Source organism: Roseococcus thiosulfatophilus (assembly GCF_017311575.1).
Lineage (GTDB): Bacteria > Pseudomonadota > Alphaproteobacteria > Acetobacterales > Acetobacteraceae > Roseococcus > Roseococcus thiosulfatophilus.
Genome location: NZ_JAFFQY010000064.1, coordinates 1 through 178279, shown reverse-complemented (window position 1 = coordinate 178279; position 178279 = coordinate 1). Strand labels below are relative to the sequence as shown.

At 71.1% G+C, this 178279-nt stretch carries 165 protein-coding genes, 4 tRNA genes and 1 pseudogene; 66 read left to right on the top strand and 104 right to left on the bottom strand.

The genetic code is table 11. The features are described from left to right. From JTN19_RS19950 to JTN19_RS20290, 7 genes are all read right to left on the bottom strand, one after another. A partial coding sequence (locus JTN19_RS19950; protein WP_206936318.1) for a hypothetical protein occupies positions 1–731 on the bottom strand: 731 nt, incomplete at its 3' end. Positions 732–741: 10 nt separating this feature from the next. Continuing rightward, positions 742–1884 (bottom strand): class I SAM-dependent methyltransferase, encoded by a 1143-nt coding sequence (locus JTN19_RS20565; protein ID WP_206936316.1) that lies wholly within the window; start codon positions 1882–1884, stop codon positions 742–744. Further along, positions 1803–2723, bottom strand: a complete 921-nt coding sequence (gene rfbD / locus JTN19_RS19940; RefSeq protein ID WP_340643376.1) for a dTDP-4-dehydrorhamnose reductase — start codon at positions 2721–2723, stop codon at positions 1803–1805. Before rfbD ends, JTN19_RS20565 begins: the two co-directional genes overlap by 82 nt. Further along, positions 2723–3289 carry a dTDP-4-dehydrorhamnose 3,5-epimerase gene (gene rfbC, locus JTN19_RS19935; protein ID WP_206936314.1) on the bottom strand — a complete coding sequence of 189 codons (567 nt, stop codon included), beginning with the start codon at positions 3287–3289 and terminating at the stop codon, positions 2723–2725. Before rfbC ends, rfbD begins: the two co-directional genes overlap by 1 nt. Beyond that, a complete protein-coding gene (rfbA, locus tag JTN19_RS19930) occupies positions 3286–4170 on the bottom strand; it encodes a glucose-1-phosphate thymidylyltransferase RfbA (RefSeq protein ID WP_206936313.1) in 885 nt (294 codons plus the stop codon). Before rfbA ends, rfbC begins: the two co-directional genes overlap by 4 nt. Further along, positions 4167–5222: a dTDP-glucose 4,6-dehydratase gene (gene rfbB / locus JTN19_RS19925; protein ID WP_206936311.1), complete on the bottom strand. Its 1056-nt coding sequence runs from the start codon at positions 5220–5222 to the stop codon at positions 4167–4169. The genes rfbA and rfbB overlap by 4 nt, the downstream gene beginning before the upstream one ends. Positions 5223–5409: 187 nt before the next feature. Next, positions 5410–5892: a hypothetical protein gene (locus tag JTN19_RS20290; RefSeq protein ID WP_242531314.1), complete on the bottom strand. Its 483-nt coding sequence runs from the start codon at positions 5890–5892 to the stop codon at positions 5410–5412. 663 nt (positions 5893–6555) lie between these two features. Between JTN19_RS20290 and JTN19_RS19915 the strand changes: the two genes are divergently transcribed. Beyond that, entirely contained in the window at positions 6556–7044 is a 489-nt protein-coding gene (locus JTN19_RS19915; RefSeq protein ID WP_206936309.1) for a MarR family winged helix-turn-helix transcriptional regulator, read from the top strand. 36 nt (positions 7045–7080) lie between these two features. Here JTN19_RS19915 and JTN19_RS19910 read toward each other — a convergent pair whose 3' ends face one another. The 7 genes from JTN19_RS19910 to ssb all read right to left on the bottom strand — a co-directional run bounded on the left by JTN19_RS19910 (position 7081) and on the right by ssb (position 14235). Beyond that, the gene (locus tag JTN19_RS19910; RefSeq protein ID WP_206936308.1) at positions 7081–8295 is read right to left on the bottom strand and encodes a DUF1501 domain-containing protein; all 1215 of its coding nucleotides are present in this window, start codon (positions 8293–8295) and stop codon (positions 7081–7083) included. A gap of 5 nt (positions 8296–8300) precedes the next feature. Beyond that, positions 8301–9614 (bottom strand): DUF1800 domain-containing protein, encoded by a 1314-nt coding sequence (locus JTN19_RS19905; protein WP_206936307.1) that lies wholly within the window; start codon positions 9612–9614, stop codon positions 8301–8303. A 71-nt stretch (positions 9615–9685) separates the two neighbouring features. After that, positions 9686–9760, bottom strand: a tRNA-Lys gene (locus JTN19_RS19900). A gap of 56 nt (positions 9761–9816) precedes the next feature. Continuing rightward, positions 9817–10353: a peptidylprolyl isomerase gene (locus tag JTN19_RS19895; RefSeq protein ID WP_242531313.1), complete on the bottom strand. Its 537-nt coding sequence runs from the start codon at positions 10351–10353 to the stop codon at positions 9817–9819. 74 nt (positions 10354–10427) lie between these two features. Continuing rightward, complete coding sequence (coaD, locus tag JTN19_RS19890; RefSeq protein WP_206936302.1) at positions 10428–10940, bottom strand: pantetheine-phosphate adenylyltransferase; 513 nt, start codon at positions 10938–10940, stop codon at positions 10428–10430. Next, positions 10933–13647, bottom strand: coding sequence for a DNA gyrase subunit A (gyrA, locus tag JTN19_RS19885; protein ID WP_206936299.1), 2715 nt, complete (start codon positions 13645–13647; stop codon positions 10933–10935). The genes coaD and gyrA overlap by 8 nt, the downstream gene beginning before the upstream one ends. A gap of 66 nt (positions 13648–13713) precedes the next feature. Next, a complete protein-coding gene (gene ssb / locus JTN19_RS19880; RefSeq protein WP_206936288.1) occupies positions 13714–14235 on the bottom strand; it encodes a single-stranded DNA-binding protein in 522 nt (173 codons plus the stop codon). Positions 14236–14382: 147 nt separating this feature from the next. Between ssb and uvrA the strand changes: the two genes are divergently transcribed. Beyond that, positions 14383–17301, top strand: a complete 2919-nt coding sequence (uvrA, locus tag JTN19_RS19875; RefSeq protein WP_206936286.1) for an excinuclease ABC subunit UvrA — start codon at positions 14383–14385, stop codon at positions 17299–17301. Here uvrA and JTN19_RS19870 read toward each other — a convergent pair. Further along, complete coding sequence (locus JTN19_RS19870; protein WP_206936283.1) at positions 17298–18515, bottom strand: flavin monoamine oxidase family protein; 1218 nt, start codon at positions 18513–18515, stop codon at positions 17298–17300. The two genes, uvrA and JTN19_RS19870, sit on opposite strands and share 4 nt — an antisense overlap. A 34-nt stretch (positions 18516–18549) precedes the next feature. On the opposite strand from JTN19_RS19870, the gene JTN19_RS19865 reads away from it, so the two are divergent. Next, a complete protein-coding gene (locus JTN19_RS19865; RefSeq protein ID WP_206936281.1) occupies positions 18550–19659 on the top strand; it encodes a DSD1 family PLP-dependent enzyme in 1110 nt (369 codons plus the stop codon). Positions 19660–19666: 7 nt separating this feature from the next. Here the strand turns inward: JTN19_RS19865 and pip are convergent, their stop codons facing one another. After that, complete coding sequence (gene pip / locus JTN19_RS19860; RefSeq protein ID WP_206936279.1) at positions 19667–20614, bottom strand: prolyl aminopeptidase; 948 nt, start codon at positions 20612–20614, stop codon at positions 19667–19669. 108 nt (positions 20615–20722) lie between these two features. Here pip and JTN19_RS19855 point away from each other — a divergent pair, with 108 nt between their 5' ends. Further along, positions 20723–21475 (top strand): hypothetical protein, encoded by a 753-nt coding sequence (locus JTN19_RS19855; RefSeq protein ID WP_206936277.1) that lies wholly within the window; start codon positions 20723–20725, stop codon positions 21473–21475. A gap of 57 nt (positions 21476–21532) precedes the next feature. Beyond that, positions 21533–22420, top strand: a complete 888-nt coding sequence (locus tag JTN19_RS19850) for a metal ABC transporter solute-binding protein, Zn/Mn family (protein WP_206936275.1) — start codon at positions 21533–21535, stop codon at positions 22418–22420. Here the strand turns inward: JTN19_RS19850 and JTN19_RS19845 are convergent, their stop codons facing one another. Beyond that, complete coding sequence (locus JTN19_RS19845; protein WP_206936273.1) at positions 22421–22966, bottom strand: rhodanese-like domain-containing protein; 546 nt, start codon at positions 22964–22966, stop codon at positions 22421–22423. It lies immediately after the preceding gene. Positions 22967–23025: 59 nt separating this feature from the next. On the opposite strand from JTN19_RS19845, the gene JTN19_RS19840 reads away from it, so the two are divergent. Together JTN19_RS19840 and JTN19_RS19835 are read left to right on the top strand one after the other, a co-directional pair. Beyond that, positions 23026–24309, top strand: a complete 1284-nt coding sequence (locus tag JTN19_RS19840; RefSeq protein WP_206936270.1) for a hypothetical protein — start codon at positions 23026–23028, stop codon at positions 24307–24309. Further along, on the top strand, positions 24306–25004 hold the full coding sequence (locus JTN19_RS19835; protein WP_206936268.1) for a glycosyltransferase family 2 protein: 699 nt from the start codon (positions 24306–24308) through the stop codon (positions 25002–25004). Before JTN19_RS19840 ends, JTN19_RS19835 begins: the two co-directional genes overlap by 4 nt. Positions 25005–25011: 7 nt before the next feature. Here the strand turns inward: JTN19_RS19835 and JTN19_RS19830 are convergent, their stop codons facing one another. The 4 genes from JTN19_RS19830 to JTN19_RS19815 all read right to left on the bottom strand — a co-directional run bounded on the left by JTN19_RS19830 (position 25012) and on the right by JTN19_RS19815 (position 29048). Next, complete coding sequence (locus JTN19_RS19830; protein ID WP_206936266.1) at positions 25012–25983, bottom strand: tripartite tricarboxylate transporter substrate-binding protein; 972 nt, start codon at positions 25981–25983, stop codon at positions 25012–25014. 106 nt (positions 25984–26089) lie between these two features. After that, positions 26090–27586, bottom strand: a complete 1497-nt coding sequence (locus JTN19_RS19825) for a class I adenylate-forming enzyme family protein (protein ID WP_206936262.1) — start codon at positions 27584–27586, stop codon at positions 26090–26092. After that, positions 27583–28020 (bottom strand): PaaI family thioesterase, encoded by a 438-nt coding sequence (locus JTN19_RS19820; RefSeq protein ID WP_184383700.1) that lies wholly within the window; start codon positions 28018–28020, stop codon positions 27583–27585. Before JTN19_RS19820 ends, JTN19_RS19825 begins: the two co-directional genes overlap by 4 nt. Then, positions 28017–29048, bottom strand: coding sequence for a quinone oxidoreductase family protein (locus JTN19_RS19815; protein WP_242531312.1), 1032 nt, complete (start codon positions 29046–29048; stop codon positions 28017–28019). Before JTN19_RS19815 ends, JTN19_RS19820 begins: the two co-directional genes overlap by 4 nt. A gap of 87 nt (positions 29049–29135) precedes the next feature. Here JTN19_RS19815 and nfi point away from each other — a divergent pair, with 87 nt between their 5' ends. The 4 genes from nfi (at position 29136) to JTN19_RS19795 (ending at position 33030) form a co-directional block, all read left to right on the top strand. Further along, complete coding sequence (gene nfi / locus JTN19_RS19810) at positions 29136–29804, top strand: deoxyribonuclease V (protein ID WP_206936260.1); 669 nt, start codon at positions 29136–29138, stop codon at positions 29802–29804. An 8-nt stretch (positions 29805–29812) separates the two neighbouring features. After that, positions 29813–30163 carry a DUF423 domain-containing protein gene (locus tag JTN19_RS19805; RefSeq protein WP_206936258.1) on the top strand — a complete coding sequence of 117 codons (351 nt, stop codon included), beginning with the start codon at positions 29813–29815 and terminating at the stop codon, positions 30161–30163. Then, positions 30160–31053: an SAM-dependent methyltransferase gene (locus JTN19_RS19800; RefSeq protein WP_206936255.1), complete on the top strand. Its 894-nt coding sequence runs from the start codon at positions 30160–30162 to the stop codon at positions 31051–31053. Before JTN19_RS19805 ends, JTN19_RS19800 begins: the two co-directional genes overlap by 4 nt. Positions 31054–31188: 135 nt before the next feature. Then, positions 31189–33030: an AI-2E family transporter gene (locus JTN19_RS19795; RefSeq protein WP_206936252.1), complete on the top strand. Its 1842-nt coding sequence runs from the start codon at positions 31189–31191 to the stop codon at positions 33028–33030. Here JTN19_RS19795 and JTN19_RS19790 read toward each other — a convergent pair. The 5 genes from JTN19_RS19790 to tyrS all read right to left on the bottom strand — a co-directional run bounded on the left by JTN19_RS19790 (position 33027) and on the right by tyrS (position 39290). Continuing rightward, positions 33027–34721 carry an N-acyl-D-amino-acid deacylase family protein gene (locus JTN19_RS19790; protein WP_206936249.1) on the bottom strand — a complete coding sequence of 565 codons (1695 nt, stop codon included), beginning with the start codon at positions 34719–34721 and terminating at the stop codon, positions 33027–33029. The genes JTN19_RS19795 and JTN19_RS19790 overlap by 4 nt on opposite strands. Beyond that, positions 34718–36421 (bottom strand): N-acyl-D-amino-acid deacylase family protein, encoded by a 1704-nt coding sequence (locus tag JTN19_RS19785; protein WP_206936245.1) that lies wholly within the window; start codon positions 36419–36421, stop codon positions 34718–34720. Before JTN19_RS19785 ends, JTN19_RS19790 begins: the two co-directional genes overlap by 4 nt. Positions 36422–36492: 71 nt before the next feature. Beyond that, a complete protein-coding gene (locus tag JTN19_RS19780; RefSeq protein ID WP_206936242.1) occupies positions 36493–37620 on the bottom strand; it encodes a hypothetical protein in 1128 nt (375 codons plus the stop codon). A gap of 57 nt (positions 37621–37677) precedes the next feature. Then, a complete protein-coding gene (locus tag JTN19_RS19775; RefSeq protein ID WP_206936239.1) occupies positions 37678–38064 on the bottom strand; it encodes a RidA family protein in 387 nt (128 codons plus the stop codon). Continuing rightward, positions 38061–39290, bottom strand: coding sequence for a tyrosine--tRNA ligase (gene tyrS / locus JTN19_RS19770; protein WP_206936237.1), 1230 nt, complete (start codon positions 39288–39290; stop codon positions 38061–38063). Before tyrS ends, JTN19_RS19775 begins: the two co-directional genes overlap by 4 nt. Positions 39291–39343: 53 nt before the next feature. Between tyrS and JTN19_RS19765 the strand changes: the two genes are divergently transcribed. Further along, a complete protein-coding gene (locus tag JTN19_RS19765) occupies positions 39344–40468 on the top strand; it encodes an anhydro-N-acetylmuramic acid kinase (RefSeq protein WP_206936331.1) in 1125 nt (374 codons plus the stop codon). A gap of 3 nt (positions 40469–40471) precedes the next feature. Here the strand turns inward: JTN19_RS19765 and JTN19_RS19760 are convergent, their stop codons facing one another. The 11 genes from JTN19_RS19760 to rfaE1 form a co-directional block, all read right to left on the bottom strand. Continuing rightward, positions 40472–40654, bottom strand: coding sequence for a hypothetical protein (locus JTN19_RS19760; protein ID WP_206936231.1), 183 nt, complete (start codon positions 40652–40654; stop codon positions 40472–40474). Between the two features lie 131 nt (positions 40655–40785). Next, entirely contained in the window at positions 40786–41775 is a 990-nt protein-coding gene (locus JTN19_RS19755; protein ID WP_206936229.1) for a Bug family tripartite tricarboxylate transporter substrate binding protein, read from the bottom strand. Positions 41776–41789: 14 nt separating this feature from the next. Next, on the bottom strand, positions 41790–42755 hold the full coding sequence (locus JTN19_RS19750; RefSeq protein ID WP_206936226.1) for a Bug family tripartite tricarboxylate transporter substrate binding protein: 966 nt from the start codon (positions 42753–42755) through the stop codon (positions 41790–41792). A gap of 57 nt (positions 42756–42812) precedes the next feature. Beyond that, complete coding sequence (locus tag JTN19_RS19745) at positions 42813–43376, bottom strand: histidine phosphatase family protein (protein ID WP_206936224.1); 564 nt, start codon at positions 43374–43376, stop codon at positions 42813–42815. An 11-nt stretch (positions 43377–43387) separates the two neighbouring features. After that, positions 43388–44320, bottom strand: a complete 933-nt coding sequence (locus JTN19_RS19740) for a ribose-phosphate pyrophosphokinase (protein WP_206936222.1) — start codon at positions 44318–44320, stop codon at positions 43388–43390. Positions 44321–44413: 93 nt separating this feature from the next. Then, the gene (locus tag JTN19_RS19735) at positions 44414–45283 is read right to left on the bottom strand and encodes a hypothetical protein (protein ID WP_206936220.1); all 870 of its coding nucleotides are present in this window, start codon (positions 45281–45283) and stop codon (positions 44414–44416) included. A gap of 62 nt (positions 45284–45345) precedes the next feature. Then, complete coding sequence (gene pgeF, locus JTN19_RS19730) at positions 45346–46071, bottom strand: peptidoglycan editing factor PgeF (RefSeq protein ID WP_206936217.1); 726 nt, start codon at positions 46069–46071, stop codon at positions 45346–45348. Continuing rightward, on the bottom strand, positions 46072–47037 hold the full coding sequence (locus tag JTN19_RS19725; protein WP_242531311.1) for a class I SAM-dependent methyltransferase: 966 nt from the start codon (positions 47035–47037) through the stop codon (positions 46072–46074). 13 nt (positions 47038–47050) lie between these two features. After that, entirely contained in the window at positions 47051–47839 is a 789-nt protein-coding gene (lgt, locus tag JTN19_RS19720) for a prolipoprotein diacylglyceryl transferase (protein WP_206936213.1), read from the bottom strand. A 39-nt stretch (positions 47840–47878) separates the two neighbouring features. Then, entirely contained in the window at positions 47879–48709 is an 831-nt protein-coding gene (mepA, locus tag JTN19_RS19715; protein ID WP_206936210.1) for a penicillin-insensitive murein endopeptidase, read from the bottom strand. Continuing rightward, positions 48706–50106 carry a D-glycero-beta-D-manno-heptose-7-phosphate kinase gene (gene rfaE1 / locus JTN19_RS19710; protein ID WP_206936208.1) on the bottom strand — a complete coding sequence of 467 codons (1401 nt, stop codon included), beginning with the start codon at positions 50104–50106 and terminating at the stop codon, positions 48706–48708. Before rfaE1 ends, mepA begins: the two co-directional genes overlap by 4 nt. Positions 50107–50205: 99 nt before the next feature. On the opposite strand from rfaE1, the gene JTN19_RS19705 reads away from it, so the two are divergent. Continuing rightward, positions 50206–50991 (top strand): SDR family oxidoreductase, encoded by a 786-nt coding sequence (locus JTN19_RS19705; protein WP_206936207.1) that lies wholly within the window; start codon positions 50206–50208, stop codon positions 50989–50991. A 91-nt stretch (positions 50992–51082) separates the two neighbouring features. Continuing rightward, positions 51083–51895 carry an aspartate dehydrogenase gene (locus tag JTN19_RS19700; RefSeq protein ID WP_206936205.1) on the top strand — a complete coding sequence of 271 codons (813 nt, stop codon included), beginning with the start codon at positions 51083–51085 and terminating at the stop codon, positions 51893–51895. Positions 51896–52118: 223 nt separating this feature from the next. Here JTN19_RS19700 and JTN19_RS19695 read toward each other — a convergent pair whose 3' ends face one another. From JTN19_RS19695 to JTN19_RS19665, 7 genes are all read right to left on the bottom strand, one after another. Then, on the bottom strand, positions 52119–52637 hold the full coding sequence (locus JTN19_RS19695) for a chromate transporter (protein ID WP_206936203.1): 519 nt from the start codon (positions 52635–52637) through the stop codon (positions 52119–52121). Then, entirely contained in the window at positions 52634–53191 is a 558-nt protein-coding gene (locus tag JTN19_RS19690; protein WP_206936201.1) for a chromate transporter, read from the bottom strand. The genes JTN19_RS19695 and JTN19_RS19690 overlap by 4 nt, the downstream gene beginning before the upstream one ends. Further along, complete coding sequence (locus JTN19_RS19685; protein WP_206936199.1) at positions 53184–54362, bottom strand: M20 aminoacylase family protein; 1179 nt, start codon at positions 54360–54362, stop codon at positions 53184–53186. Before JTN19_RS19685 ends, JTN19_RS19690 begins: the two co-directional genes overlap by 8 nt. A gap of 87 nt (positions 54363–54449) precedes the next feature. After that, positions 54450–54779 (bottom strand): hypothetical protein, encoded by a 330-nt coding sequence (locus JTN19_RS19680; RefSeq protein ID WP_206936197.1) that lies wholly within the window; start codon positions 54777–54779, stop codon positions 54450–54452. Between the two features lie 217 nt (positions 54780–54996). Continuing rightward, complete coding sequence (locus JTN19_RS19675) at positions 54997–56694, bottom strand: dihydroxy-acid dehydratase (RefSeq protein ID WP_242531310.1); 1698 nt, start codon at positions 56692–56694, stop codon at positions 54997–54999. A gap of 19 nt (positions 56695–56713) precedes the next feature. After that, positions 56714–57106 (bottom strand): VOC family protein, encoded by a 393-nt coding sequence (locus tag JTN19_RS19670; protein ID WP_206936194.1) that lies wholly within the window; start codon positions 57104–57106, stop codon positions 56714–56716. A gap of 80 nt (positions 57107–57186) precedes the next feature. Next, the gene (locus tag JTN19_RS19665) at positions 57187–58146 is read right to left on the bottom strand and encodes a tripartite tricarboxylate transporter substrate binding protein (RefSeq protein WP_206936192.1); all 960 of its coding nucleotides are present in this window, start codon (positions 58144–58146) and stop codon (positions 57187–57189) included. A gap of 180 nt (positions 58147–58326) precedes the next feature. On the opposite strand from JTN19_RS19665, the gene rplM reads away from it, so the two are divergent. From rplM to JTN19_RS19635, 6 genes are all read left to right on the top strand, one after another. After that, entirely contained in the window at positions 58327–58812 is a 486-nt protein-coding gene (rplM, locus tag JTN19_RS19660) for a 50S ribosomal protein L13 (RefSeq protein WP_206936190.1), read from the top strand. A gap of 5 nt (positions 58813–58817) precedes the next feature. Continuing rightward, entirely contained in the window at positions 58818–59318 is a 501-nt protein-coding gene (gene rpsI, locus JTN19_RS19655) for a 30S ribosomal protein S9 (protein WP_206936188.1), read from the top strand. A 125-nt stretch (positions 59319–59443) separates the two neighbouring features. Then, a complete protein-coding gene (argC, locus tag JTN19_RS19650; RefSeq protein ID WP_206936185.1) occupies positions 59444–60403 on the top strand; it encodes an N-acetyl-gamma-glutamyl-phosphate reductase in 960 nt (319 codons plus the stop codon). Between the two features lie 5 nt (positions 60404–60408). Then, a complete protein-coding gene (locus tag JTN19_RS19645; RefSeq protein ID WP_206936183.1) occupies positions 60409–60960 on the top strand; it encodes a gamma carbonic anhydrase family protein in 552 nt (183 codons plus the stop codon). Continuing rightward, positions 60957–61547: a hypothetical protein gene (locus tag JTN19_RS19640; protein WP_206936181.1), complete on the top strand. Its 591-nt coding sequence runs from the start codon at positions 60957–60959 to the stop codon at positions 61545–61547. The genes JTN19_RS19645 and JTN19_RS19640 overlap by 4 nt, the downstream gene beginning before the upstream one ends. Further along, complete coding sequence (locus JTN19_RS19635) at positions 61547–62179, top strand: hypothetical protein (RefSeq protein ID WP_206936179.1); 633 nt, start codon at positions 61547–61549, stop codon at positions 62177–62179. The genes JTN19_RS19640 and JTN19_RS19635 overlap by 1 nt, the downstream gene beginning before the upstream one ends. A gap of 158 nt (positions 62180–62337) precedes the next feature. Here the strand turns inward: JTN19_RS19635 and JTN19_RS19630 are convergent, their stop codons facing one another. Continuing rightward, positions 62338–64140: a PHA/PHB synthase family protein gene (locus JTN19_RS19630; protein WP_206936177.1), complete on the bottom strand. Its 1803-nt coding sequence runs from the start codon at positions 64138–64140 to the stop codon at positions 62338–62340. A gap of 151 nt (positions 64141–64291) precedes the next feature. Between JTN19_RS19630 and JTN19_RS19625 the strand changes: the two genes are divergently transcribed. From JTN19_RS19625 to cuyB, 8 genes are all read left to right on the top strand, one after another. Next, complete coding sequence (locus JTN19_RS19625; RefSeq protein ID WP_206936175.1) at positions 64292–64804, top strand: hypothetical protein; 513 nt, start codon at positions 64292–64294, stop codon at positions 64802–64804. A 110-nt stretch (positions 64805–64914) separates the two neighbouring features. After that, positions 64915–66129: an LL-diaminopimelate aminotransferase gene (locus JTN19_RS19620; RefSeq protein WP_206936173.1), complete on the top strand. Its 1215-nt coding sequence runs from the start codon at positions 64915–64917 to the stop codon at positions 66127–66129. Continuing rightward, entirely contained in the window at positions 66126–67418 is a 1293-nt protein-coding gene (locus JTN19_RS19615; RefSeq protein ID WP_206936171.1) for a homoserine dehydrogenase, read from the top strand. The genes JTN19_RS19620 and JTN19_RS19615 overlap by 4 nt, the downstream gene beginning before the upstream one ends. A 25-nt stretch (positions 67419–67443) precedes the next feature. Next, positions 67444–68445: a class II fructose-bisphosphatase gene (gene glpX, locus JTN19_RS19610; RefSeq protein WP_242531309.1), complete on the top strand. Its 1002-nt coding sequence runs from the start codon at positions 67444–67446 to the stop codon at positions 68443–68445. Beyond that, positions 68445–70205, top strand: coding sequence for a single-stranded-DNA-specific exonuclease RecJ (gene recJ, locus JTN19_RS19605; protein ID WP_206936169.1), 1761 nt, complete (start codon positions 68445–68447; stop codon positions 70203–70205). The genes glpX and recJ overlap by 1 nt, the downstream gene beginning before the upstream one ends. 246 nt (positions 70206–70451) lie before the next feature. Continuing rightward, on the top strand, positions 70452–71096 hold the full coding sequence (locus tag JTN19_RS19600) for a hypothetical protein (protein ID WP_340643375.1): 645 nt from the start codon (positions 70452–70454) through the stop codon (positions 71094–71096). Between the two features lie 103 nt (positions 71097–71199). Further along, positions 71200–71955, top strand: a complete 756-nt coding sequence (locus JTN19_RS19595) for a sulfite exporter TauE/SafE family protein (RefSeq protein ID WP_242531308.1) — start codon at positions 71200–71202, stop codon at positions 71953–71955. Further along, entirely contained in the window at positions 71952–72650 is a 699-nt protein-coding gene (gene cuyB / locus JTN19_RS19590) for a cysteate racemase (RefSeq protein ID WP_206936160.1), read from the top strand. Before JTN19_RS19595 ends, cuyB begins: the two co-directional genes overlap by 4 nt. Here the strand turns inward: cuyB and JTN19_RS19585 are convergent. The 5 genes from JTN19_RS19585 to JTN19_RS19565 form a co-directional block, all read right to left on the bottom strand. Next, entirely contained in the window at positions 72635–73123 is a 489-nt protein-coding gene (locus tag JTN19_RS19585) for a nucleoside deaminase (protein WP_206936157.1), read from the bottom strand. The genes cuyB and JTN19_RS19585 overlap by 16 nt on opposite strands. Further along, positions 73120–74406, bottom strand: coding sequence for an ArgE/DapE family deacylase (locus tag JTN19_RS19580; protein WP_206936155.1), 1287 nt, complete (start codon positions 74404–74406; stop codon positions 73120–73122). Before JTN19_RS19580 ends, JTN19_RS19585 begins: the two co-directional genes overlap by 4 nt. Positions 74407–74420: 14 nt before the next feature. After that, entirely contained in the window at positions 74421–75989 is a 1569-nt protein-coding gene (locus tag JTN19_RS19575) for an ABC transporter substrate-binding protein (protein ID WP_206936139.1), read from the bottom strand. A 65-nt stretch (positions 75990–76054) separates the two neighbouring features. Next, the gene (locus JTN19_RS19570) at positions 76055–76261 is read right to left on the bottom strand and encodes a hypothetical protein (protein WP_206936137.1); all 207 of its coding nucleotides are present in this window, start codon (positions 76259–76261) and stop codon (positions 76055–76057) included. A 23-nt stretch (positions 76262–76284) separates the two neighbouring features. Continuing rightward, positions 76285–76635: an ArsC family reductase gene (locus tag JTN19_RS19565; RefSeq protein ID WP_278008944.1), complete on the bottom strand. Its 351-nt coding sequence runs from the start codon at positions 76633–76635 to the stop codon at positions 76285–76287. Positions 76636–76741: 106 nt separating this feature from the next. Between JTN19_RS19565 and JTN19_RS19560 the strand changes: the two genes are divergently transcribed. Continuing rightward, positions 76742–77599 carry an SDR family oxidoreductase gene (locus JTN19_RS19560; RefSeq protein WP_206936136.1) on the top strand — a complete coding sequence of 286 codons (858 nt, stop codon included), beginning with the start codon at positions 76742–76744 and terminating at the stop codon, positions 77597–77599. After that, positions 77596–77979, top strand: coding sequence for a tryptophan-rich sensory protein (locus tag JTN19_RS19555; RefSeq protein WP_206936134.1), 384 nt, complete (start codon positions 77596–77598; stop codon positions 77977–77979). The genes JTN19_RS19560 and JTN19_RS19555 overlap by 4 nt, the downstream gene beginning before the upstream one ends. Positions 77980–78028: 49 nt before the next feature. Here the strand turns inward: JTN19_RS19555 and JTN19_RS19550 are convergent, their stop codons facing one another. From JTN19_RS19550 to JTN19_RS19540, 3 genes are all read right to left on the bottom strand, one after another. Then, positions 78029–78370 carry a con-10 family general stress protein gene (locus JTN19_RS19550; RefSeq protein WP_206936132.1) on the bottom strand — a complete coding sequence of 114 codons (342 nt, stop codon included), beginning with the start codon at positions 78368–78370 and terminating at the stop codon, positions 78029–78031. 250 nt (positions 78371–78620) lie between these two features. Next, positions 78621–78977 carry a hypothetical protein gene (locus JTN19_RS19545; RefSeq protein WP_206936129.1) on the bottom strand — a complete coding sequence of 119 codons (357 nt, stop codon included), beginning with the start codon at positions 78975–78977 and terminating at the stop codon, positions 78621–78623. 68 nt (positions 78978–79045) lie between these two features. Then, positions 79046–79240, bottom strand: coding sequence for a hypothetical protein (locus tag JTN19_RS19540; RefSeq protein WP_206936128.1), 195 nt, complete (start codon positions 79238–79240; stop codon positions 79046–79048). 148 nt (positions 79241–79388) lie between these two features. On the opposite strand from JTN19_RS19540, the gene JTN19_RS19535 reads away from it, so the two are divergent. Next, a complete protein-coding gene (locus JTN19_RS19535; RefSeq protein ID WP_206936126.1) occupies positions 79389–79853 on the top strand; it encodes a hypothetical protein in 465 nt (154 codons plus the stop codon). A gap of 3 nt (positions 79854–79856) precedes the next feature. Here JTN19_RS19535 and guaA read toward each other — a convergent pair whose 3' ends face one another. The 6 genes from guaA to JTN19_RS19505 form a co-directional block, all read right to left on the bottom strand. Then, positions 79857–81413 carry a glutamine-hydrolyzing GMP synthase gene (guaA, locus tag JTN19_RS19530; RefSeq protein WP_242531307.1) on the bottom strand — a complete coding sequence of 519 codons (1557 nt, stop codon included), beginning with the start codon at positions 81411–81413 and terminating at the stop codon, positions 79857–79859. A 50-nt stretch (positions 81414–81463) separates the two neighbouring features. Continuing rightward, entirely contained in the window at positions 81464–81985 is a 522-nt protein-coding gene (locus JTN19_RS19525) for a GNAT family N-acetyltransferase (protein ID WP_242531306.1), read from the bottom strand. 57 nt (positions 81986–82042) lie between these two features. Further along, positions 82043–83350, bottom strand: a complete 1308-nt coding sequence (locus tag JTN19_RS19520; RefSeq protein ID WP_206936120.1) for a methyltransferase domain-containing protein — start codon at positions 83348–83350, stop codon at positions 82043–82045. Positions 83351–83359: 9 nt separating this feature from the next. Further along, positions 83360–84850 carry an IMP dehydrogenase gene (gene guaB / locus JTN19_RS19515; protein WP_206936118.1) on the bottom strand — a complete coding sequence of 497 codons (1491 nt, stop codon included), beginning with the start codon at positions 84848–84850 and terminating at the stop codon, positions 83360–83362. Between the two features lie 163 nt (positions 84851–85013). Beyond that, complete coding sequence (locus JTN19_RS19510; protein WP_206936115.1) at positions 85014–85688, bottom strand: RlmE family RNA methyltransferase; 675 nt, start codon at positions 85686–85688, stop codon at positions 85014–85016. Positions 85689–85697: 9 nt separating this feature from the next. After that, positions 85698–86708, bottom strand: coding sequence for a Ppx/GppA phosphatase family protein (locus tag JTN19_RS19505; protein ID WP_206936112.1), 1011 nt, complete (start codon positions 86706–86708; stop codon positions 85698–85700). 139 nt (positions 86709–86847) lie between these two features. On the opposite strand from JTN19_RS19505, the gene JTN19_RS19500 reads away from it, so the two are divergent. After that, positions 86848–86921, top strand: a tRNA-Gln gene (locus JTN19_RS19500). 16 nt (positions 86922–86937) lie between these two features. Here the strand turns inward: JTN19_RS19500 and JTN19_RS19495 are convergent. The 3 genes from JTN19_RS19495 to JTN19_RS19485 form a co-directional block, all read right to left on the bottom strand. After that, positions 86938–88080, bottom strand: a complete 1143-nt coding sequence (locus tag JTN19_RS19495) for an extracellular catalytic domain type 1 short-chain-length polyhydroxyalkanoate depolymerase (RefSeq protein WP_206936110.1) — start codon at positions 88078–88080, stop codon at positions 86938–86940. Positions 88081–88138: 58 nt separating this feature from the next. Further along, complete coding sequence (locus JTN19_RS19490; protein ID WP_206936108.1) at positions 88139–88561, bottom strand: CopG family transcriptional regulator; 423 nt, start codon at positions 88559–88561, stop codon at positions 88139–88141. A gap of 66 nt (positions 88562–88627) precedes the next feature. After that, the gene (locus JTN19_RS19485; protein WP_242531305.1) at positions 88628–90391 is read right to left on the bottom strand and encodes an ABC transporter transmembrane domain-containing protein; all 1764 of its coding nucleotides are present in this window, start codon (positions 90389–90391) and stop codon (positions 88628–88630) included. A gap of 101 nt (positions 90392–90492) precedes the next feature. Here JTN19_RS19485 and JTN19_RS19480 point away from each other — a divergent pair, with 101 nt between their 5' ends. Continuing rightward, positions 90493–91704: a Coenzyme F420 hydrogenase/dehydrogenase, beta subunit C-terminal domain gene (locus tag JTN19_RS19480; RefSeq protein ID WP_206936103.1), complete on the top strand. Its 1212-nt coding sequence runs from the start codon at positions 90493–90495 to the stop codon at positions 91702–91704. On the opposite strand, the gene JTN19_RS19475 is transcribed toward JTN19_RS19480, so the two are convergent. Next, positions 91701–94466 (bottom strand): phosphoenolpyruvate carboxylase, encoded by a 2766-nt coding sequence (locus JTN19_RS19475; protein WP_206936100.1) that lies wholly within the window; start codon positions 94464–94466, stop codon positions 91701–91703. The two genes, JTN19_RS19480 and JTN19_RS19475, sit on opposite strands and share 4 nt — an antisense overlap. Positions 94467–94511: 45 nt before the next feature. Continuing rightward, complete coding sequence (locus tag JTN19_RS19470) at positions 94512–94958, bottom strand: Lrp/AsnC family transcriptional regulator (RefSeq protein WP_206936097.1); 447 nt, start codon at positions 94956–94958, stop codon at positions 94512–94514. 130 nt (positions 94959–95088) lie between these two features. Here JTN19_RS19470 and JTN19_RS19465 point away from each other — a divergent pair, with 130 nt between their 5' ends. Next, on the top strand, positions 95089–96348 hold the full coding sequence (locus tag JTN19_RS19465) for a D-amino acid dehydrogenase (RefSeq protein ID WP_206936094.1): 1260 nt from the start codon (positions 95089–95091) through the stop codon (positions 96346–96348). Between the two features lie 27 nt (positions 96349–96375). Here the strand turns inward: JTN19_RS19465 and JTN19_RS19460 are convergent, their stop codons facing one another. Further along, on the bottom strand, positions 96376–97941 hold the full coding sequence (locus JTN19_RS19460) for an MBL fold metallo-hydrolase RNA specificity domain-containing protein (protein WP_206936091.1): 1566 nt from the start codon (positions 97939–97941) through the stop codon (positions 96376–96378). A gap of 84 nt (positions 97942–98025) precedes the next feature. On the opposite strand from JTN19_RS19460, the gene JTN19_RS19455 reads away from it, so the two are divergent. The 4 genes from JTN19_RS19455 (at position 98026) to JTN19_RS19440 (ending at position 100818) form a co-directional block, all read left to right on the top strand. Beyond that, positions 98026–98787, top strand: coding sequence for an LOG family protein (locus tag JTN19_RS19455; RefSeq protein WP_206936088.1), 762 nt, complete (start codon positions 98026–98028; stop codon positions 98785–98787). A gap of 21 nt (positions 98788–98808) precedes the next feature. After that, positions 98809–99402: a D-sedoheptulose 7-phosphate isomerase gene (locus JTN19_RS19450; protein ID WP_206936085.1), complete on the top strand. Its 594-nt coding sequence runs from the start codon at positions 98809–98811 to the stop codon at positions 99400–99402. Then, complete coding sequence (locus JTN19_RS19445) at positions 99399–99950, top strand: HAD-IIIA family hydrolase (protein ID WP_206936083.1); 552 nt, start codon at positions 99399–99401, stop codon at positions 99948–99950. The genes JTN19_RS19450 and JTN19_RS19445 overlap by 4 nt, the downstream gene beginning before the upstream one ends. 67 nt (positions 99951–100017) lie before the next feature. After that, positions 100018–100818, top strand: coding sequence for an enoyl-CoA hydratase/isomerase family protein (locus tag JTN19_RS19440; protein ID WP_206936080.1), 801 nt, complete (start codon positions 100018–100020; stop codon positions 100816–100818). Here the strand turns inward: JTN19_RS19440 and rfaD are convergent. Continuing rightward, complete coding sequence (rfaD, locus tag JTN19_RS19435; protein ID WP_206936078.1) at positions 100805–101797, bottom strand: ADP-glyceromanno-heptose 6-epimerase; 993 nt, start codon at positions 101795–101797, stop codon at positions 100805–100807. The genes JTN19_RS19440 and rfaD overlap by 14 nt on opposite strands. Positions 101798–101854: 57 nt before the next feature. On the opposite strand from rfaD, the gene JTN19_RS19430 reads away from it, so the two are divergent. After that, complete coding sequence (locus JTN19_RS19430) at positions 101855–102154, top strand: accessory factor UbiK family protein (RefSeq protein ID WP_206936076.1); 300 nt, start codon at positions 101855–101857, stop codon at positions 102152–102154. Between the two features lie 209 nt (positions 102155–102363). On the opposite strand, the gene JTN19_RS19425 is transcribed toward JTN19_RS19430, so the two are convergent. Continuing rightward, positions 102364–103083: a DUF1028 domain-containing protein gene (locus JTN19_RS19425; RefSeq protein WP_206936074.1), complete on the bottom strand. Its 720-nt coding sequence runs from the start codon at positions 103081–103083 to the stop codon at positions 102364–102366. Positions 103084–103325: 242 nt separating this feature from the next. On the opposite strand from JTN19_RS19425, the gene JTN19_RS19420 reads away from it, so the two are divergent. From JTN19_RS19420 to JTN19_RS19410, 3 genes are all read left to right on the top strand, one after another. Beyond that, the gene (locus tag JTN19_RS19420) at positions 103326–104306 is read left to right on the top strand and encodes a Bug family tripartite tricarboxylate transporter substrate binding protein (RefSeq protein ID WP_242531303.1); all 981 of its coding nucleotides are present in this window, start codon (positions 103326–103328) and stop codon (positions 104304–104306) included. Between the two features lie 41 nt (positions 104307–104347). Continuing rightward, positions 104348–105094 carry an NUDIX hydrolase gene (locus JTN19_RS19415; protein WP_206936072.1) on the top strand — a complete coding sequence of 249 codons (747 nt, stop codon included), beginning with the start codon at positions 104348–104350 and terminating at the stop codon, positions 105092–105094. Positions 105095–105203: 109 nt separating this feature from the next. Next, positions 105204–106085, top strand: a complete 882-nt coding sequence (locus tag JTN19_RS19410) for a phytanoyl-CoA dioxygenase family protein (protein WP_206936070.1) — start codon at positions 105204–105206, stop codon at positions 106083–106085. Between the two features lie 13 nt (positions 106086–106098). On the opposite strand, the pseudogene mazG reads toward JTN19_RS19410, so the two are convergent. The 9 genes and pseudogenes from mazG to JTN19_RS19365 form a co-directional block, all read right to left on the bottom strand. Then, positions 106099–106898 (bottom strand): annotated as a pseudogene (gene mazG, locus JTN19_RS19405) (nucleoside triphosphate pyrophosphohydrolase). Between the two features lie 111 nt (positions 106899–107009). After that, positions 107010–107777 carry an MBL fold metallo-hydrolase gene (locus tag JTN19_RS19400; protein ID WP_206936326.1) on the bottom strand — a complete coding sequence of 256 codons (768 nt, stop codon included), beginning with the start codon at positions 107775–107777 and terminating at the stop codon, positions 107010–107012. A 5-nt stretch (positions 107778–107782) separates the two neighbouring features. Beyond that, on the bottom strand, positions 107783–108553 hold the full coding sequence (locus JTN19_RS19395) for a TatD family hydrolase (protein ID WP_206936068.1): 771 nt from the start codon (positions 108551–108553) through the stop codon (positions 107783–107785). A gap of 7 nt (positions 108554–108560) precedes the next feature. Further along, positions 108561–110087, bottom strand: coding sequence for a methionine--tRNA ligase (gene metG / locus JTN19_RS19390; RefSeq protein ID WP_242531302.1), 1527 nt, complete (start codon positions 110085–110087; stop codon positions 108561–108563). A 43-nt stretch (positions 110088–110130) separates the two neighbouring features. Continuing rightward, complete coding sequence (locus JTN19_RS19385) at positions 110131–111117, bottom strand: DNA polymerase III subunit delta' (RefSeq protein ID WP_206936063.1); 987 nt, start codon at positions 111115–111117, stop codon at positions 110131–110133. Then, a complete protein-coding gene (gene tmk, locus JTN19_RS19380; protein ID WP_206936061.1) occupies positions 111114–111734 on the bottom strand; it encodes a dTMP kinase in 621 nt (206 codons plus the stop codon). The genes JTN19_RS19385 and tmk overlap by 4 nt, the downstream gene beginning before the upstream one ends. An 8-nt stretch (positions 111735–111742) precedes the next feature. Beyond that, entirely contained in the window at positions 111743–112951 is a 1209-nt protein-coding gene (locus JTN19_RS19375; RefSeq protein ID WP_206936058.1) for a D-alanyl-D-alanine carboxypeptidase family protein, read from the bottom strand. Positions 112952–112972: 21 nt separating this feature from the next. Then, positions 112973–113866, bottom strand: a complete 894-nt coding sequence (locus JTN19_RS19370; RefSeq protein ID WP_206936056.1) for a septal ring lytic transglycosylase RlpA family protein — start codon at positions 113864–113866, stop codon at positions 112973–112975. 2 nt (positions 113867–113868) lie between these two features. Then, positions 113869–114840 carry a lytic murein transglycosylase gene (locus JTN19_RS19365; protein ID WP_206936054.1) on the bottom strand — a complete coding sequence of 324 codons (972 nt, stop codon included), beginning with the start codon at positions 114838–114840 and terminating at the stop codon, positions 113869–113871. Positions 114841–114946: 106 nt separating this feature from the next. On the opposite strand from JTN19_RS19365, the gene JTN19_RS19360 reads away from it, so the two are divergent. Both JTN19_RS19360 and JTN19_RS19355 read left to right on the top strand, forming a co-directional pair. Continuing rightward, positions 114947–116356 (top strand): MmgE/PrpD family protein, encoded by a 1410-nt coding sequence (locus tag JTN19_RS19360; RefSeq protein ID WP_206936052.1) that lies wholly within the window; start codon positions 114947–114949, stop codon positions 116354–116356. A gap of 48 nt (positions 116357–116404) precedes the next feature. Further along, positions 116405–116494 (top strand) — tRNA-Ser (locus tag JTN19_RS19355). 60 nt (positions 116495–116554) lie between these two features. On the opposite strand, the gene JTN19_RS20470 is transcribed toward JTN19_RS19355, so the two are convergent. Continuing rightward, entirely contained in the window at positions 116555–116689 is a 135-nt protein-coding gene (locus tag JTN19_RS20470) for a hypothetical protein (protein WP_278008928.1), read from the bottom strand. Between the two features lie 321 nt (positions 116690–117010). On the opposite strand from JTN19_RS20470, the gene JTN19_RS19350 reads away from it, so the two are divergent. From JTN19_RS19350 to JTN19_RS19315, 8 genes are all read left to right on the top strand, one after another. Next, complete coding sequence (locus tag JTN19_RS19350; RefSeq protein WP_206936051.1) at positions 117011–118306, top strand: hypothetical protein; 1296 nt, start codon at positions 117011–117013, stop codon at positions 118304–118306. Positions 118307–118402: 96 nt separating this feature from the next. Then, on the top strand, positions 118403–119851 hold the full coding sequence (locus JTN19_RS19345) for an alpha/beta fold hydrolase (RefSeq protein WP_206936049.1): 1449 nt from the start codon (positions 118403–118405) through the stop codon (positions 119849–119851). Then, on the top strand, positions 119848–120612 hold the full coding sequence (locus JTN19_RS19340) for an ATP-binding cassette domain-containing protein (protein WP_206936047.1): 765 nt from the start codon (positions 119848–119850) through the stop codon (positions 120610–120612). Before JTN19_RS19345 ends, JTN19_RS19340 begins: the two co-directional genes overlap by 4 nt. Then, positions 120612–121076, top strand: coding sequence for an ABC transporter permease (locus JTN19_RS19335; protein ID WP_206936045.1), 465 nt, complete (start codon positions 120612–120614; stop codon positions 121074–121076). The genes JTN19_RS19340 and JTN19_RS19335 overlap by 1 nt, the downstream gene beginning before the upstream one ends. Positions 121077–121078: 2 nt before the next feature. Next, the gene (locus JTN19_RS19330) at positions 121079–121312 is read left to right on the top strand and encodes an ABC transporter permease subunit (protein ID WP_206936334.1); all 234 of its coding nucleotides are present in this window, start codon (positions 121079–121081) and stop codon (positions 121310–121312) included. 39 nt (positions 121313–121351) lie between these two features. Next, complete coding sequence (locus tag JTN19_RS19325) at positions 121352–122341, top strand: ABC transporter substrate-binding protein (RefSeq protein ID WP_206936042.1); 990 nt, start codon at positions 121352–121354, stop codon at positions 122339–122341. Continuing rightward, entirely contained in the window at positions 122338–124119 is a 1782-nt protein-coding gene (locus JTN19_RS19320) for an AMP-binding protein (RefSeq protein ID WP_206936040.1), read from the top strand. Before JTN19_RS19325 ends, JTN19_RS19320 begins: the two co-directional genes overlap by 4 nt. A gap of 13 nt (positions 124120–124132) precedes the next feature. After that, positions 124133–124933, top strand: coding sequence for a class I SAM-dependent methyltransferase (locus tag JTN19_RS19315; protein ID WP_206936038.1), 801 nt, complete (start codon positions 124133–124135; stop codon positions 124931–124933). A gap of 96 nt (positions 124934–125029) precedes the next feature. Here JTN19_RS19315 and JTN19_RS19310 read toward each other — a convergent pair whose 3' ends face one another. Together JTN19_RS19310 and JTN19_RS19305 are read right to left on the bottom strand one after the other, a co-directional pair. Next, the gene (locus JTN19_RS19310) at positions 125030–126556 is read right to left on the bottom strand and encodes a class I SAM-dependent methyltransferase (protein ID WP_206936037.1); all 1527 of its coding nucleotides are present in this window, start codon (positions 126554–126556) and stop codon (positions 125030–125032) included. 49 nt (positions 126557–126605) lie between these two features. After that, positions 126606–135167 (bottom strand): autotransporter-associated beta strand repeat-containing protein, encoded by an 8562-nt coding sequence (locus tag JTN19_RS19305; RefSeq protein WP_206936035.1) that lies wholly within the window; start codon positions 135165–135167, stop codon positions 126606–126608. A 187-nt stretch (positions 135168–135354) separates the two neighbouring features. Between JTN19_RS19305 and JTN19_RS19300 the strand changes: the two genes are divergently transcribed. Next, the gene (locus tag JTN19_RS19300; protein WP_206936033.1) at positions 135355–136194 is read left to right on the top strand and encodes a sugar phosphate isomerase/epimerase family protein; all 840 of its coding nucleotides are present in this window, start codon (positions 135355–135357) and stop codon (positions 136192–136194) included. 74 nt (positions 136195–136268) lie between these two features. Here JTN19_RS19300 and JTN19_RS19295 read toward each other — a convergent pair whose 3' ends face one another. From JTN19_RS19295 to JTN19_RS19275, 5 genes are all read right to left on the bottom strand, one after another. Further along, complete coding sequence (locus JTN19_RS19295) at positions 136269–137153, bottom strand: polysaccharide deacetylase family protein (RefSeq protein WP_206936031.1); 885 nt, start codon at positions 137151–137153, stop codon at positions 136269–136271. 55 nt (positions 137154–137208) lie between these two features. After that, the gene (locus JTN19_RS19290) at positions 137209–137916 is read right to left on the bottom strand and encodes a hypothetical protein (protein ID WP_206936028.1); all 708 of its coding nucleotides are present in this window, start codon (positions 137914–137916) and stop codon (positions 137209–137211) included. A 5-nt stretch (positions 137917–137921) separates the two neighbouring features. Then, a complete protein-coding gene (locus JTN19_RS19285) occupies positions 137922–139325 on the bottom strand; it encodes a TRAP transporter large permease subunit (RefSeq protein WP_206936026.1) in 1404 nt (467 codons plus the stop codon). After that, entirely contained in the window at positions 139322–139933 is a 612-nt protein-coding gene (locus JTN19_RS19280; RefSeq protein ID WP_206936024.1) for a TRAP transporter small permease subunit, read from the bottom strand. Before JTN19_RS19280 ends, JTN19_RS19285 begins: the two co-directional genes overlap by 4 nt. A 76-nt stretch (positions 139934–140009) precedes the next feature. Then, positions 140010–141128 (bottom strand): TRAP transporter substrate-binding protein, encoded by a 1119-nt coding sequence (locus JTN19_RS19275; protein WP_206936022.1) that lies wholly within the window; start codon positions 141126–141128, stop codon positions 140010–140012. A 153-nt stretch (positions 141129–141281) separates the two neighbouring features. Here JTN19_RS19275 and JTN19_RS19270 point away from each other — a divergent pair, with 153 nt between their 5' ends. Further along, complete coding sequence (locus JTN19_RS19270) at positions 141282–141755, top strand: MarR family winged helix-turn-helix transcriptional regulator (RefSeq protein ID WP_206936020.1); 474 nt, start codon at positions 141282–141284, stop codon at positions 141753–141755. Here the strand turns inward: JTN19_RS19270 and lhpI are convergent. Beyond that, the gene (lhpI, locus tag JTN19_RS19265) at positions 141752–142666 is read right to left on the bottom strand and encodes a bifunctional Delta(1)-pyrroline-2-carboxylate/Delta(1)-piperideine-2-carboxylate reductase (protein ID WP_206936018.1); all 915 of its coding nucleotides are present in this window, start codon (positions 142664–142666) and stop codon (positions 141752–141754) included. The genes JTN19_RS19270 and lhpI overlap by 4 nt on opposite strands. Positions 142667–143149: 483 nt before the next feature. Here lhpI and JTN19_RS19260 point away from each other — a divergent pair, with 483 nt between their 5' ends. The 4 genes from JTN19_RS19260 to JTN19_RS19245 all read left to right on the top strand — a co-directional run bounded on the left by JTN19_RS19260 (position 143150) and on the right by JTN19_RS19245 (position 147764). Next, positions 143150–144094 (top strand): amino acid ABC transporter substrate-binding protein, encoded by a 945-nt coding sequence (locus JTN19_RS19260; RefSeq protein ID WP_206936016.1) that lies wholly within the window; start codon positions 143150–143152, stop codon positions 144092–144094. A gap of 177 nt (positions 144095–144271) precedes the next feature. Beyond that, the gene (locus JTN19_RS19255; protein ID WP_206936014.1) at positions 144272–145078 is read left to right on the top strand and encodes an amino acid ABC transporter ATP-binding protein; all 807 of its coding nucleotides are present in this window, start codon (positions 144272–144274) and stop codon (positions 145076–145078) included. Positions 145079–145179: 101 nt separating this feature from the next. After that, complete coding sequence (locus JTN19_RS19250; RefSeq protein WP_206936012.1) at positions 145180–147072, top strand: potassium transporter Kup; 1893 nt, start codon at positions 145180–145182, stop codon at positions 147070–147072. A 2-nt stretch (positions 147073–147074) separates the two neighbouring features. Beyond that, positions 147075–147764 (top strand): lysophospholipid acyltransferase family protein, encoded by a 690-nt coding sequence (locus JTN19_RS19245; RefSeq protein WP_206936010.1) that lies wholly within the window; start codon positions 147075–147077, stop codon positions 147762–147764. Here JTN19_RS19245 and JTN19_RS19240 read toward each other — a convergent pair. Both JTN19_RS19240 and JTN19_RS19235 read right to left on the bottom strand, forming a co-directional pair. After that, on the bottom strand, positions 147761–149047 hold the full coding sequence (locus JTN19_RS19240) for an HlyC/CorC family transporter (protein ID WP_206936008.1): 1287 nt from the start codon (positions 149045–149047) through the stop codon (positions 147761–147763). The two genes, JTN19_RS19245 and JTN19_RS19240, sit on opposite strands and share 4 nt — an antisense overlap. 119 nt (positions 149048–149166) lie before the next feature. After that, positions 149167–150102: a Gfo/Idh/MocA family protein gene (locus tag JTN19_RS19235; RefSeq protein WP_206936006.1), complete on the bottom strand. Its 936-nt coding sequence runs from the start codon at positions 150100–150102 to the stop codon at positions 149167–149169. Between the two features lie 91 nt (positions 150103–150193). On the opposite strand from JTN19_RS19235, the gene secD reads away from it, so the two are divergent. Then, positions 150194–152776 carry a protein translocase subunit SecD gene (secD, locus tag JTN19_RS19230; RefSeq protein WP_206936004.1) on the top strand — a complete coding sequence of 861 codons (2583 nt, stop codon included), beginning with the start codon at positions 150194–150196 and terminating at the stop codon, positions 152774–152776. Positions 152777–152887: 111 nt separating this feature from the next. Next, positions 152888–153997 (top strand): EAL domain-containing protein, encoded by a 1110-nt coding sequence (locus tag JTN19_RS20285; protein ID WP_206936003.1) that lies wholly within the window; start codon positions 152888–152890, stop codon positions 153995–153997. A gap of 10 nt (positions 153998–154007) precedes the next feature. On the opposite strand, the gene JTN19_RS19220 is transcribed toward JTN19_RS20285, so the two are convergent. The 8 genes from JTN19_RS19220 to JTN19_RS19185 all read right to left on the bottom strand — a co-directional run bounded on the left by JTN19_RS19220 (position 154008) and on the right by JTN19_RS19185 (position 163856). Beyond that, entirely contained in the window at positions 154008–155180 is a 1173-nt protein-coding gene (locus tag JTN19_RS19220) for an iron-containing alcohol dehydrogenase (protein WP_206936001.1), read from the bottom strand. 19 nt (positions 155181–155199) lie between these two features. Then, complete coding sequence (locus JTN19_RS19215) at positions 155200–156246, bottom strand: ABC transporter ATP-binding protein (RefSeq protein ID WP_206935999.1); 1047 nt, start codon at positions 156244–156246, stop codon at positions 155200–155202. Continuing rightward, positions 156243–157232: an ABC transporter ATP-binding protein gene (locus JTN19_RS19210; protein WP_206935996.1), complete on the bottom strand. Its 990-nt coding sequence runs from the start codon at positions 157230–157232 to the stop codon at positions 156243–156245. The genes JTN19_RS19215 and JTN19_RS19210 overlap by 4 nt, the downstream gene beginning before the upstream one ends. Next, a complete protein-coding gene (locus JTN19_RS19205) occupies positions 157232–158665 on the bottom strand; it encodes an amidohydrolase family protein (protein WP_206935994.1) in 1434 nt (477 codons plus the stop codon). The genes JTN19_RS19210 and JTN19_RS19205 overlap by 1 nt, the downstream gene beginning before the upstream one ends. Before the next feature lie 27 nt (positions 158666–158692). Then, entirely contained in the window at positions 158693–160300 is a 1608-nt protein-coding gene (locus tag JTN19_RS19200) for an ABC transporter substrate-binding protein (RefSeq protein WP_206935982.1), read from the bottom strand. Between the two features lie 115 nt (positions 160301–160415). Beyond that, complete coding sequence (locus JTN19_RS19195) at positions 160416–161291, bottom strand: ABC transporter permease (RefSeq protein ID WP_206935980.1); 876 nt, start codon at positions 161289–161291, stop codon at positions 160416–160418. Positions 161292–161301: 10 nt separating this feature from the next. Further along, positions 161302–162243 carry an ABC transporter permease gene (locus JTN19_RS19190; RefSeq protein ID WP_206935978.1) on the bottom strand — a complete coding sequence of 314 codons (942 nt, stop codon included), beginning with the start codon at positions 162241–162243 and terminating at the stop codon, positions 161302–161304. Continuing rightward, positions 162243–163856, bottom strand: a complete 1614-nt coding sequence (locus JTN19_RS19185; RefSeq protein WP_340643373.1) for an amidohydrolase — start codon at positions 163854–163856, stop codon at positions 162243–162245. Before JTN19_RS19185 ends, JTN19_RS19190 begins: the two co-directional genes overlap by 1 nt. Positions 163857–163939: 83 nt before the next feature. Here JTN19_RS19185 and JTN19_RS19180 point away from each other — a divergent pair, with 83 nt between their 5' ends. Next, complete coding sequence (locus tag JTN19_RS19180) at positions 163940–165325, top strand: NAD(P)/FAD-dependent oxidoreductase (RefSeq protein WP_242531301.1); 1386 nt, start codon at positions 163940–163942, stop codon at positions 165323–165325. A gap of 51 nt (positions 165326–165376) precedes the next feature. On the opposite strand, the gene JTN19_RS19175 is transcribed toward JTN19_RS19180, so the two are convergent. Together JTN19_RS19175 and JTN19_RS19170 are read right to left on the bottom strand one after the other, a co-directional pair. Then, complete coding sequence (locus JTN19_RS19175) at positions 165377–165874, bottom strand: thioesterase family protein (protein WP_206935972.1); 498 nt, start codon at positions 165872–165874, stop codon at positions 165377–165379. After that, complete coding sequence (locus JTN19_RS19170) at positions 165875–166576, bottom strand: RraA family protein (protein WP_206935969.1); 702 nt, start codon at positions 166574–166576, stop codon at positions 165875–165877. A gap of 62 nt (positions 166577–166638) precedes the next feature. On the opposite strand from JTN19_RS19170, the gene JTN19_RS19165 reads away from it, so the two are divergent. Together JTN19_RS19165 and JTN19_RS19160 are read left to right on the top strand one after the other, a co-directional pair. Further along, the gene (locus tag JTN19_RS19165; RefSeq protein ID WP_206935967.1) at positions 166639–167259 is read left to right on the top strand and encodes a DNA-3-methyladenine glycosylase 2 family protein; all 621 of its coding nucleotides are present in this window, start codon (positions 166639–166641) and stop codon (positions 167257–167259) included. A 2-nt stretch (positions 167260–167261) separates the two neighbouring features. Continuing rightward, the gene (locus JTN19_RS19160; protein ID WP_242531300.1) at positions 167262–168413 is read left to right on the top strand and encodes an aminotransferase; all 1152 of its coding nucleotides are present in this window, start codon (positions 167262–167264) and stop codon (positions 168411–168413) included. A gap of 33 nt (positions 168414–168446) precedes the next feature. Here JTN19_RS19160 and JTN19_RS19155 read toward each other — a convergent pair whose 3' ends face one another. The 3 genes from JTN19_RS19155 to hydA all read right to left on the bottom strand — a co-directional run bounded on the left by JTN19_RS19155 (position 168447) and on the right by hydA (position 171988). After that, a complete protein-coding gene (locus JTN19_RS19155; protein ID WP_206935964.1) occupies positions 168447–169418 on the bottom strand; it encodes a Bug family tripartite tricarboxylate transporter substrate binding protein in 972 nt (323 codons plus the stop codon). Positions 169419–169460: 42 nt separating this feature from the next. Then, positions 169461–170429, bottom strand: coding sequence for a Bug family tripartite tricarboxylate transporter substrate binding protein (locus JTN19_RS19150; protein ID WP_206935960.1), 969 nt, complete (start codon positions 170427–170429; stop codon positions 169461–169463). Between the two features lie 110 nt (positions 170430–170539). Next, positions 170540–171988 carry a dihydropyrimidinase gene (gene hydA, locus JTN19_RS19145; RefSeq protein ID WP_206935956.1) on the bottom strand — a complete coding sequence of 483 codons (1449 nt, stop codon included), beginning with the start codon at positions 171986–171988 and terminating at the stop codon, positions 170540–170542. Positions 171989–172076: 88 nt separating this feature from the next. Between hydA and hemN the strand changes: the two genes are divergently transcribed. Beyond that, entirely contained in the window at positions 172077–173408 is a 1332-nt protein-coding gene (hemN, locus tag JTN19_RS19140; RefSeq protein ID WP_206935954.1) for an oxygen-independent coproporphyrinogen III oxidase, read from the top strand. 351 nt (positions 173409–173759) lie between these two features. Here the strand turns inward: hemN and JTN19_RS19135 are convergent, their stop codons facing one another. The 3 genes from JTN19_RS19135 to JTN19_RS19125 are packed head-to-tail and all read right to left on the bottom strand — an operon-like array spanning position 173760 to position 176544. After that, positions 173760–174398, bottom strand: a complete 639-nt coding sequence (locus JTN19_RS19135; protein ID WP_206935951.1) for an MBL fold metallo-hydrolase — start codon at positions 174396–174398, stop codon at positions 173760–173762. Between the two features lie 35 nt (positions 174399–174433). Next, complete coding sequence (locus tag JTN19_RS19130; RefSeq protein WP_242531299.1) at positions 174434–175831, bottom strand: ATP-binding protein; 1398 nt, start codon at positions 175829–175831, stop codon at positions 174434–174436. Then, positions 175828–176544 (bottom strand): response regulator, encoded by a 717-nt coding sequence (locus JTN19_RS19125; protein WP_206935950.1) that lies wholly within the window; start codon positions 176542–176544, stop codon positions 175828–175830. Before JTN19_RS19125 ends, JTN19_RS19130 begins: the two co-directional genes overlap by 4 nt. 102 nt (positions 176545–176646) lie before the next feature. Between JTN19_RS19125 and JTN19_RS19120 the strand changes: the two genes are divergently transcribed. Then, positions 176647–176732 (top strand) — tRNA-Leu (locus JTN19_RS19120). 145 nt (positions 176733–176877) lie between these two features. Then, positions 176878–177633: an SDR family NAD(P)-dependent oxidoreductase gene (locus JTN19_RS19115; protein ID WP_206935947.1), complete on the top strand. Its 756-nt coding sequence runs from the start codon at positions 176878–176880 to the stop codon at positions 177631–177633. 6 nt (positions 177634–177639) lie between these two features. Here JTN19_RS19115 and JTN19_RS19110 read toward each other — a convergent pair whose 3' ends face one another. After that, positions 177640–178275 carry an AraC family transcriptional regulator gene (locus JTN19_RS19110; protein ID WP_340643377.1) on the bottom strand — a complete coding sequence of 212 codons (636 nt, stop codon included), beginning with the start codon at positions 178273–178275 and terminating at the stop codon, positions 177640–177642. Between the last annotated feature and the right edge of the window lie 4 nt (positions 178276–178279).

The following is a 178279-nucleotide window of genomic DNA, read 5'->3' as shown; positions in this document are numbered from 1 at the left end:
CTGGCGTCGGGCTGGTCGTTGGCGGCGGCGAAGAGGGCGAATTCCGCAAGGTTGGGCGAGCGGTTGATGGAAATTTGGGAAACCTGCGTCCCCACGGCCGCGCTCAACCCAGGGCGGATGCCGTCCAGGAACCTCGCCGCCAGGTTCGTCCGCTCCGCGTCGTAAAGGCGGCAGATCATGCGGTCCCGGCCGATCGTGTCCGCGATCATGCCGAGCTGCCGGGGCCACGCGCAGGTCGTGCTCGCGATGTAGCCATCCGGGGTGCGCTCCTCCTGTGGAAACCTCATCAGCCCGCCCACCTTCACATGCTGGGCGAAGGCCGAGAGCTTCCAGTCCAGCACGTGCCGCATGTAGAAGATGATGTGCGTCTCGACGCCGCGAGCGGACAGCAGCTCCTTCAACTCCTGAAGCTGCGGCTGGCGGATGGATTGCAGCATCTCGTTCGAGATGACGATATCGCGGCCATCGGCGTCCGCGACAGCCCGGTCCAGCCAGGCTTCCAATTCCTCCCTGGAGAAGGCACGCGCGCTACGGTTGGGGAACAGGTATCGGGCCAGCAGCGTCCCGTTGCCCGAACTGATGCCCCCGGCCGCCGAGCGGAGGTCCTGCCCCTTGTCGCCATGGGGATAGTGGAGCCCCGCCTCATGGAGCACCTCCCGATGGCGGGCGAGGGCGGCTTGTATGCTGGAGGTGCCGGTCTTGCCCGCACCGATATGGAGGAAGGCACGCATCCGGATGTCCTCAGGAAAAGACGGTGTGGTCCACGGGAGCCGTTGAGCGGCGGCTGAGCCACAGCCCCCCTCCCGGGTTGAGCAGGAACCTGTCCATCTGCGGCGTCCCCGACGCGGTCACCGCCCCGGCAAGTTCCGTCCCGATGTAATGGTTGAAGAATTCAATCTGGAATTCGGCATTGTATTGAAGGAACAGATGGAGCGCATAGGCCTCGTTCCATCCGTGGCCGCGGTCAATGACCCAGCTGCGCGGATATTCGAACGGCGCGAATATCTCCTGAAAATGCACGAAGACACCCGGACGAAGGCGCGGCAGCGCCTCCGTCAGCAGGAAATGCACGTCGCTGCCGGCCTTGAGGACGTGCGTGCTGTTGATGAACAGGAGGTCGCCCGCCTCGAGCTTCTCGAACTGTGCGGGATCCAGGTCCTGCGCCCGGCTCTTGATGAGGCGGTGCGCGGGGTCGAGCGGGCCGATGGCCTGCTGGGCCGCGTCGGGATCTGGGGTGACGAAGGTGCAGGTCGTCTCCAGGTTCAGCCGCGCGATCGTGTCCAGCGCCAGCGCAGAGGCGAAGCCGCCGCCAATCTCCAGGATGCGGGCGGGCCGCAGGTGGTTCAGCATGGCCCAGTAGATGAGGGCGTCCCCAAAGCCATAGCCGCTGTTCTTGAAGAAGTAGCGAAAGGGCGGTGTGTGGGTGTCGGGGAAGGGAATCGTGGCGAAGAACGGGGCGAGGGCCGCGAGAAGGCGAAGCTGTTCCTCGGCCCGGAGGTCCACGCCGGGCAGGGCGCGCGGGGCGAAGAGACGCGGGGCATCCCTTTCCAGTTCGCGCCGGCTCGGGATGGGCGAATAGGCATGGCCCGCCGGCCATCGCGTCCGCGCATCACGGTCATCCTCGATGCGCTTCTGGTGTCCGGGGGTTTCGATGAAGGCGAGGAATGTGGCCTCGGCGGACCCCAGCCTCAGCGCCCGTTCGGTCCAAGCCTGCACCCATTCGGGCTTGGGCGCATCGTTTCGGGCCACATGCGCGAAAAGCGCGAGGACGAAGGGCTCGGCCTTGTCATGCGACCAGGATGTCACGCCTGTGTTCCTCGCCTCGTGTCCTCGGTGTGCATGGCCTGGATGGCATCCATGACCCGGACGAGGCCATCGCGCCACGCGGGAAGCCGTGCGCCGAAGGTGGCTTCCAGGCGTGTCACATCCAGCCGGGAATTGGCGGGACGCGCGGCCTTGGTCGGATACTCGGCGGTGGTGATGGCGTGCACCCGCGGCGATGGCCCGCCGGACGCCCCGGCCAGGGCGAAAATGGCCTCCGCGAAGCCGTGCCAGGACACGCTGTCGGGCGCGGTGGCATGGAACACGCCGGCATAATCGTCCCGCCAGCCGGTCTCGCGCAGGCGGGCCAGCACCACGGCGATGGCATCGGCCAGGTCGAGGGCCGAGGTCGGGTTGCCCAGCTGGTCCGCCACCACCCGCAATTCCGGGCGGGTGGCCCCCACGGCCAGCATGGTCTTTACGAAATTCTTACCCACCGGGCTGTAGACCCAGGCGGTGCGCAGCACGATGGTGCGCGGGTTCGCCGCGCGCGCCGCCCATTCGCCCGCGAGCTTGGTGCGGCCATAGGCGCCGACGGGGTTGGGGGCATCCGCCTCGGTGTAGAGGGACGGCTTGCCGCCGTCATAGACATAGTCGGTGCTGATCTGCACCAGCGGGATGCCCGCCTCGGCCGTCAGTCGCCCCAGCAGGGCAGGGCCCAGGGCATTGGCGCGGAACGCCGCCGCCTCGTCGTCCTCGGCCGCGTCCACCGCGGTCCAGGCGGCGCAGTTCACCACCGCGTCCGGCCGGATGGCGGCAAAGGCGGCCTCGACCGTCGCCGGCTGGTCGAATTCGAACTCCGGCTGGCCCACCAGCTCTGCCTCGAAGCCCGCTTCCGGCAGGCTCTGGGCGAGCCCCGTGGCCAGCTGCCCGCCCTTGCCCGTGACGAGGATGCGTCGCATCACCAGCTCCCCCTCGGAAAGATGACCCCGACATCGGCGAGGCGCGGCGCGCGGCCATCCTTTTCCGACACGACGGCGCCCTCCGGCGGCACGGGCCAGGCGATGCCCAAGGCTGGGTCGTTCCAGGAAATGCCGCCATCGGTCGCCGGGTCGTATTCCTGGTCCACCTTGTAGAGGACCTCGGTGTCCGGCTCGAGCGTCATGAACCCGTGCGCGAAGCCCCGCGGCACCCAGAGCTGCGCCCAGTTCTCGGCGGAAAGCTCCACCGCCACGTGGCGGCCATAGGTCGGGCTGCCCTCGCGGATGTCCACCGCCACGTCCAGGATGCGGCCGCGCACCACGCGCACCAGCTTGCCCTGCGCCGTCGGCGGGCGCTGGAAGTGCAGGCCGCGCACCACGCCCACCGCGGCGGAGAGCGAATGGTTGTCCTGCACGAAATCCACGTCGAGCCCGGCGGCGGCCAGCGCGCTGCGCTTCCACACCTCGCTGAAGAAGCCCCGCGCGTCGCCGAAGCGCCGCGGCTCGATCAGCAGGACCTCGGGGATGGCTTGGGGTGTGACCTTCATTCGTCGTGCAGCCCGTTCGCCACGTCCACCAGGTAGCGGCCATAGGCGGTCTTGCCCAGGCGCTCACCCCGCTCCCGCAGCTGGTCGGCGGTCAGGAAGCCGCGGCGGAAGGCGATCTCCTCCGGCGCCGAGACGAAGAGGCCTTGCCGCTCTTGCACCGTCTGCACGAAGGTCGCGGCCTGCAGCAGGCTCGCGGGGGTTCCCGCATCCAGCCAGGCGCAGCCGCGGCCCAGCTGCTCCGCACGCAGCGCGCCCGCCTCCATGTAGAGCAGGTTCAGGTCCGTGATCTCCAGCTCGCCGCGCGGGGAGGGGCGGACCTGCTTGGCCATCTCGACCACGCGCTTGTCGTAGAAATAGAGTCCGATCACGGCCCAGTCGGATTTCGGGGCCTTGGGCTTCTCCTCGATGGAGAGGACGCGGCCCTTGGCGTCGAACTCGGCGACGCCATAGCGCTCGGGGTCGGCCACGCGATAGCCGAACACCGTCGCATCGCCCTCGGCCGCGTGGCGGCGGGCCGCCAGCAGCAGGTCGGTCAGCCCCTCACCGTAGATAATGTTGTCGCCCAGCGCCAAGGCGCAGGCCTCGCCCGCGATGAACTCCTCCCCGATCAGGAAGGCCTGGGCGAGGCCATCGGGCGAGGGCTGTTCGGCGTAGGACAGCGTGATGCCGAAATCGCTGCCATCGCCCAGCAGGCGGCGGAAGGCGGGCAGGTCCTGCGGCGTCGAGATCACCAGGATGTCACGGATGCCCGCCAGCATCAGCGTGCCCAGCGGGTAGTAGACCATGGGCTTGTCATACACAGGCAGCAACTGCTTGGACGCCGCCAGCGTCATGGGGTGCAGGCGCGTGCCGGAGCCGCCCGCGAGGATGATGCCCTTCATGCCTTCACTCCCAGGCGCTGCCCGGCATAGGCGCCCGCGCGGATGGGCCCCCACCAGGCCTCGTTGTCCAGATACCAGCGGATGGTGTGCTCGAGCCCGCTCTCGAAGTCGAAGCGCGGCTTCCAGCCGAGCGCGGCCTCGGCGCCCGAAGGGTCCATGGCATAGCGGAAGTCATGGCCGGGCCGGTCACGCACGAAGGTGATCAGGCGCTCGCGCGGGCCGGCGGGGTCGGGGCGCAGCCGGTCCAGTGTGGCGCAGATGGCCTTCACCACTTCGAGGTTCGTGCGCTCCTGCCGCGGGCCGATGCAGTAGGTGGCGCCTGGTTCGCCGCGGAAGAGGGCGAGGACCAGCGCCTCGGCATGGTCCTCGACATGCAGCCAGTCGCGGATGTTGCTGCCCTCGCCATAGACGGGAAGGGGCTTGCCCTCCAGCGCGTTCAACGTGACCAGCGGGATCAGCTTCTCGGGGAATTGCCAGGGGCCGTAGTTGTTCGTGGTGTTCGAGACGAAGGTCGGCAGCCCATAGGTGTGGCGCCAGGCGCGCACCAGGTGGTCCGAGGCCGCCTTGGACGCGCTGTAGGGGCTGCGCGGGTCATAGGGCGTCTCGGGCGTGAAGGGCGCGTCGCCGGGATAGAGGCTGCCGAAGACCTCGTCGGTGGAGACATGGTGGAAGCGGAAGGCCGCGCGTCCCGCCTCGTCCAGCGTCATCCAATGGGCACGCGCCGCCTCCAGCAGCACCTGCGTGCCAACGATGTTGGTCTGGATGAACTCGGCCGGACCATCGATGGAGCGGTCCACATGGCTTTCCGCGGCCAGGTGCATCACCCGCGTGGGCTTGTGCGCGGCGAAGGCGGCGCGCACCGCCTCGGCATCGCAGATATCGGCTTTCACGTGGATGTGCCGAGCGTCGTGTGCGTGCATCGCGAGGGACGCGGGGCTCGCCGCGTAGGTCATCTTGTCGAGATTGACCACGGTCTCGCCGGTGGTGGCGAGAAGGTGGCGCACAACGGCGGAGCCGATGAAGCCAAACCCGCCTGTGAGGAGAATTGTCACGAAGCACCTGCCAGAATGTCGCGCGGAAACTTGCATTTGGCATGCACGAAGGCAAGTACGGCTCGGCGGGTGCCCGGCCGCCCCCGCGGAGCAGGCGGGTTCATGGCCATGCCCTGTTCCATCCGGCCATGCGCCGCGCGCGCGCGGTGGCCGCGCGGGGAGGCGGCGGACAGGTTATCGCCACGCCTCACGCCGCGACGGGGGCGGTGATGGCCTTGCCGGTGACGAGCACATTCTTGAGGTGGCGTTCCATGAAGCGCAGCTCCGGTGCATTGGCCTCGGCGATGGCCGCCAGCGCCTCCTCATAGCCAGGCTGCTCGTGCGCCATCGGGACGCCGCCGGTGGCGGCCTCCTTCGCGACATTCCGGGGCGGCAGCCTTGGCGGGCGGGGCCGGCCCGACACGGCGGCCACCGCGTCCACGAACTCCTCCATCTTCTCGATCGGGGCCAGGATGTGGTTGTCCTCCTGGAGCATCCGCTCCGCCTCCGCCTCGTCGCTGGTGCCGAAGACGTATTGCAGCTGTTCCTGGATGCACCGCTGCCGGAAGGGCGAGGGTTCGGTGAAGGCCTCGAGCAGGGTCTTGTCCATCAGGTAGTCGCGGAAGACATGCGCGGGCCTGCGGCGCACATAGTCATAGAAGGACACCACCCGCTTCACCGGGTCGCGCATCAGGGAGATGTACACACGCGGCCGTGCCGTCTTGGTCGGATTCACGATGGGATGGACCCGCGGGATGTGTCCGCCAATCAAGGAGTAATTCCGGTAGAAATCCGGACCATTCCACTTTTGAAGATTGAGCCTGTTCTTCTTCAGATCCTCACCTTTCGTGTATATGACGAAATGAGGATAAAACATGCGTCCTAATGACTGACGAAGCGAAGCGCCTCCTGTCTTCGGCACATGAAGGAAGAAAAAAATCGGTGACGAGGCGCCCGGCGGCGTGGGCCGGATAATCTGGGTCTGATTCATCGGCTTTCTCCTCTGCGGGCGCCGGCGCGGGAAATACAATTGACCAAAGTGCAATTGGACCGGAACGTCGCTCCTTTCTGCCCATGGCGGGGCGGGGGAGTATCGCGATTGCAAGGCAACATGGCGACTCCCCACCAGTTTGGATACGACAAGTATACGGGGCGCCCATCATGGGTAAAGGCCGGCGCGCGCCATCCAGCCCGGACCAGCGCCATTCCTTGCCTTGCCTATGGGCGATATGCCGCTTGTGCCGCGCAGGAACTACGCATAGAAGGCGCGTGTCATGGCTGCCGTCGGTCAGCCCTGGCGTTCCGGCCCCCGCAAGGTGCCGGAAAACAAAACCGTACACTCAGGAGACATCATATGTCCGAAGCCGAACAAACTGCGAAGCCTCCGGTCAACCCGGCCGAAGCCTTCGAAACCTTCACCCTCCTCGCACATCGCTGGACCGGTCTCGTCAACGCCTCGCCGTTGATGACCGCGCATGGCCTGACGGTGTCCAGCTTCGCCGTCCTGGCCGCCGCGGCGGCCGAGCCTGGCAACGCGGCGGGGCGCCTCGCGCGCAATGCCGGCCTTCCGAAGGGTGGCGCCGGTCCGGCCGTGCGCGATCTCAAGACCGCCGGCCTCATCGAGGAAGGCCGCGCTGCCAGCGGGAAGGGCCGCACCTACACGCCGACCGAGACGGGCCGCAATGCCCTGGCCGCCGTGCGCGAGGACATCGCCGCCCTTGCCGCCCAGCTGCCCGAGGCCAATTGGCGCGCGGTTCCCCGCATCGCCGCGATGACCCGCCGCATGGCGAAGCTCAGCGCTCCCGCCAAGGCGAGCGAAGCCGCCGAGGGCGACGAGGACTGAAAGCCTACGCGCGGGCGGCGCCTTGCCGCCCGCGCACTACCCTACCAGCCCCTGCAATGGCCGAAGGGCCTCGCTGCCGGGGAAGGTGTCGCGGCCCAGAAGCCGCGGCTCGAGGCCGAGATGCTCGGCCAGCATCCCCTTCATCACGGCACGCAGGTCGGTGGTCGGCATCAGGTCGCGCCGCTCGTAGAGCTGGTGCTCGGCCAGGCCGGGCCAGTCCGCCAGCACCCTGCCGCCCCGCACCGCCCCGCCGAGCAGCAGCGCCACCGTCCCTACACCGTGGTCCGTCCCGAGTGACCCGTTCACGCGCACCGTCCGGCCGAATTCCGTCACCACCGCCACCACCGTGTCCCGCCAGACCGGAAGCAGGCCGGCGCGCAAGGCGCCCAGCGCCGCGTCCAGCGCCGCGAGCCCGCGGCCCAACTGGCCTTGCACCGGCCCCTGGTTGTTATGGGTGTCCCAGCCGCCATAGCTGATAGCGGCGACGCGCGGACCATCGGGGCGCGCCATGATGCGCGCCGCCGCCGCGGCGTCGGTTGTGAAATCCGGCAGGCCCGCCTGGCGCGCCGCCGGCGCGCCCATGGCCTCGGGGTCGGCCTGCATCACGCCGTCCAGCGCCGCGCCGCGCCGCAGCGCCTCGGCCAGGACCGGGTCGCGTGCCTCGTAGAGGTCGAGAAGCCGGGCGATCGTATCGTCATCGGCGTAGCGGAAGGTCTGCCGCTGCCACGTCTCGACCGGCGCGGCCCCGCTCATGATCAAGGGCACCATGGGCGAGATGGCCAGGCCCCGCGGGGGCGGCAGGCGCTCTCCGCGCGGCAGCTGCTGCAGGGTGCGGTTGAGCCAGCCCGTTCGTTCGCCGCGCACCAGGCTCGGGAACCCGCTCTCCAGCAGATCCTGTGCGTCGAAATGGGAGCGTTCCCGGTAGGGCGTCGCCACCGCGTGGAGAATCAGCGCCTCGCGCGCGCGGTACATCTCCGCCAGGGCGGGCATGTTCCGGTTCAGCCCGAACATATTGTCCAGCGGCAGGGTGGCACCCGCCTGCGCCATCTCGCTGCCCGTGCGCCGCTCCGCATAGGCCGGGTCCCCGAGGGGGACGACGGCCGAGAGGCCATCCAGCCCGCCGCGCAGCACCACCACCAGCAGGCGCGGGTCACGCGCGCCGGCGGCGGAGGAGATCCGCGGCGCGTAGCTCCAGGCGAAGAGGCTGCCCAGTCCGGCCAGGGCGCCGCGGCGACCGATCAGGTGGCGCATGGGGTCTATCTCCTCTGCACTTCGGGGCTCATGGCCAGCAGGGCGACGGCCTGGCCCCCATTCGCCGCGCGTTGCAGCGCACGGCGGGTTTCTGCGGAGAGGCCGGCGCCGAACACCGCCTCGGCCACCTCGCGCGCATCGAAGCGCGCCTCCCGCTGCCCGGCGATCTGCAGCGCCCAGTCCAGCCGCGACTTCACCGCGTCGGGCGAGGCCCAGGCCTGGTCCTCCTCCGGCCATCCGGCGGGGGAGGGCGCGCCCATCCACGGCTGGCCCAGCGCGCGCAGAGTGGTGAACAGCATGGGCCGCGCGGGACGCCCCCCCATCATCCGCGCGACGCTGATGACGAGTTCCACGGGGGGACGCAGCTTGGCGGGCGGAAGCGACAGGCTCGCGGGGTGCGTCACCAGGGCTTCCATCACTGCGCGCAGGTCGCCATCCGTGGCCTGGAACACGCGCGCGAGCGCGGGCGCCACCTCCGGCGGGGCGGTGTCGCCCAGGAAGTGCCGCACGAGGCGGCGTGTGACGTGCCGCGCGGTGGAAGGATGCCGCGCCAGGTCCTCGAGCAGGGCCAGGAGCTGCTCCTCGCCCCCCTCGGGGTAGCGCTTGCCCAGGATGGTGCGGGGGCCGGGCTCATGCCGATCCGCGAGGAAGGCGATATCGGTCCCGTTCGGGCCGGGCTCCGGAATCGTCCAGCCTGTCAGGAGCTTCGCGGTCTCGACCACATCCTCCTGGGTGTAGCCGCCATCCACGCCAAGGGTGTGCAGTTCCAGCAGCTCACGCGCCAGGTTCTCGTTCAGCCCGCGCCGCGAACGCCGGCCCAAGGGCGAGTTCGGGCCGATGGACCGGTCATTGCCGAGATAGTTCAGCATCGCCGGATGGGTGGTGCAGGCGCGCAGCAGGTCGCGGAATCGGCCCAGCATGTGCGGGCGAATGGCCGCGCGGTCCATGTCGCCCGAGAGGTAGCTCGTGCTCTGCTGCGCCGCGACGGTGAAATGATTGCCCCAATGCAGGGAAAGCCGCTCATGCAGCGGCAGCGTGCTGGCGATGGCCCAAGACACGCGGAACTCCGCCTCGGCGCGGCTGATCTCCTGCTGATGGACGAATTCGGGGCGGCGCCTTTCGCGTCGCGCGGCCACCACCTCCATGGCCCGGGCACGGTGAAGGCGCAGCCCTTCGGCGAGGTCCGGCATGCCGTGGCCGGGTGGGATCAGCGTGGGCTGGCGCAGTTGCGCGAGCACCGCGTCGCGGCCATCCCCGGGCGGCTGGCCGCCGGGCGGGCCGAGAAGACCAAAGCGTGTCAGGGACAGGGAAATGGCCATGAAGCCATGTTATCACCGCCGGCGGTGACGCAGCAGATGAGAATTGGTGACGGAGTGTCACGCATCGCCGCTGGTGAACCGGGTGGGATTCGAACCCACGGCCATTCGATTAAAAGTCGAATGCTCTACCACTGAGCTACCGGTTCGCAGGCGCGCGGGGCGGAAAAACGCCACCCCGCGCGGCAAGTCAACCCGAGTGGGTTCAGGTGATGTCAGCCACCACCTGCATGCGGATCAGCCGGTCCGGGTTCCGGACCTGGCCAGACTGGCCGGCGCCGCGGGTGATACGATCCACATGCTCCATGCCCGCCGTCACCTGGCCCCAGATGGTGTACTGGCCATCGAGGAAGCTGCCCGGCGCGAACATGATGAAGAACTGGCTGTTCGCGCTGTTGGGGTTCTGCGAGCGGGCCATGCCGCAGGTGCCGCGCAGGAAGCGCGCGCGCGAGGGCGGCACGAATTCGGCCGGAAGATCGGCGAAGCCGCGGTCGCGGAAGCCGCCCGTGCCGGTGCCCGTGGGGTCGCCGCCCTGGGCCATGAAGCCCTCGATCACGCGGTGGAAGGGCGTGCCGTCATAGAGGCCCTGGCGGGTCAGCGTCTTGATGCGCTCGACATGCAGCGGGGCCAGGTCCGGGCGGAGCTGGATGGTGACGAGGCCGTTGTCCTTCAGCGTCATCCGCAGCGTGTTCTCGGGGTCCTGCGCGGGCGTCTGGGCCTCGGCTTCGTTCGTCTCGGTCATGATCGCTCCTGCGGCGAGAAGTGTGGTGGCGGTGAGAAGGGCGCGGCGTTGCATGTCGGGCCTCCTGTTCGGGGTCAGGCGCCCGCCTTCTGGCGGGTGCGGGCGAGGGTGCGTTCGAGCGTGAGCGGGGGGACGAAGCTTTGGATGTCACCGCCCAGCTGCGCGATCTCCTTCACGAAGCGCGAGGAGATGAAGTGGTTCCGCTCGCTGGCCATCAGATAGACCGTCTCGATCTCGTGATCGAGACGGGCATTCATCCCGGCCATCTGGAACTCATAGTCGAAATCGGTGACGGCGCGCAGCCCGCGCACGATCATCTGCGCCCCCACCTCGCGCGCGAAATGCACAAGGAGGCCCGTGAAGGGCACGACCTGGATGTTGCACCCGGTGCGCGCGGCGATGGCGTCGGTCTCGGCGCGGACCAGCTCGGCCCGCTCCTCCAGGGGGAAGAGGGGGCCCTTGCCGGCGTTCATCGCCACACCCACCACCAGCTTGTCCACCAGCCGCGCGGCACGGCCGATCACGTCCAGGTGGCCATTGGTGACGGGGTCGAAAGTGCCCGGATACAGGGCGGTACGCTCAACCATCTTCTTGCGTTTCCTCGACTTCTTCCAGGACGGGGAAGCAGCTTGTCACCCGCTCGCCCTCATCCAGCCTTTGCAGCATGACGCCCTGCGACTGCCGGCCCGTCTTGCGGACCTGCTCGGCCGCGAAACGGATGGCCTGGCCGCCATCGGTCATCAGCATGATGTGGTCGCCCGGATGGGTGACGAAATTGGCCACCACCGCGGAGCCGGTGCGCGCCGACAGGGTGAGGTTGGCGATGCCCTGCCCGCCACGGCCCGTCACGCGATACTCATAGGCGCTGCTGCGCTTGCCGAAGCCGCGGTCGGTGACGGTGAGCAGGAATTGCTCCGCCTGCTCCATCTCGGCCATGCGCTCGGGCGAGAGGGTGATCTCCTCCGACGCCTCGGCCTCCTCCACGGCGACGGGCGCGGCCTCCATCTCCTCGCCGGCCGCGCGGCGGCGGGCGCGAAGGTAGGCCTCACGCTCGGCCGGGCTGGCTTCGACATGGCGCAGCACCACCAGCGCGATCACGCCATCGCCGGGCGCGAGGCGGATGCCCCGCACGCCCGTCGAATCGCGGCCCGCGAAGACGCGCAGCGTGTCGGTGTCGGCCACGAAGCGGATGGCCTTGCCCTGGCGCGTGGCCAGCAGCACGTCATCGCCCTCCTGGCAGGTGGCGACGCCGATCAGCCGGTCGCCCTCGTCCAGCTTCATGGCGATCAGGCCGGAGGAGCGGATGTTGCGGAAATCCGACAGGCGGTTGCGCCGGACATCGCCGCCCTCGGTCGCGAAGACCAGGTGCAGCGCCTCCCAGAGGCTTTCATCCTGCGGCAGGGGGAGGACGGCGGTGATGCTCTCGCCCTCCTGCAATTGCAGCACCTGGCGCAGCGAACGCCCGCGCCCGCCCGTGCCGCCCTCGGGCAGCTGCCAGACCTTCTCGCGGAAGGCGATGCCGCGGCTGGTGAAGAAGATCACCCATTGGTGGGTGTGCGCCACGAAGCTGCGCACCACCACGTCATCGGCGCGGGTGGAGGCCGCACTCCGGCCGCGCCCGCCGCGATGCTGCGCGCGGAAGACGTCGAGCGCGGTGCGCTTCACATAGCCGTCGCGCGTCAGCGTCACGACCATGGAGGCGGGCGCGATCAGGCTCTCGTCGTCAATCTCGCCGTCAATATCCTCGATGCGCGTGAGGCGCGGGGAGGCGAGGGTGGCGCGGACGGCGGTGAGTTCCTCGGCCATCACCTCCATGCGGCGGGGGCGGCTGCCCAGGATGTCCAGCAGCTCCACGATGCGGGCCCCGACCTCCTGGAGTTCGCCCTCGATCTTGGCGCGCTCGAGGCCCGTCAGGCGTTGCAGGCGCAGTTCCAGGATGCCGCGCGCCTGGGCTTCCGTCAGGCGCATGGTGCCTTCGTCGGAGAGGATGTTTCCCTCGTCCTGCACCAGCGCCACCAGCGGCGCCACATCCGCCGCCGGCCAGTCGCGCGCCATCAGCGCCACGCGCGCCGCGGCCGCATCGGGGCTTTCGCGGATGAGGCGGATCACCTCGTCAATGTTCGCCACCGCGATGGCGAGGCCGACCAGGTTGTGCGCCCGCTCCCGCGCCTTCGCCAGGCGATGGCGCGAGCGGCGCAAGATCACCTCCTCGCGGAAGGCGATGAAGGCCAGCAGCGCGTCGCGGATGCCCATCTGCTGCGGGCGGCCGCCATTCAGCGCCAGGAAGTTCACCGGGAAGCTGATCTGCAGCTGCGTCATGCGGTAGAGCGTGTTCAGCACGATCTCCGCCACCGCGTCGCGCTTCAGCTCGATGACGATGCGAAGCCCCGAACGGTCGCTCTCGTCACGCAGGTCGCTGATGCCCTCGATCAGCTTGGAGCGGACGAGCTCGGCGATGCGCTCCACCAGCGTCGCCTTGTTCACCTGGTAGGGGATCTCGGTGATGATGATGGCCTGGCGCGGCCCCTTCACCTCGATGTCGCAGACGGCGCGCAGCGGGATGGAGCCGCGCCCCGTCTCGAAGGCCGCGCGGATGCCGGCGCGGCCCAGGATGATGCCGCCCGTGGGGAAGTCCGGCCCCGGGATGATCTCCATGAGTTCCTGCAAGGTGGTCGCGGGCTCCGCGATCAGCTTGAGGGTGGCGTCGATCACCTCGGTCGGGTTGTGGGTCGGGATGTTGGTGGCCATGCCCACCGCGATGCCGCCGGCGCCATTCACCAGCAGGTTGGGAAAGGCGGCGGGAAGCACCTTCGGCTCATTCGCGCTCTCGTCGTAGTTGGGCGCGAAATCGACGGTGTCCTCGTCAATCCCTTCCAGCAGGGCGGCGGCGGCCTTGGCCAGCCGCACCTCCGTGTAGCGCATGGCCGCCGGCGGGTCGCCGTCCATGGAGCCGAAATTGCCCTGCCCATCCACCAGCGGCACGCGCATGGAGAAGGGCTGCGCCATGCGGACCATGGCGTCATAGATCGCGCTGTCGCCGTGCGGGTGATACTTGCCCATCACGTCGCCGACGACGCGGGCGGATTTGCGGTGCGGCTTGTCGGCCGTGTAGCCCGCCTCGTCCATGGCGAACAGGATGCGCCGGTGCACCGGTTTCAGCCCGTCGCGCACATCGGGCAGCGCGCGGCTGACGATGACGCTCATCGCATAGTCGAGATAGGAGCGTCGCATCTCCTCCTCGAGGGCGATGGGCGCGATGTCCGAAGACGGGTCTTCCGGGGCGGTGTCGCTCAAGTCGCAATCCTCATGGCGCGGGGGCGCGCCGGGTCAGTCGGCAAAGGGTGAGGGAGGGGCAGGGGGTCAGAAGGGGATGTCGTCGTCCAGGTCGGCCTTCTTGGGCGCGTCCCAGCCCGAGCGCTGCCCGCCGCCCGAACGCCCGCCGCCGCCATAGCCGCCCGAACGCTGGGGCGCGGGGCTGTCGCCGCCGCCGCCATAGGAACGCTCCTCGCCCATGTCGCCGCCACCGCCACCGCCGCCGCGCCCGCCCACAAGGGTCAGTTCACCGCGGAAGTTCCGCAGGACGATCTCGGTCGTGTAGCGCTCCTGGCCCGACTGGTCCTGCCATTTGCGGGTTTCGAGCTGGCCTTCGATATAGACCTCGCTGCCCTTCTTCAGGTAGCGCTCGGCAATCTCGCCCAACTTCTCGTTGAAGATGGCGACGGAGTGCCACTCGGTGCGCTCCTGCATGTTGCCGTCACGGTCCTTGTAGCGCTCGGAGGTGGCGAGGCGCAGGTTCACCACGCGGCCGCCATTCTGGAAGTTCCGCACTTCCGGGTCCTTGCCGAGCCGGCCGAGGATGATCACCTTGTTCACGCCGGCCATGGGGGGAAAGCTCCTTGCAATCGGGTCGGACAACCTACCTTTTCGGCGCTCTCCCGCCAAGCCGAGGGCGTCGCCGCACTGCGTCCATAACTGTCACAACCACCCCCTAGGATGGGCCGATGACCCTTGCCCGCCGGAGTTCGCCCCATGCCGCGTGATGCCGCCCCCGAGACCCCGGCCACGCGCGGGGATGCCCGAAGTGACCTGATCCGCATCCGCGGCGCCCGGCAGCACAATTTGAAGTCGCTGGACATTGACCTGCCGCGCGGAAAGCTGGTGGTGCTGACGGGGCTGTCCGGCTCGGGCAAATCCTCGCTGGCCTTCGACACCATCTATGCCGAGGGGCAGCGGCGCTATGTCGAATCGCTCAGCGCCTACGCACGGCAATTCCTGCAACTGATGCAGAAGCCCGATGTGGATTCGATCGAGGGCCTCAGCCCCGCCATCTCCATCGAGCAGAAGACCACCAGCCACAACCCGCGCTCCACCGTCGGCACGGTCACGGAAATCCATGACTACATGCGTCTGCTCTGGGCGCGGGTGGGCGTGCCTTACAGCCCGGCCACCGGCCTGCCCATCGAGGCGCAGACCGTCTCCCAGATGGTGGACCGGGTGCTGGCCATGCCGGAGGGGACGCGGCTGCTGATCCTGGCGCCCGTGATTCGCGGCAAGAAGGGTGAATACCGGAAGGAATTGGCGGAGTACCAGCGCCGCGGCTTCGAGCGGGTGAAGGTCAATGGCGCGCTCCACCTCATCAGCGAGGCGCCCAAGCTCGACAAGAAGCTCAAGCACGACATCGAGGTGGTGGTGGACCGCATCGTGGTCCGCGAGGGAATCGCCCAGCGCCTCGCGGACAGTTTCGAGACGGCGCTGGGGCTGGCCGATGGCATCGCCTATGCCGAGAACGCCGACACCGCCGAACGGACCGTGTTCAGCCAAAAATTCGCCTGCCCGGTCAGCGGCTTCTCCATCGAGGAAATCGAACCGCGGCTGTTCAGCTTCAACTCGCCCCAGGGCGCCTGCCCGGTCTGCGACGGGCTCGGCACCGAGAGCTTCTTCGACCCGGCCCTGGTCGTGCCCAACGAGGCCGCCAGCCTGCGCGAGGGTGCCATCGCCCCCTGGGCCGGCAATGCCTCCAGCCCCTATTACGACCAGACGCTGGCCTCGCTGGCCAAGCACCTCAAGATCAACCTGGACCATGCCTGGGAGGGGCTGCCCGAGGCCGCGCGCCAGGCCATCCTGCACGGCACCGGCGGCGAGGTGGTGACGCTGCGCTACAAGGACGGGCTGCGCGCCTATGAGGTGGCCAAGCCCTTCGAGGGCGTGATCGCGAACCTCCAGCGCCGCTTCCGCGAGACCGACAACCCCTGGGTGCGCGAGGACCTCTCGCGTTACCAGGCGCAGAAGCCCTGCCATGCCTGCAACGGCCATCGCCTCAAGCCGCAATCGCTCGCGGTGAAGGTGGCCGGCTGCCACATCGGCGAGGCGAGCGCGCTGTCCATCCGCCGCGCGCGGGAATGGTTCGCGGGGGTGAACGAGACCCTTACCCCGCAGCGCCAGGAAATCGCCCGCCGGATTCTCCGTGAGATCGAGGACCGGCTGCAATTCCTCGTGGATGTGGGGCTGGACTACCTCTCCCTCGCCCGCTCCTCGGCCACGCTGTCGGGCGGCGAGAGCCAGCGCATCCGCCTCGCCTCGCAGATCGGTTCCGGGCTGACCGGCGTGCTCTATGTGCTGGACGAACCCTCCATCGGCCTGCACCAGCGCGACAATGAGCGCCTTCTGGTCACGCTGCGGCGCCTGCGCGACCTCGGCAATTCCGTGCTCGTGGTGGAGCATGACGAGGACGCCATCCGCACCGCCGACCATCTTGTGGATATCGGCCCCGGGGCGGGGGCGGCGGGCGGCACCGTGGTGGCGCAGGGCACGCCGGAGGAGGTGGCGGCGCACCCCACCTCCGTCACCGGCGCCTATCTCTCCGGCCGCCGCGAAATCCCGATGCCGCCGACGCGCCGGCCGATTGATCGCAAGCGCATGCTGCGCGTGGTGGGCGCCACCGGCAACAACCTGAAGGACGTGACGGCGGAATTCCCGCTGGGCACCTTCACCGCCATCGCCGGCGTCTCGGGCGGGGGCAAGTCCACGCTGGTGATCGAGACGCTGTTCAACGGCCTCTCGCGCCGGCTGATGGGCGCCTCCGTCGTGCCCGCGCCGCATCAGCGCATCGAGGGCATCGAGTTGATCGACAAGGTCATCGATATTGACCAGTCGCCCATCGGCCGCACGCCCCGCTCCAACCCCGCCACCTATACGGGGCTCTTCGCGCCGATCCGCGACTGGTTCGCGGAACTGCCGGATTCACGCTCGCGCGGCTACAAGCCTGGCCGCTTCAGCTTCAACGTGAAGGGCGGCCGCTGCGAGGCCTGCCAGGGCGACGGCGTCATCAAGATCGAGATGCACTTTTTGCCGGATGTCTACGTCACCTGCGACACCTGCAAAGGGAAGCGCTACAACCGTGAAACCCTGGAGGTGAAGTTCCGCGGCAAATCCATCGCCGACGTGCTGGACATGACGGTGACCGAGGGCCGCGAATTCTTCTCCGCCGTGCCGTCCATCCATGAGAAGCTGCGGATGCTGGAGGAGGTGGGGCTGGGCTACATCCATCTCGGCCAGCAGGCGACCACGCTCTCGGGCGGCGAGGCGCAGCGCATCAAGCTCGCCAAGGAACTCAGCCGCCGCGCGACGGGCCGCACCCTCTACATCCTGGACGAGCCCACCACGGGCCTGCATTTCGAGGATGTGCGCAAGCTGCTGGAGGTGCTGCACCAGCTGGTGGCCACCGGCAACACGGTGGTGGTGATCGAGCACAATCTGGAAGTCATCAAGACCGCCGACTGGGTGCTGGACCTCGGGCCCGAGGGCGGCGAGGGCGGCGGGCGCATCGTGGCCCAGGGCACGCCGGAGGAGGTCGCGGCCAACCCCGAAAGCCACACGGGCCGCTTCCTTCAGCCCATCCTGGCGCGCCACGCGCCGCCCGCGAAGCCGAAGCGCAAGCGCGCCGGCTAGGACGCCCGCGCCGCCGCCTCGCCAGACAGCCAGGCGCCGGCGACGGTGCCGGCGAAGCGGCTGTGCGTGGCCTCGCCCGCGAAGGTGAGGCGCCCTTCGCCCAGCGGCGTGGCCAGTACGGCGCGCGAGGCGTGGTGCCCCGGTCGCGCATGGCTATAGCTGCCGAAGAACAAAGGGTCATCGCCCCAGTGCGTGACCAGCGCCTCGCCCAGCGCGTCGTCGCTGCCGAACATGGCGGCGAAGTCGGCGCGGGCGGCGGCCTCGGTGGCGGCCACGCCCTCGCGCAGCAATGCCCAGGCGCGCGCGCCGCCCACGAAGCTGAAGACCAGCGGTGCGTCGAAAGGGCGGAACACCCAGGACATGGGCTGGGGCGCGGCCGCCGTCACGGCGCGGCGCGCGGAGTGGAAGGGCGCCACGCCCACATCGCGCCGCAGCCGGAAGGCGAACTTCGTCAGCAGCCCCATGGGCAGGCCCGTGATGGCGTCGCGTGTGGCTGGAGGCAATTCGGGTGTGAAGCGCAATCCGCCCCCGGCCAGCACGCCGGTCGAGACGGTGACGATGGCGCGCGCGGCCCGCAGCGTGCCGAACTCACCCTCCGCCACCACGCCCGGCCCTTCCCAGCGCAGATGGCGCACGGGGTGGTGGAGGCGGATGTCGAGCCCTTCGGCCAGCCGCGCCACCAGCCCGCCCACGCCCTCGCGTGGCAGGAGGTTGGGCCCGTCCAGGTCGGTGCGGACGTAATCCTCCAGCGAGATGCGTTCCAGCTCGGCGCCATTGATCTGGCTGCCCAGCCAATGCGCGATGGTGGCGTCCCAGCGGCCTCCCCGCGGCGCGGCTTCCGTGACGGGGCGGTCGGGGGTGAGGGGTGCCGCCGCCAGCGCATCTTCGAAGGCCCCATGCGCGCGCCAGTAGTCCTGGAACTCCTCGGGTGTGGCGAATCGGTCGCCCAGATGCAGGTGGCGCTCGCGCACCGTGTCGTGGTCGATGTGCTCGGCCACATGCGCGGTGAGCGGATTTTCGTGCGCCTGGTGCAGCCAGGTGGCGCCATGGTCGAAGGGTACGCCAAGCGTCGTGCAGGTCCGCGCCCGCCCGCCCAGATGGCCCGAGGCCTCCAGCACCACGCAGCTTCGCCCCGCCGCGCGCAGCGCACGCGCCGCCGCGATGCCGGCGCAACCCGCGCCGATGATGAGCACCTCTGGATCGCTGTTCAACATGCCCGCATCATGCCCGCGATCACGGAGGACGCCCATGCTGCAGCCACCCCCCGCCGAACCCGGCATGCGCGAGGACGAGGTGGACACGCCCGCCCTGCTGCTCGACCTCGACGCCTTCGAGCACAACCTGGACACCATGGCCGCACTGCTGGCGCCCACGAATGTGAAGCTGCGGGCCCATGCCAAGACGCACAAATCTCCGGTGATTGCCCGCATGCAGATGGCGCGCGGCGCCATCGGCCAGTGCGTGCAGAAGGTGGCCGAGGCCGAGGCGCTGGTCTGGGGCGGCGTGCCCGATGTGATGGTGACGAACCAGGTGGTGGGCGCGCGCAAGCTCGCGCGGCTCGCGGCGCTGGCGAAGGTCGCGCGCGTCTCCATCTGCGCCGACGACCCCGCCCATGTGGACGCCATCGAAGCCGCGGCCGAGGCGGCCGGCGTGCGCATTCCCGTGCTGGTGGAAATTGACGTGGGTGCCGCGCGCTGCGGCGTCCAACCCGGCCCGCCCGCGGTCGCGCTGGCCCAGCGCATCGCGGCGTCCCGGCATCTGAGCTTCGGCGGCATCCAGGCCTATCACGGCAGCGCCCAGCACATCCGCACGCCCGAGGGCCGTGCCACCGCGATCCGCGGGGCCGCCGAGGAAGCCCGGCGCACGGTGGAGCAACTGCGTCAGCAGGGCCTCGACTGCCCCGTGGTGGGCGGCGCCGGCACCGGCACCTTCGCGCATGAGTTGGCGAGCGGCGTCTACACCGAACTCCAGGCCGGTTCCTACGCGCTGATGGACGCCGACTATGCCCGCAACGAAGATGCGCCGCCCTTCCGCCACGCCCTCTTCGTGCTGGCGACGGTGATGAGTGCCGCCACGCCGCACATCGCCGTGCTGGACGCGGGCCACAAGGCCATGCCGACCGACAGCGGCTATCCGCTGGTCTGGGGGCGGGAAGGGGTGCGCTATGTCGGCGCCTCGGACGAGCACGGGAAGCTGACGGTGGAAGACCCGTCGCTGCGTCCGCGGCTCGGGGAAAAGCTGCGCCTCGTTCCCGGCCATTGCGACCCGACGGTGGACCGCTACGACTGGTATGTGGGGGTCAGGAAGGGAAGGGTGGAATGCCTCTGGCCCGTCGCGGCACGGGGGGGGATGGCCTAGGCCAGCCCTACCTTCTGCGGAACCTCTCCACCGCCGCCACCAGCGCCGTGCGGATGCCGGGCTCCAGCGCGGAATGCCCGGCATCGGACACCACGGTCAGCCGGGCACGCGGCCAGGCGGCGGCCAGGTCGAAGGCCGTCTCGGCCGGGCAGACCATGTCGTAGCGCCCCTGGATGATCTCGGCGGGCATGTGCGCGATGCGGTGCATGCCGCCCAGCAACCCGCCCTCGGGCAGGAAGAGCCGATGCTTGAAGTAATGCGCCTCGATCCGCGCGAGCCCCAGCGCCGTGCGGTCCTGCGCGAAGGAGGCCACCGTCTCGGGCGAGGGCAGGAGGGTGGAGCAGCTTCCCTCGTAATGGCTCCAGGCGCGGGCGGCCGGCAGGTGGAGCGCGGGGTCGGGGCTGGTCAGGCGGCGGAGATAGGCCTCCAGCAGGTCATGCCGTTCCTCGGGCGGGATGTGCTCGACGAAGGCGGACCAGGCATCGGGGAAGAAGCGGCGCAGCCCGTGCAGGAACCAGTCCACCTCCTCGTCCCGGCCCAGGAAGACGCCGCGCAGCACGCAGCCCGTCACGCGCTCCGGATGGGCCTGGGCATAGGCCAAGGCGAGGGTGGAGCCCCAGGAGCCTCCGAACAGCAGCCAGCGTTCCAGCCCCAGGAAGCGCCGCAGCGTCTCGATGTCCTCGACCAGATGCGGCGTGGTGTTGGCGGTGAGTTCCCCCAACGGGCGCGAACGACCGGCGCCGCGCTGGTCGAACACCACAAGGCGCCAATGCGTGGGGTCGAAGAAGCGGCGGTGCACCGCGCCCGCCCCGGCGCCGGGGCCGCCATGGAGGAACAGCACGGGCTGGCCGCGGGGATTGCCCACCTGCTCCCAATACATGACATGCCCGTCGCCGAGCGGCAGCAGGCCGGTCTCGAAGGGCGCGATATCGGGGAAAAGGTCGCCACGGGGCATCTTGCAGTTATCCTTCGCCGCGCCGCGCGGGGCAATGGCTTCGGCCATCCGCGCCGATCATCATTCTCCCCCCTTCGCCTTCGGCCCAGGACTGCCTAGTTTAACATTATGCCAGTTTCGCGACCCGGCCCCAGCGCCGCGTCCACCGCACCCCAGGGCGCCGTGTGCGCGGTCTGCGGCACCGAAAGCCGCCAGGCCTTGTTCCGCGCCACCGCGCCGGAGCAGGCGCCGGACCTCGACCTGCGGCCGGGGCAGCCGCTGCGCGCCACCATGGGCCGCTGGCTGCAGCAATGCCCGCATTGCGGATACTCCGCGCCCGACATCACCCAGGCGCATCCGGCCGCGGCCCAGGCGGTGGGCGGGGCCAATTACCGTGCCTTGCTGAATGATGCCTCCCACCCGCCGCTGGCGCGGCGCTTCCTGGCCTGGGCGCTGGTGCTGGAGGAGACGGGCGCGCTGCACGCGGCCGCCGAGGCGACGCTCCAGGCTGCCTGGACCGCCGATGACCTGGGCCGCCCCGAACTCGCGCGCAGCTGGCGGCTGGAGGCGGTGGCGCTGTGGCGCAGCGGCCCGCCGCTGGATGCCGAGCAGACCGTGCGCGTGGTGGACGCCCTGCGCCGCGCCGAGGAATGGGAAGACGCCGCCCATACCGCCCGTGCCCTGTTGCAGGACGACCCGCCCGAGGCGGTGGCCCAGGTGCTGGCCCTGGAATTGCGGCTGATCGAGGCCGAGGATGCGGCCCGTCACAGCGTCGCCTCCGCCCTGCCGCCGCCCTCGCGCCGGCCGCATGTCTCGCACCAGCGCAACCGGCCGCGCGGGGACGGGCTGTTCGGCTGGCTGCGCCGGCTGTTCCGGCGTTGACCTGGGACGGCACCCCGTCCAGATAGGTTATAACATACCTATCCTGCGAGGTGCCCGATGAACCGCCGCCTTCTCCTGGCCCTGCCGGCCCTGCTGCCCTTCACCGCGCTCCGGGCCCAGTCCCGCCCCGTGGTCGCCGCCTCCTTCACCATCCTGGGCGACCTGACGCACCAGGTGGTGGGGGACCGCGCCGAGCTGCGCGTCATCGCCGGCCCCGATGTGGACGCGCATCACTTCCAGACCCGCCCCTCCCACGCCGAGGCGGTGCGGACGGCCAATGTCGCCATCCGCAACGGGGCGGGCTTCGACAACTGGTTCAACCGCCTGCTGGGCAGCACCAATTTCCGCGGCACGCGGGTGGTGGCGACGGAAGGCCTGACGCTGCTGCGCGAGGCCCCGCGCCCCGGCCACAACCACGGCCACAACGACCCCCATGCCTGGCAGGATGCGCGCCTCGCCGCCCGCTACATCCGCAACATCGAGGCCGGCATGGCCCGCGCCGATGCCGATGGCGCCGCCCATTACCGCGAACGCGCCGAGGCGGCCGTGGCGCGGCTGGAGGCGCTGGACAATTGGGTGCGCGCCGAGATCGCCCGGGTGCCCGAGGCGCGGCGCGTCGTCGTCACCAGCCATGACGCCTTCGCCTATTTCGGCGCGGCCTATGGCGTGCGCTTCCTCGCCCCCCAGGGCATCGGCAACACCGAGCCCTCGGCCCAGCAGGTGGCGCGGCTGATCCGTCAGATCCGCGAGAACAACATCACCGCGGTCTTCGTGGAGAACATCAGCAATCCCGCCACGCTGGAGCGCCTGGCGCGCGAGGCGGGGGTGACGGTGCAGGGCCGGCTCTACGCCGATGCGCTCTCGGCCGCCGATGGCCCGGCCGCGACATATGAGGCGATGATGCGCCACAATGTGGGGCTGATGGTGCGCGCGATGGCGGGCTGATCAGCGCTCCAGGGTCCGCCGCAGCAGGCGCCCCCACTGGGCGTCGAAGGGGTGGACCTCGGCATCGCCTTCCAGGGGCAGCCCCTCCGCCCGCCAGCGGAACAGCCCGCCGCGCAGGTTCAGAAGCGCGGCCGGGCGCGCGGAGGCGATCAGCGCCTGCACCCGCTCCAGCATCCGCCCGGAGCGCCAGCCGACGGCGCAGTAGAACACCACCTCGCGCCCCGCCACGCGCTCGGCATGGGCGGCGCGGAAGGCCTCGGCCGGCATGTCTGGCGGCAGGCGATGGGCGCCGGGAAGGCGGCTTTGGGCGAATTCCTCCGCCTCGCGCACGTCGAACAGCACCATGGAGGCGAGGCGCGGCGCCAATTCGCGCGGCGTGATCTCGGGCACCGGGATCAGCCGGCTCACCGCGCGCTCCACATCCGCCAGGCTGGTCGTGGCGTCGGCCGGGTCGGGCAGGCCGCGCCGCCAGAACCAGGCCGCGGCCGGGAGCGGAACCAACGCCGCCGCGGCGGCGAAGGGAAGAAGATGGCGGCGCTGCATCATCACATCCGCGACATGGGGCTGCCCTGTGCTTCGCGCCAGGGAAGGGGCAGGTTTCGCCCATGCCGGTGATTGTCTTCGCCCTGGGCCTGCTCACGCTGCAGGGCGGCATGCGCGCCCTGGCGCCCTTTTTGGCCGAGGGGCCCGTGATCCCCTTCGCCCCGGTGCTGGGCTTCGTGGCGTTCGCCGTCACGGGCGGGGCGCTGTGGCTGGCGGCAGGGCCGGCCATGTTCGCGCGCATGCCCTGGCCGGCCTGGCTGGCGCTCGGTGTGGCGTTGCGGCTGCCCTGGCTCGACGCGCCCTCCGTGTTGAACACCGACCATTTCCGCTACCTCTGGGACGGCGCGCTGGTGGCGCATGGGCTTTCCCCCTGGGGCCCGCCGCCGGCCGCGGGCGTCCCGCCGGCGCTGGGCGAGGCCGGCGAGGCCCTGCGCGAACAGATGCGCTTCACTGGGTTGCGGAGCATCTACCCTGGCACGGCCCAGGCCGCCTTCGGACTGGCGCACCTGCTGAGTCCCTTCGGTATGGCAGGCTGGCGCGCCGTGGCGCTGCTGGCCGAGGCGGCGACGTTGTTGCTGGCCTTGGGACTGCTGCGCCGCGCGGGTTGGCCCGCCGCGCGGGTCGCGTTGTGGTGGTGCTGCCCCCTGCTGCCCGTGCTGGTACTGGGCAATGCCCATCTGGACGTGCTGCTGCCGCCCCTGCTGCTGGGCGCGCTCTGGGCGACCCTCGCCGGACGTGGCGTGGCGGCGGGGGTGCTGCTGGGATTGGCGGCGGGGGTGAAGCTCTGGCCTGTCCTCCTGGCGCCGCTGCTGGCCTGGGCCCTGCCGCCGGCCGCGCGCCCCGGGGCGGCGCTGGGCCTGCTGGTGGCGGGCGGCGCCACGATCGCGCCGCTTCTCGCAACGCTGGGGGCCGGGGATGCGGGGCTCGTGGCCTATGCCGGGGGCTGGCTGGTGAACAACGCGCCGCTGGCCACGCTGGCGGCGCTCTGGCCCGCCGCCGCGGGCTGGGCGCGGCCCGTGCTGGGTCTTGTCGCGGGGCTGGTCGCGCTGCTGGTCGCCTGGCGCGCGCCCGCCGGCCCGGCCGGGCTGCTGGGTGGAACGATGGTGGTGGCGGCGGCCGTCTTCTACCTCTCGCTGGCGCAGTACCCGTGGTATGCCCTTTGGTTCATGCCCCTCGCCGCGCTGCTCGCCTTCCGACCCCTGCTGCTGCCGGCGGCGCTGCTGCCGCTCTACTGGCTGTGGTTCCCGATGGACCGGGCGGGGCAGGGGGTGTTGTTCAACCTGACGCTCGCCTGGGGGCATCTGGCGTCCGTGCTGCTGGCGCTCCGGCTCTGGCGGCGCCAATGAATGAGCCTCGCGTCGGCGTGGTCATCCCCGCGCGCGACGAGGCGCCGGCCCTGCCGCGCGTCCTGCCCTTCCTGCCGCCCTGGCTGCACGAGGTGGTGGTGGTGGACAATGGCAGCCGCGACGCCACCGCCGAGATCGCCCGTGCCCTCGGCGCACGGGTGGTGGACGAACCCCGGCGCGGCTATGGCCAGGCCTGCCTTTCGGGCATCGCCGCCCTCTCGCCCGAGGTGGAGGTGGTGCTCTTCATGGACGCCGACGCCGCCGACCGGCCGGAGGACATCCCGGCCCTGCTCGCGCCCATCGCGGCGGGCGAGGCCGTGCTCGTCATCGGCTCGCGCGTGCGGGGTGAGCGCGAGCCGGGCGCGCTGACTCCGCAGCAGCGCCTGGGCAATGCGCTGGCCTGCGCGTTGATGCGCGGCATATGGGGCGGGCGCTTCACCGATCTCGGCCCCTTCCGCGCCATCACGCGCAAGGCGCTGGAGCGGCTTCGCATGACCGACACGAGCTGGGGCTGGACGGTCGAGATGCAGGTGCGGGCCCTGCGCCTTGGCCTGCCCGTGGCCGAGGTGCCGGTGGCGTATCGGCGGCGTGTGGGCGTCTCCAAGATCTCGGGCACCCTTTCCGGCTCGGTGCGGGCGGGGACGAAGATCCTCTACGTGATCGGGCGGGAGGCGCTGTCCCGCCGCCCGCCCTGACCGCGCCTCAGCCGTCGAGCCGACGCAGGCGCCCGCTGCGGACCAGTTCCGCCCAGCGGGCGGCGTCGGCGCGGAAATAGGCGGCGAAGCCCGCGGCGTCGGTCGGGATGGGCTCGACCAGCGACTGGCGCATGCGCTCCTGCACGGCGGCGGTGGCGATGGCCTCGCGGCAGGCGGCCTCCAGACGCTGGAAGGCCTGAACGGGCGTGCCGGCGCGGGTGAAGAAGCCCAGCCACAGACCGAATTCATAGCCCGCCACGCCCTGCTCGGCCACGGTGGGCAGGTCGGGGAAGACCGCCGTGCGCGCCGCCGATGTGACGCCCAGCGCCCGCACCGCGCCGCCGCGCACCTGGCCCGAGGCCGAACCTGCCGCATCGAGCAGGAAGTTGATGCGCTGGCTGATCAGGTCCGGATAGACGGCGCCGGAGCCGCGATAGGGAACGTGCAGCAGCTGGGTGTTCGTCGCCGCCGCCAGCAGCTCGCCCGCCAGGTGGCTGCCCGTGCCGGGGCCCGAGGAGCCATAGCTGATCTCGCCCGGCCGGGCCCGCGCGGCGGCCAGCAGCTCGCCCAGGTTCTGGAAGGGGGCCTGGGGCGAGACCACCAGCAACATGGGCACGGCGCCGATGCCGCTCAGCGGCGTCAGGTCATTCAGCGGGTCGTAGTTCAGCGTCTGCAAGGAAGGCCCGGTGGCCTTGGACACGGAGCCGAGGACGAAGCTGTATCCATCGGCCGGCGCGCTGCGCGCCACATGCGCGCCGCCGATATGCCCGCCCGCGCCTGGCCGCTGCTCCACCACCACCGTCTGGCCCAGGATGCGCGACATCTCGGGCGCGATGACCCGCCCCAGCACATCGGCCGAGCCGCCGGTGGCATAGGGAATGACCATGGTGACCGGGCGCTCGGGAAAGGCGGCGCGGGCGATGGTGGGGGCGGCGAGGCCAAGCCCGGCGAGGAGGGGGAGGGAACGGCGATGCAGCATGGGGCAGTCTCCTGGATCGGCTTGGGGCTCCAGGTAGGCATGAACCATGCCAAGGGGCCCCGCCGCCGCGAGACCCCTTATTGCACGATCTGATTTGGTAGGAAATCTAGGCCGATATTTCCGCGGCCTTACGCTGTAGAATAGCCTTGTCCACCTTGTTGGTGCCCGCCAGCGGCAGCGCCTCCAGGAACCACACCCGGCGTGGGTGCATGAAGGCCGGCGCATGGCGCAGGGTGAAGGCCTTGAGCGTGGCCTCGTCCACCGTCGCACCTGGCCGGCGTACCACGAAGGCCACCGGCTTGGTGCCCTTGATCTCGTCGGGCACCGGGATGACGGCGGCCTGTTCCACCTCCGGGTGGCGTTCGAGGACGGCTTCCACCTCGCCGGGGAAGATGTTCTCGCCGCCGGAGATGAACATGTCATCCGCCCGGCCCACGACGTAGAAAAACCCGTCCGCGTCGCGGCGCATCACATCGCCCGTGACGTAGAATCCGTCCGCCGTGACGGGGGGCTTGAGGTCCGGCCGGTTGTAGTAGCCGTTCATCAGCCCGGGCGTGCGCTGTTCCAGCACGCCCTCGTCACCCAGCGTGCCATCGGGGGCGCGCAGGCGCAGCTCCACCACCGGCAGCGGGTAACCCACCGAGAGCTGCGGCGTGGGCAGGCCCTTCGGGTGGGGGCCGAAGACCACTGGCCCCGCTTCAGTCGTGCCATAGGCGTTGATGAGGCGCGCGGTGGGGAAGGCGGCCTTGATGGCGGCGGCCAGCGCCTCACTGACCGGAGCGGAGCCCAGGCGGATGGAGCGCACGCTGGTCGTGTCCGTCTCCGCCAGCAGCGCCTTCTCCCGCAGCAGCATGGCGAACATGGGCGGCACGGCGGTGAGCCAGGTGCAGCGCTCCTCGCCGATGGCGCGAATGTAGTCGGCCTCGCGGAATTGCGGCAGCAGCACGATGGTCGCACCCGCGGCCAGCGCCAGTTGCGCCAGCGCCAGCCCGTTCATGTGGTAGAGGGGCGCCGCGATGAGGAAGCGCTCCTCCCGCTGCGGCGCGGCGGCCAGGCGCTGTTCCACGATCCAAAGATGGGATTGGTGCGACAGCACCACCCCCTTGGGCTTGCCCGTGCTGCCCGAGGTGTAGAGGAAGAGCGCCGGCTCGGCCGGGCCGGGCGTGATCGGGTCCAATGCCCCCGCATCAAGAAACCCATGCCAATCAGGGCCTTCCAGGGGCAGGGTGGGAATTCCACCAGGCACCTGGGCGGCAAGGGCTGCGTCATGCGCGACCAGACTGACTTCGGCATTGCCCAGCACATAGGCAATCGTCTCGGGCGGGAAGCGCCAGTTCACCGGCACCGCCACCACGCCCACGCGCATGGCGCCGCAGAGCAGCGCCAGAAATTCGACCGAGTTGGCGCCGAGCAGACCCAGCCGGTCGCCCCGCACGAGGCCGCGGCGCAGCAGGCCCCGCCCGGCCGCATCGGCCAGGGCGTCGAACTCCGCATAGGTCACGACGCGCCGGGCGCCGCCTGACCGGAAGATCAGGGCGGGCTTGTCGCCCGCCACGTCACCCGGCGTCAGCGCGCCGAGGTTGCGCGCCGCGAAGCCGCTCATGCCTTTGGCGGGGCCGGGGGTGCCGTGAGGTAGACGCCACGGCCCGAGGCGCAGAGCTTGCCATCGCCGTCGAACACCGAGGCCTCGGCCACCGAGAACTGCCCGCCCGCGCGCACCACCTTGCCCTTGCAGGTCAGGTCGCCCGGCATCGCCGCGCGGTGGTAGTCCACCCGCATGTCAATGGTGGGCACGCCGCGCCCGGTGCTCGAGACCAGCGCCCAGTCGGCCGTGAGGTCCACGAGGGCGGCCAGGATGCCGCCATGGGTGTAGCGGCGGTCGGGATTCACCACCCACTCCTCGCGCCAGGTGGCCTTCAGCTCGATGGTGCCTTCGCCGACCGCGATCACCTTGATGCCGAGCCACTGGTGGTAGGGGCCACGCAGCAGCATGGCCTCGACCTCGGCGGGGGTGGGGAGGGGCTTCTTCTCGCTCATCCTTCGTCTCCGTTCGGCAGCACGACCACCTTGCCCAGCACCTCGCGGTCGCGGATCAGGCGCAGGCCCTCCGCGGCCTCATCGAGCGGGAGCACCTTGTCGAGAACCGGCGCGATGCGCCCGTCCTGGATCATCTCCATCAGGGCGGCCAGGTTGTCGTCGTAGAAGGAGTTGGAGCCGATGATCTGCAGCTCGAAGGACCAGACGTAGCGCAGGTCCTCCTTAGGGTCGTGGCCGGCGGTGGCGCCGCAGACCAGGATCTTGCCGCCACGCTTCACGCAGCGCAGCGTCTTGGCCCAGGTGTCGCCGCCGGTGAAGTTGATGACGACGTCCACCCCGCCCTCATAGTTGCGGCGCTGCGGCTTGCCGTACTTCTCGGTGGCCCACTTGGAGAAGTCCACCTCGTTGTAGTTGATGGCCTCGTCGGCGCCCATCTTGAGCAGCGCCTCGCACTTCTCGGCCGAGCCCGCGCAGGCGATGACATGCGCGCCCAGCTGCTTGGCCAGGATGACGCAGCCCGTGCCCACCCCACCCGAGGCGCCGAGGATCAGCACCTTGTCGCCGGCCTTGATGGTGTTGTGCGTCACGATCATGCGGTGCGCCGTGCCGTAGGCGACTGGCAGCGAAGCCGCCTGCGCGAAGGTCACGCCGGCGGGCATCTTGATGAGCTGGTCGGCGGCGACGCGGCAATACTGCGCCATGCCGCCATCGAGCATCTCGCCCATCAGCCCCTTCTTCTTGTTCAGCGGGTTGACCAGCACGCGGTCCCCCACCGACCAGCCGGAGACGCCAGCACCCACCTCGGTGATGGTCCCCGCCATGTCGAGGCCGATGACGACCGGCATGGGCACCTTGATGCCCGGCATGCCCTTCACCGTGAATACGTCATGGTAGTTGAAGGAGGAGGCGCCGACGCGGATGACGACATGCCCCTCATCGGCCACCGGCATGGGGTGGTCTTCCACCACCTGGAGCTTGTCGAGGTCGCCATGTTCGCGCAGCAGCAGCGCGCGCATCGTTCCGGCCATCATCCATTCCCGTCTTGTGCAGCGATGTTCCGGAAACTACTGCACCTTGTCCGTATGACAAGCCGCGCACCCCCCAGAAGCGACCTCGTGAAACTGCGTAGATGCCAGCTGGAACTGGCCGCGCGGGCGGTACGGCAGGACGCGCTGGGCGAGGTGCGGCGCATCGCGGGGGTGGATGTCTCCTCCTCGCGCTTCGACCCCGCGCGGATGGTGCATGCGGCGGTGGTGGTGTTGGCCTGGCCCTCGCTGGAACCCGTGGCGCGCGCCGCCGTGAGCCTGCCGGCGCCCATGCCCTACATCACTGGGCTGCTGGCCTTTCGGGAGGTGCCCGCCATCGAGGCCGCGCTGGCGCAACTGCCTGAACCGCCAGACCTGCTGATGGTGGATGGCCAGGGCATCGCCCACCCGCGCCGCTGCGGCATCGCGACGCATCTGGGCGTGGTGACGGACCTGCCCAGCATCGGCGTCGCCAAGTCGCGGCTGGTGGGCCAGCCCGCTTCCCCGCTGGGCGAGGCACCCGGCGCCATGGTCGAGGTGTCGGACCGCGGCGAGGTGGTGGGAGCGCTGCTGCGCAGCCGGGCGCGCGCCAACCCGCTGCATATTTCGCTCGGCCACCGCGTCAGCCTCGATACCGCGCTGCACTGGGTGCGGGCCACGCTGCGCGGCCGCCGCCTGCCCGAGCCCACCCGTGCGGCGCATGAATGGGCCGGACAGGCGCGCCGCGCGGCCATGGCGCCGCCGTCCGACGCGCAGTAGAGAGGGGCATGCAAAGACTCTGGTTCAGCGCGGCGGGCCTGGCGGGTTGCGCCGCCGTGGCCCTCGCGGCCCTCGGCGCCCATGCGCCCCTCGACGCGCGGGAGATGGTGCAGTCGGTGGCCATGATCCTGGGCTGGCACGCGCCGGCGCTGCTGGCCTTCGGCGTGTGGAATGACGCGCGGGGCAGGGCGGTGGCGGCGCTGATGCTGCCCGGGCTGGTGCTGTTCTCTGGGGCCGTGCTGTTCCGCGCCTTCACGGGCGTCTCGCCCGGGCCGATCGCGCCGTTGGGCGGCTTCGCGCTGATGGCGGGCTGGCTGGTGCTGGTGGCACTGGCCTTGCGGGCGCCCCCACGCGCATGATCCGCGCCGCCTACCTGGCCGATGAGGGGCTGGAGACGGCGCTGGAGGAGGAGCTCACCCTCTCCGGCCGCGCTGTGCTGCGCTGGCATGGGCGCCTCGCCCTTTCGCCCGACCCGCCGGCGCCCGCCGCCTGGGCGCTGGATGTTTGGGACGCCCCGCGCGAGATCGCGGCCGGCTCCATCAAGGAGGCCGCGGACGCGCTGCGCGCCATCCAGCGCAACTGGTCGCTCGTGCCCGCCCTGCATCACCGCCGCGCCGCCCTGATCGAGGCGCGGCTGCCACCGGTGAAGGCCCGCCCACTCGTCTTTCCCGAACCAGCGCCCACCGGGCATCTGGGTGGCTGGACGCTGCTGGAGACGGGGCTGCTGCTGGCCTCCCCCACCAAGTCCTCGCCCTTCCCGGGCGGCGCGGTGCGCTTCGTGGAGGACCGTGAGGGCCCGCCCTCCCGCGCCTATCTGAAACTCTGGGAGGCGCTGACACGGCTCGGCCGGCATCCGGCGCCGGGCGCACGCTGCCTCGACCTTGGCGCCTCGCCCGGCGGCTGGACCTGGGCGCTGGCCCAGCTCGGCGCGCAGGTGACGGCGGTGGACAAGGCGCCGCTCGATCCGCGCGTCATGGCCATGCCCGGCGTCACCTGGCGGCAGGACAGCGCCTTCGCCCTGGAGCCCGAGCCGGTGGAGTGGCTGTTCAGCGACGTCATCTGCTACCCGGCGCGGCTGCTCGCCCTTGTCCGGCGCTGGCTGCCGGTCGCCACCAACCTCGTCTGTTCCGTGAAGTTTCAGGGACCGACCGACCACGCCGTGGTGGCGGAGTTCGCCGCCATTCCCGGCGCCACGCTGTTCCACGGCGCCCACAACAAGCATGAGCTGACCTTCGCCCGCCTGGGGTGAGAGTCTTGAGGCGCGTCATTCACGCTTCCGGGCGTTCCGCCCTTCAGCGATCACGCGCGGCCGGCAACCGCGCACTTCACCGGGCGTTGAGGGCGCGACGCGTATCGCCGCCCCGGCGAAGGAGTTTCGCCCCCCATGTCCGATTTCCGCCGTGCCTACCATTCCATCCGGCCGGCGGGCGCCCCTGAGGGGGGAACCAACCTGGCGCTGACCGCGCTGCTGGTCATTGCCGTGCTCTACTTCGCGCGGGAACTGCTGGTGCCCCTGGCGCTGGCCGTGCTGCTCTCCTTCGTGCTGGCGCCCATCGTGCGCGCGCTGCGCCGGGTCGGCAACCCGCGGGTGCTGGCCGTGCTGGCGGCGGTGCTGGCCGCCGTCGCGGTCCTCCTGGTGCTGGGCCTGGTCATGGCCCGGCAGCTCAGTGAGCTGGCCAGCGACATTCCCTTCTACCAGTTCGAGCTGACCCGGAAGCTGGCCTCCATCAATGCGAGCGGCGGGATGATCGAGCGCGTGCAGGAGATGCTCCAGGGCCTCGCCGCCGGCGCGGAACGCGCGGCGGCCCCTGAGCCAGCACCCATCCCCGCCGCCGACCCGGTGCGGCCATTGCCGGTACAGGTGCATCCGCCGCCGCCCCGCACCTTCGAAGTGCTGCGCACGGTGGTCGAGCCCTTGCTCTACCCGCTCGCCACCTTCGGCATCGTCATCGTCTTCGTCATCTTCGTGCTGCTCTACCGCGAGGATCTGCGCGACCGCCTCATCCGCCTGATCGGCGCGCATGACCTGCAGCGCACCATGGCCGCCATGGACGACGCGGCCTATCGCCTCTCGCGCTTCTTCCTGGCGCAGGTGGCGATGAACTCGGCCTACGGGATGGTCATCGCGCTGGCGCTGTTCTTCATCGGCGTGCCGCAGCCCATCCTGTGGGGTATCGTGGCCGGGCTGATGCGCTTCGTGCCTTTCGTGGGCACCATCATCGCCGTCGCCTTCCCGCTGATCCTGGCGCTGGCGGTGGAGCCCGGCTGGACGATGCCCCTGCTGGTGCTGCTGCTCTTCGCAGTGGGCGAGGGGGCGATGGGCCAGGTGTTCGAGCCACTGATCTTCGGGCGTTCCACCGGCCTCTCCCCCATCGCCGTCATCGTGGCGGCCACCTTCTGGACCTGGCTCTGGGGCCCCATCGGGCTGGTGATGGCGGTGCCGCTCACCGTCTGCCTGGTGGTGCTGGGGCGGCATGTGGAACGCTTCGAGTTCCTGGAGGTGGCGCTGGGCGACCGACCACCCCTCGAACCGCCCGAAACCTTCTACCAGCGCGCCTTGGGCGACGACCCCGATGCGCTGGCCGAGCAGGCGGAGATGGCGCTGAAGGAATGCCGCCTCTCCCGCTACTACGACACGGTGGCGCTGCCGGGGCTCGTCCTGGCACAGGGCGATGCCCAGCGCGGCCGACTGGGCGAACGCCAGCTTGATGGCATGCGCGCCCGCCTGGCCGCGCTGCTCGAGGATCTGGAGGAGGATGTGGAGGCCGATGTGCCGCCCCCTGCGGCAGGGAAGGACGCGCCCGCGGTGCCGCCCCCCGCGCCACGCCCCGACGCCGGCCCTGTGCTCTGCGTGGGCGGGCGGGGCCCCTTCGACATGGCGGCGGCCGCCATGCTGGCCCAGGTGATGCGCAAGCGTGGGCTGGACGCCGGCGCCGCCCCGGCCGAGATGCTGCGCGGCGATGCCACCCCTGCCGAGGAACTGGCGCGCATCCGCCAGGCCTGGCTTTGCACGGTGGAGGGCATGGGCTCCACCGCCGCCGCGCGTTCCATCCTGCGCCGGGTGAAGCGGCGCCTGCCTGGGGTGGAGGTGAATGTGCTGGTCATCGGCAATGAGGGGCGCCTGGCCGAGGCCCTGCGCCAGGAAGGCGCAGGGTCCGTGACCAACAGCATGGAGGCCACCGCCGACCAGGCCTGCCAGGCGGGCGAGGACCAGGACCGGGCCTAATGGCGGCGCAGCAGCCGCCCTGGCAGGCGTCCGGTGGGCGCGCCGTTCCGGTAGGTGATCTGGCCGCGCTTGATGGTGGCCTGGTAGCCGCGCGCGCCCTGGATCAGGCGTTTCCCGCCGGCCGGCAGGTCATGAATCATGCGCGGCGGGGGCAGGGCGAGTTCCCCTTCCGCGATGAGGTTGATGTCCGCCAGCATCCCCGGCGCCAGGACGCCGCGATCCGCCAGGCCCATGGCGCGGGCGGTGTCGCTGGTCTGGCGGCGGATCAGTTCCTCCATGGGGAAGCCGCGCTTCGACCAGTGCATCAGGGTGAAGGTCGGGAAGCTGCCATCCGAGATGAAGCCCACATGCGCCCCGCCATCGGACAGCCCCACGATGGCATGGCGATGGCGCAGGCATTCGGCTGATGCATCAAGCGTGTAGTCGGCGAAGTTCGTGAGTGGTGCGAAGATGAAGGCGCTCCCATCCCCGGCGCAGAGCAGGTCATAGGCGACCTCCTCCGGGCTGCGGCCTTCGCGCGCGGCCTGGGCTTCCAGGCTCGCCTCGCGCGGCGGGGCGTAGTCGGGCGGGTCACCGAAAGGGAACATCCGCGACCAGTGCAGCCGGGTGATGAGGGGGAAGTTGGATCCCGCCACCCGGTCCTCGGAGAGGATGGCGGCGCGGCGGGCGGGCTCGCGCATGGCCGCCGCGCGCTCGGCCGGCGGCAGGTGCGCGATTTCACGGTAGGAGCGGCAGCCCGAGAATGGGTTCTGCGACCCCACCAGCCCCATCAGGATGCCGATCGGCCGCGGCGGGAAGACGGGCCGAATGTCGAGCCCGGCCGCGATGGCCTCCCCGGACAGGGCCAGGAGCTCCTTCCAGGCCTCGGTGCGGTCATGGCGTGCCGTCAGGCTGAACACCACGGGCTGGCCCGAGGCCGCGGCCACGCGCCGGACGATGGCGAATTCCGTGGCCGGGTCCGGCGTGTTCCAGTCCGACACCAGTTCCAGCAGGCCACCGCCGCCCTCCGCCATGCCGGCGGCGAGGCCGATCAGCTCCTCCTCCTGCGCCTTCAGGGTGGGTGTGGGGTCGCCGGCCAGCGTCTTGTGGCTGATGGTGCGGCTGGTGCTGGTGCCGAAGGCCCCGGCCGCCACCGCCTCGGCCGTGATGGCGCGCATGCGGGCGATCTCCTCGGAGGTCGCGTTCTCCAGGCGCAAGGCGCGCTCGCCCATCACGTTCACGCGCACGGCGCCATGCGGCAGCAGGGCCGCGATGTCGATGTCGCGGGCCTTGCGCTCGAGCGCGTCGAGATATTCGGGAAAGCTCTCCCAGGACCAGTTCAACCCCTCGTGCAGCACGGGGCCGGGGATGTCCTCCACACCCTCCATGAGTTCGATGAGCGTGTCGCGGTCCTCGGCGCGGCAGGGCGCGAAGCCCACGCCGCAATTGCCCATCAGCGCCGTGGTGACGCCGTGCAGGGCGGAGGGGGCCAGGTGGGAATCCCACACCGCCTGGCCGTCGTAATGGGTGTGGATGTCCACGAAGCCTGGCGTGACCAGCAGGCCCTTGGCGTCCAGTTCCTCGCGGCCAGAGCCATGCACGGTGCCGACCGTGGTGATGGTGTCGCCATCCAGGGCGATATCGGCCTGGAAACCGGGGGCGCCGGTGCCGTCCAGCACCCAGCCGTTGCGGATGACGAGGTCGTGCTTCATGGCTTGGCTCCCCGGATCAGCCGGCCGGGCAGGGCGCCCGTGGCCTCTCCGTTCTGGTGGACCACCTGGCCGGAGACGAGGGTCGCGACATAGCCCCGCGCCCCCTGCACCAGCCGCTTCCCGCCCGCGGGCAGATCGTAGCGCATGTTCGGGCGTTCGATGGTGAGTTCATCGAAATCAATGACATTCAGGTCAGCCTTGAGACCGGGTGCGAGCCTGCCGCGGTCATTCAGCCCCAACGCGGCGGCATTGTCGGCCGAAAGCCGCTTCACCACGAACTCCACCGGCAGCTTCGCGCCCCGCGCGCGGTCGCGCGCCCAATGGGTCAGCATATGCGTCGGCGCCGAGGCATCACAGATATAGCCCACATGCGCCCCACCATCGCCGAGGCCCATCAGGGTGTGGGGGTGGGTGACCATTTCGCGGATGGCATCCAGGTTGCCGTCCGCGTAGTTCAGCAGGGGCCTGTTCAGGATGGCGCGGCCGCCTTCCTCCAGCATCCAGTCGTAGCAGAGGTCCTCGGGGTCGCGGCCCATGGCGCGGGCCTGTTCCAGCACGCTGGTCTCGGGCGGCGGCTCGTAGTCCATGGTGAGCTTGTAGATGCGGGCATAGTTGTTGAGGCGCGCCTTGAGCGCGGGGTCCGTCGGCTCGGCCAGGATGCGGGCGCGGCGCTCCGGGTCGCGCAGGGCCACGGCTCGGGCGTCAATGGGCAGATGCGCCACTTCCTTGTAGGCGGCCCGTGTCAGGAAGGGGTGCTGGGACAGCTCCCACCCGAACATCAGCCCCACCGGGCGTCCCATCACCTGGCCCGAGACGCGCAGCCCCTCGGCATTGGCACGGTCCACCTGCGCCAGGATCCAGCGCCAGAAGTCGGGCTTGGACTCGCGCTGCAACAGCGAGAAGGTCATCGGCCGGCCCGAGAGGCGCAGGATGCGGAGCAGGCGTTCCCATTCCTCCTCCGCCGGCTCATCGAAGTCGGAGATCAGCTGCATCCAGCCACCGCCCAGGCCCCGGGCGATCTCGGCCAGCTCGATCTCGGCAGCGCCCAGGGTGGGGGTGGGCTCGCCCGCCAGCGTCTTGTGGGCGATGGCGCGGGAGGTGGAGAATCCCAGCGCCCCCTCCGCGATGCCCTCGCGCGCCAGGCGCGCCATCTCGGCGCGGTCCGCCTCGGTGGCGGGTTCGCGCTCGAAGCCACGGCGGCCCATGACATGGACGCGGAGTGCCGCATGCGGAACCTGCGTCGCGATGTCCATGTCATAGGGGCGGCTGTCGAGGGCGTTCAGGTATTCCGGGAAGCTTTCCCAATTCCAGGGAAGCCCTTCGGTCAGAACCACTTCCGGAAGGTCCTCGACACCTTCCATGAGCTTCACCAGCATGTCCCGTGCCTCGGGCCGGCAGGGGGCGAAGCCCACCCCGCAATTGCCCAGCAGCGCCGTCGTTACGCCATGCAGCGAGGAGGACAGGATCTCCGAGGTCCAGGTGGCCTGCGCGTCGTAATGGGTGTGGATGTCCACGAAGCCCGGCGTGACCAGCTTGCCGCGGGCATCAATTTCGGGCGTGCCGCGGGGGGCGACGATGTGGCGCTCGACGGCGGCGATGCGGTCGCCGGTCAGGGCGATGTCCGCCTCGCGCGGTGGGGCGCCGGTGCCATCGGCCACGAGTCCGCCCCGGATGATCAGCGTGGGGTCCGGCATGGACATTCTCTCCCGAAGTTGTTCGGACGATCATGTCATGTGTTGGGGCGGCTTGTGGACCCCTGCACGGACAAATCTCAGTAGGGCGCGCCGCCGCGGCCCGCATCGTGGAGCGCATCGCCGCGCCGCTGGCCGTTGCGGAAGGCGGCGCGCAGGGCAGCCGGGGTGGGACGGCGGTCCTCCGCCTCGTCGCGGCAGATGCGGATGGCGGCTTCGCCCAGTCCGCAGGTGACGGCGAAGGTCCAGGCGCTGACCGCGGCACTTCCCCAGAAGGGTGCCAGCTTCAACACCTGGCGCACCATCCAGGACATGGCGTGGCGCAGAAGGAAACCGGCGCCCAGCCCCGCGATCAGCGCGGCCCAGATGGCGGCGTCGGAACCCAGGCCGTAGCGCCGCGCGATGGCGCGCACCATGGCCGCCTGGAAGGCCATGGCCGGCACGCCGCCCAGCAGGGGCAGGGGCGGCGCATCGGCCGCTGCGGCGGCCATGGCCCAGGGCAGGATGACCTGCTGGCGGATGCCCTCCTCCGGGTCGGGCCCGGGGGCGAGGCCGGGCACAAGCTCGGGGGCCAGCGCCTGCATGGCGGCCAGCAACTGGGGCAGGCCGTAGTCATGCGGCTCCCGCAGCCCCTCGCCCTCGGTGAGGTCCAGCGGCACGAAGCCATCCGCCAGCCCGTCGAAGGCGGCGCGCTGGGCGCCCAGCGCGGCCGCGAGGGCCGGTGGGACCGGGTTCACCGCGACGGCCGGGGTGAAGGGGTAGGGGGTGGGGTGGCCCGCGCCCTCCGGATAGAGCTCATGCAGCCGGGTCTGCGCCACGAGCACGCGCCATTCGGGATGCGCGTCGCGGATGGTCCGCAGGGCGGCGCGCAGCCCGCCATGGTCGAGTTCTGCGGCGGCCACCGTCACCAGGATGAGGCCGGGCGCGGCCTCCATGAAGGCCATGTCCTCCGACGGGTCATAGGTCTCGCCCGGCCTCAGCCCCGTGGTCAGCAGGAAGCGGATGAGGGGCAGTTCCTCCGGATGGGCGAACTGCTCGGCGGTGGAGGTGGCGGGTTCGATGGCGGGGCGCAGGGCCGCGCGCCAGCCATGGACCAGGTGCGCAACCAGGCTGCTCTGCCCGGCGCCGGCATGGCCCAGCATCCAGAGGATGGGCGCCGTATCGCTGGCGCGCACGCGCGCGGTCTCGACCTTGCGCTCCAGCCCCATATCCTTGCCTCCCCTTCGGCAACCTGGGGTCGATCATATCGCGGGCTGGTCGGGGGACTATTGTTCTCCCGCAAGGGCGATGCAGGCAAATCCCACCCTGGCCTCCGTGGGCACGCCGAACAGCGCCGTGTGGCGGGCGGGCAGGCCCCGGGGGAAGAACTTCACGTATTCGGCGTTGCAGGCGGCGTAGTCGGCGCGGTCGCTGATGAGCATGGTCACCTGAACCACGCGGTCGAGCCCGCTGCCCGCCTCCTCCAACAGGCCCGCGATGTAGGTCAGCGCGTTGCGGACCTCCTCGGCCGGGGTGGCGCCGCGGTGGAGGCCGCGCGCCGGGTCATGGGGGGCCGAGGCGCCCGAGACATAGACCATGCCGCCCGCCTTCACGGCGCGGGAGAAGGGGCGCGCCTCGCCCGGGCCGGGCGGGTGGAGGAAGGCGATCGTCATGCGGCCCGCACCAGCACATGCTTCTTCTTGCCGGCGGAGAGCTTGGCCGCGCCGTCGCGCAAATCCTCGTGCGTGACGGTCAGGCCCGCGTCATTCACCGGCGTGTCGTTCAGCCGCACGCCATTCTGTGCCACCAGGCGCCGCGCCTCGCCCTTGCTGGCGACGAGCCCGGCGCTCACCAGCAGGTCGGCCAGCGGCGCTGGCAGGGTGGCGGTGATGCTGGGCAGGGTGTCGGCGGCCGCACCTTCCTCGAAGGCGCGGCGGGCCGTCTCGGCCGCGAGATCGGCGGCTTCGCGGCCGTGCAGGATGGCGGTGGCCTCGGTGGCGAGGATCTTCTTCGCGTCATTCACCTCGGCACCCTGGAGGGCACCCAGGCGCCGCACCTCAGCCATGGGAAGCTCGGTGAAGAGGGCCAGGAACTTGCCCACATCCGCATCCTCGGCGTTGCGCCAGAACTGCCAGTAGTCATAGGCCGAAAGGCGCTCGGGGTTGGTCCAGACCGCGCCCGCCGCCGTCTTGCCCATCTTGGCGCCCGAGGCGGTGGTGATGAGCGGCGTGGTCAGGCCGAAGGCTTCGGCCTGGTCCATGCGGCGGATCAGGTCGGCGCCCATAACGATGTTGCCCCACTGGTCGCTGCCGCCCATCTGCAGCACGACGCCATGGCGGCGGCGCAGCTCCAGGAAGTCATAGCTCTGGAGCAGCATGTAGTTGAATTCGATGAAGGTCAGCGGCTGGTCGCGCTCCAGGCGCAGGCGCACGCTGTCCATGGTCAGCATGCGGTTCACGCTGAAATGCCGGCCCACCTCGCGCAGGAAGGGGATGTAGCGCAGCTGGTCCAGCCATTCGGCATTGTCCAGCATCATCGCCTTGCCCGGGCCGTCGCCGAATTGGAGGATGGCGTCGAAGGTCTTGCGGATGCCGGCCTTGTTGGCCTCGATCTGCGCCTCGGTCAGGATCTGGCGCGTCTCGTCGCGGCCCGAGGGGTCGCCGATCTTGGTCGTGCCGCCGCCCATCAGCACCACGGGCCGGTTTCCCGTGGTGCCGAGCCAGCGCAGCATCATGATCTGGACCAGGTGGCCCACATGCAGGCTGTCGGCGGTGCAGTCATAGCCGATATAGCCGGCGATGGGCCCGGCGTTCAGCCGCGTCTGGAGCGCGACCTCGTCGGTGACCTGGTGAATGAAGCCACGCTCGCGCAGCACATGCAGGAAATCGGCGGAACTCATGGGGAAACGTCCAATTGGCGAGTGGGCGGGTCGCGTAGCACACTCCGCCCATGTTGAGAATCGTGGGGCTGATGAGCGGAACCTCCCTCGACGGGGTGGATGCCGCCTGGGTGGAAACGGATGGCGAGCGCGTGGAACGCCTGGGGCCCACCCTGACCCTGCCCTATGACCCGGCCTTGCGGCGTGATCTCAGGCGCTTGTTGGAGTTGGCTCCCACATTGCATGAGGATGACGAATTCCTCGCCAGCGTCACCGCGCGCCTCACCGAGGCCCATGTGGAGGCCGTGCGCCGGGTGATGCGCGAGGCCGCCCGCAATGGTCTGCCTGACGCGGAACTGGCGGGGTTCCACGGCCAGACCATTCTCCACCGTCCGCTCCGCCCGGGTGATGCCCGCAACGCCCAGGGATTCACCTGGCAGATCGGGGACGCCCAGGCGCTGGCCCGCGCCACGGGGCTTTCCGTCGCCTTCGACTTCCGCACCGCGGATGTGGCGGCAGGCGGGCAGGGGGCGCCCTTGGTGCCCATTGCCCACCACGCCCTCGCAGCAAACCTCCCCAAGCCATTGTCCGTGCTGAATTTAGGGGGTGTGGGCAACGTCACCTGGCTGGGCGCGCAGGGCGAGATGCTGGCCTTCGACACCGGCCCGGCCAACGGGCCGCTGGATGACTGGGCCAAGCGCTCCATCGGGCGCGACTATGACCGCGATGGGAGGCTGGCGCTGGCGGGGGAGGTGGATGGCGCGGTGCTGGGGCGCCTCATGGCCCACCCCTATCTGGCGGCCCCGCCGCCCAAATCCCTGGACCGGCTCGATTTCGACCGGGCGCTGCGCGAAGCCGGCGCCCACAACCTTTCGCCACAGGATGGCGCGGCGACGCTGGTCGCCTTCGCCGCCGTCTGCGTGGCCGTGGCGGGCCGCCATTTCCCCGAACCGCCCATGCAATGGCTGGTGGCCGGCGGCGGTCGGCGCAATCCCGCCCTGATGCGCGCGCTGTCGGCGGCGCTTTCAGAACCGGTGCGCCCGGTGGAGGTGGTGGGCTGGGATGGGGACGCGCTGGAGGCGCAATGCTTCGCCGTACTGGCGGCGCGCACCGCCCGCGGCCTGCCCATCAGCTTTCCGGAGACCACAGGCGCGCCACGTCCTATGGTGGGCGGGCGGGTCCTGGGGTCCTTGTTGTAGGGCTCAGCCCTTGCCGTGCTGCAGGCGGGTGGGGCGGCGGCCGGTGCGGGCCACGCGCACCGGAATGGGCTGCGGCGCCGGGGCGATGAGGGCGGCCGCGGCCTCGCGAGTGGCCCTTGCCGCGGCGGCAATCGCCAGCGCGGCCTGGGCCAGAGAAATTCCACGTCCCGTGAGGCGAGTGGTCATGGCGGCGATCCTTGATGCCATTTCAATAGATGGTGCGTGGCTGCCCGGTTGAAAGGCATTCGCCCCATAATCTTCCAACGCGAAGGTTAAGGGGCGGTTGCAGCCAAACCCATTGCCCGAAAAAAGATCAACTATCCGACAGTGACATTGTTCGCGCGGATCACCTCGCGCCACCGCGCCACCTCCGTGCCCACGAATTCGGTCATATAGGCCGGGTCCATGTTGGTGCCCTCCACGCCCAGGCTCGCCAGGCGCTCGGTCACAGCGGGCAGGGCGAGGGCGGTGCGCAATTCGCTCACCCAGCGGGCGGCGATGGGCTCGGGCAGGCCCGTGGGCGTGCAGAAGCCGAACCAGTTCATGCCCGTGGCCTCGCCCACGCCGATCTCGTTGAAGGTGGGCGTGTCGGGCAAGGCGGGGCTGCGGGCGGGGCCGCTGACGGCCAGCGCCTTGATGCGCCCGGCGCGGATATGGCCGATCGCCGCACTCAGCGTGTCGATCATGACCGGCACGGTGCCCGCCATCACGTCGTTCAGCAGCGCGCCCGAGCCGCGATAGGGCACGAAGGTGGGCGACATGCCCGCGGCCCGGTGCAGCGACAGCCCGATCAGGTGCGAGGCCGTGCCATTGCCGCCATAGCCCATGGTCAGCGAGGCCCCCTGTTGGCGCCCTGCCGCCAGCAGTGCCGCCGCATCCGCCGCCGGGAAGGAGGGGTGGGCCGCCAGTACCATGGGCAGCGCGCCCAGCAGGCCCAGATGGGTGAAGTCGCGCTGCGCGTCATAGGCCACACCCGGGAAGAGGGTGGGCGAGACGCCATGCGGCGCGAAATTGCTCACCATCACCAGATGCGTGTCGCCACGGCCCTGGAAAAGGATGTTGGCGGCCAGCGTGCCCCCCGCGCCGGCCCGGTTCTCGGGGGCGATGGGCTGGCCCAGGCTGCGGCTGACATGCTCGCCCAGCAGCCGGGCCAGGATGTCGGCCGTGCCGGCGGGCGGGAAGGGCACCACCCAGCGGATGGGCCGCTCGGGCCAGTTGGCCTGGGCGAGGGCCCGGGTGGCGAGGGCGGGTGTGGCGAGGGCGGCGGCGCCGGCCAGGGCCAGGGCGCGGCGAGAGAGGCGGGTCATGCGGGGCTCTCCCATCACTGCACGGTCATGCCGGTGGCGCGCACCAGGTCGGCCCATTGCTGCCGGTCGCGCGCGATGTAGGTGCCGAAGGCCTCGGGGCTCATCGGCAGGGGCTGGGCGCCCTGGCTCGCCAGGCGCTCCAGGAAGGCCGGGCGGCCCAGCAGGGTCTGCATATGGGCGTGCAGCGTGGTGACGATATTCGCCGGCAGGCCACGCGGGCCGGCCAGGCCATACCAGTTCAGCACCTCATAGCCCGGGACATCGGCCCCCAGCGGCGGCACGTCTGGCAGCACCGGCAGCGGCGCGGGGCTGGAGACGCCGATGGCCCGCACCCGCCCGTCGCGGATGGCGGGCAGGGCGGAGGTGATGGTGTCCGTCATCCCGATGATGCGCCCGGCCAGCAGGTCGGGCATGGCCAGCGCCGTGCCGCGATAGGGCACATGCGTCACATCCAGCCCCGCCATGTGCAGCAGCAGCGCCATCGTCATGTGGGTGGAGGAGCCGATGCCGGCCGAGCCATAGGAGAGTTGCCCCGCCCGCGCCCGCGCATAGGCCGCGAATTCCGCGAAACTCGTGATGGGCAGGTCTCGGTTCACGATCAGCACGGCGGGCACGCCGGCCAGGTTCGCGACCGGCACGGTGTCGGTGGCGGGGTCGAAGCTGAGGCGGGTGATGTTGGGCACGATGCCATGCGTGGCCTGGCTCGCCATCAGCAGGGTTAGCCCATCGGGGCGGGCGCGGGCCACGGATTCGGTGCCCACCGCGCCGCCCGCGCCGGTGCGGTTTTCCACCACCACCTGCTGGCCGAGCAACGGCGAGAGGTCCTCGGCCACGATGCGCGCGAGAATGTCGGCGGCACCCCCGGCGGCGAAGGGCGCGATGAGGCGCACGGGCCGGTCAGGCACCCAGCCCGACTGGGCCGAAGCGCCGAAGGGAAGAGCAGTTGCCGCGAGAATAGGCAGAAGGGAACGGCGACGCATCAGGTGAACCCCACATGGCAAGTTGATTGCCTGGGGTTCAGCAAAACCCGTGCCGGGTTACTCCTCCGGCGCCAGTTCCAGCGGCGTCAGCGTCCAGGGCGTGCCCGGCGTGGCCCAGAGCGGCAGGGCGTTGGGCGTGCGGATGTTGGCCGTCATGCCCGCCTCATGGCGGAAGGCGCGCCACAGCGCCCCATGCGCCACCACCAGCACGGGGCCGGGCAGGGCGGTGGCGCGGTTGATGGCCCGGACGCAGCGGGCGGAAAGCTCGGCGAAGCTCTCGGCTCCCGCGGGGGTGTAGTCGCCCGCGATCCAGCCATCATACCAGTCGCCCATCAACTGGCCTTCCTGCTCGCCGAAATTCACCTCTTCCAGCTCGGGGTCGAGCTGGACGGGAAGGCCCAGCGCCTCGGCCACCGTCTCGGCGGTGACGCGGGCGCGGGAGAGCGGCGAGGCCACGATCGTCGCGATCTTCTGGCCCACCAGCGTGCGGGCGGCGCGGCGCGCCTGCATCTCGCCCACATGGTTCAGCGGAATGTCGCTGCGACCCTGGCTGCGGCCCTCGGCGTTCCAGTCCGTCTCGCCATGGCGGAGGAACCAGAAGGGGATGGGGTTCAGCGGCATCGGGGGAGCCCTCAGCAGAACAGCGAGGAGACGGAACTCTCCTCGCTGATGCGCCGCATGGCCTCGGCCAGCAGGGGCGCGATGGGGAGCTGGCGGATGTTGTTGGAGTTCCGCACCGCGTCGGTCGCCGCGATGGTGTCCGTCACGGCCATGGATTCGATGGGCGCCTTGGCCACGCGCGCCACGGCGCCGCCGGAGAAGACGCCATGCGTGACATAGACCGAGACGCTGCGCGCCCCGTTCTTGATCAGCGCCTCGGCCGCGTTGCAATGGGTGCCGCCGCTGTCAATGATGTCGTCAATCACGATGCAGTCGCGGCCCGACACGTCGCCGATCACGTTCATCACCTCGGAAACACCCGCCTGCGGCCGGCGCTTGTCAATGATGGCGAGGTCCGTGTTGAGGCGCTGCGCGATGGCCCGCGCGCGCACCACGCCGCCCACATCGGGGCTGACCACCATCAGCTCGCGGCCGGCATAGCGGTCCTGGATGTCGCGCGCGAAGAGCGGCGCGGCATAGAGGTTGTCCACCGGGATGTCGAAGAAGCCCTGGATCTGCCCCGCATGCAGGTCCATCGTCAGCACGCGGTCGGCACCCGCCTGGGTGATGAGGTTCGCCACCAGCTTGGCCGAGATGGGGGAGCGCGGGCTGCTCTTCCGGTCCTGCCGGGCATAGCCGAAATAGGGAACCACGGCTGTCACGCGCCGCGCCGACGAACGCCGCAGCGCGTCCAGCGTGATCAGCAGCTCCATCAGGTGGTCATTGGCCGGGAAGCTGGTGGACTGGATCACGAAGACATCCTCGCCGCGGATGTTCTCGTGGATCTCGACGAAGACCTCCATGTCGGCGAAGCGCCGCACCGAGGCATTGGTCAACGGGATGCCCAGCGCATCCGCCACCGCCTGGGCCAGGGGGCGGTTGCTGTTGCAGGCGACGATCTTCATCGGGCCGGTTCACCCCTTGTTCCGTGCGCGGCAGGGATAGCCGCAGGGCATCGTGCTGTAAACTTCACGCCACAACAGCCCTGGCATGTGGCGTCACGGGTTGGCCGCGTTGCGAATCACCTGGCGCACCCCGCCCGCCGCCTCCTGCGCCGCGACGAAGGCGATGTCGCCCCAGAATCCATTCAGCCGCCCGGCCGGCACCTCGTTCAATTGCAGCACGCGCCCCAGCTCATGCCCGTCGCGGCGCGAGACGATCCATTGGATCTCCACGCGCTCGGTGCGCGGCGCGGGGGCGGGGACGACACTGACCTCGGCGGTCACGGCGAAAGCCGCGCCATCGGCGATGTCCTGCACCACATAGCCCTGGGCGGACAGGAATTCGCGCAGCCGGGCCGTCAGCGCCTGGTTGCCATCACCCGGCGCGCCGGTGGCGGGCAGCAGGCGCACCCGCTCGGGGCCGGCGGCCAAGGCGGCCGGCGAGGCCGAGGCGCGCGCCGCCTGGATGCCCAGGATGAGTTGCGCGACCTTCGCCCCCGCATCGGAGGCCACGGCATCGAGGGTGGGTTGCTCGGCCGCCGCCCAGGCGGCGACGGGCACGAGGTTGCCGCCCACGCTTCCCTGCGGGCGCCCATCGGCGTCCAGCAGCCGGTAGGTGGGGCGCACCGTGCCGCCCTGGTTCTCGGCCAGGATGACGAGGCGCCAGTCGAGCGGCAGGGGGGTCGTGGCGGTGGCCGGCACGTCGCCGGCCTGGAGCGCGGTGCTGACCGCCTCCGCCAGCCGCGCCGCATCGGCCGAGGGCAGCAGCGCGGCCTCGGGCGGCGGGATGGCGATGCGGACCGCGAGTGGCCGCGACAGCCAGGGCGCCGCCCCGCCTGGATTGCCCCAGTGCGGCGGCCGCGGCTCGATCCCGCAGGCGGCGAGCAGCAGCGCCAGCGCGACCAGCAGCCAGCTACGCGATGACACAGGAAACCATCGCGGTGAGCAGGAGCAGGGCGAGGAAGATGATCATGTAGGGCATGGCAGGTTCATAGCATGATGGCGGAAAGCTGATGTCCAAGGGGTCCGCCGCCCGCCAGGGTGCGCCGGCGGTGGCTGAAGAAGCGATCCTCCTCGGTCAGCGTGTCCACCCCCAGCACCCGCGCCGCGCCGATGCCCGAAAGGCGGTGGGCGCAATAACCGGCCAGGTCGAACTGGAAATGCGCCTCGTCGCGGCCGGGGGCGAAGAAGCGCGCATCGCCCACCGCATCCCTCAGATCGGCGCGCACCTCATAGCTCGGCTGGGCGATGCAGGGGCCGATGACGGCGGTGATGCGCTGGGGCTCGGCGCCCAGCTTCACCATGGCCTCCACGGTCGCTTCCAGCACGCCCGACACCGCGCCGCGCCAGCCGGCATGGGCCGCCCCCGCCACGCCGGCCACGGGGTCATGAAACAGCACGGGCGCGCAATCGGCGGTGATGATGCCGAGTGCCAGGCCCGGGCGGTTCGTCACCATCGCGTCGGCCTCGGGCAGGGTGGCCCAGCCGGGCTCGGCCTCGACCACCGCCGGGCCATGGACCTGGCGGAGCGAGACGAGCCGCGCCGCGCCCAGCGCCGCCGTGGCGCGCGCGCGGTTCTCGGTGACATTGGCCGGGTCGTCATCGCCCCGCAGCCCGCAGTTCAGCGAGGCATAGCCCCCCGCCGAAACGCCGCCGCGGCGGGTGAAGAAGCCGTGCCGGGCCGTCAGCGCATCATGGGTGAGGAATTCGGCCATTCAGCCCTCGAAGCCTGCCGGTGTGGGAAGGGCAGGGTGCGCCAGGGCCAGCGCCTTGAACAGCCGGCCCATGCCCTCGGGCGCCACGAGGCGCTGGGCGGCGGCGAGGATGGCCCCCGCCTGGGCGGGCGCGGCCCGCGCCAGCATGGCCGAGCGCGCCATCAGCCCCAGGCGTTGCAGGAAGACGCCCATGGGGATGGGGCCATGGGCGGCCGCCCCGGCGCCGCGCCCCGCGGCGGCGAGCGCCGCGAAGTCCACATGGGCGGTGATGTCCACGCTCCCCGGCTCCGCCAGCGGGTCGGCGGCGGCGTTGTCGCGCAGGGCCTGGAGCGTGTCGCCCAGCCCGGATTCGGCGGGGCCGTAGTCCAGGATCAGCGCCGCGCCGCCCTCGCGGGCCAGCCGCGTGGCGAGGGTGGCGGCCATGGCGCGACCGGCCTCGCAGACCTCCCGCACCGCGCCTTCAGGCGCCTCGCCCTGGTCCTCGGCCGGATGCTCCACGAAGGCGCCTCCGGCCACGAAACGCTCCGTCCAGCCCGCGCCCCGCCGAACGAATTGCCGGATGGGCAGGGCGTCGAAGAACTCGTTGGCCAGCAGGATCATGGGGCCCGGAGGCAGGGTCTCGGCGCCGTCATGCCAAGTGGCGGCGAGGCGTTCCGCCTGTGCCGCCCGCAGCAGGGGCGAGGCCTCCACCAGGTGCAGGTCCAGCGCCGCCGCGAAGGGTGGCACCATCTCCCGCACCGCGCGCAGCGCATCCGCCATCAAGGTGCCGCGCCCGGGGCCGAGTTCCGCCAGCACCACGCGCGACGGCGCGCCCATGGCCTGCCAGGTGACGGCGCACCACAGGCCCAGGCATTCCCCAAAGGCCTGGCTCATCTCGGGCGCGGTGGTGAAGTCGCGGCCCAGCCCGGCGCGCCTTGCGTAATAGCCCGCGCCGGCGCGGGCCATGAAGGCGTCCAGGCGTTCCATCCCTTGGGCCATCTCAGCCCGCGCGGCGGGCGCGGATGATGAGGTAGACGCCCACCAGGATCATCGGCACCGACAGCAGCTGCCCCATGGTGGAGCCCGCCAGCAGGAAGCCCAGATTGTCGTCCGGCTGGCGGAAGAATTCGCCCACGCTGCGCGCCACGCCATAGCCCGCGATCAGCGCCCCGGTCAGAAGGCCCGGCCGCGCACGGTTGGCCCGGACCGACCACAGTGCCAGCATCACGAGGAACAGCGCCACGCCCTCCAGCCCCGCCTGGTAGAGTTGGCTCGGGTGGCGGGGCAGTTGCAGCGGGTCATGCGGGAAGATCATGGCCCAGGGCACGCTGGCCGGGCGGCCCCACAGCTCGCCATTGATGAAGTTGGCGATGCGCCCGAAGAACAGGCCGATGGGCACGACCACCGCCACCCGGTCGCCGAAGGCCAAAGGGTTCAGCCTCTCGGACCGGCAGAACAGCAGCGCGGCGACGATGACGCCCAGCGCCCCGCCATGGAAGGCCATGCCCCCCTGCCACACCATCAGCGCCTCCAGCGGGTTCTGGAGGTAGTAGGCCGGCCGGTAGAACAGCACATAGCCCAGCCGCCCGCCGATGATGATGCCGAGCGTGGCCCAGGTGACGAAATCATCCACCTGCCGCGCCGTGCCGGCCGCCGGTGCCGCCTCCACCAGCCGCCGCGCCACGCGCCAGCCGATGACGATGCCGGCGATATAGGCCAGCGCATACCAGCGGATGCCGATGGGCCCGATCTGCAAGGCCACGGGGTCAATCTGGGGAAAGGGGATCATGCGAGCAGCGATAGCCCGGAATGCGCCGGGCGGGGAGGCTCAGGGCGCGCGCAGCACCCCCGCGCAGGCGGCGGGCAGGGCGGGCGGGGGCCCCGGGCGGGCCGGCCGCGGCGGCGGGCGGCGGGCCTCCTCGCTCAGCCACCAGTCGAGGCTCGCATCGCAGCCATCGCCGGCGGGGATGGGCGGGCCCTGCTGGCACGCGGCGTCGCCGGGCGCGCAGCGCAGGCGGATGTGCATGTGGCTGTCATGCCCGCGCCAGGGGCGCACCCGGCGCAGCCAGGCCTCGCCGCGATGGGCGGCGCAGAGGCTGCGCTTGATGCCGTGGTTCACGATGACGCGGTCCACGCCCGGGTGCTCCGCCGCCTGCCGGATCAGCGCCGCGTGGCGGGCGGTGAAGTGGCGCGGGTCCAACCCCGACTGGTCGGGCAGCACGAGCGAGGTGATGCGGATCTCGTCCCGCGCCGCGCGCGGCTGGCGGGGCTTGGGCAGCAGGTCAAGCCAGATGTCCACGTCGAGGCCGGTCTGGTGGCTCACATGGCCCCAGGGCATGGGGCCGCCACGCGGCTGCGCCAGGTCGCCGATCCAGAGGTCGGGCAGGCCGCGCCGCTGCGCCTCCGCCGCGAAATCCTGCACGAAGCGGATGGTGACGGGGTGGCCCCAGTGGCGGTTACGGGAGACGCGCACCGCCTGGTAGCCCACGCCCTCCAGCGGCAGCTGCACCCCGCCCGCGAGGCAGCCCAGCGAGGCGCCGCCGATGGAGCGCGCCTGGCCGGCGGTCGGTCCCGGCACCTCGGCCCAGGCATTGCTGCGCGGCGCCTGCGCCTGGGCGGGCAGGGTCAGCGCCAGCAGGACGACCAGCGCACGGATCATGACCGCATCCTCTCGACAATGGCGGTGGTGGACCGGCCCGGCAGCAACTCCAGCAGCACCGTCCGCCCGCCCCAGGAGGCGATCTCGGGCGCGCCGACCACCTCCTCGATGCGGTAGTCCTGGCCCTTGAACAGCACGTCCGGCCGCAGGGTCAGGATGGCTTCCAGCGGCGTGTCCTCGGCGAAGCCCACCACCGCGTCCACCGCGGCCAGCGCGCCGATGACGGTGGCGCGGTCTTGCAGCGTGTTGATGGGGCGCGAGGGGCCTTTCAGTCGCGCCACCGAGGCATCGTCGTTCAGCGCCACCACCAGCCGGTCGCAATGGCCGCGGGCCGCGTGCAGCAGGCCGACATGGCCGGCGTGCAGCAGGTCGAAGCAGCCATTGGCGAAGCCAACGCGCAGCCCCTGGGCCTGCCAGGCGCGGACCTGCCGCGCGGCCTCGGGCCAGGTGAGCAGCGTGCCGTCACCCTCCCGCAGCGCGGCTTCCAGCTCGGCCAGCGAACAGGTGGCGGTGCCGAGCTTGCCCACCACCACGCCCGCCGCCGCATTGGCCGCGCGCATGGCGGCCTCCAGCGACAACCCGCTGGCCACCCCCAGCGCCAGGGTCGCGATGACCGTGTCGCCCGCGCCGGAGACGTCGAAGACCTCGCGCGCCATGGCCGGGATGAGGGTGGCGGGGGCGTCGCGCGGCACCAGCATCATCCCCTTCTCGCTGCGGGTGGCGAGGATGGCGCGGGCCTCAATCCGCGTGAGCAGGTGGCGTGCCGCTTCTTCGCACTCGGCATCGGTGCCGACGGGTAGGCCCGCGGCCTCGGCCAGTTCCCCGGCATTGGGCGTCAGCACATCCACCCCGGCGTAGCGCGCGAAGTCGCGCCCCTTGGGGTCGGCCAGCACGGGGATGCCGCGCGCGCGGGCGCCTGCGATGGCGGCCGCGATCACGGCGGGGGGCAGGGTGCCCTTGGCGTAGTCGGACAGCACCACGGCCTGGGCGCCGTCCAGCGCGGCGGGAAGGGCCTCCAGCAGGGGCGCGGTGTCAGCGAGCGGCGCGGCCTCCTCCTCATCCACCCGCACCACCTGCTGGCGGCCGGCGATGACGCGCAGCTTCACGGGCGTCATGCGGCCCGGCACGCGCAGAAGTTTCGCGGCGGGGCCCAGCAGCGCGGCCAGCTCCTCGCCCGCCGCATCGGCGCCGATGGCGGCCAGCAGCAGCACCTCGCCGCCCAGCGCCTGGATGTTGCGCGCGACATTGCCCGCCCCGCCCGCCATGGCGCGGCGTTCGGACAGGCGCACCACCGGCACCGGCGCCTCGGGCGAGAGGCGCTGCGCCGCGCCATAGACGAAGCGGTCCAGCATCACATCGCCGAGAACGAGGACGCGGCGTCCCGAGGGGTCGAACATGCGCCCTGTTTAGGCCCTGGCGCGCACAGGGGCGAGGGGTGCCTTCACGCGCGCCCCCGGCCCCGCCACCATCGCGCCCACGCAACGGGAGGAACCGCCATGCAGATTTCCATCGAGGGCCGGCGCGCGCTCATCACCGGGGGCTCGAAGGGGCTGGGGCTGGCCATGGGCCTGGCCTTCGCCCGCGCGGGCGGGCATGTGGCGCTGGTGGCCCGCGGCGCCGAGGCGCTGGCCGCCGCCAAGGCCGAGATCGAGGCCGCCGCCCCGACCGCGAAGGTGGCCGCCATCGCCGGCGACATCCGCCAAGCCGGAGAGTGCGTGCGCCTGCATGCCGAGGCCGAGGCCGCCATCGGACCCATCGACATCCTGGTGAACAATGCCGGCACCTCGCAGCGCGGGCCCTTCCTCGATATCAGCGACGCACTCTGGCAGGACGACCTGGACCTGAAACTCATGGCGGCCGTGCGCTTCTGCCGCGCCGTGCTGCCGGGCATGCGTCAGCGCAAATGGGGTCGGATCATCAACGTGCTCAACATCGGGGCCAAGGCGCCGCTCGCCACCTCCACGCCCACCAGCGTGTCGCGCGCGGCCGGCATGGCGCTGACCAAGGCGCTGGCGAATGAATATGCGCCGGACAATATCCTGGTGAACGCCATGCTGGTCGGCATCATCGAGAGCGACCAATGGGTGCGCCGCCACGCGGCCGACAAGCGCAACATCACCTGGGAGGAGTGGAAGGAGGAACAGGGGCGCGTCGTGCCGCTGGGCCGAATCGGCAAGCCGGAGGAATTCGCCTCGCTCGCGCTGCTGCTGGCGAGCGAGCAGGGCGGCTACATCACCGGCACCGCCATCAATGTGGATGGCGGGCGCAGCCCGGTCGTCTGAACCGGGTTGCCAAGCTGATGGGGGCGCCCTTGCGGCGGCGGCCAGCGGCGGGCACTAACCCCGGCGACATTTTCGCCGGAGGAACCCGCCCATGTCCCGCACCCTCACCGTCGGCATCGCCGGCCTCGGCGCCATCGGCCTGCACCTCGCCCGCGCGCTGGACGCGGGCGTGGAGGGGCTGAGCCTGCATTCCGTCGCCGCGCGCGACCACGACAAGGCGCGCGCCAACCTCGCGGGCTTCCGCAAGACGCCCGCGCTGACGGATCTAGCCGGCCTCGCCGAGGCCGATATCGTGGTGGAAGCCGCGCCCGCCTCCATCTTCGAGGAAGTGGCCAAGGCCGCCATCGCGCGCGGGCGCATCTTCGTGCCTTCCTCCTGCGGGGCGCTGCTGCCGCGCATGCACCTGGTGGAGGAAGCGCGGAGGACCGGCGCGCGCATCATCGTGCCGACCGGCGCGCTGCTCGGCCTCGACGCCGTGCGCGCGGCGGCGGAGGGCGAAGTCGCCTCCGTCACCATCGAGACGCGCAAGCCGCCGCGCGGCCTGGTGGGCGCGCCCTATCTCGAACAGCACAAGATCGACGTGCTGGCCGTGACCGATGAGAAGAAGCTGGTCTTCAAGGGCAACGCCTTCGACGCGGCCCAGGGCTTCCCGGCCAACGTCAACGTCGCCGCCGCGCTGGCCCTGGCCGGCATCGGCCCGCAGAAGACCATGATCGAGATCTGGGCCGACCCGCACGTCACCCGCAACACCCACACCATCCGCGTGGACGCCGCCTCCGCCCGCCTGACCATGACCATCGAAAACGTGCCCAGCGAGGAAAACCCCCGCACGGGCAAGATCACGCCCCTGTCCATCCTGGCCTGCCTGCGCGGCCTGACCAGCACGCTGAAGGTGGGCAGCTGAAGGTGCCGTGGGGAGGACGCCGTCCTCCCCACACCCCACCTGCCAGAGGCCGAGGGCCTCTGGACACCCATTCGATTGTTGGGGTTTTCGGGAGGGGGCATGTCCCACCCGTGATCAAGGGCGCGCCCGAGACGCCCCCTCCCGCAAACCCAAAAACTGACGGTTTCCAAAGGCCATGGCCTTTGGCAGGGGGTGCGGGGGACAGCGTCCCCCGCGGCGCACCCTACAGCAGCGCCACCCCCAGCGCGCCGCCGCCGGCCAGCACCCAGAGGGGCGAGCACTTCGTCCGCCACACGAACAGGAACGAGATGGCCAGGATCACCCAGGTCAGCCATCCGGTGGTGGCCGCGCGGGCGAGGGTGATGCCGGAGGCGCCGATGAGGCCCACGGCGATGGGCACCAGGCCGAACTGCGCGGGCTTGAGCCAGCGCGCCCCGCGCAGGCGGTGCGTGGCGCCGGCCACATACCAGGCGAGAATGGCGGCCGGCAGCAGCATGCCGAGTGTCGCCATGGCGAGGCCGCCGATGCCCGCGATGTTCCACCCCATCAGCGAGGCGGCCAGGATGTTCGGGCCGGGCGCGGCCTGGGCGAGGGCGAAGAGTTGCGTGAAGGTCGCGTCGTCCATCCAGCCATGGACCACCACCAGCAGGCGGTGCATCTCCGGCAGGACCGCGGTGGCGCCGCCCACCGCGACCAGCGAGAGGGTCGCGAAGGCCAGGAAGATCTGGAGCAGCAGGCTCACTTCGGGGCCTCCCGGTAGGCACGTCGGATGGAAAGCCAGATGCCGATGGGCGCCAGGCTGAACACGATCAGCAGCAGCGGCAGGCGCAGGAAGGCCGCCGCGACCAGCGCCGCGATGCCGATGGCGATGAGTTCGGGCGGCGGCCGCAGGTTCTGCCCCATCTTGAGCGCGGTCGCGATCACCATGCCGGCGGCGGCGGCGGCGATGCCATGCATGAAGGAGGCGACGCCGGGCGCCTCGGCGAAGTTGTCATAGAGGAGGGCCAAGCCCATCAGCACCGTCAGCGGCCCGACATAGAGGCCCGAGGTGGCCAGCAGCGCGCCGACCAGCCCATGGAAGCGCCGGCCGATCATCACCGAAGCATTGCCCACATTGGGCCCGGGCAGGATCTGCCCCATGCCCAGGATCTCGGCGTATTCGCGCTCGGTCAGCCAGCGGCGCTCCTCGACGATGACATGGCGCGACCAGGCGGCAACGCCGCCAAAGCCCAGCAGCCCCATCTTCGCATAGCCCAGGAAGAGTTCCGTCCGGGTCGGGATCCGCGTCTCACTCACGGGGCAGCAGCTGCTCGGCCAGGGTGGACCACCAGGAGGCGCCGATGGGCAGGATCTCGTCGTTGAAGTCATACATGGGGTGGTGGACCGAGGCGTCGTTCCCGCCGCGCCCGCCGCCCAGCATGAGGTAGCTGCCGGCCTTCGCCTCCAGCATGAAGGCGAAGTCCTCGGCGCCCATGGTGGGCTTGTCCATGTGCTGGACGGCGGCCGCGCCCGCGATGGTCTCGGCCGCGCGGACCGCGAGGCGGGTGCTGTCCCCCTCGTTGATGGTGGCCGGGTAGGCGCGGCGGAAGACGGGCTCGGCGGTCGCACCCAGGCTGGCGGCCACGCCGGTCACGACCTCCTTGAAGCGGCGCTCCAGCAGGTCGCCCACCTCGGGCAGGAACCAGCGGGCGGTGCCTGTCATCTTCACCACCTCGGGGATGACGTTGCCCGCCTCGCCCGCATGGATGCTGCCGATGGTGATGACGCCCGCATCGGCCGCGTCCATGTTGCGCGCCACGATGGTCTGCAGGGCCTGGATGATGGCGGCCGAGGCCACGATGGGGTCCACGGTCTGGAAGGGCAGGGCGCCATGCCCGCCCTTGCCGGTCACGGTGATCTCCAGCCCCGCCACGGCCGCCATGACCGGCCCCTCGCGCCAGAGGAAGCTGCCCGCGGGGGCGCCCGGCCAGTTGTGCAAGCCGAAGACGCGCTCCATCGGGAAGCGGGTGAAGAGGCCTTCCTCGACCATCACGCCGCCGCCGCCGCCGCCCTCTTCCGCCGGCTGGAAGATCACATAGACGGTGCCGTCGAAGTTGCGCGTCTCGGCCAGGTATTTGGCGGCGCCCAGCAGCATGGCCGTGTGCCCGTCATGGCCGCAGGCGTGCATCTTGCCGGGGATGGTGGAGGCGTGGGGCAGGCCCGTCGCCTCATGGATGGGCAGGGCGTCCATGTCGGCGCGCAGGCCGATGGCGCGGCCGGTGCGGCCCCTGGCACCATGGATCACGCCCACCACCCCGGTCTTGGCGATGCCCGTGAGGACCTCGTCGCAGCCGAATTCGCGCAGCTTGGCGGCCACGATGCCGCTGGTGCGGACCTCCTCGAAGCCCAGCTCGGGGTGGCGGTGGAAATCCTGCCGCCACTCCGTCATCTCGGGGTGGAACTCGGCGATGCGGTTGAGGACGGGCATGGGGCAAACTCCGACTTTGCCCCATCAAAACGTCTGTTTGCGCCCGGCGGCAAGGGGGCGTGGACAATGCCAGGTGTGGCGCGTGCCTCAGCGGCCACCACGGGCCGGAAGCTCGCAATCCACCTGGCGGGTGTGGTCCTGGGTGTCGGGCATGTCGCTGATCTGCACCGAGGCGCCGCGCCGGCACAGGGAGGCGGCAAGCAGCATGGGCTGGAACCCCGTGCCCACCACCACCAGCGGGTCGCCGGGGGCGCAGCGATGGGCGGCGATCTGGCGGCGCGCCTCGGTCAGCGCCTCCTCACCGCTGCGGGGCTGGGCGGTGAACAGCGTCACCGTGCAGGGCTGGAACGGGTCGGCATGGGCCGGCACCGCCGCCAGGCATGGCAGCAGCGCGGCCGCGAGCAGGTGCCGCGACATGGCAATTTTCCTCCTGGCGCGGGCCGTTCTGCGACCCCGGATGGAGTCGGCAGCCCGTCGCCTGAAGGAAAGCCTAACCCTGGCGGTTGGTTGCCGGCTATAGCGCCGGCAACATGGGGCGCAGGCGCTTTCGCCGTGGCTCAGCGCCTCGCGGCCAGGGGGACGCTATTGCCCCGCGGCTGATTCACGGCTTCGGTATCCCGAAGCCGATCAGACGCTATTGCCCTTCCGGCAACAGGAAGCGCAAATCGGCCCCCTGCGGCGCCTGGGTCACCTCGCGGCGCACCAGCGCGTCCCAGCCGCGCTTGGGCACCTCGGGCGGGGTCCAGCGGGCGCGGCGCTCGGCCAGCGTCGCCTCGTCCACCAGCAGGTCGAGGCTGCGCTTCTCCACCGAAAGCCGCACGCGGTCCCCGGTTTCCACCAGCGCGAGCGGCCCGCCCGCCACCGCCTCGGGCGCGATGTGCAGCACCACCGTGCCGAAGGCGGTGCCGGACATGCGGCAATCGCTCATCCGCACCATGTCCTTCACGCCCGCGCGGGCCAGCTTCTTCGGGATGGGCAGGTAGCCGGCCTCGGGCATGCCGGCGCTGGACAGCGGGCCGGCGCCCTTCAGGATCATGATGTCGCCCGGCTCGACATCCAGCGCGGGGTCGTCAATGCGGGCTGCCAAATCCTCCAGCCCGTCGAAGACCAGACAGCGCGCCTCGGTCTCAAAGAGGGCAGGGGTGGCGGCGGAACGCTTCAGGATGGCGCCCTCCGGCGCCAGCGAGCCGTGCAGCGCCACCAGCCCGCCCACGGGCGAGACCGGGTTCTCCCGCGCCTTGATGTAGGTGCGGTCCACATAGGCGGGGCCCGCGCCCAGCCGCTCGCCCAGCGTCACGCCGTCGAGGTCGGGGCAGTCCAGGTGCAGCAGGTCGCGCAGTTCGTGCAGCAGGGCCTTCATGCCGCCGGCGAAGTGGAAATCCTCCATGTAGCCCTCGCCGGTGGGCTTCAGGTCCACCAGCACGGGCGTGGTGTCCGACAGCTCGTTCAGCCGGTGGTAGTCGATGGCCACCCCCGCGCGGCCCGCGATGGCCGCCAGGTGCACCAGCGCATTGGTGGAGCCGCCCAGCGCCAGCAGTACCCGCAGCGCGTTCTCGATGGACTGCGGCGTCAGCAGCGCGGTCGGCGCCACCGGCTTGTGGATCAGGCGCACGGCCTGGGCGCCCGCTTCCTCGGCGATGCGAAGCCGGTCGGCGTGGACAGCCGGGATGGACGCCCCCTCCAGCGGCATGAAGCCGAGCACGGCCGCGATGCAGGCCATGGTGCTGGCCGTGCCCATCACGCCGCAGGTGCCGGCGGTGGTGGCGAGCGCGCCCTCCACCTCCTCGATGCGCGCCTCATCCACCTCGCCCGCGCGATAGCGGGCCCAGTAGCGGCGGCAATCGGTGCAGGCGGCCAGGCGCTCGCCCTGGAAGCGGTTGGCGCTCATCGGGCCCGTGACCAGCTGCACGGCCGGCACGCCGGCACTCGCGGCCGCCATCAGCTGGGCCGGCACCGTCTTGTCGCAGCCGCCCACCAGCACCACGGCATCCATGGGCTGGGCCGAGATCATCGCCTCGGTGTCGAGCGCCATGAGGTTGCGGTAGTGCATGGAGCAGGGGTTCAGATAGGGCTCGCACAGGCTGACGGTGGGAAAGCTCATCGGCAGCCCCCCCGCCATCAGCACGCCCCGCTTCACGGCCTCGATCAGTTCCGGCGCGGTGCGGTGGCAGTTGTTGAGGTCGCTGCCCGTGTCGGCGATGCCCACCACCGGCCGCGCCAGCGCGTCGCGCGAATAGCCCATGGACTTGGCGAAGGAGCGGCGCAGATACAGCGCGAATTCCCGGTCCCCGTAGTTGGCCGCGTTCCGGGCCAGCCCCTTCTTCTCTTCCATGGTCATTCCCTCATGCCCCTCAGGCGGGGCGGTGGCACACGCAGCACAGCTTGTTCCCGTCCGCGTCGCGGACATAGGTCCCGTAGTAGTCGGGATGATAGTGCGGGCGAAGCCCCGGCGGGCCCTCGCAGCTGCCGCCCCCTTCCATGGCGATGCGGTGGAATTCATCCACCGTGGCGCGGTCCCGCGCCTCGAAGGCGGCCATGGCGCCGTTGCCCACCGTGGCCGCCTGGCCGTCGAAGGGCTTCATCAGGTAGAATTGCGGTGTTTCCTCGGGGCCCGTTCCATAGCCGATGAGGCCATGTGCCGGGTCGCTCTCGATACGGCGGAAACCCAGGCGCGCCATCAGCGGATCATAGAAGGCGGCGGCGCGCGTAAGGTCATTGGTGCCGAAGGTGACGTGGCTGAACATGCGGCGTTTCCCTTGCTGGTTGCCTGCCAGGGATAACGCCGCACGGCTTGACCCGTCTTGCGGGAATCAGGCGCCGCCGTTCAGGCCCCGGGCGTGATCCCGGCCCGGCTCATCAGCTCGCGGTTCTGCTCCAGCTCGCGCGGGATGCGGGCGACCAGCGCCTCGGTGCCGAATTCATCGGGGGCGAGGCCGCGGCTGCGCATGAAGGCGATGGCCTCGGGCGTGCTGAAGCTCTCGATCGCGGCCTGGGTGATGCGCCGCGCCTGCTCGGGCTGCATGCCGCGCGGGCCGTGCAGCGAATACCAGGCGCCGCCGCCGAAGCCGGAAAAGCCCTGCTCGGCCACGGTGGGGATGTCGGGATAGGCCGCGATGCGCTCCTTGTTGGCCGCGCCCAGCACGCGCACCCGGCCGGCCTCCACCTGCCCGCGCGAGGCCGCGACCAGGACGATCATGCAATCCACCCGGCCCGAGATCACCTCGGTGAGGGCCGCCGGCGCGCCGTTGAAGGGCACGTGCAGCATCTCGACCCCCGCCCGCGCCGTCAGCTCGACCATGGGCAGGTGGGCCGTGGTGCCGACGCCCCAGCTCGCATAGCTGAGCTGGCCCGGGCGCTGGCGGGCGGCGGCGAAGAGCGCCTCGAGGCTGCCCCAGCGCTCATTCGCCACCAGCCAGGCCTCGGTGGTGCAGACCGCGGTCATGTGGGTGAAGTCACGCACCGGGTCATAGCCAGGCTCCCGGATGGCAAGCGGTGCCATGGCCATGGTGACGACGGTGGCCAGCAGCAGGGTGCGCCCATCGGGCTGGGCGCGCGCCACGTGCCGGGCGGCGATGGTGGTGGAGGCGCCGGGCTTGTGGTCCATGATGAAGGTGCCGCCCAGGCGCTGCGCCAGCCCCTCGGTCACGATGCGCCCCACCACGTCGGAGGCCCCGCCCGCCGCATAGGGGATGACGACGGACGTGACGCCCGACTGGGCGCGCGCCGGCAGAAAGGGGGCGGCCAGCAGCGGCGCGGCCAGCGCCGCGCGGCGGGTGATGGACATGCGTGTTTCCTCCAGGGATTCTTCTGATTGTGGCGCAGCGTGGCAAGCCGGGCGGGGGAAATGCAAGGAATTGCTGCGCGAGCCGGTATGATGATACCACGCATGAAAAACCCAGTCCGCGCTTGACCTCGCGCGCCGGTTGGGGCACATATCCCGCGGTTTTCAATTCCAGGGTAGATCATGCTCAGCACACAGACCCGCTCGCTGAAGCCGGCGGAGGTCCAGAAGGGCTGGTGGGTGATTGACGCCGATGGCCTCATTCTCGGCCGCCTCGCGTCCATCGTCGCCAACCGGCTTCGCGGCAAGCACAAGCCGCAATTCACCCCGCATGTGGATTGCGGCGACCATGTCGTCATCATCAATGCCGACAAGGTGCGGCTGACCGGCAACAAGGCCGAGCAGGAATTCTTCTACTGGCACACCGGCTATGCCGGTGGCGTGAAGGGCCGTTCCCTGCGCCAGCGCCTCGAGAGCCGCCACCCCGAGCGCGTGATCGAGAAGGCCGTGGAGCGCATGATCACCCGCGGGCCGCTCGGCCGGAAGCAGATGAAGAACCTGCACGTCTATGCCGGCACCGAGCATCCCCATGCCGGCCAGTCGCCCGTGGCACTGGATGTCGCGGCCATGAACCGCAAGAATGTCGCGCCTGGCGCGCAGAAGGCCTGACCCCGATGAGCGAGCAGACCACGGCGACCTCCCTCGCCGACCTCAAGAGCCTCGTCCAGGGCACGCCGGCCGCCGAAGGCGCCGCCGAGGCCGTGAAGCGCGAGCCGAAGCGTGACGCCCAGGGCCGCGCCTATGCCACCGGCTCCCGCAAGGAGAGCGTGGCGCGCGTCTGGATCAAGCCGGGCAAGGGCGTCATCACCATCAACGACAAGCCGGCGTCGAAGTATTTCGCGCGCCCGGTGCTGCGGATGCTGATCACCCAGCCCTTCCTGGTGGCCGACCGCTACCAGACCTTCGACGTCATCGCGACGGTGGTGGGCGGCGGTCTGTCCGGCCAGGCCGGCGCGGTGCGCCACGGCATCTCCCGCGCGCTGTGCAACTATGAGCCCGACCTGCGCGGCATCCTGAAGAAGGCCGGCTTCCTGACGCGCGACCCGCGTGCGGTCGAGCGCAAGAAGTACGGCAAGATGAAGGCGCGACGTTCCTTCCAGTTCAGCAAGCGCTGACGCCGGGCCCGGCGTCCGCGCCGGCCCGAAAGGCTGTCATACCTTCCAGAAGGGGCGGGCCCACCAGGGTCCGCCCCTTTCTTATTCGCCCCTTCCGGTCCAGACTTGGCGCAGAGGAAAGCCCCATGACCCCCAGCATCTTCATTGACGGCGAGGCCGGCACCACCGGGCTGCAAATCCGCCAGCGCCTGGAACTGCTGTCCAACGTCACGGTCCGTTCCATCGCGCCCGAGCGCCGGAAGGACCCCGAGGCCCGCCGCGCCATGATGGAGGAGGTGGACCTCGTCGTCCTCTGCCTGCCCGATGACGCGGCGCGGGAGAGTGCGGCACTCGCCGCGTCGCTCGGCGCCAAGGCCCCCAAGCTGCTGGATGCCAGCACCGCCCACCGCGTGGCGGCTGACTGGGAGTATGGCCTGGCGGAGCTTTCGCCCGAGCAGCCCGGCCGCATCGCCGCCGCCGCACGCGTCTCCAACCCAGGTTGCTACCCCACCGGCGCCATCCTGCTGCTGCGCCCGCTGGTCGAGGCCGGGCTGATCCCGGCCGACCACCCCATCAGCGTCAACGCCGTCTCGGGCTATTCGGGCGGCGGCAACGCCATGATCGCGGCCTATGAGGCCCGCACGGCACCGGATTTCGAGCTGTATGGCCTCACGCTCGAGCACAAGCACGTGGCGGAACTTCAGCTCCATGCCGGGCTGACGCGCCGCCCCATCTTCGTGCCCTCGGTGGGGGATTTCCGCCAGGGCATGATCGACAGCATCCCGCTGCACCTCGACCTGCTGCCCGGCCGGCCGGACCCCTCCGCACTGGAGGAGGCGCTGCGCGCCCGCTATGCCGGCGCCGAGCATGTCCGCGTGGTTCCGGCCGAAGCCGGCGCCAAGCTCGAACCCCAGGCGCTGAACAACACCAACGCCATCGAGCTGCGCGTCCACGGCAACGCGAAGCGGGGCCATGCGGTGCTGACGGCCCGCTATGACAACCTGGGCAAGGGCGCCTCGGGGGCCGCGGTGCAGAATATCGGACTGATGCTGGGCATCGCGGTGCAGACCACGCTGCCCGGCGCCACGCAACAGGCGGCGGAGTAACGCGCATGGGTCCCTTCTATCCCTTCGAAGGCAAGGTGCCGGTGGTCCATCCGGAAGCATGGGTGGCGCCCACCGCGGCCGTGATCGGCGATGTCGAGATCGGCGCCGGCGCCAATATCTGGTATCACTGCGTGCTGCGCGGCGACACGAACATCATCCGCATCGGGCCGCGCACCAACATCCAGGACGGCACCATCATCCATGTGAATGCCGGGCGGCAGTCCACCATCATCGGCGCCGATGTCACGGTGGGCCATGCCGCCATCATCCACGCCTGCAAGCTGGAGGACCGCGCCTTCATCGGCATGGGTGCCACCGTGCTGGACGATGCGGTGGTGGAGGCGGGCGGCGTGCTGGCCGCGGGCTCCGTCCTGCCGCCGGGCAAGCGCATCGGCGCGCTGGAGCTCTGGATGGGCAACCCCGCGAAGCTGGTCCGCGTTCTCACGGTCGAGCAGCGCGCGGGTTTCGACACGACGGCGAAGCACTATGTAGAGCTCTCCGGGCGGCACCGCCTCTCGCTGGCCGCCATCCTGGAACCGGAGACGCACAGCCCATGACCCAGAAGCGCCGCGCCCTGATCCTGGTGCTGCCCCTGGCCTTCGCCGCCTGCGCGGGCGTCACCCCGCCCGAGACGGCGACGCTGCCCAGCAACTACCTGCTGGGGGCCGGGGATCCGACGCGGGGCGCGGTCTTCGCCGCCAGCGGCACCTTCGCCCGGCCCGCCCAGCTTCAGGGCCAGCCGGCCGCGGCCGCGCGGGCTCTGGCCAATATGGAGTACATCACCGTCGCCCTCCCGCAGGACCCGCTGATGACGATCCGGCTGGACGGCATGACGGAGTTGCAGCTTCTCGCCGCGCGTCGCGAATGGCGGTCCGCGCTGGGCGTGGCCGAGGGCGCGCCCGCGCAGGGTGTGATCGACGGCCTGCTGGCCGCCGAGGCGGCGCTTTCGGCCAATGAGCCGGGCAGGGCAGGGGCGGCATTGGCCACGCCTGCCTTCACCGCCGGGCCCGAGGCCACGCTGGCGCGCCTCGCCGCCCTGCCTCCCCTGCCGCAGACCGCCCGCGCCGCCGAGATGGCCCGCATGTCCCTTGATCGGCAGATCGAGGTGCCCCGTGACATGTCCAGCCGGGGCCGCCACCGCTGATGCGCGCCCTGGGCGTCCTCGCGCTGGCGGCGCTGCTGGCGGCCTGCGCCGAGGCGCGCCGCCCGGCCGTGCCCGAGCCCGCGGCGGAATTGTCGGAAGGGCGGGTGGTGGCGCCGCTCGGCGCCATCCTGGACTTGGCCGTGGCCGATGCCACGGCGCCGGAGACGGCGCGCGATGACCGCCCGGTCGAGGCCGCCCTTGCCGCTGCCCGCCTGGAATGGCTTTCGGGCGAGACGCGGGCGGGTTACCGACTGGCCAATATCCCCGCCTCGCACCGCTTCGCCCTGCAACGCGCGGTGGAGGAGAGCCGCGCGGCGCTGGCCATCTCCCCCGATGCGACGCCCGAGCAGGTGGTGCAGGCGCTGGTGGCCGCCTCCCGCGCGCTGCGGGCCAATGATGCGGCGGCGGTGCAGCGGGCCATGTCGTCAGCGGTGTTCCTGCGCGTGCGGCCTGATGCGCTGGCGCGGCTGCGGCAGCCGGGGCCCCGGCCAGGTGCGGCCCTCGCGCTCCCCGCGCTGCGCGAGGAGCTGGAACGCCACCAGGGCTTCGCCGGGCGTGGCCTCGGCGGTTCGGTCGGCACCGAGCCGGTGGGGGTGATGAACTGGATGGGACTGGCCGGCCCGCCGCTCTAATGCGCCCGATCGTCCGGCGCAGCCGGGCGTGAATCGGTCGCACAGCCCACGGGCGCCCGATCGTCCCGGCGCAGCCGGGGCGTGAATCGGTCGCACAGCCCACCCGCGCCCGATCGTCCCGGCGCAGCCGGGGCCTGAATCGGCGGCGCGGTGCGCGCTCAGTCCACCGCCATCACCCGAACATAGCTGCCCGGCGCCGCTTCGATCGGCTTGAGCTGGCCATCGCCCGGCTTGCGCGCGGGCACCTGGGCATTGTCCATGGCGCTGACCCAGCGGTGCCAATCCGGCCACCAGCTGCCGGCCAGCTCCGTGGCGCCCGCCAGCCAGGCTTCCGGGTCGGGCGGCAGGTCCTCGTTGATCCAATGGCTGTACTTGCCGGAATCCGGCGGGTTCACCACGCCGGCGATATGGCCGGACGCCGCGAGGACGAAGCGCACCTTGCCGCCATAGACCTGGGTGGCGCGGTAGGTGCTCTTCCAGGGCGCGATATGGTCCTCGCGCGTCGAGATCATGTAGGTCGGCACCTTGATCTTCCGCAGGTCGATCTTCGTGCCCAGCAGTTCCAGCGCGTTCGGCTTGATGAGGTCATTCTGCTGGTACATGCGGCGCAGGTAGAAGCTGTGCATCCTGGCCGGCATGCGGGTGCTGTCGTCGTTCCAGTAGAGCAGGTCGAAGGGGAAGGGGTCCTGGCCCATCAGGTAGTTGTTCACCACGAAGGACCAGATCAGGTCATTGGCGCGCAGCATGTTGAAGGTGGTGGCCATCTCGCGGCCATCCAGGAAGCCGCGCTTGTCCATCTTGCCTTCGAGGGCGGTCAGCTGCTCCTCGTCAATGAAGACGCCGAGTTCGCCGGGCTGCTCGAAATCCGTGAGCGTCACGAAATAGGTGGCGGACTTGATGCGGTTGTCGCGCCGCGCGGCCATGTGGGCGAGGGTGGTCGCCAGCAGCGTGCCGCCCAGGCAATAGCCGATGGCGTTCACCTCGCGCTCACCCGTCGCGGCCTCGATGGCGTCGAGGGCCGCCAGCACGCCCTCGCGCATGTAGTCGTCGAAACCCTTGTCGGCCAGGCTTTCGTCCGGATTGACCCAGGACGCGACGAAGACCGTGTGCCCCTGGTCCACCGCCCAGCGGATGAAGCTGTTCTTGGGCCGCAGATCCAGGATGTAGAACTTGTTGATCCAGGGCGGGAAGATCACCAGCGGGCGCTTCAGCACCGTCTCGGTGGTGGGGTTGTACTGGATCAGCTGCATCAGGTCGTTCTGGAAGACGACCTGGCCGGGTGTCACGGCGATGTTCTCGCCCACGCGGAACTTGCTGTCATCCGTCATGCGGATGCGCAGCTTGCCCTTGCCCCGCTCCAGGTCGGCCAGCAGGTTGGAGAGGCCCTTGAGGAGGTTGGTCCCGCCCGTCTCGGCCGTGCGGCGCAGCACCTCGGGGTTGGTCATCACGAAGTTCGCGGGGCTCATCGCGTCCACGAATTGCCGCGTGTAGAAATCCACCTTCTGCGCGGTCTTCTCGTCCAGCCCGTCCGCGCTGTTGACGGCGGTGGTGAAGTAGCGCGCCGCCAGCAGGTAGGATTGGCGGATGAAGTCGAAGACCTCGTTCTCGCGCCAGGCGTCGTCCTTGAAGCGGCGGTCGCCGCGGGGTTCCTCGATGACGGGGCCCGGGTCGCCGCCCATCATGCGCCGCGCGGTGTTGGACCAGAGGGTGATGTAGTCCTGCCAGAAGCCGAGCTGCGCCTCCATCAGCTTGGCCGGGTTGGCCATGAGGCGGCTCGTCATCTCCATGAAGGCACCGCCGATGTTCAGCGGGTCGGGGTTGGCGTCGGTCTCGGCCTGGCGCTTCAGGAAGTCCGTCACGATGCGCTGGCTGCGCTCCGCCACCTCGGCCATGGTGCGGGTGACGAGGCGGGGGTCGGGCAGGCGGAAGTCTGGCGTCAAGTCGCCGGGCTTGTCGGTCATTCGGGGTCCTGTGGCGGGTGCCGCGGTCTCGTGGGGCAGGATAGGCGCTTTCGGCGCGGCGCGCGAGTTTCGCGGTACATTCCGGCGAAGGCCAATCTGCTTTATCCAGGCATGATCCGCCGGAGGGGATGATCGCGTGCGACGCCACACCATGCCTGCCAAAGCCCTGCCGGGGCTGTTCATCGTGGCGCTGCTGCTGCCGGGCTGCGGTGGCCTGCCCGAGCGCGGCAACCCCCTCTCCCTCTGGCGCGACGCGACGGGGGCGAGCCTGGATGCGCGCCTGCCGCCCCCCGGGCTCGACCAGCCCACCCCCAACCTGGCCAGCGTGCCGCCGGTGCCCAACCGGCCGGACCTCGCCACGCGCAACGCCATCCTGCGGGGGCTGGAGGGCACGCGCGAGGACGCCGCCACCCCGCTGCCCGAGGGCCGTGAGGATGCGCCCCGCGCCGCGGCGGCTGCCCCCGGCAACCCGCCCATCCCGGCCGGTCCGCCGCCGCCGCCGCGCCTGGTGCGCGCGCCCGGCGTACCCTGGGGCCCCGCGCGCGGGGCGGCGCCCGCGCCCGCGCTGCCGCCGCTGCCCCAGCCGGAGCCCGGCGCCCCGCCGCCGCCGCCCGCGCCGGAGCTTCTCGCCCCGCCGCCGCCGCCCGACCTGCGGGGCGGATGACGCACTGCCACGACTCCGCTACACCCGCCCCATCATCAACCGCCAATGGCCCGCGCCCGCGGGCCTAGCCCGGCAGGCCGAGCGCCCGCCCGACCGAGGAGTGGCCACCCATGGCCGAGGAATTCCACCGCATCCGCCGCCTGCCGCCCTATGTCTTCGCCGAGGTGAACACCGCCAAGGCCAAGGCCCGGGCCGCCGCGGAGGACATCGTGGACCTCGGCATGGGCAACCCCGACAGCCCGACGCCCGCGCACATCGTGGCCAAGCTGGTCGAGACGGTGCAGGATCCGCGCAGCCACCGCTATTCCATGTCCAAGGGCATCCCCGGGCTGCGCAAGGCGCTGGCCGGCTATTACGCCCGCCGCTTTGGCGTGAAGCTCGACCCGGAGACGGAGGTGGTGGCCACGCTCGGTTCCAAGGAGGGGCTGGCGAACCTCGCCCAGGCCATCACCTCGCCGGGCGACACGATCCTGGTGCCCAACCCGTCCTATCCCATCCACCAGTTCGGCTTCATCATCGCGGGCGCGACCGCGCGCAGCATCCCCTACACGCCCGATGACGCGATGCTGGAGGCCATCACCCGCGCGGTGAAGCATTCCGTGCCCAAGCCCACCGCGCTGATCGTCAACTTCCCGTCCAACCCGACGGCGCTGCTGGCCAGCCGCGAATTCTACAAGGAGCTGGTGCGGATCGCCCGCCAGCATGAGTTGTTCATCCTGAGCGACCTGGCCTACGCCGAACTTTACTTCGATGAGGCCAACCCGCCGCCTTCCGTGCTGGAAATCCCCGGTGCCATGGATTGCACGGTGGAGTTCACCAGCCTCTCCAAGACCTACAACATGCCGGGCTGGCGCATGGGCTTCGCGGCGGGCAACCCCCGCCTGATCTCGGCGCTGGCGCGGGTGAAGTCCTACCTGGACTATGGCGCCTTCACGCCCATCCAGGTGGCCGCCGCCGCCGCGCTGAACGGCCCGCAGGATTGCGTGGCGGAGATGCGGGCGCTGTACCGGGAGCGCCGCGACGTGCTGGTGAAAGGCCTCCAGCAGGCCGGCTGGGACGTGCCGCCCTGCGAGGGCTCCATGTTCCTCTGGGCGCCCATTCCCGAGCGTTTCCGCGAGCTGGGCTCGGTCGGCTTCTCCAAGCTGCTGCTGGAGAAGGCCAAGGTGGCCGTGGCCCCCGGCGTGGGCTTCGGCGAGCACGGCGACGGGCATGTCCGCGTCGCCCTCGTCGAGAACAGCCAGCGCATCCGCCAGGCGCTGCGCGGCATCCGCACTTTCTTGCAGGGCGACAACGCAGCCCCCGTCGAGGAACAGATCAAGGCATGACTTCCCCTCTCAAACTCGGCGTGGCGGGGCTTGGCACCGTCGGCGCCGGCGTGGTGTCCCTGCTGCGCGCCAATGCGGACCTCATCACGGCCCGCGCGGGCCGGCCCATCGAGGTGGTGGCCGTTTCGGCCCGTGACCGCGGGCGGGACCGTGGCGTGTCGCTGGACGGCCTCGCCTGGCACGACGACCCCCTGGCGCTGGCGACCGCGCCCGGGCTGGACGCGGTGGTGGAGGTGATGGGCAGTTCCGAAGGCCCGGCGCGCGCGCTGGTCGAGGCGTCGCTCGCCGCCGGCCGGCCGGTGGTCACCGCCAACAAGGCGCTGCTCGCCACCCATGGCGTGGCCCTGGCGCGGCTGGTGGAGAAGACGGGCACGACCCTGGCCTATGAGGCCGCGGTGGCGGGCGGCATCCCCGCCATCAAGGCGCTGCGCGAAGGGCTGGCCGCCAACCGCATCACCCGCGTGGCCGGCATCCTGAACGGCACCTGCAACTACATCCTGACCGAGATGCGCCAGAAGGGCTTGCCCTTCGCCGAGGTGCTCAAGACCGCGCAGGACCTCGGCTATGCCGAGGCCGACCCCAGCTTCGACATTGACGGCGTGGACGCGGCGCACAAGCTCGCCATCCTGGCGGCGCTCGCCTTCGGCCGGCCGGTGGATCTGGAGGCGCTGCACATCGAGGGCATCCGCCACGTCTCCGCACTCGACATCGCGCTGGCCGGCGAACTCGGCTACCGGATCAAACTGCTGGGCATCGCCTCGCAGGAGGCGGGCGGCGTGACCGCCCGCGTCCACCCCTGCATGGTGCCGGAGGCGAGCCCGCTGGCGGCCGTCGAGGGCGTGTTCAACGCCGTGCTGGCCGAGGGCGACGCCGTGGGGCGCGTGGTGCTGCAAGGCCGCGGCGCCGGCGCCGGCCCCACCGCCAGCGCGGTGGTGGCGGACCTCATCGACCTCGCACGCGGGCGTGCCGCGCCGCTCTGGGGTGCCGCGTCCGAGACGCTCGATGCCTCGCCCGCCCTGCCCATGGCGGCCCATCGCGGCGCCTACTACCTGCGGCTGATGGTGCTGGACCAGCCGGGCGTGATCGCGGATGTGACGGCGGTGCTGCGCGATGCGCGCATCAGCCTCGAATCCATGCTCCAGCGCGGCCGCGCGCCGGGCGAGGCGGTGCCCGTCGTCCTCGTCACCCATGAGTGCGAGGAGGCGCAGATGCGCCAGGCGCTCACCCGCCTCGCATCCCTGCCCACCGTGGTGGAACCCCCCGCCATGATCCGCATCGAGGCGCTGTGAGCGTCCACCCCCGGAGGAACGACCAATGAGCGAGACCGAAGCCAAGCCCATGATGCAGGTGGACCGCAACCTGGCGCTGGAGCTGGTGCGCGTGACCGAGGCTGCCGCCCTCTCGGCCAGCCGCTGGGTCGGCAAGGGCGACAAGAACGCGGCCGATGGCGCGGCGGTGGAGGCCATGCGCGCCGCCTTCGACAGCGTGGCCATTGATGGCACCGTCGTGATCGGCGAGGGCGAGATGGACGAGGCGCCGATGCTCTACATCGGCGAGAAGGTGGGGCTCTACGCCAAGTCCGGCGGCGGCATGCGCGCCGACATCGCGGTAGACCCGCTGGAGGGCACCTCCATCACCGCCAAGGGCGGACCCAACGCCATGGCCGTGGTGGCGCTGGCCGGGCGCGGCGGCTTCCTGCACGCCCCCGATGTCTACATGGACAAGATCGCCGTCGGCCCCGGCCTGCCCGAGGGCGTGGTGGACCTGGACCGCAGCCCGGAGGAAAACCTGCACGCACTGGCCAAGGCCAAGGGCGTGGGCGTGGGCGACCTGACCGTCTGCACGCTGGACCGTGACCGCCACAAGGACATCATCAAGGCCTGCCGCGCGGCCGGTGCGCGCCTGATGCTGATCCCCGATGGCGACGTCTTCGGCGTGGTGGCGGTGGCGCAGCCCGAGGCGGGCGTGGACATGTATCTGGGCTGGGGCGGCGCCCCCGAGGGCGTGCTGGCGGCGGCGGCACTTCGCTGCATCGGCGGCCAGATGCAGGGGCGCCTGATCTTCGAGGACGACACCCAAATCGAGCGCGCGCGCGAGATGGGCATCACCGACATCCACGCCAAGTATTCCATGGAGGACATGGCCAAGGGCGACGTCATGTTCGCCGCCACCGGCGTCACCACCGGCCCGCTGCTGCGCGGCGTGCGCTTCTTCGCCGGCGGCGCGACCACGCATTCCATCGTGATGCGCAGCAAGTCCGGCACGGTGCGCTATGTCGAGGGCCAGCACAATTTCCGCGTGAAGCCCATTTTCTGATGGAGACCGCGCTCGGGGTCGAGCGGAGCCTGAGCGGGCGCCGCTGGCTCTGGCGCCCGCATGAGGGACGGGTCGCGGCCGGGCTGTCCCAACGCCTGGGCCTGCCGGAACTGATCGGCCGGCTGATGGCGGCGCGGGGCATCGGCCTCGACGCCGCCGAGGCCTTCCTGAACCCGACGCTGCGCGCCCTGCTGCCCGACCCCTCGGTGCTGCTGGACATGGACGCGGCCGCCGGGCGCATCGCGGACGCGGTGGCGCGCCGCGAACGCGTGGCCGTCTATGCGGACTACGACGTGGACGGCGCGTGCTCGGGCGCCATCATGCTGCATGCATTGCGCGCATGGGGGGTGGAGGCCACCCACTACGTGCCCGATCGCCTTGCCGAGGGCTATGGCCCCAATGGCCCCGCCATCGCGCGGCTGGTGGCGGAGGGGGCCAACCTCATCATCTGCGTGGATTGCGGCATCGCGGCGCATGAGGCGCTGGCGGTGGCGGACGGCCAGGCCGATGTGGTGGTGCTGGACCACCACAAATCCGACGGCGCGCCGCCGCGCGTGGTGGCGGCGGTGAACCCCAACCGCTTCGACTGCGCCTCGGGCCTTCGCCAGCTGTGCGCGGCCGGCGTGGCCTTCCTGGCCACCGTCGCCATTCAGCGCGAACTGCGACGGCGGGGCTTTTTCGCGGCGCGACCGGAGCCCGACCTTCGCCTGCTGCTGGACCTGGTGGCGCTGGCGACGGTCTGCGACGTGGTGCCGCTGGTGGGCGTGAACCGGGCGCTCGTGGTGCAGGGCCTGCGGGTGCTGGGGCGGCGCGAGCGCGCCGGGATGGCCGCGCTGCTGGACTTGGCCGCGGCGCGCGATGCGCCCAGCGCGCACACGCTGGGCTTCGTGCTGGGCCCGCGCATCAATGCGGGCGGGCGCATCGCGGCGCCCGACCTGGGCTTGCGCCTGCTGACCGAGGCCGACCCCATCGCCGCCCGCGCCATGGCCGAGCGGCTGGATTCCGTGAACCGCGAACGCCAGGAGGTCGAGGCCGGCGTGCTGGCCTCCGCCATGCGCCAGGCCGAGGCGCAGCGTGAGGCGGGCCATGCCGTGCTGCTGCTGCATGGCGAGGGCTGGCACCCGGGCGTGGTCGGCATCGTGGCCGGCCGGGTGCGCGAACGCTTCAACCGGCCAGCCTGCGTGGCCGGCGTGGCGGATGGCATGGCCAAGGGCTCGGGACGCTCCGTGCCAGGCTTCGACCTGGGGGCCGCCGTGATCGCCGCCCGCCAGGCGGGGCTGCTGGTGGCGGGCGGCGGGCACGCCATGGCCGCGGGCTTTACCATCGAGGCCGCGCGTCTGCCCGCGCTGCACGCCCTGCTCGACGAGGCGCTTGCCCCCGCGCGTGACCTTCCGGACATGGCGCCCATGGTGCTGGACGGCGCGCTGACGGTGCGCGGTGCCACGCTCGAACTGGCGCAAGCCGTGGCGAACCTCGGCCCCTTCGGCGCGGGGCATGACGAGCCGGTGCTGGCCCTGACCCGCGCGCGCGTCGTGAAAGCCAGCCGCGTGGGGCGGGAAGGAACCACCATCCGCAGCTTCCTCCAGGGCGAGGATGGCGGGCGGCTCAAGGCCGTGTGCTTTCGCGCGGGAGATGGCCCCTTGGCCGCGGCGCTGGATTTCCCTGGCGCGGCACTGAACCTCTGCGGCTACCTGCGGACGGAACACTGGCAGGACCAGGTGGGCGTCGGGTTCCATATTCTGGACGCCGCGCGCTGCTGAACGCGCCTTGTTCCGCCAGCGTTCAGAATGAGTGAGAGAAAATTCCTGTAGATCACTGAAATTCCGCGACGTCCATGGATCGCGCGCGGTTGTGCTGCAAGAAAAATTTCAACCAAACCCAAAATGCCCTTTGCGGATGACGTTTAACCTATGATTAAAATCAACCCCATGGCGTGATAGGAACTAGGAGTGCAATCCATGGGTGAAATTCTTCCTGTCATGAAAGGGCCCGTATTGGATAGAAAGGTGCGGGAATCCCTCGACCGCTGGCCCCAGCGCCCGCCCGGCATCGAGCCGTCCCTCAAGCAGCCGGGAACCTGGCTGAAGGCGCGGCCGGACAGTGCCTGCACCGTCCACCAGCCCTATCTGAAGCTGCCGGGTTCGAAGCAGCTCAAGACCCTGCCGGATGGGCTCTACCTCCACTTCAGCCCCCGCCCGGACGAGCCCTATGTGGACATCCTCTGCATCGAGGCGTGCAGCACCTACCAGAACCTGCTGGACAAGCGCTCGCGCTTCGCGCCCTCCACGGGCTCCCTGCTCGCGGTGTGTCCGGTGGACTGGCTGATGCAGCCGATCCGGCCCGGCAGCGCCATCCCGCGCTGGCGGCTGATCCGCACCATCAACCACGAGCCGCGCGCGCCGCTGATCCTGCCGGTGCGCGATGCGCGGGTGCTCTTCGCCCTGCGGCCGCAGCACTACATGGGCTTCGTGTCCTCGCAGACCGCCCATGCCCATGAGTTCTACTGCCCCATGGACGCGCTGATGGATGAGGGCGGGGACCAGAATCCTGCCCTGCGCGCCCTGATGGCCCGCGCCGCCGCCGCGGCCAACTTCATGGAACTCCCCGCCCGTGCCGAGGGCTGGGATGGCGCCCCGCTGGACAAGGATTGAGCAGAGGCCGGGCGCCGGCGCCGTGACACGCGCCGGCGGCGCATTCCCCAGGCAGCCGACACGGCCCATAAGGAGGCATCCCTCCCGGCCGAGGTCGCCCGCCTTGCTCATCACCGATCCCTGGTTCTACGCGCTGGCCATCCCGGCCTTCCTGCTGACGGGCATCAGCAAGGGCGGCTTCGCCTCGGGGGCGGGGAATGCCGCCGTGCCGCTCATGTCGCTGGCCATCCCGGCCCCCCAGGCGGCGGGGATCGCCCTGCCGGTGCTGTGCGCCATGGACATCTCGGCGCTGCGGGCCTGGTGGGGGAAGTGGGATGTGGCGCAGCTGCGCGCCACCCTGCCAGGGGCGATGCTGGGCATCGGGGCCGGCAGCCTGGTCTTCGGCGCGCTGTCCGATGCCGCGGTGAAGCTCATCATCGGCGTCATCACGCTGGCCTTCATCGCGCGCAGTCTCTGGCTGGAGCGGGCGGGGGCCAGCCGCAAGCCGGCCGAGACCAACCATGCGAAGGGTAATTTCTGGGGCGGCGTCTCGGGCTTCACCAGCTTCATCGCCCATGCGGGCGGGCCGCCGCTCGCCGTCTATCTCTACCCGCTGCGGCTGGAGCGCGCGCGGCTCGCCGCCACCACCGTCTTCTTCTTCGCCAGCATCAACTACGTGAAGCTGGTGCCGTATTTCTTCCTGGGCGCGCTGTCCGTGCAGAACGTGCTGACCAGCCTGGTGCTGCTGCCGCTGGCCCCCATCGGGATCAAGCTCGGCGTCTGGCTTTCCGCGCGGGTGGATGACAAGCTCTTCTACCGCATCATCCATGTGCTGTTGTTCGTGACCGGCTGCCAGCTGGTCTATGAGGGGCTTCGATGACACAAATCCTGGGCGTCTTGGGCGGCATGGGACCGTTGGCCTCGGCCGACTTCATGCGGCAACTGACCCTGCTGACGCCGGCCGAGGACGATCAGGACCATATCCCCACCATCCTCTGGTCCGACCCGCGCGTGCCCAACCGCACCGCCGCACGCCTGGCCGGCGGCGAGGACCCCTTGCCGGCCCTGATGCGCGGCATCCGCGGGCTGGAGGCGGCCGGGGCAGGGGCCATCGCCATCCCCTGCAACACCGCCCATGGCTGGTTCGACGCCATGGCGGCGCAGACGGCGCTTCCCATCCTGCACATCGTGGACGCGGCGCGGGCCGACCTGCTGCGCCAGGGCGTGAGCGAGGGGCCCATCGGGCTGATGGGCACGGCCGGCACGCTGGCCATGCGGCTCTACCAGGAGCGCATCGGTTTCGAATGCCTGACGCCGAGCGAGGAAGAGATGGCGCGCCTCGTCACCCCGGCCATCGGCGCCGTGAAGGCCAACAGGGTGCAGGAAGCCTACGCCCCGCTGGCCGAGGCCGCCCGCCTGCTGCGCGCGCGGGGGGCGAAGGCCGTGGTGCTGGGCTGCACGGAAATCCCGCTCGGCATTGCGGCCGGCCCGGCGCTGGAATTCCCGGTGGTGGACACGGTGGCCGCGCTCGCCCGCGCCGCCATCGAGTGGTCGGGGCGTCAGCCGGTCCAGTAGCCCTGGTGCGGGAGGGCGCCCTCGTCTTCCAGCAGCGGGCCCAGCACCGTGACGGGTTCGGCCGCGCTCTCCAGCACTGCCCGGCAGGAGAGCGAGAGGCCCGCATTCTCGGGCCTGGCGTTCCGCAGATGCAGGATGGCGCCGGCCGAGAGCCCGTACACCACGCGCCCCAGCCCCGTGTAGAAGATGGCCGCCGCGCACATGGCGCAGGGTTCGCCGCTGGAATAGATGGTGGCCGCGCGCAGCCTCTCACGCGGAATGCCGGAGGCGATCACGGCCCTGCAGGCGTTCATCTCCGAATGGGCCAGCGTGCCGCCGCCGCCCGCGCCCTGGGTGGACATGCCCTCCGCCAGCACCGTGCCGTCAGCCTCGGCGATCACGGCCGCGAAGGGCCGGTCGCCGCGCGCGCGCGCTTCACCGGCCAGGGCGAAGGCGCGGCGCAGCAGCGCGAGGTCCAGCGCCGAGGCGCTCATCCGACCGGCTTCACCCCGCACCAATCCGCGATGAAGGTGGCCATGGCCAGCGTCGTGGTCTTGAGGTGCGCGAGGTTCGTCCGCTCGTCGAAGGCATGCGCGCCCTCGCCCTTGGGGCCGTAGCACAGCGCCGGGATGTCGAAATACAGCCCGTAGAAGCGCGTGTCGTTCACCGCCGTCGTGATGCGGGCGGGCATGTCCTCGCCGAAGGCCTGGCGGTGGGCGTCGGCCAGCACGGCCTCGGCCTCGGTACCCGGTTCCAGCACATAGCCATCGGCCAGGAAGCCGTGCCAGAGGATGTCCGGCGGGTTGTTGGCCAGGAAGTTGTTGGAGCGCGCAGCGGCGGCCACGGCGCGTTCCACCCCGGCCCGCGCCTCGGCCACGTCGGTGCCGGGCAGCAGGCCGATGCGGCAATCCACCTCGCACCAGGCGGGCGTGGAGCTGGCCCAGTCGCCGCCGCGGATGATGCCCGGGTTGAACTTCACCGGGTCCGGCACGTCCTTGTACCAGGGGTGGGATTTGGCGGCCTCGTTCACCGCCGCCGTGTGGTCATAGAGCGCCTGGATGAGGTGATAGGCGCTCATGATCGCGTTGCTGCCCGTCTGCGCCACGGCCACATGCACGGGCACGCCGCGCACGCGGATGCGGAACCACAGCGTGCCGGTGTGCGCGCGGGTGATGGTGCCGCCGGTGGGCTCCAGGATCAGGCAGGCATCGGCGCGGTAGCCGCGCAGCAGGGTCGCCAGCGCGCCATTGCCGGTGCTCTCCTCCTCCGTCACGGTCTGGAGGTAGACATCGCCGCAGGGGGCATAGCCCGCGCGCGTGACGGCCTCCATGGCGAAGCACATGGCGGCCACGCCCGCCTTCATGTCATGCGCGCCGCGGCCATACATCCAGCCATCATGGATGGCGGCGGCGTAGGGCGGGTGGCTCCACATCTCGTGCGGGCCCTCGGGCACCACGTCGATGTGGCCCTGGATGATCAGGCTGCGACCCGTGGCGGGCTCGGCCCGCTTCGTGGCCACCACCTGCATGGACAGCGCCGGGTCCACCTCCACCATGGGGCTCGCCTTCGGGTGGTCCTTCAGCGGCACGTCGGCGATGGAGAAACGGTCCACCACATAGCCGCGCTGCGCGAAGCAGCGCGCGATATGGTCTTGCAGGGGCCCCTCGCGCCCGCGCAGCGAGGGGTGGCGGACGATCTCGGCCAGGAAGCGCACCTGCTCGTCGAAGCCCGCCTCCACCGCTTCGGACAGACGCTGGAGGATCGCTTGGTCAGCCATGGGACGGGTCCTGTTCAGGCCGGGGTGGCCAGGATGGCGTTGGTGTAGAAGAGCGGCGAGGGATCATACCGCACCCGGTTCCGCAGCCCCGCCCAGTTGTTCCGCAAATAGTGCACCGGGATGATCCCGAGATCCGCCGTCAGCGCCCGCATGGCCTGCTGGGTCAGCGCGGTGCGGCGCGCCTCGTCCATGGTCCGCAGCGCTTCCTCCAGCGGGCGGTCCACCTCGGCGTTGGAATAGAGCAGGCGGTTGAAGGGGCCGACACCCGTCGCCGGGTCCCGCGTCATCGCCACCTGGCGCATCATGTTGGCCGCGGTGCTGGTGGTGAAGGTCGCGAAGATCACGGAGAATTCGCGGGCCGTGGCGCGGCTGTAGAAATTGGCCGGGGGCAGCACCTCCACCCGCGTCTCGATGCCCGCGCGCGTCCAGCCCTGGGCCACCGCCTGCAGCAGGTCCGCATCGCCCGGAATCCAGCCATTGGGACCATGGATGTTGAGGCGGAAGCCCTCGCCCCAGCCCGCCTCGCGCAGCAGGGCGCGGGCGCGGTTCACGTCATAGGCCATCTCCGGCAGGTCCGGCACGCGGTCGGGCAGGGAGGGGGCGGCGAACTGGTTGGCCGGCCGCCCCTGGCCCTGGAACAGCCGCTCCACGATGCCCTGGCGCGGAATGGCGAGGCTGAGCGCCTGGCGCACCCGCACGTCACGCAGCGGGTTGCGCTCCAGCGGCTGGCCCGCGCGGTTGAACATGTGCGGCGCCGGTTCGCGCACCGTGTCGGGCATGATGTAGCTGGTGGTGACGCTGTCCACGCTGAACAGCGCGATGCGCGGGTCGTTGTTGAAGCGCGGGATGTCCTGGAAGGGGACGTTGTCGATCAGGTCCACATCACCCGCCAGCAGCGCCGCGCTGCGCGCCCCGGCATTGGTCAGGAAGCGGAAGACGGCGCGCGGCCAGGGCGCGGGCTCGCCCCAGTAATCGGGGTTGCGCTCCACCTCCAGCCGCTCGCCCTGGGCGTAGGAGACGAATTTGTAAGGCCCGGTGCCGATCATGCCCCGGCCCGCGTTGAAGTCGGCCAGCGTCGCATTCGCGTGGATGCGGCGCGACAGGATATGGATCGCGATGATGTCGCGCGGGAAGAAGGGCGTGGGCGCGCTGGTGTGGAAGCGCACCGTCACGGGGTCCACCACCTCCACCCGGCGCACGCTGCGGACCATGGGGGTGAAGGGGCCGGGCGAGTTGGGCACCTGGGGCACGCGCTCGAAGCTGAAGGCGATGTCCTCTGGCTCGAAGGGCGTGCCGTCGTGGAAGCGCACGCCGGAGCGCAGCTTGAACTCCCAGGTCAGGTCATCCACCACCCGCCAGGATTCCGCCAAGCGCGGGCGCAGGCTGCCATCGGTGTGCATGAGGACCAGTGTCTCGAAGATCTGGCCCAGCAGCGCGTTGTTGTTGTTGGTGCTGTGGAAGTGGGGGTCCATCCCGGTCGGGATGCCGGCCATGCCGACCGTCAGCGGGCGGTTGGGCTGGGCCAGCGCCACCCCCGTGGGCAGGGCGAGAAAGGGCGAGGCGAGCAGGGCGCGGCGTTGCATGAAAGGCTCTCGTCAGGGCGGTGAAGGATGCCATGCGATGCGGCGGGCCCGCCCCTGTCAAGCCGTCACTCCACGCGACGGCGGAAGAACAACAGGGGGATGCCCACACCGGCCACCAGCGCGCCCAGCAGCATCCACTTGATCCAGGGCTGGTAGTGCGGCGCGCCGAATTTCTCCAGGAAGATGATGAAGATGACGGTGGAGCCGATGATGCTGAAGCCCACGAATCGGCCCGCGATGCTGACCTCGTGGCGCGGGTTGCGGTGATCCATGATGTCCCTCCCTGTGTTCCGACTCACGTGGGGCCAAGCGCGGCCGCGTAAAGCTCGGGCTTGAAGCCCAGCATCCGCCGCGCGCCGAGGTCCAGCACGGGCCGCTTCACCATCGAGGGCTGGGCCAGCATCAGCTTGACGGCGCGCGCCTCGGTCAGGTCGGCGCGCTCGGCCTCGGGCAGCTTGCGGAAGGTGGTGCCGGCGCGGTTCAGCAGCGCCTCCCAGCCCAGTTCCTGCACCCAGGCGCCGAGCAGGGCAGGGGGCAGGCCATCGGTCTTGAAGTCATGGAAGCGGTGGGCCACCCCCGCCTGATCCAGCCAGGCCCGCGCCTTCATCACCGTGTCGCAGTTGCGGATGCCGTACAGCGTGATCAATGGCCGCGTCCTCGTCCCTTGGGTGCCGCCAGCATGGCGCCTTTCGGGGGTGCGGTGAAACCGGCTTCTGCGTCCGGCGTTGCCGTTGCACACCCGGAGCATTCCCATGGCCAAGCAGCCCCCGCAGCATCAGGACCACCAACCCGGCAGCGAGGCCGACATGACGCCCCGCCCGCGCAGCTTCATGGAGGACTGGCCCGGCGGCGACGCGCTGGCGGGCAAGACCGCCATCATCAGCGGGGGTGATTCCGGCATTGGGCGCGCGGTGGCCATCGGCTTCGCCAAGGAGGGGGCCGATGTGGTGATCCTCCACAAGGAGGAGCACGAGGACGCCGCCGAAACCCTGCGCCACATCGTCGAGGCCGGCGGCCGCGGCCACGCCATCGCGGGCGACATCGGCGACCCGCAATTCTGCGCGCGCGCGGCGCAGGAGGCGGTGGAGTTCCTGGGCGGCCAGGTGGACATCCTGGTGAACAACGCGGCCGAGCAGCACCCCTGCGAGGACTTCGCGGAGATCCCGGTGGGCCAGGTGGACCGCACCTTCCGCACCAACATCCTGGGCATGTTCTGGCTGACCAAGGCGGTGCTGCCGCACATGCCGAAGGGCTCGGCCATCATCAACTCCACCTCGGTCACGGCCTATAAGGGCAGCCCGCAGCTGGTGGACTATGCCTCGACCAAGGGCGCCATCGTGGGCTTCACCCGCAGCCTGGCCCTCGCCCTGTGGGAGGACCGGCAGATCCGGGTGAATGGCGTGGCGCCGGGCCCGATCTGGACGCCGCTGATCCCCTCCTCCTTCGACGAGGACCGCACGGCCTCGCACGGCTCGGGCGTGCCGCTCGACCGGCCGGGACAGCCGGATGAGGTGGCACCCTGCTACCTGTTCCTCGCCGACCCGTTGCGCTCCTCCTACATGACGGGCCAGGTGCTCCACCCCAATGGCGGCACGGTGGTGAACGGGTGAACCGCGCCCAGTGGTATGCCGGGCTGCGCAAGCCCGGCTGGAAGCCACCGGATTGGGCGGTGCCCGTGGTCTGGGGGGTGCTCTACCCCATGATCCTGCTGGCAGGGTGGCTGGTGTGGCGCCAGGTGGGCTGGGGGGTCGAGATGGCCGCCTGGGCCGCGCAGATGGCGCTCAACCTGGCCTGGCCTGCCGTCTTCATGGGGCTTCGTTCGCTGAATGGCGCAGTGGTGCTGGCTGGCCTGCTATGGCTGTCCATCCTGGCCTGTGTCGTGCTGTTCCTGCCCGTCAGCGCCTGGGCGGCGGGGCTGATGCTGCCATACCTGCTCTGGGTGGGTTTCGCCGTGGCGCTGACCGAGGCCATCCGCCGGCTCAACCCATAGAAAAGGCCCGGGGCGCGTGGCCCCGGGCCCTTCCCGCCCTGCGGCATGGTCAGTTACCGTTGCGGCCGGCCTCGCTGGCGCGTTCCCGGTCCTGGGCGAAGTTGCCGCCGCCGGAGCCACCTGAACCCGACGCGCCGCCACTGCCGCCCGACTGGCTGGCCTGCCCGCCCTTGCGGCCGGCTTCCGCGGCCAGGGCATGGTCCTTCGAGAAGGAACGGTCGCCGGGGGCGACGCTCTGCCCACCCTTGCGGCCGGCTTCCGCCGCCAGCTCGTGGTCTTGCGAGAAGCTCCGCTTTTCGGCGGGCACGCTCTGCCCACCCTTGGATGCGATCTCACGCTGCTTGTCGTTGTCCATCGCGGCAAATCCGCGCTCACTCTTCTGGTCAGCCATGTTGTATTCCTCCAGTTGATCTGGCCCGCCTTGGCGGCGGACATGACATCAACCAGTCAAAATTGATGTAGTTTCTTGATGAAGAGTGATTAAATATGTAAATAGGTTAACGGTGACTGGACACCACCTTGAGCGTGGCCTTTGGTGAAGGCGATTACACTCCATCAATTTTGGTGTGTGCGGTTTTACTGGAATGACCGGGCAGGGATATTCTCACGCCGGGACCGTTCAACGGCCCCGGCTGCGCTGGTCAGCGATAGCCGTAGGACCGCAGCACATACATCGTGCCCAAGGACCCGCCGAGCGCCGCCAGCAGGCAGGCCAGGCCGATCACGGCGCCCAGGGGTTTGAAGCGCTTTGTCTCCGCATCGCGCGTCAGGGGTTCGGTCCGCGCGCCCAGGACAAGAAGCGTGATGCCAATGATGACGAGGGGGCCCACGAGGGCGGAGGCGACGGACCAGGTCCGGATGGAGGCCGCCCCCTGCTGGGCCAGCTGGATGCGCTCGAAGATGGTGGGCCAGGAGATGGCCGCGCCGGCCAGGATGCAGGCCAGGCCGGCCAGACGGTGCTTCACATCCGCATTCATGAGCTTTTCCGCCAAGTGCATGATGAAGCTTCAAGATGGGATGCAAGGAATGGCGGCGGCGAGGCCCGGAGCCCCGCCGCCCGCGCGACTCAGCCGCGCGTCTTGTCGGTGTTTTCCGCCCCGGGCTTGCCGCCGAGGCGGCCCGCTTCCGCCACCCGATCATGCTCCTGCGAGAAGTGCCGGGCGATCCCAGGCGAGGGGTTGGGGTCCTGGCGGGGCACGCCGGTGAATTTGGGCTCGGCCAAGGCGGGGTCGGGCTGATGGTCCTGCTTCTTGTGGGCCATGGTGGGGTTCCTCCTGTGCTGGCCGCGGCGTGGCGCGGACAAGGGGAGAACCGGCGAAGGGGGCGGGTGGTTTCCGTTGCCCGTGATGTCATCCATTCATTTTTATGATATTCCGAAAGCCAGGGCCGATGGGAGAAGGATCAGGCGCATGGCGCTGCTGGGACGGGCCAATTTCGCCTGGCAATCGGATTATGGGCAGTTCTACGTCATCGACACGGAAGATGCCGGCTTCCGTGCGCCGGAGAACATCACGCCCGAGATGGAACGTCGCGGCCTGCATGTCCCGCAGAGCGGCCTCGTCATCTACACCCAAGACTGCCTGCAACAGCACATCCGCATCGCCATCCATGCTTCGCAGCCCGTGCCTTCCGACAACGAGCCCATGGGCGGCCGGGTCTGGACGCGCGTCGAGACGGTGCGGGCGCGGTTTCCCTACCGCACCTTTACCCTCGCCAGCCCCTCGGCGCCGGATGTTCTGCCCTGCGTTCCCTTTTTCGCCCTGCCGGCGAGCGAGGTGATGGTGCGGGTCAGCTGGATGGAGTTCGAGGGCCGCCGCGACGACAGCCTGCCCTTCGAACCCGATGTGATCCAGTTGGAGTTCTGGCCTGCCTGAGGCCTACTCCCACTCGATCGTCCCCGGCGGCTTGCTCGTGATGTCATAGGTCACGCGGTTCACGCCGCGCACCTCGTTCACGATGCGGTTGGACACCCGCGTCAGGAAGGACATGTCGAAGGGATAGACATCGGCCGTCATGCCATCCGTGCTGGTCACGGCGCGCAGCGCGCAGGCGCTGTCATAGGTGCGGCCATCGCCCATCACGCCCACGGTCCGCACCGGCAGCAGCACGGCGAAGGCCTGCCAGATGGCGTCATAGAGGCCGGCCGCGCGGATTTCCTCCAGGAAGATGCTGTCCACCTTGCGCAGGATGTCCGCCTTCTCCCGCGTGACCTCGCCGGGGATGCGGATGGCGAGGCCAGGCCCGGGGAAGGGGTGCCGGCCCACGATCTCCTCCGGCATGCCCAGTTCCCGGCCCAGGGCGCGCACCTCGTCCTTGAACAAGTCGCGCAGGGGCTCCACCAGCTTCATCCGCATTCCGGCCGGCAGCCCGCCCACATTGTGGTGCGACTTGATGGTGACCGAGGGGCCGCCCGTGGCCGAGATGCTCTCGATCACGTCCGGGTAGAGCGTGCCCTGGGCGAGGAAATCCGCGCCGCCGACCTTGTTCTGCTCCTCCTCGAACACCTCGATGAAGAGGCGGCCGATGGTCTTGCGCTTCACCTCCGGGTCCGTGACGCCCGAAAGCTGGCCCAGGAACAGGTCCGACGCGTCGCGGTGGACCAGCTTGATGTTGAAGCGGTCGCGGAAGGTCGCCACCACCTGGGCGCTTTCGTTGGCGCGCATGAGGCCATGGTCCACATAGATGCAGGTGAGCTGGTCGCCGATCGCCTCATGGATCAGCACGGCGGCCACCGAGGAATCCACCCCGCCCGAAAGCCCGCAGATCACCCGGCCATTCCCCACCTGGGCGCGAATCCGCGCCACCGCCTCGGCGCGATAGGCGCCCATGGTCCAGTCGCCGCGGCAGCCGCAGACGCCCTGCGTGAAGTTCTGCAAGAGTTGGGCACCATGCGGGGTATGGACCACCTCGGGGTGGAACATGGTGCCGTAGAAGCGGCGCGCGTCATCGGCGATGACGGCGAAGGGCGCGCCCTCGCTGCTGGCCACCACGCGGAAGCCGGGGGGCAGCTTCGTGATGCGGTCGCCATGGCTCATCCAGACCTGCTCGCGCGCGCCGGGGGCCCAGACGCCCTGGGTGATGGCGCATTCGCCGGTCACGTCCACGAAGGCGCGGCCGAATTCCTTGTGGTCGGAGCCCTCGACCAGGCCGCCCAGATGGTGCGCCATGGCCTGCTGCCCGTAGCAGATGCCCATGACGGGCAGGCCCATCTCGAACACCACGGCGGGGGGGCGGGGGCTTTCGCCCTCGTTCACGCTGGCCGGGCCGCCGGAGAGGATGATGCCCTTGGGCGCGAATTCCCGGATTCGCGCCTCCGGGGCGGCGTTGTAAGGCCAGATCTCGCAATAGACGCCGGATTCACGCAGGCGCCGCGCGATGAGCTGCGTCACCTGGCTGCCGAAATCGAGGATGAGGATGCGGTCGTGCTGGCTCATGGCCGCTTGGACCATTTTTCCCCGCGCCGCTCAAGCGGGCGCGGCGCGGGTCAGCGCGGCAGCTTGGTCGTGGCCGTCGCCGTCAGCAGGGTGTGGATGGGGTCCCAGGCATAGGCGAGCTGCTGGACGGGGGTCCCGCCGAAGTTCAACCCCTCCCGCGCCACCAGCCTGGCACCCAGCCGCTCATAGAACCAGCGGGACGGATTGCCCTCCAGCACCCAGGCGAAGGCCGACTGCGCGCCGAGCGAGGCCAGGTGCGAGGCGGTGGCGCGCATGAGCCGCCGGCCGATGCCGCGCTCGCGGAAATCCTCCAGGAGATAGAGCGTCTCGATCTCGCCCTCCGCCAGCCCTTCGCGGCGGGCGAGGCCACCGGTGGCGAAGCCCACCACGCCCGAGCCCGCGGCCTCATTGCCATCGGCCACCGCCACGAAGCCCGCATGGCCGCCGCGGCGCAGCATCATGGCGCGCTCATATTGCGCGGCCTCCTGCGACACCGAGATCCCCGCCAGGTAGGCATCGGGCAGGATGCCGGCATAGGTGCCCCGCCAGCAGGCCAGATGCACCAGGGCCATGCCCCGCGCGTCACCCGGGCGGGCGCGCCGGATGGTGACCACCTCGCGGGCCGCCCGTCAGGCCGCGCGCGTGAGCACGGCGCAGAAGAAGCCATCCGTGCCATGCGCGGCGGGGGAGAGCAGCAGATGCGGGCCGGGGCAGGGCGCCTCGCCCGGCAGCCCGGCCTCGGTCCAGGCCTCGGCGAGGGGAACCGCGCGGAACTCGGGCCGGGCGTCGAGCAGATGCTGGACCTGCAATTCATCCTCCTCGGGCAGCAGCGAACATGTCGCGTAGATGAGCCTACCCCCAGGCTTCACCAGCTGGGCCGAGATTGCAAGAATTTCACGTTGTTTCGCGAGCAGTTCGGCCAGGTCCTCCGCCGTGGTGCGGCTGCGCGCGTCGGGGTTGCGGCGCCAGGTGCCGGTGCCCGTGCAGGGGGCATCCACCAGCACCCGGTCGAAGGTGGCGGCGCGGCGCTTGGCGAAGCGGTCGCCGGGCGTCAGCAGGTGCGTCTCGGCGTTGTGGACGCCCGCGCGGCGCAGCCGCTTCATCGCACCTTCGAGTCGCGGCGCCGAGACGTCGCAGGCCGTGATCCGCCCCTGGTTCTTCATGTCGGCCGCGATGGCGAGCGTCTTGCCCGCCGCCCCCGCGCAATAATCCAGCACCCGCATGCCCGGCCGCGCGGCCACCAGGGCGGCGATGAGCTGGCTGCCCTCGTCCTGCACCTCGATGAGGCCCTGGAGATAGGCGGGGCTGGCGGCGATGGGCGCGCGGTGGGGCAGGCGCAGCCCATCCGGCGAGAAGCGCATGGGCTCGGGCTTCAGCCCCTCGGCGCGCAGCGCGGCCAGCGCGGCCTCGCGGTCCCCGCGCAGCCGGTTGGCGCGCAGGTCGAGGGGCGCATTGGCCTCCAGCGCCGCCGCCTCCTCGGCCAGCGCGGCGCCGAAGCGCGCCTGCAGGCCCGGATAGGCCCATTCGGGCAGGTTCAGCCGCGGCGCCTCAGGCATGGCCTTGCCCGCCAGCGGCTTGCCGACCAGCGCCTGGGCCACGCCCACCTCGCCCACGTCCAGCGCGCCCGCGCCATAGCGCCCGCCCTCGAACCGGCGCCCGGCCTCGTTGGGCTTCAGCCCCTCCACCAGGATCAGATGCGCCAGCACCAGCAGGCGCGGCGTGATGCGCGCGCCGACCTCGGCCAGCCACCATTCCAGGCGCAGCCGCTGCCGCAGCACGCCCCAGGCGAGGTCCGAGATGAAGCGGCGGTCGCTGCCGCCGATATAGCGCCGCGCGCGGAAGAAATCCGCGGCGATGGCGTCGGCCGGGCGGCGGGGCTGGTCCAGCACCGCGTGCAGCAGGTCAATGGCGGCGGCGTGCCGGCCTTCGGGGGTCACGGCCGGGGGTCAGCCATCGGCGCGGTAGTTGGGGGCCTCGCGCGTCACCGAGACGTCATGCACATGGCTTTCGCGCAGCCCGGCATTGGTGATGCGGCGGAAGCGGGCATTCTTCTGCAAGTCCTGGATGGTGGCGGAGCCGGTGTAGCCCATGGCCGCCTTCAGCCCGCCCACCAGCTGGTGGATGACCGGCCCGACCGGGCCCTTGTAGCCCACCTGGCCCTCCACGCCCTCGGGCACCAGCTTCAGCGTGTCCTGCACCTCGGCCTGGAAGTAGCGGTCGGCGGAACCGCGCGCCATGGCGCCCAGGCTGCCCATGCCGCGATAGGATTTGTAGCTGCGGCCCTGGTAGAGAAAGACCTCGCCCGGCGCCTCATCCGTGCCGGCGAAGAGGCTGCCCATCATCACGCATTCGGCGCCGGCGGCGATGGCCTTGGCGATGTCACCCGAATTGCGGATGCCGCCATCGGCGATGGCGGGCACGCCCTGCTCCTTGGCCGCCGCCGCGCATTCCAGCACCGCCGTCAGCTGCGGCACGCCCACGCCGGCCACGATGCGGGTGGTGCAGATGGAGCCGGGCCCGATGCCGATCTTCACCGCATCCGCCCCCGCCTCGATCAGCGCCAGCGCGCCCTCGGGGGTGGCGACATTGCCCGCCACCACCTGCACGGTGTTGGACAGCCGCTTGATCCGCTCGATCGTCTTCAGCACGCCGCCCGAATGGCCATGCGCCGTGTCCACGATGATGACATCGGCCTCGGCGCCGACCAGCAGTTCGGCGCGCTTGAACCCATCCTCGCCCACGCCCGTGGCGGCCGCGGTGCGGAGCCGGCCCAGCGCGTCCTTCACGGCGGCGGGGTGGGCTTCAGCCTTGTCCATGTCCTTGACGGTGATGAGGCCCACGCAGCGGTTCTGCTCATCCACCACCAGCAGCTTCTCGAGGCGGCGGCTGTGCAGCAGGGTCCGCGCCTGCTCGGCCGTGACGCCGGGGGGGGCGGTGACCAGCCTTTCGCGCGTCATCAGCTCATAGACGCGCTGCTTGGGGTCGGTCGCGAAGCGCACATCGCGGTTGGTGATGATGCCGACCAGGCGGTTGGTGCCGGGTTCCACCACCGGGAAGCCGCTGATGCGGTGCTGGGCCTTCAGCGCCAGCAATTCCGCCAGCGTCTGGTCGGGGTGGACCATGACGGGGTTGACCACCATGCCGCTCTCGAAGCGCTTCACCTGGCGCACCTGCTCGGCCTGGTCCTCGGGCGTCAGGTTCTTGTGGATGACGCCGATGCCGCCGCGTTGCGCCATCGCGATGGCCATGGGCGCCTCGGTCACCGTGTCCATGGCGGCCGAGATGAGCGGGATGTTCAGCGCGATCTCGCGCGTCATCCGCGTGCGGGTGTCGGCCTGGCTGGGCAGGACGGTGGAATAGGCGGGCAGCAGGAGCACGTCGTCGAAGGCATAGGCCTCGGCGATGCGGATGGGCTGCGGAGAGGTGATGTCTGCCATGGGCGGGGGCCTTTCGGGCGGTCACGCGCGACCTTGGCGCGCTCCCTTAACCCTGGCGCCCCGTGCGGGCAAGGGAGGTGTGGCGTGCGATCCGCGGAGGCGGCTTCGCCGGAGCGGTGAATCGCCCCCCAGCCAAGGCTGGACCGTGGTCCGCGGCAGCGGATCACGGTCCAGGACGGAACCCTGTCGCCACGACATAGGTCTCGCTCGATTCCTTGCGGCTGGCGGGCGGCTTGGCGTGGCGGACCTCGGCGAAATGGGTTTTCAGGCGCGTCAGCATCTCGCGCTCCGCGCCCCCCTGGAACAGCTTGGCCACGAAGGCCCCGCCCGGGTTCAGCACGCGCAGCGCGAAATCCAGCGCCAGTTCCGCCAGCGCCGTGATCCGCAGATGGTCCGTCGCGCCATGGCCCGTGGTGTTGGGCGCCATGTCGGACAGCACCACATCGGCCGGGCCGTCCAGGGCTTCCAGCACCGCGCGTTCGGTCGCCTCGTCCTGGAAATCGCCTTGCAGGATGGTGGCGCCCGCCACCTGGTCCATGGGCAGCAGGTCCAGCGCCACCACGCGGCCATTCGCGCCCACCCTGTGCATGGCCACCTGGGTCCAGCCGCCCGGCGCGGCACCCAGATCCACCACGCGCTGGCCGGGCTTGAGCAGCTTGAACCCCTCATCCAGCTCGATCAGCTTGAAGGCGGCGCGGGAGCGCCAGCCGGCCTGCTGGGCGGCCTTCACATAGGGGTCGTTCAACTGCCGGGCGAGCCATCGCTGGCTGGCGGTGGTGCGGCCGCGGGCGGTCTTGAGGCTGGTGTGCGTCTGGCGCTTGCCGGGAGGGGGGGGCATGGCCTGGGCTTACGCCGCCCCGCGCCCGCCGTCACCTCGCATCAGCCGCATGAGCATCCCTTCGCGCAGGCCCCGGTCGGCGACCGTCACCTCCGGCATGGGCCAGAGGCGGCGGATGGCGGCATAGACGGCGCAGCCGGGCAGCACGAAATCGGCCCGCTCCGGCCCCACGCAGGGGTGGGCCACCAGCCCGGCCCGGCCCATGGCGAAGAGGGTTTCCAGCGCGTCATCGGCGGCGTCCGCGTTGATGCGCTGCCCGTCCACCAGTTGCCGGTTGTAGCGGGGCAGGGCGAGGACCACACCCGCGAGCGTGGTGACGGTGCCCGAGGTGCCGATCAGCCGCACGCCCCCCGCGCGAATTTCCTGGCCGATGCAATGCAGCCGGTCGAAGGCGGCCAGCCGGTCCGCGATGTCATCCACCACGGCGCCGAAGCCGCGCGCCGTGAAGCAATCCTCGCCCTCGGACAGCGTCACCACGCCGCAGGGGATGGAGAGGTAGCCGATGAGTTCCGGCCGAGGCCCGGTGCGAATCCAGGCGATCTCGGTCGAACCGCCGCCGATGTCGAAGAGGATGGCGCGGCGGTCCCCCCGCTCCAGCAGGGGGGCGCAGCTTTCCATCGCCAGCTCGGCCTCCTCGCGGGGCGAGATGATGCGCGGGCGCAGGCCCGTCTCCAGCGCGGCGCGGGCCAGGAACTCCTGGCCGTTGCGGGCGCGGCGGCAGGCCTCGGTGGCGACGGCGGCCAGGCGCCGCACCGGGCGGCGCTCCAGCCGGTCCGCGCAGGCGGACAGGGCGGCCAGGGTGCGTTCCATCGCCGCCTCGGACAGGGTGCCGGAGCGCGCCAGGCCCTCGCCCAGCCGCACCACGCGGGAAAAGCTTTCCACCACCCGGAACCCGCCGCGCGCGGGCGCGCCGATCAGCAGCCGGCAATTGTTGGTGCCCAGGTCCAGCGCCGCGAAAAGCTGCGGCGGCGGGGCGCGGAGGGGGGAAGCGCCGGACAGGGGCTGAAGGGAGGGGGGCATGGAAGGACACTATATGGTGTTCTTTGTCATGATCCCGAAGTGTTTCATCCGCTGCAAGGGGAAAGCGGGTTGGCAAGCCGGCGGGGCTTTGGTATCCACCGCGCCGAGCCAACGGCGCCCCCCGATGCGGGTGCCCCGTTGGGGGATAGTTTAACGGTAGAACTCCCGACTCTGACTCGGGCAGTCTTGGTTCGAATCCAGGTCCCCCAGCCAACACCCCCTCTCGCCCTTATGGCGCCATCGCCTCCAGCGGGTGTTCCAGGAAAAAGCGCAGCATCTCACGCGACGCATCCGGCCCGCGCGGGTCCGTGTAGGACCCTGCGCTGCTGCCGCCGGACCAGGCATGGCCGCCCCCATGCACCACCCATTGCTCCAGCACCGCCCGGCCCGCCGCATCGGCATGCAGGGTGCGGGTGTAGGCATGGCCGCCCGGCACCTGGCCACGTTCCATCGTCACACGCAGCCGGTTGCCTCCCGCCTGCGCAATCACCTGGTCACCGTTGCGCGGGTGCACCGTGGCGTCCTGGTCCGCGTGAAACACGATGGTCGGCACCAGGCGCCCGCCCGGATCCGGGCGCAGCGCGCCCTGGCGCATGGCGGCGAAGGCCGAGGGCACGTCGCGCGCCGCACCGCAGGCCAGGCCCGAATGCACCCCCACCGCCGCGTAGAGGTCCGGATAGGCCTGGGCCATGATCGCCGCCGCCGCCCCGCCGGCCGAAAGACCCGCGACATAGACCCGCGCCGGGTCCGCCCCATGCTCCCGCATCACCTGCCGGGTGATTCCGGCGATGAGCGCGGGTTCGCCCTGGTCACGCCGCTGGTCGGTCGGATTGAACCAGTTCCAGCATTTCTGAGGGTTCGCCGAGGGGGGCTGCGCCGGATAGACCACCAGGCAGCCCTCACTCTCGGCCAGCAGGTTCATCCGGGTGCCGGCCGCGAAATCCTCGGGCGACTGCGTGCAGCCATGCAGCATGACCACCAGTGGCCGGGGCCCCGCGCTGGGCGCGACGGGAATGTAGAGCCGGTAGCCCCGGCTGCCCGCCGCGCCGGCGAAGCTGCCGGTGAGGAAGCGCGCGCCCTCAGGCAGTGCGGGCGAGGGCGCGGGGCCACCAGGCCCGAAGGGTGAACGCAGGCCGCGCAACGCCTCACCCATGGCCGCCACGCCGCGCCTGGCTCCGGGCGCATGGGCCTCACCCGTGCCGGGGTCCACGTCGAACAGGCGCCCCTGGCGGGCGGCCGCAGGGGCTTGCGACGCGGGCTGGGGCGTGGCGCCGGAAATGCCGCCTTGCAGCAGCGCGGTGGCCTCGGCGAGCTTGCCCTCACGGGTGAGGCGCGTGGCCTCGCGCATGAGGTCGGCGGAGAACGCGTTCATGTGACGATGCTTTCAAGCGGCGCGGAGGTTCCGCGCCTGTGAGGTGACGGGGTGGCGTTCAGCGCAGCCGGTCGGCGAGTGCGGCCTTCACCTCGGCGCTGGCCTGCAGCGCGCCCAGCACCGAGAGGGAGGCGATGGCGGCGCGGGCGAGTTCGGGCGTCACATCGGCCGCGATGCTGGCCAGGCCGAGCACCCGGATGTCGAGGGGCCAGCCCGCATCGCGCGCCGCCTCCAGGTCCGCCCGGGTGAAATGCCGCAGCCCCAGGTCCAGGCTGCGCCGGGCCACGGATTGCCGGGCGGCGTCGGCATGGCGCTCCACCTGGTTCCGGATGGCGGTGCGGATGAAGTCGGTTCGATTGGCGTAGAAGCCGTCCTGCACCAGCAGGTCTATGTGGCCGAGATCTACATAGCCGACGTTGATGGTGATCTTCTCGGACTCGCCGCCGGCCTTGGGCCGGAGCTCATGCACATTGCCGGCCATCTGTTTACCATCCTCACACCATCCGTGTGGATGGTATGTGGAGGCTGGACTGCCGCGTTCAAGGCCTCAGGCCGCGTGCGCGCCCTCCCCGAACTGCAGCCGCGCCAACCGCGCATACAGCCCGCCCTCGGCCACCAGCGCCGCATGGCTGCCCATCGCCACCACGCGCCCGGCCTCCATCACCACGATCCGGTCCGCGCGCCGCACGGTGGCCAGGCGGTGCGCCACCACCAGCGTGGTCCGCCCTTCGGCCAGGCGCGTGATGGCCTGCTGCACGGCCTGTTCACTCTCGGCATCGAGCGCGCTGGTCGCCTCGTCCAGCAGCAGCAAGGGGGGGTCGCGCAGGATGGCGCGGGCGATGGCGATGCGCTGGCGCTGCCCGCCCGAGAGCAGCACGCCGCGCGGCCCGAGCTGGCTCGCATAGCCCTCCGGCAGGGCCGAGATGAATTCGTGCGCGGCGGCGGCGCGGGCGGCCTGCTCGACCTCGGCGTCGCTCGCCTCGGGGCGGCCGTAGCGGATGTTCTCGGCGGCGGTGGCCGAGAAAATGACGGGGTCCTGCGCCACCAGCGCCATGCGGCCGCGCAGGTCGGCGGGGTCGAGGTCGCGCAGGTCCACCCCCTCCAGCGTGATGCGCCCCGCCTCGGGGTCATAGAAGCGCAGCAGCAATTGCAGCACCGTGGTCTTCCCGGCGCCTGAGGGGCCGACCAGCGCCACCGTCTCACCGGGCGCCACGCGCAGGGTGAAGCGCTCCAGCGCCGCCGTGCCGGGGCGCGAGGGGTAATGGAAGGTCACCTCCTCGAAGGCGACGGCGCCGCGCGGGGTGGGCAGGGGCATGGGCGCCGCGGGGGCGGCCACGAGCGGCGTGATGTCCAGCACCTCCACCAGCCGGTCGGCCGCCGCGGCCGCCCGCTGCACCTCGCCCCAGAGTTCCGACAGCGTGCTGCCGGAGGAGGCCAGCAGCACCGCGTAGAAGACGAAGGCCGTGAGCTCGCCCCCCGTCATCCGCCCCGCGATCACATCCTGCCCGCCCACCCAGAGGCTGAAGGTGATGGCCCCGAACCCCAGCAGGATCACGATCAGGATCAGCGTGGCGCGCGAGGCGATGCGCCGAAGCGCGGCCTGCACCGAACGCTCCACCGCCGCGCCGAAGCGCGCGCGCTCGTTGCCCTCCTGGGTATAGGCCTGGACGGTGCGGAGGCTGTTCAGCGCCTCCTCCGCCTGGGCCGAGAGGTCCGCCACCCTTTCCTGCGCGGTGCGGGAGAGGCGCCGTTCGCGCCGCCCGAACAGCACCAGCGGCACCACCACGATGGGCACCACCACCAGCACGATGCCGGCGAGCTTGGGGCTGGACAGCACCAGCAGCACCAGCGCGCCCGTGGAGGTCAGCGCCGTGCGCAGCCCCATGGAGATGGCCGAGCCGATCAGCGCCTGCAGCAGCGCGATATCGGCCGTCATGCGGGAGAGGATGTCGCCCGTCCGCGCCGTCTCGACGCTGGCGGGCGAGAGGCGCAGCACATGGCCGAAGACGGCCGCGCGCAGATCGGCCGCCACCCGCTCCCCCAGCCAGGAGACCAGGTAGAAGCGCAGCGCCGTGGCGAAGCCCAGCGCCGCCACCACGAGGAACATGAAGAGCGCGGCCGCGTTGAGGCTGGACGCATCCTGGCTGGCGAACCCGTCGTCAATCAGTTGCCGCAACCCCTGGCCGATCATCAGCACCAGGCCCGCGGCCAGCAGCAGCGCGCCGGCGGCGGCCAGGGCGCGCTTCCAGTGGGGACGAAGGAAGGGGAGCAGCACACGCAGCGCGCCAAGGTTCTTCGGGGCAGGGGTCATGGTCGCGATCATGCCAGCATTTGCGCGGCGCGGCATGGCCCAAGGGACAAACTGTCAGCAATCCTGGACGGCGGCGCTGTCAGCGCCCTAGCCTCATCCGCATGGACCATGCCCATCCCGGCCCGATGACGCCCCCGCTGCGGCCCGCGCCGCACCGCAACCTCTGCACGGATTGTGGGGTCTCGCGCATGGCGAACCCCAAGGCCTGCGGGCGCGCCTGCCAATTCGTCGCGCCCGACTACCCGGCGCTGGAAGCCCAGGTGCATGGCCGCGCGCGTGATCCCTCACGGCCCGACGAACTTCATTTCGGCCCGCACCTTCGCATGCTCCGCGCCCGGCTGCGCGCGCCGCTGCCCGGCGCGCAATGGACGGGCATCACGACGCGCCTCGCCGCCCGCCTGCTGGAGGTGGGGGCGGTGGACGCGGTGCTCACCATGGCGCCCGACCCGGAGGACCGCTGGAAGCCCACCCCCGTGCTGGTCACCCGGGCCGAGGACATGGCGGGCGTGCGGGGCATGCGGATGGGCTACGCGCCGCTGCTGGCCTTGCTGGAGCCCGCGCGGGCGGCGGGGCATCGGCGCCTCGCGGTCATCGGCATCCCCTGCCAGGTCTATGCGCTGCGGGCGCTGGAACGGGAGCTTGGGTTCGATAGGCTTTATGTCATCGGCACGCCCTGCTCCGACAACACAACTACGGAAAATTTTCATCAATTCCTGGGTCTGCTCGACGAGGATCCCGGAACGATCACCTATCTGGAATTCCGCGCCGATTTCCACGTGGAGCTGCGCTATGCCGATGGAAGGCGGCGGGAGATTCCTTTCCTTCAGCTTCCCATCTCGAAGCTGCCCAAGGATTTCTTTCCGCTGACCTGCCGCAGCTGCGTGGACTATACCAATGTGCTGGCCGACATCACCGTGGGCTACATGGGCGGCGAGGGTCAGCAATGGCTCATCCTCCGCAACGAACGCGGCGAGGAGCTGCTCGCCCTGCTGGGCGATGAGGTCGAGACCTCCGCCCCCGGCAGCGCCGGCAAGCGCGCGGGGCCGGTGAAGGGTTTCCTCGCCAACACCCAGCGCGCCGCCGGGGGGCTGCCGCTGCGGCGCATGCCGAACTGGCTGCGGCCGATAGTCGGCTGGCTCATGCCCCGCATTGGCCCGCGCGGCCTGGAATTCGCCCGCGCGAGGGTGGAGATGAAGGCGGTGGAGAGCGTCATCCACCTCCAGCGCGAACAGCCCCGTCGCGCCTCGCGCATGATCCCCGCCCATGTGTGGGAGCTGGTGCGGCCCCATGGGCTGGAGCGTCCCAAGGACTAGCCGAAGGCCCCCACCTCATGGCTGACGGCGGCCGAGCAGTTCCGCACCAGGTCGAACATCTGCCGCATGGGGCCGAAGATTTCGGCATGCTCGCGCCCATAGCTCGGCCCCTCATCCGGCGCGGAGGGTTCATGGAAGTCGAGCCCCGTAACGGGGTCGGGCGCGGCGGGAAAGATCTGCTCCAGCAGGGTCAAGGCCGGCTCCACGTCGAGCGCGAGGATGCGCGTCAGCACCCCCTCGCGCGTCGCGCCGTGCCTGGGACTGAATTCCGGCACCCGCACCGCCAGCAGCCAGAGCCGATGGATCAGCGCGAGGCGCAGGGCATGCAGCAGCACCAGGCGCTCGGGCATCTGCGGCAATTCGGGCCAGGCGGCGCGCAGCGCCAGCTGGTCCGCCTTCAGCCGCCGGTAGAGGCGGCGCAGCGGGGCCTCCAGCTCCATCGCGTCCAGCGGGTCCGCCACGCAGAGCAGCGCCTCGCGCCGGCCGGGCCGCTGCGTGGCCTCGGCCCGGTCCAGCCAGGTGCCCGGGTCCAGCGTGCCGATCACCGCCCGCACCACCCCGATGTCCGAGCATTCCGCGGCCCGCAGCGCCATGCCCAGCGCGCGGCGGAAGCGGGGGGAACGCGCGCGCAAATCATGGAAGGCCTCGGGGTTGGCCGCCACCGCCGCGCCCAGCCCGTGCAGCGTGTTCGCGAGCCACCCCACCTGGTGGAGGATGGCGTTGTTCGGAATGGCGCGCAGCTGCGAGGGGTGGGTCAGCCGCGCCGGGCCCCCCACGCCATCCGCCTGCCGGGCGGAGGGGCGGGAGCCCGTGCGCTCGATCAGCCCCGGCCCGAATCCGCCCAGCAGCGCCGCATAGCCGGGGTCCGCCACCAGGGCCTGCACCTCCCGCCGAAGGGTCGCGAAGAAGTCGGCCCCGTAGTCGCTCTCGGTGTAGATGGGGTCCAGGCCGGTGGGCAGGCCCGCGAAGGCGTGCTCGGCGATGCGGGCCACCGTCGCGCGGGCCAGTTCCGGCGTGGCCCAGAGCAGGTAGCCATCGCCGCCCTGGAAGCTCGATTCCTCGCGCGCCGGCAGCCCGGCCTCGGCGAGCGCCGCCCGCGCCTGGGGCGGGAACAGGTAGTCCAGCCGGTCGGAGAGGCTGTCCGGATGCCCGCCGCGGCCAATGCTCTCGCCATGGGTGTCGAAGAGCACGACCTCGATGCCGGACAGGCCATGCTTCCGCAGCAATTCCGCCAGCCGCAGCTTCAGCCGCTCCACCAGGTAGGAGGCCGCCAGCTGCCCCACATAGCGCCCGGAATCCGAATACCCGAACTGCAGGCAGAGCCGACCGTGCAGGCGCAGATAGTCGCGGAAGGAAGGGCTTCGCAGCGCCTCGTCCAGCACGCGCTCGCCCCGTTCCAGCGCATCGGCCGTCTCGAAGAGGGGCGAGATCTCCACATGCCGCTCGCAGCCGAAATGCCGCGCGAGCCACAGCGCGGCCAGCAGGGTGAAGCCCGTCTCCGTCTCCGCGATCAGGAAGCGGATGGGCGCGGTCTGGTCCACATGCTTGGCGATCTGCGCGACATTCATCATGAGCTTGGCGGCCGAGGCCTGTTCCGCCAGCAGGGCGCCGTAATCCACCGGCCGCGCCCGCACATTCGCCAGCGCCGCGTTCACCTGGGCCAGCAGGGTGCGGCGCTGGGCCATGTCCTCGGGGGCGGTGGTGATGTCCAGGCGCTGGCGCACGGCATTGTGCACCTGGGTCGCGTTCAGCCGGACATGGGTGTGGGCGAGGGAGAGCCCATGCGCCACCAGCCCCGCCCGCGCCACGGCCAGCTTGCGGCGGGCCGCATCGTCCGGGGCTTCGTCCAGCGCGGCGTCGAAGAGGGTGAGCAGCGGCGCCAGATCCGTCATGGCGGCCTCGCGCCGGCCCAGCATCTCCGCCGCCATGGCCTGCACCGCGGCCGGGGTCGGCCGGTCGGGAATGGAGGCGATCTGCATGTTGACGGCGTCCACCGCCTGTTCGGCGCGCTCGGCGATGGCGGTGCCGGGCAGCTGGGCGGCCAGCCGTTCCAGCTGCATCCGCTTCATGGTGAGGCGCAGCCGCAGCGTGTCCCACCAGCCGATATCGGTGCGCCCATCCGTGTCATACCCCACCCAGGTGGCGAGCTTCACGGGGGCGGGCCGCAGCTGGGCCCAGCGGTCGGGCCAGATGGCGCGGGCGGCGTCGAGCAGGGCACCGGCGAACTCATCCAGCGCGTCGCGGCCGCGGAGGATGGCGGCGCAGGCCTGTTCGAATTCCTCGGCCAGCGTCACCGGGGCGGGGCGGTGGGGCAGGCCGCGCGGCGGGTCCTCGCCCGTGCTGGCGGCGGCGGCCAGCGCGGCGTGGGTCGCCAGCGGCAGGGAGAAGGTGGGGTGCGCGGTGAAGACCGCCGCGAAGCGCGCGCGCTCCACCAGGGCGCGATAGGCGGCGAAGGGGATGGGGCTGTCCAGCGGGTCGGGCCGCGCCAGGCGCTGGGCCAGGGCGGGGAAGGGGTCCGCCCCGGGCGCATGGCCCAGATAGCGCGCCAGCCGCCGCGCCCGCCCCGCCATGGCGTCATCGGCCAGTTGCTGGATGATGTCGCCGAGCCGCGCGAGGTCGAGCGAACCATCATCCAGCCCACGGCTGACCGAAAGCGCCGTCAGCAGCACCGGATCGCCGAAGGGGTCCTGGGCGGAGGCCGCGCGTGCGTCGCGCATGCGGCCGAGCAGCCGCTGGAGCAGGTCGGGGGTGGTGCCATCCATGGAATGGATGCTGCACCTGCGAAGCGCCGAGATACCAGCAAATTCCTAACCGGTGACCACCGCGCGGATGGCGAAGCTCGACTGGATGCGCGCCACGCCGGGCATGCGGCTCAGCTGTTCCTTGTGGATGCGTTCGTAATCGGCCGCGTCGCGGCATTCCACGCGCAGCAGGTAATCGGCCATGCCGGTCATCAGGTAGCATTCGCGGACCTCGGGGCAGCGGCGGATGGCGGCCTCGAAGCGCGTCAGGTGTTGTTCCGTCTGCCGGTCCAGCGTGATCTGGACGATGACCGTGACCTGGCCCGCCCGCTGCGGCTCCGCCAGCAGCACGGTGTAGCCGCGGATGACGCCGCGATGTTCCAGCAGCCGCAGCCGCCGCAGGCAGGCCGAGGGAGAAAGCCCCACCGCCTGGGCCAGCTTCGCATTGGTGACGCGCGCATCGAGGCGCAGTTCGCGCAGGATGGCGAGATCGGTCTCGTCCAAGGCGTGCATGGTGGTTTGTGCCACTTCCTCGCAGAATATTGCAAGATTTCGCGCAAACGCCCGGTTCTGCGCAAGATGCGCGAAAACCACGCATGATCCTCCCGATACTGTCAGCCATTCGGCCATCCTGGAGGCGGCGATGCGGGTTCTCGTTCTCGGCAGCGGCGTGGTGGGCGTCACCAGCGCCTGGTACCTGGCCCAGGCGGGCCATGAGGTGACGGTGCTGGACCGCCAGCCCGGCGCCGGCATGGAGACCAGCTTCGCCAATGCAGGTCAGGTCTCGCCTGGCTATTCCGCCCCCTGGGCCGGCCCCGGCATCCCCATCAAGGCCATGAAGTGGCTGATGATGCGCTACCGGCCCCTGGTGCTCTGGCCCCAGGCGAAGGGCGGGCTCTACCCCTGGCTGGCGCGGATGCTGGCGAACTGCACCGAGGCCGCCTACGCCAACAACAAGGCCCGCATGGTCCGCATCGCGGAATATTCGCGTGATGCGCTGCTGGCGCTGCGCGCCGAGACGGGCATCCAGTACGACCAGCGCACCCAGGGCACGCTGCAGCTGTTCCGCACCCAGAAGCAGCTCGACGCCGTGCAGGCCGATGTCGCCGTGCTGCGCAAGAGCGGCGTGGCGCATGAGGTGCTGGACGTCGCCGGCTGCATCGCCGCCGAACCCGCTTTGGCCCGCGTCTCGCAGAAATTCGTGGGCGGGCTGCGCCTGCCGGGCGACGAGACGGGCGATGCCTTCCTCTTCACCCAGCGCCTGGCCGAGATGGCCGCCGCGCGCGGCGTGGTGTTCCGCCAGGGCGTTTCCATCCAGGCCATCGAGCAGGAGGGCGGCGAGGTCACGGGCGTCGTCACCGACCAGGGCCGCTTCACCGCGGACCGCTACGTGGTCGCCCTCGGCAGCCATTCGACGGCGCTGCTGCGGCCGCTGGCCGTCTCCATCCCCGTCTATCCGGTGAAGGGCTATTCGCTGACCCTGCCGGTGCGCGACGCCGATGCCGCCCCCGTCTCCACCGTGATGGACGAGACCTACAAGATCGCGGTGACGCGCCTGGGCGACCGCATCCGCGTGGGCGGCACGGCGGAGCTGGCGGGCTTCTCGCTCAAGCTGCGCAAGCCGCGGCGCGAGACGCTGGAACACACGCTGACGGACCTCTTCCCCGATGCCGGCAACCCCGCCGAGGCCCAGTTCTGGACCGGCCTGCGGCCGATGACGCCGGACGGCACGCCCATCGTCGGCCCCACGCGCTACCGCAACCTGTTCCTGAACACGGGCCATGGCACGCTGGGCTGGACCATGGCCTGCGGTTCGGGCCGGCTGCTGGCGGACCTGGTCAGCGCCCGCGCGCCCGAGATCGCGCACAATGACCTGGCGCTGACCCGCTACGCGCCGGCCTGAGGGGCGCTGAGGCGCCCCGACCAGGCGCTAACCCAGCAACGCCGCCTTGAGCCGCGCGATCAGCGCGGCCCGCGCCGCGGGGTCGGCGGCGTGCTCGATCGCCTCCTCCACCCCCAGCAGCAGCGCGGCGCGTTCATTGTGCCAGTCGGGCCGGGCCAGCGCCTCGGGCTCCAGGCGGCGGGCGTTCGCCGGGGCGGGCAGGGGCACCGGCGCCCCGCCGGCGGGCAGGCGCCAGCGCGAGTCCAGCACGGGCTGCACCACCTGCTTCCCCAGCCGCGCGGCGAGGCCCGTGATGGCCTCCGGCTCGCCATGGGTCAGGAAGATGCCGCCCCTGATGGGCCGCCTTGCCTCCACCCAGCGGGCCAGTTCCGGCCCGTCGGCATGGCCGGAATAGCCCTCCAGCCGGGTGATGCGCGCCGCCACCTCGATGGTCTCGCCCTGAATGCGCACGCGCGGCGCGCTTTCCTCCAGCAGCCGCCCCAGCGTGCCACTGGCCTGGAAGCCCACCAGCACCACCATGGCCGACGGGTCCCAGAGCCGCGACTTCAGGTGCTCGCGGATGCGCCCGGCATCGCACATGCCCGAGCCCGCGATGACGATGTGAAACCCCTTGTGCTGCGCCAGCTTCCGGCTGGCCGCGCCCTCCACCACATGCAGCAGCCGGTGGGAGTGCAGGGCGGCGCGCAGCGCCTCGCCCTCCTCCATGCCGTGCGCGTGGCGGGCGAAGACCTTGCTCGCGCGGGTGGCGAGCGGGCTGTCCATGTGGATGGTGGTGGCCGGGATCTCGCCACGCTGCATCAGCAGCACCAGGTCCAGCACCACCTCCTGCGCCCGCTCCACCGCGAAGCTCGGGATGAGCAGGGCGCCATCGCGCTCCGCGGCCTCACGCACCAGCGCGGCGAGGGCGGCGCGGCGGGCCTGGGGCGTGATGATCGGCCGGTCCTCGTCGCCATAGGTGCTTTCGCAGATCAGGTGGTCGAGACCCTGCGGCCCTTCCGGCCCGGGGTGCAGGGTGCCGTCATCCGGCCCGATGTCGCCCGAGGCCAGCACGCGCACATCGCCGAACTCCATCTCGATGGAGGAGGAGCCCAGCATATGCCCCGCATTCCACCAGCGCGCCCGCACGCCCTTGGCGGGCGTGATCCACTCGCCATAGGCCACGGGCTGGAAGGCCTCCAGCGCCGCATCGGCGTCGGCGGGGCCGTAGATGGGGCGCACCTCCTCCCGCCCGCGCCAGCGGCGGCGGTTGCGGCGGTTCAGCATCCGCACCTCGCTCTCCTGGATGTGGCCGCTGTCTGGCAGGAGGCAGGCGCAGAGCTCGATGGTCGCCGGGGTCGCGTGGATGGCGCCGCGGAAGCCCTCCTTCACCAGGCGCGGCAGCAGCCCGCTGTGGTCAATGTGCGCGTGGGTCAGCAGCACGGCGTCGAGGCTCGCGGGGTCGAAGGGGAAGGGCTCGTGGTTCAACGCCTTCAGCGTCTTGGGGCCCTGGAACATGCCGCAATCCACCAGCACATGCGCGCCCGGGGCTTCGAACCGCAGGCAGGAGCCGGTGACGGTGCGCGCCGCGCCATGGACATGCAGGGTGACGGACATGGAACTGGCATCCCTTCGCCGCGCCGCTGGTTGGAGAGGGGCGCATGTGGGCGCATCATGCGCGCCGCGGCGCGGGGGGAGAAGATGAACGACCACGACGACAACCCGGCCTATCGCCTGGCCCTGCTGGACGAGGACTTCCTTCGCGGCCCCGCTATGCGCGGCGTGCGGCTGCAACTGGAGGCCGTGAAGGCCGACGAGGCCCTGCGCGCGGCCCGCGTGGGCTCCACCATCGTCGTCTTCGGCGGCGCCCGCGTGCGCGAGGACGGGCCGGGCCACCACCCCCGCTGGTATGCCGAGGCGCGGCGCTTCGGGCAGATCGCCTCCATGCGCGGCGGCGCCCTCGATCCCATTGATGGCTGGCGCGAGAACGTGATCGCGACCGGCGGCGGGCCCGGCATCATGGAGGCCGCCAACCGTGGCGCGCATGATGTCGGTGCCCCCAGCATCGGCTTCAACATCCAGCTGCCGCAGGAGCAGCACCCCAACCGCTACTCCACCCCCAACCTGACCTTCCAGTTCCACTACTTCGCCATCCGCAAGCTGCACCTGGCCATGCGGGCGCGGGCGCTGGTGGTGTTCCCGGGCGGCTTCGGCACCATGGACGAGTTGTTCGAGATCCTGACCCTGCGCCAGACCGGGCGCACCCCGGCCGTGCCGGTGGTGCTGGTGGACAGCGCGCATTGGCGCGGGCTGATCAACTGGCAGGCCTTCCAGGAGGCCGGCCTGATCGGCGCGGCCGATATGGGCCTGCTGCATTTCGTGGATGACGCCGAGGCGGCCTGGGCCGTCATCGCGGCGCACGAGCCACCGGTTTTGCCGCGGGGCCCCGGTGTGGGTATGTGAACCTCCCTGGAGGAGGGGCGCATGGAACTGGCGGATCACATGGCGGGCCAACTCGCGCGATCGGCGCGGGTGCTGGAGGCGATGGCGGGCGATGCGGCCCTTTGCGCCACCGCCGCCCGCGTGGCCAAGGTGACGGTGGCGGCGCTTCAGGGCGGCCGCAAGCTGCTGCTCTGCGGCAATGGCGGAAGTGCCGCCGACGCCCAGCACTGGGCGGCCGAACTGGTCGGCCGCTTCCTGCATGACCGCCCGCCGCTGCCGGCCATCGCGCTGACGACCGACAGCTCGGCGCTCACCTGCATCGGAAATGACTACGGCTTCGACCAGGTGTTCTCGCGCCAGGTGGCGGCGTTGGGGCAGGGGGGTGATGTGCTGTTCGCCCTCTCCACCTCCGGCAATTCGGCAAATGTGTTGGCCGCGCTGGAGGCGGCGCGGGCGCGGAGAATGGTGTGCGTGGGCTTCACCGGGGCGCGGGAGGGTCGCATGGACGCGCTGTGCGACCACCTGCTGCGCGTGCCCAGCACCGAGACGGCGCGCATCCAGGAGGGGCATGAGGCGCTGGGCCATGCGCTCTGCGCCGCCATCGAGGCCGCGTTGTTCCCACCGCCTGGGCCGTGACGGGTCGGCGCGCGCTCTTCCTCGACCGTGACGGGGTGGTGAACGAGGATCTGGGCTATGTCCACCGCATCGAGGACTTCCATTTCCGGCCGGGCATCTTCGAACTCTGCCGGGCCGCGCGTGGGCTCGGCATGGCGCTGGTGGTGGTGACGAACCAGTCCGGCATCTGTCGCGGCATGTATTCCGAAGAGGATTTCGCGGCGCTGACGGAATGGATGCGCGCGCGCTTCGTGGCGGAGGGCGCGCCGCTGGACCGCGTGGAGCACTGCCCCGACGTGGCGCCCAGCCGGCGCCGCAAGCCTGGCCCGGGAATGATCCTGGACGCCGCGGCGGCGTTGGGGCTGGACCTCGCGGCCAGCGTGATGCTGGGCGACCGCCGGACGGACATGGCGGCCGCGGAAGCCGCGGGCGTGGGAATCAGGCTATTATTCCCGCACGATGCGGCAGAGGTCGTGGATCATGGTCCTAGGACAATTATCTTTCCTATTGGCGCGCCGCTGACCGAGGCGATTTCTTTCCTGGCCAGCGCCGCCGACAAGGTTTCCTAGGCCCGCCCCCTGGCCCGCCAACCCATCCCGCGCGAGAACCGCGCCACACCAGCCCAAGGACATGCCGATGGACAAGCTGCCCCAACTCGACACCATCGCCTTCGAGACGCCCGCCCCCCATGTGCTCGTGGCGCGGCTCAACCGGCCGGAGGTTTCGAACGCGCTCAACACCCAGATGGGGCGGGATCTGCACACGCTCTGGACGCAGTTGACCGCGGAACCGGGCGAGACGCGCTGCGTCATCTTCACCGGCACGGGCGGCCGCGCCTTCTGCGGCGGCGGTGACCTTAAGGAGCGCAACGGCATGACCGACGCGCAATGGATCGCCCAGCACGAGATCTTCGAACGCGCCTATTGGGCCCAGATGGACTGCCCCATCACCATCATCGCGGCCGTGAACGGCCATGCCTATGCGGGCGGGCTCGAGATGGTTCTGGCGTCGGACTTCGCCTATGGCCAGCCCGGCACCCGCTTCGCGCTGACCGAGGTCACCATCGGCATCATGCCCGGCGCCGGCGGCACCATGACGCTGCCCCGTACCGTGGGGGAGCGCCGCGCGAAGGAGATCATCCTGACCGGCAAGCCCTTCACGGCCGAACAGGCGCTGGAATGGGGCATCCTGAACGCGCTGCACCCGGCCGAGGCGCTGTTCGACGCCGCGCTGGAGACGGCGCGCACCATCGCCGGCAACGCGCCGCTCTCGGTGCGGCAGGCCAAGAAGAGCATCCATTTCGGCATGCAGATGGACCTCCGCACCGGGCTGCGCTTCGAGGTGGAGGCCTACAACCGCCTGGTGCCCACCGAGGACCGGCGCGAGGGCATCGCGAGCTTCAACGAGAAGCGCCGGCCCGTGTTCAAGGGGCGGTAGCGCCGCCCTCCAGATTCCACGGGTTCTCCCCCAGCCAGGCCACATATTCCGCGACACCCTGTTCCAGCGGTGTCGCGGGTGCCGCGAAGCCCGCCTGGCGCAGCCGCGCCATCGGGGCCTCGGTGAAATACTGGTATTTCCCGGCCAGATCCGCGGGCATGGGCACATATTCGATGTCCGGCGCCCGCCCCAGCGCCGCGAACAGCGCCCCCGCCAAGTCCTCGAAGCTGCGCGCGCGCCCGCTGCCCAGGTTGAACAGGCCCGAGACGCGGGGGTTGTCCAGCAGCCACAGCATGGCCGCCACCGCATCGCCCACCCAGACGAAGTCGCGCATCTGCCCGCCATCCGGAATGCCCGGCCGGTCGGAGGCGAAGAGGCGCGCGGGCTGCCCCGCCATGACCTCCCGCCATTTGTGCAGCACCACGCTGGCCATGCGGCCTTTATGGGCCTCGCGCGGCCCGTACACGTTGAAGAACTTCAGCCCGGCCCATTGCGGCGGGGCAGGGCGGCCCAGCGCCAGCATCTGCGCCACCCGGCGGTCGAAGGCGTGCTTGGACCAGCCATAGAGGTTGAGTGGCCGGAAACGGGCGAGGGACGCCGCATCCTGCACATCCTCGAACCCCTCGGCGCCATCGCCATAGGTGGCGGCGGAGGAGGCGTAGATCAGCGGCACCCGTGCCGCCGCGCACCACTCCCATAGCCGCAGCGACAGCATCAGGTTGTCGGCCGCCACCGCATCGCCATCGGTCACCGTGGTGGCGCTGATGGCGCCGAGATGCACCACGGCGCGCGGCGCCATGGCCAGGGCCTCGTCCAGCGCCTCGGGCGGCCATAGCCCGGCCAGGACGCAGCCTTCGAGGTTGCGCCACTTCTCCCCCTCGCCAAGCCGGTCGAGGACCACCACCTCCTCCCCACGCGCGCTCAGCGCCTGGACGAGGTTGGAGCCGATGAAGCCGGCGCCGCCGGTGACGAGGATCATGGGAGCGGGTTATAGCGGGGCCCGCACGACGACAAGCGGCGCAGGAAGGATCAGGACATGCGGAACGAGGCAAGGCAGCGGCTGGACGACATCGCGGGGGTGGCGGGTGGCGCCTTCTCGCTGCTGTCGGGCATGCGCGCGGAGATGGAGGCCATGGCCCGCGCCCAGGCCGAGGGCATGGTGCGGCGCCTCGAACTGGCCCGCGCGGCCGATCTCGACGCCGTGATGGAGGTGGCGCGCCGCGCCCGCGAACACGCCGAGGCGCTGGAGGTCCGCGTGGCGGCGCTGGAGGCGGAACTTGCCGCACTGCGCGCCGCCGATCCGGACCCGGAGCCGGTGGCCGGCGCCACGGGCTGAGCGACCGATTCACGGCTCCGGTGTCCCACCGAAGCCGATCGGGCGCTGTTCCCGAGCGACCGATTCACGGCCCCGGTGTTCCACCGAAGCCGATCGGGCGCTTTTCGCCAGCGACCGATTCACGGCTCCGGTGTTCACCGAAGCCGATCGGGCGCTTTTCCTGAGCGACCGATTCACGGCTCCGATGTCCCACCGAAGCCGATCGGGCGCTATCGGCTCAGCCGCAAATCCAGTCCCTTGCGCCGCCACCCCTCGTCAATCTCGTCGAGGTCGGTGAGGCCGGAGGGGTTCTGCCGGCCGGGGCTGTCGCGCAGCCCGGGCTCGCGCAGGGTGCGCCACAGCTTCATCAGGCGCTGCAACTCATCCAGCGGCGCGCGGTGGTCGTCCACGCGCAGGTCTATGTCCGGAAAATCCTCGACCGTGGTCAGGATCAGCGCCGCCGATTGCCGGCCGCGGCGGTCACCCCCCGCCGCCTCGCCCGCCTGCATGGCGGCCAGCATCCGCTCGGGCAGGGGCAGTTCCTCGCGCGTGAGGAAGGCGGCCGCGGTGTCGGAGATCACCTCCTCGCCCGAGAGCATGTTGCCCGCCACCGACCAGCCCTGGCCGCTGCGCGCGCCCGCATAGGCCACGCAGTTCCGCCCCGTCCAGGCCGCGGCGCGGCCGTGGCGGTCCAGCGCATGAACCTGGCGCAGATGCTTGCCGTCATCGCCCACCAGGGCGCCCTCGATGGCGGCCTGCGGCGAGAGGCCGCGCGCCAGCCCCGCCAGCACCGCCGGCCCCAGGTAGCGATTGGTCAGCGACTGGGTGGAGACCGCGCCCACCCCGCTGCGCACGAAGGGGCAGGAGGCCCCGACCGCGAGGTTGCAGGTGGTGATCGCCACGGCGAAGGCCTGGCTCTCGGGGTCATGAACAAGCAGGGACCAAGTCACAGGCGACCTTCCTTTTCCCATTTTCTAGCACGTAGGCACCGGAAATTGGCAAGACGGACCTTGTGATTGAGTTGTGGGCCACCGCGACGATTACCCATGAATTGCATACACTCATGACGTGTAGAGAAGGGCCCCGATCACCTCCTCGGGCGCGTGCCCCGTGCCTTTCTGCAAGCCTCGCATCTTCCCGTTGTAAGGCCGCCCGCCCGGTTTAAAGTCGCCGGCAAGAGAGGAACGAATCCATGTCCAAGATCACCCGCCGCGCGGCCGGCGCGGCGCTGCTGCCATTGCTCGCGGCGCCGGCGCTCCAGGCCCAGCCCGCCTGGCCTGACCGCAACATCCGCCTGATCGTCCCATTCGGCGCGGGGGGTGCGGTGGATACGCTGTCACGCATCGTGGCCGCCCGCTTTCCGGAGGTCGCGAACGGCCACACCCTGGTGGTGGAGAACCGGCCGGGCGCGGGCGGCACCATCGCCGGCGCCTTCACCGCCCAGCAGCGCCCCGACGGGCAGACGCTGATGATGGCCGATATCGGCGCCAACGCCATCGGGAAGGAGCTGAACCCCAGCCTCTCCTATGACCCGATGACGGCGTTCAGCCCCATCATCCACCTGGTGAACCTGCCCTCCGTGCTGCTGGCCCACCCGACCATCGAGGCCCGCACGACCCAGGAGGTGATCGAGCTCGCCCGTGCGCGGCCCGATGGCTACACCTATTCCTCGGCCGGGAACGGCAATGGCTCGCACCTCTTCATGGAGCTGTTCCTCCGGCGTGCCGGCATCCGCATGGTGCATGTGCCCTACCGTTCGGGCGCGGAGCTGGTCACGGCGCTGGTCCGCGGCGATGTGCAGTTCGCCTTCCCCTCCGTCTCCTCGGCGCTGTCCATGATCCGGGAGGGCAGGGTGCGCGCGATCGGCGTGGGTTCGCCCGCCGGCACGCCGCTGCTGCCCGAGACGCGGCCCGTGGCCGATGTGCTGCCCGGTTTCAACACCGCCATCTGGCACGGCATCCTGGCCCCGGCCGGCATGGACCGGGAACTGGTGCTGCGGATCAACGCCGTCTTCGCCCGCATCGCCGCCATGCCCGAGGTGGTGGAACAGGTCGCGCGCCAGCAGGCGGGACAGATGGTGCCCGGCACGCCCGAGGCCTTCGCCACCCATATCCGCACCGAGTTCGACACCTGGGCGCCCATCATCCGGGAGGCGAATATCCGCGCCTCCTGATGGTCTGGCCAAGCGGCGCCACCCGCGCTTGAGTGGCGCCCATGAACACGCCAACCCCCGCCAAGCCCCGCCCCGCCGCCACCATCCTCCTGCTGCGCGACGGCGCGGCGGGGCTCGAGGTCCTGATGGTGGCCCGCGCGCGCGAGGTGGACTTCGCCTCGGGCGCGCTGGTCTTTCCTGGCGGGCGGGTGGAGGCGGCGGATTCGGCCCTGGCGCCAGAGGGCGACCCCCTCGGCCACTACCGCATCGCCGCCATCCGCGAGGCCTGGGAGGAATGCGGCCTGTTGCTGGCCCGCCCCCCGGCACCCCCGCCGGCCGAGGGCCCCTTCGCCGCGCATCTGGCGGGCCTCGGCCTGCGCCCGCACCATGAGGCCCTGACCCCCTTCGCGCATTGGGTCACGCCCGTGCACAGCCCCAAGCGCTTCGACACCCATTTCTTCGTGGCGCCCGCACCGGAAGGGCAGGAAGCCGTGCATGACGGGCGGGAGATGGTCGAGGCCGTCTGGATGCGCCCCGGCCAGGTGCTGGAGGAGGCCGAGGCCGGGCGTCGCACCCTGGTCTTCCCCACACGGCTGAACCTCGGCCGCCTCGCGCGCCACCGCAGCATGGCGGAGGCCATCTCGGCCGCCCGCGCCACCCCCATCGTGACCGTGATGCCCGAGCCGGTGCCGGACGGGGAGGGGAATGTCATGCTCCGCATCCCCGAGGCGGCGGGCTATGGCGGCAGCCTGTTTCCAGCGAAGGACCGCCCGCCCTCGGGCGGGCGCTGGCCTGGGCAAAAGGGGTAGGGCGCTCAGCCGGGCATTGCTGGCGCTTCCCTGGGCAATCTTGCGCCCAAAGAGCGAAGTTGCCCGATTACGCGCCAGGACGACTTGCCCTTCCGCGTGATGACGCGCCATGCTGCCCGCCATCACCGCGGAGGCGCCGATGCCCAAGCACCTCGACGACGCCGCCATCGCGCAGTACCGCCGCGATGGCTATGTCACGCCGCTCACCGCCTGCAGCCCCGAGCAGGCGGAGGCCTGGCACCAGGACGTGCTGCGCTGCTGTGGCGAGGCGACGCGGGCCACCTCCGAAGCCGGCATCCGCCAGCCCTCGAACCGGGTGAAACCTTACCTGCTCTTTCCCTGGGCGGCCGAGATCGTCCGTCACCCGGCCATCCTGGACGCGGTGGAGGATCTGATCGGCCCGGACATCCTGGTGTTCCACACCACGCTCTGGTGGAAGCCCGCGCATTCCGAGGGCTTCGTGCCCTGGCACCAGGATTCGACCTATTTCGGCCTGGCGCCGCATGAGCATGTGACCGCCTGGCTGGCGCTCACGCCCAGCACGGAGGAGGCCGGTTGCGTCACCATCCTGCCCGGCTCCCACCATCACGGGCAGCTGCCCCATGCCGACCGCAAGGACCCGCGGGTCATGCTCTCGCGCGGGCAGAGCGTGGTGGCCGCGATCGAGCCGCGCGAAGCCGTGCCCATTCCCTTGCAGCCGGGCCAGTTCTCGCTGCACGACACGCTGGTGCTGCACGCCTCCCAGCCCAACCGGGCGGGGCATGACCGCATCGGCCTCGGCATCAGCTATATCCCGGCGCGGGTGCGGCATGTGGGGCCGACGCGGCTCTCGGCCACGCTGGTGCGGGGCCGGGACACCCATGGGCATTTTGACCTGGAGCCACCGCCGGTCGCGGAGGCCGATGCGGCAGCGCGGGCCGTGCATGCCGACAGCATCGGCCGCTTCTGGACCGCCAGTGAATCCATCCCGGAGATGAGCCTGGCGCATTGAAGGCGAGGGGAAGCTACAGCCCCCGCGCCTTCGCCGCCCGCCACTCCGCCTCCATCGCCTCCAGCCCGGCATCGGCGGGCGCCTGGCCGCGTTCAGCCAGCGCCGCCTCCACCGCGGCGAAGCGGCGCTCGAATTTGGCATTGGCCTGGGCCAGGCAGGCCTCCGGGTCCAGGCCCAGCTTGCGGGCCAGGTTGGCCATGACAAAAGCATGTCGCCCAGCTCATCGGCCAGCCGCGCGGGGTCGGCCGCGGGCAGTTCCGCGCGCAGTTCGGCCGTTTCTTCGGACAGCTTGTCCAGCACGCCCGCGGCATCGGGCCAGTCGAAGCCCACACGGGCGGCGCGCTTGGTCAGCTTCTCGGCGCGGGTCAGGGCGGGCAGGGCGGTGGCCACCCCGGCCAGCGCACCCGTCTCGGCCCGGGCCGCGCGCTCGGCGGCCTTGGCGTCCTCCCAGGCGGCGGTCTGGGCGGCGGCGTCGGCGATCTCGGCCGCGCCGAAGACGTGCGGGTGGCGGCGGATCATCTTGGCGGTGATGCCGGCGGCCACATCGGCGAAGGCGAACCAGCCGCGCTCCTCCGCCATGCGGGCGTGGTAGGCGACCTGGAGCAGCAGATCGCCCAGCTCGTCGCGCAGCATCACGGGGTCCGGGCCGCGCCGGATGGCATCCGCCACCTCATAGGCTTCCTCGATCGTGTAGGGCGCGATGGAGGCGAAATCCTGCGCCACATCCCAAGGGCAGCCAGCCACCGGATCACGCAGCCGGGCCATGACGGCGAGCAGGGCGAGGGTGGCTTCGGCGGCGCTGGGAGGGGTCATGGGGCGGGTTCTCTCGCGGTCATACACAACTGTCCACAGGGCACAGATGCCGCATAAGATTTATTATGGAATTTTTTGGGGTGGGGAAAAGCCTGTGGATCACGCCTGGGATCACGGGCGCAGCTCCATCCCGTCGAAGCCTGGCTCGACCCCCTCCGGCAATTCGGCGCGCAGCGTGGCGTAGTCCAGCGCGCCGCTCATATGGGTCAGCACGGTGCGCGGGCGGCCCAACGCCTCGCGCCATTCCAGCACCTGGTCGAGGTTCGCATGGACCGGATGCGGCACCCGCTGGAAGCAGCCCGCGACCCAGAGCGACAGCCCGTGCAGCCGCGCGAAGCTCTCGGGCGGAAACGCCACCACATCGGTCGTGTAGGCGAAGCGGCCGATGCGCAGGCCCAGGCTGCGCATCACCCGATGGTCCTGGTCCAGCAGCTCCACCTCCAGCCCGCCCAGGCGCAGGGTCTGGCCGGGCGACACCTCCCGCGCGTCCAGCGCCGGGCGGTAGAAGCCGCGCGTGGGCGGCAGGAAGCAGTAGTCGAAGCGCGACTTCAGCGCCGTGATCGTCGTGGCGGTCGCATAGAGCGGCAGCGCCTGCCCCATGCGGCGGTTGATGGCCCGCATCTCGTCCAGCCCCGCGATGTGGTCGGCATGGGCATGGGTGACGAGCAGCGCGTCCAGGCGGTCCACCCCGGCCGCCAGCAGCTGCGCGCGGATGTCGGGCCCGGCATCCACCAGAAGCCGCGTGCCGTCCGCGACCTCGATCAGGGCGGCGCTGCGGGTGCGCTGGTTGCGCGGCTCGGCCGGGTCGCAATCACCCCAGAGCCCGCCCAGCTCCGGAACCCCCTGGGACGGGCCCGTGCCCAGCAGCCGGACGCGCAAGCCCCTCACGCGGCTTTCGTGAACAGCCGGTGGAAATTGGCCGTGGTGGTGGCCGCGATCATCTCAGGCGAAACCCCGCGCGCCTCGGCCAGCACCTTGGCGGTCAGCGCGGTATAGCCAGGCTCGCAGCGCTTGCCGCGGAAGGGCATGGGCGCGAGATAGGGCGCATCCGTCTCCACCAGCAGCCGGTCCGCGGGCAGCCGCGCCGCCAGCTCCCGCAGCTCGGCCGAGCGCGGGAAGGTCAGGATTCCGGAGAAGGAAATAAATCCTCCCATCGCGATCGCGGCATCGGCCAGCGCCGGCGTGGAGCTGAAGCAGTGCAGCAGGAAGGCGAAGGACCCCCCTGCCCGCTCTTCCTCCAGGATGGAAGCGATGTCGTCATCGGCGTCGCGCGCATGGACCACCAGCGGCAGACCGGCCGCGCGGGCCGCGCGGATGTGGCGGCGAAAGCCCTCGCGCTGCGTGTCGCGCGGCGACTTGTCGTAGAAATAGTCCAGGCCGCTTTCGCCGATGCCGATCACGCGCGGGTGTTGGGCCAGGGCGACCAATTCCTCCACCGTCGGCATCACGCCCTCACCGGCCCGGTGCGGATGCACGCCGATGGTGCCCCAGACCTGCGGGAAGCGCTCGGCCAGCGCCACGACGGCCTCGGCCTGGGGGATGGAGGTGCCGATGGTGACCATCCGTTCCACCCCGGCCTCATGGGCGCGGGCGAGGATGCCCTCGATCTCGGCCTCGGTGAAGTAGTCCAGGTGGCAGTGCGAATCTATCAACATCAGGGAATTACGCCGCGTTTTGGATTTTCTGGAAGAGCGGCGCGGGCGCGGGCAATGGCAGCCCCTCCGGCAGCGGCGTGGCGAGTGCCGCCAGGCTGCGGGCGTCGGCGGGCACGCCCAGTTGGTCCAGCAGGCGCGCCATGGTGTCGGGCATGAAGGGCTGCAGCAGCGTGGCGAAGACGCGCAGCGCGTCGTGCAGGTTGCGCAGCACGGCCAGCATCCGCACGGGGTCGGTCTTCTTCAGCGCCCAGGGGGCCTCGCGGGTGATGTAGCCATTGGCCTCCCGCACAGCCTCGAAGACGGCTTCCAACGCCAGGTGGAATTCCATCTTCTCAAGGCGTTCTGCGACGCGGCTCGGAAGCGGGTCGAGGTAGGCGGCGAATAGGCCTTCCGTGTCCGCCGCCGACCGCACCACCCCCGGCAGCCTCCCCTCGCAATTCCGCTGGATCAGGCTCAGCACGCGGTTCGCCAAATTCCCCAGCGCATCCGCCAACTCGCCATTCAGCCGGTTGGTCAGCGCGGCGCGCGAGAAGTCGCCATCCTGGCCGAAGGGCACCTCGCGCAGCAGGAAGTAGCGCACGGGGTCCAGGCCAAATTCTTGCACCAGCGCCAGCGGGTCAATGACATTGCCCACGGATTTGCTGATCTTCTGCCCCTCATTGGTCCACCAGCCATGGGCGAAGACGCGCCGCGGCGGGGGCAGGGCCGCCGCCATCAGGAAGGCCGGCCAGTAGATGGCGTGGAAGCGGACGATGTCCTTGCCCACCATATGCACATCAGCCGGCCAGAAGCGCCAGAGTTCCGATGTTTCATCGGGATAGCCCAGCGCCGTGATGTAGTTTGTCAGCGCGTCCATCCAGACATACATCACATGCGCGTCATCGCCCGGCACCGGCACACCCCAGCGGAAGGAGGTGCGCGAGATGGACAGATCCGTCAGCCCCGACTTCACGAAGGCCATCACCTCATTCCGCCGCGTCGCGGGCTGGATGAATTCCGGGTGGTCCTCGTAGAATTTCAGCAGCCTGTCGCCCCAGGCGGAGAGGCGGAAGAAGTAGGAAGGCTCCCTCACCCACTCCACCGGCGCGCCGGATGGGGCGAATTTCACCCCGTCCCGCTCGGTGAGTTCGTCCGGCCCGTAGAAGGCCTCGTCCCGCACCGCGTACCAGCCCTCATAGGCGCCGAGGTAGATCTCACCCTTCTCCACCAGCCGCTTCCAAAGCGCCTGGCAGGCCTCGCGGTGGCGCGGCTCCGTCGTGCGGATGAAGGCGTCATTGGAGAGGTTCATGGACGCGGTCAGGTCGCGGAAGGCCTGGCTCACGCGGTCGGTGAAGGCCTGGGGGTCCTCGCCCGCGTCCTGGGCGGCCTTCTCCACCTTCTGGCCGTGCTCATCCGTGCCGGTGAGGAAGAAGACCTCCTCCCCGGCAAGGCGGTGCCAGCGGGCCAGCACATCGGTCGCCAGGCTCGTATAGGCGTGGCCGATATGGGGCTTGTCGTTCACGTAATAGATGGGCGTGGTGAGATAGACGGGCATGGGCGCCTTCATGGCGCCCGGACGCGCGCGCGGCAAGGTGGCTTCACCGCCCGCGCAACGTCTCCATGGCCACCAGCACGGCCTGGCGGCGGTCCAGCGAGAGGCGCTCGGCCTCCTGCGCCTGTCGCGTCAGGGCGCTGGCGGCCTCCACCCAGGCGGCGAGCGGGCGGGTGGCCAGCCAGCCGGGCACAGCCCCGCCTCGCGCCGCCTCCCGCACGGATTGCGTCAATTGCCGCACCAGCAGGGCGAAGAAGGCCGGGAAGGCAAGCGCCGCATCGCGTCCGGCGATACGGTCGGCCAGCGCATGGGCGCCAGCGGCGTCCGGCAGGGTTTCCAGCACGGAGCGGGCCAGCTTCGCCAGTTCCACCCCCTGCCCCTCCGCCAGTTCCAGCGCGCGGCCGGGCGCGCCCTCGGCCAGTTCCATCAGCGCCGCGCGATCCTCCGCGGACGTATCGGGCAGCAGGGTGGCGAGGCACTCCGCCATGGCGCCCTCCTCCAGTGGAAACAGGTCGAGGCGCCGGCAGCGGCTGCGGATGGTGGGCAGCAGCCGCCCCGGCGCATCCGTCACCAGCAGCAGCACGGTCCGCGGCGGCGGTTCCTCCAGCGTCTTGAGAATGGTGTTGGCCGAGGCCGCCTCCATCGCCTCGGCGCCATCCACCAGCACCACGCGCCAGCCGCCCTCGGCGGCGGTCAGGGCCAGGAAGTGGCGGGCGGCGCGCACCTCCTCCACCTTGATGATGCGCCGCTTGCCGGGCTCGGCCTGGGGGGCGAGTTCCAGCACATCGGCGTGCGCCCCGGCCGCCACGCGGCGGAACACCGCATCCTCGGGGGGCAGATGCAGCGGTGGCGTGGCATGCGGCCCGCCCGCCAGCACCCAGCGCGCGAAGCGCCAGGCCAGCGTCGCCTTGCCGATCCCGGGCGGCCCGCAGAACAGCCAGGCATGGGCGAGGCGTCCGGAATGGAAGGCGCGGGCGAGGCTCGTCTCCGCCTCGGCATGGCCGAAGAGGCGGGGCGTGGCGCGCGGGCTCATGGCGCGCCCAGCCGGGCACGGCAGGCTTCCAGCATGGCCGCCAGCACCTCGGGCGCGGGGCGCGTGGCGTCCAGCACGGCGAAGCGCCCGGGTTCCTCGGCGGCCTGGGCCAGGAAGCTGGCCCGCACGCGCTCATGGAAACCCTGGCCCAGCGCGTCATAGCGGTTGACCTCGCCGCGCGCCTCGGCGCGGGCGAGCCCCGCCGCCACGGGCAGGTCCAGCAGCAGGGTCAGATCCGGCGCCGCATCCCCCAGCGTGGCCGCCCGCAGCGCCGCCCAGGTGGCGCGCGGCGCCCCCTGCCCGCCCACCTGGTAGGCCAGGGTGCTGTCGAAGAAGCGGTCGCACACCACCCAGATGCCGGCGGCCAGGGCGGGCGCGATGGTGCTGGCCCAATGCTCGCGCCGGGCGGCGAAATGCAGCGTCATCTCCGCCACCGGGTCCCAGCCGCCGCGGCCCAGCAGCAGGGCGCGGATGGCCTCGGCGCCGGCGCTGCCACCAGGCTCGCGCGTGCGGAGCACCGGCAGGCCGCCCGACGCCAGGGCGGCGGCCAGCGCCTTGCCCTGGGTGGACTTGCCCGCCCCCTCGCCGCCTTCCAGCGAGATGAAGCGGCCGCGCATGGGGGCCGTCAGCGCCCCAGCAGGCCGCGGGCCAGCACGGGAATGCGGGAGAGCAGGCCCAGCTGGTCCACATCCGCGCCCGCATAAAGCGGCAGGCTGAGCGGCGCGAGGCCCGCGCCCGACACCTCCATCCGCGCCAGCTCCTGCCCGCGCAGCACGGGGGCCGGCACGGGCGTGTCGTAGCGCAGCCGCACCTGCAGCTGGTCGCGCCAGCCGCGCGGCAGGGTGACCACCACGTCGCGCCCCCCCACCAGCGGCACGCTGGCGCGCACGCCCATATGGACGGGCACGTCCTCGATCGTGTCGGCGGCGCGGAAGAGCACGACATTGTCGAAGGCCTGGAAGCCCCATTCCATCAGCCGCTCGCTCTCCTCGGCGCGGGCGCGTTCGCTCCCCAGCCCCGCCACGACGAGGATGAGGCGGCGGCCGTCGCGCAGCACGCTGGCGGTGAGGCAATACCCGGCCTCGTCCGTGCGTCCGGTCTTGAGGCCGTCGGCGCCGCGCATCCGCTCCAGCAGCGGGTTGCGGTTGGGCTGGGTGATGTTGTTCCAGCGGAAGGAACGCTCGGAATAGAAGCGGTAATGGTCCGGGAAGTCGGTGATGAGGCGCCGCGCCAGGGTGGCGAGGTCCCGCGGGGTCATCCGGTGCTCGGGGTCCGGCCAGCCGGTCGAGTTGCGGAAGACGCTGTCGCGCAGCCCGATGGTGGGCGCCATGGTGTTCATCAGGTCCGCGAAGGCGCGCTCGGTGCCCGAGATGGCCTCGGCCAGCACCACGCAGGCATCATTCCCCGACTGGATGATGACGCCCCGCGCCAGGTCCTCGACCGAGACGCGGCTGTTGGGCTCCAGGAACATGCGGCTGCCGCCCATGCGCCAGGCGGCCTCGCTGACCGGCAGGGTCTGGTCCAGTTGCAGCCTGCCCTGCCGGATCTGGTCGAAGACCACATACATGGTCATCAGCTTGGACATGGAGGCAGGCGGGATGGACTGGTCCGCCCCCTTGTCCAGCAGCACGGCCCCCGTGTCGAAATCCATCAGCAGCGCGTTGCGGGCGATGGTTTCCACCGGCCCCAGCGGCGACTGGCCGGGGGTGGCGGGCGGCGCCGCGGGCCGGGCCGCGCGGCCGGCCGGGCGCGGGGCCTGGGCCGGGGCGGGCATGGGCGCGAGGGCGGCGGCGCCGGCCAGCAGGGCCGTGCGGCGGGTCGGGTTATTCAACATGTCCGGGACTTCGCGCATCTCTCAATCCACCACAAGGCGCAGTTCGGTGAGCCCCACGGCGATGGCGCGGGCCAGGGCGGCATCGGCCTCCGCGAGGCTCCGGTAAGGCCCGGCGCGCACGCGGAACTGCTGCTGCCGCCCGCGCGGCCCACCGGCCACGCCCAGCGGCTCGACCCGGCCCGCGCTGAGGCGCGCCGCCTCGCGCGCGGCCAGTTGCCGGTTGAAGTAGGTGCCGGCCTCGACCCAGAGCAGGCCCGGGCGGGGCGCGCCCTGCGTCACCTGCTCGGGCAGGCGCTCCGGCGGGCGGGCGGTGGGTGTGGCGGCCACGGCCTGCACCGCCGGGCGCACGGGCCGCGGCGCGGCGGTGGCGAGACCGCGCGCGCCGGGCGGCGGGGCCAGGGCCTCGCGCCCCACCTCGCCCACCGGGGCGGCGGCCACGGGCAGCGCCTCGGCCTGCCCCGCCAGGCCCGCGATGGCGGCGCGCGAGGCCTCGGCGTCAATCACCACCCGCGCCTGGAAGGGGCCGGCGGCACCCAGCAGCGCGGCGGCGCGGGGGGCGACGGCGATGACGCGCCCGGGCTCGGCCGGGCCGCGGTCATTGACGCGGACCCGCAGCGCGCGGCCATTCTCCAGGTTCGTCACGGTGACGATGGCGGGCAGTTGCAGCGTGGGGTGGGCGGCGAACATGCCATCCTCCCGCCGCTCGCCATTGGCGGTGAGCGAGGCGCCGGCGCGGCGGGGCAGCAGGGCCGCGATGCCCGTCTGGTCGAGCGCGAAATCCTCGCGCGGATAGGCCCAGAGCGGCCCCTGCCGCCAGGGTTCGCCCAGGTGGTAGCGCGGCTCGGGCGGGGGTGGCGCGCGACCGCAGCCGGCCAGCAAAGCCAGCGCCAGCAACCCCGCCAGGGCGCGCCCCATGGTCAGGCCACGCGGTCCGACAGCAGCCCCACCGCCGTCGCGTAGAAATTGGACGGGTTGTAGCGGCGGATCGCCATGAAGTTGCTGCCGACCATGAAGGCCTGGCTGTCCCCGCGCGAAAGGCCCGGGATCACGATGGCCCATTCCCCGCCCAGGTCCGGCAGCCTTCCGCCGCCGGCGGGCACCACGCGCATGCGCGACCATTCGGCCACGGGGCGCATGCGCCGGTGGTCGGCCAGCGCCGTGTCGAAGCCGGGCGGCAGCGCCACCTCGAAGCCCCAGGGGGCGGGCTCGCGCCAGCCATGGTGGGAAAGGTAGTTGGCGATGGAGGCCAGGGCGTCGGCCCGAGTGTCCCAGATGTCGCGGCGGCCATCCCCGTCGAAATCCACCGCCAGCCGCTCGAAGCTGGTGGGCATGAATTGCGGGTTGCCCATGGCGCCCGCATGGCTGCCGCGCATGCGGCTGACATCCACATGGCCGGCATCCAGGATGCGGAGTGCGGCCATCAGCTCGCCCCGGAAGAAGGCGGCGCGGCGGCCTTCCCAGGCCAGGGTCGCCAGCGCCTCGATCACGTTGAAATTGCCGGTGAAGCCGCCGTAGTTCGTCTCGAGACCCCAGATGGCCACGACCACGCGGCCGCTGACCCCATGCCGGGTCTGGATGGCCTCCAGCAGGGAGCGGTTCTGGGCATAGGCGCGCCGGCCGGCCTCGATTCGCTGCGGTGAGAGGCGCGCATCGCGATATTGCGGCCAAGTCTGGGTGAATTCCGCCTGGCGACGGTCGAGTTCGATCACCCGTTCATTGGGCTGCAGGCCGGCTAAGGCGCGGTCCAGCGTGGCCTGGCGCACGCCCGCGCGGCGGGCTTCGGCGCGCACGCCCTGGAGAAACGCGGCAAAGCTTTCCTGCGCGAAAGCGGGCCGGGCCGCGAACGCGCCGGCGGCGGTTCCGGCGAGGAGGCTGCGTCGGGTGAACATGGGGGATAGGTGCCACTTCTATGCGCTTGGCGCAATTCGAACCGGCCGGTTCCAGCGCGCGCCGAGACGGCCTAGGATCGCGCGAATTGCGAAAGGAAACACGTCCATGGTCGCGGTCACCGAAACCTTCGCGCGCTATGCCGCCACGATCCGCCACGCGGACCTTCCGGCCGAGGTCGAGGCGCGCACGCGCTTCCTCATCCTGGACCTGGTGGGCAACATGGTCCGTGGCGGCGTCGAGGCCGAAAGCAGCCCGCCGCTGCGCGCCGCTGCCCGCGCCATGGGCCTGGGCCACGGCCAGGCCGCCGTCTTCGGCGAGGCCGCCCGCTGGTCGCCCGCCGGGGCCGCGCTGCTGAATGGCGCCTATGCCCACAGCCTCGACTTCGACGACACCCATGCCGCCGGCAGCCTGCACCCGGGCGCCCCCGTGATCCCCGCCGCCCTCGCCGCCGCCGAGATGTGCGGCGCCAAGGGTGCCGATGTGATCGCGGCCATTGTGGCCGGCTATGAGGTGACGAACCGCCTGGCCGTGGCCCTGCCCGCCGGCGACCATTACGACCGCGGCTACCACCCGACCGCGACCTGCGGCGCCTTCGGGGGCGCCGCCGCCGCCGCGCGCGTGATGGGGCTGAACGAGGCGCAAATCGCCGACGCCTTCGGCATCGTGCTCAGCCAGGCCGCCGGGAGCCTGCAATTCCTGGCCAATGGCGCCTGGACCAAGCGCTGGCAGGTGGGCTGGGCGGCCATGGCGGGCCTCTCCGCCGCGCTGCTGGCGCGCGAGGGCTTCCGCGGCGCCGCCCAGGCCATGGAGGGCAAGGCGGGCTTCCTCAGCGCCTATGCGCCCAATCCCATTCCCCAACGCGCCATCCGCAACCTGGGCGGCGAGTTCGAGCTGATGGAAACGGCCGTTAAGCCCTACCCCTCCTGCCGCTACGGCCATGCGAGCGTGGACGCGGCCCTGGCCCTCCGCGCGGAACACGGGCTGCGCCCGGAGGAGATCGAGGCCGTGACCATGGGCCTGCCCAACAAGGGCATGCTGCTGGTGGGCGCCCCGCTGGAATACAAGCAGCACCCGAAGAACACGGTGGATGGCCAGTTCAGCGGCCCCTTCGTCGTCGCCTGCGCGCTGGGCCATGGCCATTTCGGCTGGGACAGCTATGCCCGCATGGACGACCCCGTGCTGCGCGCCCTGATGCCCAAGGTGACCTGCGTGGAAGACCCGGAGGTGCAGGCCGAATTCCCGCGCAACATGTCGGGCAAGCTGACCATCCGCGCGCGGGGCCAGGAATTCACCAAGTTCGTCGTGGTGCCCAAGGGCGAGCCCGGCAATTTCCTGACCGAGGCCGAACTGCGCGCCAAGTTCCATGGCCTGTCCGACCAGGTGCTGGGTGCCGATCGCGCCGCCGCCCTGGCCGATGCGGTGCTGGGCCTGGCCGGGGCCGCGGATGTGAACGCCATGATGCGCCTGGGCAGCACGCTGGGAGCCGAGCCGGCCGCGCGCCTCGCGGGGGAGTGATCCCCTCGCGCGGCGGGCGTGGCGGCTGTATAGGCGCTGCGGCGCCGGGGACAGGTGGCCGAGTGGTTTAAGGCAGCGGTCTTGAAAACCGCCGTAGGGGCAACTCTACCGTGGGTTCGAATCCCACCCTGTCCGCCAGCCACGTCCCTCAACAGATGGATGTGGCGAAAACTCCCCTGAGCTACATACAAGCCCGCGTCAGAACGCGTGGCCGCCCCAATCCGCCTCCTCCAGGAACCGCGCCTCGACCAGTTCCCGCAACTCCGCATCGCAATAGGCCCGGTAGGGTGCATGCTCGCCGCGGTTGCGGTGCGGCGCCTCCCGCGGCGGCATGGACGCAGAGCTTGTAGAGCCGGTCGAAGGTTCGGCCGGAAGGCCCGCCCATACTCCGCCAGGCGGGACGGCTCGCGTATGCCGAAGGCGTCGTTCCGCACCTCGAGACGCTCCGGTGGTCCTCGGAACAAGACGGCACATCTCTGATAGCGAATTGCCGCCAGACTTGCCACGATGGGTGAACTGACAGGCGTGCCGGATCGAGATGATCGGTCCGGTGCAACAGCCAATCGCGTTTCGCCCCGTCCAGGAACGCCCCCGCCGGGTTGGGGCGCGGGCCGGGCGGGCAAGACGTCACCGCCCACACCGACCGGAGCCCGCATGCTGGCTGCACGCAAGATCTTCCACCTGCACATCTCGAAATGCGGCGGCACGGCGCTGAACGCCGCCCTGGATTCCGAGACCCATGCCGAGCGCGCGCGGCCGCCCGCCGAGTTCGGGCAGCGCCTGCGCGACCGCGGCATCGCCCACACGGACATCGCCGCCCTGCAGGACCCTGCCCTGCGCCCCACCCTCGCCGAGGCCGCGCGCGAGAGCATCGCCTGGTTCGACGTGCTGCACGGCCATGTGGACATCGCCCCCTGGCTGGCGCCCGAGGACCATGTGTTCACGGTGTTGCGCCGCGCCGACCGGCGCGCGCTGTCGCAGTTCCAGGACTACCGCCGCCTCGCGCCGCACGACTACGCCCACAAGCCGCCGGAATGGCGGCGGATGCACGAGGCCTGCCGCGAGCTGCCCGACTTCGCCCGGCTGCGCGCCGCCTGCGGCGACGCCCTGCCCTTCCGCAGCATGTTCGAGGACCACCAGTGCCGCGCCCTGACGCAGCACAGCGTCGGCGCGGAGGCCTTCGCCGCCATGCCGCCGGAGGAACGCGCCGCCCAGGCCTGGCGCACATTGCAATCCTATGGCGCGCGCATCGGCGTGCTGGAGGAGGTGGACCGGCTGCGCGCCGAGCTGGCGCGCGACATGGGCTGGTGCCCCCCCGCCCTGCTCGAGGTCCGCAACCGGACGGCGCCGGAGGATCACAACGAGGCCGCGCTCGCCGCCGCAGCGGCCGTCACCGCCGGCGACCGCCTCCTGCACGAGCGCGCCGTGACCGCGCTGCGCGAGGCCCCCGCCGCCGACTATACCCTTGCGGAGTTCGAGGCGGAGTTCGTCGCCGCCCGCCTGTCCGCGCTGCTGCCCATGCGGATCGGCGAGGAACACGTCTTCGACATGAACATGCCGCTGGTCGGCCGAGGCCTGCACGGCCGCGACGCCGCCGGCAGCCGCGAATGCTGTCGCTGGCTGGGTGCCAACCGCGACGCCCTGATCTACCTGCCGGTGCCCGAGCCCGGCGCGCGGCTGACGCTGCGTCTCTACAACAAGGGCTGGGTGGACCCTGGCCTGCGCGACCGGCTGACGGTCACGGCGGACGGCGCGCCGGTGCGGACCTGGTCCGAACCGCGGCGCGAGGTGGCCGAGGCCATTTGCTTCCGCGCGGTCGCGCGGCGCGGCTGGATGCGGATCGGGCTGCATGGCGAACTGGCGCTGACGGACACCGAGTCCGGCCGGCCCAGCGACGACGCCCGCCCCAAGATCTTCAACCTCTGGCGCTACAGCTACCAGGCCGACTGACGTCATGGCCGGCCGCCGGGGCGGCCTTGAAGATTCCCATGCCGGAAGCCTCAGGCATTCTTCAACTCTACATGTTTTCTTGCCATGCTCGCCGCCATGGCAGAAGCGTTGCGCGATGGCGGAGAAGCTGGGTGCGGTCCGCGCGACGACGTCGCGGCCGGGACACCAGAAGATGAGCGCGCCCGGCTGCTGGCCAGGGCGCGGCAGGCGCGCGACGGCGGCGATTCCGCGGCGGCGCTGTCCCTGTGGGACGAGGCCCTGCACCGCTGGCCGGAGCACGTGGGCCGTGACGAGACCCTCGCCTTCGCCCACTCCCTGTTCGCCTTCAACCGCCCCCGCCGGCCCGAGGATGCGCTGCTGCCGCCGCACGCCGCGGAGACCCTGGCCCGGCTGCACAGCTCCTGGCCGGAGGAGCCTCTGGGCTGGATCGGCCTCGCCAAGCTCGCCGAGTGGCGCCACGCCTGGCCGGAGGCCCGGGCGCATTGGCAGGCGGTCCTCGACCGCTTCGACGCCGTGGCGGAACCTGACTGGTACGAGCAGGCCATGAACGCGGCCTGGATGAACCATGATGGGGCCGGCTTCAAGGCGCTGCGTGTCATCCTGCGCCGCCGCTGGCCCGGCCACGAGACCTGGTGGGACCGCTACGCCTCCGGCGGCCGCGCCATCGCCATGAGCGGCGCCGAGCCCCGTCATGGGCCGAGCCTGCGGGACGTGGAGGACCTGCTCCGCTTCGCCACCCCCGCCGAGGCCAGGCGGGTCCTGGAAACGCTTTCCCCGCTCGACCAAGGGAGCGCGACCGGCCGCGCCTGCGCCCAGATCATCCGCACCGTCGAGCGCAGCGGGCTGATGGAGGACCTCGCGGCCGGCGGCGCCGATCTCGCGCGGCCCGCCACCAGCTTCGTCTGGCGCAATTCGGCCGGCGCGGACCGGGCGCTGATCGTCTTCGCGGGCGGTGGCCGGGGCTTCTGGCCGCTGGTGGACGAGCTGCACCGCGTGTTGCGCGGCTGCGGCACCCATCTGATCTACCTGCGCGACCTGGGCGGCAGCTTCTACCTGGCGGGCGACCCGGATCTCGGCATCGCGGACTATGGTGGCGTGCTCGACGTGCTGCGGGCGCAGGCGGCCGGGCTGGGGGCCACGCGCCTCGCCTGCCTCGGCAATTCCGCCGGCGGCTATGCGGCGCTGCGCTATGCGCTCGACCTGGGGGCGGAGGCAGCGCTCGCCTTCAGCATGCTCACCAATCCGCAAACGCGGCACGACCCGCAGGTCTCGCCGGCACTGAACGCCATCGCGCGGCGCAACCCGGGACTCGTGCTCGACCTGGCGCAGGCCTATGCCGCCGTGCCACGGCCCCCGCGCGCCATCCTGTGCTTCGGCGAAGGCCATGAGGCGGACCGCCGGGAGGCCGAACGGATGCGGGGCATCCCCGGCGTGCGGCTGGTGGCGGCCGAGGGCCTGGCCGAGCATGGCGCCATCCGCTGGTTCCTGCGGCGGGGCGAGGTGCCGGGCCTGGTCGCCTCCCTGTTCGAGGCGCCCTCGGCGTGAGGATCACGCTGCAAGGCATCGGGCTGGACTATCCCGGGCCGCATGGCCCCCTGCGCGCCGTGGACGGGCTGGACCTGGAGGTCGCACCCGGGGAGTTCCTGGGCCTGATCGGCCCCAGCGGCTGCGGCAAGTCCTCCCTGCTGGCCATGCTGGCCGGGCTGCGAACGCCCAGCGCCGGCCGCATCCTCTTTCCCGGCTGGGCCGGCCCCCGCCCGCCCCGCCGCCTGATGGCCTTCCAGGAACATGGTCTGCTCCCCTGGCTGAGCGTGCTGGACAATGTCGCCTTCGGCCTGGAGGCCCAGGGCATGCCGCGCGCCGCGCGTGAGGCCCGCGCCCATGCCATGCTGCGCCGCCTGGGGCTGGAAGGCTTCGCCGCCTCGCGCCCGGACCAGCTCTCGGGCGGCATGCGCCAGCGCGCGGCGCTGGCCCGCCTCTTCGTCGCCGAGGCCGAGGCGATGCTGCTGGACGAGCCCTTCTCCGCCCTCGACGCGCAGACCCGCGTGGTGCTGCAACAGGAGCTGCTGGACCTCTGGTCCGGCACCGGGCGCAGCGTGGTCTATGTCACCCACGACATCGAGGAGGCGCTGCTGCTCTGCGACCGCGTGGTGGTGCTCTCGGCGCGGCCGGGGCGCGTCGTCGCGGACATCACGGTGCCCTTCCCGCGCCCGCGCCGCATCATGGGCCCGCCGCCGCCGGAGGTGGCCGCGCTGCGCTGGCGGATCTGGGACATGCTGGCGCCCGCCATCGCGCCGGCCGCCTGATGGCGCATCTGCTCGCCCTCCTCCTCGCCGCCGCGACCTGGGAGGGCGCCGTGCGGGCGGGCTGGGTCGCCACGCTGCTGTTTCCCGCGCCCACGACCATCCTGCACTGGCTGCTGGAAAGCCTTCGAAGCGGCGAATTGGCGGACTCCCTGCTGGCCAGCGGGCAGCGCCTGGCCATCGGCTTTGGCCTGGGGGCAGGGCTGGGCACCCTGGTGGGCCTCGCGATGGGCCTGCTGCCGCGCCTGCACCGCGCCTTCGATCCCGTCATCGCCGCCCTGCACCCCATGCCCAAGGTGGCGCTGCTGCCGCTCTTCCTCGTGCTGTTCGGCTTCAACGAACAGGCGCGGATAGTGCCGGTGGCGCTGGTCGCCTTCTTCCCCGCGGCCATCGCGGCCGCCGTCGCGTCCGCGGCATTGACCCGCTGCTGTGGAATGTCGCGCGCAACTATGGCGCGCCGCCCCTGATCGTGCTGCGCCGCCTGGTGCTGCCGGGTGCCTGGCCGGTGCTGCGCGCGGGCCTCAGGCTGTCGCTCAACGCCGCGATCGTGGTGCTGATCTCGGTCGAGATGCTGAGCGGCCATGACGGGCTGGGCGCCGCGGTCTGGCAGTCCTGGCAGACCATGCGGGTGGAACAGCTCTACGGCACGCTGCTGGTGCTGGCCATGCTCGGCCTTGTCTTCAACCGCTGTCTCGGCCGCTGACCCGATGTGGCCGGCCGCCTTTCCGAAGGATCACCCCGGATGCTGACGAAGCCAGGATGGACGCGTGCCGCGCGCGGCATGGCAAGGCTCGGCCGGGTGCTGGGCCTCGCGCTCTGCCTCGCGGCGCTGCTGCCGGCGGCGGCGCGGGCGGAGCGCGTGAAGCTCGTGGTGCTACCCTTCCTGTCGCAGGCGCCCATCTTCATCGCGCTGGAGGAAGGCCTCTTCGCCCGCGAGGGCATCACCATCGAGCCGGTCGCCCTCTCCTCCTCCCACCTCGCCCTGCCGGGGCTGATGAGCGGGGACCTGGACGCGGGCATCCCGCAGGCCTCGCCCGCGCTGTTCAACGCGGTGGCGCGCGGCGGCCGCGCCCGGCTGGTGGCCTCCGGCGTGATGCTGGCGCCGGCGCCATGCTCCTATGCCGCCTTCTACGGCACCGGGCTCACGCTCGCGGCGCTGACCTCGGGCGAGGCGCGGTCGCTGCGCGTCAGCGCCGACCAGAACGCCTTCGAGGGCTTCCTGGTGGACCTGCTGCGGCAGCGGCGCGGCGCCGAGCGGCTGCAGGTGCAGTTCCGGGAAATGCCGGTGCCGGCGCAGCAGGCGGCGCTGGCCGCCGGCGCGCTGGACCTCGCCTTCCTCTCCGAGCCCTGGGTGGCGCGGCTCAACGAGGCCGGGGTGGGCCGCGTCGCCGTGGGGGCGGAGGAATTGCTGCCCGGCGGCCAGTTCACCGCGCTGATGTTCTCGGAGCGGATGCTGGCCGATGGGCAGGCGCTGGGCCGCCGCTTCCTGCGCGCCTATCGCGCGGCGCTGCTCCGCTACAATGAGGGCAAGACGCCGCGCAACCTCGAGATCCTCTCCCGCGCCACACGGCTTTCGCCCGAGCTTCTGGCGCGGGCCTGCTGGCCCAGCATGCCGGCCGATGGCGCGCTGAACCTGGACAGCCTGCTGACCTACCAGGACTGGCTGCGGCAGCGGCGGCTGGTGGACCGCGTGCTGGCGCCGGCCGACCTGGTGGCGGAGATCACGCCGTGATCCCCTTCGACCGCGCCGAATTCGACGGCACGATCCCCACCCGCCTGCGCCGCATCGTCGAGGCCCTGCCGGACGCCGAGGCGCTGGTCGAGGACGGGCGCGCCCTCACCTACGCCGCGCTGGACGCCGAGACCGACCGCGCGGCCGCCTCGCTGGCGGACCTGCCGCCGGGCGGCGCGGTGGCCCTAGTCTTCGGCATCGGCACCGAGGCCGTCATCGCCCTGCTCGGCGCGCTCAAGGCCGGCGTGCCGGCCATGCCCATAGACCCGGCCGCGCCGCCCGAGGATGTGATGGGCCTCTTCGCCCAGGTGGCGCGCATCGTCACCGCGCCGGCGCAGGAGGCCTGGTGCCGCGACCGCGCGGGCCAGGTGCCGGTGCAGGTGGGGGCGGCCTGCGCCGCGCCTGCCGATGCGATCCCGGCGCCGCGGCCGGAGGACCCGGCCATCATCTACCTCACCTCGGCCAGCACCGGGCCGGCCAAGGGCGTGGTCCGCACCCAGCGTTCGCTGTGCTGGCATGCCGGGTTGCAGACGCGCCACCACGGCTATGCGCCGGGCGACCGCATCGCGCACCTCTCCTCCTTCGCCTTCGCGGGCTCCATCTCGGCCATCCTGGGCGGGCTGCTGGCCGGCGCCACGGTGGAGGTCTTCGACGGCCGCCGCCACGGCCTGCTGGCCCTCGGGCGCTGGGCGGCGGAGCGGCGGATCACCGTGCTGCCGGTGACGCCCCCCGTGCTGCGTGACCTCGTCGAGGCGCGCATGCCCGAACGCCAGGCCTGGCAGCCGCGCCGCATCATCGTGGGCGGCGAGGTGCTGCGCCCGGAGGATGTCACAGCGCTGCGCGACCGCCTGGGCTGGGACTGCGCCGTGGTGAACCGCCTGGCCAGCAGCGAGGCCGGCATGATCGCCGAATGGGTGGTGGATCCCGCGGCCGTGCAGGGGCGCGAGGCGGTGCCGGTCGGCTGGCCGGTCGAGGACCGCCACGTCACCCTGGTGGACGAGCAGGGCGAGCCGGTGCCGCTGGGCGAGATCGGGGAGATCGTCGTCTCCGGCGACTACACGGCCATCGGCTACTGGAACCGCCCGGAGCTGACGGCGGAGCGTTTCCGCCCCGATCCCGAGCGCCCGGGGTCTTTCCGCGTCTTCACCGGCGACCTGGGCCGGCTGCACCCGGACGGGATGCTGGAGCATCTCGGCCGGGCCGACCACATGGTGAAGATCCGCGGCTACCGCGTGGAGCTGGCCGCCGTGGAGGCGGTGCTGTGCCGGCAGGAGGGCGTGGCGGAGGGTGTCGTGCAGGCCGTGCGGACGGCGGGCGGCGACATGCGGCTGGCCGCCTGGGTGCAGCCCGCGCCGGGCGTGGAGATCAATGGCCTCACCCTGCGGCGGCGCCTCGCCTCGCAACTGCCGGACTACATGCTGCCCTGGCGTGTCGGCGTCTTCGCGGCCCTGCCGCGCTCGGCCGGCAACAAGATCGCGCGCGGGCGCCTGCCGCCGCTCAGCGGCACGCGGCCCGACGGCATGGCGCCGCCGGTGCCGACCCGCGGCGAGACCGAGCGGCTGCTGGCCGAGATCTGGAGCGAGATCTTCGAGGTGGACGAGGTTGGCCGCGAGGATGACTTCTTCGAGTTCGGCGGGGATTCGCTCGACATGCTGCAGGTGGCCGCCGGCCTCTACGAGCATCGCGCGGTGTTCATCACCGATTCCGACCTGCTGGAGCATCCCCGCCTGGCCGACATGGCCGCGGCGGTGGACCGCCTCACGGAAGAGGCGGCCTGAGGCGCGCCCCGCGATGTACCCCCTGGAACCCCGCGCGGGCGAGATCGGCCGGCTGGCGGCGCAGGGCGCCTGGCTGACCGAGGAGACCGAGGCGCTGCTCTCCTCCATCGGGGTCGGGCCGGGCTGGCGCTGCCTCGACCTCGCCTGCGGCCTCGGCGACGTGGCGCGGCTGATGGCGGCGCGGGCCGGCGCGCCGGGCCTGGTGACGGGCGTGGACCTGGAACGCCGCTTCCTCGACCACGCGCGCGCCGAGGCGGCGGGCGCGGTCGAGTACCTGGAGGCGGATGCCTGCCGGACGGGCCTGCCCGGTGGCGGCTTCGACCTGGTGCATGGCCGCTTCCTCTTCGCGGGCGCGGCGCGGTTCGACACGCTGCTCGCGGAGGCGATCCGGCTGGCCCGCCCTGGGGGGATGGTGGCGTTGCAGGAACAGGACCTGTCCAGCATGGCCTGCTTCCCCCCGCACCCCGCCTTCGCGCGGCTGAAGGCCATGCTCGGCGCGGGGCTGGAGCAGAGCGGCACCGGCCGTGGCGTCGCCCGGCGGCTGTTCGGGCTGCTGCGGCAGGCGGGGCTGCGCGAGTTGCGCTACCGCCCTTTCCTGGTCTCCTGCCAGGCGGGCGACCCGCAGGCCGCCTGGCTGCCGGACATCGTGGACTCGCTGCGCGGCCCGCTGCTGCGCGCCGGCCTGGCGGATGGCGCGGCGCTGGACGAGGCCATCGCGGCCTGTCGGTCGCACCTGGATGATCCGGGCACCACGGCGATCCTCTACACCGTCGTGCAGGCCTGGGGGCGGAAGCCCGGCGGGGCGGCGCCTTAGCGCCTACAGCGTGATCACCGTTCATTGATCACGCCGCAGCCTTTGCCGAGCGGCGTGATTCGTGCCTTTGGCGATTCCACCACAGGCGATCAGGCGCTACGCCACCCCCAGCGCCTGCAGCAGCGGCAGGCGATGCGCGGCGAAGCCCTCCGCCAGCCGGGTCATCTCCGCCAAATTCTCCTCTTCCGAGGCGAGCGGCTTGCCCTCGCGCAGCAGGCCCTGGCCCTGGCTCGCGAGCGTGGCGCAGGCCGCCTCGGCCCAGGCGGCGGGCCGCGCGATCCCGGCCGCGCGCGCGCCCAGGAACATCTGCGCCACACGGTCCACCGGCACCCCGCCCCCCGTCACGGGGCTGGCCAGCCAGGTCACATCCCCGCTGCCCCGCGCCGCCGCGCAGAGATGCGCGTTCAGCCGCGCCACGACGGGCCGCGCGGCCTGGATGGCCGCCTCGTCCTGGGCGGGCGCCACCTGGCCCGAGCCGCACAGCAGCAGCACCGCCTCCAGCAACTGGCCGAAGCCCCCCTGCGCGGGCAGGGGCAATTCCCCGATGGCGCGCGGCGTGTGGTCGGCCAGCGCGTCCAGCACCGGGCCATAGACGGCGGGGTTGAGCGTGACCTCGCCCAGCGGCCCGGGCAGCGTGAAGGACGCCTCATTGCGCGGCACCGCCAGCACCACCCGCTCTTCCCGCAGCCGCTCGACCAGTTGCAGGGGCGAGGCCTCGCGCCGCCCCTTCACCCAGTAGTCGCGGCGGAACTGGGTGTTCAGCATGAAGTCCCGCACCGTCTCGCGGAACATCCGGTCGGGGATCTCGGCAAGCAGGTTGCGCTGCTCGGGCGTGAGGCCAAGGGCGGGCACATGCTCGGTCAGGTTTGCGGAACAGGCGTAGCTGAGCTTGGCCGGTGCCAGCCAGTCCGCCACCGTCGCCACATGCATCGGGTGCCAGTCGCGGTTGAAGAATTCATGCGCGAGGTAGTGGCGGTTGTAGCCCTTCATGGCCTCCACCCGTTCCGCTACCAGCGGATTGGCGCGGGCGAAGAGCGGCTGGGTGGCGAAAAGCTTGCCCACGAAGTCCAGCGCGCCGTCAATGCGCGCCGTGATCCCCTGCCCGTCGCTGCCCAGCACGCCCATGTGCTGCGCCATCAGGTGCCGCATGGGCGCGAAGGAGGCCCAGCCCGGCATGGTGTTGTAGCTGATGCACAGCACGCCCCCCACCGCCAGCTTGCGGCGCAGGAAGTCCACCAGCACCTCGCGGTTCGCATCCGACACCCAGGACCAGACGCCGTGCAGGCCGATGAAGTCGAATTCCGGCAGGGATGGATCGGCGCAGAATTCCGCGAAGGCCTGGTCGCGCAGCTGGGCCGCCGCACCCGAGGCGCGCGCCATGTCCCGCGCGAAGGCGGTCTGCGTCGGGTTGAAATCCGTGCCGTGCCAGGTGGTACCCGCCGCCGCGGCGTGGATGTTGACGCTGACACCCTGCCCGAAGCCCAGTTCGCAGGCCTGGCGGAACTCGGGCGGCAGCAGCCCCGCGCTGAGCAGTGCCAGGCGCGCGCGCTGCGGGTTCAGCTCCGGGTAGTAGCCATAGGTGTAGGCGATCTCGGACACATAGCCCGCGGTCCAGTCCTGCATGCTGAATTCCTTTCAGTGAGGGGCCCCGGTTTTCGGGGCCCGTGCCGTGTCAGAAGCGAAGCGCCGCGCGGGCCGAGAGATCGCCCGAGAAGACGCCATGGTCGGAGACACCCGCGCCCCCGTTGAGACGCAGGCTCAGCGCGCCCGTGGGGCGGAACTCGACGCCCATCCGCGCCTCGCCCGTGACGGTGCCGAGCCCGGGCGCGTTGACGGAGAAGCGGCCCGGATCCCCCGCGAAGCCCGCATCCACCCGCCGGCGGGAGCCCGCGAAATCCGCGACCACGCGCAGCCCGCCCGTGACGGTGAAGCGCTCGGAGGCCTGGAATTCGGTGCCGAAGCCGGCATCGAGCATGAGGCCCGAGGAGGTCTGCCGACCCACGCTCAGCGCCTCCAGCGCCGCGGCATTGCTCTCGGTGAAGGCGCGGGTGGTGGCGCTGCCATAGCCGAGGCCCACCTCGGGGCGCAGTTGCCAGCGCCCGCCCCGCCAGGCGGTGTAGCCGGCCGCGAGCCGCACCATCCCCGCATCGGAGCGGGTGCGGAAGCGCGAGCTGCCGTTCAGCGTCTGGCGCCGCCCATCCTGGCCGAAGCTGGCATAGATGCCGTCCAGCGAAAGCGTCAAGTCACGCGCGGGGTCGAGCAGGTAGGAAAGCCGCCCACCGAAGCTCCAGCCATCGGCATTGCCGCGCAGCAGGGGCGTGTTGACCGTGCCCCGCTCCATGCCGCCGAAGACCGCGAGGCGCAGCCGGTCCACCCCCGTCTCGGCGCCGAACTGCATCCCGGAGGAGGTGATGGTGTAGCCCGCCCCGTCATGCGAGCGCGAACGCCCGGCGCGCGACATCTCGCCGGCCGCGAAGACCGTGAAGCGGCCCATCTGCTGCCGCTCCCCGCCCTGGAAGGCGGCCTCGAGGTGGGCGCGCGCGGCGCGGCGCGCATGGTCGTTCAGCCCGGCATAGCCCTCGGGTGAACTGCGCTGGAATACCCGCGAAGCGGCCTCGGGCGAGACGCCATCGGCCTTCAGCGCATCGGCCACCAGCCGCCCGCCGTGGAACTGCTCCACATTGCCGGCGGTGCCGGCCACGCGCAGATCCCGCACCATCCGCCGTTCATTGGCGTTGCGGCCGAGCGTGGCTTCCAGCGCCTCGCCCACCGGGCGGCCGGTGCCGATGGCCTCGCCCGTGCCGAGGTTCACGATGAGGCCCCGGTCGAAATCGGAGGTGATGGTGCCGAAGGCGCCCGATATCCGGCCCAGGCCCGCTTCCAGGAAGCGGAAGCTCTGGCCGCGCGCCGCCTCGAAGGCGCCGTTGGAGGTGAAGGGCCCGGTGTAGCGCCGGATGTCCAGCACCGCCGCGCGGTCAATGGTGATGTCACCGCTGGCGCGATAGACGTCATGCCCGTCCAGCGCGCCGGCGCCGGCCGCGCCCTCGATTTCCAGCTCCACCCGGCCGCCGGCGCCGATGGTCAGGTTGTCGAAACTCAGCGCGCCGACCGAGAAGCCCGCCGCCAGCAGACCGCCCCCCATCACCTGCGTATTCCCGGTGACGGTGCCCGTGCCGCCCAGCGTGCCGCCGAGCCCCGAGATCATCATCTGGGTGTTCTGCACGGTGCCACCCGTCAGGGTCATCGTGCCCAGCACCTGCGTGAGCCCCGATTGCAGCGTCCCGCCCACCTGGGTGGATCCGCCGGTGGCCAGCGTGAAGTTGGGCGTGTTCACCTGGCCGCCGGGCGCGATGGTCATGTCGCCCTGCACCATGGTCATGTCGGTGGAGGTGACGGAGCCCGTCACGTCCAGCTGCCCGCCCTGCCCCACCGTCAGCTGCGTCTGCCGCGTGTCGCTGCCGATCTGCAACTGGCCGGCGGAGACCAGCACATCGCCCGCGCCCTCGAAGGCGCCGGTGAAGATGCTGTTGCCCGTGACGCGCAGCTCAAAGCCGTTCAGCACGATGTTGCCGGCGCCGCTGAGGTCGCGGATGGTCTGGTCGCCGCCCAGCAGCGCGAGCCGCCCGGTGGTGCGGATTTCCACCCCCGCCTGGTCGCTCAACAGCTGCGCGCCCATCAGGCCGAGCGTGGCGTTCTCCAGCACCAGCACCGAGCCGGCGGCCGAGGGCGCGGTAAGGAAGCTGTTGCCGGCCACCTGCATCTCGCCCGCCCCCAGCGGCGCGTTGACCGCGGCGTTGGTCAGCTCATAGCGCGGCGCGGTGAAGGTGGCGGGGCCGTTCAGCGTGCCGACCGAGACCTGCAGCGTCCCCGTCACCTGCACCGGCGCCCCTGCCTGCGCCACGCCGCCCGACCGCACCGACAGCGCCTGGAGATTCACCCCCGGCGAGCTGCCCTGCACGGCGAACAGCCCATCCACCAGCACCTGCGAGGAGCCGGCGATGCCGCCCATGCCGCCCAGCGCCAGGCTCGCACCCGTGGCGATGGTGGTGGGGCCGGCATAGGTGCTGGCCCCGGTGAAGACCGCCGCGCCGCCATCCACGAAGAGGCCGCCCGCGCCGGTGATCTGGCCGCCGAAGCTGCCCTCCGCCGCCGTCAGGCGCAGGCTGCGCGGATTGCCGGCATCATTGCCCAGCACCACCTGGCCCGCGCCGGTCAGCGCGCGCAGCGAGGCCCCGCCCGACGTGGCCGAGATGTCGAAGATACCCCCCAGCGCGAGGCCCGAGGCGGTGGCGATGGCGCCGGAACCAGCCAGCGCCAGCGTGGCGCCGGGCTGCACTGTGGCCAGCCCCGTGAAGCCCTGCACGCCCGTCAGCGTCAGCGTGCCGGCGCCCGCGCGGGTGAAATCGCCCGGCCCCTGCATCACGCCCGCGAAGGTGGAGTTGCCGGACTGAGCGATGGTGAGCCGCGCGCCGTCGCTCAGCGTCACGCCGCCGCCGCCGGTGAACTGGCCGAGGGTGAGTGTGCGCTGGCCCGTGACGGTCAACTGCCCATCCTGCGTCACGGTCTGGCCGGTGGCGTTGAGGTCCGCGTCGAGCGCGATGGTCCCGCCCGCCTGGTTCTGCACCGCGCCCAGGCTGGTCAGCACGCCGTTCAGCGTCATCGCGCCCGTGCCGGTGTTGAGCAGGCTCGCCACCGTCAGTGTCCGCCCGGCGTCCAGCGTCACGGCGCCGCTGTTGCCCAGCACGCCGATCACCTCGGGGGTGCCGAAGGTCAGCCGCGCGCCGTCATCCACCGTGAAGGCCCCGCCTCCGGCGAGGCGCCCCGCGGCACCCGAGGTGCGGAGGTGCCCCGCCTCCACCGTGGTCAGGCCCGTGTAGGTGTTCAGCCCGGTCAGCACGAGCTCGCCCTTGCCCTGGCGGTGGAAGGCGCCGCTGCCCTCGATCACGCCGGCAAAGGTGGAATCTCCGCTCTGGTTCAGGTCCAGCCGGCTGCCGGGGGAGAGCGTCACGGTGCCCACGCCCAGGAACTCCGCGGCGTTGATGCCGCGCGTGCCCGTGACCATCAGCTGCCCATCCTGCGTCACCACCTGGCCCGTGGCCGTGATGTCCGAGGCCAGGTTCACCACGCCGCCCGCCTGGTTCCACACCGCGCCCAGGCTCGTCAGCGGCGCGTTCAGGTTCAGCGTCGCGCCCGACTGGTTGGTCAGCCGCGCCACGGTCAGCGCCTGGTTGGCCGTGGCCACGCCCTGGCTGGTGACGATGCCCAGGCCCTCGGCCGTGTCGAAGGTGACCACGCCCGCGGGCGCCACGCGCAGCTCCGGCGTGCCCGTCAGCCGGTTCGCCGCGCCCTGGGTCCGCAGATGGCCGCTCAGCACATGGACAATGCCAGAAAGCGTGCTGCTGCCGGTCAGCGTCAGCGTGCCGCCGCCGGTCAGCGACAGCTCGCCCGCGCCGGTGAAGGCGCCCGCGAAGGTGGAGGGACCGGTCTGCGCGAGCACCAGGTGGTCCGGCGTGCCGCCGCCCTTGGCCATGCCGATGCTGCCCGCGCCGGTCAGCCCCGCCGTGGAGAGGGTCCGCACGCCGGTGACCGTCATCGCGCCATCCTGCGTCACGGTCTGGCCGGTGGCGTTGAGGTCCGCGTCGAGCGCGATGGTCCCGCCCGCCTGGTTCTGCACCGCGCCCAGGCTGGTCAGCACGCCGTTCAGCGTCATGGCGCCCGTGCCGGTGTTGAGCAGGCTCGCCACCGTCAGCGTCTGCCCGGCATCCAGGGTCACCGCGCCGCTGTTGCCCAGCACGCCGATCACCTCGCTGGTGCCGAAGGTCAGCCGCGCGCCGTCATTCACCGTGAAGGCCCCGCCCCCGGCCAGACGGCCGGCCGTGCCCGAGGTGCGAAGGTGCCCCGCCTCCACCGTGGTCAGCCCCGTGTAGGTGTTCACCCCCGTGAGCACGAGCTCACCCTTGCCCTGGCGGTGGAAGGCCCCACTGCCTTCGATCACGCCGGCGAAGGTGGAATCTCCGCTCTGATTCAGGTTCAGCCGGCTGCCGGCGGAGAGCGTCACCGTGCCATCGCCCAGGAACTGCGCCACGCTGATGCCGCGCGTGCCCGTCACGGTCAGCTGCCCGTCCTGTGTCACCACCTGGCCCGTGGCCAGGATGTCCGCGCCGAGGTTGATCACGCCTTCGGACTTGTTCCACACCGCGCCCAGGCTGGTCAGCGGCCCATCCAGCGTGACGGTCCCGCTGTTGAGCAGCCCCGCCACCTGCAGCGATTGCCCCGCCTGCACCGTGAGCGAGCCCGCATTGCCCACCGTGCCGATGGCCTCGGGCGTGGCGAAGGTCAGGCTGCTCTTGCCCTCGATCAGGAAGTCACCGCCGCCGCCGAAGACCGGCCCGGACCCGCCGGTCAGCAGATGCGCCTGCTGCACCGTGGTGACGCCCGTATAGGTGTTGGCGCCGGTCAAGGTGAGTTGCCCGCCGCCCGTGACCGTCAGGTGACCCTTGCCCTCGATCACGCCCGCGAAGGTGGAGGTGCCGCTCTGGTCCAGGATCAGGTGGTCGGGATTGTCCGAGGCCAGCGTCACCAGCCCTGAGCCGACCAGGCTGCCCACCGTGAGGCGCTGCGGCCCCAGCACCACCAGCTGCCCGTCCTGGGTGAAGACCTGGCCCGCGGCGTCCAGCCCCGCGCCCAGCAGGATCAACCCGTCCTGGTCGTTCAGCACCGCCCCGCGCGAGACGGAGTCGAAGCCGATGGCGATGATGCCGCCCTTGTTGGTCAGGCTCGCCATGTCGAGCGCGCGCAGGATTTCCACGTCGCGCACCAGCGACAGCACGGGCACGCCGCTGCGCCCGTCCACCCGCCCGTTCACCGTCAGCGCGCCGATGGTGTCGGTGGTGCCGAAGAGGAAGCGGCCGCCCTGGTTGACCGTGACGGCGCCGGTGTCGGCCAGCGTTCCGCCCGGCACCAGCACGTTGTTGGAATTCGTCCATTCCTGCGTGCTGACCGTGCCGAAATCCACGATCGTGCCGCCGGTGTAGGTGTTGGTGCCGCGCAGGTGCAGGAAGCCATTGTAGCCCGGCGCGCCGATCCGCAGCGCGCCATTGCTGATGACGCCGTCCATGATCGCGATGGCATCGGCCGTGGCGCCGTGGCGGAGGATGATGCTGCGCTCGGCGCCCGCCAGGTTGATGGGATTGCGGAAGCGCACCGCCGCATCGGCATAGGCCGAGCCGAAGACCAGCGAGGCATCGTTCGGCACGAAGCCGTTGGCGCCCCAGGTCAAGGTCTGCGGCGTGATGGTGCCGCCCAGGTTGACCACCAGCTCATCGGCGATGGCCGCGAAGCCGCCGCTGCCCGTCCATTGCACGCGGTTGCTCTGCGTGCCGACCTGCCGGTTGAAGGCGCCGGAGGAGAGCAGCACGCCCGCCGAAAGCTCATCCAGCGCGGTCATCCCCCCCAGGCGGCCGGCCCCGGCGAAGGTGATATTGCTGTTGGCATGGATGCCGGTGCCGTCCAGCGCCGCCAGGGCGCCGCCCGCGATGACGGTGGCGCCCGTATAGGTGTTGACGCCGTTGAAGATGGTCAGGCCCGCGCCGATGGTCAGGCCCGCGCCATCGCCCGCCGCGAAGGGCGCCCCCTCATAGCTGGCGCGGCTGTCATCGGCGATGGAACCCATGAAGATGGCCACGTTGCCGATGCCCGGCGCGATGGTGACGGAGGCGCCGCGCATCATGAAGATGTCGCTGCCCACCCCCGCCCCGGCCTGGCCGCCCACCCCGCCCGAGCCGCCGGCCGCGTTGTTGTCGCCGAAGAAGCTGTTGCCCGTGATCAGCAGCGTGCCGCCATCGCGCACGAAGATGGCACCACCCATGCCCGCGCCGCCGCCGCCGCCGATGCCGTCGCCATTGGCGCCCACGCCGCCGCCGAAGCCCGCGATGCCGCCCGCGCCGGGCGTGCCCTCGCGGAAGAAGGCGCCCGAGCCCGCGCTGCCACCCGCGCCACCCTGCCCGCCGCCCGCGCCTAAGCCGCCCGTGCCGCCCGCGCCGCCATTGCCGCCATTGCCGGCCGTGCCGCTGCCCGTGTTGCCGGCATCGCCGCCGCTGCCGCCCGCGCCACCCGCGCCGCCACCATAGAAGGTGGCGCCATTGCCGCCGCGCCCGCCCTCGCCGCCATGGCCGCCCGAGGCGACTTCGCCCAGGGCGAGCGCCACGTTCCAGGCCGCGAACTGCGCGATGGCCAGCGCCAGGTCCACCTTCGCATCCGCCAGCGTCGCCTTGAAGGCGATCGAGAGCGGGATGTTGGGCACCGGCGGCACCCCCACCGGCACCAGGGCCGCGGCCACCAGCCCCGCCTGCAACGCCACCTGCGACTTGGCCGTGTAGATGCCGGCCATGAGGTTCACATTGACCGGCAGGCCGGAGGAGCCATTGCCGCCGGCGCCACCCGTGCCGCCCGTGCCGGTGCCCACGCCGCCGGGGGCCGCGATGCCGCCCGCCTGCCCCTCGCCCGCCGCCAGCACGGTGCCGATCCAGGAGGCATTGTTGCCATTCTTGCCGTCCGCCCCGCCCGTGACCCCCGGCATGCCCGTGTAGGGGGTGAGGGCCACGTTGTTCATCGCGCCGCCGGCCGTGAGCGGCGAGGCGACGATCAGGCGGTCCAGGTTGCCCGAGGGCACGAAGCCCGGCACCGTCAGCAGGATCTCGCCCCCGCCCAGGTTCGTCACGGCCGTCACGGTGTAGCTGCCCACGCCCGGCACGGTCACGGTGAAGCCGTTCTGCACCGCGGCCGGGTCCACGCCCAGCAGGCGCAGCTGCCCGGAGCTGGCGGAGACCACGTTCGAGAAGGCCAGGCCGCTCGCGGTGCCAGGCAGGCTGTTGCTCAGCGTCACCACATTGCCGTTGATGGCGGTGATGGTGGTGTTGGCCGGCACGCCCTCGCCCACCAGCCGCATGCCGACGGCCAGCCGCGGGTTGGGCACGGGCAGCGTCAGGGTGGCGCCGTTGATGGGGGCGAGGCGCGCCTCGAAACCCGTGACCGCGCCGGTGACCGCCTGGCTCAGCGTCAGGCTCTGGCCGCTGATGGCGGTGATGGTGGTGCCCGCCGCGATGCCAGCCCCCTCCAGCACCATGCCCACCCGCAGCCCCTGCGCCAATGGGTCCACCGCCAGCACCAGGCTCGTGCCGGCCGCGCTGGTCACGCTGTTCGCCGTCAGCCCCGTCACGTTGTAGAGGGCGGCCGAGACTGGGGTGTCGCCCGCGCCAGGCAGTTGCAGCTGGCCGATGGGCGCGCTGCCGCCGGGCGGCGCCGCGTAGGTGAGGATGCCGGCATTGCCGCCGCCGCTGGCCTGCAGGTTCTGCACCACCAGCGAGATGTCGCGGTCGAAGCTGACGGGGGCGAGCGAGAAGACGCCGTGGTTGCCGCTCATCGTCACGACATTGCCGTTGATGGCGATGATGGTCCGCGACGGGTTGGAGGCGAGGCGCATGCCGACCGTGAGCCCGGCGGTGCTGCTCAGCTCCAGCTGGTTCAGCTCCGGCACGCCGTCGAGACCGCGCGTCACCCGCTCCTCGACCAGCAGGGTGGCATTGGCCTGGATGCCGGTGATGTCGTTCACCAGGATCGTGTTGGGATCGGTGCCGAGGCGCACCTCGCGCGTCAGGACGGAGGCGCCCGTCAGCGTGCGGTCCAGCGTGATGGTGCCGTCGGGATTGACGCTCTGGATCACGGCCTGGCCCGCATTGGGCACGGAGACCGCCATGCCCGCGGCAAGGCCCTGCGTGTTGCCGATGGCCACGCGGTTGAAGTCTCCGAACTCGTTCAGCAGCGGCACCGCCCCCTGCTCGTCCAGGGGGCGGACATCCACCTGGAGATCCGTCAGCGGCACCCCGATCGTGCCGAGGCTGAGGCTGGGCCCGCCGCCGCCATTGCCGCCGCGCACGGCGTTGGTGTTGAAGTCCACGTTGTTGAGGGTGAGCTGCCCGCCCTGGTCCACGAAGAAGACGCCGCCCATGCCGGCGCCGCCACCGCTGCCATCGCCGCCGCGGGTGATGAAGTTCGTGAAGATCTTGCCGTCCACCGTCACGTTGGTGGCGCCGGTGGCGGGGCCGATCATGAAGCCGCCGGCCGCGTTGCCGTCCACGAGATCCCGTGTGTCGGCCAGCGAGGAGGCGGGGACGCAGAAGGCGGCCGAGGCCAGCAGAAGATGACGCAGACGCAGCTGACCCGACCCGTTCGACATGAAGCCCACCCTGTCCAGAAGACGTTTTGCCCGCGCGACCGCGGCACGACCGGATGGGATGGCGACGAATCGCGTTCCTCCGGGCCACCGTGGGCACGGGGAGGACATTGCTGGCCGCCGCATGTAGGATTGGTTAAGCGATCAATCCCAAGGGGATGCGCGACCCATTCTCCCAAGGAGCCCCGCCATGACCGACGACACGGCCTCCCTCTCCGCCCGCATCGGCGTGGACCTCGGCGCGCGCATGCGGCTGGAGGAGGGGCTGGAATGGGCGGCCGCCGCGGGCTTCGCGCATCTGGACATCCGCCTCGGCGACGCCGGCAACGAGTTCGACGGCTTCGACGGCGCGCGCCTGCGCGCGACGCGCGGGCTGAAGGAACGGCTTGGCCTGCAACTCGGCCTGCACACGCTGTCGGCCGTGAACATGGCCGAGACCGCGCCTTACCTCGCCGCCGCCACCGACAACTACCTGCGCGCCTATGTGGACCTGGCCGGGCCGCTCGGCGCGGGCTGGATCGTGGTCCATGCCGGCTACCACTTCACCGACGATTACGAACGCCGCAGCCAGGCCGCGCTGACCCGCCTGCAACGCCTGGGCGACTACGCGCGCACCCAGGGCGTGCGCCTGCTGCTGGAGAACATGAACCCCGAGCCCGCCGATGCCGAGGTGCGCTACCTGGCCTGCGACATCCCTGAATGCGAGCGCTTCTTCGCGGCACTCGACCCGGAGGTCTTCGGCTGGTCCTTCACCGCCAACCACGCGCATATGCTGCCCGTGGGCGTGGAGGGCTTCTACCGTCATTTCGGCCCGGCCCGGATGGCGGAGGTGCGCCTCGCGGACAATCGCGGCGGCAAGGAGGAGCACCTGTTTCCCGGCGAGGGCAACATGGACTTCAACGCCCTCTTCCGCCTCATCGAGGGCGAGGGCTATCGCGGCCACTACATGCTGGCCTTCGGCGGCCCGGACGACATGCGCGCGGGCCGCGACAAGCTGGTGGCGGAGTGGGAGGCGGCGTCCGGCGCCTGATCGCCTTCGGTGCACTCACCGAAGGCGTGAATCAGCCGCCCAACCAACCCGCCCGCGTGATCAACAGGCGTTGGTCACGCGGCGAGCGCCGGATGCAGCGCCGTGAACCAGTCGCCGATCTCGGAGGAGGTGGCGAAGGCCACCTGCGGGTGCGCCGCCAGCTCCTCCATCGCGGCCCAGAAGCTCTCCATCCGGTGCGCCACGCCGATGACGTGCGGGTGCAGCGCGATCGTCATCACCCGCGTCCGCTCGAAGCCGCCGCGCGCGTAGAACGCCATGCTGGCGCGGATGCGGTCGGCCATGGCGGTCGAGCCCTGGGAGGCCAGCATGTAGATGGGCACGTCGTTCAGCTCGACCGTGTAGGGGAGCGAGAGCAAGGGCCCCGCCTCGGTCCGCATCCAGACGGGCACGTCGTCCACCAGCCAGTCGTGCAGGAATTCCACGCCGTTCCGCTTGAGCACCTCCGGCGTGTCGGCCTTCTCGCTGAGGCCGGCGCCCAGCCAGGCGCGCACCTTCTGCCCCGAGAAGCGGCGCATGGTGGTGAGCGCCTCCTCCACCGCGGCCTTGTCATCCTCGATGATGGCCAGCGCCCGCTGATAGACGCCATGCCCCACGAATTCCCAATCGGCCTGGAGCATGGCCTCCGCCAGGCGCGGGTAATGCGTGCAGATCTGGCTGTTGGAGAGGTTGGAGGCACGGATGCCAAGCGCCCGGCACATCTCCAGCAACCGCGACATGCCCACCCGCAGCCCGTACTCCACCCAGCTGAAGTTGGGCACGTCCGGGATGGCCTTGATGCCGTGCGGCGGCGTCAGGATGGCGCGCGGCATGGGCTGGTCGAAGGGCCAATGCTCGACATTGACGGCCAGGTTCACGATGACGCGCTTGCCGCGGAAGGCGGGCAGCGCCGGCGCGTCGGATTCGAGGCGGAAGGGGATGCGCGGGTTGGGCTCAGGCATGGGTCGCTCCGTCAGGGGCGGGCATCATGGCCCCCGCCCCCGCAGGCGACCAGCCTCAGGCGAACTGCACGGTGATCCGCCCCACGGGCGCCACGGCGGCCGACCATTTCTCGCCCGGGTTGGGCACGCGGCCCAGCGCCAGCCCCGCCACGACCAGCACGGCGCCGGCGGGCAGCGGGCCCCAGCGGCGCGCATCCTCCACCAGCTGGTCCATCAGGGGGGCCAGCTTCACCTCGAAGGGGCGCGGGCGGGTGCCGGTGGGGCCGATCCGCACCGAGACAACTTCCGGCAGCGGCCCGACGAAGCGCTTGCCCACCAGCACATGGCCGAGCCCGCCGAGGTCCGCCACGCGCTGCGCGGCATCGGGCGCGCCCTGGGCGTAGCGTTCGGCCGCCACATCCACGACCGGATGCAGCGCGGAAAAAACCGGGGGCGCTTCCGTCAGGTCTTCCGCAAGCACGCCCAGGATTCCCGCCGTGATGCGGATATGCCGCAGCGCGGCCAGCGCCACCGGCGTGCCGGCCCGCAGCAGGCGCGGCTCCAGCAGCGGCGCCGAGACCCAGGTGTCGCCGGGCGCCGGGGCGAGGCGCATGCCGGTGACCGGTATCTCCAGCGTCTCGACCAGGGCGGCGGCGATGGCCTCGCCGGCGGCGAGGTCGGGGGGCGCCATCTCCTCCGGAAAAGGGGCGAGCGGGTTGCCCGTCTCCCAGGCCTCGTGCAGCCAGTTCGCGGCCTGGGTGGTGATGTCGGTCATACGATCCATGCTGCTCAGTTGAAGGCCGGCAGGGCGGGCTCCTCATCCACGGAGAAGCCGCCATCCGGCACGGTCAGTTCCTGGCCCGGCCCGCCGACATTGTCGTAGAGGTAGGAGGGCAGCCAGGTCGCGATCTCGGGGAAGATGTAGAGCATGACCATGGCGAAGACCACGATGCCCACGAAGGGCAGGCAGCCCAGGAAGATCTCCGACAGCTTCACATGCGGCGGCGCCACGCCCTTGAGGTAGTAGGCGGCCATGGCGACGGGCGGCGTGAGGAAGGAGGTCTGCAGGTTCAGCGCCACGATCACGCCGAAGAGGATCGGGTCAATCTCGAAGGTGCCCAGCAGCGGCAGGAAGATGGGCACGAAGATCAGCACGATCTCGGTCCATTCCAGCGGCCAGCCCAGCAGGAAGATGATGATCTGCGCCATCAGCAGGAACATCATGGGCGAGAGGTCGAGCGCCTTCACCGCCTCCTCCACCACATGGTGCCCGCCGAGCCAGCCGAAGACCGAGGTGAAGATATAGGCGCCGATGAACAGCCAGCAGACCATGGCGGTGGTGCGGGCGGTGAGGAACACGCTCTCCTTCAGCTTGGTGAAGGTGAGGCTGCGGTAGAGCAGCGCCAGCAGCACCGAGCCCGCGGCCCCCATCGCCGCCGCCTCGGAGGGCGTGGCTAGGCCGAACAGGATCGCTCCCAGCACCATGCCGATCAGCACCGCGAGCGGCACGAAGGAGGTAACGAGGGCGAGCAGGATCTGCGCGACCGGCGTCGTGCGCTCCTCGGGCGGCAGGCGGGGCGCCATGCCGGGCTTCACCGTGGCCAGGATGAGCACATAGAGCATGTACAGGACCGCGAGCCCCACGCCGGGGAGGAAGGCCGCGGCATAGAGGCGCACCACGCTCTCGCCCGCCGTGGCACCGTAAAGGATCAGCATGATGGAGGGCGGGATCAGGATGCCGAGGCACCCGCCCGCGCAGGTGACGCCGGCCGCGAGCTTGGGGTCGTAGCCCGCGCGCAGCATGGCGGGGAAAGCCAGCAGCCCCATCAGCGTCACCACCGCGCCCACGATGCCGGTGGCCGTCGCGAACAGCGCGCAGGTGGCCAGCGTGGCGATGGCGAGCGAGCCCGGCAGTCCGCCCGAGGCCATCTGCAAGGCGCGGAACAGCCGGTCGAGGATATTCGCGCGCTCGATCACATAGCCCATGAAGATGAAGAGCGGCACCGAGATCAGCACGTCATTGGCCATGACGGCATAGGTGCGTTGCACCAGCAGGTCAAAGACGCGCGGGCCGAGGCCGAGATAGCCGAAGCCGAGGCCCATGGCCGTGAGGGTGAAGGCGACGGGGAAGCCGAGCAGGATCACGAAGATGAAGCTGCCCAGCATGATCATGCCGAGGACGGGGTCGGTCACAGGGGCATCTCCGCGCGGCGCGCGGCCGCGATTTCGGCCTCGCGGGCGGCGGCCGCCTGCTTCAGCGTCAGCACTTCCAGCTCCTCCACGTCATGCAGGCGGTCGGGCCAGGCGCCGGTGCGCCAGGCGATGGCGGCGCGCGCCGTCTCGGCCAGGCCCTGCAGGATCATGAGCGCGCCGGCGAAGGGGATGATGAACTTGAAGGGCCAGATATAGGGCCCGTTCGGGCTGATCGAGGAACGTTCGTTCTGCCAGTAGGACAGGCTGAAGAAGTCCCAGCCGAAATAGACCAGCGCCAGCATGCCGGGGAAAAAGAACAGGATGTACAGCACGAAATCGAGCCCGCCCTGCACCCGCACCGGAAACAGCCGGTAGAGGAAATCCGCCCGCACATGCCCCTGGCGCGACAGTGTGTAGGCCCCCGCCATCATGAACAGCGTGCCGTAGAGCATGTAGGAGACATCGAAAGCCCAGGCCGTCGGCGCGCGGAAGAGGTAGCGCGCGAAGACCTCGTACACGATGGCCCCGGTCAGCAGCACGATGCACCAGGCAAAGACCTTGCCGAGGAAGGCGCTGATCCGGTCCACATTCACCAGCAGTGCTTGCACCTGGGGGCTCCGTGGCGGGAGGGCATGAAAAACGCCCGCCCCGGGGGTTCGGGACGGGCGTGGTGGGGTCAGTGGCTCAGCGCCGCGCGAAGAAGTGGTTGAAGGCGGCGGCGGAGGAGGCGTTGTTGCGCAGGTAGAAGGCGCTGACGCGGCGGCACCAGTCGCGCTGGCTGTCGGTCACCTTCTTGAAGAAGGCGTCGCTCTCCAGGTTCGCGATCACGCCGTCCCAGGCGCGCAGCTGCGCGTCCAGGATGGGGCGGGGCGTGATGTGGACGTTCACGCCGCTGTTGGTCACCATCGCCTGCAGGTCGTTCGGATAGCGCAGCTGCTGCTTCCAGGACATGTCGGCCGAGGCGGCTTCGGCGGCCACGCGCAGCACCGCCTTCAGCTCGGCCGGCAGGCCGTCGAAGCGGCCCTTGTTCCAGAGCACCTCGAAGGTCTCGGTGTTCTGGTGGTAGGATTGCAGCATGTAGTTCTTGGCCACGTCCGGGAAGCCGAGGACGCGGTCGGAGGACGGGTTGTTGAACTCCGCGCCGTCGATCACGCCGCGCTCCAGCGCGGGCACAATCTCGCCGCCCGGCAGCGCCGTCACCGCCGCGCCCATGGCGTTGAACAGGTCGGTGGCGAGGCCCACGGTGCGGTAGCGCATGCCGCGCATCTGCTCGGCGTTCTCGACGCGGTTGCGGAACCAGCCCAGCGGCTGGGTCGGCATGGGGCCGGTCTGGAAGCCCACCACGTTCACGCGCAGGATGTCGGTGATCAGCTCATTATACAGCGCCTCGCCGCCGCCATAGTAGAACCAGGCGAGGTAGGAGTTCGCGTCGTAGAACCAGGCCGGGGGCGTGCCGAAGAGGCTGAACGCCTTGTTCTTGCCGAACCAGTAGGCCGAGACGCCATGGCCGCCATCGAGCGTGCCGGCAGAGACCGCGTCAATCAGCTGGAAGGCGCCGACGACCGCGCCCGCGGGCAGCAGCTCCACGCGCAGCCGGCCGCCGGCCAGCGTGTTCACGCGCGTCACGTAGTCATTGGCGAATTCGTGGAAGATGTCGCGCTGCGGCCAGGTGGACTGGAAGCGCAGGGTGGTGGTCTGCGCGCGGCTGACGCCCGGCGTGGCCAGCACGGCGGCGCCGGCGGCGGCAACGGCGCCCGCCTTGAGGAGGCCGCGGCGGGCGGTCCCGGGGGTGGATGAGGTCATTGGTTTTTCTCTCCCAGAATTACGTGCCGTTCGCGCGGCCGACCCTTACCCGTTTAGTGAAACGGAAGATGCCGTGCAACGGGTTCCACGCGGCGGCCGCGCTTGACAGCGCAGCCCCCCTCCCGCCAACTGACTGCAACAGGGTGGGAATAGATGCGCGACGAGCAGGAGCCCACGGCCGCTTCGCCCGAGACAGGCGTCTCAGCCCCCGGCTACAGCCTGGACGCCTCGGCCGGACACATGCTGCGGCGGGCCCATCAGCGCTACCAGTCCATGTTCCAGGAATGCGCGGCGGGGCTAGGCCTCACCGGCCCGCAATTCGCCGCCCTTCTACGCCTGTCCGAAATGGGCCGCGTCACCCAGAACCACCTGGGGCGTCTCGCCGCCATGGATTCCGCGACGGTGCAGGGGGTGGTGCGCCGCCTCGTGGACCGCGGCTTGGTGCAGGCCGAGGCGGACCGGCAGGACCGTCGCACCCGCATCCTCACCATCACCGAGGCGGGGGCCGAGCTGCTGCGCGCCGCGCAGGAGGCGGGGCGGCGGGCCAATGATTCGGTGCTGGCGCCCCTCTCGGCCGCGGAACGGCGGCAGCTCCTGTCCATGCTGCGGCGGGTGGCGGAGGGTTAGCTCCCCCTCGTGGCCAGCACGGCCGCCGCCAGGTCCTCGCCCGCCCAGCCGACCGACTTGAACAGCGTGATCTGCCCCGGATCGGTCCGGCCCGGATGCTGGCCGCGGCACAGCTCCGCCAGTTCCGCCGCGACATGGCCGGGGGCGATGTGCCCCTCCGCGATGGCCTGCACAATGTCCCCCGCCTCGGCCATCGCACCCGCGCGCGTGTCCACCACGCACAGCGCCCGTGCCAGGGCCGGGCCGTCGGCCTCGCGCATATCGGGGCGATAGGCGCCCACGAGATCAAGGTGCATCCCCGGCGCCAGCCTGGCACCCAGGATCAGCGGCGCGGTGGCGAGGGTGGCGGCGCTGATGATGTCATGGCCGCCGGGGTCCGGGCTTTCCACCGCCATCGCCGGCACGCCGTGCTCCGCCAGGCGCGCGGCCAAGGCGCGGGCCTGCTCGGGCCGGCGCGCCCAGATGGAGGTGCGCTCCATGCCATAGGCGGCGTGGAAGGCCTCGGCCAGCGCCGCCGCCACCTTGCCCGCGCCCAGCACCAGGTGCCGGCGCGAATCGGGCCGCGCCAGGTGCCGCGCCGCCAGCACCGAGGCGGCCGCGGTGCGGCGGTCGGTCAGCTCCCCCCCGTCCAGCAGGGCGACCGGCACCCCGGTCTCGGCATCGGAAAGCAGGTATTCGGCATGGACGGCCGGCAGGCCCCGCGCGGCGTTGCCGGGCGCCACATGCACGATCTTCACGCCCGAATGCCCCTGCCCCACGGCCGGCATCAGCAGCAGGCTGCCGCCGCCCGGCAGGGGGTGGCGGTGGCGCAGCGGCGCGTCGCAGCCCTCACGGAACATGGCCGCCAGCGCCTCCACCAGGGCGGGCCATGGCAGGCGGGCGGCGATCTCCTCGCGGTTGAGCTGCTTCATGGACCTCTCCCCTCTCGGCACGGCCGGAGGTTGCGCGGCGCGGGCCGGGGCAACAAGGCCCGGCTGTCACATTCCGCAAAAAGCCCTGCGATTGATCCCCGGGCGGTGATGGCGCAGTGTCCGGCCCGACCTGCGGCGCCCCCTGGGGCGGCCGCGCCAAGGTTCCAGGAGATGACGATGCCGAACCGGCGACCCTTCGCCCATGCCCTGGGTGGGGCCCTGCTGATGTCCCTCGCGATCGGCCCCGCGGCGGGGCAGGCGCCAGCGCCTCAGGCAAGCCCGGCGCCGCAGGCAAGTCCGGCGCCGCAGCCGGCACCCGCGCCGCAGCCGGCGCCGGCGGCCCAGGCGCCTGCCGCCACACCCCCTGCCCCCGCCGCCGCGCCACCCGCCGCCCAGGCCCCCGCCGCGCCAGCGGCCCAAGCCCCCGCCGCGCCGGCGGCCCAGGCCCCCGCGGCAACGGCCGCGGCACCCGCTCCCGCCGGCATGATCGACACCATCCGCAACCGCGGCGCCCTGCTCTGCGGGGTGAATGCGGGCCTGGCGGGCTTCGCCGCGGCCGATGCCCAGGGCCAGTGGCGCGGCTTCGACGTGGATTATTGCCGCGCCATCGCCATCGCCATCTTCGGCACGGCGGAGGAGCGGGTGCGCTTCATCCCCACCGGCGCCCAGAACCGCTTCACCGCCCTGCAATCGGGCGACATTGACGTGCTGCTGCGCAACACCAGCTGGACCTTCGCCCGCGACGCCGGCATGGGCTTCGACTTCGGCCCCATCAACTTCTTCGACGGCCAGGGCTTCATGCTGAAGGCCTCGCTCGGCGTGCAGAACGCCCGGCAGATGGCGGGTGCGACGGTCTGCGTGCAGTCCGGCACCACGGCCGAGCAGGTGCTGGCCGAATGGGCGCGCAGCAACCGCATCAACCTCCGCCCCGTCGTGATCGAGCGGCTGGAGGAGATCGTCGCCGCCTATGCGGGCGGGCGCTGCGACGCCTTCACCTCCGACATCTCGGCGCTGGCCGCCATCCGCGCCGTGCAGCCCAACCCGGCCGACCACATCATCCTGCCCGATGTGCTGAGCAAGGAGCCGCTGGCCCCCGTGATCCGCCAAGGCGACCCCCGCTTCGCCGACCTGGTGCGCTGGGTGCATTTCGGCCTCGTCACGGCCGAGGAACTGGGCGTCACCGCCGCCCAGGCCCGCCAGATTGCCGAAAGCGACCCCCGCCCCGAGGTGCAGCGCCTGCTGGGCCGCACGGGTGAGCCAGGGCGGCCCTTCGGCCTCGACAACGCCTGGATGCTGAACGTCATCGCCGCACTCGGCCATTACGGCGAGATCTATGAGCGCAACTTGGCCCCGATCGGCCTGCAGCGCGGGCGCAACGCGCTCTGGACCCAGCCGGGCGGGCTGCAATACGCGCCGCCCTTCCGTTGAGGGGACAACCGCCATTCTCATTGTAGCGGGCCTTTCCATCCTGTAATGGGCGAATGTCCCGCCGCCATGCGCGGCGGGGCCGCCTGGCGGCGCGAGGCCGCCCAGGGCCGGCGACAGACCGGCCCACGCCATCGCAGGGTTTCGCTTCCTCATCCTCGTTCGGGAGTTCGCTGCCGCATGTCCGCCTCCATCGCCACCGCCCCGGCGGCGGCCCCCACCATCGCCTCCTCCGTGCAGGCGGATGCGCCGCCGGCCATCCTGCTTTCCGGCGTCAACAAATGGTTCGGGTCTCTGCACGTGCTGCGCGACATCCACCTGGAGGTGGCCACCGGGGAGCGGGTCGTGGTCTGCGGCCCCTCGGGCTCAGGCAAGTCCACCCTGATCCGCTGCATCAACCGCCTGGAGGAGCACCAGAAGGGCCGGATCGTCGTGGATGGCATCGAGCTGTCCGGTGACCTGCGGAGCCTCGACGCCATCCGCCGCGAGGTCGGCATGGTGTTCCAGAGCTTCAACCTGTTCCCGCACCTCACCATCCTCGAGAACTGCACCCTCGCCCCCATCTGGGTCCGCAAGATGCCCCGCAAGGAGGCCGAGGAGCTGGCGATGGAGTTCCTCACCCGCGTCCGCATCCCCGAACAGGCGCACAAGTATCCGGGCCAGCTCTCGGGCGGGCAGCAGCAGCGCGTGGCCATCGCGCGCGCGCTGTGCATGCGCCCCAAGATCATGCTGTTCGACGAGCCGACCTCCGCGCTCGATCCCGAGATGATCAAGGAGGTGCTGGACACCATGGTCATGCTGGCCGAGACGGGCATGACCATGATCTGCGTGACGCACGAGATGGGCTTCGCCCGCCAGGTGGCCGACCGCGTGGTGTTCATGGACCGCGGCGAGGTGGTGGAACAGGGCCCGCCCTCCGATTGCTTCAGCAACCCCCGCACCGAGCGCCTGCAGACCTTCCTCGGCCAGATCCTGCGCGGGCATTGACGCATAAGGGCCTTGCGGGGCTGCCATGCGGCGTTCAGGTTTGATCCGGGCCGAGGACGGGTTCACACCGCGCGCCGCACCGCCCCGGAGAGACTGACCCGATGACGCCCGCACACGCCCATGGCCATGCCCGGGGCGCACTCACCGCCGCCTCGGTGCTGGCCGTGCTGGGCATCGTCTATGGCGATATCGGAACCAGCCCGCTCTACGCCATGCGGGCCTCGCTGCTGCTGCTCTCGGGCGGGGGGGTGATCGCGGCCGATGTGCTGGGCATCCTCAGCCTGATCTTCTGGTCGCTGATCCTGGTCGTCACCGTCAAATACGTCGGCTTCATCCTGCGGGCGGACAATCGCGGCGAGGGCGGCATCATCTCGCTGACCGCGCTCGCGCTGCGGGCGCTGCCCGAGGGGTCGCGGCTGCGGCGGGTGGCGGTGCTGGTGGGCATCGCCGGCGCCAGCCTCTTCTTCAGCGACGGCATGGTGACGCCGGCCATCTCCGTGCTCTCGGCCATCGAGGGGCTGCAGGTGGTGTCGCCCGCCATGGAGCCCGCGGTCATCCCGCTCGCCATCGCGGTGCTGATCGGGCTGTTCCTCGCGCAGTCGCGCGGCACGGGGTCCATGGGGCGCATCTTCGGGCCCGTGACGGCGCTGTGGTTCGCGGTGCTGGCGGTGCTGGGCCTTGTTCAGGTGGTGCAGAACCCGGCCGTGCTGGTCGCCACCTCGCCCGCCCATGCCTGGCATTTCCTGCTGGACCACCCGCTGGCGAGCTTCATCGCGCTGGGCGCCGTCGTGCTGGCGGTGACGGGGGGCGAGGCGCTCTATGCCGACATGGGCCATTTCGGCGCCAGGCCCATCCGCTTCGCCTGGCTGTTCATCGTGCTGCCGTCACTGCTGATCAACTACTTCGGCCAGGGGGCGCTGCTGCTGGCCGACCCTTCCGCCATCGCCAACCCCTTCTTCCTGCTGGCGCCCGAAATCCTGCGCTTGCCGCTGGTGCTGCTGGCCACGCTGGCCACCATCATCGCGAGCCAGGCGATGATCTCGGGCGCCTTCTCGGTCGCGCGGCAATGCGTGCAGATGGGGCTGCTGCCGCGGCTGGAGGTGCGGCACACCTCCGCCACCGAGGAGGGGCAGATCTACCTGCCCCAGGTGAACTTCCTGCTGCTGGTGGGCGTGCTGCTGCTGGTCGTCACCTTCCGCTCCTCCGACGCGCTGGCGGCGGCCTATGGCATCGCGGTCACGGGGACCTTCGTCTGCACCAGCCTCCTGGCCATCATCGTCTTCTGGAAGCATTTCCGGTGGCCCCTCTGGATCGCGCTTCCGGTGTTCAGCGCCTTCCTGCTGATTGATGCCACCTTCTTCGCGGCCAACCTGCTGAAGGTGCCCGATGGGGGCTACTTCCCCGTGCTCCTGGGCACCGCGCTCTTCCTGCTGATGACCACCTGGCAGCGCGGGCGGGACCTGCTCTTCGCCCGCTTCCGGCAGGATGGGCTGCCGCTGCGCTCCTTCATCGCCAGGCTGCCGCAGTCGCGCACCTTGCGCGTGCCGGGCATCGCGGTCTTCATGACCAGCCAGGCCGAGTACCTGCCCGGCGCCCTGCTGCACAACCTCAAGCACAACAAGGTGCTGCACGAGAATGTCCTGTTCGTGACCGTGACCAATGAGAGCATCCCCCATGTCGGGCCCGAGCGCCGGCGCGAGGTGGAGGAACTGGCCCCCGGCATCCACCGCGTCAGCCTGCACTACGGCTTCCAGGAGAGCCCCAACATCCCGCGCGAACTCGAATCCCTGCGCGAGCTGGGCATCCCCTTCGAGCCCATGCAGACAAGCTATTTCCTGGGCCGCGAGACCATCGTGGCGGCCGCCGTGCCGCGCCTGTCCGGCTGGCGGCAATGGCTGTTCACGCTGATGAGCCGCAACGCCGTGCCCGCCACGGAATTCTTCCGCATCCCGTCCGACCGCGTGGTGGAGCTGGGCGTCAGGGTCGCGATCTGACCATGGTCCTGCTGCGTTCGCTGGTGTTCAACATCGCCTTCTTCGGCTTCACGGCACTGATGTCGCTGGCCGCCCTGCCGCTGCTGGCCGCCCCGTCCGTGGTGGTGCGGGGTGCCATGCGCGTCTGGGCGCGGGGCGTCGTGGCCCTGCTGCGCGGCATCTGTGGCGTGCGGATCGTGGTGGAGGGGCGCGAGCACCTGCCCGCATCCGGCCCCGCCCTCATCGCCTCCCGTCACGAATCGGCCTTCGACACGATCATCTGGTTCACCCTGGTGCCGGAGGCCGTCTATGTCCTGAAGCGCGAGCTTCTCCGCATCCCGGTCTATGGCTGGCACGCCCGCCGCGCGGGAATGATCAGCGTGGACCGCAAGGGCGGCGCCACCGCCATGCGCGGCATGCTGCGCGAGGCGAAGGAGGCCACGAGCCTCGGCCGGCAGATCGTGATCTTCCCCGAGGGCACCCGCGCGCGTCCGAACGAGACCCTGCCGCTGCAGCCCGGCATCCAGGCCCTGGCCAAGGCGACGGGCCTGCCGGTGATCCCCGTGGCCACCAACAGCGGGCGGGTGTGGGGCAGGCGCGCCTTCCTCAAGCGCCCGGGCACCATCACGATCCGCGTGCTGCCGCCCCTGCCCGCGGCCGAGCTGATGCCGCGCCTGGCCGCCTGCCTGGCGGCCGAGCAGGCGCGGCTTTAACCCGCCGGGGCTTCCGGCGGGCGGACCGAGAGCCGGTCCAGCCGCAGCCCGCGCCGTTCCAGGATGCGGATGCCATAGCCATCCAGCATCAGCTCCTGCCCCACGGGCGGGATGCCGCGGTGCCGGGCCACGACGAAGCCGGCCAGGGTCGCGGCCTCGTTCTCCGGCAGGTTCCAGCCCAGTTCGCGGTTGAGGTCGCGCAGGCGCACATCGCCCCGGATCTCGAGCGTGCCGCTGGCCGCGAGGTCGGAGAGGATGGGCTCGCCGCGCTCCGCGATCTGGCCCACCACCACCTCGAGAATATCCTCGAGCGTGACGATGCCCTTCAGCGTGCCGTACTCGTCCACGACGATGGCCAGGCGGTGCGGCGTGCGCCGGAAATCCTGGAGCTGGGCGCGCAGGGGCCGCCCCTCGCTCACCACCATGGGCGGCGTCGCGATGGCGGCGAGGTCGAGGCGCGCCGCATCCCCGCCCGCCGCGGTCAGCGCCCGCAGGACGTCGCGCGGGCTGATGATGCCCAGCAGGTCCTCGCCGTTGCGGCGCCACAGCGGCAGGCGCTGGTGGGGCTGTTCGAGCATCAGGGCCACGAGGTCGGCCGCCGGGCGGTCCGCGTCCAGCGCCACCACGCGTGAGCGGTGGGTCATCACGTCGCGCACCACCATGTCGTCCAGCGCGAGCACGCCGCGCAGCATGCGGCGCTCCTCCATGGCGGCCAGGTCGGCCTCGCCCTTGTGGCCCATGCCGTGCAGTTCGATCGCGCCCAGCAGCTCGTCTTCCGTGATGCCCGGATTGTCGGTGGCGGGAGGCTTGGCGCCGAAGAGGCCGAGCGTGGCGCGCACGATGGCGTTCACCCCCGCCGCCACCGGCCCCAGCAGCGTCATGACGACCGCCAGCAGCGGGGTCAGGCGCAGCGCCGCGTTGTCGGGCCCCCGCAGCGCGACCGTCTTGGGCAGCACCTCCGAGAAGATGACCAGCAGCGCCGTCATGGCGAGCGAAGCGTAGACCACGCCCCCCTCCCCGAACCAGGCGATGAGCAGGGCGGAGGCGAGCGCGGTGGCCGTGGTGTTCACCAGGTTGTTGCCGACCAGGATGGCGGCCACCACCTGCTCCTTGCGCTCCGTCAGGCCGGAGAGACGGGTGGCGCGGCGGTCGCCCTCGCGGGCGCGGCGCAGCACGAAGGCGCGGCTCGCGGCCGTGAAGGCCGTCTCGGTGCCGGAGAACAGCGCGGAGGCCATCAGCAGCAGGACGATCAGTCCCAGGGTGACCAGGCTTCCGAAGTCCATTTCATCCTCTCGCGGCGCGCGGTGGGCGCGGTGTCAGGCCGATGGTAGCGGCTGATGCGGGATGCGTTGAGGTGGAATCACCGGCAACGCTGAATCCCGCACCCAATATGATCCGTGCGCTAGCCCGCGAGGCTGGCTTCGACCCGCAACGCCGCATCCAGCGCCGCGCGGCCGGCCGCGCCATCGGCCTCATGGGCGCCGCCGCCCTGGATGGCGGCGATGAAGGCCGCGTGCTGGGCCTCCAGGCTGTCATGGTCGGTCCAGGAATGGCGGTCCAGGCCCCAGCCGGGCATGTGTTCCACCGGCACCGCCCCGCCCGGGGCCAGGGCTTCCAGGCTGCGGGCCAGGAAATCCACGCGCAGCTCGCCCTCCGGCCCCATGGCGCGCAGGCGGCGTTCGAGGCTGACGGCCACGCGGCTCGCCGTCACCTGGGCCTGGGTGCCGTCGGCGAAGCGAAGCTGGGCCACGGCCCAGTCCGGGTGGTCGCTCGCCACCCGGCCGCCCACGGCGCGGACCTCGGCCAGCGGGGCCGGCACCAGGGAGAGAATCAGGTCCAGGTCATGGATCATCAGGTCCAGCACGACCGAGACATCCAGGCTGCGCGGCCGGAAGGGGGCGACGCGCACCGCCTCGATGGCCTGCAGGCGCCGGCCGGAGAGCGAGGTGCGCAGCGTGCGAATGGCGGCCGAATGGCGCTCGATATGCCCCACCATCAGCACCCGGCCCCGTGCCGCGGCCAGGGCCACCAGCGCATCGGCCTCCGCCGTGGTGGCGGCGATGGGCTTTTCCACGAAGACATGGCGCCCGGCCTCCAGGGCGCTTGTGGCCAGCGGGGCGTGGAAGCGGGTGGGGGTCGCGATCACCACCGCGTCGCAGGCCGCGATCAGTTCCTGGGCGCCCAGGGTGGGGCAGCCGGCCTCCCCCGCCACCTGGGCGGCGCGCGCCGGGTCCGCGTCATGCAGCCCCACCAGGGTGGCGCCGGGGGCCCGCGCCAGCTTGAGGGCATGGAAGCGGCCGAAATAGCCCGCGCCGAGGACGCCGATGCGTAAGGACATGTTGCGTCATGCCTAGCCTGAGCGGGGCGCACTTGCATCCCCCCCTCCCCCTCGTCATGTTCCCGCCGCGTAGACGGGGCTCTTCGGTCACATGATGTATTTTTCGCGTTGGAAGACGTTTTCCATTCTGAGCGTGTGCCTGGCGGCGCTGCTGCTGAGCCTGCCCAACCTCTTCCCGCGCGCCTCCGCGCCCGAATGGTTCCCCATGCGCCAGGTGAACCTGGGCCTTGACCTGCGCGGCGGTTCCTACCTGCTGCTGGAGGTGGACACCTCCGTCCTGCTGCGTGAGCGGCTGGAGGCGGTGGTCGAGGGCACGCGCCGGGGCCTGGGCCAGGCCACCCCGCGAATCTCCTACACCGGCCTGACCGCCCAGCCCGAGCAGCGCCGGGTGCAGCTGCGAATCACCGACCCCGCCCAGCGCGACACGGCCCTTCGCATCATCCGGGAGCTGGCCAATCCCGTCACCGTCAGCGCCGGCAACCAGCAGCCGGACATGGAGGTGGCCGCCGGCCCGGATGGCACCATCACCGCCACCATCACCGAGGCCGGGCTGCGCGCCAAGGCGACCAACGCGGTCGAGCAATCCATCGAGATCGTCCGCCGCCGCATTGACGAGACCGGCGTGGCCGAGGCGCTGATCGCCCGCCAGGGCGCCAACCGCATCCTGGTCCAGCTGCCCGGCGTGGAAGACCCCCAGCGCATCAAGGACCTGCTGGGCCGTACCGCCCGCATGACCTTCCATCTGCTGGACGAGACGGCGAACCTCCAGGCCGTCACCGCCCCCCCCGGCGTGATGTTCCTCACCGGCGAGCAGACGGGCGAGCGCTTCGCCGTGCGCCGCCGTGTCGAGGTGGATGGCGCGAACCTGAACGACGCCCGCGCCGCCCAGGACAGCCGCACCGGCGAATGGGTGGTGAATTTCAGCTTCGATTCGATCGGCACCCGCCGCTTCGCCGACATCACCCGCGCCAATGTGGGCCGGCCCTTCGCCATCGTGCTGGATGACCGCGTCATCACCGCCCCCGTGATCCGCGAACCCATCACGGGCGGCCGCGGGCAGATCAGCGGCAGCTTCACCGTGCGCACCGCCAATGACCTCGCCGTGCTGCTGCGCGCCGGCGCCCTGCCCGCGCCGCTGACGGTGGTGGAGGAACGCACCGTGGGCCCCGAGCTGGGCGAGGACGCGATCCGCGCGGGCCTCATCAGCCTGGCCGCGGGCTTTCTCTTCGTCTTCCTCTACATGGGCTTCGCCTATGGGTTGTTCGGCTGGATCGCGAACATCGCGCTCGGCATCAACATCCTGCTGCTGATCGCGGCGATGTCGCTGCTGGAGGCCACGCTCACCCTGCCCGGCATCGCGGGCATCGTGCTGACGCTGGGCACGGCGCTCGACGCCAACATCCTGATCAACGAGCGAATCCGGGAGGAGGTGAAGAACGGACGCTCCCCCCTCTCGGCGCTGGAGACGGGCTATACCAAGGCCTCCGGCACCATCCTCGACGCCAACCTGACCAACCTCATCGCCATGGGCTTCCTCTACGGCTTCGGCTCGGGCCCGGTGCGCGGCTTCGCGGTGACGGTGGCCATCGGCACCATCGCGCAGATGTGGACGGCGACCGTGCTGGTGCGCCTCTTCACCGTCTGGTGGTATCGCTGGCGCCGGCCCAAGGAATTGCCGGTGATCGAGAAGCCCGGTGCCGGGCTGGTCGAACGCCTGCGCCGCCCGCTCTTCCGCATCGTGCCGGACGTGACGCGGATCCCCTTCATGAAGGGCGCGGTGGCGGGCCTCATCGTCTCGGGCATGCTGTCCACCGCCTCGGTCATCGGCGCCTTCTACCCGGGGCTGGAGCGCGGCATCGACTTCCAGGGCGGCATCATCATGGAGGTCCGCACGCCGGAGCCCGCCAACCTGCCCGCGATGCGCGCCGCCGTGGCCGGGCTCGAGACCGGCGATGTCGGCCTGCAGCGCTTCGGCGACGAGAACACGGTGCTGGCCCGCGTGCCCGCGCCGCCGGACGAGGCGCAGACCCAGGCCATCGTGAACCGCGTCCGCGCCGCGCTCGAAGGCGCGCAGGAGGGCCTGCGCGTGCTGCGCGTGGAGGCGGTGGGCAACCGCATCTCGGCCGAGCTGTTCCAGGGCGGGCTCATCGCGCTCGGCCTCTCGCTGCTGGCCATGATGGTCTATATCTGGGTGCGCTTCGAATGGGAGTTCGGCTTCGCCGCCCTCATCACGCTGATCCTGGACACCACCAAGGCCGTGGGCTTCATGGTGCTGTTCCAGATCGAGTTCAACCTGACCACCATCGCGGCCATCCTGACCATCATCGGCTTCTCGGTGAACGACAAGGTCGTGGTCTATGACCGGATGCGCGAGAACCTCCGCCGCTACAAGGTGATGCCGCTGCGCGACGTGGTGGACCTCTCCATCAACGAGACGCTGAACCGCACCATCGGCACCTCCATGACGCTGGCGCTGGCCGTGCTGCCGCTGGCGCTGTTCGGGGGTGCCACGCTGGCGGGATTCGCCTGGGTGATGCTGTTCGGCGTGCTGCTCTGCACCTCCTCCTCCATCTTCATCGCGGCCCCCATCGTGCTCTACACCGGGGCGAAGCGGCTGCGGCCGGGGCTGGCGGCGGAGGGCGTGGCGGAAAAGAAGGAGGTTGCCACGTCGTAATGCCCGTCGCGCCCCGTGCAGGCATTGAGACGGCGCGGCGCGGCGTATAGGCTACTGCACTGTTCGCATTGCCAGGTGCCTTTGCCCCAGATCGAGACATCCCGGTCCGCGGTGGATTCCGCCGAAGGGGCCCCGGCCGCCCGCATCGCCGTCGTCGCGCGGGACCCCCGGCTTGTCGAGGCCGTCCGGGCCGCCGCCTCCCTGGCCGGGGTGGAGCCGCCCATCGTGCTCACCGGGCATGCCGCGCTGCTGGGTGCGGTGCTGGAGGGGATGGGCGGCTTCGCGCACCTCTTCCTGCAGGAGAGCATGACGGGGGTGGACTCCACCCTGCTCGACGCCCTGGCCGAGGCCTCGCCCGGCGCCACCATCCTGCCCCTGCCCGCCCATGCCCCGCCCGAGGAGCTCGAATCGCGCATCCGCGCGGCGCTGACGGGCGGCCCCCCCGCGCCGCCCACGCCGCGTGGCGGCGGCCTCGCGGGCATGGCGCGGCGGCTCGATGGGGATGACGGGCTGCTGCTGCGCTACCAGCCCATCGTACGCGTGCGCGACCGCCGCCTTGTCATGGTCGAGGCCCTGGCGCGCTGGCGCGGCGACCCGGTGGCGCTCGGACCCGGCAGCTTCGTGCCCGCCCTGGAACGCGCGGGGCTGGCGCGGCGCCTGGCCGCGGCCGTGGCCCGCATCGCGGCGAGCGACCTGATGCGCAACGGCGCCCCCGCGGGCCTCGCCGTCTCGGTCAACCTGCCGGTGGATGAGCTGGAGAAGCGCGACACCCTCTCCTGGATCGCGGACCAGCTGCGCGCGGCCCGGATGCCGCGCCACCGCCTGGCCATCGAGCTGACCGAGACCTCGCCGGTGCGCGACTTCTCCCGCCTGGGCCGCTCCGTGCGGCGGCTGCGCGCGCGCGGCCACCAGGTGCTGATCGATGATTTCGAGATGGATGACCGGCGGCGGCGGCTGCTGCGCCTGCCCTTCTCCGGCGTGAAGCTCGACAAGGAATTCGTGCAGAGCCTCGCCACCTCCGCCCGCGCGCGGCAGCAGGTGCGGCGGCTGGCGCGCCAGGGGCTGAGCATGACGGCGGAGGGGGTCTCCACCGCCGCCATCTGGCGTTCGCTGCGAAACCTGGGGGTGGAGCGGGCGCAGGGCTTCTGGCTGGCCCGCCCGCTGCCGCTCGCCGCCCTGCCCGCCTGGGTGGACCGCTGGCGGGCGTCCCAAGCGGGATAAGGCCGGCGGGCTAACCGCCTCGGTAGGCCTCCGCATAGAGCGCCATGATCTGCTCGGCCTGCGGCACGCGCGGGTTGTTGCCCGGGCTGCCCGAGGCCAGGGCCTGCGCCGCCATGGTGGGCAGCAGCCCGTTCCAGCGATCTTCCGCGATGCCCCAGGCGGCGGGCGTGGGCACCTCCAGCTCCGCGTTCAGGGCGCGGAGTTCCTCCAGCAGCTTGGCGCCGGCCACCTGGTCGGCGTCGCCCGCGGCCGCGCAGCCCATGCAGCGCGCCGCCTCGGCATAGCGCGGCAGGGCGGCGTCCAGGCTGAAGCGCGTCACCGCCGGCAGCAGCATGGCGTTGGAGAGGCCATGCGGCACATGGAAATGCGCGCCGATGGGCCGCGACATGCCATGCACCAGGGCGACCGAGGCGTTGGAGAAGGCCAGCCCCGCGAGCGTCGCCCCCAGCATCATGGCCTCGCGCGCCGCGGCGTTGCCGCCATCGGCATAGACGGGGCGCAGGTTGGGGCTGATGAGGCGCATCGCCTCGCGCGCATACATGTCCGAGACGGGGTTGGCGCGCTGGCTGACGAAGGCCTCCAGCGCATGGGTCAGGCTGTCGATGCCCGTATCGGCCGTGATGCGGCGCGGCAGGGTGAAGGTGAGGTCGTGATCCACCACGGCGGCCAGCGGCAGGGCGCCGAGGCCCGCGATGAGCATCTTCTCATCGGTCTCGGTGTCGGTGATGACGGTGAAGCGCGTGGCCTCGCTGCCCGTGCCGGCCGTGGTGGGCACGCAGATGACGGGCAGCGCGCCGCGATCGGCGGCCACCGGCACCTTGAAGTCGCGCATCTTGGCACCCGCGGGTGCCGCGGCGAGGATGGCCATGGCCTTGGCCGTGTCCATCGGGCTGCCGCCGCCGAAGCCCAGCAGCACGTCGAAATCGCCTGCGCGCAGGGCGGCGACGCCGGCTTCGATGACCGTGTCGGTCGGGTCGGGCACCGTCTCGTGGAAGACCACGGGGGTGATGCCCGCCGCGCGCAGCGGCGCCAGGCATTTCTCGATGGTGCCGGAGGAGACCATCCATGGGTCCGTCACCACCAGCGGGCGGGAGAAGCCGAACTGGCCGAGCAGCGCCCCCAGCCTTGCGATGCTTCCCGCCCCCACCAGCACCTGACGGGGGGCCACGATCGCCTGGACCATGCGTTTCCTCTTGCGCGCGTTACGACCGCGCGGCCGCCTCCGCGTAGAGGGCAAGCCGCTTGGCCGCATTGGGGGCCAGGCCGCCGGCGAAGTCCACCCCCGCCGGCGGCAACTGGTCCGCCAGGTGGCAGGCCACGCCATCCTTCAGCACCGGGTCCTGCTGGCGGCAGATGTCCTGGGCGTAGGGGCAGCGCGTGTGGAAGCGGCAGCCGGGCGGGATGTTCATGGGGCTCGGCACGTCGCCGCCGAGCGGCGTCACGCGGCCCTTGCGCGAGGGGTCCGGGTGCGGGATCGCGGCCAGCAGCGCCCGCGTGTAGGGGTGGCGCGGGTTGGAGAACAGCGCGCGCTTCTCGCCGATCTCCACGATGCGGCCGAGATACATCACCGCGATCCGGTCGGCCACGTGCTTCACCACCGCGAGGTCATGCGCGATGAAGAGGTAGGCCAGCCCGAGGCGCCGCTGCAGGTCGCGCAGCAGGTTCACCACCTGCGCCTGGATGGAGACGTCGAGCGCGGAGACCGGCTCGTCGCACACCACAAGATCAGGCTCGACGGCCAGGGCGCGCGCGATGCCGATGCGCTGGCGCTGCCCGCCGCTGAACTCATGCCCGTAGCGCTGGGCGTGATAGGGGGCGAGGCCCACCAGCTTCAGCAATTCCTCGACCCGCGCGCGGCGCGAGGCGGCGTCGCCGATGTTGTGGACCTCCATGGGCTCGGAGATGGTCTGCCCCACCGTGTAGCGCGGGTTGAGCGAGGCGTAGGGGTCCTGGAACACGATCTGCGCGTTGCGGCGGAAGCCCTTGAGCGTGGCGCCGTCCAGCGTGGTGATGTCGGTGCCCTTGAACTTCACGGCCCCCGTGGTGGGCTCGATGAGGCGCAGCACCAGGCGCGCGGTGGTGGACTTGCCACAGCCGCTCTCGCCCACCAGGGCCAGCGTCTCGCCGCGGTTCAGCGTGAAGGAGACGCCGTCCACCGCGCGCACCAGCCCCACCTGACGGGCCAGGATGGCGCCCTTGCGGACGGGGTAGTGCTTGGCGAGGTTCTCGACTTCCAGCAACACACTCATGCCGCGACACTCGCTTCCACAGGGGCCCGGATGCACGCCACCTCATGGCCGGGGATGATGGACCGCAGCGGCGGGATTTCCGCGCGGCAGGAATCGATGGCGAAGGGGCAGCGCGGATTGAAGCGGCAGCCCGGCGGCAGGTTGAAGGGCGGCGGCACGGTGCCGCGGATGGCCAGCAGGTTCTCGCGGTCCTCATCCAGGCGCGGGATGCTGCCGAGAAGGCCCAGCGTGTAGGGGTGCTGCGGGTCCTCGAACAGCGCGCGGGCGTTGGTGCGTTCCACCACCTTGCCCGAATACATCACCGCCACCTCATCGGTCATCTCGGCAATCACGCCGAGGTCGTGCGTGATGAGGATGATGGCCATGCCCGTCTCGGCCTGGAGTTCGCGCAGCAGGTCCAGGATCTGCGCCTGCACCGTCACGTCCAGCGCCGTGGTGGGCTCGTCCGCGATGAGCAGCTTGGGCGAGCAGGCCAGCGCCATCGCGATCATCACGCGCTGGCGCATGCCGCCCGAGAGCTGGTGCGGGTATTCGTCGAAGCGCCGCTCCGGCGAGGGGATGCGCACGCGCTTCAGGGCCTCGATGCCGCGGTTGCGCAGTTCGGCATTGCTCGCGCGCGGGTCGTGGGCGCGGATGGCCTCGGTGATCTGGAAGCCCACGCTGTGCACGGGGTTCAGCGAGGTCATCGGCTCCTGGAAGATCATCGCGATGTCGCGGCCGCGCACCTGGCGCATCTCGGCCATGGAGAGCGAGGCGAGGTCACGCTGGCCCAGCATCACCCGCCCCGCCGCGATGCGCCCCGGATGCGCCACCAGCCGCATGACCGAGAGCGAGAGCACGGATTTCCCGCAGCCGCTCTCCCCCACGATGCCGAGGGTCTTGCCGCGATGGACTTCGAGTGACACGCCATCCACCGCCGGCACGTCGCCGCCCGAGGTGCGGAAGACCGTGCGAAGGCCCTCGATGCGGAGCAGGGGTTCGGACATCACAGCCACTTGAAGGTGGGGGGGGCGATCTTGTCCACCGGCCGGTGCGCCCAGTCCTGCTGGGTGGCCTTGGCGGTGATGCGCTTCTGCGCCTCGGCCAGGTGGGCGGCGGCCTGGCGGAAATCCATGGTCAGGACCTCGCCATTCTCCACCACCTTCTCGCCATCCACGAAGACGTCCTTCACCGCGCGGTCGCCGGCGGCGTAGATCAGGCTGCGCACGGGGTCGTGGCGCGGCTGCATGCGCGGATGGGTCGCGTCCACCAGCACGATGTCGGCGCGGGCACCGACCGCGAGGCGGCCGATATCGTCGCGGCCCAGCGCGCGGGCGCCGCCGATGGTGGCGGCGTTGAAGATGTCGTTGGTGGTGGTGGTGCGCGGGTCGGTCGCCTGGGTGCGGGCGAGATAGGCCACGAGGCGCAGCTCATCCAGCATGTTGTGCGGGTAGGTGTCGGTGCCCACGCCCAGGTTCACGCCGCGGCGGTGATAACGCCCGAAATCCTTCATGGTGATGCCGCGCCGCGCGAAGACGGTCGGGCAGTGGGCCACCGTGGTGCCCGTCTCGGCCAGGATCGAGAGGTCGCGGTCGGTGTGCCAGGGCGTGCTCGGGTGGTCATCCAGGAAGATGCCGTGGCCGATGATGGATTGCTGGTCGAGCAGCCCCATCTCGTGCAGCCACTGGATGGGCGTGAAGCCGTGGCGGCGCGTGATCTCGTGGAACTCCACCACCGACTGCGCGGCGTGGATCTGCCAGGAGATGCCGCGGGCGCGCGCCTCGGCGCGGCTGTCGCGCAGCAATTCGGGCGTGCAGGTATCAATCTGCGCGGGACACGCCATGCCGAAGAGGCGGCCGGAAGAGTGCTGCTCCGCGCGCTGAATCAGGGAAAAGGCCTCTTCCATCGCCTTCTCGCCGGCCTTCTCGTCCCACTCATATTCGACGACATGGCCGTTCTTGGTGAACCACCGCGCCGACTTGAACATGGGCGCGATGCAGACGCGCATGCCGGCTTCCGCCAGCAAATCGAGCCAGCCCGGATGCGCCATGGACAGGTCGCACAGCGTGGTGACGCCGGAGAGCAGCAACTCGCTCAGCGCCACGCGCACGCAGTCGGGCACGGCTTCGGCATCGCTGCGGAAGATGGGCATGAACTCGTAGAGCGAGGAGTTGTAGAGGCCGGGGCTGCCGATCTCGTCGAGCAGCCCCTTGTTCATCGGCTCGCTGGTCGGGTGCGAGTGGATGTTCACGAGGCCGGGCATGACCAGCATGCCCGCCCCGTCCACCACCTTGTCCGCCACGCCGTCATAGCCCCGGCCGACGAAGCGGATCACCCCTCCTTCGAAGGCGAGGTCCGCATCCGGCATGTAGACATGCCGCTTTTCCGAGGCATCCCAGGCGACGATGAGTTCGGCGCCCTTGATCAGCGTGGTGGCCATGGTGGTGCTTCCTTGCCGTTTACTGCTTCAGCGGACCCTGAGGTCCAGGCCCTTGTAGATGGAGATGCCGTAGAGGCCGTGCGCGCGCGCACCCTCCACCCGGCGGGTGCTGAACAGGTTCAGGTTGTTGTGCGCGATGTTCATCCAGGCCGAGGCCTCGTTGAGCTGCCGCTGCAGGTTGGCCATGGCTTCGGCGCGCACCGCGGGGTCGGTCGCCGCGCGGCCTTCCTCCAGCCACTGGTCGGTCTGCGGGTTGTTCCAGTTCATCCGGTTCGGCGTGGGGCGCGAGCGGCTGTGCCAGTAGAGGTTCAGCGCGTCATTGGCCGACAGATACGGGTAGCTCAGGAACAGCACGTCGAAGTCCTGCGTCGCGAGCCGGCCCCAGGCCACGGTGGCGTCGAAGAGCTGGATGCGCAGCTCGATCCCCACCTGGCGCACCGCCTGCTGGATGATCTCGCCCAGGCGCTGGTTAATGAGGTTGTTGATGGCAAAGAGCGTCAGCGTGGCGCGCTGCCCGTCCTTCACCCGCACGCCGTCGGGGCCCATGGTCCAGCCGGCCTCGTCCAGCATCCGCCGCGCGGCCGCGGGGTCGAAGGCGGGCACCAGCTCATCGGCCGCCGCCGAGTAGTCCTGCGCGGTCGGGTTGATCAGGCCGCGCGCGGGCTGGGCGTTGCCCGACCACACGGCGCGCACCATGGCCGGCCGGTCCACCGCCATGTGGAAGGCGCGGCGGATGGCCACGTCATTGGCCACGGGCCGGTCCACCTTGAAGCCCAGATAGGTGTCCCAGAGGTAGTTGGGCTGGTTGTTGATGGTGACGGTCGGCACGCGCTGCAGCGAGGCGATGAAGGCGTCCGGGATGTACTGCGTCAGGTCCGCCTGGTTCGACTGCAGCGCGGCGACGCGCGAGGCGGCTTCCGGGATCACGCGCCAGACGATGCGCTCCACATGGGCCGGGCCCTGGTTCTGCAGCACCGGCGGGCCCCAGCGGTAGTTGGGGTGGCGCGTCAGCACCATCTGGTTGCGGGGCGTCCAGCTGTCCCAGCAGAAGGGGCCGGTGCCGTTGAAGCCCTGCACGCCGAAATTGTCGCCGAGCCGTTCGACGGTCGCGGGATCCACGGCCGAGCCGAAGAACATGGCGAGGTTGGGCAGCAGCTCGGAGAAGGGCCGGTTCAGCTCATAGACCAGCGTGTGCGGGCCCGTGGCGCGGATTTCCTTCACATCGCCCGCGCGCCAGGCGACCGGCGAGGTCACGCGCGGCGTGGTGCGGCCGATCCAGCGGTTCAGGCTGAAGGCCATGGCTTCCGCGGTGAAGGGCGTGCCGTCGCAGAAGGTGACGCCCTGGCGCAGATGGAAGGTGTAGGTGCGGCCATCCTCCGACACGTCCCAGCGCTCGGCGAGGCCGGGGCGGATGGTGCGCATGTCGTAGTCCATGCTGACCAGCGTGTCGGACAGCATGGTGATGACCTCGCCCGCCGCCAGCGCCGTGGAACGGTGCGGGTCATAACGGTCGGCGTCGATCTCGCGCATGATCGTGATCTGGTTGCGCGGCTGCGCCTGCGCCTGCCCCGCCACGAAGGCGAGGCCCATCGCGGCCAGCCCCCCCAGCGTCGCGCGTTGCCAGAAGCTTTTCATCTCTTTGCTCTCCCTGATTGGACTAGATCCGATCACACATGGCCGCTTGCGGCCATTGCGTGAATCGGCTCGGAAAATGACGGCAAAGGCGGTTTCCGCGCATGTGGAAACCGCCCTAGATGCGAAGCCGCGGGTCGAGCGCGTCGCGCAGCGCATCGCCCAGCAGGTTGAAGGCCAGCACGATCACGAAGATGCCCAAGGAGGGGATCACGCTGATGTGCGGCGCGATGAAGAGGAAGTTGCGCCCCTGCGCGGCCATGGCCCCCAGCTCCGCCGTCGGCGGCTGCGCGCCGAGGCCGAGGAAGGACAGCGCCGAACCCAGCAGGATCACCTGCCCCAGCCGCAGCGTGGAGAACACGAAGACGGAGGAGAGGCAGTTGGGCGCCAAATGCCGGAAGATCAGCCGGAAGTCGTTCATCCCGATGGCGCGCGCCGCCTCGATGTAGTCGAGGCCCATCACCACCAGCGCGGAGCTGCGGACGATGCGCGCCATCAGCGGGATGGTGGCGATGGACAGCGCGATGATGACGGCCGTGAGCCCCGGGCCGAAGATCGCCGCCAGCGCCAGGCCGAAGAGGATGGCCGGGAAGCTCAGCAGCATGTCCATCAGCCGCATCAGCAGCCCGTCAATGCGGCGGTAATAGGCCGCGCAGAAGCCCACCACCGCGCCGATGACGCCGCCCACGACCAGCGAGAGCAGGCCCATGCCCAGCGTGACGCGCAGGCCGAACAGCATACGCGAGAAGATGTCGCGCCCCTGCCCGTCCGTGCCGAGCCAGTAGCGTTCGGAGGGCGGCTCCATCACCGCCATCAGGTCGGTGGCGAAGGGATCATGCGGGGCGAGCCAGGGCGCGAGGATGGCCAGCAGCACGATCAGGATGACGAGGATGAGGCTGACCGTCCCGCCGAAATCCCGCAGCAGCATCCGCAGCGCCGAGGGGCGGCGGGGGGCCGCGGGGGCGGTGGTGGCGTCGAGGGTGGTGTCGCTCATGTCCCTGCCCTCACGATTGCCGCACGCGCGGGTCGAGCACCGCGTAGAGCAGATCCACGATCAAGTTCACCAGGATGAAGCCGGCCGAGAGCACGATGATGGTACCCTGCGCCATGGGGAAATCCGCGGAGAGAATGGCGCCCACCGCGAGCCGCCCCACGCCGGGCCAGGAGAAGATGGTCTCGGTCACCACCGCGCCGCCCAGCAGGAAGCCGATCTGCAGGCCGATCAGCGTCACCACCGGGATCAGCGCGTTGCGCAGCGCGTGGCGCAGCACCACCAGCCGCTCGTTCAGCCCCTTGGCGCGCGCGGTGCGGACATGGTCGGCGGAGAGCGTGTCCACCACCGCCGTGCGCGTCATGCGCGCCACGGGGCCGACCAGCACGCCACCCAGGGTGACGGCGGGCAGGATGATGGCGCGGATGCCCTCCCAGGTCCAAAGCGGGCCTTCGCGGCCGGTGAAGGGCAGCAGCTGCCACTGGAAGCCCGCGAACCAGATCAGCACCAGGCCCAGGAAGAAGACCGGCACGGACACGCCCGCGACACTGACGGCCATGATGGTGCGGTCCAGGATGGAACCGCGCCAATAGGCCGCGATGGTGCCGAGGAAGATGCCCGTGGGGATGGACCACACCAGCGAGGCGAGCATCAGCTCCACCGTCGGCCCGATGGTGGCGCCGAGCTCCTGCGTCACCGGCACGTTGTTGATGATGGAGACGCCCAGATCCCCCTGCGCCAGCCGCCAGAGGTAGAGGCCGAACTGCACCCAGATGGGCTGGTCGAGCCCCAGCTCCGCGCGGATGGCGGCCACCACCTCCTGCGTGGCCGTCGGGCCGGCGCGGACGGTCGCGGGGTCGGTGGGGACGATCTGCATCAGCAGGAAGCCGATCACCAGCACCCCGAAGAGCACCGGGATGGCGAGCGCGATGCGGTGAAGCGCGTGGCGCAGCATCAGCCGAGCTCCCCGTTGCGGTCGAAGATCGGCGTGCCGCCGCGCAGCGTCAGATGCGCCTGGACGGAGGGGTACTCCTCCGGCGCGATCTGCGTGAGGTCACGCGACATCACGGCGATGTCGGCATCCATGCCCACCTCCAGCGTGCCGCGCTGGTTCTCGGCGAAGGTGCTGTAGGCGCCGCACCAAGTGTAGCAGTGGAGAGCCTCCTGGATGGACAGCCGCTCCTCCGGGCCGAAGACGGTGCCCTGGTTGGTCTGGCGCGTCACCATGGTCAGCAGGTTCAGGAAGGGGTCGGGCGTGGAGACGGGCGCGTCGGAACTGGCGGCCGGGTGATGCCCCTCGCTCAGCCAGGTCTTCATCGGATAGGCGCAGGCGGTGCGCGGCAGGCCCAGGTTGCGCAGATACAGGTCCCCGAACTCATACATGAAGATGGGCTGCGGCACGGGCAGGATGCCGCGCGCCAGCATCCGCCGGCGCTGGTCGCGCGTGAGGAAGCCGCAATGCTCGATGCGGTGGCGGCGGTCGGGCGTGGCGCCGGCCTGCTCCATGCCCACCAGCACCTGCTCGATGGCGGCATCGCCAATGGCGTGGATGTCGAGCTGCCAGCCCTGGTCGTGATACTTCGCCAGCAGGGCGTGGATGGTCTCGGTCGGGAAGGTGAAGACGCCGGTGGTGTTGCCGATGAGGTAGGGGTCGAAGAAGGCCGCCGTCAGCCCGCCCGCGGAACCATCGGCGAAGACCTTCATGGCACCCCAGCGCAGCATGGCGTCGGGGTCGTCACCGGGCTTCCAGGGGCGCATCCCGGCCTCCCAGGCGTCATCCGCGATGCCCTCGGGGTTGCCGGCCAGCACCAGCCACATGCGCTGCAGGCAGCGGCCTTCCTCGACGGCGCGGGCGAAGGCCGCGACCTCGGCCAGGTTCGCCGTCATGCCCACATTCATGTCGGTGGCGGAGGCGAAGCCCATGGCGGCCAAATGCCGGCCCGCCGCCTCGATCGCGTCCACCATGCGGCCCGTATCGGGCGAGGGCACGGCCGCCTTGATGAGCGACAGCGCGCGTTCCTGGATCAGCCCCGTCAGCGCGCCGTCGCGGCGCTCGATCACGCCGCCCTCGGGGTCATGCGTGTTGTGGTTGATGCCGGCCGCGCGCAGGGCGGCGGTGTTGGCGACACCCATATGCCCGCAGGTGCGGGTGATGAAGACCGGGTGGTCCGGCACCGCCGCATCCAGCTCCGCCACCGTCGGGTGGCGGTTGATGTCCAGCGCCGCGTGGTCATAGCCGCGGCCCAGCACCCATTCGCCCTTGGGCGTCTTGTCGGCCGCCGCGCGCAGCCGGGTGCGGACCTCGTCCAGCGTCCGGACCTCCTCCGCGCGGAGGTTCACCATGGACAGGCCCAGGCCGAAGGGCAGCAGGTGCATATGCGCCTCGTTAAAGGCGGGAATCGCAAGCCGCCCGTCCAGCGCCACGCGCTTCGTGCCGGGACCGGCCAGCGCCTCGATCTCGGCATTGGTGCCGACCGCGGCCACCTTGCCGCCGCGGACCGCCACGGCCTCCGCCATGCCGCCCGCCAGGCCGCGAAACACGCTGCCGCCCGTGAGGATCAGATCCACCGCCAAAACCCATGCCCCCAAACTTTGCCTTGCAGCAATCGTCACTGCCCGTAGGACGCCCGTCAACTGGCCCGGACCCTTCCATGACAACCGTTACGCGTGCCACGCTGCGCCATGCGGCACGGCGCGTGCCGCATGGCGCAACCTTGGGCATGATGATGAACCGGCATCCCTTCGCGGCGGATTTCAAGGCACGTCCCTGGTGGTGGGAGGCGGCCGAGCCGCCCGCCCGCGACACCACCCTGCCCGAGCGCACCCGCGTTGCCATCGTGGGTGGAGGTTACACGGGGCTTTCCGCCGCGCTGACCCTGCGGCGCCTGGGCCATGAGGTGGTGGTGCTGGATGCCGAACGAATCGGCTGGGGCGCCTCCTCGCGCAATGGCGGCATGGTCTCGGGCGGGCTGAAGGTGGCGCGCGGGCCGCTCGAGAAGAATTTCGGCCCCGAGCGCGCGGCCGAGATCGCGCGCGCCTGCGGGGCGAGCTTCCCCTTCATCGAGGAGACGATCGCGCGCGAGGGCATCGACTGCGACTATGTGCGCTGCGGCCGCTTCGTGGGCGCCTGGACGCCCAAGCATTTCGACACCTTGGCCAAGACCCTGCCCCGCATCCAGGAGATCTCGGGCCACCCCGCCCGCATGGTCGCGAAGGGCGAGGAAGGCGGCTTCATCGCCACCACCCACTACCATGGCGGCATGTTCGCCGAGGGCGCGGGCAGCCTGCACCCGGGCAAATATGCGCGCGGCCTGGCCGCGGCGGCCGAACGCGCGGGGGCGCATCTGGTGGACCAGGTGCGGGTGGCCGCGGCCCAGCCGGAAGGTTCCGGCTTCCGCCTGCACACCAGCGCGGGCGAAATGCGGGCCGATACGGTGCTGATGGCGACCAACGGCTATTCGCGCGGCGGGCCCATGCCCTGGCTGACGCGGCGGCTGCTGCCCGTCGCCTCCTACATCATCGCGACGGAGGAGCTGGGCGAGGAGCGCATCGAACGCCTCTTCCCCAAGCGGCGCATGATCAGCGACACCAAGCGCGTGCTGAACTACTACCGGCCCTCGCCGGACGGGAAGCGCATCCTCTGGGGTGGGCGGGCCAGCTTCGCCCCGCAATCGCCCGAGGCCGCGGCCCCGCGCCTGCACGCCATGATGTGCGCCGTGCTGCCCGAGCTGCGCGACGTGAAGGTGACGCATGCCTGGACGGGCAATGTCGCCTTCACCTTCGACTACCTGCCGCATCTGGGCGAGGAGGCGGGCGTGCACTACGCCGCCGGCTGCCAGGGCAGCGGGGTCGCGATGGCGACCTGGATGGGCCACAACGCGGCGCTGAAGATGGCGGGCGCGTCCAATGCCGGCTTCGCGCTGGACGGCCTGCCCTTCCCCGACCGCGCCCTCTACAACGGCAACCCGGACTGGTTCCTGCCGATGGTGGGGGCGTGGTACCGGCTGCGGGACAGGATCGACCGGATCGCCGCCTGAGTCTGTCTGCGCGGCCGACCTCCAGGCTTCGCCTTCCGGCGATCGGACGCGTCAGGAACCCCTCTTCCGCATGGTGACCCGCCGCGTGGCCTCGCCCGTCGCCACCTTGGCGAAGCCGTCCAGCACATATTGCGGCCACTTGCCGACGCGCCGCGTGGTCATGTCCACGCAGAGGTAGAGAAGCTCGTTCTCCGACGACACCCAGCCCTCGGTGAAGTGGAACATGCGGTGCTTCATCAGCAGGCGCTTCTCGTCGAAGGACACCACCATGCTGTCGCAGCCGATGGGCATGCCCTCGGTCATCTCGCGCTGGTAGTCGAGCCAGGCCTCGGCCGCGAAGGTGCCCATCTCGATGCGGCGCAGCGCGTTGCCCAGGCCCAGCGGCGTCCAGACCCGGTCCGTCTGCAGGTCGAAGGCCACCATGTAGTAGCCCATGTTGAGGTGGGCGTTCCCGTCCACCCATTCGCGCTTCACGCTGGCGAGAGGCTGGTCCCAGCGGAACCAGCCCCCCTCCATGCGCGGCTTTGGCGCATCGTCGTCGAACGGCATTCAGTGGATCTCGTCGGACTTCGCCAGCGCATCGCGCAGCATGCCGATGTCGAAATCGGGGCGCTTGGCCATTTCCAGGATCACGGCCTCCTTGCGCGTCAGCAGGTCGATCGCGGCGGGCATGGCCTTCACCGCCTCGGCCGGGATCACCACCGCGCCGTGGCGGTCGGCATGGACCACCTCGTCATGGTTCACGGCCATGCCCGCGACGCTGACGGGGCGGCCCCAGTCCACGATGTGGACATAGGCGTGGGACGGGTTCACCACCCCCAGCAGCTGGAAGCCCGGCGCCACCATGTCGAGGTCACGGATCGAGCCGTTCGTCACGCAGCCCAGCGCCTTCAGCCCCTTGTGGACATTGGTGTTGACCTCGCCCCAGAAGGCGCCGGTGCCGGGCACGTCGTCGAGGTCCTGCAGCACCACCACCGTCGGCATGTCGGTGTTCGCCACATACTCATACCAGCCGATGCGCGCCGCGCGGTCCGCTTCCTTGCTGCGGCCCGAGGGGTGCGCGGCGCGGATGGTGCCCACGCGCGCCGGCCCGCAGATGGGCGGCATGGAGGGGTGGGCCGCCGTCAGCGGCCGCACGGTGAAGCCATGGCCGCGGCGGGCCGGCACCACGACTTCCAGCGCGTTGCAGATGGTGGGCGTGTCCCAGGCGCAGAGCGCGTCGAGGTCGGCCTGGGTGTAGGGGCGTTGCATGGCGTTGTCCTCCGATCGGGGCGCAGCTTGTTGCGGGCGGCGGCTTGCGTCAAACCTGCGGGGTGGATTTCCTTCGCGCCGCCCTCTTCACCGCCGAGCCGCGCTTCGCCGCCATCGAGGAGCGGGCAGGCCCCCTGCCCTGGCGCACGCGCCCGCGCGGCTTCGCGGGGCTGTTGCGCACCATCTGCGGCCAGCAGATCAGCAACCAGGCGGCGGGCGCCATCTGGCGGCGGCTCTCCGCGCTGCCGGGCGCGCTGGAGCCGGCCGGCTTCCTGGCGCTGGATGATGCGGCGCTGTGCGGTGTGGCGGGGCTGTCGCGCCCCAAGGCCGCGCATGCCCGCGCGCTGGCCTTGGCCTGCACCGATGGCACGCTGGACTTCGACCGGCTGGCGGAACTGGACGATGAATCCGCCGTCGCCATGCTCTGCACGGTGCGCGGGCTGGGGCCCTGGACGGCGCAAGTGCATCTGCTCTTCGCCGAGAACCGGCCGGACATTTTTCCGGGCGGCGACATCGCGCTGGCCAATTCCGCGCGGCACCTCTTCGCGCTTGAGGCACGGCCCACGCCGCGCGCCCTGGCCGAGATGGCCAGGGCCTGGTCGCCCGCGCGCGGCCTGGCCGCACGCCTGCTCTGGCACCATTGGCGGCACGAGACGGGCCGCCCGCTGATCGAGGACCCCTGACCTTGCCCCGCTTCTCCCCCGCCATCCTCGCCACCGCCGAACCGCCCATCCCCGCCGCGCGCGAATGGGCGGCACGCTATACGGGGCAGCACGGCCCGGCCCTCGATTTGACCCAGGCCGTGCCGGGCTATCCGCCCCACCCCGAATTGCTGGCGCGGCTGGGCGAGGCGGCTTCCCAGCGAGACGCGGCGGGCTATGGCCCCATCGCGGGCGATGACGCGCTGCGCGAGGCCCTGGCGGAGGACGCCTCGCGCTTCTACGGCAGCGCGATCGGCGCGGCGGAGGTCGCCATCACCGCCGGCTGCAACCTCGCTTTCGCCATGGCCATGACCGTGATCGCGGAGCCGGGGGCCGAGGTGCTGGTCCCCACCCCCTGGTACTTCAACCACGAGATGACGCTGCGCATGCAGGGGGTCACCGCCCGCCCCCTGTCCTGCCGCGCCGAGGATGGCTTCGTGCCGGACCCGGCGCGGGCGGAGGGCCTCATCACCGACCGCACCCGCGCCATCCTGCTGGTCAGCCCCAACAACCCGACGGGCGCCATCTACCCCGCCGCGACACTCGGCGCCTTCGCGGAACTGGCGGCGCGGCGCGGGCTGTGGCTGGTGCTGGACGAGACCTACCGCGACTTCCTGGCCGAGGCCCCGCATGACCTCTTCGAGACGGCGCGGGACAACCTCGTCCACCTCTACAGCTTCTCCAAGGCGCATTGCATCCCGGGCCACCGGCTCGGCGCCGTCATCGCGCCGCGCGCCTTCCAGGCGCAGCTCGCCAAGGCGCTGGACAGTTTCCAGATCTGCCCGGCCCGCCCCGCGCAGCGCGTCATCGCCTGGGCCATCCCCGCGCTGCGCGACTGGCGCGAGGCGAACCGCCGGCTGATGGAGGACCGCGCCCGCGCCTGCCGCGCCGCGCTGAACCAGGCGCGCATTGACGCGCTGGGCGCCTATTTCGCCTATGTCCGCCTGCCCGAGGGCGCGCCCGATGCCATGGACGCCGCCGCCTGGCTCGCGGAGCATCGCGGCGTCATGACCCTGCCCGGGCCCTTTTTCGGCCCCGGCCAGGCGCGGCACCTGCGCCTCGCCTTCGCCAATGCCGAGGCGGAGCGGCTCGCGGAACTCGGCGCCCGCTTCGCCTTCACGCAGGCGGCCCGATGAGCGAGGCCGAGCGCCTCGCCACCCGGCGGGGTCTCAATCCAGGCGGATGTTCCCCTCCCGGATCACCCGCTCCCACTTCGAGAGCTCGGATTCCAGGAAGGCCCGGAACTCGTCCGGCGTGTTGCGCCGCGTGCCGACGTTCAGCCCGGCCAGGCGCTCGGCCACGGGCGGGTGGGTGATGGCGTCGTTCATCGCGGCGTTGAGGCGCTGCACCACCTCGGCCGGCGTGCCGCGGGGGACGAAGGCGCCGTTCCACTCATAGGCTTCGAAGCCGGGCAGCGTCTCGGCCACCGCCGGCACGTCGGGCAGGCTGGCGAGCCGCCCCGTGCCGCTATGCCCCACCGCCCGCAGCGCGCCCGACTGCACATGGCCGGTGGAGGCGCTGGCATTGCTGAAGAAGAAATTGATCTGCCCGCCGATCACGTCGGTCAGGGCCGGCCCGCCGCCGCGATAGGGCACATGCGTCAGCGGCAGCTGCGTCATCTGCCGGAACAGCTCCAGCGCCATGTGCTGCGCCGAGCCATTGCCGGAGGAGGCCCAGTTCAGCCCGCCCGGCGTATTCCGCGCGAGGGCGATCACATCCTGCACCGTGCGGACCTGCACGCTGGGCGTCACCACCAGAAGGTTCGGCACCACGGCGGAGAGGAAGACCGGCACCAAATCCCGCCGCACGTCGAAGGGCAGATGCGGCATCAGGAACGGGTTGATGGAAAGCCCCGTCGCGTCATAGAGCACCGTGTAGCCATCGGGCGTGCTGCGGACCGCGGCATTGGCGCCGATGGTGCCCGTGGCGCCGGGCCGGTTCTCGATGACGAAGTTCTGCCCCAGGATCTCGGCCACGCGCGAAAAGAGGATGCGCCCCACCGTGTCCGCCCCGCCGCCCGGCGGCCAGGGGATGATGACGCGCACCGGCCGCTGCGGCCAGGCGCCCTGCGCCTGCACGACAACAGGCGCGGCCAGCGCGCCGAGCAGGACCGCCCGGCGCGCGGTGGTGATGGTGGACATGGCAACTGCCTCCCTTCTGATTGGAGGCAGTATGCCCGCACCTCACTCCGGCTGGAAGTTCGCGATCCGGAGCAGCTCTTCCGTCCGGTTGAAATCCGCCTGGATGAAGTTCACCAGCTCCTGCCCGCCCTGGAAGAGCGGCTCGATGCCCAGCGTCACGGTGCGCTGCGCCACGTCCGGCTCCATCATGGCGGTCGAGAGTTCGCGCTGGATGCGGTCCGTGATCTCGGCGGGCACGCCGCGCGGGGCCCACAGCGCCCACCAGGACTGCAGGTCCACGCTGGGCATGCCGCCCTCGGCCGTGGTCGGCACCTCGGGTGCCGCCGGGCTGCGCCGCGCCGAGGTGATGGCCACGGGCTTCGCGCGGTTGGCGCGCACCGGCGGCAACGTCGCCAGCATCGGGTCGAAGATGAGCTGCACGCGGTCCGCGAAGAGGTCCGGCAGGGCGGGGCCGGTGCCGCGATAGGTCGCGATCGGCACTTCCACGCCCAACTGCCGGATGAACTCCACCGTGGCGAGATGCCCCGCCGCCCCCAGCGAGGAGGTGGCGAAGGTCCAGTCGCGCGGGTTGGCACGGATGGCGGCCACCACCTCCTGCAAGGTGGTCTGCGGACGGCCCGGCGCCATGATCAGCAGCAGCGGCCCCTGCCCCACGCGCGCCACCGGCACCAGGTCCACCATGGGGTCGTAGCCCGGGTCGCGCAGCACGAGGCGCGCCAGGGTCTGCACGCTGGCCGAGAAGCAGAAGGTGTAGCCGTCCGGCGTGGACTGCGCGACATAACGCCCGCCCACGGTGCCGCTGGCGCCGGAACGGTTCTCGACCACCACGCTCTGGCCCAGGCGTTCCTGCAGCTTCTGCGCGGTGATGCGCGCCATGGCGTCCACGGAGCCACCAGGCGCATAGGGCGCCACGAGGCGGATGGTCCGGTTGGGCCAGGCGCCCTGCGCGTGCACCGCGGGCGCGGCCAGCAAGCTCGCGCCCGCCGCGGTCAGAATTCCACGCCGATTCATTATAGTGGCCTCCTTGCCGATTGATTGCCGCGACGCTAACCAACCGGCCCGACCGCCGCAATCACAAGGTTGCGGCGGGATGACGCCGCCAGACCGGCTGTGCCGCTTGCTTAGTCAGCGAAGCCGTTGGGCGTGATGCCGCGCGGGGCGATCATCGCGTAGGGTTCGCGGGACAGGAATTGGCCGGTGCCGGGCTGGGCCGTCACCTGGTCGTTCTCCATCACGCTTTCGCCGCGGCGCAGCACGCGCACGGGCCAGCCCGTGACCTCCATTCCCTCATAGGGCGTGTAGTCGGCCACATGCTGCATCATGGCGTTGGTCAGGGTGCGGCGCTGCCGCGGGTCCCACAGCGCGATGTCGGCGTCCGCCCCCACATGGATGCCGCCCTTGCGCGGCCAGAGGCCCAGCATCCTGGCCGGGTTGGTGGCGACCAGGCGCACGAAGTGCTCGGGCGTGATGCGGCCCTTGGAGACGCCCTCGCTGAACATCAGCGGCAGGCGGGCGGTGATGCCCGGAATGCCGTTCGGGATCAGGTCGAAGCGGTCGGTGCCGTTCTGCCGCTTTCCCTTCGGCCCGTCGAAGCTGTAGGCGCAATGGTCGCTGGAGACGACGTCCAGCACGCCGCGGCGGATCATGTCCCAGACGCGCTCATGCTCCTCCGCGCCGCGCGGGGCCGGGCTGCAGATGAACTTGGCGCCCTCGAACTCGCCATCCTTCTCGCTGGTGCGGGCCATGTCGTCGGCCGTCAGCGTCACATATTGCGGGCAGGTCTCGCCCCAGACCTTCACGCCGCGCGCCTGGGCGGCGGCGATCTCCTCTGCCACCTCGGCGCAGCTCACATGGAAGATCTGGATGGGCTGGTCCACCAGCTCCGCCAGCGCGATGGCGCGGTGCGTGGCCTCGCGCTCCACCACCGGCGGCCGCGCCCAGGCGTGGTATTTCGGCGCCGTCATGCCGGCGGCCAGCAGCGCCTCGATGCGCCACTTGATGGCGTCGTAATTCTCACAATGGACATGGACCAGGCATTGCAGCTTCCGCGCCGCGCGCAGCACGCGCAGGTATTCCGCGTCGCTCAGGTGCACCGCGTCATAGGTCAGGAACACCTTGAGGCTGCGGATGCCACGCGCCACCACCTGCGGCAATTCGCGTTCCAGCACCTCATCGGTCGGGTCGGTGATGATCTGGTGGAAGCTGTGGTCCAGCATCCCGGTGGCCGCGCGGCGGGCATAGTCGTCGGCGCGCTCCAGGATGCCATGGCCCTTCCATTGCGGGATGAAGGAGACGGTGCTGGTGGTGCCGCCCGCGAAGGCGGCGCGCGAGGCGGTGATGAAGCTCTCCTCGCTGAGACCGCCCGCGGCATTGGGTTCCTCGATGTGGCAATGCGTGTCCACGCCGCCGGGCATGACCCAGAGCCCGTCCGCCTCGATGACACGGCCCGCGCCCTCGATCCGTTCCGCGAGTGCCACGACACGCCCGCCCGCGATGCCCACATCGGCGCGCCGCATGCCATCGGCCGTGACGACAATGCCGCCCCGGATCGCCAGTTCCACTTCGCTCATTCCCGCACTCCTGGTTCGGCGCCATCAAAATCCCTGGATTGATCGGGCGCAAGGTAAAGCGGCCGGCGCGCGGGGCAGCATCGGCGCCATGAAGCTCCTCGACCTCTCGGCCTATGCCCAGGCCAACCTGCCGCGCTACACGAGCTACCCCACCGCGCCGCATTTCGGCCCGCTGGAGGAGGCCACCTATCGCGGCTGGCTCTCGCGCATGCCGCCGGCCGAGGCGCTTTCCCTCTACGTCCACATCCCCTTCTGCCATGAGCTGTGCTGGTATTGCGGCTGCCACACCTCCGTGACGCGCAACGACGAACGCGTCGCCCGCTATGCCGAGGCGCTGCACCGCGAGGCGCGGCTGCTGGCGCTGGCCCTGCCCTGCGACGGCATCGTGCAGCACCTGCACCTGGGCGGCGGCACGCCGAGCGCGCTGGGGGCGGGGCGGCTCTCCGCGCTGATGGGCAAGCTGCGGGCCTTGTTCCCCTTCGCCCGCCGCGCGGAACTCTCCATCGAGCTGGACCCGCGCACGCTGACCGAGGATGTGGTGGCCACCCTGGCGCGCGAAGGCTTCACCCGCGCCTCCCTGGGCCTGCAGGACGCGAACCCGGAGGTGCAGGAACGCATGGGCCGGGCGCAGCCGGTGGAGATGGTGCGCCAGGCCGTCGGGCGCCTGCGTGCCGCGGGCCTGGCCGCCATCAACCTCGACATGATGTACGGCCTGCCCGGCCAGACGCGCGCGCATGTGGCGGAGACGGCGCGGCTGGCGGCGGAGCTGGGTGCGGACCGCGTCTCGGTGTTCGGGTATGCCCATGTGCCCTGGATGAAGCCCGCCCAGAAGGCCATCCAGGAGGCCGACCTGCCCGACGCCGCCGCCCGGATGGAGCAGGCGCAGGAGGCCTCCGACAGCCTGCGGGGCGCGGGCTTCCTGCCCATCGGCCTCGACCACTTCGCGCGCGCCCACGACCCCATGGCGCGCGCGGCGGCCAGCGGCCGGCTGCGGCGCAACTTCCAGGGCTACACCACCGATGACGCGCCGATGCTGCTGGGGCTCGGCGCTTCCTCCATCGGGGCGGTGCCGCAGGGATACGCGCAGAACATTCCGGATGAACGCGGTTACGTGGCGGCCGTGGAGGCGGGCCGGCTGCCCGTGGTCCGCGGCCTGGAGCTGACGGGCGAGGACATCCTTCGCCGCACCGCCATCGAGCGCGTGATGTGCGACCTGGCGCTGGACCTGGACACGCTGCCGGCGGCCATCCTGCAATCGGCGCTGCCCGGGCTGCACGCGCTGGAGCGGGACGGCCTGGTGAGGGTGGCGGGCGCCTGGCTGACCGTGCCGGACGAGGCGCGGCCCTTCCTGCGGCATGTCGCGGCCTGCTTCGATGCGCGGCTGAACAGCGGAAAGGGCAGGCACAGCGCGGCCGTGTGATGTTCCCCGCGACATCGCCTGCGGCGCTGCCGCGGGGCCCCGAAGTCTTCCCCACGAAACCGCCTGCGGCGTCTTCGCGGGGGCCCCGAAGTATTCCCCACGAAACCGCCTGCGGCGTCTTCGCGGGGGCCCCGAAGTATTCCCCACGAAACCGCCTGCGGCGTCTTCGCGGGGGCCCCGGTTCAATCCCCGCGAAACCGCCTGCGGCACTTTCGCGGGGGCCCCGTTTGGGCCCGGCCGCCTTACTATCTTACCATCTTACTATCTTACCCGCCGCACGAATGCAGCGGGCGTGGGGAGGGCGTTGGCAGGCCGCACAATGTCCTGAAAAACTGAAAAAAGTCAAGTAAATCAGCGCGGCAGGAAGGGGTTTGTCCGCCGCTCCGTGCCGAAGTCCGAACCCGGGCCATGGCCGCAAAGGAATTGGATGTCGTCGCCCAGCGGCATCAGCTTGGTCATGATGGCATGGATCAGCGCGTCATGGTCGCCATAGGGGAAGTCGGTGCGGCCGATGGAGCCTTGGAACAGCACATCGCCCACGAAGGCGATCCGCAGCGCCTCCGAGACGAAGACCACGCTGCCCGGCGAATGGCCCGGGCAATGCAGCACGGCGAAGTCCTGCCCCGCGATGGTGACCGTCTCGCCCTCCGTGAGCCAACGGTCGGGCACCAGGTCGCGGGCCTCCAGCCCATAGGCGGAGGCCTGCTTTTCCAGATTGTCCAGCAGCATCTTGTCGGCCAGGTGCGGGCCGACCACGGGCACGCCGGGCGAGGCCTCGCGCAGCTCATCCGCGCCGCCGGCATGGTCAATATGGCCGTGGGTGAGCAGGATCTGCTCCAGCTCCAGCCCCTGCTCCGCCAGCACCTGCCGAATGCGCGCGACATCGCCGCCGGGGTCGATCACGGTCGCGCGCATTGTCGTGTCGTCCCAGACCAGGGCGCAATTCTGCTGGAAGGCGGTGACGGGGAGGATGGCGGCCTTGAGGGCCATGGGCGGTTCTCCGTTCCGAGGTCCGCCCCTGGCTATCACCCCGGCAGCACCATCACCACCCTCAGCCCGCCCGCGTCCTCGCCCGAGGCCGCGCGGTTATGAAGCGTCACCTCCCCGCCATGGGCGCGGAAGATGCTGCGCGCGATGGTGAGGCCCAGGCCCGTGCCGCCCGTCTCGCGGTTGCGGCTGCCCTCGATGCGCTGGAAGGGCTGGAACACCTTTTCGTGGGAATGGTCCGGAATGCCCGGCCCGTCATCCTCCAGCACCAGACGCGCGCCGCCGCCGCGGGGCTCCAGCGTCAGCCGCGCGGCATCGCCGTATTTCAGGGCATTGGCCACGAGGTTCACCAGCGCCCGCTTCATGGCCAGCGGCCGCAGCGGCATGACGAAATGCTCGGGCCCGCCGTAGTGGATGCGCTCGGCCAGGTCGGGGTTGGCGTCGGAGGCCTCGTCCAGCACGGTGCGGACGAGGCTCGCCAGGTCCAGCGGCGTCGCGGGCTCGGCGGCCGCGTCGTCGCGGGCGAAGGCTAGGGTGGAGGCGATCATCGCCTCCATCTCCGCCAGGTCGGCCAGCATGCGGCGCTGCTGGTCCTCGTCATCCATGAATTCGGCGCGCAGGCGCAGGCGGGTGATGGGCGTGCGCAGGTCATGGCTGATCGCGGCCAGCATCTGGGTGCGGTCGGCCACGAAGCGGCGGATGTTGCTCGCCATGCCGTTGAAGGCGGCGGCGGCCTGCGCCACCTCGCGCGGGCCGTTCTCGGGCAGGGCGGGCGCGTTCACGTCGCGGCCCAGGCGCTCGGCCGCGGCCGCGAGGTCGGCCACCGGGCGCGTCAGCCGTCGGACCGCCCAGAGGATGAGCAGGAGGGCCGCCACGGACATGGCGGCGAAGGCGAAGAGGAAGCGGTCCGAATGCCAGGGGCGCGGCGCGGGCACGCGCAGCGAGAGGTTCAGCCAGGCGGGCTGCGCCCAGGGCGGGTCGGGGAAGCGCAGCGAGATCATGATGTGCGAGGGGCCGGCCATGCCCGAGACGATGTCGGCCGGCCGCAGGCGGCGCGACACGATGGGCGGCGGGCCCTCCAGCCGGAACAGCCGCGCATGGCCCGGCGCCACGGGGGGCATGTCAGGGCGGGCGCGGGGGCCGGGGTCCAGCGTCGCGGTGACTTCGGCGGGGAACTCGGCCTCGGCCAGCAGGGCGATGCGGCGCTCGGGCGGGGCGTTCACCAGCACCCGCCACAGCCCGATGATGCGGTTGGAAATGTAACGCGCCTCGGCCGCGCGTTGCAGTTCGATGCGGTCAAAGGCGTGGATGGTCAGGCCCAGCCCCTGCACCGCCATCAGCCCCACCACCAGCACCAGCGCGGTGCGCCCGGCGAGGGTGCGCGGGCGCAGCCAGCCGAACCAGCGCCATTCGCGCCGGGGCGCCGCGGCGCTCAACCCCGCTCGACCGTGGCCGAGAGCACGTAGCCGCCGCCACGCACCGTCTTGATGACCGAGGGGTTGCGCCCGTCATCCTCCAGCTTGCGCCTGAGCCGCGAGATGGCGACGTCTATGGCGCGGTCGAAGGGGCCGGGCTGGCGGTTGTGGATGATGTCCATGAGCATGTCGCGCGTCATCACGCGGTTGGGGCGGTCGAGCAAGGTGGTCAGCAGCTCGTACTCGCCGCCGGTCAGCGGCACCTCGGCGCCGTCGGGGTTGAGCAGGCGGCGGCGCGTAGGCTCCAACACCCAGCCCGCGAAGCGCAGGATCTGGTCGGGCACGGCCTCCTGCGCCTCGGCGCCCTGGGCGCGGCGCAGCACGGCGCGGATGCGGGCCAGCAATTCGCGCGGGTTGAAGGGCTTGGCCATGTAGTCGTCGGCGCCCAGCTCCAGGCCCACGATACGGTCCGTCTCCTCGCCTATGGCGGTCAGCATCACGATGGGGATGCTGGACTGCCCGCGCAGCCAGCGCGCGAGGTCGAGGCCGGATTCCCCCGGCATCATCAGGTCCAGCACCACGAGGTTGTAGCGCGCGAGCGGCCAGAGCTTGCGCGCATCCCGCGCATCACGCGCCAGGGTCACGCGCAGCCCCTGCTTTTCCAGGAACTTTCCCAGCAGCTCCCGGATGTCGCGGTCGTCGTCAATGACGAGGATGTGCGGCTTCGTTTCCATGCCTGCCATGTTACAGCCCAGGCGTGTTGCGGGGTGTGGCCTATTGTAACAGAGCGGGCGGCTCTCGACCCCCGCGCGGGCCGCATGATATGCAGCGCCCACGGGGGCGTGCCGGAACGGTAGACGGACTCGGCTCAAAATCGAGCGGCCGAAAGGCCATGGGGGTTCGAGTCCCCCCGCCCCTACCACCCCTTCCACGAAGAGCACCCGCCCGCGGCGCGGCCCGAAGGGCGTTTGGAGAAATGGGCAAGCCTGCGGGAGGATCCGGCAACCGCCGCCGGCCCTGTCGGGCGATAGCTGCTGTCGCCAATTCCACCCCGACAGGAGTTCCCGATGAGCGCCATTTCCCTCGTCACCGGCGGCAGCCGCGGCCTCGGCCGCAACACCGCCATCAGCATTGCCCGCCATGGCGGCGACGTCCTCCTCACCTACCGCAACGGCGCCGAGGACGCGCGGGCCGTGGTGGCGGAGATCACGGCCCTTGGCCGGAAGGCGGTGGCGCTGCGGCTCGACACCGGCGACGTCGCGGGCTTTCCCGCCTTCGTCGAAGCCGTGCGCGCGGCGCTTCAGGCGAATTGGGGCCGCGACCGCTTCGACCACCTGGTGAACAATGCGGGCCATGGCGAAATGGCCGGCATCGCCGAGACCACCGTCGCGCAGTTCGACAGGCTGTTCGACGTCCATGTGAAGGGCGTCTTCTTCCTGACGCAGGCGCTGCTGCCGCTGATGGCCGATGGCGGGCGCATCGTGAACTTCTCCTCCGGCCTGACGCGGGTGTCCTATCCGGGCTTCTCGGCCTATTCGGCGGCGAAGGGCGCGGTCGAGATCCTGACGCTCTACATGGCCAAGGAGCTCGGCCACCGCGGCATCACGGCCAACACGGTGGCGCCGGGCGCCATCGAGACCGACTTCCTGGGCGGCGCCGTGCGCGACACGCCGGCCTACAACGAGGCCTTCGCCGCCATGATCGCGCTGGGCCGCGTGGGCCTTCCCGACGATATCGGCCCCGCGGTCGCGAGCCTGCTCGGCCCCGACAACCGTTGGGTCACCGCGCAGCGCATCGAGATCTCCGGCGGCCAGAACATCTGACCGCCCTCAGGCGGCCAGGGTGTGCCGGCCCCTGGCCTCCTTCATGTCGCGGGCGGGCGTGATCCCGAAGAGGCGGCCGTATTCGCGGGTGAATTGCGGGATGCTCTCATAGCCGACCGCATAGGCCGCGTGGCTGCCAGCGACCCCCTCGGACAGCATCATGCGCCGCGCCTCGATGAGGCGCAGCTGCTTCTGGAACTGGAGCGGCGAGAGCGAGGTCACCGCGCGGAAATGCTGGTGGAAGGAGGAAGGGCTCATCCCCGTGGCCTCCGCCAGGCGTTCGACGCGCAGCGGCCGCGCATAGCCCTCCCGGATCATCGCCACCGCGCGGCCGATCCGCCGGGCATGGCTGTCCGTGGCGCCCAAGGCGCGGATGGCGGCACCATGGCGGCCGGCCAGCAGCCAGTAGTGCAGTTCGCGGAGCAGCTGGTCCTTCAGCACGGGAAGGGCCGCCGGCCGATCCATCACGCGCAGGAGGCGCAGGGCGGCGTCCGCGACCTCCGCATCGGTCGGATCCACGCTGATGCGGGCCGTGGCGCCTTGCTGGACCAGCCGCATGTCCGTCGCGAGGGCTTCGATCACCGCCGGGTCAAGCTCCAGCACGAAGGCGTGGTAGGGCGCGGCCAGGTCGGCGCGGGTGATCTAG

Excerpts from the sequence above, each read along its gene's own strand:
- rfbD (WP_340643376.1), bottom strand. The coding sequence starts at position 2,723 with ATGCGACGCATCCTCGTCACGGGCAAGGGCGGGCAGCTGGCCACGGGG.
- rfbC (WP_206936314.1), bottom strand. The coding sequence starts at position 3,289 with ATGAAGGTCACACCCCAAGCCATCCCCGAGGTCCTGCTGATCGAGCCG.
- rfbA (WP_206936313.1), bottom strand. The coding sequence starts at position 4,170 with ATGAAGGGCATCATCCTCGCGGGCGGCTCCGGCACGCGCCTGCACCCC.
- JTN19_RS20290 (WP_242531314.1), bottom strand. The coding sequence starts at position 5,892 with ATGCGCGACCCGGTGAAGCGGGTGGTGTCCTTCTATGACTATGTGCGC.
- JTN19_RS19915 (WP_206936309.1), top strand. The coding sequence starts at position 6,556 with ATGTCCGAAGCCGAACAAACTGCGAAGCCTCCGGTCAACCCGGCCGAA.
- JTN19_RS19910 (WP_206936308.1), bottom strand. The coding sequence starts at position 8,295 with ATGCGCCACCTGATCGGTCGCCGCGGCGCCCTGGCCGGACTGGGCAGC.
- JTN19_RS19905 (WP_206936307.1), bottom strand. The coding sequence starts at position 9,614 with ATGGCCATTTCCCTGTCCCTGACACGCTTTGGTCTTCTCGGCCCGCCC.
- JTN19_RS19895 (WP_242531313.1), bottom strand. The coding sequence starts at position 10,353 with ATGACCGAGACGAACGAAGCCGAGGCCCAGACGCCCGCGCAGGACCCC.
- coaD (WP_206936302.1), bottom strand. The coding sequence starts at position 10,940 with ATGGTTGAGCGTACCGCCCTGTATCCGGGCACTTTCGACCCCGTCACC.
- ssb (WP_206936288.1), bottom strand. The coding sequence starts at position 14,235 with ATGGCCGGCGTGAACAAGGTGATCATCCTCGGCCGGCTCGGCAAGGAC.
- uvrA (WP_206936286.1), top strand. The coding sequence starts at position 14,383 with ATGCCGCGTGATGCCGCCCCCGAGACCCCGGCCACGCGCGGGGATGCC.
- JTN19_RS19870 (WP_206936283.1), bottom strand. The coding sequence starts at position 18,515 with ATGTTGAACAGCGATCCAGAGGTGCTCATCATCGGCGCGGGTTGCGCC.
- JTN19_RS19865 (WP_206936281.1), top strand. The coding sequence starts at position 18,550 with ATGCTGCAGCCACCCCCCGCCGAACCCGGCATGCGCGAGGACGAGGTG.
- pip (WP_206936279.1), bottom strand. The coding sequence starts at position 20,614 with ATGCCCCGTGGCGACCTTTTCCCCGATATCGCGCCCTTCGAGACCGGC.
- JTN19_RS19855 (WP_206936277.1), top strand. The coding sequence starts at position 20,723 with ATGCCAGTTTCGCGACCCGGCCCCAGCGCCGCGTCCACCGCACCCCAG.
- JTN19_RS19850 (WP_206936275.1), top strand. The coding sequence starts at position 21,533 with ATGAACCGCCGCCTTCTCCTGGCCCTGCCGGCCCTGCTGCCCTTCACC.
- JTN19_RS19845 (WP_206936273.1), bottom strand. The coding sequence starts at position 22,966 with ATGATGCAGCGCCGCCATCTTCTTCCCTTCGCCGCCGCGGCGGCGTTG.
- JTN19_RS19840 (WP_206936270.1), top strand. The coding sequence starts at position 23,026 with ATGCCGGTGATTGTCTTCGCCCTGGGCCTGCTCACGCTGCAGGGCGGC.
- JTN19_RS19835 (WP_206936268.1), top strand. The coding sequence starts at position 24,306 with ATGAATGAGCCTCGCGTCGGCGTGGTCATCCCCGCGCGCGACGAGGCG.
- JTN19_RS19830 (WP_206936266.1), bottom strand. The coding sequence starts at position 25,983 with ATGCTGCATCGCCGTTCCCTCCCCCTCCTCGCCGGGCTTGGCCTCGCC.
- JTN19_RS19825 (WP_206936262.1), bottom strand. The coding sequence starts at position 27,586 with ATGAGCGGCTTCGCGGCGCGCAACCTCGGCGCGCTGACGCCGGGTGAC.
- JTN19_RS19820 (WP_184383700.1), bottom strand. The coding sequence starts at position 28,020 with ATGAGCGAGAAGAAGCCCCTCCCCACCCCCGCCGAGGTCGAGGCCATG.
- JTN19_RS19815 (WP_242531312.1), bottom strand. The coding sequence starts at position 29,048 with ATGGCCGGAACGATGCGCGCGCTGCTGCTGCGCGAACATGGCGACCTC.
- JTN19_RS19805 (WP_206936258.1), top strand. The coding sequence starts at position 29,813 with ATGCAAAGACTCTGGTTCAGCGCGGCGGGCCTGGCGGGTTGCGCCGCC.
- JTN19_RS19800 (WP_206936255.1), top strand. The coding sequence starts at position 30,160 with ATGATCCGCGCCGCCTACCTGGCCGATGAGGGGCTGGAGACGGCGCTG.
- JTN19_RS19795 (WP_206936252.1), top strand. The coding sequence starts at position 31,189 with ATGTCCGATTTCCGCCGTGCCTACCATTCCATCCGGCCGGCGGGCGCC.
- JTN19_RS19790 (WP_206936249.1), bottom strand. The coding sequence starts at position 34,721 with ATGAAGCACGACCTCGTCATCCGCAACGGCTGGGTGCTGGACGGCACC.
- JTN19_RS19785 (WP_206936245.1), bottom strand. The coding sequence starts at position 36,421 with ATGTCCATGCCGGACCCCACGCTGATCATCCGGGGCGGACTCGTGGCC.
- JTN19_RS19780 (WP_206936242.1), bottom strand. The coding sequence starts at position 37,620 with ATGGGGCTGGAGCGCAAGGTCGAGACCGCGCGCGTGCGCGCCAGCGAT.
- JTN19_RS19775 (WP_206936239.1), bottom strand. The coding sequence starts at position 38,064 with ATGACGATCGCCTTCCTCCACCCGCCCGGCCCGGGCGAGGCGCGCCCC.
- tyrS (WP_206936237.1), bottom strand. The coding sequence starts at position 39,290 with ATGAGTTCCGCCGATTTCCTGCATGTGCTGCGCGAGCGTGGCTTCATT.
- JTN19_RS19760 (WP_206936231.1), bottom strand. The coding sequence starts at position 40,654 with ATGACCACTCGCCTCACGGGACGTGGAATTTCTCTGGCCCAGGCCGCG.
- JTN19_RS19755 (WP_206936229.1), bottom strand. The coding sequence starts at position 41,775 with ATGACCCGCCTCTCTCGCCGCGCCCTGGCCCTGGCCGGCGCCGCCGCC.
- JTN19_RS19750 (WP_206936226.1), bottom strand. The coding sequence starts at position 42,755 with ATGCGTCGCCGTTCCCTTCTGCCTATTCTCGCGGCAACTGCTCTTCCC.
- JTN19_RS19745 (WP_206936224.1), bottom strand. The coding sequence starts at position 43,376 with ATGCCGCTGAACCCCATCCCCTTCTGGTTCCTCCGCCATGGCGAGACG.
- JTN19_RS19740 (WP_206936222.1), bottom strand. The coding sequence starts at position 44,320 with ATGAAGATCGTCGCCTGCAACAGCAACCGCCCCCTGGCCCAGGCGGTG.
- pgeF (WP_206936217.1), bottom strand. The coding sequence starts at position 46,071 with ATGGCCGAATTCCTCACCCATGATGCGCTGACGGCCCGGCACGGCTTC.
- JTN19_RS19725 (WP_242531311.1), bottom strand. The coding sequence starts at position 47,037 with ATGGAACGCCTGGACGCCTTCATGGCCCGCGCCGGCGCGGGCTATTAC.
- lgt (WP_206936213.1), bottom strand. The coding sequence starts at position 47,839 with ATGATCCCCTTTCCCCAGATTGACCCCGTGGCCTTGCAGATCGGGCCC.
- mepA (WP_206936210.1), bottom strand. The coding sequence starts at position 48,709 with ATGATCCGTGCGCTGGTCGTCCTGCTGGCGCTGACCCTGCCCGCCCAG.
- rfaE1 (WP_206936208.1), bottom strand. The coding sequence starts at position 50,106 with ATGTTCGACCCCTCGGGACGCCGCGTCCTCGTTCTCGGCGATGTGATG.
- JTN19_RS19705 (WP_206936207.1), top strand. The coding sequence starts at position 50,206 with ATGCAGATTTCCATCGAGGGCCGGCGCGCGCTCATCACCGGGGGCTCG.
- JTN19_RS19700 (WP_206936205.1), top strand. The coding sequence starts at position 51,083 with ATGTCCCGCACCCTCACCGTCGGCATCGCCGGCCTCGGCGCCATCGGC.
- JTN19_RS19685 (WP_206936199.1), bottom strand. The coding sequence starts at position 54,362 with ATGCCCGTCCTCAACCGCATCGCCGAGTTCCACCCCGAGATGACGGAG.
- JTN19_RS19680 (WP_206936197.1), bottom strand. The coding sequence starts at position 54,779 with ATGTCGCGGCACCTGCTCGCGGCCGCGCTGCTGCCATGCCTGGCGGCG.
- JTN19_RS19675 (WP_242531310.1), bottom strand. The coding sequence starts at position 56,694 with ATGGAAGAGAAGAAGGGGCTGGCCCGGAACGCGGCCAACTACGGGGAC.
- JTN19_RS19670 (WP_206936194.1), bottom strand. The coding sequence starts at position 57,106 with ATGTTCAGCCACGTCACCTTCGGCACCAATGACCTTACGCGCGCCGCC.
- JTN19_RS19665 (WP_206936192.1), bottom strand. The coding sequence starts at position 58,146 with ATGTCCATCACCCGCCGCGCGGCGCTGGCCGCGCCGCTGCTGGCCGCC.
- rplM (WP_206936190.1), top strand. The coding sequence starts at position 58,327 with ATGCTCAGCACACAGACCCGCTCGCTGAAGCCGGCGGAGGTCCAGAAG.
- rpsI (WP_206936188.1), top strand. The coding sequence starts at position 58,818 with ATGAGCGAGCAGACCACGGCGACCTCCCTCGCCGACCTCAAGAGCCTC.
- argC (WP_206936185.1), top strand. The coding sequence starts at position 59,444 with ATGACCCCCAGCATCTTCATTGACGGCGAGGCCGGCACCACCGGGCTG.
- JTN19_RS19645 (WP_206936183.1), top strand. The coding sequence starts at position 60,409 with ATGGGTCCCTTCTATCCCTTCGAAGGCAAGGTGCCGGTGGTCCATCCG.
- JTN19_RS19640 (WP_206936181.1), top strand. The coding sequence starts at position 60,957 with ATGACCCAGAAGCGCCGCGCCCTGATCCTGGTGCTGCCCCTGGCCTTC.
- JTN19_RS19635 (WP_206936179.1), top strand. The coding sequence starts at position 61,547 with ATGCGCGCCCTGGGCGTCCTCGCGCTGGCGGCGCTGCTGGCGGCCTGC.
- JTN19_RS19630 (WP_206936177.1), bottom strand. The coding sequence starts at position 64,140 with ATGACCGACAAGCCCGGCGACTTGACGCCAGACTTCCGCCTGCCCGAC.
- JTN19_RS19625 (WP_206936175.1), top strand. The coding sequence starts at position 64,292 with ATGCCTGCCAAAGCCCTGCCGGGGCTGTTCATCGTGGCGCTGCTGCTG.
- JTN19_RS19620 (WP_206936173.1), top strand. The coding sequence starts at position 64,915 with ATGGCCGAGGAATTCCACCGCATCCGCCGCCTGCCGCCCTATGTCTTC.
- JTN19_RS19615 (WP_206936171.1), top strand. The coding sequence starts at position 66,126 with ATGACTTCCCCTCTCAAACTCGGCGTGGCGGGGCTTGGCACCGTCGGC.
- glpX (WP_242531309.1), top strand. The coding sequence starts at position 67,444 with ATGAGCGAGACCGAAGCCAAGCCCATGATGCAGGTGGACCGCAACCTG.
- recJ (WP_206936169.1), top strand. The coding sequence starts at position 68,445 with ATGGAGACCGCGCTCGGGGTCGAGCGGAGCCTGAGCGGGCGCCGCTGG.
- cuyB (WP_206936160.1), top strand. The coding sequence starts at position 71,952 with ATGACACAAATCCTGGGCGTCTTGGGCGGCATGGGACCGTTGGCCTCG.
- JTN19_RS19585 (WP_206936157.1), bottom strand. The coding sequence starts at position 73,123 with ATGAGCGCCTCGGCGCTGGACCTCGCGCTGCTGCGCCGCGCCTTCGCC.
- JTN19_RS19580 (WP_206936155.1), bottom strand. The coding sequence starts at position 74,406 with ATGGCTGACCAAGCGATCCTCCAGCGTCTGTCCGAAGCGGTGGAGGCG.
- JTN19_RS19575 (WP_206936139.1), bottom strand. The coding sequence starts at position 75,989 with ATGCAACGCCGCGCCCTGCTCGCCTCGCCCTTTCTCGCCCTGCCCACG.
- JTN19_RS19570 (WP_206936137.1), bottom strand. The coding sequence starts at position 76,261 with ATGGATCACCGCAACCCGCGCCACGAGGTCAGCATCGCGGGCCGATTC.
- JTN19_RS19560 (WP_206936136.1), top strand. The coding sequence starts at position 76,742 with ATGGCCAAGCAGCCCCCGCAGCATCAGGACCACCAACCCGGCAGCGAG.
- JTN19_RS19550 (WP_206936132.1), bottom strand. The coding sequence starts at position 78,370 with ATGGCTGACCAGAAGAGTGAGCGCGGATTTGCCGCGATGGACAACGAC.
- JTN19_RS19545 (WP_206936129.1), bottom strand. The coding sequence starts at position 78,977 with ATGCACTTGGCGGAAAAGCTCATGAATGCGGATGTGAAGCACCGTCTG.
- JTN19_RS19540 (WP_206936128.1), bottom strand. The coding sequence starts at position 79,240 with ATGGCCCACAAGAAGCAGGACCATCAGCCCGACCCCGCCTTGGCCGAG.
- JTN19_RS19535 (WP_206936126.1), top strand. The coding sequence starts at position 79,389 with ATGGCGCTGCTGGGACGGGCCAATTTCGCCTGGCAATCGGATTATGGG.
- guaA (WP_242531307.1), bottom strand. The coding sequence starts at position 81,413 with ATGAGCCAGCACGACCGCATCCTCATCCTCGATTTCGGCAGCCAGGTG.
- JTN19_RS19525 (WP_242531306.1), bottom strand. The coding sequence starts at position 81,985 with ATGGCCCTGGTGCATCTGGCCTGCTGGCGGGGCACCTATGCCGGCATC.
- guaB (WP_206936118.1), bottom strand. The coding sequence starts at position 84,850 with ATGGCAGACATCACCTCTCCGCAGCCCATCCGCATCGCCGAGGCCTAT.
- JTN19_RS19510 (WP_206936115.1), bottom strand. The coding sequence starts at position 85,688 with ATGCCCCCCCCTCCCGGCAAGCGCCAGACGCACACCAGCCTCAAGACC.
- JTN19_RS19505 (WP_206936112.1), bottom strand. The coding sequence starts at position 86,708 with ATGCCCCCCTCCCTTCAGCCCCTGTCCGGCGCTTCCCCCCTCCGCGCC.
- JTN19_RS19495 (WP_206936110.1), bottom strand. The coding sequence starts at position 88,080 with ATGAACGCGTTCTCCGCCGACCTCATGCGCGAGGCCACGCGCCTCACC.
- JTN19_RS19490 (WP_206936108.1), bottom strand. The coding sequence starts at position 88,561 with ATGGCCGGCAATGTGCATGAGCTCCGGCCCAAGGCCGGCGGCGAGTCC.
- JTN19_RS19485 (WP_242531305.1), bottom strand. The coding sequence starts at position 90,391 with ATGACCCCTGCCCCGAAGAACCTTGGCGCGCTGCGTGTGCTGCTCCCC.
- JTN19_RS19480 (WP_206936103.1), top strand. The coding sequence starts at position 90,493 with ATGGACCATGCCCATCCCGGCCCGATGACGCCCCCGCTGCGGCCCGCG.
- JTN19_RS19475 (WP_206936100.1), bottom strand. The coding sequence starts at position 94,466 with ATGGATGGCACCACCCCCGACCTGCTCCAGCGGCTGCTCGGCCGCATG.
- JTN19_RS19470 (WP_206936097.1), bottom strand. The coding sequence starts at position 94,958 with ATGCACGCCTTGGACGAGACCGATCTCGCCATCCTGCGCGAACTGCGC.
- JTN19_RS19465 (WP_206936094.1), top strand. The coding sequence starts at position 95,089 with ATGCGGGTTCTCGTTCTCGGCAGCGGCGTGGTGGGCGTCACCAGCGCC.
- JTN19_RS19460 (WP_206936091.1), bottom strand. The coding sequence starts at position 97,941 with ATGTCCGTCACCCTGCATGTCCATGGCGCGGCGCGCACCGTCACCGGC.
- JTN19_RS19455 (WP_206936088.1), top strand. The coding sequence starts at position 98,026 with ATGAACGACCACGACGACAACCCGGCCTATCGCCTGGCCCTGCTGGAC.
- JTN19_RS19450 (WP_206936085.1), top strand. The coding sequence starts at position 98,809 with ATGGAACTGGCGGATCACATGGCGGGCCAACTCGCGCGATCGGCGCGG.
- JTN19_RS19440 (WP_206936080.1), top strand. The coding sequence starts at position 100,018 with ATGGACAAGCTGCCCCAACTCGACACCATCGCCTTCGAGACGCCCGCC.
- rfaD (WP_206936078.1), bottom strand. The coding sequence starts at position 101,797 with ATGATCCTCGTCACCGGCGGCGCCGGCTTCATCGGCTCCAACCTCGTC.
- JTN19_RS19430 (WP_206936076.1), top strand. The coding sequence starts at position 101,855 with ATGCGGAACGAGGCAAGGCAGCGGCTGGACGACATCGCGGGGGTGGCG.
- JTN19_RS19420 (WP_242531303.1), top strand. The coding sequence starts at position 103,326 with ATGTCCAAGATCACCCGCCGCGCGGCCGGCGCGGCGCTGCTGCCATTG.
- JTN19_RS19415 (WP_206936072.1), top strand. The coding sequence starts at position 104,348 with ATGAACACGCCAACCCCCGCCAAGCCCCGCCCCGCCGCCACCATCCTC.
- JTN19_RS19410 (WP_206936070.1), top strand. The coding sequence starts at position 105,204 with ATGCTGCCCGCCATCACCGCGGAGGCGCCGATGCCCAAGCACCTCGAC.
- JTN19_RS19395 (WP_206936068.1), bottom strand. The coding sequence starts at position 108,553 with ATGTTGATAGATTCGCACTGCCACCTGGACTACTTCACCGAGGCCGAG.
- metG (WP_242531302.1), bottom strand. The coding sequence starts at position 110,087 with ATGCCCGTCTATCTCACCACGCCCATCTATTACGTGAACGACAAGCCC.
- JTN19_RS19385 (WP_206936063.1), bottom strand. The coding sequence starts at position 111,117 with ATGAGCCCGCGCGCCACGCCCCGCCTCTTCGGCCATGCCGAGGCGGAG.
- tmk (WP_206936061.1), bottom strand. The coding sequence starts at position 111,734 with ATGCGCGGCCGCTTCATCTCGCTGGAAGGCGGCGAGGGGGCGGGCAAG.
- JTN19_RS19375 (WP_206936058.1), bottom strand. The coding sequence starts at position 112,951 with ATGTTGAATAACCCGACCCGCCGCACGGCCCTGCTGGCCGGCGCCGCC.
- JTN19_RS19370 (WP_206936056.1), bottom strand. The coding sequence starts at position 113,866 with ATGGGGCGCGCCCTGGCGGGGTTGCTGGCGCTGGCTTTGCTGGCCGGC.
- JTN19_RS19365 (WP_206936054.1), bottom strand. The coding sequence starts at position 114,840 with ATGTTCACCCGACGCAGCCTCCTCGCCGGAACCGCCGCCGGCGCGTTC.
- JTN19_RS19360 (WP_206936052.1), top strand. The coding sequence starts at position 114,947 with ATGGTCGCGGTCACCGAAACCTTCGCGCGCTATGCCGCCACGATCCGC.
- JTN19_RS20470 (WP_278008928.1), bottom strand. The coding sequence starts at position 116,689 with ATGCCGCCGCGGGAGGCGCCGCACCGCAACCGCGGCGAGCATGCACCC.
- JTN19_RS19350 (WP_206936051.1), top strand. The coding sequence starts at position 117,011 with ATGCTGGCTGCACGCAAGATCTTCCACCTGCACATCTCGAAATGCGGC.
- JTN19_RS19345 (WP_206936049.1), top strand. The coding sequence starts at position 118,403 with ATGGCAGAAGCGTTGCGCGATGGCGGAGAAGCTGGGTGCGGTCCGCGC.
- JTN19_RS19335 (WP_206936045.1), top strand. The coding sequence starts at position 120,612 with ATGGCGCATCTGCTCGCCCTCCTCCTCGCCGCCGCGACCTGGGAGGGC.
- JTN19_RS19325 (WP_206936042.1), top strand. The coding sequence starts at position 121,352 with ATGCTGACGAAGCCAGGATGGACGCGTGCCGCGCGCGGCATGGCAAGG.
- JTN19_RS19315 (WP_206936038.1), top strand. The coding sequence starts at position 124,133 with ATGTACCCCCTGGAACCCCGCGCGGGCGAGATCGGCCGGCTGGCGGCG.
- JTN19_RS19310 (WP_206936037.1), bottom strand. The coding sequence starts at position 126,556 with ATGCAGGACTGGACCGCGGGCTATGTGTCCGAGATCGCCTACACCTAT.
- JTN19_RS19305 (WP_206936035.1), bottom strand. The coding sequence starts at position 135,167 with ATGTCGAACGGGTCGGGTCAGCTGCGTCTGCGTCATCTTCTGCTGGCC.
- JTN19_RS19300 (WP_206936033.1), top strand. The coding sequence starts at position 135,355 with ATGACCGACGACACGGCCTCCCTCTCCGCCCGCATCGGCGTGGACCTC.
- JTN19_RS19295 (WP_206936031.1), bottom strand. The coding sequence starts at position 137,153 with ATGCCTGAGCCCAACCCGCGCATCCCCTTCCGCCTCGAATCCGACGCG.
- JTN19_RS19290 (WP_206936028.1), bottom strand. The coding sequence starts at position 137,916 with ATGGATCGTATGACCGACATCACCACCCAGGCCGCGAACTGGCTGCAC.
- JTN19_RS19275 (WP_206936022.1), bottom strand. The coding sequence starts at position 141,128 with ATGACCTCATCCACCCCCGGGACCGCCCGCCGCGGCCTCCTCAAGGCG.
- JTN19_RS19270 (WP_206936020.1), top strand. The coding sequence starts at position 141,282 with ATGCGCGACGAGCAGGAGCCCACGGCCGCTTCGCCCGAGACAGGCGTC.
- lhpI (WP_206936018.1), bottom strand. The coding sequence starts at position 142,666 with ATGAAGCAGCTCAACCGCGAGGAGATCGCCGCCCGCCTGCCATGGCCC.
- JTN19_RS19260 (WP_206936016.1), top strand. The coding sequence starts at position 143,150 with ATGATCGACACCATCCGCAACCGCGGCGCCCTGCTCTGCGGGGTGAAT.
- JTN19_RS19255 (WP_206936014.1), top strand. The coding sequence starts at position 144,272 with ATGTCCGCCTCCATCGCCACCGCCCCGGCGGCGGCCCCCACCATCGCC.
- JTN19_RS19250 (WP_206936012.1), top strand. The coding sequence starts at position 145,180 with ATGACGCCCGCACACGCCCATGGCCATGCCCGGGGCGCACTCACCGCC.
- JTN19_RS19245 (WP_206936010.1), top strand. The coding sequence starts at position 147,075 with ATGGTCCTGCTGCGTTCGCTGGTGTTCAACATCGCCTTCTTCGGCTTC.
- JTN19_RS19240 (WP_206936008.1), bottom strand. The coding sequence starts at position 149,047 with ATGGACTTCGGAAGCCTGGTCACCCTGGGACTGATCGTCCTGCTGCTG.
- JTN19_RS19235 (WP_206936006.1), bottom strand. The coding sequence starts at position 150,102 with ATGTCCTTACGCATCGGCGTCCTCGGCGCGGGCTATTTCGGCCGCTTC.
- secD (WP_206936004.1), top strand. The coding sequence starts at position 150,194 with ATGATGTATTTTTCGCGTTGGAAGACGTTTTCCATTCTGAGCGTGTGC.
- JTN19_RS19220 (WP_206936001.1), bottom strand. The coding sequence starts at position 155,180 with ATGGTCCAGGCGATCGTGGCCCCCCGTCAGGTGCTGGTGGGGGCGGGA.
- JTN19_RS19215 (WP_206935999.1), bottom strand. The coding sequence starts at position 156,246 with ATGAGTGTGTTGCTGGAAGTCGAGAACCTCGCCAAGCACTACCCCGTC.
- JTN19_RS19210 (WP_206935996.1), bottom strand. The coding sequence starts at position 157,232 with ATGTCCGAACCCCTGCTCCGCATCGAGGGCCTTCGCACGGTCTTCCGC.
- JTN19_RS19205 (WP_206935994.1), bottom strand. The coding sequence starts at position 158,665 with ATGGCCACCACGCTGATCAAGGGCGCCGAACTCATCGTCGCCTGGGAT.
- JTN19_RS19200 (WP_206935982.1), bottom strand. The coding sequence starts at position 160,300 with ATGAAAAGCTTCTGGCAACGCGCGACGCTGGGGGGGCTGGCCGCGATG.
- JTN19_RS19195 (WP_206935980.1), bottom strand. The coding sequence starts at position 161,291 with ATGAGCGACACCACCCTCGACGCCACCACCGCCCCCGCGGCCCCCCGC.
- JTN19_RS19190 (WP_206935978.1), bottom strand. The coding sequence starts at position 162,243 with ATGCTGCGCCACGCGCTTCACCGCATCGCGCTCGCCATCCCGGTGCTC.
- JTN19_RS19180 (WP_242531301.1), top strand. The coding sequence starts at position 163,940 with ATGACAACCGTTACGCGTGCCACGCTGCGCCATGCGGCACGGCGCGTG.
- JTN19_RS19175 (WP_206935972.1), bottom strand. The coding sequence starts at position 165,874 with ATGCCGTTCGACGACGATGCGCCAAAGCCGCGCATGGAGGGGGGCTGG.
- JTN19_RS19170 (WP_206935969.1), bottom strand. The coding sequence starts at position 166,576 with ATGCAACGCCCCTACACCCAGGCCGACCTCGACGCGCTCTGCGCCTGG.
- JTN19_RS19155 (WP_206935964.1), bottom strand. The coding sequence starts at position 169,418 with ATGTCCACCATCACCACCGCGCGCCGGGCGGTCCTGCTCGGCGCGCTG.
- JTN19_RS19150 (WP_206935960.1), bottom strand. The coding sequence starts at position 170,429 with ATGAATCGGCGTGGAATTCTGACCGCGGCGGGCGCGAGCTTGCTGGCC.
- hydA (WP_206935956.1), bottom strand. The coding sequence starts at position 171,988 with ATGAGCGAAGTGGAACTGGCGATCCGGGGCGGCATTGTCGTCACGGCC.
- hemN (WP_206935954.1), top strand. The coding sequence starts at position 172,077 with ATGAAGCTCCTCGACCTCTCGGCCTATGCCCAGGCCAACCTGCCGCGC.
- JTN19_RS19135 (WP_206935951.1), bottom strand. The coding sequence starts at position 174,398 with ATGGCCCTCAAGGCCGCCATCCTCCCCGTCACCGCCTTCCAGCAGAAT.
- JTN19_RS19125 (WP_206935950.1), bottom strand. The coding sequence starts at position 176,544 with ATGGAAACGAAGCCGCACATCCTCGTCATTGACGACGACCGCGACATC.
- JTN19_RS19115 (WP_206935947.1), top strand. The coding sequence starts at position 176,878 with ATGAGCGCCATTTCCCTCGTCACCGGCGGCAGCCGCGGCCTCGGCCGC.